The sequence below is a fragment of the Paenibacillus sp. A14 genome (genome assembly GCF_036864815.1).
Taxonomy (GTDB): domain Bacteria; phylum Bacillota; class Bacilli; order Paenibacillales; family Paenibacillaceae; genus Fontibacillus; species Fontibacillus sanfengchensis.
On the sequence record NZ_JBAGJD010000003.1, the window covers coordinates 115,343 to 346,028 of the forward strand.

Genomic DNA, 230,686 nt, shown 5'->3' on the forward strand with positions numbered 1-230,686 from the left:
GTCCAGCAGAGCGACGACTCCCGTCTCCGCCACGCCCCGCTGCACGTTCAGCCCCATGCGCGCCAAGGCGTCGGCGACAAAGTCGGAGGTGAGCCGCTCCTGAAAGCCCAGCTCGGGATACCGGTGCAGATGCCGGCGGACCCGGATGATCTCTTCGCTTTGGGCAGCGGCCAGCTCTCGAAAGTTAATTTCAGTCATAGTGCGCTTCCTCCAGGTTCAGAGTATAAATCTGTCTCGGCCGTCCCCGGCCGGCCGGCTGCTCCTCCCCGACGATGCTCGCCATTTCGTATCGCTCCAGCGCGGCCATAATCCGCCTCGCACTGCGAAGGGTGATCCCGAATCCTTCGGCGAGCTGGGACGCGGTGAAGGTGGACGTCCCCAGACGCCGGCACAGCGACATCAGCTTGTTGATCGTCCCCACGCTGAGACCGGCTTTTTTGGCCATGGAGATCAGCTCGGGATTTTCGCTGCGGGCCGAGTATTCCAGCGTCATCTCGGAGCCCATCGGCCCGTACACGATCCCGTCTTGCATAATCAAATAACAGTTGCCGCCACCGCCCGATTTGCCCTTCATCAACGCCTCGCGCGCCTTGCCCTCGGCCTCGTTGGCGGTGCGGCCGATGCCGATCCCGATGCTGGCATGCCACTGCAGCCGTTCCATAATTTCCAGGAGCAGGGGGGCATCCCGAAATTTGCGGGTCACCTGCTCGATAATCCCCCTCGTTGTCACGAAGGAGACTTCATCCGAGTCGCTCCATTTGATCAGCGACTGCGTCTCTTCCCCGAAATCCACGAGGATTTGCTGGAGGATGATCTTTTTGCGCTGGATTTCGTATTCGGAGGCCGCCTCCTTGGCCACTTTGGCGAAATTGTCGATATTAATAATGCCTACGGCGATTTGCGAATTTAAAAAGCGCAGGCTTTTCCCTTCGAGGAGAGCCCGGTTCAGACAATCGCGGATCGCGGAATGGGTCGGCACCACCCGATAGGCCGGAACGCCCAATTCCTTCAATCGGTGGTAGACCGAGGTTACGCAGGTGACCGTCGCGGATACCCGTCCCTGTTCCCAAAGCTCGTGATGGTAAGCCACCAGATCCTCGTTGCTCATGCCGAATTCATACGGAAAAACGTGCAGGTCTCCGGCAGGCAGGCCGAGTTCATTTAATGGCTCCTCCACCTCCTTGCGCTGAAGAACGTCCACACTGATGCGCAAATGGTCTTCCAATCCATGAGCCCCATGCCGATATAAGTCGAACAGCACCTTGTAAAGGGCGGTTCCGGAGTAGTACACATGAACCATCGGTTTGTCGGGGGCGGCCGCGAGCGCGATCCGGTAAGGAATCGGCCCGGTAAACAGCAGAATATCCGCCTTGTCCCTCACCCGGTCGATGATCTCGAGCGTTTCCCGTTCATGCCGGTAAGGGGCCGGAAATATCGCCAGCTCCGCAAAATAATACCCGAATTCCAGCACCGTCTCCACCAAATCCAGTGGACCGACTACCGCGACGCGCAGCTTGATCGTCATGTCCGCACCTCCCGCTTTTTTACCCGTTCAGTTCCGGTTGCTGCTCATTGGCAAAGTGTCGAATTTCCGCCAGTGACCTTTTTGTGTTGCTGACCACCTGTTCCGGATTCCCCATGTATTCAAATGAAATAAACCCGTTGTACCCCAGCTCCAGAAGCTTCCGCAAAATCGCTTTATGATCGGCGTCCCCCTGCAAAATAGGCACCGGCACGCTCCGGCTCCAGTCTTGATGATCCCAATGGTAATCCTTGAAGTGGACATGGCCGATGTCTGTAAAAAACCGCTCCAGCACCGGTATCGGATCCAAGTGGTCCACGAACAAATTAAATCCGTCGTAGATTAGTTCGATGCCGGGAGCGGGAACGTCGCGGACCAGGACCGCCAAGCTTTCGGACGTATCGGCCAGCGTATGGTTATGGATTTCCACCGCCAGCCGGACTCCCTCGGAGCTGCATATCTTGACCGCTTCCGTCAGACCGGAGACGACCGCGTCCCATTCCTCCGCCAGGGTGGAACGCGACGGACGATGTCCGGCGAAGCTCCGAATCCGCGGACAGCCAAGCTCCCTCGCCCAAACGGCGGCCGATTGTATGCGGCGGAGCTCGCCTGACGTCTCCTCGGCCCCCTTCGAAAAATAGGTGTATTCGCTGATCGCCGGAACCCGGAGTCCGCGCTGTTCCAGCAGCCCGCGCAATTGGCCGGAGGAACCGCCCCGCTCCAGATAACTTTGGATATGCCCCGTCCACAGTTCCACCCCCTGGAGTCCGATGTCCGCAGCCAGGTTCAACACATTCTCCAAAGTTTCCCCCTTCAGTCCGGTGGAACAAAGGCTGAATTTCAGGCCCGGCGCGATCCGGCTGTTCCTTTCACTCGCTTTGTCATCGCCCGACATCCTGCTCCACCCCCGTCCGGTCCGACAAATATACGGCCTCCAGCGTAGCAATCACGGACCTCGCGTACTCGCCACCGCTGTCCGGCTCCCCGCCGTGTTCGATCGCCCGCAGCAAATCCTCGAATTGCAGGACAAACGGGTCTTCCTCGGGCAGTGGCTGCACCTGCTCATATTTGCCGCCTGCGTTCACCCACAGTCCTTCGGAGGAAACCAGCTTTGCCATGCCCCGCGTAAAAATCAGCTCCGTTTCGTCCCGGGCCACCCCCTCGTAGCCCGACTGGAGGATGACCGCACTCAAGCCGCTGTCCGTTTCCAAAAACAAACAGCCGCTGCCTTCCACATTTCCCCGGGGACCTTCGTACGTCACTTTGGCTTTCACGCGCCGTACCCGGCTGTCGGTCAGCCACTGAACCTTGTCGATCGAGTGGGCGCCAAGATTCATAAGAATGCCGCCGCCGGATTTTTCTTTTTCGAGAAACCACCCCGGCCGGTTATCCCGGTAGTAATACTGATGCCGGGTGTCGTGAATCGCCAGCAGCCGCCCGAGCTCACCGCTTTGGATCAGCCGCTTGGCCAGAATATTGGCCGATTTGTAGTGCTGGGTATGCCCAACCATCAGCTTGACGCCGGCATTCGAAACCGCCGCCAAGATGTCGTCACACTGTGCGGTATTGAGCGCCATCGGTTTTTCCAGGAGCAAGTGGCAACCCTGCTCCGCGCACCATACCGCACAGGGGGCATGCAAGTAATGCGGGAGGGCGATGACGGCGATCTCGGGTCTCTCCCGCAGCACCATTTCCCGGTAATCGCGGTAAAAAGGAATGTCGTATTCCTCGGCGAGCGCCCTTCCCTTGGCCTCATCCGTATCGACCACGGCCGCCACTTCCAGCTTATCGATCCGTTTGACCGCCTCCAGATGGTTGCGCGCAATAATGCCGCCCCCGATCAGAGCTACGCGGTATCTCATGTCGATTCCTCCTCTAGCTATATTGCCATCGCACCCGGCTGCCTGGCAGAACTTCCTCGGGTCACTTGATCCCTGCGGAGTTGCTGCCTTGGCAGAACTTCCTCGGGTTATTTGATCCCTGCGGAGTTGCTGCCCTGCACAAAGTATTTCTCCGCGAACAGGAAGACGAGCAGGATCGGGATCAGGCTCATCAGCGCGGCGGCGACCATATATTGCTCATTGCCGGACCATTGTCCCGCCATGGACAAAATTCCGATCGGCAAGGTGAAATTCTCCTTGGAGGTCAGAAAGATGGCCGGGGACAAAATTTCGTTCCATTTGGTCATAAACGTAAACACGGCCAGCGTCGCGAACGTCGGCTTGCACATCGGCAGGAAGATCCGCCAGTAGATCTGGAACGGATTGCACCCGTCCAGCTTGGCCGATTCCTCGTAATCCTTCGGGATCGCGAGAAACGCCTGCCGCATCAGGAAGATGCCGAAGGGCTGGGCCAGCCATTCGATCAGCCACAGCGGAGTGAGCGTATCCAGCATATGCAGCGACTTGAAGATAACGAATTGCGGGATAATCAGCACCACCGGGGGGATCATCATCGTGCCGAGCACCACCAGGAACAACGTGTTTTTCAGCGGAAATCTCAATCTTGCAAACGCATAGGCCACCATGGAACAAGAGATCAGGGCTCCGACGACGGACAGCACGGTTACGATAACACTATTGGTCGTGTATTGTCCGAACGGGCCCAATTTCCAGACCTCGGCGTAGTTTTCCCACTTGACCGGACTAGGGATCCACTCCGGCGGCACGCGTGTATATTGGGGGTAGGATTTCAGTGAATTGAAAATCGTCGTTAAAAAAGGCATGGTCATGACGAGCGAGCTAATAATGATTACCGTATATCCGGCGATCTTTCGCATCCGGTTTATCTTCATACCGGTTCCTCCTTTCTCCTTCGTGTCATTCGTAATGCACCCATTTTTTCTGCAGCGCGACTTGAACTACCGTCAGCAGGAACAAGATCACGAACAGCACCCAGGCGATCGCCGAAGCGTATCCCATCCGCAGGAACGAGAATCCTTCCTGGTACAAATAAATCATCAGCACCAGGCTCGCTTTGTTGGGACCGCCCGCGGAAGAAGCGTCCATCGCTCCGCCGGTCATGACATAGATCTGCTCAAACGCCTGAAAGGTGGATATGGTGCTTAGAATGAGCACGAGAAAGGTCGTCCCGGAAATCAACGGGACAGTAATATGCCGAAACTTCCGTAATGTCCCGGCCCCATCGATTTCAGCGGCTTCGTATACATCGGACGGCACATTTTGCAGCCCCGCGAGAAAGATCACCATGATATAGCCGATCCCTTTCCACACCGCGATCATGACCAGCATCGGAATTACAAGATGCTCATCCTGCAGCCATTTTTGCGGGTCGAACCCCAGCTTGATCAGGAACGCATTGGCAAACCCGAACCGGGGGTTAAAAATCGCATCCGACACGTACATAATGACGGTCCAGGAAGAAATAACCGGCAAAAAATGCGCCAGCCGGAACAGCTTGAGCGCCCGCAGCTTCTGATTTAAGGCCACGGCCAGAATGAGGGCGAGAATCGTCTGCAGCGGCACGAACAAGATGGTAAAATAGACGGTATTCCAGAGCGCTTTCCAAAATACCGATTCATTGAAGAGTTTGGCGTAGTTATCCAACCCCGTCCATTTTGGCGGGTTCAAAATATCGTACTCCGAGAAGCTGAAATATAACGAGGCCAGCAGAGAGCCCAATACAAAAACGATAAAGTGAACAAGATAAGGGGTCACCATCAGGAGCCCCCACTTGCCGTCGTTATCCAGCCGCTTTTTCCGCCGCTTTATCGGCACATCGCCGCTTGCTCTTTTGGACAAGACAGTTTCCGTGTTTTCCACCATGGTCATCACACTTTCTGTTAGCGATTTAGGAGGCGGGGACGATCGCCGCCGGTCTCTTTACGACCGCTGTCCTACCGGCGAAGTCCCGCCCATGCCTGCCATCAGTGAACGGGTCTCCAACTATTTTTTATAGAATTCGTCCAGCACTTGCTGCACTTCGGCGTCCGCCTTCTTCATGGCTTCGTCCACGGAGACTTCCCCTTCGAACGCCCGGTTGATGTTGTCGTTAAATTTGCCCACCCATTCGCTCCAGACGGCATTGACATCCAGGGTCCCCGCGAATTCGAAGCTGTCGAGAAACGCCTGCTTGTTCTCGGGCTTGCCGCTTAAAAACTCGCTGGAATTGGCGACGGACTTTTTAACCGGAACCGCTTCTCCCAGGGAGGCCCATTCCTTCTGCACTTCATCCTCGGTGGCCCAGAATTTGATCCATTCCCAGGCCGCGTCGCCCTTGGCGCCTTCCGCTTTTTTGTTGATGACCCAGGAGTTGGCGATCACCGGAGAAAATCGCTTCCCTTCCGGGCCCTTGGGCAGCACGGTCACATCGTAGTTCAGTCCGGCCGCATTGGCGTCGATCGTACGCGCGTAGATGCCGATCCGCATGGCAGCCGCTTTGCTGGGGAACGGAACCATATTGCTCTGGAAGCTCTTGAGATCCGAAGGCGTCGTCAACAGCTCCCTTTTCATGCCATCGACGATCCAGTCCAGCGCCTTTTTGTTTTCCGGGCTGTTGATGACCGATTTCGTCAACGTTTCGTCCAGCACGCCGCCTCCGTACGACTTGAGCACTGTCATCCAGCCTTCCGTGATGCTGAAGAACGTTAACCCGTATTGGTTGATCTTGTTCTTGTCAAAGGAAGGATCGGTTGCATACTTGCCGGCGGAATCCTTCGTCAGCTTCTCGGCGGCGGTCTTCAGATCGTCCCAGGTCCAATCCTCCGTCGGATATTCCACTTTGGCCTCATCAAACATATCCTTGTTATAGTAAAGGACCGCGATCTGAATGCCTTGCGGAACCCCCCAATACTTTCCGCTCGCGTCCTTGTTGAAATCCAGCCCGAAATAATCGTCTTTGTTCAGGTCTTTTTCGATGAGGGGCGTCAAATCTTTCAGCACGCCGCGCTCCGCGTATTTCGGAACGAGCACGCCATCGGAGAGCCAGAGATCCGGGGCGCTTTCAGCGGCGATTTGGGTATCCAGCTTTTGAAAAAACTGATTATAGGGGGAAGATTCCGTTTTGATCGTTATGTTGGGATGTTTTGCTTGGAACTTGTCGATCAGTTCCTGCATTTTGGCATCGGACTGAGCCGAGGAATAGAAACCGAGCTTAAGCTCCACTTTTTCCGTCTGCCCCGCTTTCCCTCCTCCGTTCCCGCCTTCCCCTGGATTTCCGGCATTTCCTCCGTTCGCCTTGCCGTTATTCCCACCGGAACACGCCGTCAAGAGCATGGCTGTCACCAGCGTAAGACTCAGCAGTAATGTTCCCCATGATTTCAGCTTGCCTTTCATCGCATGACCCCCCATAAATAATCATCCTCAAAAATAAAGCGCTAACAAAACATGTCAGGTATCGTTTCTCTCCTCCGAAATGCAAGATTAGTCCACGATGTGTCTAAATTGTGAACTCATTCTTAAATTAAGGGATAAGGAATTAAAGGTCAATGTCCTTAATAAGACCTTATTCTAGACTTTGACAACGTATGACTGGGCCTTTCCTTTCTCGCCGTCTTGCTTGACAAACAGCACTTCTCCGGTGAGATGGCTGCCGGCAAACCGGTATCCGCACACCCCTTGGTGGGAAAAAACCACATAATCGCGCTTCTCCCCCCGCCGGACGAAAATCGCCGTAACTTTGTCGGAAGGGACCGGATGGCCATAGCTGTCAAGCACCTCGATCGCTTCGATCTGCGGTGCCTGCTCCTCCCGACGTTTTTGCGGATACAGGATCGATACGAATCGGGTAAGGCCGTACCCTTTTTGCGTAAACACCGCTTTGACGGAAGGCACTTTCCGATTGTAATGGCGGGATACCCAGGCGGATTCGATTTTCACATCGGTTGGCATGACCGGGATAATCCGCAATAGGGATTCGCTGTCGTTCGCTTCCGCCGTCACGCTCCCATCCGCTCCCAGCCGGACCTCAAGATCTTCGGCAAAATGAAAAGGCAGCGCATAAAAATGCTCTCCCCGTGATCTGCAAGTATCAACGACAATCCAGTAGTCGGGTTTGACAAACAAAATTTGACGCCTGACCTGTACCGGATCGCCGAGCTTGAAATAGCCGTCATGGCAGCCTTGAGCGTAATCGAAATGATCCGTCGCCAACCACCCGCGGTCCAGCGGATTAGCCACATTGGCCCACTTCCAGGAATCGAGATAGGTGGAGATCGTCTCTCCGTCGACGGAGACGGTGTTGTGCTGCAAAGATTCTTTAAAGTAACGCCTGAATTCGTTCTCCATATAGGTGAACCGCCCGGGATCGGTCAAAAATTCCCGGCCGCCCGCAAACAGACTGATATGAAGCAAATCATCATGACCATGTGCCCGGATAGCGTCCATATGTCCGGCATCAAACAGCATGTAGCCGGCCTCCGGGGTCCAGCCGGTCCGCATCACGGCATAGCCGCTTTGCGGAAGTTCCAGAGAGTCGAACGCCGGATTCGCCGCCTGAAGGCGTGCATAGCGCTCGTAACCCGTTACGCCGAAAAACCAAATCCCTTCATAATCGAGCGTGCCATACCCCATTTTCTTTAAATCGCCCCGCCCGAACAATACTGCCCCACGGCTCAGTACATCGCGGATATCGGTCCCGTCGCTGTCCCCGAGCATCGGCTGACGGCCATCCGGCTGAACCAGCGCCAAGGATGCCGTGTACATGCGCTGAAGCGTCCGCTTCAGTTCGGCAGGCAGCTCGCACTCATTCAGCTCGGCGAGCAAAACCGGTTCGAAAAGGCAGTGCAGAACTTCATGATGGTACATGGTGCATTGCTCGTTGTGCATGCCGTCCTCAAACACCTGAACCCGGCACATTTCGGTAAGCCGCTTCACCGCGGTGTCCAGCCAGGCTCTCGAGGCTTCGAATTCCGGGTACAGCAGTGCGATTTGGAACAACCCGTTCGTTTCGAGGAATCCCCAATTGCTCTGCGTGTCATGCGGGGTATAGGCGATATTTAAATACATGCCGTGAAGCTTGACGGCTTCCCGGAACAACGTTTCTTCTTCGTCCCGCCATAGTGCCGATATTTTGACGCAGTGATATCCCTTCAGCCAGTTGGCGATCCGGATCCCGCTGTCCAGCTTGCGCCACGTGTCCTTCACATTGTAGGCCCTGTCCGCGCTGGCCCGGACCTCCTCTTCCGTGAGCGGATTCTGTTTCAACCAATCTTTCATTAACGCAATGAAGCCTTGAACGTACTTCTCGTCCCCCGTCAGCCAGTAGGCCTGCCCCAATTCGCTCATATACCGGGCCCGGTTCAGCATAACCATCCATTCGATGTCCCCCCGGTACCGGTAAGTCCAATCGATGCCGTCCGGAAACGAAACCTCCGTTTCACAGCGCTCCATATCCCAGCGATGCGTAAAAATAAAAGTGCGTTCACAAGCCTGGTCGGCGCGATGCAAAACTTCCTTCACTTCGTCCGGCCAATCCCTCGTTACCGTCGCCACGATAAACCCGCGATCCTGCGGCTCCCAAAAAAAGCGGCGGGATCGTGTTTCGGACAATCTCATCGCTTCACTCCCTCCAGCCACTCCCCGAGACGACGGCGGACAAACGCATCATCGTTCAGATGGGGGTATGCCGCATATACCCGGTCGATTTCCTCCAACTGACCTGGCGATAGCACCTCCTGCGGATTCAGGCACCAGCGGCCTTCCAACAAGCCTTGGCGCCGCAAAACTTCATGGATGCCCGCAATGCTGCCGCGAAATTGATGCCACGGATCGAACAGCGCCGCATTAACGTCCGTAATCTCCTGGCCGCGCGTCAGCAGCCCGGGCGGAATCCCGGCGCCCTCGCCCCGACTCCGAAGCTCCTTGATTTCCTTCAGCAGTTCGACCGCCTTGGAGGTCCAAACCGCCCAATGGCCGAGGAGCCCGCCGGCGATTTCTTTCTCCACCGTTACGCCGTCGACGCGAAAGGAGAATTTCGTCAACAAATCGGCTACGATGTTATCGTCATTGCCCGTGTACAAGGCGATTTCGTCCCGCCGCTCCGATTCGCAAACCGCCCGTACTACATCCACGGTCTGATAGCGGTTAAACGGGGCGATTTTGATCGCCGCGACACCCGGAAGGTCCGCCAGGCTGCGCCAGAAGGAAAAAGACAGCAGCCGCCCCCCGACCGCAGGCTGCAAGTAAAATCCGAACACCGGTATAACTTCCGTGATCGCTTGAATCCGTTCCAACAGTTGTTCTTCGCTCCAACCGTCCAAACCGCCCATGCTCACCAAACCGAGATCGTACCCGAGCGAGGCCGCCAGCTCCGCTTCGGAGAGCGCCTGCTTCGTCGGGCCGCAAATACCGGCAATCTTCAGAAAGGGCCGATCCAGGTTTGCCGCCTGCACCTCCTCCGCGGCAAGCCGCAGCACCGGTTCATATAAGCCGATCTCCGGCTCGCGAATTTCGAACTGGGTCGTATGGACACCCACCGCGATCCCGCCGGCCCCGGAGGCGAGATAATACTTCGTCAAGGCCCGCTGCCTTATCTCATCCAGCTGGCGCGAAGCGTCGAGCGCCAGCGGATGCGCGGGAATGACGGTGCCGCTCATCAGCAGATCGCGGGCTTCCCGGCTTAGTTCCTTGACCTCATTCATCAGAACGCCCCCTCCCTTTCCTGGAAATGCGTCGGTTTTCCCAACGTCTCCCCGTCCGACTCCACCCAACCGGCCGTCCACTCCATCATCTGCCGGAGCGTCACCCGAGGATAGCCGAGCAGCCGATGGCCGAAGGAGGCGTTGTTGAGCAGAGCCGTCGGACCTTCTTCGCCGGCCAATACCGGCCGGGTCCCCAACATTTCGCCGAACCGTTCGGCCAGCCAGCGGATCGACACCGTTTCCGGCCCCGTCACGTTCAGCGTGACCGGCGGCGAATCGCAAAGCAGCAGGGACCGGATCGCCATCTCGTTCGCATCGCCCTGCCAGATGACATTGACCAACCCCATGTTCAAATCGATCGGCCGCCCCTCCTTCACCGCGGTGGCTACCTCCAGCAGAATGCCATAACGCAGGTCGATGGCGTAATTTAGCCGGAAGTTCAGTAGCGGGGTTCCGTTTTTCCGGGAAAAATATTCGAAGACCCGTTCCCGTCCAAGGCAGGACTGCGCATACTCGCCGACCGGCGAAGGCGGCGTTGATTCCGTGGCGCCTCCCCGCGACAATGGGGTGAACGGATAAATATTGCCGGAGGAAAAAGCCACAATTCGCGAATCCTTGAATTTTTCGGCGACGCGTCCCGGCAAATAGGCATTCATCGCCCAGGTGAAATACTCCCTTCCGGTGGTGCCGAATTTATTGCCGGCCATGTAAATGACGTTCCGCACGTCCGGTAGCTGATTCAGCGCTTCTTCCGACAACAGGTCGGCCGCAATGGTCTCGATGCCTTCGGCTTCGAGCTCCTGCTGCAATCCGCCCGAGGAAAACCGCGATACGCCGATGACCCTGCCCGATTTCCCGGCGGCCTTCATCCCCCGTTTCGCCAGTTTTGCCAGGCTGGGCCCCATTTTTCCCCCGACGCCCAGAACAAGAATGTCCCCGTCCAGTCCCGCCAAATCCCCGATCAATCGCTCGGAGGGCGTGCTAAGTACGTCTTCCAGTTCGATTACCGTTTTCATCCCATCACCTCATTAGATCGTTGAATGCTGTTACGGCTATGGTTTTACAGTTCCCATGGTAGGCGGCGTCCGATTAAAAGACAACGACTTTAAAACGTCCTTAAAAGCGTTTCCAAAAGTGTACGAGCATGCCAAAAAGACCGGGAGATTTCTCTCCCGGCCCGGTTCATAAAGGGAATTATGCCGTTTGTTTTTCCTTCCGCAATCTTTGTCTGGCCCGGTACAGCAAAATTTTAAAATGGGAAAGCGCCACCCCCATCAGGTCGGCCGACTCCTGATATGTAAACCCGTGGACGTCGTACAACAACACGGCATGCTGCTGATTGGGAGGGAGCAGGGACAGCATTTTCAACAGTTCCTCACGGCTCTCCACGGAAAGCAGGCACTCCTCGGGTGTATCCTCGCTCGCCACATTGTAGAAGAACTCGTTCTCGTAAGAGGAAGTGCGGCTTTCTTTCCGCAGCCGGTCGATGTAAGCATTACGGGCTACCCGCAGCAGCCAGGCTTTCGTCTTCTTGCCTTCAAAGTCGCTTAGCTTCCCGCAGGCTCTGCAAAACGTCTCCTGCATCAGATCCTCGGCGTTGTGATGATCCCGGCACAAATAAAACAAATACCGGTAAACGTCATTCTTATATTCACGATAGATCATATCCATGGATGATTTCTTCATGATGAACCTCCTCAAAATGTGAAGCCGTACTCCAGCAGCTTGACTGTGTCGGACCATACGCCTTGTTCGCTGGAATTCAGTACTACCGTAATCAGTTCCTTGCCGTCTTGAACCGCCGAGCCGACGAAGCAGTACCCGGCCTTTTCGGTGTACCCGGTTTTGATGCCGTTGGCGCCTTGGAAATACCAATCCCCGCCGCGGTCCAACAACTTATTGCGGTTTTCAAAGTGCCGGACATGCCGTTCGTCGGATGTCGCGTCGTACTGGCTTTCCGACACGATCGCCCGAAAATCGGCGTTATCCATCGCTTCCCGCGCTATTAACGCCATATCATTGGCCGTGGTGTAATGATTCGGATCATGCAGACCATGCGGGTTGACGAAATGACTCCTTTTAGCCCCTATCGCTTTGGCCCGTTCATTCATCAGTTCCGCAAAAACAGCGTTTGCTTCCTCCGGCTCCAGATCTTTTCCGGATTTCAGCCGCGCCACATAAGCGGCCGCCGTTCTGGCCGCATCGTTTCCCGAAGGCAGCAGCATCGCCGCCGCAAGTTCCTTCACCGTCAGCGTTTCTCCGGGAACGAGTCCCGCCGAGCTTTCGTCCGCGGCGCGCCGAAGCACCTCATTTCCGACCGTAACCGACGCGTCCGGACGGCTATTTTCGAGTAAAATGACGGCTGTTAATATTTTCGTTGTACTTGCCGGGTACATTTTTTTCTTCCCCTGCTCACTGTATATAACTTCACCTGTGTTCCGGTCCATAACCAGCACGGCCTGGCCCTCCAGCCCGGGGATGTCCGAATGACGGAGGCTGCGGATTTCTTCCTCCACCAAGGCAACCAGGACCGCCCCTTTTTCCCGTATCTGTTCCAGCGGCCGTTTCTCCGCCGCTATCAAGATCAATGCCAACACAAGCAATCCGATGACCCATTTTGTCTTCTTCAAAACCGACAGCTCCTTCAGATTGCTCTTTTTCCGTGAGTACCTCTTTATTATGAAGTTCATAACTTTCGCCACGGATAAGAAAACCTTAAGATTATCTTAAGATTTCAATGAAATTTTCTTAATAAACAAACTTATGTTCGGGTAGAGCACCGCCTATAATCTTATAATCTGCCGGAGCGCTATTCTCTTCTAATATAAAAAAAGCCGGATTCAAGGTTATCCTTGATCCAGCCTTTATGTTCGATTTCGATGATTGACCTTTGCCTCGGCATCCTCTTGCTTTAACCGGACCGTGAATACGGTTCGGTCCTCATCGCTATCGGCGGAAATGACACCGCCGTGCAAATCAACGATATGTTTCGCAATGGCCAGGCCGATCCCGGAGCCTCCGGTATTAACGGCCCGCGATTTCTCCACGCGGTAAAAACGTTCGAACAAATGCGGCAAGTCCGACTCCGGAATACGCTCGCCGTAATTGATGATCTGTGTGATGACTTCGTCGTCTTCGACCCATCCGCGAATGTCCAGAAGCCGGCCTTCACTGCCGTAGCGAATCGCGTTGGTCATGAGATTTTCGTAGACCCGCCGCAGCTTGTCACCGTCTCCGATGACGGACAGCCCTTGCTGGTCCTTGAAGAATAGCCGGCATTCCATGCCACCCTCCTGCAGCTGCCACCCGAAATGGGCGGAAATTTGGTACAGCATCTCCGCGAGATTAATCCGACTCTTGTGAAGTTTCATTTCCTTGTTCTGCATCCGGGTATACTCGAACAAATCCTGAAGCAGCTGCTTCAACCGCAGCGATTCCTCATACGCCATATTGACATAATAGCGGAGTTCCACCTCGTCCCGGTAGCGGTCCTGTTCGATCAAGCCCAAATAACCGGTAATCGAGGTCAGCGGCGTCCGCAAATCATGGGATACATTCGTGATGAGATCATTTTTGGTCTGCTCGGCCCTCCGCTCTTCCTCCATGGAGGTGCGAAGCCGCTCAAGCATCCGGTTGATGTCCGTGGCCAGCTGCCCCAGCTGTCCGACGTTCTCCACAGGGATCTTGGAAGCGGAACCCTCCTCGATCTTATGGACTTCCTCGATCAGCAGTTTAAGATATTTTTGCTCATGTCGCCGCACGGAACGCCGATAGAAGTATAGAGAAAACAACAGCATCAGCGGTACGCCGGTCAGGTAATAGGCATCGGGAAATCCGATATTGCGATTTATCCAATAGATAAATGTGTAGAAAGTGACAGTCGGATAGAACAAGTAAAACGCCCGCGCCAAAAGAACCAGCACCAGCAAAGACGCAAGCGAAGCCACGATCGTCCAGCACAACCAAGCCAAAAAGCGGAGACTAGCTTTCAATTTTATAGCCTACCCCCCATACCGTACGGATCGGCTTCTCCCCGTCCATTTCCTTCTCCAGCTTGTCCCGAAGTCGGCTGATATGTACGGTGACCGAATTGCTGCTTTCGAAATATTTGTCCTTCCAGATCAGCTCAAAGATTTCCTCCGACCCGAAGACCCTTCCGGGATGGCTGGCCAACAAGAACAAAATACCGAATTCGATCGGTGTCAGCTTCACCGGCCGGCCGTCGACCGTTGCCGTATGCGTCTCCTTGTCGATTTGAAGGGATCCCAGCTTGATCAAGTGATCCTGCGGAGCCTGTTGAGGTTGGGCCGAGTAGGAGGACCGCCGCAGCAAGGATTTTACTCTGGCGACCAATTCCAGCGGATTAAATGGTTTGACCATATAATCGTCCGCCCCGGTCATCAGACCGGTGATTTTATCCATATCCCCATCCTTCGCGCTCAGCATCAAAATCGGGGTTGTTCGAGTCTCCCGAATTTTCAGGCAGACCGATATGCCGTCAAGCCCGGGCATCATGACATCCAGAATGACCAGATCGATCGCTTCCTTCTCCATCATCTCCAGGGCCAACAGCCCATTATCCGCCCCGTGCACGGCATAACCTTCGTTCAGCATATAAATTTCAATCAACTTCGCGATTTTCTCATCGTCATCGACAATCAATATCTGTTTGCTCATTGGAATCTCATCCTTTTTTAACGCAAGCTAGTCTCACCTTATACATCATATCATGGCGTTTAGGCTTAAAAACCAACTAAAAGGTTAAAAAAGGATTACGAAGTGATGACGATCATGCCTTTAACCTTTTTTTGCGATCCTGGGGTCGTCTGCCCAAGTACAAGGAATTGTAACCATAAAGCTCGTCCCCTGCCCCGGAACCGATCTTACGCTAACGTCTCCCGAGTGAATATCGACAATCCGCTTGACGATCGACAAGCCCAAGCCGCTGCCTCCGTCGCTGCGGTTCCGGGAGCGGTCGGCCTTATAAAAACGTTCGAACAAATGCGGCAGATCTTTTTCGCAAATCCCGATCCCCGTGTCCGAAACGATAATCTCGGCGGCACCGTCGTTTGCCCTGGCGAGGGAAATGCTGATCCTTCCCCCGTCCGGAGTAAATTTGATGCTGTTATGCAGCAGGTTCACCCATACCTGGCCCAGCAAATCCTCAACTCCTTCGACCTCGACAGCCTCCAGCTCCAGATCGACCTGGAGCTCCTTGGCCAACCACTGCGGCTCGCTGGCCAGCACGACGGTTCGCCATTGGCGGTCCATCCTGAAGCGGGTCGTTTCAAAATCGGAACGGTCGCTCTCCAGAGAGGACAGTTTCAGGAGGTTCTCACTCATCTGCGATAACCGGCGGCTCTCCCGCTCGATGATATCGAGGTAATGATCCTTTTTGTCCGCGGTCAGAGCGGAATTCCTCAAAGCCGCAGTAAAGCCTTGAATCGAAGTCAGAGGCGACTGTATTTCATGGGATACATTGGAGATAAAATCCTGACGCATCGTCTCCATCCGGTTCAGCTCACCGGCCATTTCATTAATACTTTCCACGATTTTCTGAAATTCCGACTGCCTGGTCGGAAACTCGAGCTTGACCGAAAAGTCCCCCTTGGAAATCCGCCGCATCGCATCGATAATCGCAGCCAGCAGGGCCAGCTCCTTATGGCGGAAATACATGGCCAGGATGGACAAGAAAACGATGAAGAGCGTGACGCCCAAAATAACGTCAATCAGCTGTACAAAATAGGCCGAAGGGCTGCCCGCATACCTATAAAAAAATTTACTGATATAAGTGGCTCCCGTCCAGCAAACGGCCAGACAGACCGTGATCCCGATCAACTGCAGCGTGTTGCTGATCACTTTCCATGCAAGCTTCAGCGCATGGCGCACCCGGGGATTCAACCTCCGCTCACCTCCAGCCGGTAGCCGAGGCCGCGCACCGTCCGAATGCGAAATCCGTGTTTTTCCTCGGGAAACTTCTCGCGGAGCCGGTTAATGTGAACATCCAGCGTCCGCTCGTTTCCCTCGTAGTCATATCCCCAAATTTCCTCGATCAGTTGCTCCCTTGTCAGCGTTCTTCCCGAATTGCTGCCGAGCCGGAACAAGAGCTCGAACTCTTTCAACGGCAGATGATACGTCTCATCGGCGGTTCCCGCTTCGAATGTCCGCCGGTTCATGCGGAGATTGCCGATCCCCACCGTCTGTGACGCGATAATCTGGTACCTTTTCAGCAGCGCCCGGACCCTTACCACCAATTCCGCCGGCTGAAAAGGTTTGACCAGATAATCATCGGCCCCCAGATCGAAGCCCTTGACAATCTGGCGCGTTTCTCCTTTGGCCGTCAGCATCAGGACGGGCATCTCATATAGACGGCGCAGTTCACGGCAGAGTTCCCAGCCGTCCATATTCGGCATCATGACGTCCAGGATGGCCAGATCGGATTTGCTCTGTTCCAGCCTCCTTAAAGCGTCCATACCGTCGACGGCCTCCTCCGTTTTCATCCCCGCTTCTTCCAGAAAGACCCGCACTAGCTCGCGAATATGCGGGTCATCGTCCACGATTAGAATTTTAGCCATATGCCTCATTCCCCGGTTTCATGTTCATCTCCATGCTCTTCGGCGATTTGCAACTGCTGAGCGGCAAATTCCCGGTACATCTCATGGTTTTGCAGCAGTTCTTCATGCTTGCCGCGGCCGGTTACTCTTCCTTTGTCTATAAAAATAATCTGATTCGCTCCCACCACCGTGGAAAGTCTGTGCGCAATCACGATGGTCGTTCTGCCCGCCATCAAATTGTTAAGAGCCTGCTGGACCACGTGCTCCGAACGGCTGTCCAGGCTGGAGGTCGCCTCGTCCAGCATCAGAATTTTCGGATCCCGGAGCAGCGCGCGGGCGATCGCGATTCGTTGCCGTTGTCCGCCGGACAGCTTAACGCCCCGCTCGCCGACATCCGTATCATAGCCCTGCGGCAGCTCGGCGATAAATCCGTCGGCGTACGCCATTTTGGCCGCCTTCACCAGCTCGTCGTCGCTGACTTGCCGCTCCACCCCGTAACAGAGGTTTTCCCGAATCGTTCCCGCGATCATCGGGCTGTCCTGAGACACGTACCCGATCACCCCGCGCCAAGATTTGATCGAAAAGGCGTCAATCGGCTCATCTCCCAGCCGGATCTCTCCCGTCTGCGGGAGATAGAAGCGCTCGAGCATGGAGAACAGCGTCGTTTTCCCGCTGCCGCTCGGCCCTACGACCGCGGTAACGGTACCCGGATCCATCCGGAAGCTGACCTCCTTCAACACCGGCTCATCCGGCTTATATCCAAACGAAAGACGGTCAATCTGGACCGGAAGATGGGTAGCGGTCACTTCTTTGCCCGTGTGGAACGCCTCTTCATCGGAATCCAGCGTCTCCATAATCCGCTCGGTGGCCCCTTTCGCCTTTTGCAATTGCGTGAAAAAGGTCGACAGCTGCGTCATTGGCATGACGATTTGAATGAGATAGAGAATAAACGCCACCAGTTCTCCCGCCGTCAGCGCCCCGGAAGAAACCTGCATCCCGCCGTACCCGATGACTACCACGAGAAGCATCATCAGAACTACCGAAATAAGCGGACTGATCCAGGCCATGACCAGCCCTTCCTGAACACCGAATTTCAGCAGGTTTAAAATCCCTTTCCTGCCGGTGTCGTATTCCCTTTCTTCCGCGTTGGACGATTTCACGAGGCGAATTTCCGAAATTACCTGGCTTAAGGTGGCGGTAAACGTAGCGGTCTCATCCTGCATGCCGAGTGAAATCTTGTACATTTTCCGGCCCAGCGGGTACAGTACCAGCGCCGCCAGCGGGATCACGATAAACATAATCAGCGTCATCTTCCAGTTCAAGTACAGCAGTACGGCGATCGACCCGATCACGGAAATAATTCCGCTAAAAAAGCCGGCGACATGCTCCGAAATCAGCGATTTGATCACTCCGGTATCATTCGTCATTCGGCTGACCGATTCGCCTGTCCGGTTGTTGTCAAAAAAAGCTACCGGCAAGCGAAGCAGCTTTTTCCACAGCCGGTCCCGCAACGAAGCCACCATCTTTTGGCCGATATAGTTCAGCAGGAAGATCCCCGCACCCGATGCGACCGTCTGAGCGGCAAACGCGCCAACCAGCGCCAGGATTTGATTTCTGTCCAAGTCGGTGAGCGAAAAACCGTCCACCAAGTTTTTCGTAAACATCGGAATGACCAGACCTACCAGCGTCGAGACGACACTCAAAAAAATAGCCAAGATCATCAAGCCGACCGAAGGCTTGGTTTCGCGCATTAAACGATAAAAAGATCCTTTTTTAATTTCTCCTGTTTGCATGCTTCTTCCCCTTTCCTGTTCGGAGCTTTCGCCAGCCTCAAGCTCAGGAAAAAGAATAGCAACGCTTTTTAAACTTTAAATAAACTGAAGGCTCCGAAAGACCTAAAGATTTTCCACTTCAACGCTGACGACATGATCGATATGCCGGATAAAGCGGTACAGTTCGGTGGTGTATTCTTTCTCGGAGGCGGTGATGACCATATCCACGCGCTGGCGTCCTTCCTCAAGATCTTTGATTTTAAGGCGGCGAATCCGGTGCTGGTTCCGTTTCCGTTTGGTTTCCGCCTCCTGATCCTTCCCCCCGATTATCCGGATCAGTTCCGCCACATCGCCATGGTCTTCCATGATGACTTTAATCGAAACGTCCCGCTGATTCAGCTTATAGGGGCCGATCCACTTGATCACGGAAGGGATGAAATTGACGGACAGCATCAATAAGACGACGGCTAGAGCCGCTTCCAAATAAAACCCTGTGCCGATAGCGATCCCGATCCCGGAAGCCGCCCAGATCATGGCGGCCGAGGTCAGCCCCGAAATGCCCTCGTTACTTCGGCGGAGAATGGCGCCGGCACCCAAAAAACCGATCCCGCTGACGACCTGGGCAGCGAGACGCATCGGGTCCATATTGGGATGATCCGGCCCGGCGAATTTTTCAAAGGCTTCGATTGAGACGATCGTAACGAGGCAGCTCGCGATACAAATGACCATGCATGTTTTGATCCCCAGCGGCTTTTGTTTAAGCTGGCGGTCAATCCCGATAAACAGGCCGAACAATAGGGCCATACAGAGTTTAAAAATCATTTCGTAGTCGACTTGTTCCATAGTAGTACATCTCCTTAAGCATATAGAGTGAGTATAATTGTATTCGGTATTTAGGTGCAAATTCATTTGGCTCCCTCTACTTTTACCCAATTTGCTTCATAAATTTCAGCAAAATACCCCCGGCTTTTTGCCGGGGGTGAAGAGCACACTATTATTTATGACTTGCGCTGAGTACCCGAAATCCGGCGGTAAGTCGGTTCATCCGAAACGATATATAGCCTCGCTTCGGGAGGAATCGGCTGATCCAGTTTACGGTTGATAGCCAAATCATTGCGGTCCGCCAGTAAGGTCGCTCCCTGGCCCAGCAAGTCCAGGAAAGCATCCCTGTACGTCTTCCATTTCTCGTTCCCGGGGACTTCATAAATATCGGCGCCATGCTGGCGGCTGAGCAATTGCCTGATCACCTCCGGATTGCCTTCTTGAAGGGCCGACCTCACCGCCAAACGGGAAATCGCATCATGCGACAAGACGAATTCGTTGATCTGAACATGCCTGAAATTTTGAATATGTTTCTCTTGGGTGATTTCTACGGTGGTATGTACATGAGGGGCAATGCGCTCAATGCTGGACGCGACCAGCAAGGACTTCCCGTCAATCAACGATGCTTCCTCAATTCTCGAATCCGCAAAAATAATCGCCGCCCTGGCTTCCGCCAGATTCGCCTTACCCAGAACCTCGTCGGACGACGGGTCTCCGCTGATAAAATGAACATGATGCAGATGCTCCAAAGGGTGTCGACTGCTTTCATCTATGATGACGATATGGGCGTTTGGCGAGTAACTCATGATTTCCTCTACCGCCGATTGCGCCTTTTTGTTCCAATTAATCAGAATGATATGATGATTGCCCCGAAAGCTCAAAGTGCCGGCTCCTCTCTGCCGCTGAACCGCGCCCAGCGAATCGATAATCTTTCCGATCACCAGACTGAGCAGTCCGATTCCGAAGATATACAAAAAGATCGTAAATACCTTCCCGGGAACGGTTTCCGCAAAATAATCCCCGTACCCCACCGTAGCCATGGTCGTTAAGACCCAATATATCGCATTGAACCATGTTCCGAATGTTCCCGGCTCCAGCAGAAAGGCTACGGTAGCGCTAATTAGAACAAAGCCCAGAATTACCATCCCGAGAGATGTCTTGGGCATGCGCATCAGTTTCGTAGTTATTCGAAGAAAAAAGTGCACGTCCTGCCCCCTCCCCGGATGCTTCCGTCAGATAATGAGGCTGCTGACCGCAAACGCGGTTCCGACAAACACCAGGCAGAGCAAAATTCCTACAGCCACATTACCTTGCTGCAAGTGATCGGATATCTTGAATCCCGGCGTAGCCAGTTCGAAGATCCAATAGGCCGCAATCAGACAAACGTATCCTACGGCAAACCACATGATCATGAACCAAATGGAGGTGTTCGTATAAGCGGCGACTCCCAAAATGATCGCCGTACCCATGAATTTTCCGCCCATCGCCAGTGCGGCCGCTTTATTCCCCTTCTTCAACTCTTCCATATCTTTATATGGTGTCATCCAGCTGAAAATCAGCATGCCGAGCAATTGCAGCCCGATGATCACAACCACGCTTACGAGAATATTAACAATAATCGTCGTCACTTTGCCCACCCCCTAAATTTCGCAAAAGCCGAATCGTAATCGGCAAAATCGTGAACTTCCTCCAGAATTACCGATGCTGTTTTTGCTTTTTCCAAAGCTTTATATCTGGCGTCGTCGATCGGCTGTTTGATCCGGTTGCCCGTAGGCAGCTCCAGGACGGCAAAATTTCTGGTTTTGCCCTTGTACTCGGTCTTGTACACACCGACCAGTTTCACGTCCGTCGTGACGGATACTTTGAGCTCCGCAAGATCTTTATCGGCGGCCGCCTTATCCGGATAGGACTTGATCGTATTCCAGGCGGACAAACGGACTTCATTCTTCTGATTCTCATCCGTTGTCAGTTCGGCATCCATAAACTGCAGAATCCAGACTTTATCCCCTGTTCCGTAGTTATTGTCGTTCGGCAGCAGCTCGTTGTCGGGGAGTATTGTCATATCGCTGCCCACCAGATCTCCGACAGTCCCTTCCTGAATCCGATAATCCCAAGGGACACGGGCCTCAGTCAAAGCGGCATCGGCACCCGAATCCGTATGGAAGACGCTGGATTGCGCTCCGCAGGCGCTGAGCAGAACCAGGGACATACATCCGGCCAGGACCCATCCCAGCAAACGCTTGATTCTCATTTATTTCACTCCTATCGCAATAAAATGACTGGCATTACCCGTAATAGGACCGCCTGCACGGCCAAGCAAACCGCAAGGAGTGCCATTAATTACAAACATGCCGGTCAACAAATGCAATTCTCCTACCGCTGTCTCAATCCTGGCGAGCTCCGTCCGCTTCTGATAGACCGAAGGAAACAGCACGCTGCTGTCAAACCCTTCTTCGTCCTCAATCTCCAAATGCCCGCCTTCGTCAAACATACGTACGGAACCGCCCTCGCGCCCAAACATCGATTTGGATACGAAGTTTCCGGAGAATACCGGCTTGTTGTATGTTGGCAGCATATAAGCCTCGATGGCTTTGCGCTCGGCTTCGTCAAAGAGCAGCCCCAGCTCGTAGAGCCCCCAGACCGCGGCAAGCAAGCCCTTGGATTGGAGCAGCAAGCTGTGCGGCGGGTTAAACAAGGTCAACCGGCCCGATTCGATCGCATAGGCCATCGCTTCCCCGGCGTCGTCCACCGCCATCCATTCTTTGGGATATAAAGCGAACAGACGGTTTATTACTTTCCCGTCCTTATTCTTTAGGTAGCAGTTATCAAACCATAATTCCAGACAATCCTCACAAGTCATCGTTCTTCCGCTGTGCCGAACCAAGGCCTCGATCGTTCCGGAGTCCTCCAGGTGGCTGCCATAGTCGACGCACGCCGCGCTTTCCGGTTGCTCCACGGCCCATGCCGCCGCTACCTGGTCTTTCATTCCCGCGTTCGGAGAGGAGTGACCGGCCTGTTCCAGCACCCAAGGCGTGGCAATTGAAGCCTCCACATAGCCGGTCGGCGTATCCGCATTCAGCTCCAACAGCCGGATACTGCCATCCTGGGACACGGCAAAATCGAATCTAGCATACCTGCTGATTAATCCGGGTTCCGCAAGGAGCTCTCCGTCAAGCATCTCCCACAACAAAGGCGGGATGCCCAGGAGCTCGTAAAGATCCGGTCTGCGGTGCACATATCTGACCGTTTTATCAAGGATCATCCAGAGCATGCGGGAGGCATGCAGCAGTTCATCATAAGCGGATTGCTTCATCCATACGATCTGGTCGATCCAGTAAGCTTCGTCCTCCAAATCCGCCCAGGTAAAGCCAAGCTCGTAAAGCTGTTTCACCCGTCCGGCCCGATCGGGATCCGGCACGCCCGCTACTTCAAACACCCTGTCGGTCATCCGCCAAAAAATCCTTTGCCGGAGCTTGATCTGCTGGAGGATCCCGATATGGAGCTGCTACTGCTTGATTTCGAACTGGAAGATGAGCCGAGGCCGCTGGATTTGCCGCCGATTCCACCCGGGCTCGAAGAGGTCGAACGCCGTACGATCGATCCCTTCGTCGAGGTCGACGTTTTCGGAGGGACCACCGAACCGGCTACGGGCTTGTTCTGGAAGGTCCCGCTGGAATAAGTGCGCGGTTTGTAAGGTGTCGAAGTTCCCGCGTAATAGCCTCCATGTTTCTTGTGCCAACCGCTTGACGAGTAATTGGACCCGCTGTTAAACAGCAGGTGATAAAGGAGCATATCGTCCCAGCCGAACCCGGTTCCATATCCTCCATAATTGTTTACGATCGTTGTTCCGCCGGAACCGTTATCGCCTGTGCCCGCCTGCGTCTGCTGCTCTTCCTCCTTCTCGAACGGAATCGGAAGATTCCAGTCGACATTCTTGTCAAAGTACGCTTTGACTTCCTCGGTCGACCAGGCCACGAGCTTCGGTTCAGCGCCGCTCCCCGTTCCGGTTGCCTCAGCGGTACCCGCTGGAGCGAGAAACGCATTGGCCAAAAGCGCGATCCCAAGCGATGTCGATAAGACGCGCAGCGGTTTGCCGTCCGGCGCAAAAAGCTTCGATTCGCCGGTTTCCCCTGTCTTTTTTTTGTCTTCTGCCAAAACGAATTCCTCCTTTCAAAAGCCTACTCGTTTCGGATCGGAACCAGCAAAAGTTCCAGTTTTCCTTCATCGACATTCAGCCGTCCCTCGACGGCTTCAAACTCCCTGCCGCCAACCACGATATAATTCGCATGCTCCAAGGCGGTAATCATAACCGGAGTCCAAACTCGCTCGTCGATTTGCTGAATCTGGCCGTCAGCCATTTTCTCGAACATTTTGACACTCATGTTGTTTTCCATACACAGTTCCCCTTTCCTTTCGTTAAATTCCTTTCGTTAAACTATGTTATGTTACGAAAATCATGCCGGATGGTTTCAGGACCTGACACGATCCCCAAAACTTACATCGCGCGCTAATGGGCGAAAGCCCTTTTTCATCATAGTCAAATTGGGAGGGCTTGCCAAGGAGATTATTTCTCAGGTCCGTGATATAATTTTTGAGGAGGTTAATTTCCTCCATATGATGAAGACAAGGGGCTCTGTCATGATTATTCAATTCATTCGTTATCGTTAATGAAGGCATGGTCGAACAACTGGGTATTTTTGTAAATTGATGCCTGGTTTGTTTGTCTATGCCTTTTTCATTGGGATAAATGAATGAATGAGGTGTATACATGAGTCCATCGAATAAACTGGAGTTAGCCGCCAGACGGCTCTCCCGCCAAGTTTCGCTTTTCCGCTGCCCGTTCTGTCAGGGGCCGCTTCAAGTCGCCGGCGGAAAAAGTATGATCTGTCAACAAAGGCATACCTTTGATATATCCAAACAAGGTTATGTGAACTTTTTGCACAAACCTATAGAAAGCAAATACGGAACCGCCTTGTTCACATCGCGGACCGAGGTTTGCCGCAGCGGATGGTTTGCTCCGTTAACCGAGCGTATCTCGGCAAAACTCCTCGGGGCCCTGCCGTCCGAACGCCGGAGCCTACCGCTTCTCGACGCCGGCTGCGGGGAAGGCTCGCATTTGGCTGCCATCGCCGAGCGGATTACCGCCTTTAGCAGCCGCCAGGTTGACGGAGTCGGACTGGACATCTCCAAAGAAGGCATCGCGCTTGCCGCCAAGCGGCATAGCCGGCTTTCCTGGTTCGTGGCCGATTTAACAAAAAGCCCGCTCTCCGACCACAGCTTCGACGGAATCCTCAACATCCTCTCCCCTTCCAATTATGGGGAATTTCATCGGATTCTGTCCAAGGACGGCCTGCTGGTTAAAGTGATTCCCGGCCCCGACTATCTTCGGGAGCTCAGGGAACTTCTCCATCCGGGCAGCCGCAAGGAAACCGGCGTAGCGGCGGAAACCCGGCAACGCATGCAACACGGCTTCCGGCTGGAGGACTCCCCCCGTTTGACGTATCAACGGGAGGTTCAACAACCTCTGCTTGGACACCTGATCGCCATGACCCCGTTGTCCTGGGGCGCGGATTCCGAAGCTCGCCGAATAGCCGCCCATCTGGCTCAGCTCATGGTAACCGTCGATTTCATCCTGCTCATAGGACGGAAGCGTAGCTGAGAATCGGGTAGATCAGAACCGCCGCTCCGAGCAGCAAACGGAATACGCCTTCGGCGAAAGATCCCGTCTCAATCGCCAGGAATTTGGGCACAAGCCGAAATTTCCGGTGCCAAGGCCATAATAGCGCCACGCCCTGGTCATTGAACATGTCGATCAAAGTGTGGGAAGCATAAGCAAGAATAAGAGTCCAGAAAAATAACGCAGGCAAAGCGGACAAAAGGCTGCCCAGCGCCAAAATGAACAGAAGCGAGTGCGTCAGCGTCCTGTGTTTGATCTTCGTCAATTGAAGAATCCAGGACAAAGGCAGCAGCAGCTTGGCCATCGTCGATCCTTTCTTGTCGATATCGGCCAGCGGTCCGGCAAGACAGCCGATCGTCAGCGCCGCCGCGCTCTCCCAGCTCAACAGCGGCTGATGATAATAGACCAGCACACCTTCGGCGGCGAGCAGACCGGCAAGACTATGGGTTTTTTGCAGCATACAACAAGTTCCTCCAAGCTTATCCATGATTGTAAAACGGATTATACCAAACATATGATCGCATTGTCTCGTCCAAATTTAAAAAAGGCCTATCCGCCGAGATCAAAATCTCGGTCGGACAGGCCTTTTCAATGTATAGAAATTAGAATTTGGCAGCCAGATCAGCCGCACGTTTCACGCCGTCCTGAATAATGGACTCCGCGCGATCCGGGAATTGATTATGCCCTTCCACAATCACGGTTTCCGGGTTTTGAATGCCCCAGAAGCCCAGCGTGGTCAGCATGTACTTCATCGACATTTCGGCGGCCGCCGCCGGACCTTCGGAATAAACGCCGCCGCGCGCCTGCAGCAGGGCAACCTTCTTGTCGCCAATCAGGCCAACCGGCCCTTGCTCCGTGTATTTAAACGTTTTGCCCGCTTGATTCAAATAGAACAGGTAGGTCAGTAGTTGCGCCGGAATCGTAAAGTTCCACAGCGGGAAAGCGAAAACGACTTTATCGGCGTTCAAAAACTGATCCAGGTATGTGTTTGCCAGATCGGCCGCTTTTTGCTCTTCCGGCGTAACCGACAACCCTTTGCCCAGCTTGAACAGTCCGTTCAGCATATCGTTATCGTAGTAAGGGAGCTCGGCTTCGAACAGATTCAGCTCGGTGATCAGATCATCGGGATGAGTTTCTCTGTACGTTTTCAGGAAGCTTTCATACAGCTTGACCGTTGCCGATTGCTCGACCGGGCGGTTATTGGCTTTAATAAACAAAACATGTGACATAGCGGTTTTCCTCCAAAAAGTTTATTTTAGCTAACTAATATTCTCGTACTATATTTAGTATAGTAACAAAGGAATATCCACTATGTCAAATGTTGTTTGCCAAACCCTATTTATTTGGCGGAAACGGACGAACCGATCGCTTCCCGGCTGCGCTTGGCGGCCGAAACCATATTTTTTAGAGCGGCGACGGTTTCTTCCCGCCCGCGGGTTTTCAGTCCGCAGTCCGGATTGATCCAGAACAGCTCCGGATCGAGGACTTGCAGCGCCCTGCGGACCATCGCCATCATTTCCTCTTCGGCAGGCACCCGCGGACTGTGGATATCATACACGCCGAGCCCGATGCCGAGCGGATACGTATTCTCCTCGAAGCTCTGGATCAGCTCCCCGTGGCTGCGTGACGTCTCGATCGAGATCACGTCGGCATCCAGATCCCGAATCGCATCGATCATGTCGTGGAACTCGCAATAACACATATGCGTATGAATTTGCGTAGTGTCACGGACCGAGGATGTCGTGATTTTGAAGGCCTTGACCGCCCAATCGATATAGGCCTCACGGTCAGCCGGCTTTAGCGGGAACCCTTCCCGCAGCGCAGGCTCGTCAACCTGAATCATCGTTATGCCCGCTTCTTCCAACGCCTCTACTTCTTTACGCAGCGCCAAGGCGATTTGGTAGGTTACAGTCTCCCGCGGCAAGTCGCTGCGGACAAACGACCAATTTAATACCGTCACCGGACCCGTCAACATGCCTTTGACCGGTTTCTTCGTCAAGGACTGGGCAAAAGCCGTCTCCTTCACCGTCATCGGGCGATCGAATTCCACGTCGCCATAAATGAGCGGAGGCTTCACGCAGCGGGTGCCGTACGATTGGACCCATCCTCCTTTGGTGAACGCAAAGCCAGGCAGCTTTTCCCCGAAAAACTCAACCATATCCGTCCGCTCAAATTCGCCGTGAACCAGCACGTCCAGGCCGATTTCCTCCTGGATGTCGATCCAGGTGCGGATCTCTTCGCGAATGAATTCGTCATACCGTTCGGCCGTCCATTCGCCTTTGCGCCATTTTTGACGGGCCGCACGAACTTCGGCGGTTTGCGGAAAGCTTCCGATCGTCGTTGTCGGAAGAAGCGGCAGGTTCCACACGCGCTGCTGCTCCCCCCGACGTACCTCAAACGGACTAATCCGTTCGGAAGGCTGCTCCGCGATGCTTCGAACCGCCTCCTGGACGTTTTTGCGGCTGCGCGACGGGTCCGCGTTCAAGCGTTCCAGGGCCTGACGGCTTTCCGCCAGCAGGGCCGGGGTTTCGCCTTGCAGCGCCTGATGCAACGCCGCGACTTCATCCAGCTTCTCTTCCGCGAAGGCCAGGGCATCCTTGAGCACCTCCGGCAATCCCTCCTCTCCCTGGGCCGAAACCGGCACATGCAGCAGGCTGCAGGAAGGCTGGACAATCAGATCGGAATCCGCAGACAGCAGCCCCGCAATCTCGCCGATGAAATCCTGGACCGCGGGCAGATCGGACCGCCAAATGTTGCGGCCGTCCACCACTCCCGCAGCCAACGTCTTGCCGGCCGGGAAACCGTGTTGCCGAAGGGCTTGCAAGTTGCCTTCCCGCCCATGCACGAAATCCAGGCCAATCCCGCGAACCGGCAGTGCAATAATCTCCTCGTACCGTTCGACGGCATCGAAATACGTTTGCAGCAAGATCCCGGCTTGCGGCAGCTCTGCCGAAATCGCACTATAGATTTCCTGAAGCAGCGCCAAATCCTCATCCGATACGAAAGTAACGAGCGCCGGTTCATCGACTTGAATCCATGCCGCACCTTCCTGGTCCAGTTCGCGCAAAACGGTGACGTACAAAGGCAAAAGCTTTTGGCTCCATTCCCGAAGACTTCCGGACGCGCCTTTGGACAGCTTCAGAAAAGAATATAATCCGAGAACGACCGGCTTGCCGGCGATTCCCAGCTTCTCTTTGGCTTCACGGTAGGCTTGGAGCGGGAGATTCGCCGTAAGCTCCGGCTCCCTGTTTCCCAGCTCGGGGACGATGTAATGGTAGTTCGTGTTAAACCATTTGGTCATTTCGCTGGCAGCAGCGGTTTTGCTGCCTCTGGCCACCGCGTAGTATGTTTCGAGCGGAACAGGTCCGCCGCTGTATTCAAAGCGTTCGGGCACAAGTCCGAACATTACGGCCGTATCCAAAACCTGATCATAGTAGGAAAAATCCCCCACCGGAATCCAATCGATCCCTTTCCCCTTTTGCAATTTCCAATGTTCGCTGCGAATTTCGGCTAACTGGCGGTGAAGCTCCGCCTCCTCCAATTTTCCGCTCCAGTACGCTTCGATCGCTTTTTTCCATTCCCGCTGTTTGCCGATTCTGGGGAAACCCAAATTTCCGCTCGATATTTTACCCATAATTATAAGCCTCCTCAACATATGTCTTTCGAAAATAGCAATAAATGCGGCAAGAAATCAAAAAGGCCCTCTTTAGGCAATGCTAAAGAAGACCTTCGTATAATTGTCCGATGGATCGAATCTCTAACACCTCCCTATCTCCCGTAGGTACAGCAGTGTTGCCGGAAAAGGCAGGTCTCCTGGCTTCGGAGTCATCGCCGATCACGCTGCCTTCCCAGTGTCTTTCGACATCAGTGGCCATTTCTCGCATGACGGCTCCTCCGTTACAGTGGCGGGACCGCGCCGGCGTTTCACCGGACTTCCCTTTTAAGCTTCAGCCGCGGCTGAAGCACCTCTTCCCACATTATGCAGTTTTAAGTATGAACTCAATACTAACGGATGTCGCCGGATAATTCAACAGTAATCTTATCGGGATCTACTAGTTTCAACTAAAATTAATTAAAGTTATCCGCTACCGCTTTGTTCAGCATGCCGATGCAGCGGTCAAGATCCGCTTTGACCTGCTTTTTGTAGAGTTTGGCTTTTTCCGCTCCATCGTCGGTAAAATGGTACAGCACGATCTCTTGGAAATCGACGCTGGGGTCATTGCCTTTCAAATGCTTGGTCCTGTATAGAATCCCTTCCTGCACCAGTTCGTGGAGGGCCCGGTAGATTTCGCTCTGCGGCGGTACGTAGCCGAACGGCTTGAACTCTTCTTTCAATTCCTCCAGCATTTGATAGCCGTAACCCCTGCGCTGTTCCACTTTCGTGATCAGAAATAGCTTCAGATAAGCCCGCTGCGCAAGCATAAATGCCATAGCCGTCCCCCCTGTTTCTTATAGATCAATATAACTGAAGTCTAAAATTTGTACAACCGGACCATCTTCCCCTGTTTTACTGGATTGGTAAAAGAACAAGATACGGTGGTCTTAACTTAAAATTGTGAGGATCTGGGTACGCGCAAAATGCTTTTTCTATTGTGAATTTTTCATATATTGAAATTGCATAATTAAGGTTTTGGTCGTAGCCAAATGAACTATTTTTACTTATGTGATTTATATCACAATTGAGTGTTCAATTCCCTTGTACCCTTGACTTATCGGATAAGAGGAGGAATCGATCCATGAAGTTTCTAAAGCCCGCTTTTTTCGTCCTGGCCAGTCTCCTCGTGCTGTTGACCGTTTGGTTTTCGGGTTCCGCTCAGCCCGTTCGAGAGGCCGAACCCGCCCAGGAAGCAAAGACTCTCGATCAGCCTCCGGTCGAGCCGGTGGTCCGCCGCGACGGTCAGGTCGTTCATATCGAACTCACCGCCCAAGTATCGAATGTGGAGATTTCCGAAGGCGTCGAATATAACGCCTGGACCTTCAACGGCACTGTTCCGGGTCCCGTCCTCCGGGTCAAAGAGGGGGATATGCTGCAGTTCACTTTGTCGAATTTGGACCCCAATATGCCCCACTCGATGGATTTTCACGCGGTGCATGCGGCTCCCAGCAAGAAATTTATCGATGTGATGCCGAATGAAAAGGGCAGCTTCACCTATACTGCGGCGACGCCGGGGGTGTTTATGTACCACTGCGGCACAAGCCCCGTTCTGATGCACGTCGCTAACGGAATGCATGGCCTTATCATCGTGGAGCCGAAAAACGGTTATGCGACGGATTCGCTGATCGATAAGGAATATACGCTCGTCCAAAGCGAATGGTACAGGGAGCATGACGAAGAGGCTTTTCTGCATGAGGAACCGGAATATGTGGTGTTCAACGGAGATGATTTTTCCTTGAAAAATCATCCGCTGCTGGCCAAGGTCGGCGACCGGGTCCGACTGTACGTCTCCAACTCCGGACCGAACGAGGTTTCCTCGTTTCATGTCGTCGGCGCCACGTTTGATATTGTCTATATGAACGGGCACCCCAAGAACGGGATGTATGGCCTGCAAACGGTGCTCATTCCCGCGGGCGGCTCGGCGGTCGTCGAGTTTACCGTGGAGGAGGAAGGCGATTACCCCATTTTAAGCCATCAATTGAAGCATGCCTCCAAAGGCGCAACCGCGATCTTGCGGGTAACCGCGGACGGCAAAGATACGAACGAACCCGCCATGGCGCATTAGTCCGCAAAAATCAACGATTTTAATTCAAAACCAATGTGATAGAAATCACAAGGTTATCCTGCCGGACTTTTATAATGAGATCGAGGTGAATTGATATGAACCGAAATGAAGCTAAAGTAGTTGAACTGGATGTAAGGGAGCAGCTGCGAAACAAGCTGGAGCCGTTCCAAATCATCATGGATACCGTTAAAACGCTGGGACAGGACGATATTCTCGTTCTGCATGCCACTTTTAAACCCACTCCCCTTCTGGGGCTGCTCAAAATGAAAGGCTTTGTCGGCAAATCCGAACAGCAGGAAGACAAAGATCACTGGATTACTACGTTTGTCAGCAAAAAAAATAAGGATTGGCTGGATGCGCCGAAGCCCGGAGCGGCGCAGACGCCAGCCGCAGCCTCCTGTCCGGCGGATTTGCCGACGGATGAGCCGGATGACCAGGCCAAGCGCAAAACGATAGAGCTGGACAATCGCGGCCTGGAGCCGCCGCAACCGATGGTCCGCACCCTGGCCGCCTTGGGCAAATGCCGCCCGGGGGACGAGGTCCATATTCATAATGACCGGGTGCCCGTATTCTTGATCGAGGAACTGAACACATTAGGCTGCACCTTTACGGTGGAAGAACAGACGGACGGAACCGCCAAAGTGTATATCATCAAGGCGTAAGGAGGCAAGTACCATGTCGAGCGTATCCCGTCTTCCCTTCCTCTTCATCGCAACCGCCATCTTCGGGTTCATCCTTTTTCATGCTACGTCCCTCTTGTCACTGACCGGCTGGCTGGGAGACGGAATACGCGGACCGGCCGGATGGTTTCAAACGCATATTTTTGTTCTCGGTTGGGCCACCATGCTTGCCATGGGGGCGGTATACCAGCTGATCCATGTCATTCTGCAATCGATCGTTTTTAGCGAACGTCTGGGTTACCTGCACTTTCTGTTCTTTACGGTAGGTTTGTTCGGACTGCTGTTCGGTTTTATTCAGGGCGATATTTTATGGATCGCCGGCTTTGCCACCCTGGCCTTTACCGGAATCCTGATGTTTTCCGTAAATCTGGCAGTTACGCTGCTTAGGGCCGGCAAGTGGAACTCCATCACGCTCAGCACCGCTTGTGCAGTATTTTATCTGCTGCTCACCGGACTGACCGGCATGCTCATGGGAATCGATTTCGGCACAGGCTGGTTGGGAGACGCTCACGAGAACCTGTTTCACGCCCATATTTGGCTGGGAACGCTGGGCTGGTTCGGATCATTGATTACCGGGTTCAGCTATAAATTGCTGCCGATGTTTTACCTGTCGCATGATTACAAAACCCGGCTTCAATACATCACCTTCACGGTTTGGAATGCGGGCGTTCTGTCCGGTACCGTTCTATTTTTGACGGGAGCCGATTCTCTGGTGGCCCGCATTTCGCTGCCGCTGGTCGTAGCCGCATTGTTGATCTATAACGTCCATCTTTGGCAAATTCGCAGTAAAAGACATAAGCGCAGCCCGGGGGTCGGCATCGCCTGGTCCGTCCATGGCAATCAAATCTTTGCCCTATTTGCCCTGGCGTTGATGATTAAACTGTTCTTTGCGCCCGAACAAATGTTAGCCGAAAAGACGATACTGATCATCGGATGGACCTATTTAAGCGGCTGGGTTTCGTTTATGGTGCTCTGCTATGCTTCAAAAATCGTTCCTTTCCTTTGGTGGACGCATAAATACGGGAAAATGGTCGGCAAGCCCGGCACACCGGTGATGGCCGATCTGCTGGATGAACGAAAAGCCGGCATTGGACTGGCTTGCATCGCCGCAACCACCCTGGCCGTCATGGCGGGCCTGGCTTTGGAAAGCCAGCCGGTCGTGATGATTGCCGGCATGCTGTTCTCGCTCGTCTCCATAGGTTATATTTCGCTTGTCGGGCTCGTTTTCTCACGATAATTAAGGAGGTTATTCATGATGAACCGAATCGATCAAATCCGCGCGTGGCTGTCCGACGTCGTTGACCCCGAACTGGGCGTCAATATCGTGGACCTTGGCCTGGTTTATGATATCCGGGAGGAGCCGGACCGTATTTACGTACAGATGACCCTGACCACCCCCGGCTGCCCGATGCACGACACCATGATCGAAGGCGTCAGACAAACCCTGATGGCACAGGGGATCTCCGACGTCGAAATCGACCTCGTCTGGGAGCCCCGCTGGTCTCCCCTTATGATGTCCGATCAAGCCAAAAGAGAGCTGGGACATTTCTAACGATGCAAACCAACGACGCAAACCAAAAAGCGTGGGTTGCAAGGATTCTTCCTTAGCGACCCGCGCTTTTTTATTAAACCGTACTATTGGCGGCCAATGATTATTGCACAATCAATTTACCGACCATTTCTTTATGATTCTTTCCGCAGGAAATATTGCAGGCATACTCAAATGTTCCGGCGCGATCCGCCACAAACGTAATCGTTTTGTTGCCTCGGACCTCCTTGTTATAGCCTTTGATTTTCAGCGAATGCATGCCTTGCATATTCTTGAGGGTGATCTTCACGGTGTCCCCTTGTTTGACCTTGATCTCTTGAATGTCATAACCGCTACTTTGGGCCTGAACGGTAAATTCCTTGACCGGTCCGCTTCCCTTCACGTCCGCCGCCGGATCACCGATTTTGCCGCAAGCCGGCAACACCATTAGCGCGATAAGCCAAATATATAATACGTATTTGATTTTATTCATATATTCCCTCCCGGTTCTGGCCTGGGCTGATTTAATGATCCTCATTGACCTGATTTTAGTGTAAATCCAATAGGCCGGGAGAAAGGTGATTCCCCTCACAACATGAAAAAGCGGGAAGATTGATCCTCTCCCCGCTTTTTCATGTTAAAGCATTTTTTTGATTTCGTCTTTGATCGCTTCGGACTGCGGTCCGAAGACCACCTGGACCGCTCCCTTACCGAGTCTCATAACCCCGGAGGCGCCCAGCTGTTTCAATGCGGCATCGTTGACCGCCTTGTCGTCCTTCACCACCAACCGCAGACGGGTAATGCACGCATCTACGGATTCAATATTGGAGGGCCCGCCGATCTGCGTCAAAATTTTAGCGGCGCGGCTGTCCCCGGTTGCTGATGTTGTTGTATTTTGCTCCATTTCCGATTCCAAAGCTTCGTCCTCCCGGCCTGGTGTTTTCAAATCCATTTTAACAATGAATAACCTGAAAAGTACATAGTACAAGAGGGCAAAACCCAGACCTACCGGAATCAACAACAGCGGCTTGGTCGAAATCTGGTAGTTGATCGCGTAGTCGATAAACCCGGCCGAGAAGCCAAAACCGAGCTTCATCCCGAGCGCGTAGGTCACGTAGGCGGCAAGCCCCGAAAGCACCACATGCACCCCGTACAGGACAGGGGCTACGAACATAAACGCGAATTCGAGCGGTTCCGTGATCCCCGTGAGGAACGAAGCAAAGGCTGTGCCGATAAAAATCGAGGCCACGGTTTTGCGTTTTTCCGGTTTAGCGGTATGGATGATGGCAAAGGCGGCCGCCGGAAGACCGAACATCATGACGGGGAAGAATCCGGTCATAAACATTCCGGCGGTTTTATCTCCCGCAAAGAAGCGGGTCAGGTCGCCGTGTACCACTTCTCCGGCCGCGTTCGTGAAATCGCCGATTTGAAACCAGACAATCGAGTTGATAATGTGATGTAAACCGAAAGGAACAATCAGGCGATTGGCGACAATATGAACCGCCGAGCCGATCCCCCCGAGTCCGGTCACCCAATTGCCGAAGACGTCGAGCGCACTTTGAATCGGCCCCCATATCAGACCGCAAATCAAGCCGACCACAACCATGGTCAGCGCGGTAATCATAGGCACAAACCGTTTTCCGCCAAAGAAGCCGAGCCAATCCGGCAGCTTGATATTATGATACTTTTTGTAAAGATAAGCGGCGATGCAGCCGACCAATATTCCCCCAAGCACCCCCATATTCAGTTTCGTATCGGGGGAAGCCATGAGTTTCGGAAAAATGCCCGGAACTCTCTCCAGAACATTCAGCAAAATTAGTTGACCGATCACGGCCGAAAGCGCCGCAACCGCGTCGCCCGCCAAGCCTATCGCTACTCCTACGGCAAAAATTAAAGGCAAGTTATCAAAGATGGTTCCTCCGCCGGCTGCCAGAAATGGGGCAATGTAGGTGTTTATAAATCCTCCTACCCCTTCCCCCATATGAAAGTCTTTAATGTAATCGATACTCCCGAATCGAAGCAATATAGCCGCCGCCGGCAAGGTGGCGACGGGCAGCATTAATGACTTCCCTATCTTTTGGAGAAAAGCCAGCATAAAGCAATCATCCTTCCCTTTATTTTAGGATTTCAAAACTGCCTTCAGCACGAGGTCTCTGCCTGCCGTCACAGGTCCGGTGACCATTTCCAAACCGTTTGTCGTCTCCCCGGCGTTCGTCACGATAATCGGTGAAATCACAGGAAAGCCGGCTCCTCTAATGGTGTCGAGTTCAAATTCGATCAGGACGTCACCGGCTTTCACGCGATCCCCCACAGAAACATGAGATTTAAATCCCACTCCTTTCAAAGAAACCGTATTAATGCCAAGGTGGAACAGAAATTGCAGGCCCGCTTCGTTTTCGAGCATGACGGCATGGCTCGTTTTAATCACATGCGCCACTTTCCCGTCAAACGGTGCGATGAGCACCCCTTCCGTTGGTACGATAGCTATTCCCTGGCCCATATGCCCTCCGGCAAAGGCCTCATCCGGAACCTCGGTCAAGGGAACGGCCCGGCCCGTCAACGGTGCAAATACCTCAACCGTCTTGCTCTCAGCAGTTTTTTTTCTCCATTTTGCGAACATATGAAATCTCTCCTATCCCAAACGGTTCAAGAAGGCGGTTCCCGCTCCATCTCCGTAAGCTTGATCCCGATTCACACATGACATGAATTAGTATTATGCCCGGCGGTTTCCGGTATGCATTGGCGGAGGCAATAAAAAAGGCCAAGAAAAGAAACCTGAGAAAATCAGGTTATCCTCTCTTGGCTTATGCCCATTAAATCTTAACGGTAACACGCCGTATGAAATCGGTTTTATGATTTTGTTTAAATCTTAGATCATGGGAGCGCATCTCGTCAACCGTTTTTTTGAAAGCGCTGTCCATAGGTTCGACGGCATTGAACCTACTTAAAAAATTGCTGTACTACTGGTTTTTTCAATAGCTTATCGACTTTTCAATGAATTATGATTCCACCCCTTACTGGTCCATTATATTATTAATCCTATATAGGTTGAACTATTGATTTGCATATTAGACAGCGGTGTAAAGAGCTCTCTTCAAACTCTTGACCTGCAACTAATGGTTTGGTTCGAATTAAAGGGAATTCTTACCGTTAATTTGGTACATATGCGGCTGCAGAGGCGAGTTAGCCGGAAAACCTCCCGCTAATTCGCCTGAAATTGTGTATATCAGCAATAGGCCCGCGAAATAGATGGAGCTTTTCCAGCTAAATCCGGTTGAGGAGCTAAGAGCGGTACATTAACGGGAAATTTTCCCGTTAATGATGTAGACTCCGACGATGGGACTTTATATCTACAAATGTGGATGTTGGCAACGTATATCCGAAACCCTATCACATCCTTGCCCAACGCCAATTCTTTAGTTCAACCTATATAAATCAAAAATCCAAATCAAATCTTGTAAGAGCCTGCAGTTAACTTCAACTGTTAAGAGGATGTTCTTCTTGCGACAAGTTCCTTAAGTTGCTTGTTTACATTGTGCCGGCTTACTCCACCGTGATAGCAAATCATCGTATCAATGTCGAAGTAGAGGAACTTCTCTAGAGAATGTAATGCGGTCTGCATATCCGGAGTTGACTCTGGATGAGGTCCATACAAAACTCCATCCACACTGAATACCGCGTCACCAGCCACCAATGTTTTACTTTCCTGAAAATAAAGACTGATATGGCCGGGTGTATGCCCAGGCGTAGAGATCACTCGAATTCCCCCACAATAAGGAAGTTCCTGATTATCGACCAATGTTTGTGTGACCTTTGCCTTCGGTCGATTATTCGTTAATTCTTCCAAGAAGCTTCTGCGTACTTCATCGGGAATGGCTTCCATCTGCCAAGCCATACTCTCGGCGTTTAATTTTAATAAAGGCAGAGTGCCTTCAATATAGGGCTTATCTGCTTCATGAGCATAAACTTCAATTTCTACTCCTTTTTCATGGATTAAATCTGGTAGTGTACCGATATGATCAATATCTTGATGTGTCAATATAATAACTTTAAGCCTGTTCAGAGGGATTCCGATCTCATTCATAGCAATCCTTATTTGCTCCAGGCTTCCTGGGGTGCCTGTATCAATCAGAATGGTAGTATCATCATCCCAAATCAAGGTTGGGTTTATCATGGCTGGGTTTCCAAAAGAATCAATTTGTATTTCGAGCATTTCCACACCATTACTGATTTTCATTTTTTCTATCTCCTCTCCAAGTTCCTCATAATAGAAAACGAAGGAGTAGTTTAAAAAGATACTCTACATTTATGTATAGTTTTTAAATCCCAGTTCATATTATGAGCTCAACCGGTTTTTACAGGTCGAACTCTTTTAAATTAAGGGGTTAAGTACAGGTAGCCGGCCGGGAAGCGGTTGGCGGAAGCGTTGTGGACATCATGACCCGGGATATTATGGCCCTGCTCCTTTTTGCCGCACTGTCCCTGATTTTAGGGTTAGATTTGAAGCGGCACGTAAACAAGGCGGCTGCCAAGTGAATTCGGAAGGCCAAATCCGGCCATTTGATCCACTGAGCACCGCCCCGCTTTAGTCATTTATGGAATATCGCATGGAAGCCAAAAAAATTACAAACGGCTGGAAGGGTCTTCGCGATACGGATCCGCCAAGCCGGAAGCATAGATATCGGAATTCAAGGACCGGTTGGTCCGGAACGTGTCGTAGACGCCTGTACTGCGGTCATCCTCATCGACCAGGACAAGAATCTTCCCTTCGTCGAGATAGCTTTCGTAGGTTTTGGCCTCATCTTCCGGGATGCCGAGGCCGATCAAACCGCCGGCCAGACCTCCGGCGCCGGCGCCGGCCGCCATGCCGGTCAATGCGGCCGCGATCGGTCCCGCCGCCACCACCGGACCGATGCCGGGAATCGCCAACGCTCCGATCCCCGCCAACAAGCCTGCGACACCGCCAAGCACACCGCCTGTCGTGGCCCCCACGGCCACCCCTTCCGGCGCTTTGCTTCCGGTCTCATCCTGAATCGCTTCGCTGTCCCGGCGATCGCGGGAAAGCACGGAGATTTCTTCCGCCGAAAACCCTTGCTGTTGTAAGGACTCGATCGCTGCCGTCGCTTCTCTTTCGTTTTCGAATACGCCAACTATTTTTTTGCTCATTGTGATCAGCCTCCTTATGTTCCTGGTTTCCATTTCATTACCCGAGGAACAGGGATTCTAACCACATGCGGCTATTTGCCGCCGCCTTCCGGTCTGACCCGCCGGGTCGCGATTGCCGCAAAGGGATCATCCGGCCAATAATGCTTCGGATACCGTCCCTTGAGATCCTTTTTGACGTCAAAGTAGGTCCCTTGCCAAAAGCTTCTCAAATCCGAGGTAACCTGTACGGGCCTGCTGGCGGGAGATAGAAGATGCAGGGTTATGGGCACTTTTCCGTAACCAATCCGCGGCGTCTCCATCAGGCCGAAGACCTCCTGCAGGCGAACGGCAACATAAGGAGCTTGCGGCCCTTCGTATTGAATCGGAATTTTTGATCCGCTCGGGACGACGAGATGTGTGGGAGCCTCTTGGTTCAATTCCTGCGTTCGCTGCCAGCCTAACCGGTTTTCCAATATGCCGGTTAGGGACAGGGCCTGAAGATCGGATTTTTTTCGGAAGCCGGCAACATACGGGGCAAACCAATCCTCAGCCTCCGCGGCAAGCGCTTCGTCCGAGACATCCGGCCAGCTTTCATCAAGTCGGCGAAGAAACAGGATTCTGGCCTGGATCTGCCGGGATTTGGCGTTCCACGGTAAAATCCGCGGCCCTTGTTCCGCTACCACGCGCAGGAGCGCCATGGCGATCATTTCGGATGAAGGCCGGGGATCCGGTAACTCCTTTAAAACGATGGCGCCGAAGAAATGGCGGATCCGGGCGCGTACCGCGCCGGCCGCGTCGTCCCATTCGGCTGTTCGCTCGACCCGAAGATCATCACCGTAATAGTCGGCCAGCCAGCTTTCTTCAAACGGGGCGGCCAACCGAATCCGGCCCTCGGTCCCTTCGTCGTCCACATCGGCAATCGCCAAAAACGCTTCTCCCGCCAAGCTCTGCGGCGGCCGGGTGAAAACAGCGCCCCTTCCGCTTCGCAGCAGGTAGCGTCCGTCCGTTCGGCGCATGGCGATCCGATCGGGGTAAGCGAAGGAAACGAGCAGCCCGCAATAGCCTCCGAAGTCCCGTTCCTCGCCGGGATTAGGGGTTCCGGCGAAGAAGGACGCCAGGAGGCGCTCCCACTGGCGGCTGATCGTCAGCAACCGCTCGAGATCCCCGCGGTCGGCCGCCTCGGCGCCGGTGGACGCGCCGCTTCCCCGCGGGCCGGTCTCTCCGGCCGCGGCCATGAACTCGGCGAGCCGGCTGCGCAGGTCGCCGCCGCTCCCGGAGGCCCGGTCCTTGAACAGACCGGGCTCCTCCAGCAACGCGGCCAGGCGGCAGGCGGCCCGCCCGAGGCCGAGCGGCTGCGCGCGCAGCAGCATATGCGCGAGCCGCGGGTGCAGGGCGAGCTCGGCCATGCGCCGGCCGTGGGCGGTGATGCGGCCGGCCTCGTCCAGCGCGCCGAGCTGCCGCAGCAGCCGGACCGCCTCCGCGTACGGCGCGGCCGGCGGCGGGTCGAGCCAGGCCAGCTCGGCCGGCGCAGCCGCGCCCCAGGCCGCCAGCTCCAGCGCCAGCGGCGTCAGATCCGCCTCCAGCATTTCCGGAGGCGTGCTCCCGGGCAGCGCCCGGTCCTCCGCCTCGCTCCACAGGCGGTAGCAAACCCCGGGTGCCGTGCGCCCCGCGCGGCCGCGCCGCTGATCGGCCGCGTCGCGGGCCGCGCGCACCGTGACGAGCCGGCTCATTCCGGTGCGCGGCGAGAACAACGAGGTCCGGCGCTGCCCGGTGTCGATGACGACCGTAATGCCGGACACGGTCAGGCTCGTCTCGGCGATCGACGTCGCCAGGACGACCTTGCGCTGCCCGGCCGGTGCCGGCTCGATCGCACGCTGCTGCTCCTCCTGCGGCAGCGCCCCGAACAGCGGGGCGACGATCACATTCCCCGGAACGCGCCCCGCCAGGGCCGATTGGACCCGGCGGATTTCCCGCGCGCCGGGCAGAAACACGAGCAGGCCGCCATCCCGCTCGGCCAGCGCCCGCTGCACCGTCCGCACTGCCGCCGCCTCCGGCGTTTCCTCCCGCGAACGGGCGGCAAACACCGTTTCCACCGGGTACATCCGTCCCCGGCTTCGCACCACCGGCGCGCCGCCGAGCAGCGCCGCCACCGGATCGCCGTCCAGCGTGGCGGACATGACGAGGACGCGCAAATCCTCGCGCAGCAGTTCCCGGCTCTGCAGCGCCAAGGCCAAGCCCAAGTCGGCATGAATGCTGCGCTCGTGGAATTCATCGAAGATCACGAGCCCTGTTCCGGCCAAAGCCGGATCGCGCTGCAGCATCCGGGTCAGAATCCCTTCCGTCACGACCGTGATCCGGGTCTGCGAAGAAGTGCGGGACTCCGTCCGGATCCGGTACCCTACCGTTTCACCCACGGCTTCGCCCAGTTGTTTCGCCATGTAGAAGGCGGCCGACCTCGCGGCCAGCCGCCGGGGCTCCAGCATCAAAATTTGCTGACTTTCGAGCCAGGGCTCCCGGAGAAGTTCCAACGGCGTCCTCGTCGTTTTCCCCGCTCCCGGTTCGGCCAGCAGGACCGCCGCCCCTTTGGTCCGCAATGCATTTTTCAAATCCGGAAGAACCTCATCTATAGGCATCGCTTGATTTCTCATCTTTCTCTCCTATCGGGTTACACTATAATCCAAGCCGTTTTTTTGCTTAACGTCCCTGCGTTGATTCAATTTTAACATACCCCTTCCTTGGAAGGCGTGTTTTGAAGCGGGGAACTCCCCTTAGTATAATAAAAAGGTTCTCTGAACATCTGGGAGGGTATCCGAACAATTATGAATCCGGACGGAACATGGGCCAATCTTTTGCTCATTCTTTTACTGGTGGCGCTGACTTCCTTTTTTGTCGTTACGGAATATTCCCTCCGCGGACTTCCTCCCGGCCGGGCCAGTTCCCTGGTCCGGGAGAACCGAAGATCCGCGGTTCCGCTCGCCCGGCTGATGGAACGGCCGCAGCAGGCGCTATCGGCCTGCCAATTGGGGGTGACCATGACTTCGCTGATCCTTGGCTGGCTGGCGCAGCCGCTGGCGAAAGCATGGCTCCATCCGCTCTTCCGGCTCTTCCCTCTACCGAACCGGCTGGAAAGTATTTTATCCTTTATTTTTGCCTTTCTCGTGATCACGTACCTGCATGTTGTGCTCGGCGAACTGGTCCCGCGGGTTCTCGCCGCCCAAAAGGGCGAAACCTTCGCTCTGGCTGCCTCGCGCCCATTGCTGTGGTTCACGGGTCTCATGTCCCCGTTGGTCTGGCTGCTTAACGCCTCTTCCGGCCGGATCGTCTCCCTGCTGGGGCTCAGAGGGGGGCCCGGGGATGGAGAGGCGCATTCCGAAGCGGAACTTCAAGCCCTGCTTAGCCAAAGTTTAAAGCACGGGGAAATCACCAGCCATGAATACCGCTATTTGAACCGGATCTTTGCTTTTGACGAACTCACTGCCAAGGACATCATGGTTCCCCGCACGGACATGGTCTGCCTGTACGTCCACAAAAGCCGGGAGGAAAACCTGGAGATCATTAAAACCGAACAATATACGCGCTTTCCGGTCATTCGGGAAAACAAGGACGACATCATCGGGGTCATCAATACGAAGCAGTTGTTCCTGACCCATGGCGATCAACCGGAGATGCCGCTCGCTTCTTTGGTTCGTCCCGTGATGACGGCTCCGGAAAATATCCCGCTGACCTCCCTCCTTTCCCGGATGCAGAAAGAACGCTCCCATATCGCCCTGCTGATCGATGAATACGGAGGCACCTCCGGCATGGTGACGATCGAGGATCTTTTGGAGGAGATCGTCGGGGATATCCGCGATGAATTTGATCTTGAGGAAGAGCAGGAAATAACCGTGCTGAACGAGAATCATCTCATCGTGGACGGCAAAGTGTCGATCGTCCGAATCAATGACCTGCTGTCCACGGAACTGGAAGATGAGGAAACCGACACGATCGGCGGCTGGGTGTACGGTCACGATATCGATATCGCGGAAGGCACCCGGCTTAACCATGGCGATTTTTCGTTCACGGTGCTCGAAAGCGAAGGCAGCCGGATTCGGAAGATCGAGATCGAAAAACGGGAGGAATCCGGAGAATTTAACGACGAATATAGCCATACCTAACGATTAGTTAAGGAAGTGAATGTTATGAAACGCGGGCGATTTGCCCCTACTCCCTCCGGCGAGATGCATCTGGGCAATGCCAAGATCGCCCTGCTGTCATGGCTGCAGATGCGCGCCGTACTGGGAGAGTTTGTCCTCCGCATCGAGGATATCGATACGCAGCGGTCCAGAGCCGACATCGCGGAGAGAATCCCGGAAGACCTTCGGTGGCTGGGCCTCGACTGGGATTTCGGACCGGCAGCCGATGACCGCCTGGGCCCGTATACGCAAAGCATGCGCTTGTCTTATTACGAAGACGCTTTGGCCCAGCTTGAACAAACCGGGAGGCTCTATCCCTGTTATTGCAGCAGGGCGGAATTATTGTCCATGGCCGGAGCGCCGCACGGTCTGGCTTCGGAAGGAGCCCCGTACGCGGGCACCTGCCGGAATCTTGACCCCGAGGAGCGGAAAGAACGCGAAAAACGCAAATCCCCTTCGCTGCGGTTTGCCATTGGAGAGGATCCGATCCGCTTTGACGACGGCATCGCCGGTCCCCAATCGTTTCCGCCCGGCAGCGGCGGCGATTTTGTCGTCCGGCGTGCGGACGGGCTGTTCTCTTATCAGTTGGCCGTTACCGTCGACGATGCATTGATGGGGATTACCGATGTGCTTCGGGGCGGGGACCTGCTGGATTCTACGCCGCGGCAACTGGAACTTTACCTCGCTCTCGGCTGCGCTCCACCGGATTTTTCGCATGCCCCCCTCCTGCTCGGCGAAGACGGCCGGCGGCTGGCCAAACGGCATGGAGATTTAAGCCTGGCTTCCCTGCGGGCAGCGGGAAAACAGCCGGAGGCGATCATCGGGTGGCTCGCCAAGACCAGCGGATTGATCGACCGGTATGAGCCGGTTGCCGCCAAAGAACTGATTAGGAGTTTCTCTCTGGACCGGATCGCAAAGCAGCCCTATTACTTAAGTAAAAAAGATTTCGATTTTTTTATTTCGACCTAATTCCTTATTTTCCACAGCCCCACTCAAAAATAAAAAGAAGTGTGATCGCCGGGGAAACAAACCGCGGCAACTCACACTTCTTTTTTGCATTAGAGCAAGGATTCGGCACCGTCGATCACAATCCGCGCGCCCGTGACATGAACGGAATCGTCCGAGGCCAAGAACGCCACCAAATCTGCGACATTCTCCGGTTGTCCGGGCCCGTCCGCCAGCGGCTGGGCCCCTTCCGGATATTCCACCGGGATGATGATCTCCTCCAGTTCCCCGCTGACTTCCGTCGAGGAATCGATGTTGGTGGCGATGGCTCCGGGACAAATCGCGTTGACTCTAATTTTGAATTTGGCCAGTTCCAGCGCGGTCATCTTCGTGAAAGCCACCTGGCCGGCTTTGGTCGTGCTGTAGGCCGACATACCAAAGCCGGAAAACCGGTCGTTTCCGTTGATGGAGCTGGTGATAATAATGCTGCCGCCCCCCCGTTTCTTCAAGTGAGGAACAGTATATTTTACGGTCAGAAATGTCCCGTTGAGATTGACTTTCAGCGTTTTTTCCCAATCGTCCAGCGTCATCTCATCAACAGGAGCCAGCACGCCGTTGATGCCGGCGTTCGCGAATACGATATCTATGCCGCCGAAGACTTTGGCAACTTCGTCCACCGCCTTCTCCATCCGCTCGGGATCCGAAACATCGACATCAAAGGATCGGGAAATCCCTCGATAAATATTGTTAATTTGGTGCTCCGTGCTTTTCGTGCGTTCATTCATCAGATCAAAGAGCGCGACTTTGGCCCCTTCCTTTGCCAGCCTGATCGCCGCCGCTTTGCCTATGCCGGAGCCCGCCCCGGTAACGATCGCCGTCTTCCCTTGAAATCGCTGGCGGTTGTAGTGATTTTCAGCCATATGACACACGCTCCTATTCATGGGTTAAGGACCTGGTAAGTACCTGTCTCAAGATTACCCAAAAAGAGGGGCGTTTTAATCACTTTCTAATTACAAATCCCGTTTGACGAAGATGGCTCGGGAGATGAAATATGAAACGATCCCCGCCAGCGCCAGTACGCCAACCGCAAATACCCCGCTGGCCACGGGATGCCCCGAGAACCAATTTATGACGAATGCCATATCGCTGCTGTTCAATAAACTCGCAATCACACCGTTGCCGCCCAAAATGATGACCATCATAGCCACGTTCAGATATTGAGCTCCTTTGATCCCGAGCCAGAAGTAAAGAGGCAAATAGACGGACAGAAACAGGATCATGGAAACCAATGTACCGAGGACAAGGACTTTATCGATTTGAAAAGCTCCATAATGAACCTGATCCGCGGCTCCGCTGATCAGCACGCACAATACGATGGACACGACCAGCAGCACCAGGGAAGATACATATTTCGATAAGACCAGATACCCTCGTTGTACCGGCAAACTGACCAGAAATTGCTGGTTGGTTTGCCGCATATCCGAACCGATCGCCAGAATCATCACCATACCGGGCAAGATGCCGTAGATCAGCGTAGAGTTGCTATTTTGAATAAATCCCGAAAAAATGACCGCATAGATCAACAGGAGCCACAAGTAACGGCGGACAAGCAGAAGATCTTTTCGTACGAGGCAAATTAGTTTAGGCACGCAGTTTTCCTCCTTTGGCGGTAAAATACATAATGTCCTCAAGGGTAGGCTGCTGATAAAGCACCTTGTCTCCGAACAATTCCGTCGCTTTGGCCCGATTCGGCGAGAGCCCTTCAAACCCGAAACTCGTTTCGCGGAGCCCCAAAAGTTCGCGGCGAATGTCCTGGTCCAGCAGTTCCCCTCCTCCCTTAATGATCACATATCTTTCCAGTACATCCTCCTTATTATCGGTAAACACGATTCGCCCCTGATGAATAAACGTCACGAAATCCGCCACCCTGTCCAGATCCGTCGTCAAATGCGTCGAGAACAGCACCGTATTGGCTTCCTCCAAAATGTATTCCGCCAACAGATCAAGCAGTTCCCGCCGAAAGACCGGGTCCAGCCCGGCCGTAGGCTCATCCATGATCAGAAGGGAGGGGTGATGAGCCAAGGCAATGGCGATCGAGTACTTCGTTTTCATCCCCTTCGAGCAATCTTTGATTTTTTTACGCGAAGGGAGCTCAAACATCTCCATGTACTTCCGATAGACTTCCTCATTCCAGTTAGGATAGAAAGGAGCGATAATCCGTTTCATTTCTTCCAGTGACAAGTAGTCGTAATAGATATTTTCATCCGAAATATAACCGATCTCCTGCTTGTATTCCCCCGCCGCAGAGCCCGCGCTTTGACCAAACACGTCAATTTTCCCCGCGTTAGGAACGACCATCCCCATGATCGCCTTGATTATGGTACTTTTCCCGGCGCCGTTCGGGCCGATCAGCCCGGTGATGTACCCCTTCGGTACCGAGAAAGAAACATCCGTCAGCTTGTAAAAAGACCCGTAGTTTTTCGATAATCCTTGCACATCGACCGCATTCATTCCTCATGACCTCCATCGTGATCCAACATCTTGATCCAATCGATCAATTCATCTACACTAACCGGGATATTCCGACATTCCGTGAGCAGCTCTCTAATTTTCTCCTCCACCATGCGCATCCTCTGTTCCCGGATAAATTCCTGGTTCCCCCCGGATACAAAAGAGCCTTTACCCACGACCGAATCGATCAGTCCCTCCTGCTCCAATTCGTTATATGCCCGTTTCGTGGTAATAACGCTGATCTGAAGCTCCTTCGCCAGTTGGCGTATGGAAGGCAATGGAGTACCGGCGGGGAGTTCTCCTTGTAAAATGCTCCCCCGGATTTGCCTTACAATCTGCATATAAATCGGCTCCCCCGATGAAGGGGACAGCAAAATTTTCATAATTCACCTTCCTTTTTGCCCAATCCCTGTCGCTAATGTATATATACAATATACACAATGTATACGATAAGTTCAATAGATAAGCAAAAAAAATAAGCTCCGATCGCGGAGCTTACTGCTCAATTCGTATTCTGTTTAACGGCTGCCAAAGCTTCTTTGGGATGCTCAAACCAGTGCCGCATCATATCCTGAAACGCTTCATTCGGCGTTGGCGTGGCAATCAGCCAATCCTCCTCTTTCCTGGTGCTGCTGCGAATCAGCCAATTCATATGGTGATTGTTAATAAACTGGGCGCTTTGGCTCTCCCATCCGTCCGTTCCTCGGGTATATAATCGCAAGCTTCCGTGCGCTACCCGGGTTTTCATACATTTTGCCAGGGCTATGATTCCTTCTTGATCATCGGATACTTTGGCCAGCCGGGACATAATTTCGTTTAACCCCATCTCGTCCAGACGGACAAGAATCTCCTTAAAGTTGCGCTTAGAAAGCAGTAATGCGGGGATGTCCCCCAAGTTGTGCGTGTTCCACTTCATTTTCCCGGCAAGAATGCCGCAAGCCTGGTAGAGACAGCCAAACTCATCGATGCGATGCAAGGCCGGATTCTCGTGCAGGCGCTCCAAAGACACTACCCGTTCCTCGGTGATGTGCAAAAATTGCTCATGCACCCTGTTTTCGGCATAATATTTCACCCAGCAAGCTTTATCCGCGTCGAAGGCAGCCGACAAGCTGGACAGCAGAGGTTCCGCAACGGCAGTTGCTTCGCAATCCGCGGCTGCGTTAAGGACCCCTTTTGACTTTAACGAATATTCCGCTTTATTCCAGCCTTCGTTCTCTCCGCTCCGCAAATATCCAATCAGTGGATTGTCCATGTCAAGCAGGCTCTTCGCTCCCAGCATATCGGCCAAATAAAATATTTCATTCGCTTCCAGCGTCCAGGCGCTTTGATGTAATGTGTCAGCCAAGAACATTCGCTTACCTCCTCCATGCATGGATTTATCTCCGTTTCTCTCTGTATATTTTCGACTTATCCCGTTGATATAAAGGTTTGTTGTAATCATACCACTCTTCAAACGCGAAGACGGTTTGTAAAAAATGGTAATCTAATACCATCTACCCAAAAAATAATGAGGTGAATCAGTTTTTTTTTCGATTTGAAACTTATTTCCTCATAAAATCGTAGATAAAATAGAAAAGCAGAATGACAATGAAACCCTGTCATTCTGCGTGTTACAAATCCTTAATTGAATTATAATGTTATCTTAATCTATTTTTAAGCTAAGTACATTAGAATGGCATTATGAGACCACTGTATAGAGGTGATTAACTATGAGAATTATCATTACTTTCCAAAACAATCAAGTTCCCGTATATTTCAACACCGATACCAAACAACCGGTTCAGCGTACCCTGAAATTGCTGACCAGCGCGCTGGAGAACAAATTCCGCAACGGTAAACAAGCCTTGAAGAAATGTTTGAACTCCTTGATCAGCATTGAAATCGAAGGCTCGGAGGCGATCCTGCACAGCAAGAGCGAATTTGATTCATTGGCGCTTTCGCTCTATTAATAACGCTTCCCTGCTCGTTAAACCAGCAAATTTCGCATCGCCTAAATAGAGAGGCCATGACGACGGTTATAAAACTGACGTCATGGCCTCTTCTTCGTTCATAGCCTTTTGAATCCGAATCAATAAAAGTCTGAGCAGGTTTTGCCGCATGGGTTCATAGGTACAGGTTTGAATCTTTTTAATGATAAACCGGTCTATCGCCATAATCCCCTACCTCCACGAGGTCATTTGAAAGGCGCGCAGGAACTTTTTTCCTGTCGGCCTTTCTTACTTCTAAATAAACCACTTTCGGGAGGATTAAACTCACCTTTAACCCCGGTCTGACAAGGTTTCCACAGGTTCGACAGAAGTTCCCTTATTTCTCGATAATCGCCCCCGACTCGCGAGCATATAGGCGGCTACACCGGCCAAAAGCACTCCATTCAGCACAAACACGACCGGAATGGCCACCCAACCCGCCATCGCTCCTCCGGCGATCGGACCCGCCATATTCCCCAGTTGGCTGGACGATTGGTTCAAACTGAAGGCCCTGCCCCGGAACTCGGGGTCCGTTGCCTTGACGATCAGCGCGTTAAGCGCCGGAAAAACAGCCGCAAAGAACAAACCGTAGATAAATCGCAAAATTCCGAAGCCCGCAAGGTTATGGAAAAACAATTGCAGCATATTGCCGAGCGCTCCGCCGAGCAGACCGATCAGCAGGGTGTTCTGGTAACCGATTTTTTCCCCGATCTTCCCCCAAACCGGTGCCGCCAGCACGGTGGCGATTCCCACCGCCGAGAAAATAATGCCGGAACTCAATGAAGCGTCCGACTCGGTAGCCCCCAAATCGAGCACATACAGGGACAACAACGGTTCGAGAACCATGACGGAGGCCGTAACGATCATCACGATGCCCAGGTAACGCATAAAAGGCCCGTTGGCCTTCGCCTGCTTCAGATCGTCCAGAACATGGGACCGCTCCTTGGTGCGGTCAAAGTTCTGTTCCTTGACGAAGATGAGTGCGATCATCGCGGAGATAAACACCACGGCCCCGGCCATCAAGAAAGACTCCCGATACCCGAAAAACTTGCTGACAACGCCGCCGATCATAGGGCCGATAATGCCGCCCGCCGCACCTGCCGTCGACATGATACCCAGGGAGAAGCCGACACGCTTCTCCGGCGTATTCGTCGCAACAAGCGCGATGGCCGCGGGTACATAACCGGCCAGAAGCCCCGATAAAATCCGAACGACGATCAACTGAAGCGGCGTCTGAACCAGCGAGTTTAGAATATAAACGGCGCAAAGCGCAAAGCCCGACCGCAAGAGCATCGGTTTGCGGCCGTATTTATCGGCCAGCGAGCCCCAGTAAGGCGAAATCAATGCGCCGGCCAAAAATGTAATGCCGAACGCGAAGCCCGACCAAAGCGCTACATTCTTGGTCACGCCGAGGTCATGGGCCAAAAAAAGAGACATGAACGGAATGGCCATCGAATAGGCCGTACTGCAAAAAAAGACACCTAACCACAACACGTATAAATTTCGTTTCCAGGGAAATTCCAAATGTTCCACCCCCACCCAGCATCGTTTTTTCCCCGAATGGACAGCTATTGTTTTATTGTACCACTTTACGGGAAATCGCGATGAAACATCTGCCCCTGGCATACCAAAACACGATATACTGTACATAGTGTTTCCTGGTTACGCTTTCAGACTTCAACTTAAATTAGGAAAGGGAGTTTTCATCATGGCTCTTCTGCAATGCCGTTTCTTTTCTGAAGTGCTTGGGCTCAGCACTTCTATGACCGTCATTTTGCCCCAGTCCGCCCCTTCACAAATCGGCATGCCCGGGACCGCCCGGTCCGGCCCCTATCCAACCCTCTATTTGCTGCACGGCATGTCTGACGATGATACGATTTGGCTGCGGAGAACCTCGATCGAGCGCTATGTCGCCGACCTCGGTCTCGCCGTGGTTATGCCTCAGGCGGACCTTAGCTTTTATACCGATATGGCGCAGGGGAACCGGTATTGGACGTTCATCAGCGAAGAACTGCCTAGCATTTGCCGCTCGTTCTTCCCTTTATCCGACCGCAGGGAGGATAATTTCGTCGCCGGCTTGTCTATGGGCGGCTACGGCGCGTTTAAGCTGGCGCTGCGCAAGCCGGAGATGTTCGCCGCGGCGGCGAGCCTGTCGGGTGCCCTGGACATTCACCATGATTTTATCGATCATGTCCACGGTCCCCGGGAACTCAGTGCATTATTCCGGCGGATCTTCGGTGAGCAAGGGCCGCTCGGTTCCGAGAATGATTTGCTCGCATTGCTGCGGCAGTATCAGGAAAGCGGATCGCAGGATCAGGCGCCGCGTCTGTATCAATGCTGCGGAACCGAAGATTTCTTGTACCAGGACAATCTCGTTTTTCGGGATACCTGTCTTCAAGCCGGCTTGACATTGACTTACGAAGAAGGTCCGGGGGATCATGATTGGGCTTACTGGGACGCTAAAATTCAAGACGTTTTGGAGTGGCTTCCACTAAAAAGATAAAGGATTAGCCTCGGATGGCTAATCCATGTCCAGGGTCAGACGCCTCCGCTGCTCGCCTTTGCCGCGGCGGGCGTCTTTTTTTCCTTTGCTCTTGCGGTCGTTTCGCTGCCGTATCTGTTCTTTGGACGCCTGGAATTTCAGTTCCCGTTCCGTTTTGCGGTAATTCTCCAGCCTCTTCGGATCCAGTTCCCCGCGGTTTACCGCCGCTTTTACCGCACAGCCTTCTTCCCGCTCATGACGGCAATCGCCAAACCGGCACTTTCGGCCGAGCTCTTCGATGTCGGTAAACGCTTCGGACCACCCGCCGCCGTCCTCCCAAAGCCCGAGTTCGCGCATTCCGGGCGTATCGATCATCACCGCGCCTTGCGGCAGGATAAACAGCTCCCGGTGCGTGGTTGTATGGCGGCCGCGGCTATCGCTCTCGCGAATTCCCTGCGTAAGCTGAATTTCCTTGCCCGCCAGCCAATTGAGAATCGTCGATTTGCCCGCCCCCGAGGAACCCGTTAGCGCCACGGTCATCCCCGGCCGAAGCAGGGCCTCCAGTTCCTCCCGGCCCTGGTCCTCCTTGGCGCTGACCGCGATGACCGGGACGCCGGGAGCAATGCTCTCCGTTTCCCGGACGTGGTGCCCGGGATCTTCGCAAAGGTCGGCCTTGCTGAGCAGAATGACCGGATTCGCCCCGCTGTTCCATGCCATAACGAGGTAGCGCTCCAGCCGCCGCAAATTAAAATCGAAGTTTAAGGCGGCCACCAGCAGCAATACATCCACATTCGCCGCGATCATTTGTTCCGTCGGCACCGAGCCGGCCGCCCGGCGGGAAATCCGGCTCGCCCTGGGCAATATGCCGTGGATGATACCTTCGTTTTGCTCCTCCGCCATAAATCGCACCGCAATCCAATCGCCTACAGCCGGATAGGCGCTTCGGTCACCGAGTTCATGTTGGATCCGGCCCGACAGCTCCGCCCAGCCTTCTCCACGCTTTGTCACAATCCGGTATTTATGACCGTAATCGGCAATCACCCGTCCCGGGTGCACGTCCTCCAGCTCCAGCCCGTCAAAAGCCGTTTGCCAATCGGAGTTCCAGCCAAAGGCGGAGAGACCCGTTTTTTCATTTTCATCATATACGTCTTGATTCGTTGTCAACGTCAAATTTGAATTCCTCCATTTGGTAAATTTCAACAAAATTCCTTTCTGGGGTAAAAAAAGACGCAAGGCATCAGCCTGCGTCTTAATAACCTTTTACGCCCACAGTAAATAACACTCACGGGACGAAAAAAACCGCAGGACCTTTACGGTCCCACGGCAATATTCCTTCATTCAAGACGAATCATCACTCCATTATTGACATGAATGGAATGTGTGTGCCTTAAATAAACAAAGCCCGATCGGAGACCGTAAACTTATGTTGAGCAGCGAAAGAAACATTTCCGTATACTTCGTACATAATTACCAGCCTCCTTCAAAAGATTTGTTTACATCATAGGGTATCAGGCAACATTTGTCAACCCGGGATGAGACTATTTTACGATACAGTCCGAAGCGAACTCCCTGAGGCAGGACTCGACCTCGTTCAGTTCCCTTATGGTCCGCCATGGCTTGCCGCCTTCCAGATGGTCAGGCCAGGCGTGTTTGCGCAACAGCCAAATTCCGCGGATACCGACCTGCGCAGCCCCCCATATATCGTTAACGGGGTGGTCACCGATGATAAGGGTCTCCTCGCTCTTGGTGCCGAGGCGCTCGAGCGCGATGCGGTAAATCCGTTCATCCGGCTTCTTGATGCCGAGATCACCGGAAACGACAATCTCATCAAAATGTCCCCGCAGCGCAAGGCGGTCGATTTTGCCATACTGCAAATGGCTGAAGCCGTTGGTGATGATCCCCAGCTTCAAGCCGAGCGATTTACATGCCGCCAGCGCTTCTTCCGCATGATTCATAATCCGCGCGTGAGACATATAATTTCGGTCATAGTACGCTTTTAGTTCGGTCAGATCCGGTTTGGAAGCCCAGGGCAATCGGTCGATCAGTTCCCGAAAAAAGCCTTCCTTCGGCCGATAACCGTCCGCATCGCTCTCAATCATATATTCGATGATGGATTTCTGCTCCTCCGGTCCGGCAACCCGCAAGCACTCACGGACAAGCTGCTCGGCGAATCGCCGAAAGGTCCAGTCCCGATCCATTAACGTGTTGTCCAAATCAAACAAAACCGCTTTTATCCGTTCCATAATTCTCCCCCGTTCTCATCTATCTCCCATATCTATTGTATAGGAGCTGTCAATGACGAGGACGGGGGCACGAGTCACATCACATGTTTCTGCCGATGGGTGAGAAGCATTTCCTGATCCGTAATATAGAGGGGAAACGGCGGGATTTCTTTCAGATAGCGCTCTCTGATGAGAAGCCGGAAATCTACCTGATCCGGTTGGTTTGGTCCCAGCACGGGCAGCTTGCCGGTCTGTTCCACATAATGATCCACCGCCACCTGCACCATATCCAAGTAATAAGGAATCTCACGGTCGGCTTCTGCAAAAATTTCATACGTTTCCCGGGATAAATAAAACTTCTGTTCACTGGACCCGCCCATATAGCGGGCCAATCGTTTCAAATCCAAACTTCCGTCAGGCAGGACAAGCGTTTTGCGGTTGATGCCGTCAGGCATTTCGGCTTCGTATTGCAGCACCGCCTTCTTAACCTCTTCCAGCGAGACCTGCACGGAAGAAGGGACATGGGCAGCCTGGCGTTGCTTGCGGAGATTTTTCAACCATAACAGCATGAGCATAACCTCCCAACTTCATAGTCGGTTAACAGGAAGCGCTTACAATATTATTATATCTTTATTCTCGGATTTTGAACGCGATTCCGACCATATTTCATACATTCGTCATAATCGGGACATGCCCGGCTCACCTGCCTGTCTCTGGATATTCTTTTCTTTTTGCGGTAGGATGAATAATGTTCAGTACAGGTAACCCCAAAAAATTTAGGAGGACTCTCATGCAAGACGTTATCATCATCGGAGCGGGTCCTTGCGGACTGTCCGCAGCCATCGAATGCCAGCGGCGCGGTTTACATACGCTCATTATCGAAAAAAATTGCCTCGTTCACTCCATTTATTCCTACCCTACGTATATGCAATTCTTCAGCACGCCGGAGATGCTCGAAATCGGCGACATTCCTTTTGTCTCGCCGAACGAGAAGCCCTACCGTCATGAAGCGCTCGCCTACTACCGCAGAGTTAGCGCCCATTATGGCGTCCAGATCGCTTCCTATGAAGAAGCTACTCGCATTGAACGAAAGGCGGACGGAACCTTCATCGTGCATTCCGTCACGCGCAGCGGGGAAAAATGGGAGTACCCGGCGCGCTACGTCGTAATCTCTACGGGATATTTTGACCATCCCAATATGTTGGGAATTCCCGGGGAAGAAACGGATAAAGTCTCCCACTATTTTCAGGAAGCCCACCCGTACGCGGGGATGAAGGTCACCGTGATCGGCGGCAGCAATTCCGCTGTAGACGCCGCGATGGAGCTTGTTCGCGTCGATGCGGAAGTTACCGTGGTATACCGCGGCGAGGCTATGTCCGAGTCGGTCAAGCCCTGGGTGAAACCGGTTTTCGAGAGCATGGTGAATAAAGGAAAAATCAAGCTTCTGCTGGAATCCAGAGTGATCCAGATCAAAGAAAAAGAAATTGTGGTCGAGTCCGTGAACGATGCGAAGACAAGCTCCGTGCCGAACGATTTCGTGCTCGCCCTCACCGGGTTCCGGCCGGACCGCAAGCTGATGCTCGAGGCCGGCGTAGAGATGTCCGGGGAGATGGAGAAGCCGGTGTTCAACCCGGAGACGATGGAAACGAACGTGCCCGGCATTTACGTCGCAGGCGTCATCGCCTCCGGCCGTAACGCCAACGAGGTATTCATCGAAAGCGGCCGCGGACATGGCCGGCTGATCGCGGAGCATATTTCCGAACTGCTGAAAGAACTCGCCTAATTTTGAAAAAGCGGTAGTTCCAGCCGAAACAAGGAGTTTAATTTAACCCATGAACCAATTCGATACGATATCTCTGGTCCTGCTCTTCCTGGCGGCACTCGGGATTTTCAGCAGCAACATGCCGATTACCGTCGCCATGATCGTACTGCTGCTCATCCGCGTCCTGCATTTGCACTTCGCTTTTCCCTGGCTGGAAAAATACGGCCTGACCGTCGGGATCATTATTCTGACGATCGGCGTTATGACGCCGCTGGCCAGCGGCAAGCTTACGCTGCAAACCCTATGGGCCTCCTTCCTTCACTGGAAGTCCCTGCTTGCTATCGCCGTGGGGATGCTGGTCGCCTGGCTCGGCGGCCGCGGGGCGACGCTGATGGGCAACCAGCCGACCGTGGTCGCCGGTCTGCTGATCGGCACCGTGCTCGGCGTCGCCCTGTTCCGCGGCGTACCCGTCGGCCCCCTGATCGCGGCCGGTATTCTGTCTCTATTTATCGGAAAGCTGTGACCGTAAAGCCAATCTGACGATTTATGCACAAAGAGGTTTCCCTCCCGCGCTGCGGAAAGGGAAACCTCTTTTTTGGGATCGAATCAAGGAGGAGGTGTGGATAACGGGAAAACCTCCCGTTAATGTACAGGGTTCAGATTTTGAATATTATATAATTGCGCGTAAACCCCGTCCTCTTTGGCCATTAATTCCTCATGCGTGCCGCGTTCGGCCACCGAGCCGTTCTTCATCACGATAATCATGTCGGCATGGGTAATCGTGGACAGCCGGTGGGCGACGATGAGCGTCGTCCGGCTTTGCGAAAGGTCCTGCAAAGACTGCTGGATCAGGTGCTCCGATTCGAGATCCAGCGCCGACGTCGCTTCGTCCAGAATAAGAATCGGCGGGTCTTTCAAGAACACGCGGGCGATGGCGATCCGCTGCTTTTGCCCGCCGGAAAGTTTCACCCCCCGCTCCCCGACCTCGGTGTCATACCCCTGCGGCAGCTCCATGATGAAATCATGCGCGTTCGCCGCCCTCGCCGCGGCGATAACCGCTTCATCATCGGCATCAGGGTCCCCCAATTTGATGTTGTCGCGGACACTGCCGCTAAACAGGAAGTTGTCCTGCAGCACCATGCCGATCCGGCTGCGCAGGCTCTCCATCGTCCAGTCGCGCACATCCTTCCCGCCGACCGCGATCATCCCTTTCTGAACATCATAGAAACGGGGGATCAGCCCCACCAGCGAGGACTTCCCGCCTCCGCTCATGCCGACGAACGCGACCGTTTGGCCGGGGTGCACCTGCAGTGAAATATTTTTCAGCACCCAATTCCCTTCCTCCTGGTATTTAAACCACACGTTGCGAAAGCCGATCCCGTGCATCCCGCCCGGCATGATTTCCGCATCCTTCCGGTCGGTCATATCGTACGGTTCCTCAAACAGTTCGAGCACCCGCTCCCACGAGGCCGAAGCCTGCGTCAGCACGGTGGACGAATTAATCAGCCGCTTGAGCGGTGCGTAAAGCCTGTCCAGATATCCAAAAAAGGCGACGAAGGTGCCGAGGGTCAGATGGTGCTGAATGACTTGATAACCGCCATACCCGATGACAAGCAGCGGGGCGATATCCGTCAGGGTGTTGATCACGGCGAACGTCCAGGCGTTCCAGCGGCTGTGGGCCATCGCTTTTTTCAAATACGTACCGTTGATGCCTTCAAATTGGCGGGCCTCATGCCGCTCCAGGGCAAAGCTGCGGATAACGGAGATGCCCTGAATGCGCTCATGCAAATAAGCCTGGATGCCGGCGAGCGCGGCCGAGCGGTCCTTTGTGAGCTTCTTCAGCCGTTTGTAGAGCACTTTCACCGCGATGGCATAAAGCGGAAAGATCGCAATCGCCACCAGCGTAAGGAGCGGATTTAAAAAGAACATAAAGCCCAGGACAAAAATCAGCGTAAACAGATCCAGCCAGATGTTCATCATCCCGACTTCCACGATATTCTTCGTCTGTTCGGCATCGTTGATAAACCGCGAAATCACCTCGCCGACTTTCGTATTCTGGTAATACCTTAGCGATAACCGCTGGAGGTGCCCATACAATTTGTTGCGAAGATCATACAAAATCCGCGCCGTGATCAGTTGGGCAAAATACTGCCTGGCGTATTCCACCGGACCGCGGACAATAACAAACAAAAATAATGTACCGCCGAGCACGATCAACAGCCGGTCCACCTTTTGGCCGAAATCGGCCGCCGTGTTTAGCAGAATGTCGTCTACCACGTATTTTTGCACGAGCGGCAGCAAAGACGGAATGCCGAACTTTAAAATCCCGATGATCAACGTTAGAACGATCCATTTCGCATAAGGCCTAACAAACCTAAAATAAGCTTTCCAATGCTTCAACTTGGCTGCACATCCCTCTTCTTCTTTATTAAAAACCAAGGTCCGGCGACCCTCTGAACGACGGGACAGACGCTTGTTTTTAGCGTAACGCTGTATTTGTAACCCCATTAATGATATACTCCATATTAACATGTCACTGCCTGTCACTGCGGAATAAAGTTGCCCAAGCAAAATCTGGAGGCAGTGTTACCGAACGCAGGCACGAATAGCAACAGCCGCTTTAGGAGGATAACCATGTCACGTCGATTTGTGATTGAAGCCGTGATGGTGGCAATTTACGGTGAATTATTGGTGCCATCCGCACCTGTGGAATATATCGTCCCTTACACCACCGTCATGGAGCTCTATGAATTTCAGAAAAGCCCGGAACCGCTGATGAATGATCCGCTGGATGACAACCATGTCAAACGTAAAATCGGTGAATTGATCGCTTACCTTGAGGAACCGCTCAACCGGAAAAAGCTTGAGCGCGCCCTGACGGTTCCCTGGTCCAAAAGTCCGGCCATTTTGTTCGGCGACCATGTTTCCTGGACCGTCGTCAATGCCGTGGACAACGAGCAGTATGGGGAACTGCTCGATCCGATCGAAACGGAAATCGTGCTTGCCGCCCAGCGTGAGAATGCGCCGATTCTGACGGACCAGCTGGAGCTGATCCGCCGGATTCTTGAAGCCGAAGCCCCGGTGCAAATTTACGATATCGGCGATTTCGAATTTGCGATGGAGGACAATATCTTTTTTAATCAAAACTGATGCAAAAGCACGGAACTACAGATCCAAGGTCTGTAATCCCGTGCTTTTTTGAATTCTATACCAAAGGTTCATACAGGTAATCGATATCGTCTTCCGCCGCATTATAGGTCACTTTTAGCCGATAGCCTTCCAGGTACCACTTATCCTGTTCCTCCATAAAGAAGGTAATGCCTTCTTCTTTGGCGGAAATGCCCGGCGACACGGGTATGTCCGACTGGATGCCGAGGGAGAAACCCGGATGGATTTGTCCTCCCGCACTATACCGGGCAAACAAACGAATCGCTTCCCCCTCCTGCAGCCCCAGCTCCTTTTTGAACCAAAGGGCGGCTTCTTTCGTTATTTCGATCATATGCATCCCCTCCTATACACTCCTTATTTTAGACGAAAGCACGGATTTTGCAAAAATAAATTGACACCTTCCCGAACCCGGTGATAAAATCGTCAACATACGAGATCGCATTTTGCATTAATTACCATTTGAAAGGGGTGAATACGGTGTTTACGATTGTGTACTTGACTGCATTTCGCGATGCAGACCGCAAACAACTGAATACCGTAGTAACCCTGCAGGTTTCAAGCGAGTTTTTTGTTGATCCCCTTCGCGCCGTTTGACGCGATTGGAAGCAGCTTTCACGATTTTGCGGCGGTTACTTGCGAAAGTCAAGTAGCGTACGCGACATAGGTAAACAAACTTAAGGCATACGTTCACGGACGCTATGCCTTTTTTGCTGTTTTCACGGGGCCGAAAAACGGTCCGTACCGATCCTGCACAGTCGATCCAGTCCACTCGAAGTCAAGAGAAAAAGGAGGAAACCTTCGCATGTTTTCTGTTCTGAAAAATCTCGGCTGGTTTTTTAGCCGGGAAAAGAAGCGGTACACCATCGGTCTTGTCTTGCTTATTTTGGTCGGCATCGTGGAGCTTGCTCCGCCGAGGCTGATCGGCAACGCGATCGACAGCATCGTAGCCGGCACGATCACCTGGGGGTCGCTGACCACCTATATTGCGCTGATTATCGCTATCCTGGCCCTGATCTACTTTATCACGTACATATGGATGCATTCGCTGTTCGGCGGCTCGAATCTGGTGGAACGCTTGCTGCGCACCCGGTTTATGAACCATTTGCTCGGCATGACCCCGCCCTTCTTCGAACGCAACCGTACCGGCGACCTGATGGCGCGGGCCACGAACGATCTTCGCTCCGTGGCGGGTACCGTGGGCTTCGGCATGCTGACGCTGACGGATTCCACGGCCTATCTGACGGTCATCTTCGTCGCCATGAGCACCCTGATCAGTTGGAAGCTGACCCTGGCCGCGGTCATCCCGCTCCCTTTCATCGCCTTGGCGATGAAAATTTACGGGAAGATTATCCACGAACGTTACACCGAGGCGCAGGACGCCTTCGGCGATATGAACGACCAGGTGCTGGAATCGGTTGCCGGCGTTCGGGTCATCCGCGCCTACGTCCAGGAACGCAACGACGAAAAGCGGTTCGAAGCCATTACGAACGATGTGTACCGGAAAAATCTGGCGGTTGCCAAGGTCGACGCCTATTTCGAACCGACGATCCGCCTCTGCGTCGGGCTCAGCTATGCGATCGGCCTGACCTACGGGATTTATCTCGTGTTTCACAATGAATTGACCCTGGGCGATCTCGTATCCTTTAACATGTACCTGGGGATGATGATTTGGCCGATGTTCGCGATCGGCGAGCTCATCAACATTATGCAGCGGGGTGGCGCCTCGCTGGATCGGGTAAACGAAACGCTGAACGTCCGCCCCGACGTGGCGGACCCGGCGGAGCCTGCCGATATCCGGCAGCCCGACGCGATCGAGTTTACAGATTTCACGTTCCGTTATCCGACTTCGACCGTGAACAATCTGGAGAACATTCATCTGAGCATTCCCCGGGGAGCCACGCTCGGCGTCGTCGGCCGGACCGGAAGCGGCAAATCGACGCTGCTTAAGCAGTTGCTCCACGAGTACCCTCTGGGCACCGGAGAGCTCACCATCTCCGGCGCGCCGATCGACCGGATCTCGCTGGACCGGCTGCACAGCTGGATCGGCTACGTTCCGCAGGAGCAGGTACTCTTCTCCAAAACGGTCCGGCAGAATATCCAGTTCGGCCGTCCCGACGCGCCGGATGAGGTCATCATGGAGGCGATCCGGACCGCCGCCTTCGATCAGGACCTCGGTACGTTGTCCGACGGTCTGGATACGCTGGTCGGCGAAAAAGGCGTCGCCCTCTCGGGCGGCCAGAAGCAGCGCGTATCGCTGGCTCGCGCCTTTATCGCCGATCCCGACATCCTGATTCTCGATGACGCCTTGTCCGCGGTCGACGCCCGGACGGAAGCGCGCATTATCGAGAATATCCGGAGCAAGCGTTCCGGCAAAACGACGCTCATCTCCACGCACCGCTTGTCGGCGATCGAACATGCCGACTGGATCGTCGTTCTGGAGAAAGGGCGCATTATCGAAGAAGGTACCCATGAAACGCTGCTGCAGCTCGGCGGCTGGTACCGTGAACAATACGAACGCCAACAGGTTGAATCCAATCTGACAGACTAAGGAGGTGTCCTTGGGATGCAATCACAAACGGGAAAATCACTGCTCAAATACGCCCTGACGGCGAAAAACACCTTTATTCTGGCCCTGGTCATGCTGGCCATCGGCGTGGCCGCCGAACTGGCCGGGCCGTTTATCGCCCGGTCGATGATCGACGATCATATGCTGGCCATCGAGAAACCTTTCTACGAAACCGCCGCTGCCGGGGAATCCACCGTCAACTATGACGGACGATATTTCAAACGCGGCGACAGGTTCGCTGAAGGAGAGGCGCACGGACCCGAAATCCGAATTCTTCAGGTAGGGACCTCCTTCGTCTTCGTGGAAGCGGAGTTGAACGACGTGTCCGGCGACCGAAGCTACCGGGACGGCACGCTGGTCTTGTCGAAGTCGGGTCAGGTCACCGAATATCCGGCCCGGAAGCTGAACGCTGCGGAAGTGTTCGCGTTTTACCGCCCCGAAATCCCGGGCATTTTGACACTGGTCGGCTGGTACTTCGTGTTCCTGGCGATCTCCATCGTGATGGAATTCGGAAAGACCTACTGGCTGCAATCCTCGGCGAACAAAGTGATCCAGAAGCTACGGATCGACGTCTACGCGCACATCTCGCGGCTCCCGGTGAACTACTTCGACAATCTGCCCGCCGGGAAGGTCGTCTCCCGCGTTACCAACGACACGGAGGCCGTAAAAGATTTATTCATCGCGGTGCTGTCCAACTTCTTCTCGGGCGTGATCAACATGCTCGGGGTCTATGTGGCCCTCTTCCTGCTCGACGTCCGGCTCGGCATAATCTGTTTGTTTGTCGTGCCGATTATCTGGGCATGGGTCGTGCTTTACCGGAAGTTCGCCACGAAGTACAACACGATTATTCGTTCCCGGCTCAGCGAAATCAACGCGATTATCAACGAGTCGATTCAAGGGATGTCGATCATCCGGATTTTTCGCCGGCAATCCCAGACCAAGGCGGAGTTCGAGAAGTTGAACGACGATTACATGACCTATCAGAACAAAATGCTGAATTTGAACGCTTTTACCTCGCATAACCTGGTCAATGTCATCCGCAATCTGGCTTTCGCCCTTGTTCTCTGGTATTTCGGATCGGCGCAGATTACGGGTTCAAGCATAATCTCGCTGGGCGTCCTGTACGCTTTCGTCGATGTGTTGGGACGGCTGTTCCAGCCGATTACCGGGATGGTGAACCAATTGGCGGCCCTCGATTCGTCGATGGTATCCGCCGGCCGCGTATTCGCCCTGATGGATGAACCGGGCGAATCCGTTACCGACGGTTCCATGCCGCGTTATCAAGGGAACGTCGAGTTTAAAAATGTCTCCTTCGCCTACAAGAAGGATGATGTGCTGAAGAACATCTCCTTCGAGGCGAAGCAAGGCCAAACCGTAGCGCTTGTGGGCCATACCGGATCGGGGAAAAGCTCGATCATCAACCTGCTGTTCCGGTTTTATGACCCGCAAAAAGGAACGATCACGATCGACGGCAGACCTGTCAAGGATCTCCCTAAACAGTGGATCCGGCAGCACATGGGGATCGTCCTGCAGGACCCGTACCTGTTTACCGGAACGATCGCTTCCAATGTCAGCCTGGGCGATGAACGAATTTCCCGGGAGACGATCGAAAAAGCGCTGAGGGATGTCGGGGCCGACCGGATCCTCGGGCATTTGCCCAAGGGGCTGGATGAACCCGTGGTGGAGAAAGGCAGCACCTTGTCCGCAGGGGAACGCCAACTGGTCTCCTTCGCCCGGGCGCTTGCTTTCGATCCGGCAATTCTGATCCTCGATGAGGCGACCGCCAACATCGACACGGAGACCGAGGCGCTGATCCAGTCGGCGCTCGAGGTGCTCAAGCGGGGGCGGACCACCTTCATTATCGCCCACCGGCTGTCCACGATCCGCAGCGCGGATCTCATCCTCGTGCTGCATCGGGGCGAAATCGTGGAGCGCGGGACGCACGAGGAATTGCTGGCGCTCGGCGGCCGGTATTATCAAATGTACCGGCTGCAAGCGGGGGGCGATGCCCCGGCGCTCGGCGCAATGCCCGGACATATAACGGAACCGGCTACAGGCCGCATTTAACGAAAAAAAGAGGGTGTTCCTAAAGTCATCATAGATGACCGGGGGACGACCCTCTTTTTCATTAGTCCAGCTTCATTTCACGTGCCAACGAGGAAGGAATTTCTTCTTTATCCACGATGACTTCGATCACGAAAGGCTTGTTGGAACCCAATGCCCGTTTAAACACCTGTATAAATTCGCCCCGAGTCGAACAAGATGCACTGTCCGCCCCCATCGAAGCGGCATATGCGGCAACATCAAGAGGCTGTTTGAAAATAGTGCCATCCGTTCGACCGGTAAACTGCCTCATCCCTTTCAATGCCATATCCAGTTGTCCGTTATTGATGACAATAAAAATGACCGGCAACTGCTCAGCCACACAGGTGTTTATTTCGGATCCCAACATAAATAGACAGCCATCCCCCGTCAGACAGATGACGTTTTGGTCTTGATCGGCGAATTTCGCCCCAATCGCCATTCCGATGGCATTGGCCATGGAAGCAAAATAGGAATCGAAGAAAAATTTCACGCCGGGCTTTAAATCCAGCCAACGGACGGCATGATAACCGTGGGCGCCGTCATCGGCGAAAACCGTCGTGTTTTCGGGGATCATATCACCAACCGCTTGGCAGACTTCGGCAACGGAGAGATTTTGCAACACAGGCAACGGGTCATGATAGGGCTTCGCTGTATGTAAATTGGCGGGTTCTTTAGGATATAAACGTAAAATCTTCTCCAGATTTGTTCGTAAATCTCCGAAAACATGAAGGTATTCCGATTTTATGATTCCCCCCATAAACTCATGAGCAATATCGAATTGGATGATTTTTCCGGGATAATGGGAACGGCCCAAGCCTGCTAAAGCTGTATCGCTAAGACGCGACCCCATCACCAAAAGCAAGTCGACGCCAGATTCCAACAGGTCCTTAGCCTTTTGATGTCCGCCTAAACCAAAGGGCCCGTAATAAAGGGGGTGCGAGGTATAAACACTCCCCTTTCCTCCGGGAGTCGTGACAATGGGGATATGAAAAGTCTCGGCAAATGCCGCCAATTCCTTCTGCGCACCGGAAAGCACTACACCCTTACCTGCAAGAATTACCGGTTTACGGGCATTTCGAAGCTGAAGAATCATCTCCTCCAGATTGGTGGCTATGTAACTCACATTCCCGGATGGTAACTGAACCAATGCGTCGCTGACGGGGGCGATCATAACATCAAAAGGAATGCAGAGGTGAACCGGGCCTTTTCTGCCGGTCATCGCCTCGCGCAAAGCATAGGTAAGGATGGCGGGAAAAGTATCGCTACGCGTAACCATCGTACTGAACAAAGTGACCGGCTTCATGATTTCCGCCAAATCGATGCCATATTGCGAGGAATCTTGGCATTGCGGAATCCCTAATTCGGCTGCCGATTGATGACCTGTTATAAAGAGCACGGGTAAACAGTTCATTTTTGCGTGCGCTGCGGCAGTGACCAGATTGGTGCCTCCCGGACCGGAAGTTGCGACGACCACGCCTAAATTATGGTTCGTGAATGCATAGCCTCCGGCACTAAATCCTGCCCCGCTCTCATGCCTTCCCAAAATAAATTCGATATCCTGGTTCCCGAATTCCAATACTAAAGGAGCTATCGATTTACCCGGAATTCCAAAAGCGTGTTTTATGCCAAGATTGACTAAGGTCTCAACTAAGAGCTGTACAACGTTTTTCACAACGAACACTCCTCTAATATACTTGTCAAAGGTAATTGAATATTGAAATCCGTCCCTTTACCCAATATAGAATCGATGGTAATTTCTCCGTTATGGTTATTGATAATTCGATAGGAAACCGACAGGCCCAACCCCGTTCCGCTCTCCTTCGTGGTAAAAAAAGGATTTTGTATTTTCGTTAGGTTCTCTGGACTAATCCCGCTGCCATTGTCTGAAATCGTTATGATTAAATGGTTACTGTTTTTCCGCGTTTTTAAGGTTACGACCTCATTGGGCTGCGAAGCTTCGACGGCGTTTTGCAAAATATTGATCAAGACCTGTTTGATCTGCGCGGCATCCGCAAATAAAATATCCTCGCCGGTGGTTTGATAATCCCGGACATACCGAATATCATGCAGCGCAGCCTGTCCTTCCATCACACGAAGCACATTATCAAGAAACTCATTGATTTTAATCGGCTTCACGATCGGAACAGAAGGTTTGGACATCGTGACAAAGTCGGAAACCAGGTTCTTGACGCGCTCCAATTCTTCATGAACAAATCCCATATACTTCGTGGTTAAGGGATCAAGTTGTTGTGACCGAATCATTTGCACAAAGCCCATAATTACGGTAAGCGGGTTGCGTATTTCGTGCGCCAAACCGGCTGCCAACTTCCCGATAGCAGAAAGTTTCTCGCTGACAATCACCTGCTGCTCCAGTAAATAGCGCTCGGTGATATCACGAAGCTGAGCATAAGCTCCTTGAATCATGCCATTTTCAAAAATAGGTATAATGTCAACAAGACATACGGTATGGATCCCTTTGACATTATAGTGGACCTCGATGCCCCGCTGCCGCCGTCCCTTCGCAATAGTTTCCGCGATATGCGGTCCAAGCTCCGCGATAGGAAGAGCGGACTGTCCTACCGCAACCAAGTCCGGAATCATGGATTGCGCGATATGGTTAACATCTACAATCACGCCGCATTGATCGGCCAAGAGAATACCGGTATCCAGGTTATTTACCATGAGATGGTGCAAATTTAATTGGCGCTGGTTCGTTTTTCTGAGGATAAGCTCCCGCCTCATCGATTCCACCATATTGACCAACATAGCAAGCTGATAATTGCTGAAATCGGCTACGCTCGTCATTAGAGATATGGTTCCTTCCAACACCCCATGATCGCTTGGAAATGAAAAAGGAACGCTTTGGCAGGCGGAATCGTGCAATACCAGATGGAAATGATCCGTGCCCACGGTTTGAAAAGGAACCTTCTTGTCCAGTGCGATCAGCGTTGCACAAATGCCTACTTCCCGCTCGAGCATCAAACTCCCTTCTTTAATGTTTAGCTGCGATAGATTTTCTTTCATGATCCGATCACCGAAGGAATCAATCACCACACCTTCATCATCTGTGACAAGAAATAACACCATTTGACCATTGAGCAACTTAATGGTGTTCTCTCCAAAAACCTTCGTCACCTCTAAAATATCGGCATAAAGCCTTTTTTGCTTCTGTAGATGATCTTCAGTCACGGTCGTTAAGGGAGAAGGGATATCAGTTGGTTCCATTCCGTTTGCCAAACAACGCCGATGAATTTCCGCAAGGAAGAAGTTTTCCATATGATCGTCCCCCCAGAATTACGAATTGTACTATATTCCCAGCAGCTACAGTAAATAGTTCTCCGCTTCCTGCCCGAACCCCTTCTTCATTTCGACTTGATCCTACAAATAAGTTGCGAGTCCACCATTTTCTTCAATTCCGAAAATTACTTTTTAGAACTCCTTACGACGGAATTCATTGGGGGTTACCCCGTATTCCTTTTTAAAAACGCGATAGAATGAGCGCAGGCTGTTGAAGCCGGAATCGAACGCGATATCGGTGACCGGATTGGTAGTGGATAACAGCAGCATATGTGCAAAGGCAGCCCGTTGGCCGTTGATGTAATCGCGAAATGAGATGCGGAACTGTTCGGAGAAGATTCGGGAAATCATGAACTTGCTGACACCGAGCTCGATGGACAGCATATTCAGGCTTATGGGTTCTAAAAAATGCATATCGATATAAGTCAGAATTTTGGGGATGAGCTCCATGTCTTTCTTGTAATCTATTTTTCTCATGAACAATAATGGCAAAGCATGTCCTAATATTACCGAGGTGTAAGCCTTGAGCAAGCGCTGATCGCACTGTTCTTTATATAGTTTATACAACGTTGTCATAAGATCAGGCAGCACCTGATGATTGGCGACTACGGAATGGTCCGGGATATGGTGAAGCAAGTCCCCCGTAAAATCTCCGGGAAATGTGGCATCAAAAAAGATCAATAAGATTTGGTTCTTCTCTATGGTTTTGTAGCTATGAGGCTGGTTGGGGAAAATGATCGCTACGTCTCCTTCGGATAAAACATATTCTTTGCCATTGATATCGATATGAATTTTGCCTGTCAAGGCCATCGCGATTTCTACATTCTTATGGAGATGAAGAGGATAGGTGTTATTGGTGGAAATAAAGGAATGAAACGCCTGGTCGCGATGCTGAAATTTTATTTTCATAGCTTCCTCCCTATCGGCATAATGCCTAACACCAAGCGGCGAAGTTCTGCACTATTAAGAACATATTATGGATTTGCTCACTGTAACACAAGGACTAAGAGCAATAATTGGCACAAAAAAGAATTGTTTTTGGCAGGTAATAAAGTCCTAAAAGTTTTAAAGTATAGCCGAGTACCAACAACATTCCACTGAAAGGAGGAAGTATAACAGGATCCTCGTCAATCGCTTCGGGTGTATCTTTGTTATACGTCAAACATGAAATGGAAAGGTAAAAGGTTCATGAAGGCGGCAGCCGTTTTATTGAGTTTTTCGATAGCGTTTTCAACTTTGGGGAACCCGCCTCTCGAGGCCGCAGGACAGGCGAATCCGGAAAAGAAACCATCCGGAGGTACCCCTATCGTTGCTTTTCCGGGTGCTGAAGGCGGCGGTGCCTATGCCAGCGGAGGCCGGGGCGGCGATGTTTACATTGTAAAGACGCTCGAGGATTACGGCGAAAAGGACAAACCTATTGAAGGATCGCTGCGGTATGGGGTTTCATCTGCGCCTAAAGAAGGGCGTACTATCGTTTTTCATGTTTCCGGAACGATCGAACTGAAAAGCACCCTGGGATTTAAAGATATTAAAAACCTGACCATCGCAGGGCAAACCGCGCCGGGTAACGGAATCACCATCGCCGGCTGGGATACCAACATCAGCAATTCGGAAAATATCATCCTCAGGTATCTCGCCTTCCGTCCGGGCGCTACCCATGTTTACAACGGCAGCGATTCGATGGATGCGCTTTGGGGAAGAGACAACGACACTTTTATCATCGACCATTGTTCCTTCAGTTGGAATACGGATGAAACCTTGTCCTTATACAGAGGCGAGAACGGAACGGTCCAATGGTCCATCATTTCGGAAAGCCTGACGCTTTCCGGGCACTCCAAAGGGAGACATGGGTATGGCGGCATTGCCGGCGGTGATAAAACGACGTTCCATCACAATTTGTACGCGAACCATACTTCCCGAAATCCCAGACTCGGCGGCGGCTATGCCGGTTCCGCGGATGCCGATCATGTGGCGGTGGTTCAGTTCTCCAACAACGTCATTTATAACTGGGGTTTTAACGGCACTTACGGCGGGGGCTTCACGTTTACGAATTTTATGAACAATATCGAAATGGCCGGTCCTGGAACAAGGGATAACGTGCTGAACCGGGTGCTTGATGCCGGAGAATCCACGAAGGTCGGGGGGTTTTACATCGACGGGAACCGAATTAACGGCAAACTTACGGGATTGCTGGATGGGTCTTCGGAGTACGTAAAATTTTCCGGTGCCGACAGCGGCGAACATATCACCACCTTTGCGTCCAAGCCGTACCTATCGGCGGACAGCCGGGGGGTTAATCACGGCATCACCAATAAAGCATTCGACGATTACGTGAAGACCGGCATAAAACAGGCCAATGAACCCCTGATGAGAAGCATTCTGCAACAAGCGGGCGCCACCTATCCCCGTCGCGACGCGATCGATGCAAGAATTGTGGCGGAAGTGGAACAAGGCTTGGGCAGATATATCAACACGGAACATGAGGTCGGCGGCTATATCTCCGATTTTGGGGCCGTAGAGGAACGGCGTGACGATCAATTCGACACGAATCTGAACGGTATCGGCGACAAATGGGAAAAGGAAAATAAGATCTGGGATATCAAAGACGCATATAAGACGGTGACAGACAGCGGTTATACCTGGTTAGAGCTATATATTAACGGTCTTGTCGATATGAACCATGCCGCCGAAAACCCTGAAGCCCTGCTGATGGCCCCTAATAATAATGACCTATTTGTTTCAGGGAAAGAAATCGAAGTCAAGATCAAAGCATCCTCCAAATTCGGACACAAAATCAAGAAAGTGGCTGTTTTTAACGGATCCGAATATCTTGGGGACGCCGTCAAAATAGGAAGCCATTATACGTATAAGATCAAGGGATTAAAGGAAGCTTCGTACTATATCTCAGCAAGAGTGACGGATACGGAAGGAAATGAGACGCAAACTTCCGCCGCCAACATCCATGTCAATAACTCCCCCGCTACCTTGGCTAAGGCGAGTTGGACATCCGCGGATATCGGCGACCCGGACATTAAGGGTTCCGAAAGCATGAATGGCGATGCGATCACCGTTAAAGGTAACGGAAAGCTTGGAAAGAGCGAAAGCAGCGTGAAAGGATCCGACCTGTATTCTGCCGCCAAAGACGATTTTCATTTCGTATATAAGGAAGTGGACGGTGACTTCGAATTTACCGCAAAACTTGAGGAGATGGGAGCCGTCGACAATCATGCCTTTACCGGGCTGATGATCCGGGACGACTTGAAAGAAGACAGTGCCGCCGCGGCCCTGGGTCTCTCCTGGGTGAAGTTGTCCAAAGAAACCAGCTGGTCATCTTATCTGGCCGGAAGAAACGATAAGGGCGGAGCATTTGATGAATTGACGGAAACCTTAGACAGCGTATCCGCCGCCGAAAAAGCCGGGATTCAACTGCTTCCGGATGTACCGTTCAAGTTGAACGGGGTTCCGCAAGGGTATTGGCTTAAACTGGGCCGTCAGGGAGATAAGTTCTTTGCGTATGGTTCAACCGATGGAAAGGAATGGTCGCGGATCGGCGAGAGAAATATTGCCATGGAAGGTTCGGTATTTGTCGGATTTTCCGTCGACAGCAATGATGTTGCCAATAAGATCGAACAACTGAATTACGCGAAGTTCTCAAGTATTTCGCTGAAAAATAGCTTTACACCGATGGGCAGATAATTTGAAGGAGCTAGGCGAGAACCGACCGCTTAGCTCCTTGGTTTTTTACGAATTTTGCTGGTGAGGGTGTTCCAACGTTTACTTTGGGGACACCCTCTTTTTCGGCGCGTTTATTTCAACGGGGCAATTTCAACGGTGTAACTGCTTGGAACATATGTCTCGGTTTTCGAATCCGTGATGACTTGGGCATAGGCGCTGTCCGGTTTAGGAGAAGTCAGCTCGTAGTGGACGACCGCCTTCTTCTGCTCCGTAAACTCTATCTTGGCTACCCGGATGCCGTAGCCCGGATTCGGCTGATCATGACGGGTCAATTCGACTTTGTTCACCTCGTCGTTCACTTTTTGAAGCTTGAACGATACGTTGTCATTCACCTGCTGCGTATCGTCCTTATGGGCCTCTACGAATTCGGCCGCTTTATAAACCATGCGGGCTGCTTCGATCCGCATCATCGACGCTTTCGGCTGGAAATTCCGGTCCTTGTCCAGCTCGGTAATTTTCATCAGCAAGAGTCTTTGTATGCTCCCGGAATAGAGCGCGTTCCCTTGGTCCGCATCGGCCACATCGATATACATCTTGATCATCGGATAATTCCCGGTTGCGGAGATCGCTTGATCCAAAATGTAAGCAAACTGCTCCTTCGTGATTTCTCCGGTCCACTTAAAGTCATCGGGCAGCTTGATGCCGTGGTCTTCGGCAATCTTTTGCGCGGTTGTGTACCAAGGTGCCTTCCCTTTCCCCTTTTTCCCGCCGTTGTCTTTGGGCGTAAGTCCCAGCGCGTGAACGGCCATATAAACGCCCTGTGCGCCCGTCAACTTGCTGCGTGGAGCGAATTTCTCCGCCGTAATCCCTTGGATAATTCCTTTTTTCTGCAGCGACTCGGTAATTTTGGCGTCCTGTCCCTCCACGTCGCTGAAGGCCGAAGCCGAAGACGCGAGCAGCATGGAGCCGGACATGAGCAAAGCAGCAGCCGCCTTGAATTTTTTATTTTTCATTCTCATCACCTCTGCCCCCCTAGACGCAGATACCACACTAAAGGTTGCAGCTTTTTTTGCGTTCGAAAAAGACATCAGGCAGCCGAAGCGCTCATCTTGCGGCAAATTTCCGCACAACGGCGGCAGGCTGCCGCGCAGTCCTTACAATGCTGGTGCCCATGCTTCGAGCATTCCTCGGCGCAAGTTTCGCACGCTTTAGCGCACAACTCGCAGATTTCTTTGGCGAATAGGGTGCTTCTGGATAACGCCTCGGCAGTAAAGGCACAAATTTCCGCGCATTCCCGGTCGAGCCGGATGCAATCTCGCAGCATGGCCAGTTCATACTCCTTCAAGCTGGAAACATAGCAATAATTACAAGCGTTCATACAGGATATACAAGCTTCGATGCACTCCCGGTATTTTTCCTGGATCATCGTTTCAATACCTCCCTATCCAGAGTTTGCAATTGTAAACATGCTCTTCGATGTATTACCATGAACCCGGCTTGATGAAACAGCAAAGTCAGCTTTAAGCGGTTCGTCCCTCTAGAGCTGACAATTTTTCGGCCAGCTTCGTTTTGTCGAAATGCTCCCCGATGAATACCACCACATCGGGTACCTGTCCTTGCGGCGTTATTTTAAGATAGTCGGCTTCCCTGTAGGCATATTGAAACAAAAATCGGCTGGCGGTGTCGGAGAAAGACAGTATCCCTTTTCCGCGGTAAATTTCACGGGGCAATTCGGTGATAAAACGCTCAAACTCGACGCTGTCTACCGGTCCGGTAAAATAATGCGTATAAACCGTCACATGTTCATGCGAGTGGTGATGCGGATGTGTTTCGTCGGCAGAATCATGAGTATGCCCATCGCTGAAGTGGAGCGAATCGTGTCTCCGTCCGGATAAATCCATTGCCGGATGTCCTTCCTCAGCCCGCTCCCCGTCATGCAGCAGGTAAACCGGGTCCACCTCGCAGCGGACGGCCGGTATGATTCTGGCGTAAGGATTCAACCTCTCCAACAGGTCCCGCATTTCCCGCTGTTGCTCCTGGCCAATCCGATCGATTTTGTTCAGAATGAGGTCGGAGCCGCAGCGTATTTGCTCCAGCATCAAACGATACGTTTTTCCCTGCTGCTTCGCATACAGTTCCGCCAAATGAGCCGCATCCACGACCGTGATCATCGGGCGGATATCCAGCTCCAAGTAGAGGGACGACTCCGTCACAGCGTCGAACATTTCCAAAGGATTGGCGGCCCCGGTCGCTTCGATCACGACCAGATCCGGTTGTTCCTGCTTGATCAGCTCGTACAGCTGGGTACTGAGATCCGAGCGGATCGAGCAGCAAATACAACCGCCCAGCATCTCGGTCATCGGTACTTCTTCACCGACCATCATCCCGTCCAGATTCACTTCTCCCAACTCGTTCATGACCACGGCCGGACGCAGGCCTTGTTCCTTCCAAAAGGCCAAAAGACGCTGCAGCAGCGTTGTTTTTCCGCTGCCCAAAAAACCGGACAGCATATATATAGGTGTAGCTTTACTCCGTTTCTCCATCTCAAGTTTCCTCCATCTTTCGCTCTTTTTCCATGAAAGCGAGTTTACACCAACCGGAACGATCGCGCAACTTTGTACCGAAACAAACGGCTTGGGCAACAATGAAGGAATGGAAGGATTTGTGGTAAAGTATAGTATAGATAAATCCCGAAACAGAAAGGATTACGAGCGATGATCAGATCCGTAGACGAACACCGTAATGAAGCCCCAAAAAAGGTAGCCTGCATGGTGATCACCGTGTCGGATACCCGCACGGAAGAAACCGATTCAAGCGGTCAATTGATGATGCGGCTGCTGAAGGAAGCAGGCTATAACGTCGTCAAATATGCGATCGTCAAAGATGACTATGACGGGATCCGCCAGCTTCTGCGCGAAGCGGTATCCAGCCGGGGAGTTGAGGCGGTTCTGCTCAGCGGGGGAACGGGGATCGCTCCCCGCGATACGACTTATGAAGCGGTCCGCAGCCTGCTCAACAAAGAGCTACCCGGCTTCGGCGAAATTTTCCGCTTTCTCAGTTACACCGAAGATATCGGTCCGGCAGCGATTCTGAGCCGCGCCATTGCCGGCACGATCGGGAATATGGCCGTGTTCTCCATGCCCGGTTCCCAGGGAGCGGTCCAACTCGCGATGGAGAAAATCATTCTGCCCGAACTGCGTCATGTCATGCGGGAAATTTATAAGTAATTTTTCCACAGGAGGCCTCATCAAAAAGCCCCTTCAGCAGGGACCAAGCTTGGAATCAAGCTTCATCACCCGGCGAAGGGGCTTTCCTATGACGGTTCCTGCACATTCATGCGGGCCAAAACATTGTCAAACACTTCTTCAAGATCTCCTTGGTACAGGTTCATCCTGTTTCCGCTGGAGGTATAAATGAGCGCGGCCTTGCCTTTTTGGGCCACCACCGAGGTTTTCTCCGCCGCCGCGATTTCGACCGAGCCGTTTCTGGCTCCGTACATTTCCTTGATTTCCTTTACCCGCTCACTCTGGCTGGGATACACATGGACCAAGATAAAATGACGGGCATCGCCGTTGATAAAATAGCTGTACGTAATATTTCCGTTCAGCCCTTCCGCGTAGGTCTCATGGGTCAATCGAATGCCGCGTGCGGAGCACTCGTTTTTCAGCGCTTTTAGAAGGGGCACATTCAGTGTCGCTCCCCGGTTCAACTGCCGGGCGTTCCCTTCATTGTAGGATTTCATATTGTACTTATCCACCTCTTCACGCACCATCCGCTGATGACTCTCACTGCATCCGGCGGTGAAGGCGAAGGCCGTCAACACACTCAAGCCCAAAGCACACCATCTCATCGCTATTCCTTCTCCTTTTTCCATGGATCGGTTGCTATAGATGGTGTTAGAATGGCTCGGCCTTGGGCGGATTATACCAGCTTGATCACCTGGCGCCCGATGGCCTTGCCGCCCAGTATGGTGGTCAAAGCCCCCGGAAGGCCGTCAAGCGGGGATACCGTAACCCAGTCCTTAAAGGCCGACTCCGGCTTCCACTCGCCCGCCAGCTTACTCCAAAGCTCTTGTCTGAGATCCATCGGACAAAAGACGGAGTCGATCCCCAGCAGGTTCACTCCCCGCAAAATAAACGGATAAACAGTGGCGTCGAAACTCCCGCCCGCAGCCATCCCGGACAAGGCGGCGGAACCGCCGTACTTCACGCTTTTGAGCAGGTCGCCGGTGACCTCCCCGCCTACGGGGTCAACCACGGCGGCCCACCGTTCCTTGCCGAGGGCACCTTTGGCGCCGGAAGCCGCTTCCTCGCGACTCAACGCCTCGGCGGCACCGAGAGATTGCAGCTTCCCGGCTACGTCCGTTTTGCCCGTGACGGCGGTCACCTCAAAGCCGAGTTTGGCCAGCATACTCACGGCCATGCTGCCGACGCCGCCCGTGGCCCCGGCGACCAGCACCGGTCCGCCGGACGGGCGAAGCCCATTCGCCAGCAGCCGCTCGATCGACAGCGCCGCCGTAAATCCTGCTGTGCCGATGGCCATCGCCTCCAGCGGCGACAATCTCTCCGGCAGCCGTACCAGCCATTCGCCGGGGACTCGGGCATATTTGGCATAGCCGCCTTCATGGCTTACCCCCAGCCCATAGCCCGTGCAGAGCACAAGGTCTCCCGGGCGAAACCGCTCGTCCCGGGATTCCTTGACCTCCCCGGCCAGATCGATGCCGGGGATAAACGGGTACCTGCGGACGATTTTTCCGTCCAGAATCGAAGCCAGCCCGTCTTTATAGTTCACGCTGGAGTAATGTACTTCCACCGTGACGTCGCTTTCCGGAAGATCCTCCAGGGTAATCCATTCCACCCCCGACCGAAAGCCTTGTTCATCCTGATGCACACGAAAAGCTTGAAATTTCTCCAAGGTGCTTCCTCCTCGAGTCATACCTGTCCTTGTAAATTTTGAATCGATACTCACAGGAACGGATGTTCATGCTTCGCCAGCAGAATCTGCCAGCGCCGTTCCACTTCCCCTTCTATAGCCCGGAGCGCTTCCGCGTTTTCCGGCTTTAGCAAATGACGGGTCTTGCCCATCGTTTTCAGCCAGTCGGTCAACGGAACCCGCTTGCCCTTTTCCTCCGGATTATATGTGATACTTGTTTGCCCATGTTCCACTTCGTAGAGCGGGAAAAAGCAGGAACTTACGGCCGCGTCCACAATGTTCGTGCCTTCGTCATCCTTGCTGATCCAGTTGAGCGGACAGGCTATCAATATTTTACCATAAACCAGGCCTTCATTTTGCGCGTACCATTGGGCTTTGGCCGCTTTTTTCACCAGGTCCTGGGGATAAGCCTCGCTGCCCGTGAACACGTACGGAATGTTGGTTGCCGCCATAATTTGCGCCGTATCCTTATGGTGGAACACCTTGCCCTGCTGCGCTCCCCCGATATTGGATGTCGAGGTCCGGTGACCAAGCGGTGTGGAATAGGACAGTTGAGCCCCCGTATTCATATAGCCTTCGTTATCGTACTCGATGATAATCATCCGGTGATTGCGGAGCGCCGCCCCGATCGCCGGGCCCATGCCGATATCCATGCCGCCGTCTCCGGTGACCATGACAAAGGTGAAATCATCCTTCAGCCCGAGATCGTCCAGTTCCCCCCTGCGCTTGCGTTCCCAGAACATCTCCACCACGCCCGACAAGGTGGCCGCCCCATTTTGGAACAGGTTATGGATATAGGTCGCCTTGTGGGAAGAGTACGGATATCCGGTGGTCGTAACCATGGCGCAGCCGGTATGGAACAAAGCCACGATGTCACCCTCAATCCCTTTAAAGAATAGCTCCAGCCCGGAGAAAATACCGCAGCCCGGACAGGCGCCGTGGCCCGGCGCAATCCGTTTCGGCTTCTTGGTCAACGCCCGGAGCGGAGGAATACGCACGCCGAGCTTTCCGGTCTCCTCATTGCGCGTCACGGTAATCAGCCCGGTTTTCAGATCCTCGAAGCGCAGCGGTTGGAGGACCCGCTTCGGAGTTTTGCTCGCATCGCCCGGCGTATGTCCGTAATAATCAAACGGCACGTCAACCCGGTCTTTCTCGGCCGCCTCCATGGCCAGCGAGAAGAAGTGGAGCCCGTCTTCGGCATAGAACTCTTTGCCGCCCAGCCCATACACCCGGCTGATGACCTGCGTGGTCCGGTTGCCGAAAGTAAACAGCGCCGCCTTGATTTCATTGCTCATATTGCCGCCGTACGCCCCGTAAGAATCAGCCCGGTCGCCGATGGTAACGGCTTTGACCGATTTAAGCGCCTCCGCGATTTGCCGCTGCGGGAACGGACGGATTACGTTCGGCGCGATCGATCCCGCCTTGATGCCTTGGCTCCGCAATTCGTCCACCACATCTTTGATGATCTCGGAGGCGGAGTTCATAAGAAATACAGCGACCTCCGCATCCTCCATCCGGTACAAATCCAGCATCGGATATTCGCGCCCGGTCAATTCGGCATATTCACCGGCGATCCGCTCGAACACGGCCTCCGCTTTGTACATCGCTTGGGACTGTTGGTATTTGTTGTTGATATAATCCGGTTCATTCATGTAAGGACCTACCGTGATCGGGTTGTTCCGGTCCAGTGTCTGCGGGAATCCGGCCGGCGGCCGCTCTCCCACAAATTTCAGCACGTCTTCCCGGTGGGCAAAGGTGTGAACCCGACGTTTCTGGTGCGACGTAAAATAGCCGTCCGAGGCGACGAGCACGGGGAGCCGGACTTCCGGATCTTCCGCCAGCTTGAGCGCCAGAATATTCATGTCATAAACGGCCTGCGGATCCCGGCACATCAAAATCGGCCAACCCGTGTTCAAGGCAAAATACAGGTCCGAATGATCCCCGTGAATGTCCAGCGGTCCCGATACGGAACGGCAGACCAGGTTCATGACCATCGGAAACCGTGTTCCGGATTGCACCGGCATTTGCTCGAGCATATACATATAGCCGTTGGCGCTGGTGGCGTTAAATACGCGCCCGCCGGCCGTCGATGCCCCGTAGCAGATCCCCGCGGAGCTATGTTCACCGTCCGACGGGATCAACTTGATATCATGCTGTCCGCTCGCCTTCATCAAATCGAGGAATTGGGCAACCTCCGTGGAGGGGGAAATCGGAAAGTACCCCATGATATGATAGTTAATCTGATGGGCGGCGTAAGCCGCCATCTCGTTACCCGACTCGTAAACGACGCGTTGCTCCACTTTGGCCTGCTTGCGTTCTTTTTCCATGTTTATCGCCATCTAGGTATACCGCCCTTTCCAAAAAAAATTATTGAACCGCTAAATCAAATATATGAGGAACCCGGTGCTCCTCCGCGTACCCGTCCTCTTCCCGCTCGCCGGATAACGCGTCCGTCGGGCAGGCGTGGATGCACTTCAGGCAGCCCTTGCAGTATTGATAATCGATCCCCTGTAAAAACATTTGCAAACGCCCCTTCTTGTCGGGAAGCTCCTTCCAAACAAAACAATTGTCGGGGCAGACGTTATCGCACTGGGCGCAATGGATGCAGGATTCCTCTTTGAAATGCGGCATCATTCCGGAACGGGAGATGCTCAGATCCTTCAGAATGCTGTTTCCCGGATTGGAAACGAGCCCGCCCAGCGGTTGGGTTTCGTAGCCCAGCACCGGTGTGTCGGCGCGGACGAATTCCGGCATAGTCACGCCTTCCGGCAGTGCGAAAGTCTGAAAAGCCACTTCCTGGTATCCCCGGTCGAATGTCGCCAAAGCCGGAGCCACCGTTTGCGGGTATTTTTTCTCCAACGATTTGCGAATGACGCTCTTCATCGTCTCGGGATCGAGGAATGGGCACAGACGGAACAAGGCGCCGAGCATGGCCATGTTGACCCGATTCTTCTCCTCGAGCGCGATTCCCGTAGCATCCACTACCGCAATCGTGCCGCCCGCAAGCTTCATAACTTCCTTGAGCTGCTCCGGCGTTTTGCGGGAGTTCACCAGTACGGTGCTGTCCTCGTAAATCCCGCTGATCACGTTGACCGTTTTCGCCAGCGCTTCTTGAAAAATTCCTACAAGATGCGGCCTTTCCACCGGGGAGGTATCGCGGATCGGCGTGTCCAAATCGCAAAAGCGGATATGCGCCTTGACCGGAGATCCCTTCTTCTCCGAGCCGTAGGAAGAAAAGCTGACCCCGTTCAGTCCCTCACCTTCCACACCGGCTTCGGCCAGCATTTTTCCGGCCAGGTTGGCCCCCAGCCCTCCAATAGATTCCAGGCGGATTTCATAAAAACCCAATTCGTTCAGTTTCGGCAATTGTACCACGCGCTTGACTCCCTTCTTCGCGGTCTTTCGAAATCATAACGACATTGAAATAGTAAAATAAGTCACAAAAAAATAAGCCTTGCTTAATGTTTCAATTTATCACAGTAAGGGTGTGATGAATGTAACAAATGTCATATGGACAATCTCAAACAGGCTGTTTGCAACGGGTTGTCACGAAAAGCTCTCATTGTCGAAACAGGCGGGAAAAACCGCTCCTAAAAACTCGATTTCTGCGCTTTCCCGAGAAATATTTATATACGAAAAAAAGCGAGTCCGAACGGGAGACAATCCCGTCTAACTCGCTTTATGGGTATAGCCGGCTTGGTATGAAGCCGCTCCATTATTTTGTTTTGTTCCCATGTATCTCATTCATCCAAATTGTTCATACGTTCCTCGATCATTTTCTGTTTGAGTTCCCAAGCTTCCTGGCTCAGGTTGACCCGGTAGATTTCCGGATTCAACTTGCGCAAATATTCGGGCCAAAACATGTTCAACTGGGCCTTGTGATGATTGCGGATTTCTTCCAGTGTCGGAAGTTCGTAAATTAATTCTCCCTCCACGAAAATCGGCTGCAGCATCGGCACCGCTTCGTAATTATTGACCGATTTTTTCAGATAAGGATGGACCGGATCGAACAATCTCAGCTTTCCGCCCTTCCGGGCCTGCTCCTCATGAGGGAAGCAGACGTAATCCGCAATCGCTTTCCCGCTCTCCTTGCTTACGATGCGAAGAACATCCTTCTTGCCCGGCGAGGTCACTTTCTCGGGATTGCCGGAGATTTTGATGGTCGGTTCCATCACCCCGTTCCGCTCGCGCTCCACCAGTTTATAAACCCCACCTAATGCCGGCTGATCCGCCGCCGTGATGAGCTGGGTTCCCACGCCCCAAATATCGATTTTCGCTCCCTGGGCCTTCAGGTTAAAAATCGTGTTTTCGTCCAGGTCGTTGGACGCCACGATTTTTACGTAATCCAAGCCCGCGTCATCCAGCATTTTCCGGGCCTGGATCGAGAGATACGCCAGGTCGCCGCTGTCGAGCCGGATGCTGCTCAGCCGTTTGCCGATCGCTTCGAGCTGTTTGGCCGTCTTGATGGCGTGCGGAACCCCGCTTTCCAGCGTGTCAAACGTATCCACGAGCAGGGAAACATAATCCGGCAGCGCCTTGGCATAGAGTTCGAACGCTTCCTGCTCGGAATCGAAGATCTGCACCCAGGAATGCGCATGCGTTCCTTTCGTCGGAATCCCGAACGTCTCGCCGGCCAGCAGATTCGAGGTTGCATCGAAGCCGGAGATATAAGCGGCCCGGGCTCCCCAAACCGCCGCATCGGCCTCTTGGGCCCGGCGGGAGCCGAATTCCAGCAGCACGTCCCGCTCCGCGACCCGTTTGACCCGCGAGGCCTTGGTGGCGATGAGCGTCTGAAAATTCATAAAATTAAGCAGAGCCGTCTCCACCAGCTGCGTCTCCATGATCGAGCCTTCCACCCGGATCAACGGTTCATTGGGAAAACAGAGGTCCCCTTCTTGATAGGATAACAGCGTGCCTTTAAACCGGAAATTCCGCAGCAGCTCCAAAAATTCCGGCCTGTAATTCTCTTCCTGCCGGGCGAGATAACCCAGATCGCGCTCCGTAAAGCGAAGATGGCGGATGTACTCCACGATCCGCTCCAGGCCCGCAAACACCGCATATCCGTTGCCGAAGGGCAGCTTGCGAAAATAGGCCTCAAAGACAGTTCTGCGCTCATGGGTACCGTTGATCCAGTGGGCGTAAATCATATTGATCTGGTATTTATCGGTATGGAGCGCCAAATGTTCATTTCGCATGGTTCTCTCTCTTCCTCTCCTGGCGTGTAAAACGTGAAGTGCCTGAGCTCTAGGTGTAAATGGAAAGCCGAGGCGTGTAGTCGGTAAAACGGTATAACTGTGCCGGCCGCTGTGAATATTGGTTGGAGAGCATCGGCTTGCCGTTCTCGTCCCGCACTTCCTCCAGGATGCCCTGGCGGCTTCGGGTCGAGGTGATCTTCCGGATAAAATTCAGTTCGGCGAAATCGGGCACGACGGTTTGAATCACCTGGTATAGTTCTCCCAGCGTAAAATGAGGAGGCAAAAATTGCTTGGCGATCGTCGTTTGCAACATTTGCTGCTGAATCCTCCGGTAAGCATCCTCCAAGATTTCACGGTGATCGAACGCCAGGTCAAGTTCCTCCAACGCTTCCTTAACGGTGAACAGCCCGACCTCTTGAGCGTCATCGGCGGACTGGCGTTTCTCGAGCACCCATTCCTCGACCAAGGCAAAAAAAGCGTGCGAAATGATCCAGCCCCGCGGATCCCGTCCCGGCTTGCTGTATACGCCCAAATATTCCAGATGGCGCCCGTCGACGCCCGTCTCCTCCTTCAGTTCGCGCCGGGCCGTTTCATATAAGGATTCATCCTCCTGGGAAAAGCCGCCCGGCAGCGCCCAAGCTCCGGCAAAAGGCCAGCTCCGGCGGCGGATCAGCATCACCTTGAGATCGAAGCGCGGCAGCGATTTGGTCGAAGCTTTACGTTCCTGCCTCGTCAGCGTAAACATCACGATATCCGCCGGAATGCCGTCCGGTGTCCGGTAGGTCTTAACATCATCATTCGATTGGGCTTGCTGTCCCTCATTGCTCATACGAATCACCACATCAGTATTTGATAACGCCCGCCCCGCAGGTTAACCGAGCTGGCGTTCCATCTATTTCATGCAATTAATAATTTATTGCCTAAAGTGTGTATTACGCTCCGGTATGGCGGGGCAGCCGGAAGGTGGCCGTAGCCATACAGCCAAGCACTCCCTCGGTATTACGAACCTCGGCTCTTACCGTCATCGTCCGGTGGCTTTCATGTACGGGAAAGGCCAAGGCCACGAGTTCCCCTTTACGCATGGCGCTTAAAAAGTTCACGTTCAAATGAGTGGTTACGCCAAAGACGCCGTCCTTGATCACGGCAACCAATGTGCCCATCGCTTGATCCATCAAGGAGGACAACACTCCGCCATGAACGATGCCCATCGTGTTTAAATGGGAATCTCCCGCCGTAAGTCCAAGCTCTACGCGGTTGCGATCGGCCGAGATCATACGCATGCCGAGCAGCCCCCAAAACGAATTTTCTTCTTTACGCAAAATTTCATTCCAATCCATGAATCGCATACCTCCGTCTTGATTTGGGCAGCTATGTAGAGTAGAACCTTGCCCCTTGTATTCCTATATTATGTCCGGCATCGATTCAACCGCTGAATGAATAAAAAGGTGCGGAAGTAATCCCCCGCACCGACTTGCCTCATTAATCGCCATAGCCGGAAGTCGTTGCCGGCTCGCTGCCTTGCTCCACATTCACTTTTTCGGAAACCGTATCCCGAATGACCGAGATGACAAGCTGCAGCAAATAATTGATATCGCTTTGACTTTGCTGGAACTCGGACACCAGTGGAATATTGTCCAGCTCATCCTGGAGTTCCTCGATTTCGTGTTCGATTTTTTCGACCATCGCCTTGTTCTGAAACGACTCGAAGGCCACGATCTCTTTCTGCTTCTTCTTGATCGCACTGATCAGATTCTGTACCCGTTCGTGATTCTGAATCATTTTCTCGGCTTTTTGAAATTGCCGGACCTCTTCACTGGTGCCGATCAGGCTGGCCAATTCCTTTGCCTTCGACATAATGTCCTCACGGATGACGAGGTCGCGGGAATCGAATTTCGGTATCCCGCAATCCGTATGATCATGATGCTGATGCTGTTCTCCCAAGGTTCTCCCTCCTCATACAGAAACATATTCGCTGAACAAGACTGCCTGTTAAGCCAGAGAGACCGCCTCTGGTACGATATTCCCCTTGATATACCAGGTCATGGGGTCTGTGATTTCCACCTTGACAAACTGGCCGATAAGCTCCTTGCCGCCTTCAAAGTGAACAAGTTTGTTGCTGCGCGTCCGTCCGGCCAGCACCTCGGCATTGTTCTTGCTTTCGCCTTCCACCAGCACTTCAACCACTTGTCCAAGCATCGTATCGTTGCTCAGGCGGCTGTATTCGTTGATCACTTCATTTAGCCGCTGCAAGCGTTCCTTCTTCACTTCCATTGGTACATTGTCCTCCATCACGGCCGCCGGCGTACCTTCCCGAGGCGAATAAATGAAGGTGTAGGCGGAATCGTAACGTACTTCCCGGACCAGGGATAACGTTTCTTGGAACTGCTCCTCCGTTTCTCCGGGGAAACCCACGATGATGTCCGTCGTCAGCACGGCGTTCGGAATCGCCGCTTTGATTTTTCGGGCAAGTTCCAGGTATTGCTCGCGCGTATATTTCCGGCTCATCTTCTTGAGCACTTCGCTGCTGCCGGACTGTACCGGCAAATGAATATGCTCGACCAAATTGCCGCCCTTGGCAAGCACCTCAATCAGGTGATCGTCAAAATCCCGCGGATGCGAGGTCGTAAACCGGACGCGCGGAATATCGATTTTGCGGATATCGTCCATCAGGTTGGCGAACGTGTATTTGATATCGGTAAAATCCTTGCCATAAGCGTTCACATTCTGCCCCAGCAGCGTTATTTCCTTGAAGCCCTGACGGGCGAGCTCGCGCACCTCGGCAATAACATCCTCAGGACGTCGGCTGCGTTCCTTGCCCCGGGTAAACGGCACGATGCAATAGGTGCAGAACTTATCGCAGCCGTACATAATATTGACCCAAGCGCGCATGCCTTCGCGTTTCTTCGGCAGATTCTCGATAATGTCGCCTTCTTTGGACCAGACTTCGACCACCAGTTCTTTGCTGAACAAGGCCTCTTGGATCAAGTGAGGCAGCCTGTGGATATTGTGCGTACCAAAGATCAGATCGACGAAACCGTGCTTCTGCAAAATCCGGTTAACGACGCCTTCCTCCTGTGACATACATCCGCATACCCCGAGCAGAAGACCGGGCTTTTCCGTTTTCAATCCTTTCAGATGCCCCAGTTCGCCAAACACTTTATCCTCGGCGTTTTCACGGATCGCGCACGTGTTCAAAAGAATAATATCGGCTTCCTTGCGGTCTTCCGTAGGCGTGTAACCCATCTGTTCCAGAAGCCCTTTGATCGTCTCCGAATCATGCTCGTTCATCTGGCAGCCGAATGTATATACAATATAATGCTTGCCGATCCCGACCGTCTTCATTTCCTCCGGAACCGCGTTCTCGTATAAGACTTGCACTTCTTCTTTACCGCGCTGCTTCTCGACGCGGTGATTCGGTTCTGAAAGAATCTGGATCTCTCTTCCGCGAATTCTGATTTTCTTTCCCCGCTCGTCCTCCGAAATGACTTTGGCGTCCGAGAAATCAAAATACTTGGAGTAATCCTTCGTCTCCTTAGCCATGGTGTCGGCTCACTCCCTTACCTATCTATCTCACTGTCACACTTCATATGCAACTTACACTTCAAAAAATGCATTACACCAAATTATATCATGATTCATGGTTGATATCCAGATGATGGCTCGGAAACAAGGGGCGTATGGTAGGTATTGCCTAAATAAAATCATGCCGATTGTACATAATTGAAGTAAAATCAATTACTTACGAAAAAAGGAACGGAGGAACTCTAATGCCCCTATGGCTGGAAGTCGTTCTAAGAACATTGTCATCGGCTGTAATTCTATTTATTTTGACCCGACTGCTCGGCAAGAGACAGATTTCGCAATTGTCCTTCTTTGAGTATATTACGGGGATTACAATCGGAAGCATCACCGCTTATCTTTCGCTGGACGTAGACACCCATTGGTATTTGGGCCTCGTTTCGATGGTGGTCTGGTTTCTTGTTTCGCTGGGCATCGAGTACATTCAAATCAAGAGCAAAAAAGCCCGCGCCTGGATTGAGAGCACATCAACGGTTCTTATCAAAGACGGGAAGGTGTTGGAGGGCAATCTGAGGAAGGAGAAACTGACAAACGATGAGCTGCTCGAGCAACTGAGAAAAAAGAATGTTTTTGAGGCCGCCCAGGTGGAATTTGCGCTGATCGAACCCGACGGGAGTATCAACATGAAGTTAAAAAAAGAATATCAGCCCCTCACCGCCTCCGACCTTGGCCTCAAGCTGCCGGCTTCCTCCGAACCTCAAACCGTCATTATGGACGGAAAGATTCTGGACGCTCAGTTAGCGGCTAGCGGAAAGGAACGGCCTTGGCTTTTCGAACAGTTGAAGCAACAAGGATTATCCCCGGAACAGGTCAATCTATGTCAAGTCCAAGCAAATGGAGAGTTATATATAGACTTGTTTGAGGATCAAATAAAGTCTACTGAATCGCCGGAATAGTAAAAAAGACCCCACTGCTGTGAAAAGTGAGGTCTTCCGAGCCTTGGAGGCTTATGCTTATAGATTTATTCAACGATTTCGGCCGTGTCGCCATTGTTGGCACCGGCAGCATTGGCTTCATCCGTGTCGATATGCATGTCTAAGGCAAACGAATCCGAAACGCGGGCAATGACATTCTCCAGCACAAGGCCGCGCTCTCCGCCCAGACGCACTTTCAGCAGTTGCTTGTCGGCGATGCCCCATTTTTCGGCATCGGAGGTATGGAAGTGAATATGACGCGCCGCAACGATCACGCCTTTTTCGAGTTCGATTTCACCGGCTGGGCCTTTCACCTTGATTCCCGGTGTTCCTTCAATATTCCCGGATTCACGAACCGGAGCTTTCACGCCGATGGCAAACGAGTCCGTACGGGAAATTTCCAATTGCGAAGCCGGACGTGCCGGTCCCAGAATGCGAACTTTGTCGAACTGCCCTTTTGGCCCGATGACCGCAACCGTCTCATTTGCCGCAAATTGTCCGGGTTGGGACAACGGTTTGAACTCAGTGAGTTGATAACCGGCTCCGAACAAAGCTTCGATATGCTCTTGAGTCAGATGGATATGACGTGCCGAAACGCCGACTGGTACAGTTTTGCTCATGTTTATAACACTCCTCGTATATTCTCTATATCGATGACGATTCACATCGTTACCCATTATACACCTATTTCAAACAAAAACAAAAAGATGTCCGCAGGTGCAGGACATCTTTTTTGCGCTTATACGAATTCTGCAACAAGATTGTCAAACTCGCTCTTCTCCAGAGGAAGGGACTGATGGGCCAGCGGCTCGGGTTTGAAGCCGTGCACCATATTCTCATAGCTCTTCTTCTCTTTGTTCTGGTAAATGAGACCGGTAATCATGCTGCCCGTTTCCATCAGCTTAGCCATCGCCATGGCACGGTTGCTTGGATCATAATCCGGAACTGTATCCAGGTTGATGATATTCTCTTTGAACCAGTCATACGTGTTCACCTTGTTGAAAGTGACGCATGGACTGAATACATTGATCAAAGAGAACCCCTCGTGCTGAATCCCCTGTTCAATGAGGGAAGTCAACTGCTTCAGATCGCTTGAAAACGATTGTGCCACGAAAGTCGCTCCGGACGCCAGCGCGATTTCAAGCGGCGAAAGTGTAGATTCCACCGAACCTTCCGGGGTGCTTTTCGTTTTGAAGCCTTCTCCGCTGCGGGGAGAAGTTTGCCCTTTGGTCAGCCCGTAAATCTGATTATCCATAACGATGTATGTGATGTTGATGTTGCGGCGGATTGCATGGACAGTATGGCCCATGCCGATTGCAAACCCGTCGCCGTCCCCGCCGGAAGCGATCACCGTCAAATCGCGGTTTGCCAGCTTCACGCCTTGGGCAATCGGAAGAGCGCGGCCATGAATGCCGTGAAGACCATAGGCGTTAATGTAACCGGAGATGCGGCCGGAGCAGCCGATCCCCGAAATTACAGCCAGGTTTTCCGGCTCCAGCCCGACCGCCGCGGCCGCACGCTGGATAGCCGCCTGGATGGAGAAATCGCCGCATCCCGGGCACCAGTTCGGTTTGATGTTATTGCGGAACTCTTTAAAGGTTGCCATTCTTCACCAACTCCTCCTGTGCTTTGTTGCCGGCTGCGTTTTTGCATCTTTCGAACACTTCCGCTGGCAGGAACGGATTCCCGTCGTATTTAAGAACATTTACGACTTTGTCGTGATGTCCGACATTCAATTTGATCAGATTGGCCAATTGACCTGTGGCGTTATTTTCGATGACCACGATCTTCTTGGCCTTCTCCATTTGCTCCCGAACCTCGTCGACCGGGAACGGGTGCAACAGCCGGATCGTCATATGATTCGAAGTGATGCCCTCGCCGTTCAGGCGCAACCGAGCTTGATCGATCGTTCCTCCCGTCGAACCCATACCTACGATCAGCAGATCCGGCTCGGCATGCGGCGCATGCAGATGGATCGGATTCTCCACTTCCAGCTTCGCCAGCTTGCGGAGACGTTTATCCATCATCTTCTTCCGGTTGATCGGACTCTCCGACGGACGTCCCGCTTCATCGTGCTCCACGCCGGTCACATGGTGAATGCCGTTCTTCTCACCGGGGAGAACCCGAGGGGAGATCCCGTTTTCCGTAAAGGCGTAACGGTTAAACATGCTGGAGTCCTCGCGGTCCGGGATATCCTTGACGATGTACCCGCGGTCGATTTGAACCTTGTCGAAATCGAGGCCTTCACAGGATTGCTTGCCCAGCGACAGCTGCAGATCCGTAGCCAGAATGACCGGAACCTGGTATTTATCCGCAAGGTTAAACGCCTGAACCGTATCGTAGAAACACTCCTCGATGGAGCTCGGAGCCAGCACGATCTTCGGTATTTCCCCGTGCGTGCCGTAAATGAGCGCGCTGATGTCGCTCTGCTCCTGCTTCGTCGGAAGACCCGTACTCGGGCCGCCGCGCTGCGTATCCACGATCACGACCGGAATTTCCGTCATCCCCGCAAGACCGATCGCTTCCATCATCAGCGAGAGCCCCGGTCCGGCCGAAGCGGTCATCGTACGTACGCCAGCATAACTGGAGCCGATCGCCATCGTGATGGCCGCAATTTCATCTTCCGTCTGGACTACCGTGCCGCCGAATTTCGGCAGCTTCTTAATCAGATACTCCATAATTTCCGAAGCCGGTGTGATCGGGTAGGCGCTCATGATGCGGCATCCCGCCGCCACGGCTCCCAAGCCGATCGCATCGTTGCCGATCATAAACAGCTTCTGTTTGCCGTCGGCCGGCTCCAGCTTAAATTCCTCCAGCGGCCCGCCCGCAAGCTCGAGAACGTAGTCCGCACCGCGCTTGACCGCCTCGATGTTCTTCTCGACGATGGCCGGACCTTTCCGGCCGAACTCTTCCTCAACCGCTTTATTGAATACTTCGAGCGGCAATCCCAGGAGAGCCCAGGATGCCCCGGAAGCAACCATATTCTTCATTAGCGAAGTGCCCAGTTCTTCCGCAATGCTCGTAATCGGAACCGCAAACAACTTCGCGTCCGTCCCTTCCGGAACGACCGGATTAAATTTGGCATCCGCTACAATCACCCCGCCGCTGCGGAGCTCATGCGCGTTTAGATCGATACTTTCCTGGTCAAAAGCGACTAAAATGTCCAAGTCGTCGGAAATCGCGCGAATCGGCTTGGTACTGATCCGGATTTTATTATTCGTATGTCCGCCTTTAATACGGGAAGAAAAATGCCGATAACCGTACAGATAATAGCCCAACCGGTTCAAGGCCGTCGAAAAAATCCGGTCCGTACTTTCAACGCCTTCCCCTTGCTGTCCACCGATCTTCCAAGACAATTGACTAATCAAGATCGCCCACCCCTTTAATGTATCGCACCATAGTTTAGTGAATAGTAGTGCTAACAGAATGAAAACCTATGAGAGATCATATAGAAATCCCCGATATTTGTGAACATTCTGTTTCAGAGTCATGTCAATTTTATGTCTCCGGGGTGTAAAAAGCAAGCGTTTTCTACCCTTTTTCGTATAGTAGTTTTCGATGAAATCAATCTCGTAATTGGATCAATTAAAGCGCTTACTTATTTTGAGGGAGCCACTTTTTTAAAAACGTCCGCCCGTTCCCGGACAACCACCCATAAACCAGGTTTTCAGGATAGTGCTTTAAAAGAAGATTGGCAAATTCCCTCAGCTGGCCGGCATGTCTCAAACCTTCGATATGGGTATCGATCCCGTCGAAATCCGAGCCGAGCATCAGGATGTTCTCCCCACCCAGACTGCAAATATGATCGATGTGCGGCAAAAGATCGGATGCGCTCACTTGAGGCGCCTTCTTAACAAACCAGGGGACAAATGTTAGCCCGATTCTTCCCTCGAGGGAGATGATCGCTCTGATTTGATCATCCCGCAGGTTCCTCACATGCGGACAGACGCTGTAGGCGTTGGAATGGGAGGCGAGGAAGGGAATTCCGGCCTCTTCCGCCAGTTCGGCCACCTCCCAAAATCCTTTTACCGACAGATGCGATACATCCAGTATGATCCCTAACCTGTGGCAAGCTTTAACCAGTTCCACGCCTTGCGGCGTAAGCCCTCCCCCTCGGGGCTCCAGAATTCCGTCGGCCGCCCAATTGCCATAATTCCAGGTCAGCCCGAGAAGCCTCACGCCCCGTTCATAGCACAGCTGCAGGTAATGCATATTGGCTTCCAGGCCGTCCACCCCTTCCAAAGCGAGCAGGGCGCCAAGCTGCCCCGACGCCTCCACCCTATCGAGGTCCTGAACCGTGGTTATGGGCATCAGACCTCTGGGTACGACCTTTTGCCGGAAGATTTCGAGCTGCTCCAGAATGGATTCAAACTTGGGCTTTCCCCGTTTTTCCGATAAAAAAATCGCAAAACATTGCATTTTCACTCCGCCCTGACCCATGCGCGCAAGATTCACATCCAGCCGGTTGTCCCCGAGAAAATCCAAGCTCGCATCCATCTGCATTTTGCAAAGGACATCACAATGAAAATCCCATATTTCCGGTTTCATTTCCTTCTCCTCCGCTCCCTCACGAATCTATGACCCTCTTTTGCCGTACCAATGCAAAAAAACCTGTTTACTCTAGCGTAAACAGGCCTCATTCGTAAACTTCTTATATTATCTAGGTTCTACAATCAATTTAATCGCGGTTCGGTCTTCCCCGTCGATGACGATATCCGTAAAGGCCGGGATGCAAATCAAATCGACGCCGCTAGGCGCCACAAATCCCCGGGCAATCGCTACCGCTTTTATGGCTTGGTTGAGTGCACCCGCTCCAATGGCCTGTAGTTCAGCAGCGCCACGTTCTCTTAACACTCCAGCAAGCGCACCGGCGACGGAGTTAGGATTGGATTTTGCTGAAACTTTTAATACTTCCATGGTAAGTACCTCCTGGGAATAATGGTTTGATTGATCCCACTACTTAGAAGATATTCGGGGGAATTCAAAAAATTCCTTCTTTTTTCCCAGGGTCACTACGACCGGTTCAGCTCATGATCCACTCATCTTCCAGCAGGCGTATCTTTTGGATGCTTTTGGCCCGGCCCGTCGACTCGTCGAGTTCAACGAAGCATCCATGAAATTGCCACTTGCCCTCACATACCTGAAAACGAACCGGCAATTGGGTCGTGAACTTCCGCAATACGGCCGTCCTTTCCATCCCCAAAATCCCTTCCCGGGAACCGACCATCCCCGCATCCGTTAGATAGGCCGTTCCTTGCGGCAAAATGGTATCATCGTTGCTCTGCACATGAGTATGGGTCCCTACGACCAGCGACACACGCCCGTCCAAATGCCAGCCCATCGCAATTTTCTCGGAGGTGGCTTCCGCATGGAAGTCAACCAAGATGCACTTCGTTTTCTTGGACAAGCTCCCCACGATTTCGTCCGCCATCCGGAACGGATCTTCGAGCGGAGGCAGGAAGGTGCGGCCCATCAAGTTGACAAGGGCCAGCTCTTTTCCATTTGCCTTGATTACCGTATGTCCCTGCCCGGGCGTTCCGGGCGGATAATTCGCGGGCCGCACCATGCGCGCTTCATCATCGATAAAATCAAAAATTTCTTTATTGTCCCAAGTGTGGTTCCCCATCGTCAGGCCGTGAATGCCCAGCTCAAAAAACTCCTTGGCGATTTTGGCCGTGATGCCTCGTCCGGAAGCGGCGTTTTCCCCATTCGCGATAATGATATCCGGGTTATATTTGGATTTTAAATGAGGAAGCGTCTCTTTGAGGGCTTTTCGCCCCGTGTTCCCTACTATATCTCCGATAAACAGAACTTTAATGGTATTTCCTCCTCTGTCTTCGTATACTCGTTAGAATGAAAAAGCGGCCCGCAGGGGGCCACTTTTCAGCATAACCTTTACTTGGCGTATTCAACCGCCCGCGTCTCGCGAATCACGGTAACCTTGATATGTCCCGGATAATCCAGTTCACTCTCAATGGTCTTCGTAATGTCTCTCGCCAGGCGGAACGCTTCCGCGTCATCGATCTTCTCAGGCTGCACCATAACGCGAACCTCGCGGCCCGCTTGAATGGCAAAGGATTTCTCCACGCCTTCGAACGATTCGGATATTTCTTCGAGCTTCTCCAAACGCCGGATATACGTTTCCAGCGTTTCCCGGCGCGCGCCTGGTCTTGCCGCCGACAGGGCGTCAGCCGCACCGACCAGCATGGCGATGACCGAGGTCGCTTCGCAATCTCCGTGATGGGAGGCGATACTGTTGATGACAACCGGATGCTCTTTGTATTTCTTAGCCAGTTCCACGCCGATTTCGACATGAGATCCTTCCACTTCATGATCAAGCGCTTTACCGATATCGTGAAGCAACCCGGCGCGTTTGGCGAGCGTAATATCTTCACCAAGCTCTCCAGCCATCAAACCGGCCAGATAAGCCACCTCCATGGAGTGCTTCAACACATTCTGTCCGTAGCTTGTCCGGAACTTCAGACGACCCAGGATTTTGATCAAATCCGGATGCAAGGCATGCACGCCGACCTCAAAGGTGGCCTGCTCCCCGTATTCACGAATCCGTTCGTCGACTTCACGACGGGATTTCTCCACCATCTCTTCGATCCGCGCCGGATGAATTCTGCCGTCCGCCACCAGTTTCTCCAGTGCCGTGCGCGCGATTTCCCGACGAATCGGGTCAAAGCCCGACAGAATGACGGCTTCCGGCGTATCGTCGATGATCAGGTCGATCCCCGTGAGGGTTTCCAGCGCCCGGATGTTACGGCCCTCCCGGCCGATGATCCGTCCCTTCATTTCCTCATTCGGCAAGGTAACGACCGAGACCGTCGTCTCCGCAACGTGATCCGCCGCGCAGCGTTGAATGGCCAGCGTAATGATTTCGCGTGATTTCTTATCCGCTTCTTCCTTCGCTTGCTGTTCGATATCCTTGATCATCTGAGCCGTTTCATGGCGAACTTCCTGCTCCACATTGTTCAAAATAATGGTGCGGGCATCCTCCATCGTCAAATTCGAAATCCGTTCCAGTTCCTGAACCTGACTCTTGTAAATCTGATCAATCTGCTGCTGTGTTTCTTCAATTCGTTTCTCTTTGCCGGCCACTTGCTCTTCTTTACGTTCCAGCGATTCCAATTTTTTATCCAGCGACTCTTCTTTTTGCAACAATCGTCTTTCTTGTCGTTGAATTTCATTCCGACGTTCACGAATGTCTTTATCAGCTTCGGTTCTCAGCTTATGGACTTCGTCCTTCGCTTCCAGAACCGTTTCCTTTTTCAGTGCTTCCGCGTCCTTCCTGGCATTCTCCAGGATTAAGTCCGCATCTTTCTCCGCACTGGAAATTTTAGCTTCAACAAGAGATTTGCGAATAAAATACCCGATCCCGAACCCAAAGAATAAAGCGGCTGCAACGAGAACGATCCAGATTCCTGCATTCATCTGTTCACCTCCTCGTTGTTTCCTCCAAGGCATTCCTTGGGATGTTTGCAGTTGTAATTTTCTCAATCATCATCATACAAAGAATTCATTACAGGCCGATTAGGCGAAGCTCTCCATGTGTGAATGATGCATATTCCACAACAGCCACAAACGGAACATTGGCCTTCATGTTTGAAAAAATGAATCCATTCCGGGCCCCGAATTTTTGGAAGGAAAAAAAGGTCCCGACAAAAATAGATTCATGTTCATTTTATTATTTGGCGAAAGATATTGTCAAGCGAATGTCACATTCCTCGTCCCGCTTAGATATCCTCCCACTCCTCTTCTTCGTGCAGTCCGTCACCCTGGGCAAGCTCGCGGACCACCCTGGAAACCAACGAGCCCGAAAAACCTCGCCGCAGCAAAAACGCACCGGTCTTCCGCTTCTTGTCGGCCGCCTCCCCCGTGGACGTCCGCCATTTCTTGACGGCCAGCTCCTTGGCGCTCGCATATTCGTCCTCTTCGCTGACAGCCCCGAGGGCGTCCTCGATCAGCGGCTTGGATATCCCTTTCTGGCGTAGTTCATGCTTGACCCACATCTTTCCCTTGCCGCGGTTGCGAACACGCTGTCCGGCCCATTCCTGGGCGTATGCGGCATCGTTCAACAGCCCTTCTTCCGTCAGTCGGCCAACGACCCCGGCGACTGTCTCTTCGTTCCATCCCTTTTCGCCTAATCGGATGGTCATTTCATAAGCCGTCCGCGGCTTCCGGCCGAGATATTGAAGCGCATCCGCATAGGCGCGCTGCCTTTCATCGGCGAGGACGATCTCTTCCAGCTCGCTTTTGGTAAAAACCGCGCCCTTGATCATCCTGTATTTAATCATGACATCCTCATGGACTTCCAGCGCGTAAGGACCGAACGATATCCGGTAACGGAATTTGGGACGTTTCAGCAGCAATACGGAAGTAATCGTCAGCTCGGTACCCTCCGGAAAGCTATCGATGCCGCCTGCTTCCGATCCGGAAGTCTGAGCCCCACCCGTTTTCGGCTCTATGGAATGCCGGCCTCGGTCTTCTTCCCAAAATCCTTCCTCCGAGATGTCTACGATCCCGCTTGCTTCTTCCTTCCCCCTGTTTTGGGAATGCCGGCTTCCCCCTCCGCCCCAGCGTCTCTGCATCTTCTGTTCCGCCCCCTACTCCATGTTTAACTCTATCCCAAACAAAAGCGCTCTGTTCCGGCAAATACCGGTCTCAGAGCGCTTCATCAGCAAAAATGTATTATTCTTCGAAAAGCGCCTGCTCTTCTTGCGCTTCAGCTTCAAGGTCGCTAGACGAAGCAGGAGCCACCGCAGTCGTCAGGTTGCTGGCTTCACGAATCTTTTGTTCGATCGCATTGGCGATTTCCGCATGCTCTTTAAGATATTGCTTCGCATTCTCGCGCCCCTGGCCCAAGCGCTCACCCGCATAGGAATACCAGGCGCCACTCTTGTCCACAATATCCAACTCTACGCCGATATCGATAATGCTGCCTTCCCTGGAGATCCCTTCGCCGTACATAATATCGATTTCCGCCTGTTTGAAAGGAGGTGCGACTTTATTCTTGACGACTTTAATCCGTGTGCGGTTACCTACCATATCATTGCCCATCTTGATCGTTTCCACCCGGCGCACGTCAAGGCGTACCGTTGAGTAGAATTTCAGGGCGCGGCCCCCTGGTGTGGTCTCGGGGTTACCGAACATAACGCCAACCTTCTCGCGCAACTGGTTAATGAAAATCGCGATCGTCTTCGATTTGCTGATCGCACCGGACAATTTGCGGAGAGCCTGGGACATGAGGCGGGCTTGAAGACCGACATGGGAATCCCCCATTTCACCTTCGATTTCCGCCTTTGGAACCAACGCGGCTACGGAGTCAATAACAATAACATCCACGGCGCCGCTGCGCACGAGCGCCTCGGCGATTTCAAGCGCCTGTTCGCCCGTATCCGGCTGGGACAGCAGCAACTCGTCAATGTTTACGCCAAGCTTGTTGGCATAAGAGGGATCAAGCGCATGCTCCGCGTCGATAAACGCGGCTTGTCCGCCGATTTTCTGAACTTCGGCGATCGCATGAAGCGCCACCGTCGTTTTACCGGAAGATTCCGGCCCGTATACTTCGATAATCCGGCCGCGAGGAAGCCCTCCCGTACCGAGTGCTATATCTAATGCCAACGATCCACTAGGGACGATTTCCACCTGCATATGGGTGGATTCTCCCAGCTTCATGATCGAACCTTTACCGAATTGTTTTTCTATTTGACGAAGCGCCATTTCAAGCGCAGCACGACGATCTGACAATCAGCTCACATCCTTAAATATAATTATAAAGGAATTCTTACATTTATAATTGTACCTTGTTTTGGAACGTTTGCCAAGCGTTTTTTCGAACATACATTCGTAATTTTTTCTGTTCCCTATAAAGGCCCTCTGACCCAACCGGAATGTCCGTTGGAAGGTACCGGCGAATGAGGGCATCCTCAGCGCATCCTTCCATTGCCGGCTTCTTCCTGTAAGGGAAACGTTGAGCTCCTCTCCTTTCCATGAAGCATTGGTTGCCTTTTAAACTCTAAATAAGGCAGCGGTGTAAGGCGTACTGCCCTCTCTATTGCCGATTTGTAAGTCAGCGCCAATTCGCCGGAAATTCCCCGCTTTGGGTGGGAGTAGCAGTGAAGTAGCACTTTTCATCACCCGATGGAAGGCTAAAGAACGAAAAAGAACCGCAGCACAACTTAACAGTTTGCTACGGTTCTTCCGTACACCCATTATATATCCCCGCCCAAGGAATGGCAAGGGGACGAGTCCAACCTAAAACCTGGCTTACTTGGCAGCCCGCTCGGCTTTTAGCCGCTTCCAAAGGTGGTACAGCACCGTTTTGGCCGAACGCAAACGGATCGTATCGCGATTTCCTTTCAGGTTGAGCTCGTAAACCTCGGTTTCTCCGCCGCGGCGGGAAATGCCGATATAGACGAGACCCACGGGCTTCCGCTCCGAGTACCCCGGGCCGGCTACCCCGGTAATGGACAAACCGAAATCGGTGTCCACGATCATCCGCACCTGTTCCGCCAGTACCTGGGCGGTTTCGGCGCTGACGGCACCGGGTGCGTTCTCGCCTTCAAGAAGATCGTGCGGAACGTTCAGCAACTTCTCCTTCATCCCATTGGAATAGCAGACGATGCCGCCGAGAAAAACGGTGGCGCTGCCCGGGACGCTGGTGATGGATTGCATCAGCAGCCCGCCCGTGCAGCTCTCGGCGGCACTAACCGTCAAGCCCATTTCGGTCATCAGATCTACGATTGTTTTTTCGATCGTTACATCTTCGTTCGCATACAAGTGCTCGGGCAGCCGCGAGGCAATCTCGGCTTCCAGCTTGTCCAGCTTCGCCATCGCCTCGCTTTCCGTGCGGGCTTTGGTGGAGATGCGGACCGTCACTTCGCTCTCCTTGGCATAAGGAGCGAGCGTCGGATCGGTCTGATTTTCCACCAAATCCATCAGCTTGGTCTCAAGCCCGGATTCTCCAATCCCGGCGAACTTCAGCATTTTGGAATATAACGGCTCCTCCTGCGTCAAAGCATGCTGCAGTATCCACGGCCTGGCCTGCCGTTCGAACATCGGCTTCAGCTCCGACGGCGGACCCGGCAGCAAAATGTAAAACTTCCCGTCATGGGCGATGGCGTTGCCGACGGCAAGGCCGGTTTCATTCGGCAGCGGGGTTCCGCCGTCAACAACCAGCGCCTGGCGCCGGTTGTTTTCCGTCATCGGGATGCCCCGTCCCTCAAAATACCGGTCCACGTGGTCCATCGCCATCCGGTCGATGTGCAGCGATCTGCCCAAAACCGCGGCGACCGCGTCCTTCGTCAAGTCATCCTGGGTGGGGCCGAGTCCGCCGGTTAAAATCAGCAGATCCGCCCGCCCCAAAGCGGTAGTGATCGCATGGGAGAGCCGGCTCAAATTATCGCCGACCACGGTTTGATAATAAACATCGACCCCGAGAGCGGCCAGCTCCTGGGACAAGTACTGCGCATTCGTATTTACGATTTGACCGAGCAGCAGCTCGGTGCCGACTGCGATGATTTCTGCTTTCATTCTCATATCTCCTTCGGGAGGGTGCCTGTCCGTTTACATCTTGGAAAAATTGAGCACATTTCTGTTCTTTACAAAATAATCGATGCCCGAGTAAATCGTAATGATCGCCGCGAGCCAGATTGCAACCTCATCGAACGGGAAATGAACCCATTCGAACGGAAAATTGTTCAGCAAAAGCGCCGAAATCGCCACAATTTGCGTAATTGTCTTCGCTTTTCCCCAATTGCTGGCGGCAATCACGGAACCTTCAAGCAGCGCCACCTCGCGAAGGCCCGTCACCGCAAACTCCCGGCTGATGATGACGACCGCAATCCAGGCGTCGCACTTGCCCATCGCCACCAGCGAAATAAGCACGGCCGCCACGAGCAGCTTGTCCGCCAGCGGGTCGAGCAACTTGCCGAGATTCGTCACTAAATTGTGCTTGCGGGCGATATACCCGTCGATGCCGTCGGTGCTGGCGGCCACAATGAACAGAAACGCCCCGATAAGCTGATTCAGCGGAAGCGAAAAAGTACCGATGCTAAGTTCATAACTCAGCCATTCCACATCGAGAAGCAAAAACAACAGCATCAGCGGGATCATAAAAATCCGGGCCAGTGTAATCCGATTCGGCAGATTCACGAGACAGCCTCCCCTGACAGATCGTATTCATAGGCGTGCGTAATGCGCACCTTGGTGATTTCCCCGATACCGGAGGAATAATTGGTAACAAAAACCTCCCCGTCGATTTCCGGAGCGTCATATTGGGAACGTCCCACATAGACGTCGGTGCGTCCATCATAGCGTTCCACCAATACATCGAGAACCTGGCCGACGTATTTGCCGCTGTTTTCGTTCGCGATGGCGCGTTGGATTTCCATCAACGTGTTGGCCCGCCATTCTTTGACTTCCTCGTCAATCTGGCCAAGCAAACGCGATGCGGGAGTATCCTCCTCCTTGGAGTATGTAAATACACCCAATCTGTCAAACTTAATCTCGCGGACAAAATTGCACAAGGCCTTAAATTCTTCTTCCGTCTCCCCCGGGAATCCGACAATGAGAGATGTACGAAGCGATACCCCCGGGATTCTGTCCCTGATTTTGGCGATCAATTCCCGAATATCCCGATTCCGGCCAGGTCGGCGCATCCGCTTCAAAACGGCATCTTCGCTATGCTGCAGCGGCATGTCCACGTACTTGCAAATCTTCGGGTTGGAAGCCATCGTTTCGATCAACTCGTCCGTAAAAAAACCGGGATAAGCATAATGCAGTCTGACCCACTCAATTCCCGGCACTTCAGTTACCCGGTTCATCAATTCGGCCAATTTGTATTCCCCGTAGAGATCACTTCCGTAGTTGGTGGAGTCCTGGGCGATCAGACTGACTTCTTTCACGCCCTGCCCGGCCAACTGCTTCACTTCGGCCAAAATCGATTCGATGGAACGGCTTCGAAATTTCCCGCGCATGATGGGAATGCTGCAAAACGTACAATTGTTATCGCAACCCTCGGCTATTTTTACATATGTCGTATGCCGTGCCGTGGACAATTTACGCGGCAAGCTCTCTTCATAATTAAACACAGGGTTTCCGACTTGAATCGGTTTTTTCCCTTTCAGAGCTTCATCCACAATTTGGTTGATATTATAAAAATCCCCCGTCCCGACAATCCCGTCGATTTCCGGCATTTCCTCCATCAAGGCTTGCTTGTAACGCTGCGTCAGGCAACCGGACACGATCAGTGCTTTCAGCTTTGCCGTTTCCTTCAATTCCGCAAGATCCAGAATCGTATTCACGGATTCTTCTTTGGCGGCATCGATAAAACCGCAGGTGTTGACGATGATCACCGTGGCTTCCTCCGGCTGTTCCACCAACCTGTATCCCCGCTCATCGATCAGCCCCGACATAATTTCCGAGTCAACGAGATTTTTCTCACAGCCTAGTGTAACGATTTTCACTTTTTCCGTCATGAGTTCGATCCCCCATTGCAATAGCGCCTTACTGCCGTTGATTTCCATTGATTAAAACCTAATTAAGTATAATATTTATGCATCAGCCCTGTCAAAATCATGAAAAAGTCCCGCGCGGCATCCGGGGAGCGGCGTGAGACTCTGGCGGTGTTATTTAAAATTGGTAAACTGCAGATCGACGGTTAGATCGGCTTTTTTGAGCATTTGGATAATTTGCTGCAAATCATCCCGACTTTTCCCGGTCACGCGGATTTGGTCGCCTTGAATCTGACTCTTGACTTTAAGCTTCGAATCCCGAATCAGTACGTTGATCTTCTTGGCGTTCTCCTGATCGATGCCTTGTTTCAAATTAATCCGCTGGCGCACGGTACCCAAGGAAGCGGGCTCCACTTTTCCGTAGTCCAGGTTTTTAATCGGCAGACCGCGCTTGATCATTTTCGATTGTAAAATGTCAATGACCGCACCCAGTTTATACTCGTCATCCGAGACAATCACCAAGACATCCTTTTCGACCTTCAACTCGCTCTTGGTCCCCTTGAAGTCGAAGCGGTTGGCAATTTCCCGTTCCGTTTGGTCAATGGCGTTCGTTAATTCCTGCATGTCCATTTTGGAAACAATATCGAATGAGCTTTCGGAAGCCATAATCCACAATCCTTTCCCATATCTTATATTTCTTAATTATATGTAAAATAAATTACAAAGTCGAGCAAGAGCCCTCTTGCAAAAAAAGAAGGAGCGCCTTTGCCGCTTTCGGCTAGACGCTCCTAAGGGTTATTCGACGGTTCCTTCGCTGTTCAAACCTTCCTCGCCGCCTTGAACGCCGGTGCCATCGGCGCCTTCGTTCAAAGCGGTGCCCTGATCCCCATTCGCATTACCAAGGTTGAGCTGAATTTTGGTGGTGGATTTGCCGTCCTCCACGACTTGCCCACCGACCGTGATGACAGTGTTCGATGAAGCGCCAGACTTGATATACAGGCCTTCCGGACCGAGGTCATACGTCAAAACGTCGCCTTCGGACGTATTACTATAGTACAGCTTCTCTCCGCGGCGATCGCCCTTGCGGACTTCCACCCAGCTTTTTCCGGACGCTGTAATAACCACCTTCACCGGCTCGCTTCCTGAAGCCTGAACCAAAAATTTGGTCGTGCTCCCGTCTTTACCGTCAGGCGTCACCACAATTCCTTGCTGGCCGGTGTTTCCGGTTTCCCCATCCGTCCCGGTACCTTCGTTCCCTGCCTCCGTACCGTTGTCCTCGGGTACGCCATTACCGCCGGCATTCGGTGTCGCGGCGCCTCCACCCGGAGTGTCCCCGCCGGCTGTGCTGTCATTTCCGTTCTGGCCAGCGGCATTATTGGTTTTTCCCTCCTGGCGAACATCGGTTACTGGAGTCGGATCCGGCTCTTCCCCTTTCGCTTGGTCGCTTTTTCCCCACACGGCAAAATACATGTAAATAACGGCCAGGATCATAACGGCGAACGACCACATCAATGTCGTTGATAACCATTTGGAATTCCGCTCCGCCACACGGGAACTTCTCCGCTTCTGCAGCACCGGTTCCATTGTCGGCTCCGGGTCGACGTCCGGAACCTGCTGCTTGTGTTCCGTCAGCAGTTCATCCGCATCGACCCCGACCGTCTCGGCATAGGTTTTGATAAACGCACGAACATAGAAACTCCCCGGAAGCACCTTATAATCCCCTGATTCGATGGCTTCCAAGTACCTTTTTCGAATTTTTGTCATTTCCTGAACGTCGTCCAGAGACAGTCCTCTGGCTAGGCGGGCTTCCTTTAATTGCTGGCCCAAATCCGACACAACCATCACCTCCTGTAGTAATTCATCTTAAAGTTTGCTATATGGAGCAGCCTCACGGCCGCTTATAAATCGTCGGTATAAATTGTCGTAAACGTATCATAAACGATTTGCTCATCAGGATTGTTTCGCAATTCGATAATTATGTCAAAATTGTCATAAGTATATTCCGTTTCCTTCACGAATACATCCGGGTGTTCAATGACGATCGTGGACGGGCTTTCCATCAGATCCTGCAAAAGCTGATAGTGCTTTTCATTTGAACGCAAAGTGCTGATGATGCCATCGATAATAAACACATTGTGCGGATTCATCTCCTCCTCGGAGAGTTGACTCCGCACGGTCTGTCTCAACAGGGTAGAAGACACGAAAGTCCAGCGTTTCATCGCACAGACGCTTCCGGCGATAATGGATTCCGTCTTGCCGACTCGAGGCATCCCGCGAAGGCCGATGACCTGGTGTCCTTCCCTTTTAAATAATTCACCCAAAAAATCGACAAGCAATCCAAGCTCATCCCGCGTGAAGCGGAACGTTTTGCGATCGTCGGAGTCCCTGACGATATACCGGCCGTGCCGGACCGCCAACAAATCGACCAAACGCGGGCTGCGTAGGGCGGTCACCGTAATGCTGTCCGCTTTGCGCAGCATCTGGTCGATCAGGGTGATTTTGTCGTCGTCATCGCACTCCAGAAGAAGACCGCGAGTCTCCCCCTCGACTCCGTTGATAGTCAAGATGTTAACCTCCAGCATCCCCAGCATGGAGGCAATATCCCCGAGCAGCCCAGGGCGGTTATTATGTATTCTATATTCTAAATACCATTGTTTCGGCTCCATACTCCCACCTCGTTACTCTCTTTACCGTCATTCGACAAAATAGGTCTATTTTCCTGCTTTTTCTGTGAACTTGTTTTCCTTTTCCGTCGATCCCGCGAAGAAAAAAATAATCAATACGTGTTTTATGATATATAAAATAGAAATGAAAGGCAAGCCGAGGGGGGAAATGGGAGAAAAGCTCCCGTCAAGGGAGCTTTTCAAAGCCAGACTATGCGTTTTTCTTCGCCAATTTGACCATCAGACGAGCGATGGTTTTGCGCTCCTCCTCATCCCCCACGTCCCAAATTTCCTTTAGGGCGCGGTTGGATTCGTTTTGAGGATCGACCTTGTCGTCAAGAAATCCGCCGATTTCATAGGCGAGGTTAGAGATCGCTTCCTCGCTCATTCCCGCGTTTTCCGCGTGCTTCACGCGATCGCCGAGGAACTTTTTCCAAGTATCGAAATTTTTGAGTACTGTTGACATTTTTTAAATCCTCCTTCGGTTGGCGATTTAAAATCAACAGTCGTAATATGTCACTTTTCATCGAGCTTTATTCATGTACACACAAGGGGACAACATCAGGTGACCCAGCCGCCGTTCGGGCTGATGATCTGTCCCGTAATATAGCCGGATTCAGGCAGCGCAAGAAAATAGACCAACGAGGCGATCTCTTCGGGAGTAGCGAGTCTTCCCGCAGGAATTTCTTCCTCGAGCTGTCTCATTTCCTCCGCGTCGAAACGGGCCATCATTTCCGTTTTTACCGCCCCGGGGGCAACGGCGTTCACCGTTACTCCGGACGGGGCCAGTTCTTTGGCCAACGCTTTGGTAAATGCGTTGACGCCGCCTTTGGCCGCGGAGTAAACCACCTCGCAAGAGCCGCCGGATATGCCCCAAATCGACGAAACGTTGATAATTCGGCCGAACCGCTGCGCGACCATGTAGGGCATGAACGCCTGGCTGCACAGGAACACGCTTTTCAAGTTGACGTTCATGACGTCATCCCACGCTGTTTCTTCCACATCGGCCAGCATGCCGTAGTGGGAAATTCCCGCGTTATTGACCAGGATATCGGGCCGGAAACCATGGCTCTCCAGCTTTTCCTTCATCCGCAGAATCTGTTCCTTGCTTCTCAAATCAGCGGATACCGTGTAGACTCTGGACCCCAGCTCCAAACATTTGCGGGCGACTTCATTGGCGGCTTCGTGCGAGTTCATGTAGTGAATCACGACATTCATTCCGACGGAGGCGAAACGCTGCGCGATTTCCGCGCCGATTCCCCGGCTTGCCCCGGTAATAAGCACCGTCATTTCTCCGATGTTCTTCTCAATCCCATGTTGCCAAGCCATGCTAAGGGCTCACCACCAGCGATACGGCAAGCTGGTTCCAATCGATGTGCTCGCGCAGCCGCGCATTCACCTCATCGAGCGATAGCGATTCATAAACCGGCAGCACGTCGAAAAGGTCCCCGCCCCGGAACCGGTAACGCGTGAACTCATGGGCGATGTTCTCCGGCGAATTCAGCATTCTTAAATAGCCGCCGATTTTTTTCTTGCGGGCCCGTTCGAAATCTTCTTCCCGGTAACCGGAGGCAGTCACGCTCTTGATCTCCTCGGTTATCATTTGCAGCAGTTTTTCCGGATCCTTCGTATCCCCGCCGATCGCGGAAAACGCGTAATTGGGATTGCTGTTGTATTCGTGCGAAAAACTGTCGGAGATCAGATCCATATCATACAGCTTCTGGTACAATTTCGTACTTGGCCCCAGCAGCAAATCGAGCGCCACTTTGGTGGCCAGATCCCGACGGAGCAGTTCCGCCCCGCTAAAGCCGAGTTTGGTTTCCTTAAACCCGAACAGGCATTTCGGCAGTGAAACCGGCAGTTTGGATTCCCTGCGAACCTCATTTACGCCGCTCGGTTCCGGATCAAATTTTCTTTCGATCGCGCCTTGCGGCGAATATTCCTTTTTGGCCTGGTTATCCCGAACAAGACGGAACACCTCCTCCGGATCCACGCCCCCGACCACGAACAGCAGCATATTGCTGGGATGATAAAACGCATTGTAACAAGTATAAAGCGTCTCTTTCGTAATCGTCCCGATGGACTCGACCGTCCCCGCAATGTCGATATGCACCGGGTGATCCTTGTACATGGCTTCGATCAAGCCAAAATACACTCTCCAATCCGGATTATCGCGGTACATGCCGATCTCCTGGCCGATAATTCCTTTCTCCTTCTCCACGTTCTGATCCGTAAAGTAGGGATGCTGCACAAAATTGATCAACGTTTCCAGGTTGGCGGATATGTTCTCGGTGGCCGAGAACAGATAGACCGTCTGGTCAAAGCTCGTGAACGCATTCGCCGAAGCCCCCTGGGAAGCGAATTTGGCAAAGATGTCACCTTCGGGCTCCTCAAACATTTTATGCTCCAGAAAATGGGCGATGCCGTCCGGTACCGATACTTCTTCCTGGCCCGCCACCTGAAATCGGTTGTCGATGGAGCCGTATTTCGTGGAGAAAGTGGCGTAGGTTCTCTGAAATCCCGGTTTCGGCAAAACATAGACCTGCAGCCCATTATTCATCGTTTCCCGGTATAGTGTTTCTTGTAATGCATCATAGCGGATTTCTTCCACCGGTCATTCCTCCTTTGGCCCTGTCAGAAAGTAAATCGTATCCAGTTGGAACGTCTCAGCCGCTTTGACGACATCCGCCGCAGTGACCTTCTCCACCTGGGCGAGCAAATCCTCGACCGGACGCTCTTTGCCGGAGAGAACCCGGTTGAAATCATAGGCGATCATCTCAAACGCCGAATCTTGCATCTCCTGCAGACTGTTACGTATCATCGCCTTGGTCTGCGTCATTTCCAGATCGCTGATCTCCCCGGCGCGCATACTGTCCAACTGCGCCTGAATAATTCGGAGCGCCTTCTCATAGTTGGCGATCTCGATGCCCGATTGGATCGTCATCAAGCCTTTATGTCCGTCGTATCGGGAAGCGGCATAATAAGCGAGGCTTTCTTTTTCGCGCACATTCATAAACAGCTTGGAATGCGGATAACTTCCCAATATTCCGCTGTACAAAAGCGCGGCCGCATACTGATCATCCCTGTAAGTAATCGACGTCCGCAGCCCGAGGTTGAGCTTGCCCTGATTGACATCCAAGCGCTCTTGCACCGTACGGAGTTCTTTAGGCGGCGTATTCTTCTGCTCCGGAGCGTAGTTCGGCGAATCCGACCGGTCCAGGTCGAACATGTTCTCCACCAGTTCCTGCACCTCGGCGAGCGTAGTGTCACCGACCACATAGAGATCCAGACTGGCCTGGCGCAGCCAATTCCGATAGGCTTCGTACAGCGTTTCAGGCGTAATAGTATCCAGATCGCTGCGTTGCCCAAGCGGATGAAGCCGGTAAGGATCGCCCTCAAACATGACCTCTATACAGCGCTCAGCAGCGTAGCGGATTTTATCGTTAATGATGCTTTCCAGCTTCTTGCGGACATTTTCCCGTTCCGTATTCACATAAGCGGCACGGAAACCGCTATTCTCCAATACGGGCTTAGTTACGACCTCTCCCAAAAAGGCAAAGGTTTTGGCCAGCAGCGACTCCTGACTTTGCACAAAAGAATCATTGATCGTATCCATCCGGATTTGGACGATTTGATAATTGCCGCGTTTATAAATATCAAAACCGAATCCGGCGCCGTACATCAGCTCAAGCTGTTCCCGGAACTGAATCGTTTCCGGATAAGAAACCGTCCCCCTTCTCAATACGAATGGGGTCAACGCCGTCGCGGTAACCGTCTCGCTATCCAGCGGAATACCCGCATAGAGGGAAACGGCGAACGTCTTGAAACGGGTGGTTGGCAAAACGTGAACCCGAATATGGCCCGCGCTGCCGCGTTGAAATATCGTCTTGTTCAAGACCAAAACTCCTTTACGAGAGACTGAGTTTGCACGAATCAAATGAAATTCAGTTCCATTCTATACCAATCCAAAGGAAAGAAGCAACCTGGCGCAACGAGGCTGCTTCCTTGGATTCTTGAATTACATGCAGAAGATATGCTTACCGATCGTTTTCACTTGCGCGCGGGTCCAGATCCACTTCGAAGTCGCGGTCTCGGGGTTGAAGTAGTACAGACAGCCCCCGGAAGGATCCCAGCCGTTCAAGGCCTGCTGTACTGCCTTTCGGGCCGTTTCGTTGGGCTCCAGCCAAATTTGTCCGTCCGCTACCGCTGTAAATGCGCCGGGTTGAAAAATAACGCCGGAAGCCGTATTGGGAAAACTCGGCGATTTGACCCGGTTCAAAATAACGGCAGCGACCGCAACCTGTCCTTCAAATGGTTCCCCGCGGGATTCCCCGTAAACGGCGTTGGCCATAATTTTCAAATCGTTTTCGGATAATCCCATGGCGCTGGCCGGCGCCAAATCATTATTGTCGCCTCCCGCTTGTCCCTGATTATTGCCGGCCTTCGCCTTCTCATTCCCGGCAGTTTGGCCCTGACCTTCGCCTTGGCCTTGGCCTTGACCTTGGCCTTGGCCTGTCGCATACTCCATGCCCGGTTTCCAATCTTTTGTAGCGTTGTACAGTTTGAGCTTTGTCTTCGGACCGGCCAGTCCGTCAACCTTCATGCCGAACTCCGACTGAAACCATTTTAGCGATTCTCTCGTTTTTGGACCAAAGTAGCTGTCAAGTTTCCCGTAATAAAAACCGAGAAACTTTAGCCGCCCTTGAAGCTCGTAAACGTCCTTGCCAAACGCACCATAATCGATTACCTGTTCGCTGAAAACGGGTAAGGCATGCTTTGGCTTATCTTCATGGGTGCTTACATCATCGTTCGTTCGCCCGAACTGGCTGACCCCATAAACGATTCCGAACAAAAGCAGCACTAAACCGGCGGCAAACCATATTTTCATGTTCTTCATATGTTTAGCTCTACCTTTCTTTTGTGGAATTAACATAGTTGGCTGACCTTATTATGACAAGAGCAGGCTCTTCCTATTCACCACAAACATAAAGGCTTCAGCGTGAAAATCGCCTCAAGACTTTAAGAAGATGCGATATCCGAAAAAAAGCCTCCGCCAGCAGGACGGAAGCTTTAGTTACATGAAATGGATATAATGTTGATGCTATCTTAGCGTAACACTAAGAAGGAATTTTGCCTTGCTTAAATTGGTCGATCGTCATCAGCACCTCACGCGGCTTGCTGCCTTCGTAAGGGCCGACAACCCCCCGCGCCTCCATGGAATCGATCAGGCGGGCAGCACGGGTATAACCGACGCGCATGCGCCGTTGTAGAAGCGACACTGAAGCCTGTTTGGCTTCGAGAACAATCTGCACGGCCTGATCATACAATTCGTCCAGGACTTCTTCGTGGTCCGCCATCTCCTCTTCGACCTCGGGCACCAGACTTTCGTCATATTCCGCTTGTCCCTGCTCGCGAACATAATTGACGATCGCTTCAACCTCCTGATCGCTCATGAACGCGCCTTGAACGCGAACCGGCTTGGAGGCGCCCATCGGCATGAACAGCATGTCGCCGCGCCCGAGCAGCTTTTCGGCACCGGCCATATCGAGGATGGTGCGGGAGTCCACTTGGGAAGATACCCCAAAAGCGATCCGCGACGGAATGTTCGCCTTAATGACCCCCGTGATGACATCCACGGACGGACGTTGCGTCGCGATGATCAGGTGAATCCCCGCCGCCCGCGCCATTTGGGCGAGCCGGGCAATCGCATCCTCCACATCATTGGCGGCAACCATCATCAAATCGGCGAGCTCGTCCACGATGACGACAATGTAAGGCAAGACGGCGTCCGGATTGTCCTTCATCATCAAGTTATAACCCTCGATATTGCGCGAGCCCGATTTGGAGAAGAGCTCGTAGCGTTTTTCCATCTCGACCACAATCTTCTTCAGCGCGAGCGAAGCGCGTCTGGGATCAGTGACCACAGGGGTCAGCAGATGAGGGATGCCATTATAGACATTCAATTCGACCATTTTCGGGTCGACCATCATAAACTTCACTTCATCCGGTTTGGCCTTGTATAAGATACTGGTGATAATCCCGTTAATACAGACGGATTTCCCGGACCCGGTAGCTCCGGCGACGAGGAGGTGGGGCATTTTTGCCAGGTTGCCGACGATCGTCTGTCCGGAAATATCGCGTCCGAAGGCGATGGACAACTTTGATTCGGCCTCCACGAACGTCGGCGTCTCCATGACCTCTCGCATCGTCACCAGCGAAACCTCATTATTCGGCACCTCGATCCCGATGGCCGATTTCCCCGGGATCGGGGCCTCCATCCGAATGTCCTTGGCAGCCAGCGCCAGCGCGATGTCATCGGTCAAATTCACAATCCGGCTCACCTTGACGCCGATGTCAGGCTGTATTTCGTACCGTGTCACCGCCGGTCCGCGTACGACTTCCAGCACGCGGGCCCGTACGCCAAAGCTCTCCAGCGTGGCTTCCAACTTCCTTGCCGTTTGCATATAATCCGCCTGATCGCCGGATTTGCCCCCGCCGGCTGGCTTGGACAGGAGCCGGAACGGCGGCATCTTGTACGGCTTCGGGGCCGGTTTGGGCGGAGCCGGCGGCATTTCGGCCGCCTCAGCGGTCGGCGCTGCCTTAGACGAGCCATTGTCCTCTAATGGCGCATCCAGGCCGTCTTCCAACGGACCTCCGCCTTGCTCCGTCGTGACCGGGTCGCTATCACCGGCAGCAGGCTCGCCTTCAAACGACTGCGGCTCGTCCCAATCGGCCTCCTCCTCTGCGGATTGCTCTTCACCCTCCCGCTGGATGTGATCGAAAAAGTTACGGATGATCGGGCCGGTGTCGGCGAAAGAGCCGGCCTCCTCCCCATGTCCGGAATAACCCCCTTGATGGCTGCCCGCTCTGCCGCTTCCCGCGTATTCGACTTCGTTCCAATTCACCTCGGCGTTACCGTCGTGAATCGATGCGGCAGGCGGAGCCTCGGCCTCTTCGACAACCGTCTCGTCCGGTATCTTTGAGGCTTGCCCCTTATACCCAAACAGTTGAAAAAATACCGGCTTCTTTCGAAGTGGGGCCGGCGGAGCGGTAGGTACATCCGCTGCCAATTCCTCCTCCTCTTCCTCCTCGCGAATCACCGATTTTGTGGCCCGTTTTCCCTGGCTCGGTACGGGCACCGGACGGAGCATGCGGATCTTCTTGCCCAGCAGTTCGCCCAAGCCCCCCATTTTGCCCCGCAGCATCCGGCCCAGATCCACATAGGATAACCCGGTCACCAGCATAAAGCTGATCGCCAGCATCACGATCATAATCAACTTGGCTCCGGCCAGACCAAATAAGGAGTAAAGCAGTGCGAATTCCAGCCCGCCTATGTATCCTCCGCTGATGTTTAACTGGAGAAGGCTGAAACCCGAATCTCCCGCAGACGGATGAAACAAGGAACCCTGCAGATCCCGATGGATCTGGCCCAGGATATTGCCGAATGTCATCGGAACGACCGGTGCCAGCTTCTGGCTCATCGCCGCGATCGTGCTCATGAGAACGAAGGCCAGTGTGGCAAGCAGCAGTCCGGTTTTTCGCGTGGACCACCGATTCGGCCATTTTCGTCCGATCATAACCGCCAGTCCGACGTAAATACCAATTAAAGGAATGACAAAATAAAACTTGCCGAGGAGCAGCGCGGACATTTTGGACAAAGTTCGTCCAACCGCCGCCTCCCCGGACAAGGCGATGACGGATAAGGTGATCAGGATGATCCCATAAATTTCATATTTGAGCATACTGCCTATTGCTGCCTTTTTCTTCTTACGTTTGCGTGCCAAACAGGAACACCCCCCAGTTGAATATTATACCATATTCACTGAAGGGTACCATACAGATGTTCTCTTTTTTACTTCAACAACAGCGGTAAGAATACAACTTGCCGACCCGGTGCATAAGCGGGATTCAGATAATCATCCAATCCGCAGCGAAGGAGTCTTACGATCGTGGCCCGGTTGCCGGATTCCATCCGTACCTGCATCAACACGCCGCCGATCTCGATTTCAGAGTACATGTCGGCTACCTCGGGCTGCTCCCAATAGGCCTCCTCCGGAAGAATCGTGTAGTGGGTCACTGTGTCATCCCTCCTGCCGGTATCTTTGCTCTCCGCGATTCGATCAGGGTATTCAGCTTGCCCAGCCCTTCTCCGATCCCGCCGATACCATCGATCAGTCCGTACCTCACGGCATCATTGCCCCCTACCGCCGTACCGATATCCCGATTCAGTTCTCCGGTCTTGAACATCAATTCCTTAAAGGTTTCTTCCGGAATCCGCGAATGGGTGGTGACAAACCGAACGACGCGCTCCTGCATTTTCTCGATATATTCAAAAGTCTGCGGAACCCCGATCACCAGCCCGGTCATCCGGATCGGATGGATCGTCATCGTGGCGCTTTCCGCGATAAACGAAAAATCCGACGCAACGGCGATCGGCACCCCGATACTGTGGCCGCCGCCGATGACGACCGTAACCGTCGGCTTCGACAGGGACGCGATCATTTCCGCAATCGCCAGACCCGCCTCCACATCACCGCCGACGGTATTTAAAATAATGAGCAGCCCTTCGATCCGCGGATTTTGCTCCGCCGCCACCAATTGGGGGATCAAGTGTTCATATTTCGTCGTTTTATTTTGCGGAGGAAGGACGAGATGACCTTCGATTTGACCGATGATCGTCAAGCAATATACATTGGACTCTCCCTGGGTAGGAACGGCCGTTTGCCCCAATTGCTGGATCATGTCGGTTACGGCCGGCGGCTTTCTCTCCCCGTCAGGTTGAACCGGCGGAATATCGTTCTCCTGATCCTCCGAGGATCCTTTGCCGATCTGATTATTCATGTTCTCATCACGCTTCCTTTCATCCGCCTGGGCGGTATCGACTCTTACTGTTTTTTGTGGAGTGCTGCCTTTTTTGTTACTGCGTTTGTGCTGCTCCCCTGCCTGTCATCTGCTAGTATGCCGACTTTCCGTCAACCTCTATTCTTGAGAGCCCCCAATATCATTGGCGAAACGCAAAAAAAGCCCCCTCTCCCGCAAGGAACCGTCCAATATTACCGGCAGGAGAAGGGGCGACTGTGTGCCCAGTTATTAACTTTTTTTGTTGTACTTTATGCTTCCGAACCGATTAGACTTCCATAATAATCGGAAGAATCATCGGTCTGCGGCGCGTTTGTTCGTAAAGGAATCGACCCAGCGCATCCTTCACACTGGTTTTTAGCGATGCCCATTCATTCACGTTGTCGTTCATCAATTTCTCCAGAGTACTGGAAACGATTCGGTTGGCCTCATCCAGAAGCCCCTCGGATTCCCGAACATATACGAAACCGCGCGAAATGATGTCCGGTCCGGATACGATCGTACCGTCCTGCTTGCTCAAGGTGACGACCACGACCAGAATACCGTCCTGGGACAGCAGCTTGCGGTCGCGGAGTACAATGTTGCCGACGTCCCCGACGCCGAGTCCGTCGATCAGGACGTTACCGGCCGGAACTTTCCCTGCCTTGCGGGCGACGCCGCCTTGAATTTCCACGATATCCCCGATATCCACGAGGAAAATATTGTCCGGCTCCACGCCGACCGATTGGCCCAGTAACGCGTGTTTGCGCAGCATCCGATATTCCCCGTGAATCGGAATGAAATACTTCGGACGCATCAGGTTCAACATAAGCTTCAGTTCTTCCTGACTACCGTGACCGGAGACGTGGACGCCCGAGTTGGAGCCGCTGTAAATCACTTCCGCGCCGAGACGGAACAACTCATCGATCGTACGGCCCACGTATTTCTCGTTACCGGGTACCGGCGTCGCCGCGATAATTACGGTATCCCCCGGCAGAATATCCACCTTCCGGTGGGTGGAACGAGCCATTCTCGTCAAGGCGGACATCGGTTCGCCCTGACTGCCTGTACACAGAATAACTACGCGGTCAGCCGACATTTTGTTTACTTCTTCGGGCTCGATGATAATTCCGTCCGGCACATTCAAATAACCCAGCTCCGAAGCGATCGTCACGACATTGACCATGCTCCGGCCGATGATCGTCACTTTGCGTCCCGTCGAGAACGCCGCATCGATCACCTGCTGAATCCGGTGCACGTTCGAGGCGAACGTAGCCACCACGACCCGCTGCTCCGCCTTGCGGAAAATATCATCAAGAACAAGGCCGACATTTTTTTCCGATGGGGTGAAGCCGGGCTTCTCTGCGTTGGTACTGTCCGAAAGAAGAGCAAGTACGCCTTTCTTCCCGATTTCGCCCATCCGGTGCAAATCCGCAAATTGATCATTGACTGGTGTATGATCGAATTTAAAGTCACCGGTATGAACGACATTGCCTTCCGGCGTTTCAATACACACGCCCACGGAATCCGGAATGCTGTGGTTCGTGCGGAAGAAAGTTGCCTTCATCGTTGAACCCAACTGAATCTCGGAATCCGCATGGATCAACACCCGTTTGGTATCACCGAGCAACCCCGCTTCCTTCAGCTTGTTCTCCACCAGGCCCAAAGTCAATTTGGTTCCGTAAACCGGAACGTTCAAATTCTTGAGCACATAAGGCAAGCCGCCGATATGGTCCTCATGACCATGCGTTAATACGATGCCCCTTACTTTGTCGCGGTTTTCCGTCAAGTAGGTAATATCGGGAATCACAATGTCGATGCCCAGCATGTCCTCTTCCGGAAATTTCAGTCCGGCATCGATGACCACGATGTCGTTGGCATACTGAACAACGTACATGTTCTTCCCGATTTCTGCGACGCCGCCCAGGGCAAAGATCATCAGTTTATCATTATTCATTTTTTTGGACAAGTGAATCTAACCCTCCTAAATGTTTTGGACGTCGTAATTTTTTTGTAAATTTGTAAAGGAAAACGCACCGATCAGTGCTTCTCACCCATTTATATCTTCCAAATAAAATTCACCGCACCCAGTCACTTGAAATCATTATACATGATTAAAATGGCAAAAAACAAGTGAGCCGCCTACCGCCTCCTACTGTTACGTTGCTCTATAGCGAAAAAACGATGCCTCCCGCGGGGGCATCGTTTTTTGGAAATCCAGCAATTTATTGTTATTTCAGCAGTTTTCTAATTCCTTCGGCTTCCGCTTCACTCGGCGGTACCAATGGCAAGCGCACGGATCCGACCTTGTGGCCCAACTCATTCAAAGCGAATTTCACCGCCACCGGATTCGGACATTCAAATAAACCTTTGAACACCGGCAAAAGTTTTTGGTGCAGCTTGGCTGCAGTCTCCACCCGGCCGGCCAGGAACGAATGCACCATTTCCTTCATCTCCGGACCAACGATATGACTCGCTACGCTGACGATCCCGTAGGCGCCGACCGACAGAGCCGGAAGCGCGGCCGAATCGTCTCCGGAATACACTTTGAAACCGGCCGGAGCCTCGGCAGCGATCCCTGCCACCTGCTCCAGCGAGGCGCATTCCTTAGTGGCTACCACGTTCGGGATTTGGGCCAACCGCAGCGTAGTTTCTTTGCTGAGGCTGATGACCGTCCTGCTTGGTACATTGTACAGCATGACCGGGAGCTTGGTCGCATTCGCGATACTTTCAAAGTGCCGATATAAACCTTCTTGGCTCGGCTTGTTATAGTAAGGGGCTACGAGCAAAAGAGCGTCAACCCCGAGCTTTTCGGCTTGCTTAGACAAATGGATCGAATGAGCCGTATGGTTGCTCCCCGTTCCGGCAATAATTTTGCATCGTCCCGCCGCATGCTTGACGGCAAATTCGAACATCTCCAGTTTTTCCTCGTCCGTTAACGTTGGAGACTCGCCTGTCGTTCCACAAATCACCAGGCTGTCAGACTTCTGTTCTTCGATCAAATAATCCATTAAGCGTCCGGTTTGCTCCCAATCGATTCGTTCCTCGCTGTCGAAGGGAGTCACCATCGCCGTAATCAGTCTTCCGAAATCCACGCTGTCTCCTCCTTTGGCTCATCTGCATTCATTAGCGTCATTCCGTCTACTTGCCCAGCTCAAATTTGGCATGCAAAGCGCGGAGAGCTTGCACCATATCCTCTTTGTTGACCAGAACCCAAATCGTCGTGTTGGAGTCAGCGGACTGGAGAATTTGAATATTTTGCTCCGTCAGCGCCTCGACAATCCTCGCCATGATGCCTGGCACTCCGTTGATCCCTCCGCCGATGACGGACACTTTGGCGCACCCGCTTAGAATCCGAGGCTCAAAGCCTAATCCCTCCAGAACCGTGCGCGCCTTTGCCGCATCGCTGTCAAATACGGTATAAACCGCGCCCGAAGGGGTCACATTAATAAAATCGACACTGATTGCATTCTCCGCCATCGCTTTAAAAACCTGTAATTGCAGGTTATCCGCAACCTTGCCGGAAGATTCAACCTTGATTTGCGTCACATTGGCTACGTAAGCGATCCCGGTCACATAGCGATCGACAATGCCGATTTGCACATCCTTAAAGCCTTCGGGATTGGCCACCAGCGTACCTTCACTCTGGGAAAAAGTAGAGCGCACACGCACCGGGATACCGGATTGCATCGCAATCTCCACAGCTCGTGGGTGAATCACCTTGGCCCCTTGATGAGCCATATTGCAAATTTCGGCATAGCTGACGTAATCCAACGGCTTGGCGTCTTCGACAATTCTCGGATCGGCTGTCAGGATACCGTCCACATCGGTATAAATATCGACCATCTCTGCATGGAGCGCCGCACCCAGCGCTGTCGCAGAGGTATCGCTGCCCCCGCGTCCCAGCGTGGTGAAATCGCCATTCTGATTCTGCCCTTGAAAGCCGGTAACGATAACGACATCGTTAGACTCCAGTTCCTCAAGCACCCGCGTTGGCACAATGTCGAGAATTCTGGCGTTACCGTATTGGCTGTCCGTCCGAAAACCTGATTGGGCACCCGTCAGAACGACGGAACTGACCGACACTTTTTGAAGGAGACTGCAAAGCATGGATGCGGAGATGATCTCTCCGCATGAGAGCAGCAGATCTTGCTCCCGGGGCGGAAGTGAACCGCCGCCGGAAGCGATCAAATCGAGCAGCGTGTCCGTTGCATACGGGTCTCCCCTGCGGCCCATCGCGGAGACCACAACGACAAGCCGGTAACCGTTATCCAGTTCCCGGCGGATATGTGAGATGACCTTCTCTCTCGCTTCCGTTGTCGAGAGAGATGTGCCACCGAATTTTTGCACTAAAATGCGCATGGATATTCCTCCAATTTAAGTAAAACAACCCGAAAGCCTTTAATTATGATTTATTCCTTGCCCGCTGCAACAATTTCGGCGATCTGCACCGCATTCCAGGCAGCTCCTTTGAGCAGGTTATCCGAAACGATCCACATATTCAATCCGCGAGGATTGTCCAGGTCCCGCCGCAGTCGTCCGACAAAAACATCGTTCTTACCTGCCGCATCCGTCGCGAGCGGGTAGCTCTGAGCAGTCGGGTCATCGACCAAAGTAACGCCCGGTGCAGCGGACAGCAGGCTGCGAACCTCTTCCAAATCATAATCGTTCTTTAATTCGACGTAAACCGATTCGGAATGGCCGTAAACGACCGGAATGCGAACACAGGTTGCGGTGACTTGGATGGAATCGTCGCCAAAGATTTTTTTGGTCTCACGAACCATTTTCATTTCTTCCAAGGTATAACCGTTGTCCTGGAACTTGTCGATCTGCGGTACCGCGTTAAAGGCGATTTGATGTTTCACCGGCAGCGATGAAACCGGCAGGATATCCGGTTTAACCTCGTTACCCTCGAGCACTTCCTTGCTTTGACGCAGCATTTCGTCGATCGCTTTGGCCCCCGCTCCGGATACCGCTTGGTATGTCGAAACGATAACGCGCGAAACGCCAAAACGGTCATGCAGCGGTTTAAGAGCTGTCACCATTTGGATGGTCGAGCAGTTCGGATTGGCGATAATTCCTTGATGTTTGCCGATCATGTGCTCGTTTACTTCCGGCACGACAAGCGGAGCCGTTTCATCCATGCGGAACGCATTGGTGTTGTCAATCACAACGGCACCGTGTCGGACGGCATGAGGAGCAAGTGCCTTGCTGACGTCCCCGCCCGCGCTGAAGAGGGCGATATCGATGCCTGCAAAGCTATCCGGGCCAGCTTCTTCAACGGTAATTTCCTGTCCCTTATAACAAAGAACGGTACCTGCGGAACGGGCCGAAGACAGCAGCTTCAGCTTCTCAACCGGAAAGTCCCTTTTCTCCAATAATCCGATGATTTGTTCCCCCACGGCTCCCGTTGCTCCGACAACGGCGACATTAAATTTCCTGTTACTCATCTGGCACGTCTCTCCTTCTCTAATATAACGATTTATAGTAAATAGTATGAATCTCTTGGTATGAAGATGGCTTAATCCCGGAAGCGCTCTATAATGACCGGTTGCAGTTGCTTTCCTTCAAGCGCGGCATAGCAGGTTTCCGGAACCAGCTCCATTCGGGCTACGAGCGAATTCGGTTTGTTGAGCGGATTGTCCTGTCCGAACGGTACAAAATAAATATTCTTGGCCACGATCAACTTGGCAATGTTCGCCATATTAAAACCCAAACCGTCATTGGTCGACACCGCCAATACAACCGGACATCCGTTACGAAGCGTCGCCTTGGCTGCCATCAGGACCGGGCTGTCGGTCACCGCATTGGCCAGCTTACTGGTCGTCGTTCCCGTGCAGGGAGCGATAGCCAACACATCCAGCAGTTTCTTCGGCCCCAAAGGTTCGGCATCGACAATTGATGAAATAATATCATTCCCCGTTATATCTTTCAACTGTTTCTGCCAGTCTTCCGCCTGGCCGAACCGCGTGTCGGTCATCTTCACGGAATGTGAAATGATCGGCACCACGTTGGCTCCACCGTCGACAAACCGCTGTACTTGAGGCATGACCTCTTCCAATGTGCAATGCGATCCCGTCACGGCATAACCTACAGTTTTCCCTTGCCAGTTCATCCTTCATCCCCCCGTAATTGAAACTCTTCCAGAACCGACTGACTAAGCGCATTCGCTATGATGATACCAGCCGTCTTGGGAGCGACGATTCCGGGTAAACCGGGAGCAAGCAGCGCTTTAATCCCGCGCTTCTCGGCAAAACGGAAATCCGTTCCGCCGGGGGCCGAGGCAAGGTCAATGATCACGGCATGCCGAGGCAATTTAGAGATCATTTGCGCTGTGACTATCATAGTCGGAATCGTATTAAAAATCAAGTCGATATCGCTGGTATAAGCGGTCAAATCCGTTGCTACAAAAGGCTTCCAGCCCATTTGAACCGCCCTTGCCTCATCGGCTTTTCGGCGCAAGCCCACCTTCACGTTCGCTCCCAAACCTTGAAGCGTCCTTGCCAATGTAAACCCTGTCCTTCCTATCCCGAGCACGACACAGTTCGAACCATGAATCGTCGTGTCCGTATTTTGAATTGCCATCATCACCGCGCCCTCGGCGGTAGGTATGGAATTGTAAATGGCCACATCGTCCCGTTCCAAAAGCTCGATAATCCGAAAACCGCACTCGGCCCCGATCTGTTTCAAATATGCTTTGGCCATTCCCGTATATACCGGTGTTCCCGGGCGCAGTGCGGAAAACAACTCTTTTTTCACCGCGAGCTCTTTACTTGAAAACGGCGCGCTGATCACGCCCTGATCGCTGCAGCCCACCACCGGCAGAACAACGACATCCGCTTCCTTGAGCAGTTCCGGAGTTAAATTTTCATTCGTTACGCCTGCGGGCGTTTGCTCAAGCTTATCAAAGCCGACGACCCGTACCGACGCATCCAACTCTATACACTTGTGAATCACTTCCACCTGGCGGGCGTCACCGCCCAAAAAGACGATAGTTAGACCGGTCAGCATCAAGATCGGCACTCCTTCCAGGCAATACAGTATAGACCATCCTATGCGGGAAAGAGCGGGGTGGTGAAAAGTAATTACCAAATAACAAAAAGACCTCGCCGTACGGCGAGGTCTTCCCCAAAATGCGAATTATTTTGTTCCGGTGTGCCCAAAGCCGCCGGCACCGCGGACGGTTTCCGAAAGAGCGTCTACCCGGATCAGATTTACTTCGGGTACGATTTGAAACACCATTTGCGCAATCCGTTCGTTGCGCTTGATGGCGAACGGCTCTTGCCCCAGGTTGATCAGCAGCACCTTGATCTCGCCGCGGTAATCGGCGTCGATCGTCCCCGGCGTGTTCAGGCAGGTGATGCCATGCTTGTACGCCAAGCCGCTCCGCGGGCGGATTTGCGCTTCCAAACCAGCCGGCATTGCGATAGCGATCCCGGTCGGGACCAGCTTGCGCTGACCGGGCTGCAGCACGACCTCCTCCGTCACGGCCGCGTAGAGATCAAAGCCGGAAGCCAGCTCCGACATTTTGCGCGGCAGCTCGATATCCTCATTTCCGGGGATTAAATTAATTTGTACGTCATATAACAAGTTCATCTCTCCTTATATCCGACAGCACGCGGTCGGAAGCCCCCACCATGGCGAGCGCGTAAGGACGCGCAAACATGGTTTTGATGACTTCATTGACATGGTCCATCGTAACAGCTTCAATCCGGGCGATCATTTCATCAAGGGTATAGTGTCGTCCAAGCATCAGTTCATTTTTGCCCAGACGATTCATTCTGCTGCCCGTGCTCTCCAGGCTTAAAATCAGACTTCCCTTTAACTGCTCCTTGCCTTTACGCAACTCGCTGTCGATCAGTCCGCGCGTGGCCACGTCATGTAGAATTTCCTTGGTCAGGTCAAGCACTTCTTTGGTTTGCTTCGGCGCCGTACCGGCATAAACGGTGAACAGTCCGCTATCCGCATGAGAGCTATGGTAGGAATAAACCGAATATGCCAGCCCCCGCTTCTCGCGGATTTCCTGAAACAGCCGGGAGCTCATGCCCCCGCCAAGCGCATTGTTCAGAAGCACCATGGCATATTGATTGCGATCCCCGATCGGCAAGCCGGGGAACGAAAGGCAGATATGGTTTTGCTCCGTCTTTTTCCGGTGAAACTTCAGTTCGCCCAAAAATTCGGGCTTCCCCAATTCATCGTTTTGGCCCCGATTGTCAAAATCGCCAAAATAGCGTTCAAGCAAGTCGATGATGCTGTCATCGATATTGCCCGCAACCGCAATCACGGTGTTCTCGATGGTGTATTTCTCTTTCATATAGGCCCGAAGATGGTCGGGTCCCATCCGGCGCAGCTTCTCTTCCGTCCCCAAAATCGGCAGCGCAAGAGGATGGCTGCCGTAAGCCGCTTCGGCGAGCAAGTCATGGACCATATCGTCCGGGGTATCCTCATACATCGAAATTTCTTCGACGATCACGTTCTTTTCTTTCCGCAATTCCTCCTCGTCAAAGAGCGACCGAAAAAACATATCGGCCAGTACATCCACCGCGATGGGCAGATGTTCGTCCAGCACTTTGGCGTAATAACACGTGTATTCTTTCGATGTAAAGGCGTTCACATTGCCGCCGATCGCATCGAACTGTTCCGCGATGTCCTTGGCGCTGTAACGTTCCGTTCCCTTGAACAGCATGTGCTCGATAAAATGCGAAATGCCCCCCATTTCGGACGTTTCGTTCCGCGATCCGGTCTTCACCCAAATGCCGAACGACACCGAGCGGCAGGTCGGGATTTTTTCCATAACCACCCGAAGGCCGTTTTTCAACTGCGTTTTATTCACGAACTGGCCCTCCTAAACGTTTTACGGACGTAAAACAAAATTCTACTTATCTAAGTATAAGCTTTAAATGCAACAATATCCTATCAAAAAAAAACGGATTCCTCAACTCTGCGGGATTTCTACCCGGTCCGATGACAGCGTCTGTTCCACCGTTCCCAATTGTAACCCCTTGCTGCGGATCGCCTGAATCATGCCTTCCAGCGCATCCCGCGACGAAGCTGTCGGATGCATTAGAATCAGCGAGCCGGGACCCACATTCTCCGAGATCCGTCGAACGATCGTGGTAGCCGGCGGCTTTTTCCAATCGATCGTATCAACCGTCCACAGCACCGTTTTCAAGCCTTGCTCGGCAGCCAGATCAACCGTCCTCTGGTTGAAATCGCCGGAAGGGGGAGCAAACCAGCGGTTCTCCACGCCAAGCGTATCCTTCAACACATCTTTAGTCTTTGATATTTCAAGCCGCGCGAGGCTGTCGCTCAACTGGCTCATATTGGGGTGGGAATAAGCGTGATTCTCAAGCTGATGCCCTCTTCTTTGAATCTCTTTGGCCAGTTCGGGATTTTTCTTCAGCCAACTGCCATCAAAGAAAAATGTCGCCTTCACGTTGTGGCGGTCCAAGGTGTCCAGCATGGGCGGGATATATTCATTTCCCCAGGCCACATTGATCATAAAAGCCGCCATCGGCTTGTTCGGGTTCCCTTTGTAGATGGGATGAGGTCCCAAATCATCCAGGCTAACCTTCGGCTTGATTTCCTTGTACAGGTACTCGATTTCCGCGCCCTCCGGCTTTAATCTTGCCCTCTGAAACGTACTCTCGATATCCACTTCGCGGCCGTTATACCCGGGAATGGCCTTCCATACACGGTCCACCACCGCATCGACCGGCTCCTTTCGCAAACCTTCCGCTTCGCGACGGATTCGTCCAAGCAATTCTTCCTCCCCTTGGCTGTCGGCCAGCCTTCCGAAAGCATCCCGCTCCCCATTCGGCCACAGCGCGTGATCAACGAAAGAGCGAATCCCTGTGAACTCCCCCAGCATCAACACGAGGACCGCGCATATTCCGACAACCGCGAGTTTTTTCCGATTCATAACAGGCTCATCCCTTCAAGGGTTTTGTCCTCATTTTATGAGAACAAGCCTGCAAATATGTCGCTCCCCTGTTCGGCATCCATGAAAAAACCCCATTAACTGGGGCTTAAAGCGCTATGTAAAAAAAGAGCCAGAATAACACATTCTGTCTCTTTTCCCGTACGGTTCTATAGGTGTGTCAGGATGTCGATTTTTCCGTTTCGGCGGTCAGCACCGCTTTACGGGAAAGATTAATCCTTCCCTGTTGGTCGATTTCCGTCACTTTTACCGTAACAGTATCGCCGATCGCGACTACATCCTCTACCTTGGCTACACGTTCCGTGGAAAGCTGCGAAATATGCACGAGGCCGTCTTTGCCCGGCAAAATTTCCACAAAAGCTCCGAATTTCTCAATCCGTTTTACCGTACCCACATAAATTTCGCCGACGACAACTTCTTTGACGATGCCTTCGATGATCGAACGAGCCTTGTTGTTCATTTCCTCATTGGCCGAAGCGATAAACACGCGGCCGTCTTGTTCGATATCGATCTTCACGCCGGTTTCCTCAATGATCTTGTTGATGATCTTACCGCCTGCGCCGATGACATCGCGGATTTTGTCCGGATTGATATTCATGATCGTAATCTTAGGCGCATATTGTGACAGCTGCTCCTTCGGCTTTTGAATGCGTTCCAGCATCTTCGAAAGGATAAACATGCGGCCTTCCTTCGCTTGGGCCAGCGCATCAGTCAAAATTTGCCGGTCGATCCCGTCGATCTTGATATCCATTTGAATTGCCGTCACGCCGTCCGACGTTCCGGCTACTTTAAAGTCCATGTCCCCGAGATGATCTTCCATCCCCTGGATGTCCGTCAAAATCGAGACATGTTCACCGTCTTTGATCAGCCCCATAGCCACGCCGGCAACCGGAGCTTTGATTGGTACCCCCGCATCCATCATGGCCAGTGTGCTGGCGCAGATACTCGCCTGGGAGGTGGAACCGTTCGATTCCAGCACTTCCGAAACGAGACGGATTGTGTAAGGGAATTCCGATTCCGGCGGAATCACTTTCGAAAGCGCTCTTTCGCCAAGCGCCCCGTGTCCGATTTCACGTCGTCCCGGTGCGCGCAGCGGACGGGCTTCCCCCACGCTGAACGGCGGGAAATTATAGTGATGCATAAAGCGTTTCGACTCTTCCAGGTCGATCCCGTCGAGGATTTGTACGTCGCCCAACGCTCCAAGCGTACATACGCTAAGCGCTTGAGTTTGTCCCCGCGTAAACAAGCCGGAACCATGCGTCCGCGGCAGCAAGCTGATGTCGCACTCGATCGGGCGAATCTCATCGAGCTTCCGTCCGTCGGGACGGACTTTGTCATGGGTGATCAGACGGCGCACTTCTTCCTTGACGATGTCGTGCAGTACTTCCTTCACATCGCCAAGCAGTTCCGGAGACTCTATGTACTTCTCCTCAAAATAAGCTACCGTTTCGTCATTGATTGCATCGATGGCGTCTTGGCGGGCGTGCTTCTCGACGACCTTCACCGCTTCGATCAGACGGTCCGCCGCATAGGCACGAACCTCCCGGTCGACATCCTCATTTACTTGATGGAGCTTCACTTCCATCTTCTCTTTACCGGCCATCGCCACGAGTTCTTCAATCACGGCAACGATCTTCCGAATTTCTTCGTGACCGAACATGATGGCTTCAAGCATGACATCTTCCGGAACCTCGTTGGCTTCGGCTTCCACCATCATAATGGCATCTTTCGTCCCCGCAACGACCACGTAAATGTCGCTTGCTTCCTGCTGGGCAATATCGGGATTAATCACAAACTCCCCGTTGACGCGGCCCACGGCCACCCCGCCGATCGGCCCGTTGAAAGGAACGTCCGAGATGCTCAGCGCAGCGGAAGTACCGATCATGGCGGCAATCTCCGGCTCGCAGTCCTGATCCACGCTCATGACCAAATTTACGATTTGCACATCATTGCGGAACCCTTCCGGGAACAACGGTCGAATCGGACGGTCCGTCAACCGGCTGGCCAGGATCGCTTTTTCGCTAGGACGTCCTTCGCGCTTAATAAAGCCGCCGGGGATTTTACCTACCGCATACAGCTTTTCCTCATAGTTCACCGTCAGCGGAAAAAAATCGAGGTCCTTCGGTTCGGCCGAAGCCGTTACCGTACATAAAACCGCGGTCTCTCCGTACCTTACCATTACAGCCGCATTGGCCTGTTTGGCCAAACGTCCGGTTTCCAGTATAAGAGGTCTTCCTCCCAACTGCATTTTCACATGTTTTTCCATGAAACCCCTCCTTATCACAAATAAAAGTTCGGTACAAGTCTCATTATTTCCTGCTTTTGCCCGATTCATAAACAAAAGAAGGTTCACGAATCGAAAGCGGGTCCTTAAACCTGTCCAACTCACAACAAAAGCTCCTGACGGAGCTTGGTGGGCATACATGTATTTACTTTGCAAAAAGCAACCAAGAAGCGCGCCGTCCGCTTCTTCAGCGGAACCGGCGGCGACCAGGCTGCTTCGGTTAAACAAAGGCAAATTAGCGACGCAATCCAAGCTTCTCAATCAAAGCGGAGTAGCGTTTTACGTCTTTGTTCTTCAAGTAAGCCAACAGCTTACGACGTTGACCTACCATCTTCAGAAGACCGCGACGGGAATGATGGTCCTTCTTGTGCGTACGCAAGTGGTCCGTCAAATTCACGATGTTCTCCGTAAGGATAGCAATTTGCACCTCTGGGGATCCGGTATCGGATTCATGAGTTTTGTGCTCTTCAATCAGTTGTTGCTTGCGCTCTTGTGTTAATGCCATCCTGTTCACCTCCTTTTTTCAAATCGCCGTTAGCCTAGTAGTCGGACGGTGAGACCGGCAACCAAGCCAAGGTTATCTTGTCTATGTCAAAAAAGCCCACATAAACAACCTAAACAAGTATAACACAGATTATATATAAAAGTAAATGACGTGTCTTTTTACCCGATTATTCCGCGATCCCCTATTTTAGCCGTTGTTTTGCGGTTTCCGCATCCTTGGTAATCTGCGCAATCAACTCTTCGATGCCGTTAAACTTCCGCTCTTCCCGAATAAAATCGATCAGTTCGACCCGAAGCGATTCGTCATACAAATGACCGTTAAAATCGAATAAATGGACTTCCAGATTAGGGCGGGTAGCCTGATCGTGAAACGTCGGCTTCACGCCGACATTCATCACGCCTTCCAGGGTGTTACCTTCATATTCAACGCGCACTGCGAAGACCCCTTTAATCGGCAGGACGTAATGCTCATCCGGCTGGAGATTGGCGGTGGGAAAGCCCAGCTGTCGCCCGCGCTTTTCGCCGTGCATAACCGTTCCCTTCACCGCATAAGGACGTCCCAGCCACCGGCTTGCCAAACGAATGTCGCCCTCCTGAAGCGCTTTGCGGATGCCCGAGCTGCTCACTTTCTCGCCGTCGATCAAAAAAGGCGGCACCGTAAGGACGTCCATGGTGTTCTCGCTCAGTTCCCGAAGCATTCCGGCATGTCCCTCGCCGCGGTAGCCAAAACGGAAATCAAACCCGACGACCGCCGTATGGATGCGCAGGGGAACCAGCATCCCGCACACAAAGTTGTGCGGGCTTACCCGCGAAAACGCATCATTAAACTCGACAATATAAAGATAGTCCACTCCCATGCTGCGGAGGATTCGTTCCTTCTCTTCCGGCGGGGTTAAATACCCTTCATAATCGCCCTTCTTCATGACTTCCTTCGGATGCGGGTGAAATGTCATCACCGCCGAGGGAAACCCCGTCTGGCGGGCAAGCCGCACCGCTGTTTCAATGACGCTTGCATGTCCGAGATGGAGTCCGTCAAACTGGCCGATCGCCAGAACCTGCGGTTTTGCCACAATGTTGATGACTTCATCCGTCAAAGGATAAGTTAGGTTTATCGTTTTCACTCGTCTCACCTGCTATTTCACTCGGATTCGCGCTTTGCAGAGCGCTCTATTTGCCCGGCTATTCGGGTAAAAACACCTTCACGGGGGCTATTGCGCCCGTTCCTTCCTCCGAGCGGTAAATTCCTAAAAACCTGCGCTCGGGGTTGTACAAGCGGATCACCTCACCCGGGCGTACCGAAGGCTGGACCACTGCGCGGGACAAGCGTTGTCCTTGTAATGCCGCCTTTACCTTCTCCTCTGCGACGGTGTGGGCCGGGAGATGGCTCACCGCTTCATCCACCGCGATCAGGCGTGACTGCAGTTCGCCTTCCCGCACGAGGTCCGCCAACTGCTCCAAGGTCAGACAACGGTCCTCCCCGATCCCGGCGGACATCGTCCGCTTAAGCTCTTCCATGACCGCCGGTACTCCCAGGGCACGGCCGATATCAACGCATAGCGTACGGATATAGGTCCCTTTGGAGCACAACGCGCGGAAAGAGATTTTCGGATGTACCGGGTCGGGTTCAAACCGCAAAAGCTCCAGTTCATGTATCGTGACCTGGCGGGGCTGCCGTTCCACCACTTTGCCTTCCCTGGCAAGTTCATAAAGACGTTTGCCGTCCTGCTTCAGAGCCGAATACATCGGCGGAATTTGCGAGATCTGCCCTACAAAACGTTCAAGCACCTGTTTAACCTCGGCTTCGGGCACTTTTACTTGTTCCGCGCGCTCTATTACAGTACCGGTCATATCTTCGGTATCCGTTGCCAGACCAAGTACGAGGGTAGCCTCGTATTCTTTAGGCAATTCCTGCAAATATTCCACCATTCGCGTCGCCCTGCCGAGACATAACGGGAGGACTCCGGTAACCGCCGGGTCCAGCGTGCCGGTATGACCGATCCGCTTCATCTTCAGAATCCCCCGGCATTTCGCTACGACATCATGCGATGTAAAACCTGCGGGCTTCCAGACCGGCAAAATTCCTTCGTATGCGTTCATAGCTGCCGTTTCACCTGCTCCAACACTTGAGGCACGATTCTCTCCAGCGTCCCTTCGATGCGAGCCCCCGCAGCCCGAACATGGCCGCCACCGCCAAAGCTTTGGGCAACCTGAGCCACATCGACCTTGCCGGCCGACCGCATGCTGACCTTGACGGCAGTTTCGCTGATAACCTTAAACAGCAGGCCAACCTCCACCCCTTGAATATTCCGCGGGTAGTTCACGATGCCTTCCAGATCCTCATTAATCGCTCCGGTGATCCGCAAATCCTCATCATCCACGGAAACCCAGCTGATTTTGCCATCCTCCGTGATTTGCAAGCCGTTCAGCGCGCGGGTCAATAACCGGAGCTGCGGCAGCGTCATCTGCTCAAGCAGCAGCTCGGACAAGCCCGGGCCGTCGACGCCATACTCCAGCAATTTGGATGCGGTCGCCATGACCTTCGGCGTGGTATTGGAATAACGGAAGCCGCCGGTATCGGTTAACAAACCGGTATAAATCAGAGTCGCCGCATGTTTGTCCAAGCTCAGATTCATGAAAGTCATCAGATCAAACAATATCTCAGCCGTCGCCGCCGCATGCGGAACAATAAGGTTGCAGGTCCCGTAACCGTCGTTCGTCGGATGGTGATCGATATTCAAGATTTCGGCATTTTCGGCAAAATAGAGACTGCTTTTGCCGGTTCGCTTGAAATCCGCACAGTCCACACAAATGACATGGTTATAGGTAGTTTCGAGCGGAGCTTCCGAAAGATTGACAATCTTGTCCGCTTCCCACAAATACTCCATCCGCTTTGGGATCGGCCCCTCGTTCACCATAACGTATTTTTTACCCAGACATGAGAGAAGCCAGCCCACCGCAAGGGTAGAACTGACTGCGTCTCCGTCCGGCTGTATATGCGCCACTACCAGGAAATTGTCATGCTCCGTCAAAAACCGCTGGGCTTGCCGGAACTCCCGTTCATTGGTCTGCATTGCCGTCTCCTTTAAATTCTAATTTTCCTCTTCGTGCGAAATATCGCCAAGAAGCTTCTCGATCCGACTGCCGTAAGCTATCGATTCGTCAATTTTGAATATCAATTCCGGTGTATGCCGCAGCCGTATCCGTTTGCCGAGCTCGGTCCGCAAGAAGCCTCCCGCTTTCTCGAGGCCTTTTAAGGAAGCGCTCTTCGCTTCCTCATCCCCGAATACGCTCAAATACACTTTCGCTTGCGACAAATCACTTGTCACATCGACCCCGGTCACGGTGACAAATCCAATGCGAGGATCCTTCACCTCATTTTGGATCAGCACGCTAAGTTCTTTCTTGATTTGTTCCCCTACGCGGCCGGTACGATTTTTTGCCATCTGTGACACCTCACCTTATTTCGGTTCGACGGTTTCCATGATGAACGCTTCGATTACGTCGCCCTCTTTGAGGTCATTGTAATTGTCAAGGGTAATCCCGCATTCATAGCCCTGCGCAACATCCTTAGCATCATCCTTAAACCGTTTAAGCGAGTCTATTTTGCCTTCGTAAACGACGATTCCGTCGCGGATCAACCGGGCTTCCGCCGAGCGTGAAATCTTGCCCGAGGTAACCATACAGCCCGCGATGGTGCCGACTTTGCTGATTTTAAACGTATTGCGCACTTCGGCGTGACCGATGACGGTTTCTTTGTATACCGGATCGAGCATCCCCTTCATCGCCTGTTCGATCTCTTCGATCGCATTGTAGATGACGCGGTGCAAACGGATATCGACCTTTTCCTGCTCGGCCGTGGCCTTGGTCTGACTGTCCGGACGAACGTTGAAGCCGATGACGATCGCATTGGAAGCAGCGGCCAAAATAATGTCGGATTCCGTAATGGCGCCGGCGCCGCTGTGAATGATTTTGACGCGAACGCCCTCCACTTCGATTTTCTCCAGGGATCCTTTCAGCGCTTCGACCGAACCTTGCACGTCCGCCTTGATAATGACGTTGAGGTCCTTGATCTCGCCTTCCTTGATATGACGGAACAGATCGTCCAGCGTCACGCGCGTATTGGCTCCCAGATCGGACTGGCGCTGCGTAATGGCCCGTTTCTCGGCGATGGAACGCGCTTTGCGTTCATCCTCAAACACCATGAACGGATCGCCCGCCTGCGGCACTTCCGTCAATCCCGTAATTTCCACCGGCGTGGACGGTCCGGCTTCTTTCAAGCGGCGTCCTTTATCGTTCACCATCGCGCGGACACGTCCGAAGCAGTTGCCGGCCACGAAAGCATCGCCGACTTTGAGCGTACCATGCTGCACCAGAATGCGGGCAACAGGCCCGCGATTTTTGTCCAACTCAGCCTCGATAACTGCGCCGCGGGCGCGTTTATCAGGGTTCGCTTTGTACTCGTTGACTTCGGCTACGAGCAGGATCATTTCAAGCAGATCTTCCAGACCCATTTTTTGCTTCGCGGACACATTAACGAAGATGGTGTCCCCGCCCCACTCTTCCGGAACGAGACCGTATTCGGTCAACTCTTGCTTCACTTTGTCCGGATTGGCGTCCGGTTTGTCGATTTTGTTTACCGCCACGATAATCGGCAGCCCCGCTGCCTTGGCATGGTTGACCGCCTCCACCGTCTGCGGCATGACGCCGTCGTCGGCCGCCACCACGATGATCGTGATATCGGTCAATTGGGCACCGCGGGCGCGCATGGCCGTAAAGGCTTCGTGACCCGGGGTATCGAGGAACGTGATTTTCTTGTTGTTAATCTCAACCTGGTAGGCCCCGATATGTTGGGTAATCCCGCCGGCTTCCCCGCCGGTAACATTCGTCGAACGGATCGCATCGAGGAGCGTCGTTTTACCATGGTCAACGTGGCCCATAATCGTAACGACCGGAGGACGTTCCAGCAAATCGGCCTCATCGTCCACTTCTTCGATCGTTTCGAAACGGTCGTCCTCGACCGGAATCTTCACTTCGACCTCAACGCCGAAATCGCCGGCCAGAAGCAGAATCGTGTCGATGTCCAGCTCCTGGTTGATCGTTGCCATCACGCCGAGCGAAATCAGCTTCTTGATCACCTCGGAAGCATCTTTATGGAGCAGCTTAGCTGTCTCGCCCACAGTCATCGTACCGCGAACGATAATTTTCTTCGGCGTATTATCGATTTTCTCGCGGGGAGGCTGCTGATTATAATTATTTCTTCCTCCACGGCCGCCTTTTCCGCCGCGGTTGTTCTTAAACCCGCCTTGACGGTTATCGTCAAAGTTTCTTCCGGATCTATTATTGTTGTTGTTAAAGCCGCCGCCATTTCCTTTACGGAAGCCTTGGTTCTGGCCACCTTGGCCACCTTGGCCGCCTTGGCTACCTTGACCGCGGTTGGCATTCCCGGCTCCATTACCGCCCGAACCGGTATTCCGGTTTTGCTGAGGGCCGCGGCTCCCGCCGGCTCCATTCCCCGGGCGGGAGGAATCATTGCGCGGTCCGCCCCCTTGATTTTGGCCGCGATTTTGCTGGGCATTGCGATTTTGGGAAGAGCCGCCGCCTTGCTGCGGGCGTCCCCCTTGTCCTTGCTGATTGCCTGACGGACGATTCGTTCTTTCCTGTGTGGCTTGTGCGCTGCCTGAGGCAGACGTGTGATTGGAATTTGTTTTATTATTCATGCTTACCTGCTTTTCTTGTTGATTTTTATTGTTTCCAAAGGTTTGAGTCCCTTGGGTTTGGTGATTCTGGGAAATGCGAACATGTTCTCCACGCTGACCGGTTTTGTCCCCGGCGGATGTTTTCGGTGTCTGGCTTCCTCCTGCGGAAGCCGGAGCCGGCGATTTGCTTGCAGCTTCAGCGCGTCCCGGGTTTTCTCTTTTCGCAGCGGCGTTGCTCTTAATATCCTTGAAGAACTGCTCTACCCGGGAAACCGCGTCGTTCTCCATGACACTCATATGGTTATTGACCGGGATATTAAGCCGTTTAAGAATGGTAATAATTTCTTTACTGCTCATATTAAGTGATTTGGCGTATTCATACACCCTGAGTTTATCTTTGTTATCTTGTTTACTCAATATACTCCACCTCCGACGTTTTCACGATTTCTTTAGCAATCATATCGGCAAACCCCTGATCGGTGAGCGCAAGCACAACCCGCTCCGGGCGTCCAACACTGGTTCCCAGCCGCTCGCGGTCAAAGCCAATCATCAGGGGAACTTTGTACGTTGCGCACTTGTCCCGGAATTTCTTCCGGGTGTTGGAGGAGGCATCGCCCGCAACGATAACTAGCCTGGCTTCGGAGGAACGAATGGCTTTCAACACCAGTTCATCCCCGGTCACCAACTTCCCGGCCCGGGTGGCGAGTCCCAGCTGATTGAGCAGCTTACTCATCGCCTTCCTCCCCTTGGTCCCGGCTGGCGATGAATTCCTCTTCCACCGCCAGAAAATCCCGGGCCAGTTGTTCATAAACCTCCGGACCCACCGGCGCTTTCAGCGCCCGGTCCAGCGCGCGGTTCTTATGGGCAAGCTTGAAGCAGGAGACTTGACCGCAAAGGTACGCCCCGCGTCCCGATTTTTTGCCGGTCAGGTCAATAAATACTTCCCCTTCGGGCGACCGAACGACGCGGATCAGCGATTTTTTGGGCATCATCTGCTGGCAAGCCACGCATTTACGCAGCGGTATTTTTCTAGGTTTCATGGTACAGACCCCCGTTCCTAACTAAACAGGTCGGTTGATTAAGCTTGGAATTCTCGGCGCCTAATCGATGGAAACGGAATCTTGAGGCATTTCTTCCTGATCGGTCTTCTCTCTTCCGAATTCCTCTTCCGCCTGGCTTTCGCTCTTGATATCGATTTTCCAGCCGGTCAGCTTGGCGGCCAAGCGGGCGTTTTGCCCTTTGATCCCGATCGCCAGAGAAAGCTGATAATCCGGAACAATGACGCGGGCCATCTTCTCCGCTTCGAAGACCTGAACCTCAAGCACCCGGGATGGGCTGAGCGCATTAGCCACATACTCCTCCACATTGTCGGAGTATTTGACGATATCGATTTTCTCCCCGCGGAGCTCATTCACGATCGTTTGGACCCGTGTACCTTTAGGTCCGACGCAGGAACCGACCGGATCCACTTCACTGTTGCGGGAATACACCGCAATTTTCGAGCGGAAACCGGCTTCCCGGGCGACGGAACGAATCTCCACGACCCCGTCGAAAATCTCCGGCACTTCAAGCTCAAAGAGCCGCTTCAATAAACCGGGATGAGTACGAGACAACAAAATTTGCGGACCCTTCGTCGTATTCTCCACTTTGGTGATGTAGGCCTTGATCCGGTCACCGTGCTTGAACTTCTCGTTCGGCATCAGCTCATTCAAAGGCAGATGAGCCTCCACCTTCCCGAGATCCACAAAAATGTTCCGCAAATCTTGGCGCTGCACAATTCCGGTGACGATATCCTCTTCCTTCTCGACAAAAGCGTTGTAGATCAGGCCGCGCTCCGCTTCGCGAATCCGCTGCGTCACGACCTGTTTGGCGGTCTGAGCGGCGATCCGCCCGAAGTCCCGAGGCGTCACTTCAATCTCCGCGATATCCTCAAGCTGGAAGTTCGGATTGATTTCCCGGGAAGCCGGCAGCGAAATTTCCGTTCGCGGGTCGAGCACTTCCTCGACCACCAGCTTGCGGGCAAACACTTTGATCGCCCCGGTATGGCGGTTCATATCCACGCGCACGTTCTGAGCGGTGTTGAAATTGCGTTTATAACTGGAGATCAAAGCGGCTTCGATCGCCTCAAATATAATGTCTTTGCTGATCCCCTTTTCCCTTTCCAGTTCATTCAAGGCCTCGATAAAATCCATACTCATTTGCCTCGTGTTCCCCCTTTCATAGTCTCCTGCAGTGCAGTTGAAAGCCTGCTAAAAAATGATGGCCAACCTGGCGCTGGCAACTTTGCTGTATGGAATGGCATGGCTCTTCTTGCCGACTTCGACGACCAGCTCCTCATTTTCAAACGAAAGGAGCCGTCCTTCAAACTCTTTCAAGCCGTTTACCGGTTCATATGTAGTGACGAATACATCCTTGCCGACGGCTTTCTTCACGTCCTCCGCCTTCTTCAGCGGGCGCTCCGCGCCGGGAGAAGAAACTTCAAGAAAATAGGCGGATGGAATCGGGTCGTTTTGATCCAGCTTCTCGCTGAGATATTCGCTGATCCGACCGCAGTCATCAATGTCGATGCCCCCGTCTTTATCCACAAATACGCGCAGGAACCAGTTGCTTCCTTCCTTTACATACTCGATGTCTACCAGTTCAAAGCCATGTTCCTCCAAAAAAGGGTTGACCATCTCTTCCACGGCCGCTTTGATCTTCGGTGTGCTCAAGCGTACATTACCTCCATATGGTTCTTTCCTGTATACCAAAGAGTAAAGAGTGGGTTTCCCCACTCTTTAAACAACGGTTCTATCTTCATGATTACCAAAAAAATTATAACATAGTCCGGTAAGAGTGACAAGTAAAACGCCTTGACGACAAGCTTAGAACAGGGAGAGCTGGTTGCTTTCCGGCAAGCCGCGGAAGCAGCCCATCGTGCCGAGCAACTCCACGATCGTTTTGCTCGCCTTGGATTTCTGCTGGAAATCCTCAATGGAGAGGAATTCCCCTTGCTCTTTGGCTGCCGCGATGTTCTTTGCCGCGTTCTCGCCGATTCCGGCAAGTGCCGAAAACGGCGGAATCAGGGAGTCGCCGTCCACAATAAACTTCGTGGCGTCGGAGCGGTAGAGGTCGATATTCTTGAAGCGGAAGCCGCGAGCGGTCATCTCCAGGGCCATCTCCAGAATCGGCAGCATGTTTTTCTCCTTCGGCAGGGCCTGGAAGCCTTTTTGCTCGATCTCTTCGATTTTTCGGTAAATCGCTTCATACCCTTGGCAGAACAGTTCGATATCGAAATCCTCGCCCCGTACCGAGAAATAGGTCGCATAGTATTCGATCGGATGATACAGCTTGAAATAGGCGGTCCGAACGGCTGAGATGACATAAGCGGCGGCGTGCGCCTTCGGAAACATGTACTGGATTTTCAGGCAGGAATCAATGTACCACTGGGGCACCTTGCATTTCTTCATTTCCTCGATCCACTCAGGCGTCAAGCCTTTCCCTTTACGGACGCTTTCCGTAATTTTAAAGGCGAGCCCGGCATCCATGCCGGCTTTGTAAATCAGGAAAAGCATGATGTCGTCCCGGCAGCCGATCACAGTTTTAATGTTGCAGGTGCCGTTTTTGATCAGTTCCTGCGCATTTCCCAGCCATACGCCGGTTCCGTGGGAAAGGCCGGAAATCTGCAGCAGGTCGGCAAAGCTGGAAGGCTGCGATTCCACCAACATCTGGCGCACGAACTTCGTCCCCATCTCCGGAACCCCGTAGGTGGCTACAGGGGTGCGGATTTGCTCCTGAGTAACCCCGAGTGCCTCCGTAGAGTTAAACATGCTCATGACCTTCGGATCGTTCATCGGAATCGTCGTCGGGTCAACGCCCGTCAAGTCCTGCAGCATCCGCATCATCGTCGGATCATCGTGCCCGAGAATATCGAGCTTGAGCAGGTTGGCATCGAAGGCGTGATAATCGAAATGCGTGGTCATCCATTCCGCGCTCGTATCGTCGGCCGGGTACTGAACCGGTGTAATATCTTCAACTTCAATATAATCGGGAACGACGACGATTCCCCCAGGGTGCTGGCCGGTGCTGCGCTTGACCCCGGTACATCCCGCAGCCAGGCGGTTCAACTCGGCGCCGCGCCAATGTTTATGATGCTCTTCCTCATATTTCTTGGCGAAGCCAAAAGCGGTCTTCTCGGCGACCGTACCGATCGTTCCGGCCCGGAATACACTTTTTTCGCCAAAAAGCACCTTCGTATAGTTATGGGCATGCGGCTGGTATTCCCCGGAAAAGTTAAGATCGATATCGGGAACCTTGTCGCCCTTAAACCCGAGGAACGTTTCAAAGGGGATATCCTGCCCTTCGCCCTTCAGCTTCCGGCCGCATTTCGGGCAATCCTTGTCCGGCAGGTCAAACCCGCTCGGCACGCTGCCGTCGAGGAACCATTCGCTGTACTTGCATTCGGAGTTCAAGCAAACGTAATGGGCCGGCAGCGGATTCACCTCGGAGATTCCCAGGAAGGTCGCCACGACCGAGGAGCCGACCGACCCCCGCGAACCTACGAGATAGCCGTCCTGATTGGATTTCTTAACCAGTCGTTCGGAAATCAAATAGTTCGCCGAGAAGCCGTACTTGATGATCGGCTCCAGCTCTTTCTCCAATCGCTTGACGACCACCTCGGGGAGTTCCTCCCCGTAAATCGTCCGGGCCGTCGCATAGCAGGTATTGCGGATTTCCTCGTCCGCCCCTTCGATGATCGGCGTGTACAGCTTGTCCGGGAACAGCTCAAGCTCCTCGAAGGTATCGGCCAATTCTGATGTATTTTTGACCACCACTTCAAAGGCCTTGTCCTTCCCCAAAAACTCAAACTCCTCCAGCATTTCGTCCGTCGTCCGGAAATGCGCGTCCGGCTTGCGGATATCCTTCAGCGGGCTGAAGCCGGTGATACCGTGGATGGTGATGTCCCTGTAGATTTTGTCCCGTGGCTCCAAATAGTGCACATTCCCTGTAGCCACAACCGGTTTTCCTAATTTTCCACCGATTTCCACCACTTTACGAATCGCGGTCTTCACTTCTTCAACGCTGCCGACAAGCCCCTTATCCACCAAATGCATATACATGGTGAGCGGCTGAATCTCCAAGACATCGTAAAACTCCGCGATGCCTTCTGCTTCCTCCACCGACTTGTTGAGAACGGCCTCGAAAAACTCGCCCTTTTCGCAGCCGGAAATGATTAGAAGCCCTTCTCTCATTTCCAAAAGTTTGGATTTCGGGATGCACGGAACCCGCTTAAAGTATCCCGTATGGGACATCGAAATCAATTTGAACAGATTTTTCTTGCCGACCATGTTGAGCGCGTAGATCCCGCAATGGAACGGGCGGGCGTTGGACAAATCTTTGCCCACCTTGTCGTTCATCCGCTCCAGCGAAGTGATGCCTTCGATTTTCGCCGCGTCATCCAGCAGGCCGTTTAAAATCTCGCCGAGGGCCACCGTATCATCGATGGCGCGGTGGTGATTTTCCAGCGAAACTTTGTATTTGGCGGCGAGCGTGTTCAGACGGTGGTTTTTTAAGGTCGGAAACAGCATCCGGGCCAACTCCAACGTATCGAGCACCGGGTTCTCCATCATGGGCATCCCCAGTTCCTTCAGCTTGGCATTGACAAAGTCGACGTCAAACCGGGCGTTGTGGGCCACCAGGATCGCATCTCCCGCAAATTCGACGAACTGTTTCAGAACCGGCTCCACATCAGGCGCGTCCTGAACCATCTCGTCCGTGATGCTGGTCAACTGCTGGATGTTATACGGGATGCGCTCGTGCGGATTTACAAATGTGGCGTAGCGATCGATCTCCTTGCCCTCTTGCATCTTCACCGCCGCCACCTCAATGATTTTGTTCTGCGTCACCGAGAGGCCGGTGGTCTCGATATCGAACACGATAAAGGTCGCCGTCTTCAGATCGATCGGCCGCGGATTCAATACAACCGCCACGTTATCGTTAACCACATTCGCTTCCACGCCGTAAATCATTTTGATTCCGTTCTTTTTGGCTGCTTTCGCCGCATCGGGGTAACACTGAACCCCGCCATGGTCCGTGACGGCTATCGCTTTGTGTCCCCATTTTGCCGCTGTCTTGACATAGTCGCCGATCGAGGTAACGGCGTCCATCGTACTCATCATTGTATGCAGATGGAACTCCACGCGCTTCTCCTCGGCGTTATCTTTTCGGGAAGGCGGTGCGGATACCTCGCAAAGATCCGAAGGAATCATCACCAATTCGGGAATCTGCATAAACCGGTCATACTCCACCTTCCCCCGGGCTTTGACCCACTTTCCGTTGGCCAGTTGCCCCATGACCTTCAAGTCGTCTTTGCTCTTGGCGAACATTTTCATTTGCAGGGAATCGGTAAAATCGGTTAGGTAGAACGTAAACAAGGTGTTTCCGTTGCGCAGTTCCTTCCGGTCCAAGCCGAAGATGGTGCCCTGAATCGTAATTTTCTTCTCTTCATCCTTGATTTCCTGAATCGGTACAGGCGGCTCCTTGATGTCATACCCGACCTGCAGCTTGATGACCTCGCCATCGACCTCCTCAGGCGGCGCCTCCACGGGTATGCTTTCCATCAATTTGTTGATGACTTCCCGCTCTTCCTCGACGATCCGCTGCTGGAACTCTTCGAAAGCCTCACTGCTGCTCTCGCCGGACAGCAGTTTCACTCTGAGCGAAAGGCCGAAGTAAGTGTCGTAAAAAGCGGGAATCGCTTTATCGATATTTTTTTTGCGGGCCAGCTCCAAAGAAGTAGCGTCGCTGAACGTGACCGTCACCAGATCACCGTCCACCTCATAGCCCGCCCGGGCCATCCAACCGTTTACGGATGGCACCTCCCGCTGCACCCATTCGAGGAACATCTTCCAATATTCCTGTACAATGGCCGCACCGGCTACATCATTCTCATACTGGAACAAAAAAGTGATGTCCGCGATATGGCCCATCCGCTCCTTCACACGCATACAGAACGTCCGGTAGACTTGCGCGGGAACGAGCGTCGATTTGCGAAGTGTGATCTTCCATTCCTTATTCGTCCGGCTGACTTCGACGCGGTCGATAAACCCGTCGAGAAAATAAGGGTCCACCACGGAAGCCGGAACCTCCGCCTGCTTCATCAATAACTCGAGCCTCGTTCTTTTCCCCTTGGCGTTCGCGTCGGACATGATTTCCCCTCCCCCGCATTGATATGACGCAAGAAAAACGTCTATATAGGTTGAACTAAAGAATTGGCGTTGGGCAAGGATATGAAATGGTTTTCGAAAGATCCATTGCCAACATCCACAATTGTAAATATGAAGCCGCACCGGCGGAGTCTACATCATTAACGGGAAAATCTCCCGTTAATGTACCGCTTGGCTCTTCGATCGGATTTAGCTGGAAAAGCTTCATCTAATTCACGACCCTTTTTGCCGATATACACAATTTCAGGGGAATTAACGGGAGGTTTTCCAGCTAATTCGCCTCTGCAGCCGCATACGCACCAAATTAACGGGAGGAATTCCCTTTAATTCGAACCCAACAAATAGTTTTAGCTTAAGAGTGTAAAAAAAGAGCCCTTTACACCGCTATCTAATATGCAAATCAATAGTTCAACCTATATAACGACGTAATTTCAAAAAAGCAAAGCCCCCGGCAATCGCCGGCGGGGAACCCGCGCCCCCGCCGACAGTTTCCTGCCGGAAGCCTTCCATCATGTTCCGATATGACTAATAGGCTCTGGCAAATACGACGGTATGACGAGCTGCTTCTCCGCACACCAGGCAAGTAGTTTTTGTAACCTCGGGATGGAACGGAATGTTCCGGCTTGTCGCGCCCGTTTCGTCTTTAACATGACGTTCGCAAGCCTCGGATCCGCACCATCCGGCGAGGGTGAAGCCGCGTTTTTCCTCAATGCTGGCTTTCATTTCCTCCAGCGTATCGACGGAGTAGAAATGCTCCTCCCGGAAGGCCTTGGCGCGTTCGTACATCTCGTTATGCACCTGTTCGAGCATCGCCTTGACTTCCTCCACCAGGTTCTCCTGGGAAATGACCTTCTTCTCGCCGCTGATTCGGGAAACAAGCACGCAAACTCCGTTCTCCATATCACGCGGACCGATCTCAAGGCGGACCGGAACGCCGCGCATTTCATACTCGTTAAACTTCCAGCCCGGACGAACGTCAGCCCGGTCGTCCATGCCGACGCGAACGCCGGCTTTCTTCAGCTCGGCAAACAGCTCGTCCGCCCGTCCCACGACGGCATCCCGGGTTTTAGGCGGGCCGATCGGGATAATCATGACCTGCTTGGGAGCCACCTTCGGCGGCAGTGCCAAACCGCGGTCATCGCCGTGAACCATAATAAGCGAGCCGATCAAACGCGTACTTACGCCCCAGGAAGTGGTGTGAACATATTCGCGAACGTTTTCCCGATTCAAATATTGGATATCGAACGCCGTAGCGAAATTAGTGCCGAGATAATGCGACGTTCCCGCCTGAACAGCCCGTCCGTCCTTCATCATCGCCTCGATGGAGTAAGTGTCAACGGCCCCGGCAAATTTCTCGGAAGGCGTCTTCTGGCCGACGATGACCGGAATCGCCAAGTAATTCTCCACGAAGTCGCGATAGATTTCCAGCATCCGCATCGTCTCTTCGCGCGCTTCCTGCTCGTTCTCGTGAGCCGTGTGCCCCTCTTGCCAGAGAAATTCGCTCGTCCGCAGGAAAGGCAGTGTCCGCTTTTCCCAACGAACCACATTCGCCCATTGGTTGATCAGCACCGGAAGATCCCGATAGGACTGAATCCATTTCTCGTACATATGCCCGATCATCGTCTCCGAGGTCGGACGGATCGCCAGGCGTTCCTCCAGCTTCTCGCCGGCGGCTTCAGTTACCCATGGAAGCTCCGGATTGAAGCCCTCCACGTGCTCTTTCTCCTTCTGGAAAAAGCTTTCGGGAATAAAGAGCGGGAAATACGCGTTGCGATGCCCGGTCTCCTTAAATCGGCGGTCGAGTTCCGCCTGGATATGCTCCCAAATCTCATAGCCGTCAGGCTTGAATACGATGCACCCGCGGACCGGCGAATAATCCATCAGATCCGCTTTCTTGATCACATCGATATACCAGCGGGAAAAATCTTCTCCCTGCGGGGTAATTTCCGTTACGAATTGTTTCTCCTCGTTTGCCATTAAACCATTAGCCTCCCGTTTATTAACCTATCAAGCGCAAAATATCATTGTAAGTGACCGCGATCATCAGCAGGAACAACATCGCAAAGCCGATAAAATGCACAAGCCCTTCGCGGTTCGGATCAACCGGTTTGCCGCGCAGCGCCTCCACACCGAGGAACACAAGTCTGCTTCCGTCCAAAGCCGGGATCGGCAGCAGATTAAATATCCCCAGATACAGACTCAGGATCGCCGCCCACTGCGTAAATTTCACGATCCCTTGCTTCGCAATCTGGCCGGTAACTTCGAAAGTCCGTACAGGTCCGCCGAGATCGTCCATAGAAAACTTTTGAATCAACTGTTGAAAACCAAGAAAGATCATTTTTGTGGTGTCGACCATTTTCTGGCCGGCCACGGTAAAGGTTTCTCCGAAGGAAGCGCTCCTTGAAGGGAAATACGTGACGATCGTACTTCCGACCTTGCCCCCCTGTTCGTTCTCCACAGAACGTGGAGTGAGCGTAAGGTTCAGCGTCTCTTCCCCGCGCTTCACCGTCCACACCATCGGTTTGTCTTGCGCGCCTTTGATCATCTCGATCAGCCCGTTGGCATCGGTGCCTACCTGTTTGCCGTCCACCGACTGGATGATGTCTCCGGGCTTCACGCCGGCTTCTTCCGCAGGCATGCCCTTCATCACATCCCCGACCTCAAGATGCGTCGGATCCGGCATCGGAATTCCCGCCATCTGCGTATGCAGGGCAAACAGGACAAAAGCGAGAATAAAGTTCATCAAAGGACCCGCAAAGATGGAGAGAGCGCGCTGGCCTACCGTTTTGCTGCCGTATTGGCGGTCTCTGGGCGCGATTTGCGTTTCTTTCCCCTTCGTCACCAGCATCGCTTGTCGATGAACCCGATATTCCAGTACTTCTCCATCAACAGCAAGTTTGATCAGCAATCGATCCTCCAGATCGACCTCGGTCACCTCACCGCGGATCACGTTTTTTCGGCTATCCAAACGGTCCAGATAAATCTTGCTCACGTTATCTCCGGACAATCGCAATGCCACGGTTTGTCCGGTTGCAATTTGGATCAGCTCGGGATCTTCCCCGGCCATCCGCGCATAGCCGCCAAAAGGCAGCAGCCGAAGTGTAAATTGCGTCTCGTCTCTTCGGTAAGAGAACAACTTCGGACCGAAGCCGATCGCAAATTCCCTTACCAAAATCCCCGCGCGTTTGGCAAAGTAATAGTGTCCCCATTCATGCACCGTCACAATGACAAAGAACATGAGAACCGTCATAAAAATGATCTTAAGCAATTCCAATCGTTAGCATCCTCCTTTGGCCACGGATCGTCCAATATTCCTTCAGATTATCATTATTCTCCGATCAGGCACAAGAGAATACCGGGATGGAACTTTTCCACACCGGACGTAGGGCCTTGGTCAAATCGATCTTGCGATCTCCCTTGCCCACCGGTCGGCTTCCTTGATAACCTCCAGCCCCGGTTCGGCCTGGACCTCATGTCTGGAAAGAACCGTTTCGATAATATGTTCAATCTGCAGAAAAGGAATCTCCTTATTTAGAAAACGGGCGACTGCGACCTCATTGGCCGCGTTGTACACACTTGTCGCTGTGCCTCCTATTTTACCACATTCATAGGCCAGCCTTAAACAAGGGTAACGATCGAAGTCCATTTCGCGAAAATGAAGCTTGCCCACATCCGCCAGCGACAAGCGCTTGGTTTCGGAGAACCAGCGTTCCGGGTAAGTCAATGCATATTGAATCGGCACCCTCATATCCGGAGTTCCCAGTTGCGCAATCACGCTGCCGTCACGATATTCAACGAAAGAGTGGATGATACTTTCCGGGTGAAGCAGCACCCCGATCCGCTCGAAATCCATCCCGAACAGCCAGCGGGCCTCGATCACTTCCAGTCCTTTGTTGACCATCGTGGCGGAATCAATTGTCACTTTGGCTCCCATCGACCAGTTCGGGTGCTTCAGAGCGTCCTCTACCGTTACATGGCGAAGCTGGTCGCGATTCAAATCACGAAAGGAACCGCCCGAAGCCGTCAACGTGATCCGCTCCACAGCTTCCGAACGTTCGCCGTTCAAACATTGAAAAATGGCGGAATGTTCACTGTCCACAGGCAGCAGCTTCACACCCTTTTTCCGGGCCAGCTCGGTTACAAGATGCCCCGCGGTTACCAGGGTTTCTTTATTGGCTAACGCGATATGCTTGCCAGCGGAGATCGCAGCCAGCGTGGCGGGCAATCCCGCGCTGCCGACAATCGCCGTAACGACCGTATGGGCGTCCGTTTCGGCCGCGACCTTCACAAGCCCCTCTTCCCCATAGAAAAGTTGGATCTCGGAAGGAATTTGCGAACGCACTTTGTCGGCGAGTTCTTTGGTTGCCACCGAAGCTTTCTTCGGGCGAAAAGCGCGGACCTGTTCCACAAACAAATCGACATTGGTCCCTGCGGCCAAGCCCTCTACCGCAAAATGATCCTTATGCTGCCTTACGACATCCAACGTCTGCGTCCCAATCGATCCGGTGGAACCGATCACCGTAATCTTCTTCATCCTGTCTCCCCCATGCTTCATTTAGATTTAGTACATCGGAAGAAAGCCTAGAATATGTACGAACGGAAAAACCGCAATCCAGCTGTCGCACCGATCCAAAATACCTCCATGACCGGGCAGCAGTGTGCCTGAATCCTTAATCCCGTACACCCGTTTATAAGCGGACTGTATCAGATCCCCCATCTGGCCGACAACCGCGGCGGAGCCTCCAAGAAGCAGAGCTCGTCCGACCGAAAGAAGACCGCCGGAGAATACCGCGAACAGGGCCGCGACGATAACCGCAAGCAGCACGCCCCCGACGGCTCCCTCCACCGTTTTGTTCGGGCTAATGGCCGGCCAAAGCTTCGATTTGCCGAATCTCCGTCCGGTAAAATACGCCCCCGCGTCACTGCTCCAAATCGCAGCCAGCATCAGGATGGTCCAAAACAAACCGTGGCCGTCCGGTGCGCTGCGCGTTGCCGCCAAATAGGCAAAACCCGACCCGATATACACGGTCCCCAGGAATATCAGGGCGACTTGGCCGATATGAATATCATTTTTGGACACCACAGTCACCACAAAAAACAGCAGCATGAGCAGCCAGAAGAATCCCATCATGCCGAGCGGCATTTGCAGATGGAGCAGGCTCCAGGGGAACACGGCATATAGAACGCTCGCATACCCGATCGCCGCGGTGCCTCCGAATACCGGCAGTCCGATCATGCGAACGAACTCGTAAAACCCGATTAGCGCCATAATCACGACGAGGGCATGGTATCCGAGTCCTCCCCATAGACATATTCCCAAAAATCCGCCCCCGGCGATCAAGCCGGTAATCAACCGTTGTCTCAACTGTCTACACCTTCCATCCGCTAGGATAATCCGCCGTATCGCCGGGTGCGTCTTTGGTACTCCGCCACTGCGGCAAACAACTGTTCACGGCCGAACTCCGGCCAGTACAGGTCCGTAAACCACAGCTCACTGTACGCCGTTTGCCATAACATGAAATTACTTAGCCGAAGTTCGCCCCCAGTGCGAATAAGCAAATCGGGATCCGGCAGATCCCCGGTCAAGAGTCCCGAGCCGATCATTTCCTGCGTGATATCCTCCGGCTTGACGCTTCCGTTCTGGACACGAACGGCAATCTCCTTGACGCATTCGGTGATTTCGCGGTGACTTCCGTAATTGAGCGCAAAATTCAAGATAAGGCCGGTATTATTTTTGGTCCGCTCAATCGCTTCCTCCATCGCCGCGATCGTGTGGGCGGGAAGTTCATCGGGGTGCCCCATCATGCGAACCTGGACATTCTTCTCGATCAATTCCTCCAGTTCGATGGCCAAAAACTCTTGGGGCAACGACATCAGAAAATCGACTTCCTCCTTCGGCCGCTTCCAGTTCTCGGTCGAGAACGCGTACAGCGTCAAAACGGAGATCCCGAGCTCATCCGCGGCGATCGTAGCCCGCTTGACCGCCTTCATTCCGTTGCGATGGCCGACGATGCGCGGCAAACCAAGCTTGCGCGCCCAGCGGCCATTGCCGTCCATAATTATGGCGACATGCTTCGGAATATTGTCCCCGGTCGGGACCTCGGTTGCAGGACGGCTGCCTTTTTTCCGCCAGGACTCAAATAACTTGATCATTGCTTTTCCTCCAGCTGGTGATGAAAAAGAGACAAAACCCCACCGTAATAGGAGGGGCCGCTTATCGTCTCTTAAACTTCCATAATCTCTTTCTCTTTCGCAGCAAGCACTTTGTCGACTTCCGCGATGAATTTGTCGGTGGTCTTCTGGATGTCTTCCTGGTGCCTACGCGATTCGTCTTCAGAGATGTCGGTTTTCTCCAACTTCTTGATATCGTCGTTCGCATCCCGCCGAATGTTCCGGATGGCCACCTTCGCTTCTTCTCCGAACTTCTTCGTCATTTTGACAAGCTCAACACGGCGTTCTTCCGTCAAAGCCGGGATGCTTAACCGGATGGATGTCCCGTCGTTGGCCGGCGTCAGACCCAAATCGGACTTCTGGATCGCGCGTTCGATTTCAGCAAGGGAAGATTTGTCCCAAGGCTGAATCATCAGGGTACGCGAATCCGGCGTATTGATGTTGGCAAGCTGGTTAATCGGAGTCGGCGATCCGTAGTAATCCACCTGAATGCGGTCGAGCAAGGAAGGCGCTGCTCTTCCCGCTCGCAGGGTCGCGAGGTCCCGTTTAAGTGCCTGAATCGCTTTATCCATGCGTTCTTCGGCATGACTTTTGATACTTTGCGGCATTTAATCTACACTCCCCTTGACGATCGTCCCGATTTTTTCTCCCAGGACGACTCGCTTGATATTTCCTTGTTCCGTAATCGCGAAAACGATCAGCGGGATGTTATTGTCCATACACAGCGAAGAAGCCGTAGAGTCCATAACACCCAGGTTTTTGTTCAACACTTCCAGATAGGTAAGCGTTTCGTACTTCTCGGCATTCGGATCGACAAACGGATCGGCGGAGTATACGCCATCGACCTTGTTCTTCGCCATCAGAATCACTTCGGCTTCGATTTCCGCTGCGCGGAGAGCGGCGGTCGTGTCCGTAGAGAAGAACGGGTTCCCCGTACCGGCGGCAAAAATAACGACTCTGCCTTTTTCCAAATGCCGGATCGCGCGGCGACGAATATACGGTTCGGCGATTTGCTGCATGGCGATGGAGGTTTGCACTCGGGTCGGAACCTCGATTTGTTCAAGCGCATCCTGCAAGGCCAGCGAATTCATCACGGTCGCCAACATCCCCATGTAGTCGGCTGTCGCGCGATCAATACCCTTCGCACTGCCCGCAATCCCCCGCCAAATATTGCCGCCACCGCAAACGATCGCAACCTGAACGCCGAGCTGGGTCACTTCCTTTACCTGCTGAGCAATGGACGAAATCGTTTCGGCGTCAATGCCGTATCCATTTTGTCCGGCAAGCGATTCACCGCTAACCTTCAAGACAACTCGTTTAAAAACTGGCTGTTCCAAATGTATACCTCCACTATAGACCCCCTATGTATAACCGGGAAAAGGGTGTCAGGTTAAAAAAGAAGGAACACGACGTGTTCCAACTCTTCAAACGTGCATGTGATCCAATGACGTTTATTATATTTATTTTATTGTCTTACTTGGGACATAACTTCTTCAACGAAGTTGTCCACTTTCTTCTCCAAACCTTCGCCCAGTTCATAACGGACAAAGCGACGGATGGTGATGTTTTCGCCGATCGCGCTGATCTTCTCGTTTACAAGCGCCGCGATCGTCTTGTCCGGATCCTTCACGAAAGCTTGCTCAAGCAAGCAGAATTCTTCGTAGTATTTGCCGATCCGGCCTTCGACCATCTTATCGACAATTTTTTCAGGTTTCCCTTCGTTAAGGGCCTGTGCTCTCAAAATTTCCTTTTCTTTCTCCAGGTCATCCTGCGGCACTTCTTCACGACGAACGTAACGAGGGCTCATGGCCGCGATATGCATCGCGATGTCGCGGGCAAATTCCTTGAATTGATCCGTTTTCGCAACAAAGTCAGTTTCACAGTTGATTTCTACAAGTACGCCGATCCGACCGCCGGCATGAATGTAGGACTCGACAACGCCTTCCGTAGCGATCCGGCCGGCTTTGTTAGCCGCGGCAGCCAGACCTTTCTCACGCAGAAGTTCCGTTGCTTTGGTCAAATCACCGTTTGCTTCTTCGAGTGCTTTTTTGCAATCCAGCATGCCCGCACCTGTTTTTTCACGCAGTTCTTTTACAGATTTTGCATCAACAGCCATGTTTATAAAACCTCCACATTTAAAATGATGGGACTCTTTTCATCTTAAAAAAAGGGCAGTGAGAGGTTTGACACCTACCAACCACCCTTTTCATTTAATTCATTCTTTGTTCTTTGTGCAAGTTCGCGAAATTAGGCGGTAGTTTGCTCGCCTTGGTTCGCTTCGATAACGGCATCCGCCATTTTGCTGGTAAGCAGTTTAACCGCGCGGATCGCGTCGTCGTTACCAGGGATAACGTAGTCGATTTCGTCCGGATCGCAGTTGGTATCTACGATACCCACGATTGGGATACCCAATTTGCGGGCTTCCGCAACGGCGATGCGTTCTTTGCGAGGATCAATAACGAAGAGCGCGCTTGGCAGTCCCTTCATGTTCTTGATTCCGCCGAGGAACTTCTCGAGACGATCTTTCTCTTTGCGAAGAATGATGACTTCTTTCTTAGGCAGAACTTCGAATGTTCCGTCTTCTTCCCAAGTTTCGAGTTGTTTCAAGCGGTCGATCCGCTTTTGAATTGTTTGGAAGTTGGTCAGCGTACCGCCGAGCCAGCGTTGGTTAATGTAGAATTGACCCGCGCGCTCAGCTTCTTCCTTCACGGAGTCTTGAGCTTGCTTCTTGGTGCCGACGAACAGGATCGTCCCGTTCTCTTCAGCTACGCTCTTAACGAAGTTGTAAGCTTCTTCTACTTTCTTGACCGTTTTTTGCAGGTCAATAATGTAAATACCGTTTCTTTCGGTGAAGATATAACGATCCATTTTCGGATTCCAACGACGTGTTTGGTGTCCGAAGTGAACCCCTGCCTCAAGCAGTTGTTTCATGGAGATTACTGCCATCTTCACGCACCTCCTAAGTTTGGTTTTATTGTGATGCTTCCTCCGCAAGTGTCATCTTCCGCCAAGACTCCCGGTAGGGAGCACCCTTAACGAAATCAACCAGCGTGCGTTATAACACCGTCAACTACTATACCACAACTGAAAAACCGATGCAACCAGAGTCAAGGCTTTTCCGACAAATTTCATCTTCATGTTAGCCTCACAAAAAAAGCTCCTTGTCAGGAGCTTACGGGTATAACTTATTCTGCCGGAGCGGATGTGATTTTTGAGATAATCGAGGTGATATCTTCCCCGGGTTCAAACGTAAATGTGCCGGTCCGAATTTTGGTATTAATCTTTTTGCTCTTGGCTTCCTTCAAGAAGGCGGATTTATCGGGGATAACTCCCGCCTTTTCCAGCCCTTCCGCCACACCGGAGAGGGTACTGCCGGAAGAAATTTTGTAGGTTACCGTCGTTTTTTGGGGTGACTGCGGCTTAACCGGAGCTTCGGTTTTTGGCGTGGCGGCCTCAACCGGGGTTTTGGAGGCTGCAGGCACTTTCGAGGTATCCGGTGTTTTTGAAGTTTCAGGCTTACCCGGCGGTTTCGGAGTTCCCGGAACATTTGGCGCCTTCGGCTCCTTTGCCGGATTCGCCTCTTGTCCTCCGGCTCCCTCCTGCTTCTCCTTCCACTCTTCCTCGGTCAGCAGCTCCCGATCGGCTGCCACGACTTTCAAATTCAAGAGGGCCGCGGCCTGCTCGATCTGTGCCCTGGTCTGCAATTTCCCCGTCCCTTGGCCGATCATCATTAGCTGTAGCAGCAGGGCGCCCGCGATAAGTCCTGCGCCCAATCCCAACATAAATTGGCGGTTTCGGATCATCGGGATTCCTCCCTTTTAGCCAGTTGCAGGATCAGCTGGACTTCACCTCTTTGAATGCCCACCGATTTGGCGATGATATCGATGGATTTCCCTTTCGCATACAAATCAAACAGCTCGGGGTAGCGATCCCTGACCGATTCAGCCCGAGGCGGCTCTTCTGGCACCTCTGGCTCCGTCCCCACAGAAGCGGCGGGTGAATTTTCCACAATAGCCTTCTCAGGCAAACGGGCTGAAGGAATGTCCGCTGCCGACGGCTCACTCTTCGGTTCGGTCGCGGATCCCGCCAACCGCGGCGGGGCTGCAAGGACCCGCTGTTCCAGCCCGTCCAGCCGGGATTTGTACTGAAGCGAGTTTTGCTCCACTTCCAACAGGCGCTTGCGCAGTTCGACAATCTGTTCCTGCTGGGCAAGCTGCTTTGATGCAAAATCCTGCTTCATCCGGGCTACCAAATCGATGAGCTCTTCATTTTCCTTTTCAATCTCCGCCATAAACTGCTCCAGCGTAGCTTCCAGTTCCGCGGAGCCGCCCGAAGAAGGTGCCGCCCCCGTCGTCCGGCCGGGAAGAAGAAGCGCATAAACCAGGGCGGCGGCTCCCAGCAATACAATATAAAACCACGGGTCTCCAAATGACAATGTAATCCTCACCTTTGATGTTTAAATAAGTGCGTAAAATCTTGCCCCGGTGGGCGTAGAGCGGAAGATGCCGCTACAATGACAAATCGATATGACGGCCCTTGAAAGGGTGCTCGGCGGGGTGTTCTTTTTCCTGCTCCTCCTGATGCTCACCCTGCGACGAGTGATGTTGTCGCTCTTGGTCCGGGGAGTTGCCCTCGCGTTTTATTTTTGTATTGTGTGCGCTTTCGTCAATATTGGTGCTTCTCTGGCGTTCAAGCTCGCGCTCCTTAATATTCTCCGCAGAGAGCAAGCTCTGATCGGTGACAGGGCGTTGCTGATTCTCCTGTTGAATCCGTCCGGCTTCATTGGTCCGGGGTACCGCGATCTGCATTTCTACGGCTTTCAAATTCATGGAAATCACCTCATCGCTTGGATTATGGACGCCCTAAAACTGTTCGTATAATGAGCGAAAGCGGTGCCGATAGCAGGCACTAGACATAGGCGGACATCGTGATATCCCCTTCATTAAAGTAAAAAGACATGTGGGATAGAGGTTCCTTAACATACTTTGTATAGCGTCCGATCACGATTCTGGACCCGCCGTAGATCGTTTTTAGGACATCCACACGCGCTCTGACCGTTTCCTCCAGCGTTTTTTCAATAGTAAGCATCCGCTCTTTAAATTCGTTCATTTCCTGAATGTTCGATTTTTTGGTCATATTCAGCTTCGAGCGCATTTCCACCTTCTCCGGAGTCAGCTTCCCTAAAGAGGCGAGTTGATCCAGCAGAGACAGCGCTTTTTCCGACTTTTCCAGGTTCGCCATGATCTCTCTGACCTTCTGCCTCAGTTCCATTAACTCGTTGCGTAGTTCGGGAAGTACGCCGACTTCAATGGAGGTCGTCGTCGACATCGGATTGCCGATGACCCGGGCGATGACCCGTTCCCCGGCTTGAATGCTTCCGCCTACGATCAAGCCTTTGGTTCCGTTGCAAACGACGTCCCGGCCCGCACGGATATTCGAATGCATAATGCTTTGGCTAACGATGACATCTTCTCCGGCCACTACATTGCCATCTTGAATAAAAGAACTTTTGACAGAGTGGCCCGCTTTGACCAAGCCTTTATTGTATCCGATAATGCCGCCGGTAATTTCGATGGAACCTTCCGAATACAGCTCGGCCCCCTCGACGCCGCCGACAACACGAATATCCCCGGCAGCACTGACTTTAAAGCCCGTCAATACATTGCCGCGGATGACGACCGTGCCGACAAAATCGATATTTCCCGTGCTGTAGTCGACGTCCCCGTTGATTTCATAAACCGGGAATACATTCAATTTCCCTTTATCGGTCACTGTAACCAAGCCGTCAATCGCCGCGTACATCGCGGTTTGCTCGGGGTTCAACACCACATTCTTCCCGACTTTGAATCTGGCTTCCTTCCCGGATTTGTTGGGGATCGGTTCCCCGGTCACCGCCGTTCCGGGGCGTCCGGGAAGCGGAGGAACTAATTCGGCGATAAGCTGTCCTTTCCGGACATTGTTCAAACGTGTGATTTCTTTGTAGTCCACCTTGCCGTCATCCGTCTCCAGAGGTTTGTACCTTACATCCTCAAGCTGGACGGCGTACCGAATCTTTCCATCCTCCCCGGGCTCCGGATCCAAACCGATGGCAATGGGGGTTTTACTGTAGAAATATTCTCTGGGGTTGATGGCAAACCGCTCGACAATATCGTCCTGGATCCCGTACTTGATGCCGTGGTGCTGCAAAAATTGATACATTGCATCCTTAGTGCAGGAAAAGGTATCGTCTTTTTGGGTAAACTGCAGATAAGCGACGGTTTTATCATCATTAAAGGTGACGCTAAGAAGTTTCCCTAAATCGGCCGTAAATTCCATTTTCGTTCCTCCTTCCATCTTCATAATTCTAAGAAATTCCGCTTTCTAATTCTCTCGCATCAGCAGATCACGTTGCTTGTCCAATGTGCCTCGAAGCCGCAAAATCGCTTTGGAGTGAAGCTGGGAGATCCGGGATGGCGACAAAGACATCACCTCGGCGATCTCACTCAGCGACAAATCTTCATAATATAACAGAGAGACGACGGTCCGTTCCTTCTCCGTTAACTTTTCGATTCCCTTGGCCAGCGATTCCCGCAAAAACTGCTCCTGTACTTTATAATCCGGATTTTTGGCCTTATCGTCAACAAGCAAAGTCAGCCGGGTCTCAGATTCCTCTTCACGGATCGGATCTTCCAGGGAGCAGAGAGTCATGACAGCGACTTCCTGAAGCATGCTTTGGAACTCTTTCTCGCTGATCCGCAAATGCTTGCTCATTTCCGCATCGGTGACGGACCGGAGAAACTGCTGCTCCAACTGCTGGTAGCCTTCTTCAATCTTCTTGGCTTTTTCTCTTACGGAACGGGGAACCCAGTCCCCCTGGCGCAATCCGTCCAAGATCGCTCCCCTGACCCTCCATGAAGCATAGGTTTCGAACTGCAGACCGCGCTTATAGTCGAATTTCTCGACCGCATCAATCAGTCCCATCACCCCGTTGCTGGACAAATCATCTTTGGAAACGTTCTTGGGCAGACCTACGGCCAGACGTCCCGAAACGTAGTCGACAATATGCAGATACTTCTCGATAAGTTGTTTCTTGGCCTCCAAATCGCCGTGTTCCTTCCATCGCTCCCAAACATCGGCATAATTTAGAGTGGATGTCTTCCGCTCGTTCAATTGCCTTCACCCTCCTTATTTGTCTGTCAGGTGACGAACGACCTTAGCCAGCTCTTCAGGATCTTTATCGTCAAGTGTTTTTACTAGTTTCGGCGGATTCAATGGTGTAAACTCTTGAGTCTGTGACTGGTCCTCTGGTGTTTGTTTCAATAAATCGTTTAATTCCTCACTTTGATCCGGTGTCGTAAGGTCGAGGCTGGCACCTTTATCCTGTTCCTTAAGCGCGTCCGTTAGGTCTCTGACATCAGGCTGCGGCTCCTGTTCCTTGAGAAAGGTAATAACCCAGTTTGCCGCAAATGCGAGCAAGAACCACACCACAAAAGCGATCAAGCCGCGGATGAAGCTCGTCATAAACAAGTTATTTCCAGCCGATACCGCATAGGTTATCAAAAAACCGATAAATCCGAATAGAAGATAATATCCCATTTTTCGTGACATGGCTACAATTCCTTTATACCCATTTGTACACTGCGTATGAATAAAATACCCGTTTCGCAATCCAATTCAATCGTTCTTCCGTAATTACCGCCCGTATCCTCCGCAACCAGCGGAATACCGAGTTCGCTCAACATCGCTTTGCACGACTCTGCATTTCTCGGACCGATCCTCATGGAATCCCCTTTGCCTGCAAAAGTAAACATCTGGGAACCTCCCGCCATTTTGGCGATCAGACGGCTTTTCATTACTCCAAGCTCCGACAGCCTGCGCACAAGCTCAGGCAGTGCAGTATCTGCATACTTGGCCAGATTGAGCGCCCCTTCTCTCGCAATTTCCGAGGAAGGAAGCATGACATGAGCAAGACCGGCTACCTTAAGCATCGGATCAAACAACGTGACCCCGACACATGACCCTAGCCCTGTGGTGCGGATTAACCCCTGTCCGCGAATCACGTTCAAGTCCGCCATTCCCACTTTAACAATGTGCTGCTCATCAATCATGATGGGTTGGAACTCCCAGAGCGGCAAATATTTTATCGAAGGACTCGGGGTCTGGAATCAGGAAAAACTGTCCTTCAACTTCATGCTGGCCTTCAATAAAAGTTGTATCGATCAATAGGGCGGAGTCGCCCATTTCTCCGAACTGCAGCAGTCCGTAGCTCAAAATCGCACCGGCCATATCCAGCGCAAGCGCCGGAACTGTCGGAGTCATGGCTAACGAAGTGAAATCGGCCAACGAGGAAATATACGATCCCGCCAAAATGTTTCCGATTTCCGAAAGCGCGGACCATTCCATCTCCGAGAAGTTCTCCTCGCTCTCCACTTCGATTCCGGCGAGGCGGTGAAGCAGCTTCTTCGCCGCCTCGGGGCTCAAAATGAAGAACAGGTTACTCGGCGTGTCTCCCTCCACGCGGAAGAAGATCGCCAGCACAATTTGCTCCCCGCCGCCCACTCGCTCCGCAATCGCCTCAAACGGCAGCATCTGGACTTTGGGAACCGCCATGTCGATCGGCTTGTCAAGCAACTTGGACAAAGCGGTCGCCGCATTTCCGGCACCGATATTGCCGACTTCTTTCAGAACATCCATCTTGAATTCCGCAAAGTCCTTAAACAGATCCACCGCTTATCCCTCTAAACTTTCCAACTGGATAATTTCATTGCGATTCAAAACTTCGGACAGATTCAGCATCACCAGAAGACGCTCATCGGACAAGCGGGCCACGCCTTGCAAATATTTGGCTTTTACGCCGCCGACTACATCAGGCGGCGTGTCGATCGATTCCGAATCCAAATCGATGACATCGTTGGCCGAATCCACAATGAAACCGACTTCCATCTCATTAGCCGCGACGATAATAATCCGGCTCTGGTCGGTATACTCGGCCTCCGGCAGACCAAACCGGCCCCGCAAATCGATCACGGGAATAACAACACCGCGCAGGTTGATGACGCCTTTTACAAACGAGAAAGTTTTCGGCACACGCGTAATCGGCATCATCCGCTCGATCGTTTGGACTTTGTCCACTTCGATGCCATACTCCTCATGGCCCAGTTTAAATACGATAACTTTTAATTCCTCTCCCACGGAAATCCCTCCTTTAATGATCCCGTCCGGAGCATGATCCTCCGGCGGGGGTGAAAAGCAAGCGGCATTATTTAATGAATGAGTTCGGATCGATGATTAAGGCAACTTGCCCGTCTCCCAGTATCGTAGCGCCAGCTACGCCCTGAATGGCAGGAAGATACTTTCCAAGGTTTTTAATGACGATTTCGTTTTGCCCAATGAAATCCTCCACCGTCAAAGCCGCAAGGCGCTCCCCTTTGCGAATGACGACGATTTCCGTTTCTTCCTCGGCGCTTTCGTCAAAGTCGGTGACATCAAACAGCTGCGCCAATGACAATAGCGGAATATGAGCATCCCGATAAGGAACCATCGTATAGCCATGAACCTTCCGGATTTGCTCACGTTTAATCAACCCGGTTTCCACGATGGACGACAAAGGAATCGCATATTTTTCCGAGCCGACCTTGATCAGCATCGCCGATATGATCGATAAGGTCAGCGGAAGCTGTACCGAAAACTTCGTGCCTTGGCCCAGGGTGGATTGTACCGAAACAACCCCGCTCAAAGATTCGATTTTCGTTTTGACGACATCCAGGCCCACGCCGCGGCCGGAGATGTCGGAAATCACTTCCGCCGTACTGAACCCGGGCGCGAACAACAGCATGTACACCTGTTCATCGCTCAGGGCTCCGGCTTCGGCTTCCGTAACGACGCCATTTTTGAGCGCCTTCGCCAATATTTTGTCGCGGTTTATGCCGTGCCCGTCGTCTTCAATTTCGATGAACACGTGGTTTCCACTGTGGAACGCACGCAGGTTCACCGTTCCGGTTTCCGGCTTCCCGGCGGAAATCCGTTCGGCCGTCGGCTCCACCCCATGGTCGACGGCATTTCGCAGCAGGTGAACGAGCGGATCGCCGATCTCGTCGATGACCGTGCGGTCCAGTTCCGTCTCCGCGCCGGTAATAATCAGATCGATTTTTTTATCGAGCGATTTGGCCAAGTCGCGCACCATCCGCGGGAAACGGTTGAATACCGTATCGATCGGAACCATCCGCAGCTTAAGTACGATATTTTGCAAATCGCTGCCAACCCGGCTCATATGCTCCACCGTCTCGGTTAAATCGGCGCGCTTCACTTCATTCGCCAGCTGTTCCATGCGCGACCGATCGATCAGCAGCTCGCTGAGGAGATTCATCAGTACGTCGAGCCGATCGATATCGACGCGGATGGTTCGCGACGGCGCGGCTGCCGTTCCGGAAGGCTTGGAGCTGACCTTGCCCGACTCCGCTTTCGCGGGCTTCGCCGGCTCTGCCTTCGCTGCCGGTTCTTTCGCGGCAGGTTCAACCACCGCGGATGCCGCAGCGGTTTCTTGGGCTCCCGAGTTCAGCTGGCCCAGTGTCTCATGATCCAGAACGACCGCTTGGGCCGACTCGATTTCCGACAGGTTCATGATCATACTTTGCAGTTCGCCAGCTTCCTTCTGGGTTATGTAGTAGAGGGAAAAACTGCGGTCGAATTGTTCCTGCTCGATTTCCTGAACGGACGGATGCGATTTAACGACTTCCCCGTACCGCTCCAGGAGATCGAAAACGAGGTATGCTCTGGCCGCTTTCAATTGGCAATCTTCTCGAATGGCCACTTCGAGGTACATCACCTTGTGACCTTCGGCAATGGATTGCTCCAGAACGGAGTACTGATATTCATCCAGTTGAATCGCCTTGCCGGTTTCCCCGGAAGCAACCGATGAATGGTCCGAACCCGCTCCCGGACTGCCGCCTCCCGCTGCCATATCTCCGCGTACGATCGCCTGAAGATTCGCCACGATCGAGCTGACGTCAGCTTTTCCCTCGCCGCCCTGCGTAATGTCCTGCACCATGGACTGCAGAGCATCCAAACTTTGAAACAGGGTATCGAAAATAAAATCCTGCATCTTCAGCTTTTCGTTCCGCACCAAGTCCAGCACATTCTCCATCTGGTGCGTCAGGGAGGAAAGATCCTCAAAACCCATGGTTGCAGCCATCCCTTTGAGGGTATGGGCCGAGCGGAAAATAACCTGAACGATGCTCAAATCCTCGGGGTTGTTTTCCAGCTCGAGCATATTTTCGTTTAGTGACTGTAAGTGATCATTGGACTCATCGATAAACATGGATAAATATTGGTTCATGTCCATGGTGAGGCACCTCCTTCAAGAGATTCCGTTTATTTCACATCTTGTGCAAGCTTGGAGCCTATCTCGTGCAGCGGGAGAATCCGGCTGACGCAGCCAAGTTCGATGGCCGACCTCGGCATGCCGTATACGACGCAGGTTTCTTCGCTTTCGGCAATCGTCGAGGAAACGCCGGAATCATACAATAATTTCATACTTCTCGCTCCATCGCTCCCCATGCCGGTTAGAAGAACAATATGCCGTTTCAACGAAGTCAAAGGCAGTAACGATTCGTACAAAACATCAACGGACGGCCTGTGCCCATTGCGCAGCTCCTGCTTCGATAACGATACCTTGTAGCTTCCTTTCGCGCCGGAAACGACATGGAGATGAAATCCCCCGGGCGCGATATAGGCGGTTCCGGCCTGCAACGCCATGCCCTCCTCGGCCTCCACCACGGTCAGAGCGCTCAGGCTGTGTAGACGCTGAGCCAATGATTTGGTGAAATTCGGCGGCATATGCTGTACGATCACGACCGGTGCCGGGAAATCGGCGGGCAGCTTCTCCAACACCGCCTTCAACGCTTTGGGTCCGCCCGTCGAAGTTCCGATCGCCACCAGATCGGTAAACGCCATATTCCGCTCCCGAACGGGCGCAGATGGCGGTTTCGCAACTACATCACCCCGCTCTTTGCCGGGCTTGGACTTCGCAGACGGCTGTCCACCTCCGATCGGCCGCTTCTCCTCCGGCATTAAAGCAGGCTTCGGCCGATCCGGCGCGCCGCGAAGATCGGGCGCCTTCGGCACCGCTCGCTTCGTTGCTTCCTTCGGGGCCTCTGCAGCCGCTACCTGGTCCAAGCCAGAAGCCCATCCTGGCGGCCCCGCCGAAGGTTTCGGCAGAACGGGAGCGTTTTTGCGGCCTCGGGTTTTGTCCTCCGTAGGCGGCTGAAGCTCCAACCCTTTGGGCTTCAACGTCTTCTCCCTGGCCAGCTTGCGTTCTTTGGCCGCCATAGCCGCCCGCATTTGCTCCCGCAGGTCCCGCCCGACCTTCTCGATATCATGCGAACTCGTCGTCGCGGAAGGCTTGCGGATAAAGTCGAAAGCTCCGAGTTCAAGAGCCAAAATCGTTTCCCGCATCCCCTGTTCATTAATCCCGGACAACATGATCACAGGAAGCGGATGTTCCTTCATAACCCGTTGCAAAGCCTCCAGCCCGTTCATCTCAGGCATTTCGACATCCATCGTCACCAGATCCGGAGAGACCGAACCGATCATTTCGATGGCCTCCCGTCCGTTCGTGGCCGTTCCACTAACTTGAAAATCCGGATCCTGTTCGATTAAATCGGATATGATTTTTCGCATAAACGCCGAATCGTCAACCACCATTACCCGATAAGGCATATTCCGTTCCACTCCTGTCCTTCATGCAGAATCATTTTGCTCGCCTTAACCATTTGTGCATAAATCCTTTGATTCCTGACAAAGTTTCATTAGACCTTTCTCGTGGAACATCCATATACTTCATGGCCAACCTCTTGATATCCCTAGAGGCGGCGCAGCCGGGAAAAGCGGCCGAAAACGGAACCTGCTTCTTCACCGCCTGCATAACGTGGGAATCATCGCTCAAGTACCCCAATGTCGGGATATCCAGATTCAAAAACTGCTTGGCGACCAAGGAGATTTTGTCCGCAACCTGCTTAGCTTCACCCTCGCCGCTTACCCGGTTGATCACGAGCCGGAACCCCACCTCGGGATCGATCCCGTGAACTACTTTGATCAATGCGTATGCATCGGTGATCGACGTAGGTTCTGGGGTTGTGACGATAAAACAGTCATCGGCCGAGGTAATAAATTTCAACGTCTCTTTGGAAAGGCCGGCTCCGGTATCGAAAATGATAAAATCCATTTCATCGGAAATATGTTCGATCTGTGATGTAAAATAATCAAGATCGCTCTCCGACAAGCTGAACAAATCCGCCATCCCCGAACCGCCGGCGATGAAAGGAACAGCCTGAGTTCCCAATTCGATGATCTCCGAAATGTCCCTCTCGCCTTTCAGCAAGTGATACAAGCTGTATCTGGGACGAACCCCCATCAATACGTCGATATTCGCCATTCCGATATCCGCATCGAAGATGAGTACTTTGCGTCCCAGCGATTTCAAAGCCAAAGCAAAATTGAGGGAGAAATTCGACTTCCCGACCCCGCCCTTTCCGCTCGTAACCGTGATGATGCGGGCCGGCGTTTTGATTCTGCCCTGATCGGCAAGCTTCTCACGCAATGAAACCAGATTTCTAAGCGACTGGGCCTGATCATTCATGAGGGATTGTCTCCCAAGATCAGATTGAGGAGCAGATCCTGGTTAGCGGACAACAAATCATCAGGCACGTTTTGTCCATTGGCGATATATGAAACCTTCAGCGGATATTCCTCCAGCAAATTGTACATGGGTCCCACGCTCTCGGTCTCGTCCAATTTGGTAAAAATCACTTTATCCAGCCCATAGCGGCTGAAATGTTCGGTAATTTTTTTCATATCCTGCGTCTTGGAGGTCAAGCTCAAAACGAGGTAAGTTTCGCTTTTCTCATGAGGGCTGAGCAGACTGTGAAGCTCAGCGACATGAATCTCGTTGAGATAGTTTCTTCCGGCGGTATCCATGAGAATCAGGTCACAGTAAGAGAGGCGCTGCATCGCTCTCTGCACGTCCCCCGGCGACTGAACAACCTCGAGCGGTACGTTCAAAATCGAGGAGTAGGTTCGCAATTGTTCAATCGCCGAAATCCGGTACGTATCCGCCGTAATAAAGCCCACCTTCTTTTGAGCTCTGAAAATTTGATCTGCGGCAAGCTTGGCGATTGTCGTCGTTTTGCCGACTCCCGTGGGACCGGCGATGTAAACAATGTTTGTCTCGTCCCGAATGCCTTCTCCGACGCGTTCGGCGAGGAAGCCTGCAGCCGCTTCCCGGACTTTAAGCGACAGGGATTCCGGCGTCGCCGTTTTGCCCGAATCGATCCATTCCTGGTAGGCGGCGTCGATCCAGCTGTCGATCAACTCCGGTGAAATTTCATGGGCTGCAAGCCTCTGCTTGAGCTCCGGCAAAGGTTCCGGCAGCTCGCGGTGTTCATGCTGCTGTCTTGCCAGTTGGCCGATCCAGGATTTCATCTCCCGCAGTTCTTCCAAAACCATTTCTTCCTTCACGCCTGTCGCCGGCTTCGCCATCAACGGCGGCGAAACCGGCGGGCTCTCCAACTCCCGTCCGGCCTGCCGAATCGCCTCATCCCAGCGGCTGGCGGCCGTCTGCTCTTCCGCTTCCCGGATGTCCGCCGTAAGCGAAGGATCAGGCAAAGGTGAGGGAATCGTCTCGGGCGCAGGCGCCTTCACGGCGGCCGGCCTCTCCGGAACTTCTCTCCGCGCCGGTGGCGCTGGAGGGGTTGCCGTTTCTTCCGGGATCACGACCGGTGCGGAATTCAAAGCTTCTGCGGATTTGCGATACGCCTCCGGCACCGCTTGTCTTACGACCGGAGCTGCAGGCGGGCGCGTCGGCCGCGGCTGGGGCTTAGGCGGGGCGGCCCCATTGTCTTCGCCTTCCGAGGCCGCAATGACCTCGATTTTCTTCTTCCCGAACATGCCCAGAAACCCGCCGATCTTCAAATCCTTCGTACTTAAAATTACGGCATCGGCTCCCAGCTCTGTGCGTATTTTAGCCATTGCGTCAGGCATCGTGTCGACGATATAACGCTTCACTCTCATAAGTTCACCACTCCGACACTTTGAATTTCAACATTCGGCTCAAGCTCACTATACGACAGCACCGGGATATCTTGCATGCTTCTTTCAATAATTTGACGCAAATACATCCGGATGGTCGGTGATGTCAAGACGATAGGCTGTTGACCGGATTGCAAAAGACGGTTGATCTGATCGGAAAGCTTCTGAAACAAGGTTTGGGTAGAAACCGGATCCAATGCCAGAAAGCTGCCCTGTTCGGTCTGTTGGACACTTTCCGCGATTTTCTTCTCCAGCGTAGGGCCAACCGTAATCACGCGCATCGTTTCCCCTTGCTGGGTATACTGCTGCGTGATTTGCCGGGACAACGCCTGCCGCACATATTCCGTAAGAACATCCGGGTCTTTCGTATACGCCCCGTAATCGGCCAGCGTTTCGAAAATCGTCACCAGATCGCGAATCGAAATTTTCTCGCGCAGCAGTTTGGCCAGCACCTTCTGAACATCCCCGATCGAAAGTACCGAAGGAATCAATTCATCGACAAGCACGGCATAATTCTCGCGGAGATTGTCGACCAATGCCTTCGTTTCTTGACGACCGAGCAGCTCATGAGCATGCTTCTTGATCAGTTCCGTCAAATGCGTCGCAACCACCGACGGCGGATCCACGACCGTGTAGCCGGATAATTCGGCTCTGTCCTTCGTAGATTCATCGATCCAGAGGGCCGGAAGACCGAAGGCGGGTTCCTGGGTCTCAATACCCGTTATCGTGTCATCATCCATCCCTGGACTCATCGCCAAATAGTGATTAAGTAATAATTCACCGCCGCCGACAAGATTTCCTTTAATTTTTATCACGTATTCATTAGGTTTTAGTTGAATATTATCCCGAATACGAATCACCGGGACAACAAGGCCCAATTCGAGCGCGCATTGCCGGCGGATCATGATGATCCGGTCGAGCAAATCCCCGCCCTGCCCCGTATCCGCGAGCGGAATCAAACCGTAGCCGAACTCGAATTCGATCGGATCGACCTGGAGCAAGTTGATGACACTTTCCGGGCTGCGCACCTCTTCGATTTGCTGCTCCTCCTCCTGGATTTCCTGCTGGATCGCCTTGAGGTTCATGTTCTTTTGCATCCGTCTACCGGCAAAAACCAGCAATCCGGCAAAAGGAAGGGTGGTCCATGGTCCGATTGGGGTAAAAAGTCCCAGCAAGGTTAGCGTACCAGCCACAACATAGATCAGTTTCGGATAGGTGAACAGCTGTCCCGTGATGTCTTCCGCCAGGTTCCCCTCGGAGGAAGCCCGCGTCACGATCAGACCTGCGGCGGTTGAAATCAGCAAAGCCGGAATCTGGCTAACCAGACCGTCACCGATCGTCAGGATCGAATAAGTGGAGAGCGCTTCGTTAAACGGCATGCCATGAATGGACATCCCGATAATAAAACCGCCGATCAGATTGATAAGCAATATAATGATACTGGCGATCGCATCGCCCTTGACGAATTTACTCGCCCCGTCCATCGCACCGTAGAAATCGGCCTCGCGTTCGATTTTGCTCCGACGTTCACGGGCCTGCTGTTCATTGATCAGCCCCGCATTCAGGTCGGCGTCGATACTCATCTGCTTCCCTGGCATCGCATCGAGGGTGAAGCGCGCCGCCACTTCGGCCACGCGCTCCGAGCCCTTGGTTATGACGATGAATTGAACAACCACGAGGATCAGAAACACGATAAATCCGACGACGGGTTGCCCTTGGGAAACCCATGAACCGAACGTCGCCACGACGTCACCGGCCTCGGCATGTCCCAAAATAAGTTTGGTCGTCGACACATTCAGCGCCAGCCGGAACAACGTGGTGATTAACAGCATCGCCGGAAAGATGGAGAACTGCAGCGCCTCCCTGGTATTCATGGCGACGAGCAAAATCATGAGAGCAATCGATATATTAATAATTAGAAGAATATCCAAAAGCAACGGCGGGATCGGGACGATCATAAGTAGAACAATACCGATAATGCCGACTAGGATGAATAGATCTTTATACTTCTTCACCGGTTCTTCCTCCGATCCCGAGCTTATTTCACTTTGCCTTGCAATTTATATACATACGCAAGCACTTCGGCTACAGCCTGGAACAAATCCCCCGGGATCATATCCCCGATCTCGGCTCTCTGGAACAACGCCCGTGCCAGCGGTTTGTTTTCAATCGTCACAACGCCATGCTCCTTGGCGATCTCCTTAATTCGAAGGGCGACGAAATCCTGCCCCTTGGCGATGACCTGAGGAGCTTCCATTTGCGATCCGTCGTATTTTAATGCAACGGCAAAATGCGTCGGGTTGGTGATGATGACATCCGCCTTCGGCACCTCTTGCATCATGCGCTGGAGGGCCATCCGGCGCTGCCTTTCCCTGATTTTCCCCTTGATCAGCGGGTCGCCTTCCATTTTTTTATACTCGTCCTTGATGTCCTGCTTGGACATCTTCAAACTTTTCTCATGCTCGTATCGTTGATACATATAATCGAGCACCGCCAGGACGAACAGTGCCGCGGCGATTTTAAGCCCCAAACTCATCGTAATTTTCGCTGTGAAATGAAATGCTTCCTCCACCGGGACCTTACCGATCGCAGCGATACTGCTCCTGGCTCCCCAAATGGTGGAATAAACCAGATAGCCGATAATCACCAGCTTTAGAACCGATTTCAGAAACTCAACAAGCGCATGCATGGAAAAGATCTTTTTAAACCCCTGGATGGGGCTCAGCTTGCTGAATTTCATCTTGAGCGGTTCCCCGGTGAGCAAAAAGCCGACTTGCGCATAATTGGCGATGACGCCCATAACGACGACGACCAAAAAGACCGGGGCGAGCAGCAACAAAATTTGCATCCCGTAATCCCCGAGCATCACCATGACGTTCTCTTGCGTCACATCGGTCGTAAGTCTATGATAAAAAACATCGCTGAACAGAGCGACGAGCCGCTCCTTGATATAAGCGCCGAAGGCCATAAGGCACATAAATGTAGCCAGCAGAATGAGCGCACCGGAAACATCCTGACTCTTGGCCACCTGACCTTTTTTTCTCGCATCCTGACGTTTTTTGGGTGTCGCTTTCTCCGTCTTCTCTCCGGCAAACATCTGCAAATCGAGGCTGTACCGATAGATCATCAGCGACTCCCCTCCTTACGTCGGTCGATCTCCAAGCGTACCGAACAGATTATGTAGCGCCTTAAACATCACTTCAAACAGATTCTCGAAGGCAACGATAAATCCCGGAACCAACAGCAGCAGTACGACCAAACCCACAATGATTTTTACGGGAATCCCGATCACAAATACGTTGAACTGCGGAGCTGTCCGGGCCAGGAAACCGAGCGCAACGTCGGTTAAAAACAAGGCTACGACCAACGGCGCGGACATCTGGAAGGCCAGCATAAACGACTGGCTAAAGGTACGCACCAAAAACTCGGATACACTGCCGTGGTATAATCTCTGGAATGCTTCATTCGATAGCGGAATCCAGTTGTAGCTGCGGATCACCGCGTCCAGCAAATAATGATGTCCGTTAATCGTCAGAAACAGCAATGTGGCAATCAGATATTTAAAGTTGCCGATTACCGGGGCTGACGCGCCGGTCATCGGGTCAATCACGTTGGCGATGCCGAATCCGATCTGGATGTCGATAAACGACCCGGCCGTCTGAATGACGGAAAAGATCAGATAAGCAACATAGCCCATCAATAAACCGATCAAGACCTCGCGAAAAACGAGCAGAAGATATCCCAGATCATTGGGGATGGCCTGGTTCGTTCCCTGAATCGTCACGATCAGCAAAGAGATGATTCCCGCGATCCCCACTTTAAAGTTCATGGGTACGCCGCGCGATGAAAATATGGGTGCAACTACAAAAAAGGCTGTCATTCGACAAAAAATTAGCAAAAAGACGGAAATTCCGTGTAAAATGATCTCCATGTTCACCGAAGCCTAACCGATATAATTAGATAGATTGTTCAGAATACCATAGGTGAAATCGACCAGCGTCGTTAATATCCATGGTCCGAACATCAGCAGGGCCAACAGCACGGCGACAATTTTCGGAACGAACGCGAGCGTTTGCTCTTGAATCTGGGTCGTGGCTTGAAAGATACTGATAATTAAACCGACGACCAGACCGATCACCAACATCGGAGCGCTAACCTTTAAAACGGTATAAACGGCTTGTCCGGCCAAACCGATAATAAACTCCGAACTCATAACCGTTTTCCCCCTCTATGAAATAGTAAATCCATCATATGCGCATAGCCACAGCTTTCAACCCTAGTCTCGCTAAGGATTGAAGCTGACCAGCAGAGACTTCACAATCAGATACCATCCATCAACCAAGACGAACAACAAAATTTTGAACGGCAATGAGATCATAACCGGCGGAAGCATCATCATCCCCATCGCCATGAGCACACTTGAGACCACGATATCTATAATTAGAAAAGGTATAAATATCATGAACCCCATCTGGAATGCGGTCTTCAGCTCACTGATGGCGAACGCGGGAACCAGGACCGAAATCGGAATTTCCTCGTAGCTGCTCGGCTTCTCGGTTTTGGTATAACTCATAAATAATTGCAGATCCTTCGGCCGCGTGTGTGAATACATGAACTTTTTCATAGGAACAGCCGCTTTATTTAAAGCTTCCGTCTGGGTGATTTCCCCTTTAATGTAAGGCTGTAACGCTACCTCATTAATCGTTGACAGCGTTGGACTCATGACAAACAGCGTCAGGAACAGCGCCAGGCCGACCAGAACCTGATTGGGCGGCGAAGTCTGCGTTCCCAGCGAGCTGCGGACAAATCCGAGCACGATCACAATTCGCGTAAAGCTGGTCATCAGAACCAGAATCGCCGGCGCTACGCTTAACACCGTAATAAGCAATATGAGCGATAGCGAGCTGGTGCCGCCCTCTGTTCCCGTATTCCCCCCGATTTGTATCCCGATTTCGGGAATAGGATCGACGGGAGCCGCGGAGGCGATGGTTACTGTCAAAACGCTCCACAACGTAAAAAGTAATGTCGCAATTAGAACTTTGTTCTTCATGAATCCCTCAACCGATCTGTAGATTCTTCTTCCTGGTCCTTCAGCAGTTCCTCCATCTGACGTTTGCGGCTAGGCATTTTTTGCAACTGGGAATGAAACATTTCATGAAACGATGTCCCTTCGAGTTCCTCCGCTTCCTGCGGAGGCGCTTTGCGGAATCGGGAGACGAGGCCAGACAGAACCGAAGTCACTCCGGCAAACTCCGTCCCCTCCTCTTCAAAAGCCTGCTGCAAAGCCGCCAGTTCTTCCGGATCGGTAATCTTGTCAAGCAAGGTGATATCTTCACCCACGCCGACAAGATACACGCTGCTGCCGATTTCGATCACCTGGAGCGACTTGTTCGGACCGAGACCGACAGCTCCCATCGTACGGATCGAACGGCTTTGGGAGAATAACCGGTTTCTCTTCCCCAAAAAACGGATTAAGACTACGATCAAAACAATGATTATCGCCAGTACGACAATGACATTAATCAAATTCCCCCAAAGGTTGACATCCCTACTAAATCCCGGCGGAACGTCAGTTTGCGATAGAAACATCGGTTTCGCCTACAATCCGAGCGTTTTGTTGATCGCTTCGATAACCCGGTCGGATTGGAACGGCTTGACAATAAAGTCCTTCGCCCCCGCCTGAATGGCATCGATAACCATGGCCTGTTGCCCCATCGCGGAGCACATGATGACCTTCGCATTCGGTTCCAGCTTCTTGATCTCTTTCAACGCCGCGATGCCATCCATCTCCGGCATGGTAATGTCCATCGTAATCAAATCCGGACGCAATTCCTTGAATTTCTCCACCGCCTGCGCGCCGTCTTGTGCTTCACCGACAACCTCAAATCCGTTTTTCGTCAAAATATCCCGGATCATCATTCTCATAAATGCTGCGTCGTCTACGATAAGAATTCGGTTTGCCATTGATTTAAAATCCTCCCTAAACTTCTACTATTGTAAATTTTGTATGCGATCCCATTGGCTGACAATATCCGTAACGCGAACACCGAAGTTTTCGTCGATAACAACAACCTCGCCTTTGGCAATCAACTTGTTGTTGACCAGAATGTCCACCGGTTCGCCGGCAAGCTTGTCCAACTCGATAATCGAACCTTGGGACAATTCGAGGATATCTTTGATCTGCTTTTGGGTCCTTCCTAATTCTACGGTGACCTTAAGCGGAATGTCCATCAATAAGTTCAAATTATTAATGTCGGCTTGACCGTATGCCGGGTTGCCAAGGTTAGCGAATTGTACGGGCTGCACATTCACGTTCCTTCCGGGTACACCGCCAAAATGCTGCGGTTCGCCATAAGGCCGTTCTTGCGGCGGATAATAGTATCCTTGCTGCTGCATCGGCGGTTGTTGCATCGGCGGCTGTGCCATTGGCTGCTGTGCATGTGCGGGCGGCTGTTGGTAAGCCGGAGCCTCGTAAGCTGGTGCCGCGGCCGCCGGAGCTGCGGCTGCAACCTCTTGAGCGGACGGTTCGGAAGACGAGCCGTTAATGAGACTGTCGACCATTTCCTTCGCGAATTTGACGGTTAACAGCTGCATGATCGTCGAGTCGATCAAATCGCCGATCGTCAACCGGAACGAAATTTTGATCAAGGTTTCATCCGGCGGCAGACTGGCTACGCCGTCCCCGTTCGTCATGTTCAAAATATCGATCCCCGGTGGAGAAATATTTACAAACCGGTTAAAGATCGTCGACATGGAGGTCGCGGATGAGCCCATCATCTGGTTCATGGCTTCCTGAACCGCGCTGATATGAATTTCATTCAGTTCCTCATCAGCCGGGTTTCCTTCGCCGCCCAACATTAAGTCGGCAATGACCTGGGCATCTCTAGTTTTGATAACGAGAGAATTGACGCCTTCAAAACCGTCTACATATTGAACATGAATGGCAACATGCGGTTTCGGGAACTCCGTTTCAAACTGAGATCTCGTAATTATGGATACCTTGGGAGTTGTGATATCCACTTTTTTGCTAAGCAGGGTAGAGAGCGCCGTTGCCGCGCTCCCGAAGGTGATGTTTCCGATCTCGCCAAGAGCGTCCTGCTCCAGTGGCGACAAATAATCGGAGACCGTCGGTTCGGGTGCCGAGTCCGGGTTGGACTGCTTTAGCAAGGCATCGATCTCTTCCTGGGACAAATAATCTTTACTCGTCAAGTTCCTCAACTCCTTCGTTGACAATTTCATCAATTTGCACGGCAACTCGGTCTTTTAACGTACCGGGACTTCCGATATATTTCAATCGATCGCCAACCCTGATGGACAACCCGTCCTGCACCGATTTATTCAGGGAAATCACATCGCCTGCGGACAGTTCCAAAAATTCCTGAACGGTAATTTGGGACTCTCCGAGCTCTGCGATGATCGGAAGCTTGGCTCTATTCACACGATGGCGGAGCGCATCCACCTCTTCAGGCACCCGCGCTTTTTTCTGGGAGACGAACCAATGGTGCACCGACAGCTTCGGCATAATCGGCTCAATTACGACGTGAGGGATACAAAGGTTAATCATCCCCGACGTGTCCCCGATTTTCGTACTCAAAGAGATCAGCGCGATCGTTTCGTTCGGCGAAACGATTTGCATAAATTGAGGATTGGTCTCCAGACCTTCCATCCGCGGATTGATATCAATCACGGTTTTCCAAGCTTCCTGCAAGCTTTCGAACGCCCGGCTGAAAATTCGTTCCATGATAATCGTTTCGATTTCCGTTAAAGAACCGATTTTTGACGGTGCCGTTCCGATCCCCCCCAGCAATCTGTCCAACATGGCGAAAGCGATATTGGGGTGAACCTCCAGCACCATTCTGCCTTCCAGCGGCTCAGCCTCAAAAATGTTAAGGATCGTCATCTTCGGGATGGACCGGATGAATTCATCATACGGAAGCTGTTCAACCTGAACCACATTGATCTGGACAAACGTTCTAAGCTGTGCCGAGAAATAGGTGGTGAGAAAACGGGCAAAGTTTTCATGAATACGCGTCAAACTGCGGATATGATCCTTGGAAAAACGAACGGCTCTTTTGAAATCGTAAGCCCGGATTTTCCGCTGCGTCTCTTCCTTTTTCAATTCCTCGGCATCCATCTCGCCCGAAGAAAGCGCGGCAAGCAGGGCATCGATTTCATTTTGCGACAACACATCTACCAAACAACTCACCCCCTTGGAAAAGTAATCGAAAACCGATATTAGTCTAGATCGCCGTCATAATGAATTTGGTAATATCGATTTGAATCAATTTTCCTTCCGGCAGCGATTTGTTGATCAGGTTCAGCAGCTTCGAACTCATATTGTCCTTACCTCTGGCCCCGTTCAATTCTTCCGGCTTGGTGTCCGCCAGCGTTTTAATAATGATCGGCGTGATTTTGAAATCCTTGATTTTATCAAAGGCTTCCTTGGAAGCGGCGCTATCGAGCTGGAACGCAAAATCGAGGACAACGACATAATTCGGATCGGATAGATTCGTTTTGATATCATTGATGGTTGAAGTCACTTCAACCAGTTCATCCGCAGTCAAGTGTTTAGGAACGGTTACTTCGTCAACCGCGGCCTTCACTTCACCGCCCGAAGCCGGTCCCGTCATCTGATTGACGAGCAGAAAGGCGGCCATTACGATCAGGGTTATGGCCAGCAATATCGTAATCAGCCATGGTGCCATCTTTTTCATGACAATTCCTCCGTTTGTTGCACTTTAATAGTTGCTGCGTGGATACCGATCTCGCTGTAATACTCGTTGATCATCGCGATAATTTCGGACGCCTTCTCCAGCACGATAATACGCTTGCCGGTTACAAGGGTCACGTATGTATCGGGTGTTTCTTCTACGGTTTCGATCATAATGGCGTTAAGCCACATTTGCGCACCGTTGAGCTTGGTTACAGAAATCATGATAAACCTCCCAATTAGACCGGGGAAAGGAAAGTCCCCTTCCCCCGCTAACCTTCATCTTAACGCTTCAGGTTAACTACTTCCTGCAGCACTTCATCCGAAGTCGTGATAATCCGGGAGTTCGCCTGGAAACCGCGCTGCGCCACGATCATCTCGGTGAATTCGCCCGTCAGGTCGACGTTCGACATTTCCAACTGCCCAGGTACGAGCGCGCCAGTGCCGGTTTCCTGGCTGTTCGGAGCGGACATCACCAGTTCGCCATTTTGTGCATTCAAGGTCGTCCGATAGAGATTGCCCCCGATTTTCTCAAGACCTTCCGGGTTGGTTACCTTAGCTAACCCGATGGTTTGCCCTTCCTCGGTAGCCCCGGTGTTCAGTTTCTGCATGATAATACCGTTTGCTCCAATTGAAAAAGCAGTAACATCATCCTCAATAGCCTCCAACGGTTCACCGTCTGCGTTACAAACGAGCAGACCATCGGATGTCACCAAACGGCGGTTCGCATCCAGGTGGAAGTCACCGGCACGGGTTAGAAAAGGGACCTCCTGCTCGTCATTCAGTGTCACCATGAAGAAACCGTCGCCGTCGATCCGCAAATCAAGCGGATTGTTCGTCGTCTGGGCGCTGCCGCCGGTGTGCAGCGTGTCGATCGATCCGATGGAGACCCCAAGACCTATTTGTCTAGCGTTAATACCACCGGTTTCGTCGGTAGGTGCGGTTACCCCTGCAACGGTCTGGCTCATAATATCCTTAAACATAACGCGTCCCGATTTAAAACCAACGGTATTTACGTTGGCAATATTGTTGCCGATCACGTCGAGTTTCGTTTGAAACCCGCGCATGCCTGAAACACCCGAATACATGGATCTTAACATTTTGCAAAATTCCTCCCCTGGGACAAATGTAATTTCTAGGACCGCTTCAGTCGATCCGCGGCCCTTGTCGGCTTCCGAATCCGGGCCAGCCAATTGTTTGTCAAATGATAACTGCGCTGTCAATCTGGGTGAATACATTGTCCTTCATGCTGCTCCCATGCATCGCCGTAACAACCGTGCGATTATTCACGTTGACGATCAGGGCCGTATCTTTCATTAATATCAAAGTTTCCTTCGCGCCTTTGGCGGCCGCACTGTCGATCGCCGATTCGATGCGGCTCAGTTCCTCCGGCTTAAGCTCAATTCCGCGCTGCTCCAGCCTTTTCACGGCATGGTTGCTGAAATGCAGCAGCCGATCCTGGAGCATTTCCTCGAAACTTAAACCATTGGGTGAGCTCTCAGCCTGCTGATTTCTGGAGTAGGGGACCGTCCCCGGCTGAATCCGGCCGGTATACAGGTGCCCTATACGGATTGGGTCGCTCACTCCGCACCCGCTCCTTGTTCTGCCGGTGGAGGCGCATTGTTGCCCGTACCGCCGTCTCCTTCGGCAGGCTGCTCCGGTTCCGGTTCAGGTGCGTTCTCCACCTTTTCAACCTTGGTAAGCTCGATTTCTTTATCGCCAACTTTCACGTAATGAACACCGCCGCGAACGATAATCGAATCGACCAAACCGCTCTCTGTCGTTGCGATCACTTCCGGTTTCCCGGTCGCAATATCGTAGTTGCCGGTCTTCGTTTCTCCCGCCCAGCTTACCATTTTACCGATCAAGCCCGAACTGTTGCCGAGCGACGCGCTCATCGCCTTTAGCTGATCGGATATGTTGGTCAACTGTTCGACCGAACTGAACTGGGCCATCTGCGCAACCATGTCTTTGTTATCCATCGGAGACATCGGGTCTTGGTACTTCATCTGAGCCATCATCAGCTTCAGAAAGTCGTCCTTCCCCAGTTTGTTATCCAATTTACTGGCTCTTTCGACATTCTCGGTCGAATAATGCGGCCAGTTGACCTTCGGTGGTATAATTTCGGCCATGAAATCAGCCTCCTTTCTGCTAGGCTCTAGCCACAAAGGAACTTCCTAACGTTCCTTCTGTTTCTCTGACGCTCGAGATCCACTCGTTCCATTCCTCGTTCAGATCATGGATGCCCAGCAGTTCTTCCTCGGAAACCACTTCACGACGCTTTCCGTTTTGCTGTTGCCCCGTACCGCTTCCCGGTTGACGACCATCCTGGTACATATGGGAGGACAACGGCGTGTTTTGCGTCACTTCCAATTTGTTGACCTGGAGCCCTTGGGACTGCAATGCCGATCTGAGTTGAGCCATTTGGGATTCAAGCGATTCCTTGGCAAAAGCGTGCTCCGTCATAAACTGGGCGATCATTTGGCCGTTTTGCATCGTAATTTTGACGTCTACTTGTCCCAAATGCTCGGGAAAGAGCGAAATTTTCGCCTCGGATACGCCGCCCGCCTGAATAATCTCCAGCTTGCTCACCAAGAAGCGGGACATTTCTTCGCCGAACTTCTCGACCGGTACCGGAGGAGCCGGTGCCTTTAATGGAGCCGCCGCCGCATCGCGAAGGGCTAATTGCCCCGCCGTCACCACGTTGCCCGATTGAAACGGATGTTCGCCATCCGAGGTTTCTACGGCAGTAGAAGCCGTATCTTCACCTGCCAGCAACACTGTGGATGCCGATGCTTTGACCGAAGCGGTCTCGGCTTGAGAGACTACTTGCACTTTCGGAGCTTCAGCCACATTCTTGTCGGCGGCTGTCCCTGTCCGATCCGGATGAACGGACGAGTTCTCCTTCAAAATGCCTTTCAAATCAGCCAGAGTCGATGCGTACTTCCCGGACGGTGACTTATGTTCTCCGGTGATTCCTGCCGAGGAAAGAAGCGTCTGCAGCGATTCCAAAAGAGCTTTCGCCTGCAGCGAATTCAGCTCGGCGTTTGCCGAAGGTTTTGAACCTGAAGCCGCCACCAGTTGGACCAACGTATCCTGAACCGCGAATCGGACTGTTTCGGCATGCTCGGCCAGCGCCGGAATCCCCGAATCGCTTGGAGCCCCGTCGGAACCGTCGGCTTGCTGCACGTTTTGCAGATAGAGATGCGCATTTTGCAGCCAGCCTTGCAGCATCGCGAGGAGTTCCGGATTCTCCGCCAGCGCGTCATCCAACGATTCCAACTGCTCAAGCAGGTTTTCCAGCAGTGCGTTCAAACTTTCGTTCTCGCCTTCTGCCGCCAACCCGTTCGACGTGTCCGTCAAGCCTGCCAAAATCGCCAACTGTGCGGTCAACTGTCCTTCTTGCGAGCCGGCCTCCCCGGCGAGCATCGATACCAGCGTTTGACCGAAGGTAGCTCCTGTGCCTTCCGCGCCCGCCACTTTACCGGCGCTTCCGAACCACAATGATTTTGCGGGAGCTGAAGTTCCTACATTAGATAATGGTTGACTCATTTTCTTTTCACCTCCTTTCCCTAGAGGTCGTCCAAAAAGTCATCCCCTGCTGCTCACTTGCCGACCAGTTGGTTTACGATCTTCACCGACAGCTTCTCATCCGCTTTGGTCATGGCGTCCAAAATTTTGGATCGCGTTGTGTCATCGATCGATTTCAAGATTTTCAAAGCCTTTTCCGGACTGATTTTATAGGTCTGGACAATCAGCTTGGAAGCTGAATCCGCCGACATCGTTCGGAACGTTTGACTGAGCTGCGCATCATCCAACGCGGCCCCGGAGGCTTTGGCAGGCGCCTCTTCGGTGGCTTCCTTTTTCAGCCGGGATTGCAGCGCCGCAATCGCCAGGTCTTCCGCCGGCTTAACGTCTTTCAGCCGGATGGAAATATTCGCCGCTTTCTCGGGATCCATTTTTTCCAAGATAGCCACTTTGCTCTCGTTGCTCATGACGCTGAACATCTGAAGTGTTTCATCGGTGGTCAACTTGTCAAAAATCGCCGCCGCCTTGCTTGGACTCATCGCCGAATAGATCGATGCCAGTTTTTTGACTTCCTTTAAATAAGCGGCTTCTTCTTCGGCCTTTTTCTGCTCTTCCTCCGCATTTTGCGCGGTATCCAGCTGTTCCTGGAGCTCCTTCGTTTTCGTTTCTTGCTCAGCGGCAAGCTGGTTGGCTTGCTTCAACTCATCTTCCTGCTTGGCCACCTGCTCTTTCAATTCTTTAACGGTAGCCTCGGTGCTTTCCTGCTGCTTTTTCTCATCCTTTTCCGCATCCTTGGCAACTTCTTCCGTTTGATCCGGGATCCAGTTTTTGACGATCGGGATTTTCTCACCGATATCCAGCAAGGATTGTTTGATATTTACATTGAATAAGGTCAACAACACGCCAAGCAGTACGACCGTGAACAAGATCGGGGTCATAAAGAACAAAAATCTTGATAACCCTCCGCCTGACTCCTCCAGTTCCTCATCCAGTTCAGTCTGTGACATTTCTTCTCCTCCTTCGCAAACCCATTGTAGGCCCCGACTCCTTTAACGGGCTCTCATGGCGAACCGGACCGTTGCCATTTCATCCAATTCGTTTTGTTCCCGAAGAAGCAATTCTTGCTGAAACTTTTCCTTCGCTTTGTCCCTGGCTTTCAGCCACACTTTTTCATCCAACATCTTCGTGCTTAATATCGACTTTTTCTGGTCCACATTGACTTCCGCCCGCTGCACATCTCCGATTTTTCGCGTGATGCAGTTTTCGAGATAGTCCATATACCGTTGAAGTTCTTGCAGCTTGATCATCGAAGCCTTGTTTTCCATCTCATTTTGAATGGCGGTATGGATTCGTGACCGCTCCTCCACCAACTGTTCCAGGGAGCACTGCTCCGCCTGTAGAATTCCTACGGCCGCCGACAGCATCCATTCAGCCTGAGTCTTCTCATTGGACTTCAAGTCCACGACCTTCTGATATACGTAACGGAATCTCATCCTTTACTATTCAGCTCCTTGCAAATTCGGAAATAAGTTGTTCCTGCGCTTCGGGCAGCGTCACTTTCTCATTAACCTTCTGTTTCGCGAAAGCCCAAATCCGCTGGATGTAACCGATCGCTTCATCGATTTCCCCATTGGAGCCCTGTTGGTATGCCCCGATATTGATGAGATCCTCGGAATCCTTGTACACGGCCAGAAGCCGTTTTAGATTCTCGGCGGCATCGTTTTGTTCATCGGTCACAATGTCCTTCATGACCCGGCTGATACTGGCCAAAATATCAATGGCGGGAAAATGCCCCTTATTGGCGATATTCCGATTCAGTACAATGTGTCCGTCCAGAATGCCGCGCACGGCATCCGCGATAGGCTCATTCATGTCATCCCCGTCTACCAGCACGGTATAAAACGCGGTGATCGAACCCGTTGGTCCCGTGCCGGCCCGCTCCATCAGCTTGGGCAGGGCGGCGAACACGGACGGGGTGTAACCCCGCATCGCCGGCGGTTCGCCGACCGCAAGCCCCACTTCCCGCAGCGCCATGGCGTAACGGGTGACGGAGTCCATCATCAGCATGACGTTCAACCCGCGATCCCGGAAATATTCCGCGATCGTCGTGGCGATGAGCGCCCCTTTCATCCGAATCAGGGCCGGCTGGTCGGAAGTCGCCACGATCACCACGGATCGCTCCAATCCTTCCGGTCCCAGATCGCGTTCGATAAAATCCAGGACCTCGCGGCCCCGTTCGCCGATCAGCGCGATGACATTGACATCGGCCGAGGTGTTGCGGGCGATCATTCCCATCAAGGTACTTTTGCCGACCCCGGAGCCGGCAAAAATCCCGACCCGCTGGCCTTTCCCGATGGTCAGCAAACCGTCGATCGCCCTGACGCCGATGCTGATCGGCTCAATCACACGCGGCCGGTTGAGCGGGTTCATCGGTTTGTTATACGTCGAGTAGTGGCCCATCCGCGAGGGAAGAACGGAGCCGTCAAGCGGCTGTCCCAAGCCGTCGAGCACTTTGCCGAGCAGCTCCGAACCGACCTGCACAGTCAGGGGTTTCCCGGTACCGACCACATCGCAGCCCGGTCCGATCGACGTCAGTTCGCCGAGCGGCATGAGGAGCACCTTGTTGTCCCTGAAGCCGACAACCTCCGCTTGCAGCGGCTGCGACGACTTGCTCGGGTAGATGTAGCAGACATCCCCGATGCTCGCATCCGGACCTTCCGACTCTACCATCAAACCGATAACCTGGGTGACCTTGCCATTGATCCGAACCGGGTCCAGCTGGCGAAGATGGTCGATATATCGAGCCGGATTAATGATCGTCATTCGTCATTCCCCGTTCCTCGGTCTGCCGCGAAATCCGCAGCAGCTCCTTCTTGATTTCGGCAAGCTGGGTATCGATTCTGGCATCCACACTTCCGAAGGAAGAACGGATGACGCATCCCCGGTCCTGAACCGATGGATCGGGAAGAATCTGCAGCTCGGCCTGCGAATCGATCACCAGGCTAAGCTCTTCCCGCGCCGCTTGCACAAAAGCAAACTGTGAGGGCGATACGCAAAGCGTCAGTACGCCCTGCTCCCGTTTTCGCGACAAGCTCTTCTTGATCAGTTCCACCGAGTAGTCCGGCTCCACTTCAAGCTGTCTGTCGATAATCTTCTCGGCGATCGCACAGCTCAGTTCCACCAAAAACGGCTCGGCCTCTTGGATAATCCGCTCTTTCTCAACATAAGCTTGCTGCAGAACAGCGCCGGCCTCACTCATCATTTCATCGATTCTGAGCTTAAGGGCTTCCTCGGCCTGAACACGGCCTTCTTCAAAGCCTTCATTGAATGCTTCCGATTTTACGGCCTCGATCAGATGTTCGTCCTGTTCCCGCCGTTCTTTCCACCAGTCTTCAATCTGTTGCCTGGCTCCGGCCAAAATCTGCTCAGCCTGCTCGGAAGCGGCTTTCACCTGGCTTTCCGCAAATTCTTTAGCGTCGGCCAGCATCTGTCTTCTGGCTTCTTCCGCCGCGGCATCCTGTGCCGAAATCACTTCCTCCTGCACAGTAGCCATATCATCGTCTGATCGCTGTTCCTCGGATGCCTCATACGTTTTGGCCAAATTCAGCTGTTTCAAAATGTCCACCGGAACGTATTGGGATACTTTGATCAAATTAGACAATGATGTCATCTCCTCCGCCGCGGGCAATTATAATCTCTCCGGCATCTTCCAACCTGCGGATCGTTGCTACGATGCGGGTTTGAGCTTCTTCCACGTCACGAAGCCGCACGGGCCCCATAAATTCCATTTCTTCCTTGAACGTATCGGACATCCGTTTCGACATGTTGCGGAATACCGCCTCACGAACTTCTTCGCTCGCCACTTTAAGCGCAAGCTGCAAATCCGCGTTTTCGATGTCGCGGATAATCCGTTGAATCGAACGGTTGTCGATGTTGACGATGTCCTCGAAGACGAACATCCGCTTTTTGATTTCTTCCGCGAGCTCCGGATCCTGAATTTCCAGCGAGTCGAGAATCGTACGTTCCGTACCGCGGTCGACGCCGTTCAAAATTTGAACGATCGCTTCGATGCCGCCGGCGCTGGTGTAATCCTGGGTCACGGTAGCGGACAGTTTTTGCTCCAGCACGCGCTCCACTTGCGAAATAACCTCCGGAGACGTGCTGTCCATGACAGCGATTCTCCGGGCCACTTCGGCCTGCTTCTCCTGAGGGAGGGAAGACAGAATGACCGCAGCCTGTTCAAATTGCAGGTATGACAAGACGAGAGCGATCGTTTGTGCATTCTCGTTCTGAATGAAGTTCAAAATTTGATTCGGATCCGCTTTGCGGGCGAAATCAAACGGTCTGACCTGCAGAGTGGCCGTCAGGCGGTTGATGATATCGATCGCTTTCGACTGGCCGAGCGCCTTCTCCAAAATTTCTTTGGCGTAAGTAATGCCGCCTTGGGAAATATATTCCTGAGCGAGACAGATTTGGTGAAATTCCGCCATAATCATCTCTTTTTCGGCACTGTCCACTTTCCGGACATTGGCAATTTCCAGGGTCAATTGTTCAATTTCGTCCTCACGCAAATGCTTGAAGATTTGGGCGGATACTTCCGGCCCGAGTGTAATCAGCAGAATCGCCGCTTTCTGTCTGCCGCTTAAAACTTGGCTTGTTGTTGATTTTGACAATGCGTTCACCTCTATTCGTCAGCCAGCCAGGTGCGAAGCAAGTTGACGAATTCGTCCGGCTTCTTCTTGGCCAGCGTCTCAAGCTGTTTGCGCACTTGGTTTTCGTTTGTGACAGATTCCAAGTTAATGGAAGGAAATTCCGGCGTAAGCGGCAGCGGGATTTCTTCTTCCACCTCTTCAGCTTTGCCTTTTCTGCGAATCAAGAGGAATACGACCCCCGCGATAGCGAGCAACGCTGCGGCTCCAATTCCCCATACGATCGGGCTCGAAAGACTCAAACCGGAACGTTCTGTCCCAGAATTATGAAAAGGTTGGGAGTAAACTGAAACTTTTCTCTCCAAATCTGCGTCTGTATAAGTAGTACCAGAATCAGCCAAATAGGAACCGACAATATTGGTCAAGATATTCTTAATATCCGTTTGAGTCTGCTGATCCAAATTTTCTTGACCGTCGGGTGGTTCAACTGCAACATTAATGGTTAAATCTTTTATAACGTAGGGACTGGCTACAATATCCTTGGTAATTCGGTTCACTTCGTAGTTGATCGTGGACGAAGATTCTTCCGAAGAGGAGCCCCCGCTTCCTGCTTCGGTACCCGGGTAGTTCGATACGTCCGTTTCACCGGTCCCCGCTACTCCGCTGTCAGGGCTTCCCTGTCCGGTGTAGCTCTTTTGAATTTTTTGAGCACTGATTTCGATACCTTTTATATTTTCGGTATCTACAGGCGTCACCAAGTTTTCCTTTTGGCTGACCTGGTCAAAATTGAGCTTGGAAGTCACCAGCACTTCCACTTTGTCTTGACCCATCAATCTGGACAAGAACTGTTTAACGCTTTGTTTTACGTCGCTCTCGAATTTTTTCTGAAGAGCCATATTTTCCTGGACCGCCGTCGTCAGCGATCCGATTTGGCCGCCTTGCCCCGTAGGAAGAAGCACGGTGTCGTCGCTCGAAGACAAGGAGATGTTTTCGACCGGCAGGTTAGGCACGGATGTTTTAACGAGGTTAAAATATCCGTCGACCGCTTCTTGCGTCGGGCGGTAGCCCGGCTTAAACGTCAGTACCACGGAGGCGGAAGCTTTCTCCTGTTCCTCTGGACTGGCAAATACATTTTCGGCCGGAAGATTGATCAACACCTTGGCGTCGTTTACGCCTTGCATCCGTTTCAAGAGTTGCTCGATCTCGCCGTTCAATGCGCTCTTATACTTGACGCCGAATTCGTTGTCCGTCATCCCGATTAGGGAAGAACTCTCATTAAAGGATTCCCAGCCGATGGAGCCATTCTGGATGATCCCCTGGGACCCTACATCGACTTTGACGCGGGAAGCGTCTTTGCTGGGAACCGAGATACTGGTGCCATCCGGCCCGAGTTTGTAGGGAATTTTTCCCGACTCCAGGTGCTTGATAATCCCTGCTGCATCCGTGGAGTCCAGTCCGGTGAAGGCTACTTCGTATTCCGTTTTAGAAAACTGGATCGTTAATAGGACAATCGCCAACAATACAATGGCTACAGTGGAAATTAGCAAAATTTTCTGTTTTTTGCTGAAATGGTTCCAGTATCCCGTTAATTTATCCCGATACTGGGCAATTCTCTCATTCACAACGTCACCTCATCCGAAGCATGCTTTTTTTATTAAATTTGCGTACGCATAATTTCTTGATAAGCTTCTATCACTTTATTTCTAACTTGCGTAGTCAACTGCAAACTTAACATCGCTTGCTCTGAGGTGATCATCACCTGGTCCGCGCTTACTTCACCAAGCAGAAATTTGTTATTCATGGACTGTACATTTTTTTCCTGGGCGTCTACCCCGTTTAGGGCTTCCGTAAGAAAGGCGCCGAACTCTTTCAGGGATTCCGCGGGCGTGGGAGAAACCGGCTTACTGGGCTGATCTATGGCGTCCACGGCCTTTAAGGCATTAAAATTCATAGCCTGTATCAAAACTCAACACTCCTATCTTTCTGAAAGATTCTATTTACCGATTTGAAGTGCTTTCGTCATCATAGCTTTAGAAGCGTTCAAAGCCGTGACGTTAGCCTCATAAGACCTAGAAGCGGAAATGACGTCCACCATTTCTTTCAAAATGTCTACATTAGGCATATAGACATAACCTTCGCTGTCGGCATCTGGATGTGTGGGGTTGTATACCGGTTTAAACGGGGCCGAATCTTCCTTGATTCGGGTAACCTTTACACCTTGGCTCGGCTGACTGTTTCCGAGTGCGGAACCCAGGGCTTGACCAAAGTCGGTCTTCATAGGGGACAGCACCACCATCTTGCGGCGGTAGGGAACGGCTTTGCCACCCACAACCTGAGCTCGGGTCGTTTCGGCATTGGCGATATTTGAGGATATGACATCCATCCGGAGCCGTTGAGCCGTCAATGCGGAAGCACTAATGTTAAAAGCGTTGCTGATCTTCAAAATGCGTTATCTCCCTTCCAAAGCGGTTCGCTTCATTTTGATTTGGTAATTGACTTGTTCTATGTAAGAATTGTAGCGGAGTTGATTTTCAGCCAACTGAGTCATTTCGCTATCAATATCCACATTATTTTGGTTATTGGTCATCATCGTTGACTGATCAGTATAAACTTCAGGTCCGGCCAAACGGGCCGATAGACCTATTGCAAAATGTTTCGAATGAGTTCTTCGCCCCTCCAAGGCCCTCGTCGCTCCGCTCATTTCCTGCTGCAAAAGACTTTCAAAGGATACGCCCGATCGTTTGAAGTAAGGGGTATCCACGTTTGCAATATTATTGACAAGAACTCCTTGCCTAAGATTGGCCGCCTGCAAAGCAGTTTCCAAGCGTTGGAACCCGATACCATTCAATAACTGCATCTAATTTCCCCCCTTGTAAATACATTAATAAACCAAGTTTTAAATATTCAACGGCCTTTCCAACATTCCTCTTTTTTTCGACAAAAAACTAGTTTTTTACGTCTTTCAAATGTCCTAATGTAGAAAAAAATAGGAGAATGTCATATATCCTAAGTTTCAGGGAGAATCGACATTATTACAATAAGAAAAAAGCACTATCTTTGACGAAATTGACGATATTTTTTGCACTTTTTGAAATTATTTCAATTTTTCGCAATATTTCGACACGTCCTATTCCCATGTTAAATCCTGGGTAATACGAAAAAAGACCGTAAACCCGATGGATAGACTGGGTCTTACGGCCTTTGTAAATGTATAGTGAAAACCAGAACAGGTCCTACTTGCTACAAGATATATTGGCTTAAATCGCGATCCTTGGCTATATCCCCCAACTTCTCCCGAACATATTCGGGGGTAATCGTCATTTTTCCCAAGGTTAGTTCAGGCGCTTCAAACGATAGGTCCTCCAGTAACTTCTCCAAAATCGTATGGAGTCTTCTCGCTCCGATGTTCTCCGTATTGGCATTCACGCTGGCCGCAATGGCGGCGATCTCGCGAATCGCTTCCGGAGAAAACTCGATTTCGATTTCTTCGGTCCGCAGAAGCTCAACATACTGCTTGGTCAAAGCGTTCTTGGGCTCCGTTAAAATCGAGACAAAATCATCCAACGACAAGCTGCTGAGCTCTACCCGGATCGGAAAACGCCCCTGCAACTCGGGAATCAGATCGGACGGTTTGGCGATATGGAAGGCTCCGGCCGCGATAAACAGAATGTAGTCCGTTTTGACCGGTCCATATTTGGTCATCACCGTAGATCCCTCCACGATGGGCAAAATATCGCGCTGAACACCTTCCCGGGACACGTCCGGACCGGAACCTTGGCCCCGGCTGGCGACTTTATCGATCTCATCGATAAAAATAATCCCGGTTTGTTCAGCACGCTCCACCGCCTCCTGAACCAGGTCGTCATGATCGATCAGCTTTGACGCCTCTTCCTGGGTCAGCACCTTTCTCGCTTCCTTAATGGACAACTTTCTGCGCTTTGTGCGGCGCGGCAGCAGGTTTCCAAACATCTCCTGCATATTCATACCCATCTGATCGTTCCCTTGGCCGGCAAACATATCCATCATGGTCGGGGCATTGTCCTCCACCTCGATCTCCACGATGTCGTTCTCCAGTTGCCCGGCAAGCAGTTTGAAGCGGACCTGGCGGCGGCGTTCCGCCAGATCGCCGTCCTCCTCGGACTGCTCCTGAGCCCCTTTTGTCTCACCGGCATTCTGGTTTCCGAACAGCAGCTCCAACGGATTCCGGCTGTTCTTGGACTTGTTCGGGGACGGCACGAGAATTTGCACCAAGCGTTCATTGGCTAGATCCTCAGCCCTATCCTTCACCTTCTCGGTCCGCTCCAGCTTAACGGTGCGAATCGCGGTTTCCACGAGATCGCGCACCATCGATTCCACGTCTCGCCCGACATAACCGACCTCCGTAAATTTGGTGGCCTCAACTTTGATAAACGGAGCACCCACCAGTTTGGCAAGACGCCGGGCAATTTCCGTTTTCCCCACGCCGGTGGGGCCGATCATAAGGATGTTCTTCGGCACGATCTCATCCTGGACTTCTTCGCTCAGCAGACTGCGGCGGTAGCGGTTTCGCAAAGCGACCGCCACCGATTTCTTCGCCTGCTTCTGCCCCACGATGTACTTATCCAATTCGGCGACAATTTGTCTGGGCGTTAAATTGGCGTTAGGCATAAGTTCGTTCCCCCGATCACAATTCTTCAACGATGATGTTGCTGTTGGTATACACGCAAATCTCCGAAGCAACCTGAAGCGCTTCACGCACGATGTCTTTGGCCTCCAGCTGCCCGGCATGGCGTTTCAAAGCCCGGGCCGCCGAAAGCGCAAAGTTCCCGCCGGAGCCGATAGCGAGCACATCGTCATCGGGCTCGATGATCTCCCCGCCTCCCGAAATTAGCAACATTCCGGAGTGATCCATCACGATCATCAGCGCCTCGAGCTTGCGCAGAACGCGGTCCTGGCGCCAATCCTTTGCCAGTTCCACCGCCGCCCGCTGCAAATTCCCGTGATGCTCCTCCAGCTTCCCTTCAAACTTCTCAAACAGGGTGATGGCGTCGGCCACCGACCCCGCAAAACCGGCCAGGACTTGACCTCTGTACAAACGGCGGACCTTTTTGGCCGTCTGCTTCATGACGACGCTTTCGCCGAAGGTCACCTGGCCATCTCCGGCGATCGCTCCTTTGCCGTTATGTCGGACCGCGCAAATCGTGGTCGCATGAAAACTAGGAACCATAGCTACCGCTCCCTTTCATTACTCAATTTCTAGATGGAATCGCTCTTTTATCGTATGCCTCAACCCGGTCCTATAGCCCCGTACGATCCATGAAAGTACGCAGGCTATCGAGAGCGCGGCGGGCAAGCGCTTCATTTTTTTCCGCTTTTTTCCGGTGCCGGGTCTCCAGCTTCGGAAACAACCCGAAATTGGCATTCATCGGCTGAAAATGCTTGAAGTCAGCGGTTGTGATGTACCGCGCCATACTGCCGAGCGTCGTATCTTCGGGGAAGATGATCCCCTCCCGCCCGGCATACGCCTGCGCCGCATTAATGCCCGCGATAAGACCTGAAGCGGCCGATTCAACATATCCTTCCACCCCGGTCATTTGCCCGGCAAAAAAGAGCGTCGGGCGCTCCTTCAACTGATAAGTCGGCTGCAATAATTTAGGCGAATTGATAAACGTATTGCGGTGCATCACGCCATAACGAACGAATTCGGCGTTTTCGAGTCCGGGGATCATGGAGAACACCCGCTTCTGTTCGCCCCATTTCAAATGCGTTTGAAATCCTACCAGATTGTACAGCGTGCCTGCCGCATTATCCTGACGCAGCTGAACGACCGCATGCGGAAGCTTGCCCGTGTGCGGATTCACGAGCCCGACCGGCTTCATCGGACCGAACAGAGCCGTTTGTTTGCCGCGGCGCATCATAATCTCGATCGGCATGCAGCCTTCAAAATACACTTCTTTTTCAAACTCTTTCAATTGGGTGACCTCGGCCGCAATCAAGGCCTCATAGAACGCCTCGAATTCTTCCTCCGTCATCGGGCAATTCAAATACGCGGCCTCCCCCTTGTCATAACGGGATGCCAAGTAGACTTTGCCCATATCGATAGAGTCCTTCTCCACGATCGGAGCGGCCGCGTCATAGAAATAAAAATAGTCCTCGCCTGTCAAACTCCGGATCTGCTCCGACAGAGCCGGGGAGGTCAGGGGACCGGTGGCGACGATGACGATACCGTCCTGCGGAATCTCCCTGATTTCTTCATTCACAACCTCGACAAGAGGGTGCTCATGAAGCGTCTTCGTAATCTCGCCGGAGAAACCGTCCCGGTCGACGGCCAAGGCGCCTCCCGCCGGTACGGCATTCCGGTCCGCGGACCCGAGAACAAGCGAGTTCAACATGCGCATTTCTTCCTTCAAAACGCCGACCGCATTGGTCAGGCCGTTTGCCCGGAGCGAGTTGCTGCATACCAGTTCCGCGAATTTATCCGTGTGGTGGGCCGGCGTTTTGACAACCGGCCGCATCTCATATAACGTAACGGGCACGCCCCGGCTCGCAAGTTGCCAGGCGGCTTCACTGCCCGCCAGGCCCGCTCCGATGACGGTTACCCTATTCTTCTCTGTCACTTTTGAATTCCCCCGCATCTCTCGCTGTAACGCATATTCTAGTTCATTCAAGTTTAGGAATTATTCCACTGCCGCCTCATCATCCTGCTCTTCAATCGGCTCTGTGTAATCGCAAGCGGTACATTGCAGCTTGCCCCCCTGTTTGTTTCGCTTAACGACAAGCAGCGAGCTGCACTTCGGGCAAGGCTTCGGCGACGGCCGGTCCCAGGACACGAAATCGCATTCCGGATATCTGTCGCAGCCATAGAACACGCGTCCCTTTTTGCTGCGGCGTTCGACGACATGCCCTTCTTTACACTTCGGACAGGTGACTCCGATGTCCTTGACGATCGGCTTCGTATTCCGGCAATCCGGGAACCCGGAGCAGGCCAAAAACTTACCGAAGCGACCCAGTTTATATACAAGCGGCTTTCCGCATTTTTCGCAGATCTCATCGGAAACCTCATCTTCGATTTCGATTTCCTTCATTTCTTCTTCCGCGACTTCCAGACGCTTCTCAAAGGTCTCGTAAAATTCGCCCAGGACCCTCACCCAATCTTCGGAGCCTTCCTCCACATGGTCAAGGTCACCCTCCATATGGGCGGTAAATTCAACGTCCAGAATCTCCGGGAAAAATTGCTCCATTTGTTCAATAACGAGCTCACCAAGCTCGGTAGGCACGAATTTCTTCTCTTCAATCGCCACGTAACCGCGTTTCTGGATCGTTTCCAGCGTCGGGGCATACGTACTCGGCCGACCGATCCCGAGCTCCTCCAACGTCTTCACAAGCCGGGCCTCCGTATATCTTGGCGGCGGCTGGGTAAAATGCTGCTTCGGCTCAATCGATTCAGGCGTCAGCTTATCTCCGCTGTGCAGAGGCGGCAGGAACTTGTCGTCCTCGGTGGTTCCATCATCATTGCCTTCTACGTATACCTTCATAAAGCCCGGAAAGCGGATTTTGGATCCCACGGCCCGGAAGGTCGCGTCGCCTGCGGCAATATCCACGGACATCGTATCCAGAATCGCGGAAGCCATTTGACTGGCCATAAAGCGTTCCCAGATCAGCTTATACAGCCGATATTGGTCGCGGCTGGTAAACGCTTTAACCGATTCGGGATCTCGCATAGCGGAAGTCGGGCGGACCGCTTCGTGAGCATCCTGGGCTCCGGCCGCCTTTTTGGAATACTGCCGCGGCGATTCAGGCACGAAGTCTCCCCCGAACTTGCCGACGATATATTCCTTCGCCTCTTCCTGGGCTGTTGTGGAAATCCGCGTCGAGTCCGTACGCATGTAAGTGATCAGACCCACGGTGCCCTCCTTGCCGAGGTCTACACCCTCGTATAGCTGCTGGGCCACGGACATCGTCTTGGCCGCACGGAAGTTTAACTTCCGCGCCGCTTCCTGCTGCAGGGAGCTGGTCGTAAAAGGAGCCGCAGGATGACGCAGCCGTTCCTTCTCCTTCACATCGGCGACCCGGAACTCCGCTTTCTCGATGGACTTCAGGATTTCTTGCACCTGTTCCTCGTTGCCGAGTTCCAGCTTCTCTCCCTTATATTGATGGAACTTGGCCTCAAACGGCGTTTGTCCGGTTTTGAGTTTGGCCGTAATGCTCCAATATTCCTCCGGAATAAAAGCCGAGATTTCATTCTCACGATCGAGAATGATCTTCACGGCAACCGATTGAACGCGGCCGGCCGACAACCCTTTCTTAACCTTTTTCCACAACAGCGGGCTGATCTTGTAGCCGACCAGACGGTCCAAAATCCGCCTCGCTTGTTGGGCATTAACAAGGTCCATATTTATTTTTCGCGGAGTTTTAAAAGCATCTTTTACGGCGTCTTTTGTAATTTCGTTAAAGACGACGCGGCAGCTTTCCGATTGGTCCACATCCAGAACATGGGCCAAGTGCCAGGCGATCGCCTCTCCTTCGCGATCCGGGTCAGCCGCCAGATAGATTTTCTTCACCTTTTTGCTGGCATCCTTTAGTTCTTTTAAAACTGAACCTTTCCCACGGATTGTAATATACTTTGGACTGAAGTCGTTCTCCACTTCAACCCCGATCTGACTTTTGGGCAAATCGCGAACATGACCCATTGAAGCTTTCACGATGTATTTGCTCCCTAAGTATTTGCCAATCGTTTTCGCCTTGGCCGGCGACTCGACGATGACGAGAGAATCCGCCACAGGTTCATCCTCCTCTCATACAGCTCACTACTGATTTTCTCGATATTTTGAATTCTTGATATATAGCCTTAATATGAAACCACTCACCGAAGAATGGACTATATAATCCTATAAACAGAACCCGGCAACTGAACTACCGCTTTTTTCATGATTAAAGATAACAGAACTGAATGTAAATGTCCAAAATCCCACCCGGAACGATGCAGCAGTTCCTCAAAAGCCATGTCTCCCTGCTCCAACATATGGTATATGGCCCGCTCCTCAGTTGTCAAATCGGCTGCGGACGGCATGGCCTCGGGACCCTCATAAGCCCTTGGCAGGAACGATTCGTATTCCTCCAAAACGTCCGCGGGCTCCATGACCAGCTTGGCGCCTTGCTTAAGAAGGCCCAGCGTCCCCCGGCTCTTGGGGGAAGTAATCGGGCCCGGCACGGCGAACACGTCGCGGCCTTCCTCAAGCGCCTGATCCGCCGTGATCAGCGAACCGCTGCGGGAATCGGCTTCCACGACGACCGTCCCCCGCGTCATTCCCGCCAGGATCCGGTTGCGCTGCGGAAACAATCCGGGATGCCCCGGGGTGCCAACCGGGTACTCGGACACCAGGAGCCCGCGCTCCGCGATGCACCTGTACATCGCGGCATGCTCCCTCGGATAAGCTACGTCGATCGCCGTTCCAAGCACCGCGATGGTCGATCCTTCCGCACGCAGCGCGGCTTCGTGGCAGACGCCGTCGATGCCGCGAGCCAGCCCGCTGACGACCGTCACCCCTGAGCTGCATAAAGACTCCGCAAGCCAGGCGGCCACTTTGCGGCCGTAAGCGGTCGGCACCCGGGTGCCGACCAAGGCGACGGATAAGCTGTTCAGAAGCGCCCGGTTCCCGATGGTATACAAAACCCAAGGCGGTTTTCCCGTTTCCTTCATTAATATAGGATATGACTCATCGAAAATCGTGACCGGTTCAATACCCTTCTGCCGCATCACTTCCGCTCGCTCCTCGATCCAGCCGGCCGTAAACCGCTCCGTCACGCGGAGGGCCAATTCCGGTTCAAGATCCCGCTCCACCCAATCGCCGGGTTCGAAATCGAGAGCGAACGCCCAATCCTCATTCTTCGACAAGATCCCTTTTATTTTTTTCCATCCCAAACCGGGGCATTCATGGAGTCCTATCAGAATCCAACGTTTATCCATCCCTTCCCTACCTCCCTCTCGGTTAAGATCAATCCATAAAAAAAGCAACCCTCCATCCCTTTAGGAACAGAAGGTTGCTTACCTTTGGTTTGATTATACCAGAAATCCCCTAATGTGTCGTGCAGGTATTCAAAATGCCCTGCTCTTCGAGCACACTAACCAGGGTCGCACCCATTTCGGAAGGCGTCGGCGCCACGCGGATACCGCATTCCTCCAGCTTGGCGATCTTCTCGCTGGCCGTCCCTTTGCCCCCGGAGATGATCGCGCCGGCATGGCCCATCCGTTTACCCGGAGGCGCCGTTACGCCACCGATAAAACCGACAACCGGCTTCTTCATATTGTCGCGAATCCACTCCGCCGCTTCTTCCTCCGCCGTACCGCCGATTTCCCCGATCATGATGACGGCGTAAGTGTCCTCGTCCTCGTTGAATCTCTTTAGAATATCGATAAATTCCGAACCTTTGACGGGATCGCCGCCGATCCCGACCGCCGAGGATTGACCGATGCCGCGGGTTGTCAACTGATGAACCGCCTCATACGTGAGCGTACCGCTGCGCGACACGACGCCCACATGGCCCGGTAAATGGATGTATCCCGGCATGATGCCGATTTTGCACTCGCCCGGCGTAATGACGCCCGGGCAGTTCGGTCCGATGAGAACCGTTTTTTTGCCTTCCATATAACGCTTTACTTTGACCATGTCCAGCACCGGAATTCCTTCCGTGATGCAGATGACCAGATCCATCTCCGCTTCAACCGCCTCGAGAATCGAATCCGCGGCCGCCGCGGGAGGTACATAGATGACGCTGGCGTTGGCCCCGGTAGCTTCCTTGGCTTCGCGGACGGTATTAAAAACCGGAAGGCTGACGGTTTCTCCGTTCTCCAAAGCGATATCCACCGTTGTCCCGCCTTTGCCGGGCGAAGTTCCTCCGACCATTTGCGTCCCGTAATCCAGTGCCCCTTTGGCATGGAAAAGGGCGGTTTTTCCCGTAATCCCCTGGGTGATGACTTTTGTATTTTTATCGACCAAAATACTCATGCTTCGAGCCTCCCGTTCATGGATATGGTGATGAGATCAAGATACGAGCGAAACGATTTTTTGCGCGCCGTCCGCCATCGAATCCGCGGACACGATCGCAAGGCCAGACTCGGCCAAAATCAATTTGCCCTTCTCCACATTCGTGCCTTCCAAACGAACCACGAGCGGACGATCCAGCCCGACCTGCTTCGCCGCTTCCACGATCCCGGAGGCGATGACATCGCATCTCATGATGCCGCCGAAAATATTGACGAAAATCCCCTTCACCTTCGCGTCGGAGAGGATGATTTTGAACGCTTCCGTAACTTTCTCGGCCGTTGCGCCGCCCCCTACGTCCAGGAAGTTGGCCGGATCCCCGCCGTAGGTTTTGATGATGTCCATCGTGGCCATCGCCAAGCCGGCACCGTTGACCATACAGCCGATATTCCCGTCCAAAGCGATGTAGCTCAGATCATACTTGGAAGCCTCGATCTCCTTCTCGTCCTCTTCTTCCAAATCGCGCAAGGCCAAAATATCCGGATGGCGGAACAGCGCGTTGGAATCAAAGTTAAGCTTGGCATCAAGCGCCATCACATCCCCGTCGCCGGTAACGACAAGCGGGTTGATCTCCGCAATGGAGCAGTCCTTATCGACAAATGCGCGATAAAGCGCCAGCATAAACTGGGAAGCCTTATTCACCAATTCCTTCGGAATGTTGATGGCAAATGCCAATCTCCGGGCTTGATAGGCCTGTAGACCTATTGCCGGATCAATCACTTCTTTAAATATTTTTTCAGGCGTCTGCGCCGCCACTTCTTCAATCTCCGTACCGCCCTCTTCGGAAGCCATCATCACGACGCGTCCGGTCGCCCGGTCCACCACGACGCCGACATAATATTCCTTCTTAATATCGCAGCCCTGCTCAATCAGCAGCCGCTTGACTTCCTTGCCTTCCGGCCCCGTTTGGTGGGTAACCAGCACCTTCCCCAGAATCTCCTGAGCATAAGCGCGTACTTCATCCAGGTTCTTCGCGACCTTGACACCACCGGCCTTCCCCCGGCCTCCAGCATGGATTTGCGCCTTGACGACAACCACCGGACTGCCCAGCGTTTTCGCCGCCTCTACGGCTTCTTCCACCGTAAATGCCACTTGCCCTTCGGGGACGGCGACCCCGTACTGCTTAAGGACTTCTTTTCCTTGATATTCATGGATATTCATGCTTGGAATCCTCCTATCAACAGGCGGTTTTAATGGTAGTCAAACAATAGTAAAACCCAAATTATTGTACCATGTTTTTAAAACGCTTTCCTTAAAAAGTTCATGATTTATACACAACTTTTTTATATCATAATCATCTCATTCCGAGATGAATTTATCCGGTTTATTGGATGTATCGCGGCAATGATAGCGTTTTAGCTATGCCAAATTTCGATGAAACCCGCAAATTTCCTTTAATTTTGTCGAAAAACACTTAATCCATTATTGTGCTATCTGCACTTGCTTTTTTTCATATATATCACTTGTTAATCTTGGGTAATGAACTAGGTAACGATGTCGCAAGCTCCTGTATAAATAGTATATAATTGGAATTGAACTGATTTTTACTTGAAACTGGATCTGTCGAACTCCGTATTCATAAAAAAGGAGCTGATCTTGTGTTTATCGCGCTTGTGCTCATGTTGATCGGGATTTTGATTATTTTTTATGGTATATTTACCAGAAGAAAGCCTTCTTTCGGTTGGAGAAGCAATGAAGGCTGGAAAGTCAAGGGCGACTCGGAACCGAGCGAATCTTATTTGGAGTATATGAAATTTGCGGGTTTTGTAGCGATTCTGCTTGGCTCCTTCTTTTTGGTGTGTGGTCTTCTAAGCTTATGGTCGGCCTTGGCTTCTTAATGACCCGGGGGCAAACCCGGGGTTGACTTTTTAGCGGGAAACTTCTAAGATACGAACATAAGAATATGGAAAATATGGAAGCACCTTTTTTCCGGAATTCGGCCTAACCGGCCTTTCAACGGGAGAGGGGTGTTTTTTATTGTACGGAAAACTGTATAGCGCCTGTCTTTATGGAATCGACGGCGTTTTAATTGAAGTCGAGGTGGATTTGGCGAACGGGATCCCGCAGACCCAGGTGGTAGGCTTGCCGGATTCCGCGGTTCGCGAAGCGGTAGACCGCGTAAGGGCAGCCATCAAGAACTGCGGCTTTGCCTTTCCGCTGCAGCGGGTGACCATCAATCTTGCTCCGGCCGATTTGCGGAAAGAGGGCACGGCCTTTGATCTGGCGATCGCGCTCGGGCTATTGACCGCTAGCGGTCAGGTCACCCTTCCGGCGAGCGGAAACATGCTGGTTATCGGTGAATTGGCTCTCGATGGAACACTGCGCGGGGTTCCAGGAATCCTTCCCATGGTCGACCTGGCCCGCAAGCGCGGCTTTCAGGCTGTCCTTGTACCCAAAAGCAGCGTCTCGGAAGCGCTGCTGCTGGAGGGGGTCACCGTCTTCGGCATCGGCCATCTCAGTGAACTGGTTCCCGGGTGTCAACGGGATCAAAACCTCACGGAATCGGTTGTCCTTCATTCTTTAGACCATTTAAAGCAAACGAGAAGCAGCGTGCCTGCCGGCAATCCTGCCCAACTTCCGGACACCCTGCGCGAGGATTACCGAGACGTGCTTGGCCAACGGCCGATCAAGCGGGCCCTGACCATCGCCGCGGCCGGAATGCACAATATCGTGCTCATCGGCCCGCCCGGCACGGGCAAAACGATGCTCATCCGCCGCCTCCCCGGGATATTACCCCCGCTTACCCCCGAAGAATCGCTGGAGGTTACCAAGATTTACAGCTCCGCCGGCAAGTTGAAGCAACGGGACGGCTTGATGACCAAACGGCCTTTCCGCTCGCCGCATCATACGATTTCCGGTGGGGGCCTTATCGGCGGCGGAAGCATCCCCAAACCGGGCGAAGTCAGCCTCGCCCATAGAGGCGTCTTGTTCCTGGACGAACTGCCGGAGTTCTCCCGCAACGTCCTGGAAGTACTCAGACAGCCGCTGGAAGAGCGGATCGTCACGATCAGCCGTTCACGGGCCGCATTCACCTTTCCGGCGCACTTTTTGCTCGCCGGGTCGTTAAATCCGTGTCCGTGCGGCTGGTTCGGATCGGAATTCCCCCAACCCGTTTGCACCTGTCCGCCTTTTCGAATCGCTCAATATCGGGAGAGAATTTCCGGGCCCTTGCTTGACCGGGTGGATATGCAAGTGGAGGTACCTCGCCCACAGCGCTGGCAGGAGGATACGAAGCCGCTCTCCTCGAAAGAAATGCGGGAGCAGGTGCGGCGGGCCGAACAAATCCAACTACAGCGTTACCAGGGCCTGGGGATTTCCCGGAACAGCGAATTATCCGGCAGCCTGCTGCGAAAATACGCCCAGATGAGCTCGGGAGCTGTACGTTTGTTGGATGCCTCCTTTGAAACCCTGGGACTCAGCATGCGTGCCTACGACCGGATCGTGAAGCTGTCACGCACGATTGCGGACCTGGAGGGACTGGAGAATATCCGGGAAGAACAGGTTGCAGAAGCAATTCAATACCGCCACCTCGACCGCCGGCAGTTGGATGTATCGGGATAATCCAATACAACAATTTCCAAATTTATTATCGATCAATAAAATAAATTTAGGCTTCTTGCTTTGGGATAGCGCCTTACCCACCACCTCTCCACTAACGTATAATGTGCATACAACTATACTAAAGAGAGGATAAATCAGATGATTGAACTAGCCTTGGCCTTTCAGGATAAGGATGGGCAGTACGCTGAGCATGCAGGTGTCGTTCTTGCATCGATTTTCCATAACACGAAATCCGCGGTGAATGTTCATATCTTGCACGATGAAACACTGAGTGAAGATAACCGGCAAAAACTTTTTGAGTTGGCGACCGCCTTTAATCAGACCATTCAATTTTATCCGGTTGCCATTCCTGAAGACCTGCGCCAGGTGATGGAGAATGTGGCTTCGGTTAACGTCTGGACAACAGCCTGCATGTATCGGTTGCTGATACCGGGACTAGTGCCGGTAGACAAAATCATTTATCTGGATTGCGATATTCTGGTAAACATGGATATTGAAGAACTATGGAAAATTGAGTTAAATGGTGCTTATTTGGGGGCAGTTTGGGACCAGAACATTATGAATGTAACGCATACGATCAGTTCCATGGGGTTAAATCCGGATCTTTATTTCAACTCAGGGGTTATTTTATTCGATTTGAACAGCATCCGCCAAAAACCTGACTGGTATGGAGAAACGCTGAACTTTTTCCGGAATTTCCCGGGTACTACCATGCCCGATCAGGATGCCTTGAATGCGGTTTACGGGGGGAATTACCTTCCGCTCGACCTGCGTTTCAACCTTTTTAGCATGGCGGCGGCCGACCCTGACTATCATAATAAAATCGTCCATTTCGCCGGAGAAGATAAATGTTGGGACCGCCATTCCCCAGGCTGGGAACTGTACCTCAAATACCTTAGTTTGACGCCGTGGAGCAAACAAGCACCCCATTACTTCGTGACACCCGCTGCTGCAAGGGAGATAAAGGGCCAGACGCGCATAAGACGAAGAAAGCGGAAAGCGACGGGAGTAAAACTCCGATCAAAAAGGAGCAGAATTCCCCGCATCGCTTTACCCCATTCGAAATCGGTCAAATCCGCGGGCAGGCGCAAGGCGACTCTCCGCAAAAAAAGAAGGGGAACTCGCCGGCGGCCCCTATAAGCTAACAAAAACAAGCGGATGACACCTCTCTTTCGTCAGATCTAAAGCCACGGGGCCCTTTTAAGTAGAAAAAAGAAGTACAGAACCATGTGGTTTTGTACTTCTTTTTTGGCATTGCCAAGTCATATTCCTTACGTCCGGTTTCAAAAGGCAGCCTTAATATGTTCCAGGGTCAACTCGTCCCCGAGGCCAAAAGTAACGGCGACCACGTCAAAACGAATAAGAGCGGCGGATTTGCCGGTTCGTTGAAAATAAATCGCAGCCGTATCGCGAACCTGCTTGATCTTGCGGGCCGTCACGGATTCCGCCGGCGTGCCGAAGGCTGAATTCCGGCTTTTTCGGCTGCGTACCTCCACGACGACGAGTACGCCCTCCTTTTTCGCCACCAGGTCCAGTTCCCCGCTTCTGCAGCGCCAGTTCCGATGCAAAATTTCATACCCTTGGCCGATCAGGTAATCGGCCGCCAACTGCTCGGCCCGCCGGCCCCGGGCTATGCGCTCATCCCGGAGTCCACGACTCTTGTCCTCCGACGAAGAGTAGTGTTTACTCAAGATCCATCCCTCTTTCCGCAAGCTTGTCCGAGCGGTAGATAAAACTTAGGATCTCGGCAACCAACGTATATAACTCCGGCGGGATTTGCCGGTCCAGGTCGAGCTTGGACAGCACCTCGACCAAAGCCGCATCCTCCTGAACCGGTATATCGTTCTCCCGGGCCAGATCCAGTATTTTCTCCGCCAGCAGTCCGCTGCCCTTGGCCGCCACTACCGGGGCATCATGCTTCTGCGGATCGTATTTCAAAGCGACGGCTTTTTTCAAGGAAAGCTCTCGCTGTTCGTCCTTCTCGTTCATACGCGATAATCCACCCCTTTATAGGGACTGGGCGCATAAGACAGGGATGGGGCCAGCTCGTGTCCCGGCTTTTCTCCCGTTTCCCCCGACGGAATCAGTGGCTCGGCCTTTAAAGACAGCAGACGGTATCCCGCGGCATCGAGCGCGGCTTCGATCTCCTGCTGCCTGGATTCCAAGAAGACCCCGGCGATATCCCGTTCGCTATAAATTTTGAGCAGCACTTTTTTATCCGCCACCTGCACATCCACCATGAGCTGTCCCAGCGCTTTCATCTGCAGGTCAAACCAAAGCCGGCAGTTATCGGCATCAAGTTCGCCTTTTCTTCCGCGGCGCGATTCGATGTGAACCGCGGCGGTCTGCTCTCCGTCCGGCCCGATAAACGGCAGGAACATCGTCACCTGGGCAAAAGGCGCGGTCCGGTCCGTCGTCAAAAGCAGCTGCTGTCCGGTCAGCTGCTGGACGATTTGCCGGGCGGTCTCCTGGAGCGGAGCCGGCAGATCATCGGCGGCGGCAACCTGCAGCAGGAGGCTTTTCAAGGTGTCGCGGGCGCTAGCCGACGCGGCGTCGGGCGCCTCCTGCGCGGCCGCGCCCGGCAGCGCCGCTGCACCGGCCGGGTGCGCCGGCGCCGACTCCTGCGGGCCCGCCCCGATCTCGGCGGCGATGGCCGCGGCGGCCGGCCCGGCCAAGCCGGGCTGCCCCGGCGCGGCCTGCTGCACGCCGCCGGGAGCAGCGCCCGCGGGCGATGGCGCTGCGCTTGCCGCGGGCTCGCCGGAGGCGCCCGCGCGAAGCACCTGCTGCTCGTGCTCCGCACCGAGCAGCTTCAGCACGCGCCCCACCCACGGCTCCGCCGGGGGGGTGGGGCGCTGCTGCGGCGAAGGCCCGGCGGGTCCTTCGCCGGGCACCGCCGCTGCCGCAGGCTCGCCGGCAGCGGCAGCGGCGCCCGCCAGCGGCTGTTGCCCGCCGGCGGCGCCGGTCCCGGCCGTCCCCGCTGCGGGCGGGGACGCGCTCCCCGCGGCCGTGCCTTCCAGCAGCACGGCCGCCTTCACTTCGGAGAGCACGGCCTGCAGCTTCTGCAGAAGCTGCGGTGGGAGCCCGCTCTCCGGCTTGACATTGGCCCCCTGGCTCATCATAGCCGCCGGGGGCTCCGGTTCCGCGGCGGCGGCTTGAGCACCCGGAATGCCGCCGCCAGTTGCCCTTACGGCCCCTTCAGCCTGCGGGGCCTTCCCAAGCAGAGCCTTCGCTTCCGGACCGGATGGCTCCGCGGTTCTTCCGGCCGGTATTCCGCCTTTTCCGTCCCATGCCGTACCGGCGGCATCTTTTCCGGCAGGCAAACCGGCTTCCGTTGAAGCAACTTGCCCGAACCACTGGCCCAACTGCTCTTCCAGCGCGGATAACAGCGTATGGAGCGGCGGGCCAAATACGGCCTGCTGCAGGCCTCTAACGGTTTCCCCCGTAAGAGGGAGCGCGCGATTTATGGCAATCCCCGCCGCATGAATCCACTCCGCCAACGGAGTCTCGGGCGGCTTCAGACTATTTAACGATAAGAGCTTCGTTACGTTTTCTTTTGTCAATGGAATTCCGTTCGTCTGCATCAACTGCAGCAAATCACGGTTTTCCGGAGTGTTTTCCAGTCCCATTGTTTCCAAAGCGCTGGCTAAAGAGGCCGCCGACATCGTGCCTGCCGGCGTAGTCTGAATCGGCTTTAACATTAGGACCCCATCCTCCATCTGAGGCTGGACCTGCAGCAACGTAGTCTGTCCTTCCTTCAGCGGAGTCTCCAATGTAGCATGCAATTTGACCCCCTGCACTTGAATAACCGCTTCCTGGCCGTCTTCCGAAACACTTAACACCGTCCCCCGAACGACCTGACCGGCTTTCAAATCCAACGTCTTTGGTGTGCCGGGCTTACTCTCCCCGATCATGCCGCGCAGTATAGGTCCAATATTCATTATCCCACTCCCATCCGCCAAAGTGTATGGAAAACCCGCCCTTGCGGGGCGGGCTTGTTAAAATAAGGTTTGTTCTTCAACAAATAAGTTCCGCATAAAGCTTTTACGATGCATAGGCGTTGGACCGAGAGCCAGAATTTGCTCTCTGTGAAACTTCGTGGCATACCCTTTATGTACCGCAATCCCGTATTCGGGATAAAGCGCATCCCAGGTCCCTTGACATAGCCGGTCACGCGTCACTTTGGCCACGATCGAAGCCGCAGCGATCGATTGACTCGTGGCGTCCCCTTTAATCACCGATAACTGCGGAATCGGCGAGTCGATTTTCTCGGCATCGATAAGAAGATAATCCGGAGCTACCGCCAATTGCTCTACGGCCTGCTTCATGGCCAGGCGTGTAGCCTGTTTTATATTGATTTGATCAATTGTCTCGGAATCCGCATAACCGATTCCTACTGCGACCGCCTGATCCATAATAAGATCATACAGCACGTCCCGTTTTTTCGGACTTAGCCTCTTGGAGTCATTGACATCCTCCAGAACTAACCCTTGCGGTAAAATGACCGCAGCAGCCACCACATCGCCAAACAGGCATCCCCGTCCGACTTCGTCAATGCCGGCGATATTGTGGTATGACCGCCAATATTCTTTTTCATACATTAATAGATCGCTCATAGTGCCTCCTTCATGACGCAACCTTATACAAGCTTACTCTTCTGGATTGTGATGATCAAGTTCTTCCGGACTCCGGCCGACTTGTCTGGTTATGCATGAACATGACTGAAGACAATTCAACGCATCACCTTTATTATCGGCATATAACCTCTATTTTGAGAGTAGATGCCTAAAATTCATCTTACCTAAGTTAGACATCAGTTTCTTTTGTCCTATAGCTAAAGCCACCGGCTTAGCCTTTGGCTCCCATTAGCCCTATTGCTGAACCCCGGTCTACCTGGGGGGCATAGAAAAAAAAGCACGAATCCCAGTGGATTCGTGCTTGGTACAAAAAGCGAACGTAGCGTCCGTCCATGCCCGTTAATAAGGGGCTTCCAGGCTATACCTGCCCAGCTTTCCGGCGCGAAGCTCACGAAGAAAAATGCCGGAAGCCTTCTCCAAATCCACCCGTCCGCCGCTGACGATACAACCGCGTTTTCGACCGATCTCTTCCATGACGGCTACGATCTCGTCGGGATTTTCGGTATCCTGCGGCTGCTCCTTCAGGTCAAATCGTTCCTGAAGCGGATTCCAGTAATACTTCGACAAGTATTTGACCCCGAAAAAAGCGATGTCCTCAATATTTAAAATTTCCTCCCGGATCGCCCCGGTCAAAGCCAGACGATAACCTACGTTCTGATCCTCAAACTTGGGCCAGAGAATACCCGGGGTGTCTAGAAGCTCCATTTCCGTTCCTACCTTAATCCACTGCTGGGCTTTGGTAACCCCGGGACGATCGCCCGTCGCGGCGATGCTCCGTCCCGCCAGGCGGTTGATCAGCGTCGATTTGCCGACATTCGGAATCCCCACGATCAGCGCCCGAACGGCACGCGGGTTAATTCCTTTGGCCAATTGACGTTCGATTTTGTCCCTGAGTAGTTCCTTCGCCATCACCGGGATGTCCTTCACGCCTTGCCCGCTCGTGGCATCCACTTGAATGGCCGCATGGCCTTCTTCCTTAAAGTAATCGATCCACTGCCGGGTAATCGCCGGATCGGCCAGATCCGCCTTATTCAAAACAATGAGCCGCGGTTTTCCCTGCAAAATCTCGTCAATCATCGGATTTCTGCTGGATAACGGAAGCCTGGCGTCAATGAGTTCAATCACCACGTCAATCAGCTTCAGTTTTTCCTGGATCTGGCGGCGGGCCTTGGTCATATGTCCGGGAAACCATTGAATTGTCATGCTCTTTCACCTCTAGCTCCCGATTAGCCAGGCCAACCGGATGTCGTTTAATAGTGCTTGATGAATTGGATATCTTTCAAAGGCCAGAACACGAGATCCGCCCGGCCAATAATGTCCCCGTACGGCACGAATCCGATTCTCCGGCTGTCCGTACTGTTGGACCGGTTGTCGCCAAGCACAAAGATATAGCCCTCCGGCACAACGCCTTCCGGAACGAAGTCATTGGGAAAATTCGCTTCCGTATTATAGAGTTCATTATTCCTATGTTTTTCATTCAGGATATCCTGAATATAAGGTTCTTCAATCGCTTTACCGTTGACGGTAACCGTATCCCCTTCCACTTTTACCGTATCCCCGGGAACGCCGATGACCCGTTTGATAAAATCACGCCCCTCGGAAGGCACATGGAAAACGACGACTTCGCCATGTTTAGGCGCACGAATGTCGTAAATAATCTTGTTCACGATAATTCTTTCACCGGTATGGAAGTTCGGCTGCATCGACGGACCGTCCACAATAAACGGGGCAAAGAAAAGCCAGCGAATCAGGAGTACAAGCACGACAGCGATAACGATGGCTTTCAGCCATTCCAGCGCCTCGCTCTTTTCCTTCTTGGGCGGATCTTGCGGGGTTTCCGACGAGACCGGTTGTTCGGATTGAACTTGATGCTCCATAGTTCCTGACCTCTCTTCGTCAAATATGTAAGTTGCCTGTTTATAAAGAAAAACGTCTACCGACGTATTTTAAAAGGAGTTCCTTCAGCTCTGCTGAAATCATATAAAAATTCCTTCATAAAAAAAGTAAAGGGGCTTGATCGCCCAAGCCCCCCTGATCGTTAACGAATTAACGACGTACTTCTTTAATTCTCGCTGCTTTACCGCGAAGTTCACGAAGATAGTACAGCTTCGCACGACGCACTTTACCACGGCGAGCCACTTCGATCTTATCGATTTTTGGGGAATGAAGCGGGAAAGTTCTTTCCACGCCTACACCGTTCGAAATTTTACGAACTGTAAAAGTTTCGCTGATTCCGCCGCCACGACGCTTAATAACAACACCTTCAAACAACTGGATACGTTCACGAGTTCCCTCAATAACCTTTACGAACACTTTTAAAGTGTCACCAGGACGAAAGCTCGGAATATCTTTGCGAAGTTGTTCTTGCGTAATCGCTTGTACGATATTCATCTAGGACTCCCTCCTTCCACTCAGGTGTTCATGCCTCTTCCGGAGAACCTCTTGTTCTCCCTCATCATCCGCAGAGGACCACCGAATTCACAACAAAAAGAATTTTATCATAATTTTCTATGCATAGCAAGGAATTTTAATTGGGCTCTGGCGAAGGGGGATTCGCCAAGCGCATCATCTTCCTCATGTCGAAATGCATACTCCGGATATTCTTATTCTACTTCATCTCCAGCTTGGTCAGCAAATTCAGCATCGCCTGCGCACTCTCGGCTCGGGTCGCGTAAGCCTTCGGGGAGAACTTGCCGTTCCCCTGCCCTTTCATAAGACCAAGTCCCCCGGCTTCCCGGACCGCTTTGGCCGCCCAGACGGAAACTTGCACTCCGTCCGTGTATGTCATCGATTCGGATGCGGCGATCGCTTCTTTAGTCATTCGGTAAGCACGCACCAGCATAACAGCCATTTCTTCACGCGTAATCGGATCGTTCGGCGCAAAGACGCCCTTGTCCTTCCCATTGATTAGACCGTGAAGTTGGGCCGTGCCGACGGCCGATGCATACCAGGCCGAGCTTTCCGTATCATTAAATATGCCGCCTTCCTGAGCGTTCAAATTCAGTCCCCGAACGAGCATGGCCGCAAATTCCGCCCGCGTTAATTGCCGACCCGGATTGAACTCCGATCCGCCCGTCCCGTTTACGATATGCCGGGCCGCAAGCTGTTTGACGGCGGACTCCGCCCAGTGACCGGTAAGATCGGCGAATGCCTTGTTGAGTTCCAATACGGCGTAATGTCCAGCATGCGCAATATCCGCCACGAGTTTCCCGTCCGCCCGCTGGCCGGGAATATAAATCAGCGAGCCGTCATCGGTCACGCGGTATATGCCGGCCAGCTTGCTGTCGATATGACCATCCGGATCCAGCGAAATCGTGACGGGTAGCGGGAACTGTTCCGGCCCGCTCTTTGTTCCGTCTTTCGTAATCACGGCGATGCCCAGGTCAATCATTCCGCTGCCGCGCCGTACTATGTCGGAATCCGCCACTTTCGCCCACAGCGGGTCCAACTCGGATTTGGCCAACTCCCGCAGCTTGATCGAGATGAACGCATCCCGGGATGGAGCCTCCAAGATGTGTTTCTCCACGGCCTGAAGCACTTTGGACGGGATCGTCAATACGACACCGGCTCTCTTCAGCTCAAGCGATCTTGAAACAAGGATTTCCCCTGCATTCCGCGGAAGAAGTACTTCCTGGTCACCGGCCTCGAGGAAAATCGTCACATTTGAAGTACCGGCTTGTAGCGCTTGCCCTGAGACTATTTTTCGGTTGGCCGCGGCTGGCCAGTTATCGGCCATCGATGCGGTAGGAACACCCGCTCCCGTGTTGCCGGAGCTCGAGCTGCCGCCGGAGCCGGAGTCACCGCCACCCGCCGGAACCGGAGCTAAAATAACCGTTCCGCCCTCCGTCATAGCCTGGAGCGTCACCGTGACTTTCCGCTCCGAACTTACCCGGTATTCGGTTCCTCCGTACAGATCCTTCACCTTGCTGCCCGCCGTAAACGGAACCGGCAAGGTAACCTGTTTGGCTTCATTCTTCACATGAATTGCCGTCACAAGCTGCTCCCCGCCGTATTGCTTGGCAAACGCCAGGTAGCCTTCCTTATTGGACGCCGCAATCGGGGTACGCACCCCTTTGGAGAACACTTTCGAGTGATCGGCCCGGATGTTCAATAGCTTTTGATAATGCGTGAGCAGTTTTTTCTCCGCTTCAAGCCGGTCCCACGGCATATCGCTCCGGTTTTCACCGAATTCCCCTTTACTGATGTCCCCTGCGTTTTTGCCGGAACGTCCGAGTTCCTCACCATAATAAATGACCGGTTGGCCCTTGGACGTGATTTGCATCGCGGCGGCAGCCATCATTTTGCCTTTATCCCCGTTGACATAATGGGTCAAAAAACCGTCCTCGTCATGACTGCTGAGGAATTGCCCCATCATCCTCGTATTGTCCAGCTTGGCTTCGCGTTCGGCGAGATAGGCCTCGACCGATTCAACATCGCCGTTCGCCAGTTTTCGCGCTTCCTGCTTGAAGCCAAAATCGAGCAAACTGTCCATTGTACCGCTCTGCAGTTGCCCCCCGTCGCTTTGGACGGTAGCTCCAAAATATTCGCCGATCAGCTTAAAATCCGTATCGATCGCCGTCAGCGCATTTTTGAAAGACTTCCAGGTCGTATCATCGACATGCTTGACTGTGTCCACCCGGAAGTAGTCGATCGTATCCCCACGGTCCGTTCTCGCCCGCTCAAGCCAGCCAGCCTGCCACTCGATCACTTGCTGCCGGACCAACGGATCTTCGGTTAACAAATCCGGCAAACCGGCAAGCTCGCCTTTTACCGGGTCCGTATCTGCCGAGACGCCGTCCGTCCGAAGCTTGCCGGCAAACCTTTCCTTATCCTGCCGGGTAATGCCCGGGGCGTCATCTCCCGGTTTTAAACCATATCCGGTATGATTCAAGACCACATCGACCATGATTTTTATGCCGCGGTCATGCGCTTTATCGATCAGTTCTTTAAAAGTTTCCATGTCCCCTAAGTGTTCGTCGATCCGGGTAAAATCTTTGGCCCAATAGCCATGGTAGCCATACTGTTTACCGTTAAATCCCGCCCCGACATTATAATCGATATTATCGACTATCGGCGTAATCCAGAGCGTATTGATCCCCAGTTTATCGATATAATCCAACTTGTCGATCAAGCCCCTGAAATCTCCGCCGTGATAGGCTTCCAGGTGATTTTTGTCCACATCCGCATTGTTCGCGGGGTCACCATCCATAAACCGGTCTGTCAAAATAAAATAAATCCGCGCTTCGTCCCAGTCAAAATCGTCGGATTCCCCAGCCTGCGCTCGCGTTTTAACGGTCACTTTCGCCGTACCCGTGTGTCGGTTGCCGTACTGGTCCACCAGCGTGACCGGTATGCTCTTGTTCCCCGGCGTCACCGTATCCTTTACGGCGATGCTTTGCTTAAGAAGCTGCGGATCAAGCTTCGCCTTGACCGGTCCGCCCAGCTCCGAAAGGTCGATATACGCATCCTTAAAAGTCACGGATTCGGACGTAATCGCCTCGATGCGCAGCACCGCGTTTTCATCTGTCACAAAAGCCCCCGGATTCACCTCCGCTTTAACGGTTACCTTCGGTACCGAGAAGATAAGGACGGATTTCCCGTTCACCGTATTTTTCGGATCGGTCAGCTCGCGGGTTACGCCGTCTCGGGTGACCAAAAACGTATACTCGTACGTTCCCGGGGCCGCACCCTTCAGGGTGTAGCTGAACCACTCTTTTTCCGGGATATATCTCATCGTCTCCGCTTTTCCGTTGATCACGACTTTCACTTCGGAAATCGTATCGAGGCGGCCTTCACGGAACAGCTTATCGTCCCGATATAGGAACGTAATGTTGCCGTCCTCAAGAACGGGTCCCAGAATACTCGGCAAAATATCCAACTCATGCACCATACTTGTTACATTGATCTTCGTAAAACCTTCTCCCGGAAGTAGCGGGATGATTCGGTCGTCCGGGATATCCTGTTTGGCCGTGCTCCAATCCGTTCCCTTCCGCAGGACAAACCCTACGTTTGTGGCGTCGGGCGACACCTCGATCAGAGCCGTCGCTATACCGTTTTCGATTCTGTCAAAACGGATTTCGTCATTCTTCACTCCAGTATTCCAGACCCACAAGTTCCAATTCGTATAATCGCGGTCCGGACGGATGTAGTTCAACTGCACGTACCGCTTGGCGTCTACAGAGTCGGCTGTAACCGTAACGGTGATCTCTTTTCGGAACCCGCCGTACGTTACGGAAATGACAGCAACGCCTTCCGCGTTCCCTTGAACCAGACCGGAACTTGTCACCGAAGCGACTTTCGGATCGCTGGAGGCGTAAACCGCTTGCTTGGTTACCGTCCGTTTCCCGCCATCTTCATAGTTGGCATAAACCGCTGTTTGGTGCGTTTTTCCGATGGGCAAAGCATAGCTGTCCTTGTCGACCGACAAGTCTTTGATCACGGCTGCGGCCGCATCGGTCCGTATGATTACGGCCGTTAAAGGTTCCAGTGTGATCGAGCCCCCGGTAAGCGTAAATCCGGACTTTACCGTTACAGGATCTTTGCCGGCCTCGTCATTGTCAACCAATACGGCGCCTGAGGTCAGATCTTCAGAAAGCGATAGCTTTCTGGCCTTATTGTCAGCATTAACAAATACGTAATAATTGCCGGTGCCGTCCGTCGCTTTATTTTTAAACGCAATAACGAGATCCTGTGTGCTTATTTCAGGAATTTGCAACAATGTCACGTTCGTATTGACCAACGTCTGGCCGCCGAGCCGGAAAGCATCCGTAGATTTTCTGAGTTCGATCAACCCTGCCGTGTACTCTTTGGTCTTCACTTGCTCCGGAAACGTGTCCGCATCCGTGGCTTTGGTCCAATCGAACTTGTTGACAGCGTCGGAAGAATCATAAGAATCATGGATGAAATAACCGAATGATTTCCCGTTTTCATCCCTAAGTTCATGATATTTCTGCTCCGGAACCCCTTCCCCAAGCCACTGCTTCGTCCGTCCATACTCCTGCCCGGCATGGAGGAAGGCGGTGCCTTGAGACACCAGAGTAAGCAAATTGCCGAGCCGTAACCGTTTCAATATTTCCGCTTCATTGGCGGGAACGGCCGGATCCTTCTTGGTCGCCTGAGCGATGATATCATGCAAGGTCAAATTATCGTGCGCTTCGATATATTGGACCATGTCCCCGGGATCATCGGCCGGGGTGTTGCCGGGCTGGGCTTTTATATTTTTGAATATCGTCTGAATGTCGCGTGCTCCCCCGGTGATAAACCTGGGCTCTCCCTCGTTACCGTATCCCGATTTCAATTCATTGCGGAACTCGTCGGAGAAAACGCCGACATCGTCCGTTTGGTCCATCCAATCCTGATCCGCTCCTTTGCCGGCCAAGGACGGATCGGAAACCGCGCCGCTGAACGTCTTCCAGCCTTCGCCGATAAACAGGGCTTTCGGATGAATGCCGGAAGCCGCGTTGTAGGCGTTTTGAATCGCCTCATAGGTGGCGTCCCCCATCATATCGAAGCGCATCCCGTCAATTTTGTACTCGGTGAACCAATACTTGACGGAGTCGATCATTAATTTTTCGGCCATTTTACGGTTGGTCGCCAGGTTGTTGCCGAAGCCTCCAAGAAAATTGCCGTTCTGATCCTGGAATGCGTAATAATTGGGCACGATGTCATTGAGAAAATCCGCCTTCGCCATATGTGTATACGCAACATCCAAAATGACGCCCATGCCGGCCTCATGAATCGCATGGATCATCGCCTTCAACTCTTTGATGCGCAAATGAGGGTCTGCCGGATCTTCCGAGTAAGCGCCGTCCGGGGAAAAATAGCTGTGCGGATCGTATCCCCAGTTGTACTGGTTATCTTGGGTGGAGTAAGCGGCCTCGGGATTTTTCATGTTCGCTTCATCTCCGTTGTACCAGGCCATGACCGGAAGAAGTTGAATATGCGTCACACCCAGGGATTTGATATATTCCAGCTTCTTGGTAAAAGCGTCATAAGTTCCCCAGGTGGACTGATGCAGATCCGCGGCTATGGCGGGATCCGAGGTAAAGTCGCGAACATGAATTTCCCAGATCACGGCATCTTCCCTCTGCTCATAACCCGGAATATCCGCGAAATCATAGCCCGGCGGATCCGTTTGACTCAGGTCCACGATCGCCGCTTTGCCGACCGGATCCCCATCCGGCCCGGCCTCCCCCCTGGTGTTAACTCTGAATTCCGCCATCGATTTGGCATACGGATCCAGCACCTTCTTGGCGGTCCCGTTATGGGTCACTTCGTACTGATAAAAGTATCCCTTGAAGTCCGGAATCCCCAGGTCCCCTGGTTTTAACGCCAGCGACCATACACCTTTGTCGCCTTTGGCCAGTTCGATGGGCGCCCCGGCGGGACGGGCCGCATCATCTTTATGATAAACTTGAACGGATACCTTTTCGGCGAGAGGTGCCCATAGTTTTAGCTCCGCTCCACCCGCCCGGTAAGTCGCACCGAGATCATCGCCGTCATACTCGTACAGCTCATCCAGCATTCTCCAACCGCTAGCGGCCAAAACCGTTTTGCCCGCGTAAGTTACCTGGAGGGGGATTTCGTCCAAAGTAAATTGAGCTTCCACCTCTACGCTTGTTTCCCCAGTCATATGCACCCGTTGGACCGTAATGGCCTGACCGTCCTTGCCCATGATCCGCAGTTCCCGCTTCAAAGTCTCGGGCTCCAGGCCATCGGTCGAGGTAAGACTCAGGCGCAGCTTTCCGGCTCCCGCAACTTCCGCCGAGACGAGTCCGGTCGGAATCTCCCCATAAGGAGAAACGTAGACCGTATTGTTTCCTTCCTTTATGAACAAGTGGCGGAAACGGTCCATCATGGTAAAGCTTTTATCGCCCGCGTCCTTTCCCGCATCCCCTTTGGAAGGGTCAAGGACCAGAAAACCGATTCTTTGCGCATCGCTCTTCAGCTTGACGTCCACATAAGCGCCATAGCTGTCGCGCCGCTCGCCCGTGAACATTGTTGCGCCGGTCGGCCAGCCGCTGGACGGACTTTCGGCATCGCCCCATAGCCAAACTCCAAAAGCGTCATATTGCTGATCCTGTCTGACGTAATGAATCCTCACCGTATTGGCCGGAAGCTCGGCAGGCTCAAAGCTGTAAGCCGTATCCGTCCCTTCCTTCAGCCAAACCTCATTCATCTGCGGCGTTACCAGTTCAACGGTTTTATCACCGCCGTCCTTGTCACCGGTTGCCGTATTGACGATAACCATCCCGACTTTTTTAGAGGATGCCGCCAACGGGATATCGACATAGGCTCCGTAAGTATCCATTTGCCCGTCGGGGAAAACTGTTGCCCCGGCCGGCCAATTCGCGGACGGAGCCGCCACGTCCTCGAACAGCCACAGTCCCAAATTTCGGTAATTACCGTCCGTCCGTTTATAATGAACCCGTAAATGATTGGCGGGCACCGGGTTCATCTGGCCCGATTTTTCGGAAACCGGAGCTGCGTAATCAACGGAGACCGTATGGTCGATCACGTCATACAAGAAGATTACTTGGCGATTCTCCGTCAAATGAAGCGGTTCCTTCGCAGTCGGGTATATTTCGCTTTCAGGTTCATTCCCCAAGCTGATCTGGAACTCATGAAGGCCTGCGTACACATCGGCCGTTACGGAATACACATGGTCATAGTCCGCGTCCTTCAGGATCAGGTCTGCGTTCGCCGAAGACCCATTTTCGGATTCTCCAGTCCCATGCTGGAAGCTGCCGATCACTCGCGGCAACCGATCCGCCGGAAGCGGTTTGTAAAAAGTGGAATCCGCAATCCGGTGTGTGTGGTGATTATAGTAAAAAGTAACCTCGGTTTCCCGGGGCAAACGAAGCTGGATATTCCCTTCGGAACCCATTCCGTCCGGATGGCTGTAATGATCGATCCCGTAGCTTTCCTTCCCATCGCCGTCAATAGCCACCTTATACTCGAACGTCCCGGCCGGCAATGTTCCGGTAAACCTGTACTCACCGTCTCCCAGATACGTCATTTCGGTAGCCGCCGCGGCGGGATCCCAATTCGTGTCCGACCCGAGGTGCGTTTGCAAATCGCCTGTCACCACAACCTTGGCGTGGTCCGTGTTCGCCTTCACGGCTGGAGGGATCCAAATCATCGAGACAACCATTGAAAACGCTAGGATAATAACCCAAATCCGCCTGTCTGGTGCATTCAACCTCAACCTCACTGTACATAGCCTCCTTTTTGATTCGTGAAATCGACAAAAACGGCGCAAACGCTTGCGCAAACAAGTTTAACTCTCCCTGGGTCCTTTTATGGACAAAGCCGGACAAATTCACCAATTTCAGCTCCAGAGAAGCTTAAACGAAACAAATGTAAACGCTTCATTGGAAACGTTTGCATTTATCATTGTATTCATCCTTATCTCGTCCGTCAACCGTAAATTACGAAGGGGTGGCAGAGTTGGGGTGAGAAATTACGAAAAAAAGACTCGCTCAGGGATGTTGCGGAGTCCAGTGTTTGAGAGATTTATTAATATCATAAGGCTTTATACCCACAACATAGTGTATCTCCACCTCAGTTTTTGTTCAGGGACGTTACTGATAATCCCGATGAGAGGATTTTCACCTAAGACTGTTTGTCGATTTCCGGGTGACATTTACGCTTCTCTTCGTGGCGTGCGCGTAGCATCGCCTCATTATGCTCCGGCAGGATCATGCGCGATGACTCCCATAGCATATTCAATCCCGGCGTAAGTTTATTCGTTGACATATCCGAATCACTTCTACAAATACTGTATTGCCAAACAAGTGTTCTTGTGCAACAAAAAAATCCTTTTTGCATTCGACATTATTTTATAAATATAGACAAAATTGTTTGGACCTGGATGACGTAAATGGTTTATATTAGAAACGCCAAAAAAAATTCAAAGGAGATTATGTATGAAAAAGAAGTTTGGATTATTGTTATGCTTTACTCTATTTATGTCCATTTTTATTCCGGTGGTATCTGTTAGCGCCTATGCCGGCGGTTATGCAAATGGAAAACCAGCAACAGTATCCACCAAGTTTGGAGGAGAGACTCTCGATGTTACCTCGTTAATCACTGATAATGACGAATCGACGTTTTATACACTTCCGAAAGGCAAAACCATTACAATTAATCTTGGCAAAGAAGTAATTACAAATAAATACAGAATAAAAGCAAGTTCTAATAAGATAAGAATAAATATATATGCGGCAAATAAGTCTTCCAGTGGGGGGACCCGTGTAGATTACAGTTATACTGACATACCTGATGGTACTGAAAAATCATTGAATACAAATGTTTATCAGTACGTAACAATTGCTTCGGATAACAATGAAAACATTAAAATTTATGAGTTTGATATGATCAACACTTTAAATCCTGAGCCAACACCCACACCAGACCCAACACCCACACCTGATCCAACCGGGGACCGAGCAATCCTGACAGTAACAATGACGACCGGCCTTGAAAAAGAGTACGACCTCTCGATGGATGAAATTAACGCGTTCATCAATTGGTATGATGCAAAAGATGCCGGCAGCGGCTCTTCCAAATACGCAATAAACAAGCACGATAACAACAAAGGACCGTTTAGCAAGCGGACGGATTACGTTATCTTTAATAACATTCTTACGTTTGAAGTGAACGAGTACACGGCAACATCTGCAACATACAACAAATAAACGAGAACGACCACTACGGCCGCGTGAAGTGCGCCCTGTCAAGTAGACAGACCAAAAAACAAAATCATAAGTGTTCAATCCCCTCGGTTATCAAAGCTGAGGGGATTATTTTTCTTAGTTATGCTGCTCGTCGATATTCGTTAGGGGATAAGCCGTTTAGTCGTTCGGTGTATCGAAAATTATTGTAATACATGGATATAAGTTCTTACACTTCGAAGGAGACTGTCATACGTATCGTACTTCTCCAGATAAAAGCTTTCTGCTTTATAGGTACCCCAGAATCGTTCAATGGGTTGGTTGTCCAAACACCGGCTTACACGAGACATACTTTTTGTAAACTTGTATCTCTTTTGAAGTTGTTTGTATTCCAGCGAAGTATACTGAAAACCACGATCACTGTGCAAGAGCGGCGTAGCCTTAGGGTTTCTTTTATAAGCTTTCTTTACCGTATTCATGACAAGCTCATTGTTATTGGAATGGCTGAGCACCCATGACACCACAGAGTTGTCATAGCCGTCAATAATGGCACTCAGATAGGCCTTGCGGTCAGTTCCGTACTTTAACTCTGTTACATCGGTACACCACTTTTGGTTGGGGGCATCCGCTCTTGTCGATGGCTTTCTGGTAATTCAAATCATGAGCGAGGGTAAATTGTACAATTTCAATACGTTCTTCGTAAGTGGTTTTCCGTCCTTTATTCATATGAGGAGATTCAATCCTTTTCCAAGTTGGATTTATTTTCACCCCTTCAGTATACTTGGAAATCCAGTTATCTAACACAGATTTACTCGAAATATGGTACTTCTCCGCCGCCGCTCGTACAGAGTGTTCACCAGAGAGTACATCTTGAATGGCGGATAGTTTTAGCTCCTTGGAGTAAGATTTCCATCCCCTGGATTCTCTTAATCCTTCTTCTCCATCTTCTTTGTATTTTCTTATCCAATCGGTAACCGTGTTTTTATGGACCCCCAGTTGTTTTGCCTCGTGGTTAGGATTGGATTCATGTTGCAGGCAACGCCTTACAACCTGAATCTTAATTTCATATGAAATCGGGCTTCTTTTGGACATTACAAAAACTCCCATCATGGTAGAAGTAGAGTTTTGTTTTTTCTACTGTCTACTATGATGGGAGCATATCACGGCCAAGGTGGTCTTTTTCTCTTTATTTAGGGAGAAAAAAAGAACTATATGACGAATTTAACGAGAATAAATTACCCAAGAAAGGAAATGAGGTTAAAGTGACCAAGAAAATTCTAACTTTCATACTGTCCTGTACGCTTGTGCTGACGATGTCCGGGGGGGCCTCAACAGCGGCCGGAAAAGACATCAAAGTCGACAGCTTAGCGGCGGCAACGAAAGCAACTACGAATAAGGCCACAACGACTAAAAAAACGACGACAAAAAAGAAGACGACGACATCCAAACCGAAGAAAACAACAACCAAGAAAAAAACAACAACTACAACGAAAAAATCGAGCGATGAGGTTTATTACAAAAACTGTTCCGTAGCCAGAGAGGCCGGTGCAGCGCCCCTGTACAAAGGTGATCCGGGATACCGTAAAAAATTGGACCGCGACGACGATGGAGTAGCGTGTGAATGAAGCAACCAGGGGGAGGATTATGACGCAGTTAGATGTAAGAACTCTCCCTGTATGGAGAGTTCTTTTTATTGCGTTGGCGGGCGCCTTGGCCTGGTCGTTCTTTACCTGTTTAAACACTCTAGTTAGTTTTTGAACATATTAGAATTTTAAATAGAAGAATATTGTATTTTCATCTTTGTATTTTGAGTTTGAATACATCATAGTATCTACAGCGCCAATTTCAAATCCGTTCTTCAAATAAAATCGGCAAGCTAGTAAATTAACATCCTGCGTTTCAAGCGTAAATCCTTTCATCTCATTGTGTAATGCCCATTCCTTTGCCTTGTTTAGTAAGGCAGTTCCAATTCCTTTTCCTCTGCTACCTTCGAATACAATAAGTCTATCAATAGAAGCAAATCTATTTTCGTAACCTATGCTTAATCTGATGTGTCCCAAGCATTTTCCTTCGGAATAGTATAAGAACGCGATGCTGTCATCGCTATTTATATAATCATCAAGCTCTTCGTGTTCAGGGTATGTTGACTCATATGATTGTTCATAAAGTTCTTCTTGATAGCTCCAATTTCGATTTTCTAATTTAGGTATAAGCCTGCCTATGACAGTGAAGGGATAATCCTTGCATTCATAATAATTTTTGTTATTACACGTCATTTCGACAATCTCAAACTCTCTCAATTTCTCCAAAATATTCCTCCCTTATTTCCTTTAATATTTCCAATAATAATATAATTTTATAAGCAGTAAAAGGGAAGTTTACTTTGCGGGTGTGGCGGATGAGTGGGGCCGCGTTCGTCCAGTGGGAATTATCGAGTTTGGCGGGAGGATTGCTACTTTGTTTACGTGGTGCCGCGGACATACCTCGAAGAGATGATCGCAAGGGGTTGCGGTATATGAGACCGGAAAAGCTCCGCTTATAAGGAAAAATTATCCTCAGGGGTGCGCCCTTAAATCTTGCAAGGGTCCGCGCCTATGCTGTATAATCGTAATGTAAACGATATTTTGAGCGAAAATCCTTCGCCTGGGTTATCGTACAATGTTCGCGAAACCGTGTAACCATGCGGAGTTCTAACGCGTAACTTTATCGGGGTATGGCGCAGTCAGGTAGCGCGCACCCTTGGGGTGGGTGAGGCCGTGGGTTCGAATCCCGCTACTCCGATCATTTAAACCAAACAAAACCACCTTATTCCGGTTTCTACCGGAGCAAGGTGGTTTTGTTTCTGTCTATCCTATAAAAAGATGTCTCCAACACCGCTGAGCGATGATCTTTTCGCTTTTTCATTCGTAGGGCAGTACTTCGCTTAACAATTCCTGTTCCGTCTCGAGCGGATCGATCAAAAATTCAAGCATAATGACGACCTCCTTGAAGTAAAACTCAGGTTTGTTCACCGTAAAATTTTAAAATATCATCCACCGTCAAAAATACATCGTCTTCCTGTCGGGTCGTTTCCTGATCGGAAAACGGTTGCTGCTGTACAGATTCCGTCTGGTTTATCTGCTGTTCCATATTTCGCTTGCCTCCTACGTCGTTGCAACCCTTGCAACCCTCATCTAATGAAGGTCCTGCAATCTTATTTACCCCGTTTGGTCATAAATGTAACACCACGAGCACTCCGCTTCCCCACACTAGGTTTTCAGTATATGCCGCAAGCCTGCAAAAGGTGACAATTTCTATATACTCATCACGTTCGCACCTCACCTTCAACATCAGGTTACCAAGTTCATCCTATGAGTACGAAGCGACGTCCTATTCCCTATATCAAAAAAGAACCGCAGCCTCATCGGCGGTTCTTCCTTTATGGATCTTTTATTCATTCCGGGTCCGCCCGGATTCTTCCTCAAATTCCTTCAACCACTGCCGATCCTTGGCCGATAAATGCAGATTCTCCAAGAGGTCGGGCCGGCGCTGCCAGGTTCGGCGCAGCGCTTCCTTGCGTCGCCAATCCGCGACGTTGGCGTGATGTCCGCTTAGTAAAATATCGGGCACCTTCCAGCCGCGGAATTCCACAGGACGCGTATAATGGGGATACTCCAGCATACCCGTGCTGAACGAATCCGTTACGGCGCTCATTTCATTGCCCAGTACGCCGGGGAGCAGGCGAGTGACACTGTCGATGATGACCATGGCCGGAAGTTCCCCGCCGGTGAGCACATAGTCGCCGATCGACAGCTCGTCGGTTACCAGATGCTCGCGGATCCGTTCGTCATAGCCTTCATAGTGCCCGCAAATGAAAATCAAATGATCCTCGGCGGCCAATTCCTCCGCCTTCCGCTGCGTAAAGCTCTCCCCTTGCGGGCACATCAGAACTATCCGCGGAGGGCGACCGGCTTCCTCCCCGGCTTCCCTCCGCCTTTCCAGCAGATCTTCCACCGCATGAAAAATGGGCTCCGGCTTCAGCACCATCCCCCCGCCCCCGCCATAGGGCGTGTCATCCACGCTGCCGTGCTTGTTTCCCGCATATTCGCGAAAATTCACCGCGTGGAGCTTGACGATGCCTTTTTCCCGAGCTTTCCCCAGAATGCTGCTGTGAAACACGCCTTCGAACATTTCCGGAAACAGGGTCAAGACGTCCATGCGCATGTCAGAGCAGTCCTTCCATCAGATGAATCTTGACGAGCTTCGCTTTGACGTCCACATCCAGGACCACTTCATCGATAACAGGAAGCAGGAGCTCCTTGCGCGAGGGCTGCTTCACGACCCACACATCATTAGCCCCCGGGCGCAAAATTTCCTCGATCACGCCGAGTTCGCGGCCCTCTTCGTCCACGACCCGGCACCCGATAATTTCGTGGAAGTAATACTCGTTTTCCGGTAGCTCCACGCTCTCTTCCTTCGGCACCTTCAAATCATAGCCTTTATATTTTTCCACGTCATTGATATTTCCGTATTCCTCCAACTTCACGATATACATCTGTTTGTACGGTCTGGCCGCCGCCACAGTTACCTGAATTTGGCCGCCCTTCTCGGGATCGATCATCAACAGCTTCGACTTAGGCGCAAAGCGCACCTCCGGGAAGTCGGTATGGAGCAGCACCTTCAATTCGCCGCGAATGCCGTGCGTATTCACGATTTTTCCTACCTGCAATAATGAGTCCGACATCTTTACCTCCCAAAAATCTATTCTTATCGGGGTTCTCCCGTTTCCCTCAAGCTTCAGCATGTACGAAAAAGGGCTAGGACAAACATCCTAACCCGCTTTCGTATATTTTTAAGACATGATGTCCACGGTAACCCGCTTATCCATCTTAACGGCTGCCGATGCCACAACCGTGCGGAGCGCCTTGGCGATTCTCCCCTGCTTGCCAATCACTTTCCCTACATCATCGGGATGTACGGACAGTTCATAAACAATCAGATGTTCCTTCTCCACGACCTCCACACGGACATCGTCCGGATGATCAACAAGAGCCTTCGCAATAACGCCGACTAATTGTTCCATAAGGACCCTCCGAAATCAGCAATTATTTTTGCTGCTTAAGCTCATGAAATTTCTTCATTACGCCTGCTTTGCTGAGCAGATTGCGAACGGTATCGGATGCTTGCGCACCGTCTTGCAGCCATTTCAATGCTTTCTCTTCGTCGATGTTCACTACAGCCGGTTCAGCAACCGGGTTGTAGAAACCAATCTCCTCGATAAAACGGCCGTCACGCGGGGAACGGGAATTCGACACCACGATACGATAGAAAGGAGCTTTATGAGCGCCCATGCGTTTCAAACGAATACGAACTGCCACGAAATTCACCTCCTTTAAAAAATCAAACTTGCATATATTTCATCCGGTAATTGTACAGGACTCTTACCGGAAAGGAAACCTCATACCTTTGCCTGCCTTGCCGAGCTGCTTCATCATTTTTGACCCTTTGCCTTTCGGGCCCATCATGTCCGAAAACTGCTTCATCATGCGGCGCATCTCGTCAAACTGCTTGATCAGACGGTTCACATCGGCCAGCGTCGTTCCGCTTCCCGCGGCGATCCGCTTGCGGCGGCTGTGGTTGATCATGTCCGGATTCTGTTTCTCCTGCTTCGTCATGGAATGCACGATCGCTTCGACCCGGCTCATTTGCTTCTCGTCGACCTTGATATCCTTCATCTGCTTCATCTTACCCATGCCGGGAATCATATCCATGATCTGGTCGATCGGACCGAGCTTCTTCACTTGATCCATCTGTTCCAGGAAATCATCAAACGTAAATTCCGCATTGCGCATCTTACGTTCCATTTCCTTGGCCTTCTCGGCATCGATATTGGACTGGGCTTTCTCGATCAGCGAGAGCATGTCGCCCATCCCGAGAATCCGGGAAGCCATCCGCTCGGGATAGAACGGTTCCAGCGCATCGATCTTCTCGCCCAAAGCGGCAAATTTGATCGGACAGCCCGTCACCGCTTTAACCGACAGCGCCGCACCGCCGCGGGTATCGCCGTCCAGCTTGGTGAGCACGACCCCGGTCAATTCCAACTGCTGATTGAAGCTCTCGGCCACATTCACCGCATCCTGACCGGTCATCGCGTCGACCACGAGCAGTACTTCATCCGGCTTCGTGACCTCGTGGATTTGACGGAGTTCCTCCATCAACGCCTCGTCGACATGCAGCCGTCCGGCCGTATCGATTAGCAGGTAGTCGTTGCCGTTGTCCTTCGCATGCTGCAAAGCCTGTTTGGCGATCTCTACCGGGCTGTTGCCTTCCGGAAGCGTAAATACCGGGACTTTGATCTGCTCGCCGAGCACCTGCAGCTGCTTGATCGCCGCCGGACGGTAAATATCCCCCGCCACCAAAAGCGGACGATGGTTGCCCTTCAAGAGCAGCTTGGCCAGCTTGGCCGAAGTCGTCGTCTTCCCGGCCCCCTGCAGACCCGCCATCATCACGACGGTCGGCGGCCGGTTGTTCTTCGCCAGTTTGGCTTGGCTGCCGCCCATCAGTTCGGTCAGCTCTTTGTTCACGATATCGATGATGACCATGCCCGGCGTGAAGCTGTCCATCACCTCGCTGCCGACAGCCTTCTCTTTCACTTTGGCGATAAAATCCTTGACCACTTTAAAGTTGACATCCGCTTCCAGCAAAGCGAGGCGAACTTCGCGCATCGCTTCGTTCACATCATCCTCCGAAACTTTGCCTTTGCCGCGAAGCTTGCTGAACACGCTCTGCAATCGATTCGTCAAACCTTCAAAAGCCATTCACCGGTCACCTCCGTTCCATAGTCCTTGTCCAACCGCTTAGTTTTACAGCTGTTCTGCTTGCCGGAGCAGCTGTTTGGCCGTCTCTTTATGTAGCTGAGACATCCCGCTGTCCTCCAGCACTTGCTCCAAACGGGACAGCAGCCCGCTGCGCTCTTCGTCCTTCCGAAGCAGCCCCAGCTTTTCCTCGTAAGCCTCCAACATCTCTTCGGCCCGCTTAATATGTTCATACACCGCCTGGCGGCTAATTGCAAATTCCGAGGCGATCTCGCCCAAAGAAAAATCATCGAGAAAATAATATCTGAGAAACGTCTGCTGCTTTTCGGTCAGCAGCGTTTCGTAGAAATCAAACAACAAGTTGATCCGATTGGTCTTCTCAAGCCTATTCTCTTGACTCATTTGGGCACCCCCTCCGTCAAGGAAAAACACTTTACAGCGCATCAACGAACCTAATCATACCCAATCGCGAAGGCATTGTCAAGTAAAACTCCTTAACAACAATAGTGTCGCCATAGCCGCCAAAATAAAGAGCCACAGCCCGAAAACACGGACTGTGGCTCACTGCCCAAATGGTCGATGCAAGGCCTATCGATGCGGAAGCAGGTACATCAAAATCGCAAAAAAGTGCGTGATGCTACCCCCCAGGACAAACAAATGCCAAATCGCATGGTGATAAGGAAAGGCTCTCCATACATAAAATACCGTGCCCAGCGTATACAGAATGCCTCCCGTTACAAGCAGCACGATGCCCGGCTCAGGGACGGCCGCCGTCAACGGCCCCCAGGCAGCCACGATCAACCAGCCCATAATGAGGTAAAAAAACGTGGACATGAACAGGAATCGCTTCACGAAATAGGCTTTGAACACGACGCCGAGCAGCGCAATCCCCCATACGATCCCGAACAGACTCCATCCGAGCGGTCCGCGGATCGCAACCAGAAGAAACGGGGTGTACGTGCCGGCAATGTAAATATAGATGGACGAGTGATCAAGAAACTCGAACAGATCCTTGACTTTCCCTTCCTTAAAGCTGTGGACCAGCGTAGAGCACAGATAGAGCAGAAGCATGCTCACCCCATAGATCGTGAAGCTGACGACGTGCCAGGCCGTTCCCTTTATGCTGGAAAAAACGATCAGCAGCACCAATCCGGCCAAGCTGAGCAGTGCGCCGACGCCATGGGTAATGGCATTGGCGATTTCCTCCCGGCGGGGATAAGTATGCGTATTGGCCATCTTTTCACCTCCGTGAAATTCTTGTTTTGAGCTACATTACTATAAAACAGCATATGGGCGTTCGCCCAAATCCGTCACTCCGCCTTTTCCTCGGCTTCTTCCTCATCCCGGATCAAACCGGCGAAGAGGCCGTGAACGAACTGCTCGGAATCGAATTTCTGCAGGTCTTCCATTTTCTCGCCAAGGCCGACGAGCTTGACCGGAAGACTGAGCTCCTGGCGGATCGCAATTACGATACCGCCTTTCGCTGTCCCGTCGAGCTTGGTCAGCACAAGCCCGGTCACCCCGCTCTTCTCGCCGAACAGCTTCGCCTGGCTGAGCGCGTTCTGGCCGGTGGTGGCGTCGAGAACCATCAGCACCTCATGCGGCGCACCGGGAATCTCCCGCTGAATCACGCGGAAAATTTTATTCAGCTCTTCCATCAGATTCGATTTATTCTGCAGACGCCCTGCCGTATCGCACAAGAGAATGTCAGCGCCGCGCTGCTTGGCGGCCTGAACCGCATCGAACATCACCGCCGCCGGATCGGAACCCGCCTGCTGCTTGATCACGTCCACGCCGACGCGTTTGCCCCAGACTTCCAGTTGCTCGATCGCTCCGGCCCGGAACGTGTCCCCTGCGGCCATGAGCACTTTTTTGCCCTGCTGCTTGAAGTGATGCGCCAATTTGCCGATCGTCGTCGTCTTGCCGACCCCATTGACGCCGACGAACAAAATGACGGTGATGCCGCTCGGGTTCAGGTGCAGGTCGTTGTCTTCATCGCCGCGCAGCAGCTCCACCAGCTTCTCCGACAAAATCGGCTGCAACTCGGCCGCATCCTCGATCCGGCGCTTCTTCACTTCGGCGCGCAATTCGTCGATCAGCTTCATCACCGTATTCACGCCGACATCGGCACCAATTAGAATTTCTTCCAGCTCCTCAAAAAATTCTTCATCGATTTTTTTGCGCCGGGTAATGAGCTCCGTTACCTTCTCGACAAACCCCTTGCGGCTTTTCTCCAGTCCTTCCTTAAACTGCTTCGTCACCGATTCGGTTTTGGAAGCAATGCTCTCCTTCAGTCTTTTAAAAAAACTCATAGGTTCCCTCCTGCATCTATATTGAAGTCTCAGGCAATTTCCATCGTTTCCTCATCCTCGAGCTTGACGGAGACCAGTTTGGAAACCCCGCCTTCCTCCATCGTGACCCCGTACAGCACGTCGGCTTCCTCCATCGTGCCTTTCCGATGAGTAACGACGATAAACTGCGTCTGCTCCGAAAACTCGCGAAGATACTGGGCAAACCGCGCCACATTGGCTTCGTCCAGCGCCGCCTCCACCTCGTCGAGCACGCAGAACGGCACGGGCTTGACCTGCAGAATTGCAAACAGCAGCGCCATCGCGGTCAGCGCCCGTTCCCCGCCGGAGAGCAGCTGCAGGTTTTGCAGCTTCTTCCCGGGCGGCTGGGCGACCACGTCGATCCCCGTCTCCAGCAGATTCTCCGGATCGATCAGAATCAGATCGGCCCGTCCTCCACCAAACAGCTTGGAGAACACGATGACAAATTCCCGGCGGATCGCGTCGAATGTCGTTTTGAACCGCTTGGACATCTCGTCGTCCATTTCCTTGATTACCTGGTACAGCGTCGTTTTCGCTTCCACGAGGTCTTCTTTCTGCTCGCTGAGGAAACGATAGCGTTCATTCACCCGTTCATATTCCTCAATCGCGCCCAGGTTCACTTCACCGAGAATGGCGATTTGCCGTTTTAGCTCCTTGATGTCCGCCTGGGTCTGCGGCACGTCCTCCGGTACGGCGTAAAGCTGCTTCGCCCGTTCATACGTCAGCTCGTAATCATCGGCCAGCTTGCGGAGAATGTTGTCCAGCTCCACATCGAGCCGGTTTGCCTGGATTTCCGTCTGACGCAACTGCTCCTCGACGGTTTTGAGCGCGATGCGCTGCTCTTTCGTCTCGCTCTCGCCTTCCTCGAGTTTCTTTACGAGCGCCATGCGGGAAGCCCGCTCCAGCTCCAGTTGCTCGCCGGCGCGAGACTTCTTAAGCTTGTAGTCGTTCAATTCCTCCCGCTGAGTGACCGTCTGGCGTTCGTTCTGCGCCAGATCGGCCTCAATCGACTGGAGGATGCTGCGGTTCTGATCAAGCTCCCGTTTGAGCAGGCTGCAGTCTTCTTCGGATCGCCGAAGCTGCTCCCGGAGCGAGAACACCTCCTGATCCAGCTTGCCCTCGCGAACTTTCAGCCCGGTAAGTAAATCCTGCAGCTCTTCCTTCGCCGATTCGTTGGCTTTACGGGCGAATTCCGCCGCCTGAATGGATTGCTGAATGGACTGTTCTTCCTTCTCCAGTTCGAGCAGTTTGGCTTCGGCCTCGGCCTTGCTCTTGTCAAGGTCTTCAAGCTCCTTGTTGTAGTGGCCTTTCTCCTGGCCGTAGAGCTGGTACTGCTCCGAGACGTGGCGCCACTCGTGGTCGATCTGCTTCAGCGTCCCGGCAACCCCTTGCTCCTCCGTCCGCTTCTGGTCACCGGCCTCGCGCAGCTTCTCCAATTCCTTCTCCGCGGTCGCCACCTGCTCGCGGATATCCCGCAAACCGTGGCGGAGCTTGGTCAGCATCTCGTCGCTCTCGGCGATGTCAGCGGCCAATTGATCCAACTGGCGCTTGCGCCCCAGCAGGTTGCTGTTCTTGCGATGCTGGCTGCCGCCGGTCATCGAACCGCCGGCGTTGACGACATCGCCTTCCAGCGTAACGATGCGGAAGCGGTATTGACAGCGGGCCGCCATTTTGTTGGCCCGCTCCAAGTCGCTGGCGAAGACGACATTGCCCAGCAGGCTTCCGACGATGTCGGCATAGCGTGGCTCGTAGCCGACGAGCTCCGCACCGATGCCGACAAAACCGTCGGCTTCCTCCAGCAGCCGCTTGTCGGAGGCGGAAATCTGCCGCGGACGAATGACGTCCAGCGGCAAGAACGTCGCCCGGCCGAGCTGGCGCTGCTTCAGAAAAGCGATCGCCTGACGGGAGACCGCTTCGTTCTCCATGACGATATGCTGCATCGCCATGCCCAAAGCCGTCTCTACGGCGATCTCCAGCTTCTCCGGCACGCGGATCAACTCGGCAACCGCACCGTGAACGCCTTGAAGCGCCGATTTGCGGGCCGCCTTCAGCACTTCCTTGACCCCCAGCGCAAACCCGTCAAAATCTTCTTCCATCTCCTTCATCGTGTCTCGGCGGGAAATCAAACCTTCCCGTTTCTGCTCCCACTTGCGGATCCCGTTTTGGCTTTCTTCAATTAATTTTTGGAGGGACTGGTGCTTCTCGCTCTCGGCGATATACTTGTTCCGCAAATCGGCGATTTCTTTTCCAAGCTGTTCCAGCGTACGTTCCAGCTCCTGCTTCTTGCCTTTGAGCCGATCAAGCTCGCCTTGCCATTTGGCGCCCTCCTCCTCGGAACGGGCCATTCTGCGCTGTACACCTTCTTTTTGCTGATCCGCATAGCGGACCTCGCTCCGGGTATGGGCCATCAGGTTCATAATCTCCAGGAGTTGGCCCTTCAGCCCTTCCTCCTGCTCCTGGCTGATTCCTCCCGTCACTCCGACCAACTTTGCTTCCTCGGCGGACAGCTCGGTACGAAGCTCCGTCAGCTGTTTCTCCGAAACCGCGAATTTGGCCGCGAGCGCCTCCATCTCGGCAGCCCGCTGGGCATACCGCTCCTCGCTCACGGCAAGCGATTGGCGGAGCTGGTCGCGGTTTTGGGTCAGGTTCTTGGCGCGTTCCTTCAACACCTCGCCGAAGCCTTCGCTCTTCTCGTAGCTCTCGCTGTACTCCAGAAGCTGGGCTTGCAGCAGCTCGATTTGATCTTCCACCTGCCGCAGGGCCAGCCGTTCGTTCTCCAGCTTGGCATCGTGCGCCGACACCACCGTCGAAAGGGCGGTATGCTCATCCTGAAGCTTGGTCAGGCGGCTGTTCGCCTCGCTCCACGTTTCGTGGATTTGCTCGATTTGGTGGACGTACAATGAAATTTCTTTATGTTTCAACTGTTCGCGCAGTTCTTTATACTTATGGGCTTTCTCCGATTGCTCCTTCAGCGGACCGATTTGATCCTCCAATTCGCTGACCAGATCGTGGATGCGCAGCAAATTCTGCTCCGTTTCATCCAGCTTGCGGCGAGCATCGCGTTTGCGGCTTTTGTATTTGACAATTCCTGAAGCTTCTTCAAAAATCCCTCTGCGATCCTCGGACCGGGTACTTAAGATCTCTTCGATCCGCCCTTGTCCAATGATCGAATAAGCTTCTTTGCCGATCCCGGTATCCATAAACAGCTCGGTAATATCCTTGAGCCGGCAGGACTGCTTGTTGATCAGGTATTCGCTTTCCCCGCTCCGGTGGACCCGCCGGGTGACCGTCACTTCGCTGAAATCCAGCGGCAGTGCGTGATCGGCATTGTCCAGCGTCAGGGAAACCTCCCCGTAATTGACCGCCTTTCTCGCATCGCTTCCGGCAAAAATGATATCCTCCATCTTGCCGCCACGCAGCGATTTGGCGCTCTGTTCGCCAAGCACCCAGCGGATCCCGTCGGAGATATTGCTCTTGCCGCTACCGTTGGGCCCGACCACCGCCGTAATCCCGCGGACGAATTCCATTTCCGTTTTGTCGGCAAAAGATTTAAAACCTGCTAATTCGATCCGTTTCAAAAACATACGTTCACGATCACCTCTGACGACTATTGTACCATACCGCAAGCCCCCGGGACAGGCGAAGAAAAGATCCCCGCTCCTTGTTCTCCGGCCCCGAAAATCGCTTTTCACGGAAAAAGCGTGAATAAGAAAAGCAGCCTTAGCCGGCACAATGCCGGCTAAGGCTGCAATCGAGAGCACACGGCTCTTCTTCAAGGATGGTCCGCTTACGACAGATCCTGCTTCAACCGCTCCAGCGCTACGGCTGCCGCCTGCTGTTCGGCCTCTTTCTTGGATCTGCCGCTTCCGCGGCCCAATCCCCGTCCTTCCATGTATACCTCGGATACGAATTCCCGCTCGTGCGCTGGTCCCCGCTCCTCGATGATCCGGTACTCCAGCACGCCCATGTTATGATGTTGGGTCAACTCCTGCAGCTCGGTTTTGTAATCCGTCGTCTGGAGCTTGCCGTCCAAGGTAATCTGGGAGAACACGTATTGATGCAGGAACGACGTGACCGCCTCAAGCCCCTGATCCAGGTAAAGCGCGCCGATGAAGGATTCAAAAACATCGGCCAGCAGCGCCGGACGGGTTCTGCCGCCGGTCAACTCCTCGCCTTTACCCAGAAAGACGTACTTTCCGAACTCCAGGCTCTCCGCGAATTTGACCAAGGAAGGCTCACAGACGATTGCCGCGCGCAGCTTGGTCAACTCTCCTTCGGGCCGGTCCGGGAAAATCCGATACAAATGTTCCGAAACCGTCAGTTCCAACACGGCATCTCCCAAAAATTCCAGACGCTCGTTATCCTCATGATGGTTGAACCGGTGCTCATTCACATAAGACGCATGAGTAAAGGCCTGTTTCAAGAGCTGTCTGTTTTGGAATGCCAGTTGAAGTTTTTGTTGTAACTGCTTCAGATCTCCGCTCAACAGACTGTCCCCTTACGCTTCGAATTTCTTCAGAATGATCGTGGCGTTATGCCCGCCGAACCCGAAGGAGTTGGACATGGCCACTTTGACGTCGGCTTGTCTGGCTACGTTCGGAACATAATCCAGGTCGCACTCCGGATCCGGGTGCTCCAGATTGATCGTTGGCGGAATAACACCGTTCTGCAGCGTCAGACCGCAGATGACCGCTTCCACGCCGCCGGCTGCGCCGAGCAGATGGCCTGTCATCGATTTGGTCGAGCTGACCGCGACTTTGGAGGCATGATCACCGAGCGCCTGCTTGATGGCAATCGTCTCCGAGCGGTCACCCACCGGCGTCGATGTGCCATGAGCGTTGATGTAATCCACCTCGGAGGCATCGATGCCCGCATCGCGAATCGCCATCTTCATGCACCGCTCCGGTCCGTTCGGGTCCGGTTCGGTCATGTGATGGGCATCGCCGCTAAGTCCGTAGCCGATCACCTCGGCGTAGATCTTGGCGCCACGTTTCTGCGCATGCTCCAACGACTCCAGAATGAGGATACCCGAGCCTTCGCCCATGACAAAACCGTCGCGCTCCGCGTCGAAGGGCCGGCTGGCTTTCTCCGGCTCGTCGTTGCGCGTCGACATCGCCCGCATCGAGCAGAAGCCGGCGAGGCCGGTTGGACGGATCGTTGCTTCCGCGCCGCCGCAAATCATCACATCCGCATCGCCGCGCTGAATCAGCTTGTACGAATCGCCGATGGAATGAGTTCCGGTCGCGCACGCAGTCACCGCCGTGCTGTTCGGGCCTTTGGCCCCGAACAGGATCGAAACATGCCCGGAGGCCATGTTCGCGATCATCATGGGAATAAAGAATGGGCTGACGCGTTTAGGACCTTTTTGCAGCAAAATGTTGTGCTGGTCCTCCCACGTGCCCAAACCCCCGATGCCCGAGCCAATCATGACGCCAACCCGCTCGGGGTCGGTCTGCTCGGCTATATTCAGGCCGCTGTCCTTCAAAGCCGTCGTCGCCGCGGCTACGGCGAACTGGACGAAGCGGTCCATTTTTCTCGCTTCCTTGCGATCCATATAATCTTCGGGATTGAAGTCTTTCACCGAAGCGGCTATTTGGGTCGGATACTCGCTGACATCGAACGACTCGATCCGGGATACGCCGGATTTACCTTGCGTAAGGTTGCCCCAGAACGTTTCAAGATCGTGTCCGAGTGCCGTCACCGCGCCCATGCCGGTCACTACTACTCTATGTTTCAAACACACTCACCTCGTATAGACTTCATGTGTAATCTTACTTCGTTGTTGCCCTTGTCCTAACCTGAACATCCTCTCAAGATGAGGAGAAGTCCCGCCTGCTTAATAAGGAGGTACGGGACTTTTAAAGATGACTTTAGGTATGAGATTGTATGTAGTTTACAACTTCACCTACGGTCGTAATCTTCTCTGCATCTTCGTCGGAAATTTCCAGGTCGAATTCATCTTCGAGTTCCATAACCAATTCCACGACATCGAGAGAATCCGCACCCAAATCATCTTTGAAAGAAGCTTCAAGCGTAACTTCGGCTTCATCAGCACCAAGGCGATCCACCACAATGCGTTTTACGCGATCCAATACATCGGACATCCGGTTCACCTCCTCTTTGGTATTATACGAGAATTAAAAGTAAAATGCCAGAAGCGATAGCGGGCAAATCACATATACATTCCGCCGTCGACGTGCAGCGTCTGTCCGGTCATATAGGACGCGCTGTCCGACGCCAGAAAGACGGCCACTTTGCCAATCTCTTCCGGCTGACCGAGCCTGGCGAGCGGAATGCCTTTCAGCATGCCTTCCCGAAGTTCTTCAGAAAGCTGGTCGGTCATATCCGTTTCGATAAAGCCGGGGGCGATGCAGTTGACGGTGATTCCGCGTGAAGCAAGCTCCCGGGCCGACGATTTCGTCAAGCCGATAACGCCGGCCTTGGCGGCAACATAGTTGGCCTGCCCGGGATTGCCGAGCGAGCCGACGACCGAAGAGATGTTGATGATTCGGCCGGAACGCTGCTTCATCATCGGCCGCGTGACCGCTTTGATGCCGTTGAACACGCCCTTCAGATTCGTTTCGATGACTTCGTCGAACTCTTCCTCTTTCATCCGCATAATAAGATTATCTCTAGTGATTCCCGCGTTGTTTACGAGGATGTCGATCTTGCCCCAGGCGTCAAGCACGCCCTTGACCATCCCTTCAAACTGTTCGCTGCTTCCGACATGGGCCTTCACCGCATAAGCTTTGACGCCCAGCGCTTCGATTTCGGCCACGACGCTCGCGGCCGCCTGTTCATTCCCGGCATAGTTGACCGCGACATTCGCGCCGGCCCCGGCGAGGGCCAGGGCGATGCTGCGCCCGATTCCTCGGGATGCGCCCGTAACCAAGGCGTTCTGCCCTTCAAGCGGTATTGCCATAATGTCATTCATCTCCTTCCCCAAAGAGGATATACCTTTTGGACTCCAAACCACGGAATGTCAAGCTTAAAAATACCAGAAAAGGATGAGCTTGTCAGCCCTTATCTTCTAACGGAGCGCTTCCGCCGATGACTCCAGGCTCTCCAGCCCGTTGACGTTAAGAATTCGGACGCTCTTGTCGATTTTCTTGATCAAGCCCGCCAGTACGCTGCCGGGTCCCAATTCGACAAAGGTATCCACACCTTCGGCGATCAGAAACTTCACGCTGTCTTCCCAGAGTACCGGGCTGTACACTTGACGAACCAAAAGGTCCGAAAGCTCCCCGGCGCTTTGAACCGGGCGCGCCGTCACATTGGCGACTACAGGAACCGCGGCGTCGCGGAATTGCGCCTCGGCAAGCTTCGCCCGAAGCCGCTCCGCCGCCGATGTCATCAACGACGAGTGGAACGGCCCGCTCACTTCCAGCGGAATCGCCCGCTTGGCGCCGATCTCCTTCGCCCGCTCGACAACCTTGGCGATCCCTTCCTTGGTTCCCGAGACGACGATTTGACCCGGGCAATTGATATTGGCCAGTTCGACAAGGTCTCCGCCGTCCGTGATCTCCTTGCAAAGCCCCGCCAGCGCCTCGCGCTCGCTGCCCAATATGGCCGCCATGGCGCCTTTGCCGCCGGGCACCGCTTGCTCCATAAACTCGCCGCGGGCCCGCACGGTTGCGACAGCGTCCTCGAACTTCAGCGCGCCCGCCGCCGTCAAAGCGCTGTATTCGCCGAGGCTGTGCCCGGCCATAAAGTCCGGTTTAACCCCTTTGGCGGCGAACGCTTGATAAAGCGCCACACTCGTCGTCAGCAGCGCCGGCTGCGTATTGGCCGTTTGCTTCAGATCGCTGTCCGGCCCTTCAAACACCAGCTTGGACAGCGGAAAGCCCAGAACCTCATCCGCCTGTTCGAACAAGCGTCGGCTCTCCGGCACGCTGTCATACATATCTTTGCCCATTCCTACACTTTGGGAACCCTGTCCCGGAAAAACAAAGGCGATCTTCCCCATCTTTCGATCACGCCCTCCTTGTCCTACTTTATCAGAAACCACGAATTACCAAACGAGCACGGAAGCGCCCCAGGTCAATCCCCCACCGAAGCCGACCAGAAGCACCGTGTCGCCTTCCTTCATCCGTCCCTCTTCCGCCGCCTCAACCAAGGCAAGCGGAATCGAAGCCGCCGAAGTATTCGCATATTTGTCCACATTGATCACGCATTTTTCTTCCGGCAATTCCAGCCGCTGCATCGCGGATTGAATGATCCGAATGTTGGCCTGATGCGGCACGAAAAGATCGATATCCTCTTTGCTCTTGCCCGCCTTGCGGAGCACTTCCTCCGTCGCCGTCCCCATGACCCGCACCGCGAATTTGAACACCTCGCGTCCGTTCATGTAAATAAAGTGCTTGCCGCCCTTCACCGTTTCTTCCGATGCCGGGAGGCGGGACCCGCCGCCTTCGAGCTTCAGCAAAGGTCCGCCCGCGCCTTCCGCTCCTAGATCGAAGGAGAGAAAACCGCGGCCTTCCGGTACTTCGCCCAGCACGACCGCCCCGGCTCCATCCCCGAACAGGACGCAAGTGTTCCGGTCGCTGTAATCGGTAATCCGGGACAACGTATCCGCCCCGATGATCAGGGCGTTGTTATACATGCCGGTCTGCAATAAACCGTTCGCCGTAGCCATGCTGTAAACAAAGCCCGAACATGCCGCGGACAGGTCGAAAGCGGCGGCTTTCTTCGCCCCCAGCTTCTCCTGCAAAATGCAGGCGGTCGATGGAAATGTCGTATCCGGCGTCACGGTCGCGACGATGATCAGTTCCACATCCTCCGCCGCTAGTCCGGCCGTTTTCAGCGCCTGGACCGCCGCCTCGTACGCCAGATCGGACGTCGCCTGCTCCGGTGCGGCGATATGGCGCTCGCGGATGCCCGTCCGCGATACGATCCATTCGTCGTTCGTCTCCACCATTTTTTCCAAATCGGCGTTGGTCAACACCTTCTCGGGCACATATTTGCCGTACCCTACGATTCCTATTGAACGAAATTTCATGATTGCACCATCCGTTTCCCGATTTCCTCCGCGATACTTTCCGTCAACCGGCTCTGCAGGGCCGTTCGTGCCTGGCGCACCGCGTTTTTGATCGCATCCCTGTCCGAGGAGCCGTGCCCTTTGACGACCAGGCCGCTAAGCCCGAGCAGCGGAGCTCCGCCATGCTCCTTATAGTCCATGGTCTGTTTAAGCCCCTTCAGGGATGGCATCAGCATTGCCGCCGCCAGCTTGTTCTTCAGCGTTTTGGTGAACTCCTGCTTCAGCAAGGAGAACATGGCGCCGGCCGTACCTTCCAAAGTTTTAAGCAGAATATTCCCGGCAAAACCGTCGCAAACGAGCACATCGCAAGCCCCCGTCAGAATATCCCGCGCCTCGACGTTGCCGGCAAACGCAATCGGCATCTCCTCCAGCAGCGGATAAGCCGCCTTCGTCAATTCATTGCCCTTCTTCGCTTCGGTTCCGACGTTCAGCAAGCCGACGCGGGGTTTCTCGATGCCGTGAACCCTTTGCCGGTAAATACTGCCCATCAGCGCGTATTGCGCCAGATGCTCCGGCTTCGCGTCCATATTTGCGCCCAGGTCCAGCGCCAATACGCCGCGTCCGTCCAGCGTAGGAATCATCGGCGCCAGGGCCGGCCGTTCGATCCCCTCCAGCCGTCCGACGACGAGCAGGCCGGTCGTCATAAGCGCGCCCGTATTGCCCGCCGAAATCATCGCGTCCGCCTGGCCTTCGCGGACCATCCGTCCGGCCACAACCATCGAAGCGTCCTTCTTGCGGCGGACCGCCTTGACGGGTTCATCCTCCGCCTCAATCACTTCTTCCGCATGATGGATCGTCAGATTGGACGGAGCCCCCGCCATCAGCGGCTCCAAGGCCTCCTTGCGGCCGACGAGCACGATTTGAATGTCGCTCCATTCCCGGGCCGCGGCCATCGCGCCTTCCACGGTACTCTTAGGCGCATGGTCCCCGCCCATGGCATCAATCGCGATTCGCATGGTTATTTCCTCCCTCTTGATTGTCATCGGCGGTCGACCGGTAGATGACAAAGTTCCCTTGAAACACCATCTCTTCTCCCACATAGGTGAATACTTCGACCCGAGCCTTGCCCTTGTTGCCGGACATCGGACGCACATAGGCCTTCGCGATGCATTTCTCCCCCAAATGAACCGAGCGGATAAACCGGATATCGGCGGAGAACGTCAGCGCGATCTCGTCGTTGATGACGGCGACGGCCAAGGAGTTCGCCTGAGCGAACACATGGTGTCCCCGGGCAATTCCCGTTCGGGAAAAAACATGCTCCTCCCGGATTTCGAAGATGGAAATCCCGCTCTTGTCCAGCTGGAGATCGACGATTTCCCCGATCACTTCATGCAGAGGCAGGGACCGAACCTGGTCGTAGGAACGCTCCGCCATCAGCTTCATCCGTTCCCTGAGCTCGGGGATTCCCAGCTCCAGGCGGTCCAGTCGAATCGTCTGAATGCTGACTTTAAGCTGACGCGTCAGCTCCTGATCCGTCACAAACGGATTTTCCTCTATAAGTTTCACGAGCTGCTGCTGTCTCGCTCTTTTCGGCAAACGTTCGATGGATATCCCCTCCGAGGATCAGTTCAATCTATTCTCAACTCTAAGTATAATGACATCATTTTTTAGAACCTGGTACTAAATTCTAGTATAAAACATCTCCCCGTAAAAAGAAAGAGGCAATGCTTCAAACCGCCCGCCTTCCGTCATGTTGACCCCGGTCGTTTGGATACCGGACATCTGCGCTTTATTATCGAAATACAATAGCCTGCTTCGCAAAAATTACGCTAACGGTTGCCACAGCCGTTATTTCCCCTGAAAACGGCGATTTCCCATTCTAACGGCCGCCACAGCGCTTATTTCGCATAAACAGAGCTGTCGTGAAGGAAATCCAGGGAAATCACCGCGCTCATGACCGTTACAATTTCTCATGGGTTACCTCGGCTAAAGTAGCGGCTATTACGTCCTTAAGAGCAACCGTGGAGACTTGCTAAGATGAGACCGTGTCCAAGAGATCGGTAATGCAAAAAAAATAGTATCTCATCGAAATGAGATACTACCTGAAGTTCTTGAAATCCCAGTCGCTTACGCGTTGATAATTTCTCTCGATTTGTATGTTCCGCAAACTTTGCATACGTGGTGAGCAAGCTTCAATTCTCCGCATTGTTCACATTTTACCATGCCCGGCACAGCCAATTTGAAATGCGTACGACGTTTGTCGCGGCGCGTTTTGGACGTTCTCCGTTGAGGTACTGCCATGGTTCCCACCTCCTTATCAAGTCAACCCGGGTTTCCGGTGTTCTTACGCTGTTCGTTGTTTACTTTTTGAAAAAATCGCCGAGCGAGGCCAGACGAGGATCAATCACTTCCGTATTGCAGCCGCAATCTCGCTCATTGCGATCGGTTCCGCAAGCAGGGCAAAGTCCTTTGCAATCTTCCTTGCACAAGGCCGCAAACGGAAGGTTCAGAAGAAAGGACTCTTCCAAATACGGCTTCAGATCCAGTTGGTCTTCGGCTACCACTTGCAGTTCCTCATCTTCATCCTGCGTTTCCGCCTCGGGATGATCGCTTTGCTTGAAGCGTTCTTCAAACTCGATATCGACTTTGTGGTTCAAGGGCTTCAGACATCGGGAACAGAACATGTCCAGCTCGCCCGCAAGGGTTCCGGTCACCTTCACCACTCCGCCGCCGGCAGGCTCGGCCTGAAGATCGGCTTTCAGCGGTCCGGCCGCCTGAATATCCTTGCGTCCCTTGATAACCTGGCTGACATCCAGCGTCTGGCGGAACTTCACCGGGCCGTCGGATGACGCCAACTGACGAAAATTTAAGATCATGAGTATCACTCCAAACAAACAAAATTTATTATACCGATTTCCAGTAAGTTTTGTCAACAGCTCTGCTGTGTTATTATTCATATTAAATAAACAAAATCATCGTGCAGTAACCGCCCGCGCATAGTTTAAAGCGCAATGCGGGAAGCTGTGCCGCAGAGGGGATCAAACTTTGAATACCGTCGGACTCATCGTTGAATATAATCCGCTTCACAACGGACATGCCTATCATTTCGCCGAAGCCAAACGGCTCGCCGGCGCCGAAGCCGCGATCGCCGTGATGAGCGGCGATTTTTTGCAGCGTGGCGAGCCCGCGATCGTCAGCAAATGGGCCCGGACCGAAATGGCGCTGCGCCTCGGCGTGGACCTCGTGCTGGAGCTGCCGGCGGTCTACGCGGTACAACCGGCCGAATGGTTCGCGTACGGCGCTGTCGCCATCTTGCAGGCGACGGGCGTCGTCACGCATCTCTGCTTCGGCAGCGAGGCCGGGGCGCTCGAGGCCCTGCAGCCGCTCGCCGGGCGGCTGGCGGACGAGAGCGCCGCCCTCCAGGCGGCGGTCCGCGAGGAGCTCGCCACCGGTGCGAGCTACCCCGCCGCCTACGCCGCCGCGGCCGCCCGCACCTGCGCGGGCGGCGATGCCGCCGAGGCGCGAGCGCTGTTGATGCAGCCCAACAACAGTTTGGGGCTGCATTACCTGATCGCGCTGCGGCGGCTGTCCAGCGGCATCGCGCCGCTGACGGTGCGGCGGCGGGCCGCGGGCTACCACGACGCGGCGCCACAGGACGCCGCGATCGCCAGCGCCACCGCTGTGCGGGCGCTTCTGGCCAAGGCGCGCGGGCTTGCAGCCGCGGAGCCGTACGTGCCGCCGTTCACGGCGGCCGTACTGGCCCGCGAGTTCGCCGCCGGGCGGGGGCCAATGGACTGGGAACGCTTCGCGCCCCAGTTGTTTCACCGGCTGCTCGCCTGCTCGCCCGGCGAGCTCGCAGCCCATCACGAGATGACCGAGGGGCTGGAGTACCGGATCAAAAAGCAATTATCCGACTTAAAGCACCCCTCGGTATCCGAACTGCTCCGGCAACTCAAAACAAAGCGCTACACGCATACCAAGCTTCAACGGACGCTGCTGCATGTATTGCTGCAGCATCCAGCCGATTCCCTGTCCCCCTGGTCTTTGGAGCAAGGGCCGCAATACTTGCGGGTGTTGGGCTTTTCGGAGACCGGCAGGAAGCTGTTGAAAACGATGAAAAAAACGGCCGCCCTCCCCGTCATAACCCGGGTTGCAAGCGGAACAGCACACTTCCAGTTGGCGCTTGATTTAAAAGCTTCCGCTCTTTACGCAAATGCGATGATCATAAGAACGGCGGAAGATATTTTGCGGGACTATCGGCAACCTCCGCTTCAATTGTAAGACCGTTATGATTTGTACGACAGTTCCTTTAAATAATTTAACGCATCATCGACCCGCTTGACCGGAACCAGCTTCATCGAGGTGCCGATCTCGTCGGCCTTTGCCTTTGCTTCCTTATAATTGTCCTCCGGGACAAAAAATATATCCGCCTTCTCCCGATCGGAAGCGACGATTTTAAACTGGACCCCGCCGATCGGCCCGACCGTTCCGTCCTCGGCCACCGTGCCCGTTCCGGCAACGCGGTAGCCTTTACTCAAGTCTCCGGGCGTCAGTTGATTATAAATTTCCAGGGAGAACATCAACCCGGCGGAAGGGCCGCCGATTCGGGTTTCGGCAAAATGAACCTCCTTGCCGGGATCCTGCGGCTGGATTTTTCGTACCTCCCCAACGCTGACCCCGAACCCTACCTTGGAAATCCCGTTTGTATCGCCAAGCTTCACCAACTCAACCCGCTGTTCAACCTTTTCTCCGTTTCGCTCCAATTCGACCGCCACTTGATCTCCCACCGATTTTCCGGACATGAGCTCCGCCAGTTGCTCGAACTTCTCAACCGCTTTTCCATCCACCTTCTTAATAATATCTCCCGGATGAAAGTCTCCCTTGGGGGTAATCTTGTCGGAAAAACCGATCACAAAAACGTATTCCGGGACGATCTTGTACTCGACTCCGGCGTATTTGTACGCCGCCATGATCGCGCTGGATTGTGAGGTATTCATGTAGTAGCGCTGTTCGGTCTGGTACTCCTCCTCATCCCGATCCGGTTCCTTGCGGATGATTTCCGTGTGAGGCCGGAACTGTGAAGTAACCAGCATGGCGATATTCGCATAGCTGACGGAAACGGTAGTAAGCATAAATGTTCCTTTCTCTGCCGTATCCCCTTCCTTGACACTGACCATCGGTTTGATCTCTTCCGCCGAACCGGGCTGATGGATCATGTAAGGCGTGGGCATGTACACCAAGACGTAAATTAATATTGCCAACGATATAAAATAAAGCCCCGCTTTAATGACGGACGATCTGCTTCTGCGCAATTCCCGCTCCCCCCCTCTGACTTTGCCGCCCTTTGACGAAGGCATGTACTTTGCCTCCCGCGCATATCTTGTACTATTCAAATTCATTCATCATTGTATATTCAATTTTCAAAAAGTAGGTGAACTCCTTGCCAAGCAAGAGCTCCACTTCCGGAGGCAGACTCTCGGCGACGCTGTTTTTCGGGCTGTCCGCCGTCCTGCTCGTCGTCTGTATCATGCTCGACCCCAGGGAGGCCTTTCAGGCTTCCGGCCAGGGGTTATCCATCTGGTGGCGGATCGTGTTTCCCGCCCTGCTGCCTTTTTTGGTCCTGTCTGAAATTTTGCTTGCCGGCGGCTTCGCTCACGGGCTTGGCGTCTTGGTTGAGCCGTTAACCCGAAGAGGATTGGGTCTGCCCGGTTCTTTTGCCTGGGTGCTGCCGCTCGGTGTTACGGCCGGGTTTCCTGCCGCCGCCGCATCCGCGGCCACCCTCTACAAACAGGGAAAAATCTCGGCTACTGAGGCGGAGAAGATGGCTGCCGCCGCCCACTTTGCCAGTCCAATGCTCATCGCGGTTGTGGTTGGGACCGGCTTTTGGGGACGGCCGGAGTGGGGGCTGCTGCTCCTCGCCGCGCATTGGCTCGGCGGCCTGGCCGCGGGCATTACGCTTCATCTTCTGGATCGCGGCGCGAACCCGGAACACAGAGCAAAGCCGGCCGCCACCTCTTCCTCCCGGCCCCGGGCGTCCCGCTTCCGCCTTGCGCTCGCGCAAATGGAGGAAGCCCGCAACGCCGACGGCCGCAGTATCGGCAAGCTGCTGGGGGACGCGGTCAGCTCGGGAGTACAGATCTCGATGACAACCGGCGGTTATATGCTTATATTTGCTGTAGTCATCCATGTGTTGACTGGCATATTGCCCGGATTTGTTCCCGCCTTCTTCGTAGCCGGTCTGCTGGAAGTCCATTTGGGAACCTACGCAGCCGCCCAGCTTTCGCTTCCTCCGGCGATCGTCTGCGCTCTTCTCAGTGCTTTGCTTGGGTGGAGCGGAATCTGCGCCTTCCTGCAGGCGAGGTCGGTCCTGAAGCCCGCCGGCCTGGGCGGTGCGCGGTATTTTCTGCTGACGCGTTTGGTGCACGGGGCATACGCCTATGTATTGACTTTGCTGCTTTGGAGTCCTATGACCAAGTGGATTCCCCAAGCGCAGTCCACTACGGCGGAATTTGATATCCATCCCGTTGCTGCGGACTCTTTTCCCATTCCGGGCTGGGAACAAATTTCCCGACTCGTGCAAGCCCAATTCTGGCTGCTGCTGTTCTTGGTTGCGGCATTTCTGTTTATCTCGCTTTTTCACAAGAAAAAAATGAATTAATGCGGCCGACTATTCTTCAAAGTTTCGCAAACTTTTCCTTCAGCGCCTTCTCCACATCCGCCGGAACAAGATCGCCCACGTCTCCATGGAAGCTGGCGATTTCCTTCACCACGCTGGAACTGAGGTAGGAATATTTCGGATTCGTCATCATAAAAATCGTCTCCACATCGCTGTTCAGCTTGTGGTTCGTCGACGCCAGTTGAAGCTCGTATTCGAAATCCGTGACGGACCGGATTCCTCTGACGATGACATGCGCCTGCTTCAAGTCCATATAATTGACGAGCAAATCCCGGAAACTGTCGATTTCCACGTTCGGCAAATGCGCCGTAACCTTGCCCAGCAATTCTTTGCGCTCGTCTACCGTAAACAAAGGATTTTTGCTCAAGTTGTTCAGCACGGCGACGATCAGTTTGTCGAACTGGCGGGACGCCCGCTGAATGATATCCATGTGCCCTTTTGTCACCGGATCAAAGCTTCCCGGATAAACCGCGACCCGCGGCCTTTTGATTTGTTGTTCCATCTTATGCCTCCTCCCCCGCTTCTCGAACCGGGAGTTTATGATCCTCGTCGTTGTAAAGGTATATAGATACGGCCGTCTCGCCGTAATGGGCCTTTCTTGTCTCGACAAAGCCCCCGATCCGCTCAGGATAAGCGTACGAGGATTCATACTCCAATACGACCGTTGCGCCGGGATGGAGTAAATTCAGTTCGCCCATCATATTCATCAGCTTGTCCCCATGCTTTAAACGATAGGGCGGATCCAGGAAGACTAGATCAAACTTCGCCTCGCGCTTGGCTAACGCCTTGAGCGCCCGTTCGGCGTCATTTTTGTAAACCTCGGCTTTGTCCTCAAGCCCCGCCGTCCGCAAATTCGCGCGAACCACTTCAATACTCTTATAATCCAAGTCCACGAACACCGCTTTGTCCATGCCGCGGCTCAAGGCTTCAATTCCGAGGCCGCCGGTGCCCGCAAACAAATCCAGCGCGCTGCCCCCTTCAAAATAAGGCCCGACCATGCTGAACAGGGCCTCCTTGACTTTGTCGGTCGTGGGCCTCGTCCCCATGCCGGGAACCGCCTTCAGCGCTCTTCCCCGGGCGCTGCCCGATATGACTCTCATGCTACGCTTCCCTTCCTTCATGCAAAAATGCCTGACGCTATCGTACCACACTCGCACGGGGAATGAAAAATTGAAACGTCATAACATTTCTTTGCTCGGATGTATAAACCACCCTTAAAGTGATCAGAATGGTACTATCGACATCACAAATGTCGTAGACAACCGCGGAGAAGACTTACGTTTCCCCATAAGCTCTTCGTCCGGTTTCTCCTCTCCCATGATGGGCGTCCCGCAAGGGGCGCCCGGACAAAAGCCTTTGTAGCAAGAATTCTACGAAGGTTTTTGTCCTTTTTTTTATGGATTGATGACCAAATTCACAATTATCTTATGAATTTGTACTTGTCTTACATCATTAAAAAACCGTTCAAAATGAGCGGCTAAGTATAGCAACATTGTAGCTTACTACATTGAAAGTAAAACCATTGAGAGATATTCACTTTTCTTTGCCGAAAAGAAAATCCGATGCGCCGACATCGGATCGAGTTCCTTATTCTTTTCAGTTCAGCTTCCTGCTGGATGGAACGGGCGGAAAGCAGCTCATGGTTTTATGTTGATTCTCTAGAATTGTTTCCACATTTTTCAGGCGGTCATTGGTTTCCAATACTGCACGCTTGACCAAATCCAGATCTCTTTCATCCCTTGCTGCTCTTGCTTCATCCCCTGAAGCTCTTCTTTCATTCCCTGCTGCTCTATTTCAATTCGTTCCAAGCGTTCATTCACTGGAACTAATTCAGCACGGATAACAGACTGCAACAATTCTTTAAGGCCGTTGTCCAATTGACTCCGCTCCTTTTAAACTTTATGAGGATATTGTACCAAGAGCCTTGCTTAATTTCTACTGATTTGGGTTCTTGTTTGCGAACAAAAAACACATCTTAACTCATCGTCTTTCGACGGCAAGATGTGTTTTTAAGAGACATGGCTATTCCTAATCTTCCCTAACCCTTGACGGAACCGGCCATAATCAGATGGTACGGCGTATTTGTTGCTCTCTTCGAGCGCTTTTAAGGCGACGGATAAAGTCATACTCTCCTGTGATCTTAATATCACCGAGGTCCAGAGGAAGTTATTCCACTGTTTGACAGCCGTCGATCCGCGCCGCTTCCATCATTTTGTCGGGAATCGATGCGCAGTTCCAACCGATATATAAGAACTCATAGATGCTATTCCAGATTCTGTTGTATGATCTATATTAGTAAAAAGTCTAGAACATGGAGGTTCCTTTATGAGTCCATTGTGGCGCAACGTCTTTTCGTTTAAAGGAATTTTGGCCTTGATGATGTCGGCGCTCCTGCTCACAAGCTGTGAATCTACGCAAATGGCCGTGGAGACAAATACATCAACCACTATGACCATGAAATACGCCAAATTTACAGGTCAAAAAGAAAAGACCATTCAAGTGGAAGATGGTCGGCCTTTGGATGTCGGGTTTGAAGTAACCACGGATGCCGGACAGCTGGATATTTCCCTGACGGATGAACAAGGCAACCATTTCTATCAGGGGAAGCAAATCCAAACTTCCTCCTTTACCGTACATCTCGATCAACCCGGCAGCTACCGTGTTGATGTGAAGGGGAACCAGCATAAGGGGGGCTTCGCCATTTCCTGGGGAAGTTTGAAACAGTAAAAAGGCGTCACAGATATGCTCTGCGACGCCTTCGCGCTTTCGCCTTCAAATCAATACCGGCTGGGCGATCAGCCCCCGTTGAAGGTCGA

The 230,686-nt window shown here is 52.8% G+C and carries 216 protein-coding genes, 1 tRNA gene, 1 pseudogene and 1 riboswitch (2 of these 219 cut by a window edge); of the genes and pseudogenes, 26 read left to right on the forward strand and 192 right to left on the reverse strand.

The window, feature by feature from the left end:
- The 24 genes from V4U88_RS08470 to V4U88_RS08585 all read right to left on the reverse strand — a co-directional run.
- Window positions 1–198, reverse strand: partial view of a M20 metallopeptidase family protein gene (locus V4U88_RS08470; RefSeq protein WP_334072839.1) — the start only. Its footprint begins 987 nt before the window's first position; the window shows 198 of its 1,185 coding nt (coding positions 1–198); its start codon is at window positions 196–198; its stop codon lies off the left edge, out of view.
- Window positions 191–1,525 carry a transcriptional regulator gene (locus V4U88_RS08475; RefSeq protein ID WP_334072840.1) on the reverse strand — a complete coding sequence of 445 codons (1,335 nt, stop codon included), beginning with the start codon at window positions 1,523–1,525 and terminating at the stop codon, window positions 191–193. The genes V4U88_RS08470 and V4U88_RS08475 overlap by 8 nt, the downstream gene beginning before the upstream one ends.
- 19 nt (window positions 1,526–1,544) lie before the next feature.
- On the reverse strand, window positions 1,545–2,417 hold the full coding sequence (locus tag V4U88_RS08480; protein WP_334072841.1) for a sugar phosphate isomerase/epimerase family protein: 873 nt from the start codon (window positions 2,415–2,417) through the stop codon (window positions 1,545–1,547).
- Complete coding sequence (locus tag V4U88_RS08485; RefSeq protein WP_334072842.1) at window positions 2,404–3,384, reverse strand: Gfo/Idh/MocA family protein; 981 nt, start codon at window positions 3,382–3,384, stop codon at window positions 2,404–2,406. Before V4U88_RS08485 ends, V4U88_RS08480 begins: the two co-directional genes overlap by 14 nt.
- A 107-nt stretch (window positions 3,385–3,491) precedes the next feature.
- Window positions 3,492–4,316, reverse strand: a complete 825-nt coding sequence (locus V4U88_RS08490; RefSeq protein ID WP_334072843.1) for a carbohydrate ABC transporter permease — start codon at window positions 4,314–4,316, stop codon at window positions 3,492–3,494.
- 25 nt (window positions 4,317–4,341) lie between these two features.
- A complete protein-coding gene (locus V4U88_RS08495) occupies window positions 4,342–5,307 on the reverse strand; it encodes a carbohydrate ABC transporter permease (protein ID WP_334073366.1) in 966 nt (321 codons plus the stop codon).
- 120 nt (window positions 5,308–5,427) lie between these two features.
- Window positions 5,428–6,816, reverse strand: coding sequence for an ABC transporter substrate-binding protein (locus V4U88_RS08500; protein WP_334072844.1), 1,389 nt, complete (start codon window positions 6,814–6,816; stop codon window positions 5,428–5,430).
- Between the two features lie 174 nt (window positions 6,817–6,990).
- On the reverse strand, window positions 6,991–9,036 hold the full coding sequence (locus V4U88_RS08505) for an alginate lyase family protein (RefSeq protein ID WP_334072845.1): 2,046 nt from the start codon (window positions 9,034–9,036) through the stop codon (window positions 6,991–6,993).
- Window positions 9,033–10,121 carry a dihydrodipicolinate synthase family protein gene (locus V4U88_RS08510; protein ID WP_334072846.1) on the reverse strand — a complete coding sequence of 363 codons (1,089 nt, stop codon included), beginning with the start codon at window positions 10,119–10,121 and terminating at the stop codon, window positions 9,033–9,035. The genes V4U88_RS08505 and V4U88_RS08510 overlap by 4 nt, the downstream gene beginning before the upstream one ends.
- Window positions 10,121–11,137 (reverse strand): NAD-dependent epimerase/dehydratase family protein, encoded by a 1,017-nt coding sequence (locus V4U88_RS08515; protein ID WP_334072847.1) that lies wholly within the window; start codon window positions 11,135–11,137, stop codon window positions 10,121–10,123. Before V4U88_RS08515 ends, V4U88_RS08510 begins: the two co-directional genes overlap by 1 nt.
- A gap of 178 nt (window positions 11,138–11,315) precedes the next feature.
- Window positions 11,316–11,807 carry an RNA polymerase sigma factor gene (locus V4U88_RS08520; protein WP_334072848.1) on the reverse strand — a complete coding sequence of 164 codons (492 nt, stop codon included), beginning with the start codon at window positions 11,805–11,807 and terminating at the stop codon, window positions 11,316–11,318.
- A gap of 11 nt (window positions 11,808–11,818) precedes the next feature.
- A complete protein-coding gene (locus tag V4U88_RS08525; protein WP_334072849.1) occupies window positions 11,819–12,751 on the reverse strand; it encodes a D-alanyl-D-alanine carboxypeptidase family protein in 933 nt (310 codons plus the stop codon).
- A gap of 234 nt (window positions 12,752–12,985) precedes the next feature.
- Window positions 12,986–14,092 (reverse strand): sensor histidine kinase, encoded by a 1,107-nt coding sequence (locus V4U88_RS08530; RefSeq protein ID WP_334072850.1) that lies wholly within the window; start codon window positions 14,090–14,092, stop codon window positions 12,986–12,988.
- A 10-nt stretch (window positions 14,093–14,102) separates the two neighbouring features.
- Complete coding sequence (locus V4U88_RS08535) at window positions 14,103–14,798, reverse strand: response regulator transcription factor (RefSeq protein WP_334072851.1); 696 nt, start codon at window positions 14,796–14,798, stop codon at window positions 14,103–14,105.
- A gap of 120 nt (window positions 14,799–14,918) precedes the next feature.
- Window positions 14,919–16,022 (reverse strand): sensor histidine kinase, encoded by a 1,104-nt coding sequence (locus V4U88_RS08540; RefSeq protein WP_334072852.1) that lies wholly within the window; start codon window positions 16,020–16,022, stop codon window positions 14,919–14,921.
- Window positions 16,019–16,696, reverse strand: coding sequence for a response regulator transcription factor (locus V4U88_RS08545; protein ID WP_334072853.1), 678 nt, complete (start codon window positions 16,694–16,696; stop codon window positions 16,019–16,021). The genes V4U88_RS08540 and V4U88_RS08545 overlap by 4 nt, the downstream gene beginning before the upstream one ends.
- Window positions 16,697–16,701: 5 nt before the next feature.
- On the reverse strand, window positions 16,702–18,468 hold the full coding sequence (locus V4U88_RS08550) for an ABC transporter ATP-binding protein (protein ID WP_334072854.1): 1,767 nt from the start codon (window positions 18,466–18,468) through the stop codon (window positions 16,702–16,704).
- Between the two features lie 102 nt (window positions 18,469–18,570).
- Window positions 18,571–19,290 carry an MgtC/SapB family protein gene (locus tag V4U88_RS08555; RefSeq protein ID WP_334072855.1) on the reverse strand — a complete coding sequence of 240 codons (720 nt, stop codon included), beginning with the start codon at window positions 19,288–19,290 and terminating at the stop codon, window positions 18,571–18,573.
- Window positions 19,291–19,445: 155 nt separating this feature from the next.
- Complete coding sequence (locus tag V4U88_RS08560; protein WP_334072856.1) at window positions 19,446–20,435, reverse strand: potassium channel protein; 990 nt, start codon at window positions 20,433–20,435, stop codon at window positions 19,446–19,448.
- A gap of 66 nt (window positions 20,436–20,501) precedes the next feature.
- On the reverse strand, window positions 20,502–20,897 hold the full coding sequence (locus tag V4U88_RS08565) for a DUF350 domain-containing protein (RefSeq protein WP_416367194.1): 396 nt from the start codon (window positions 20,895–20,897) through the stop codon (window positions 20,502–20,504).
- Window positions 20,894–21,520 carry a signal peptide protein gene (locus V4U88_RS08570; protein WP_334072858.1) on the reverse strand — a complete coding sequence of 209 codons (627 nt, stop codon included), beginning with the start codon at window positions 21,518–21,520 and terminating at the stop codon, window positions 20,894–20,896. The genes V4U88_RS08565 and V4U88_RS08570 overlap by 4 nt, the downstream gene beginning before the upstream one ends.
- Window positions 21,521–22,717: a glutathionylspermidine synthase family protein gene (locus V4U88_RS08575; protein ID WP_334072859.1), complete on the reverse strand. Its 1,197-nt coding sequence runs from the start codon at window positions 22,715–22,717 to the stop codon at window positions 21,521–21,523.
- Window positions 22,714–23,424 (reverse strand): hypothetical protein, encoded by a 711-nt coding sequence (locus V4U88_RS08580; protein WP_334072860.1) that lies wholly within the window; start codon window positions 23,422–23,424, stop codon window positions 22,714–22,716. Before V4U88_RS08580 ends, V4U88_RS08575 begins: the two co-directional genes overlap by 4 nt.
- A gap of 23 nt (window positions 23,425–23,447) precedes the next feature.
- The gene (locus tag V4U88_RS08585; RefSeq protein ID WP_334072861.1) at window positions 23,448–23,663 is read right to left on the reverse strand and encodes a hypothetical protein; all 216 of its coding nucleotides are present in this window, start codon (window positions 23,661–23,663) and stop codon (window positions 23,448–23,450) included.
- A 374-nt stretch (window positions 23,664–24,037) separates the two neighbouring features.
- On the opposite strand from V4U88_RS08585, the gene V4U88_RS08590 reads away from it, so the two are divergent.
- Window positions 24,038–24,928 carry a putative RNA methyltransferase gene (locus V4U88_RS08590; protein WP_334072862.1) on the forward strand — a complete coding sequence of 297 codons (891 nt, stop codon included), beginning with the start codon at window positions 24,038–24,040 and terminating at the stop codon, window positions 24,926–24,928.
- Here the strand turns inward: V4U88_RS08590 and V4U88_RS08595 are convergent.
- From V4U88_RS08595 to V4U88_RS08610, 4 genes are all read right to left on the reverse strand, one after another.
- Window positions 24,906–25,406, reverse strand: coding sequence for a metal-dependent hydrolase (locus tag V4U88_RS08595; RefSeq protein ID WP_334072863.1), 501 nt, complete (start codon window positions 25,404–25,406; stop codon window positions 24,906–24,908). The genes V4U88_RS08590 and V4U88_RS08595 overlap by 23 nt on opposite strands.
- Before the next feature lie 142 nt (window positions 25,407–25,548).
- A complete protein-coding gene (locus tag V4U88_RS08600) occupies window positions 25,549–26,175 on the reverse strand; it encodes an FMN-dependent NADH-azoreductase (RefSeq protein ID WP_334072864.1) in 627 nt (208 codons plus the stop codon).
- Between the two features lie 110 nt (window positions 26,176–26,285).
- Entirely contained in the window at window positions 26,286–28,580 is a 2,295-nt protein-coding gene (gene metE / locus V4U88_RS08605; protein ID WP_334072865.1) for a 5-methyltetrahydropteroyltriglutamate--homocysteine S-methyltransferase, read from the reverse strand.
- A gap of 152 nt (window positions 28,581–28,732) precedes the next feature.
- Window positions 28,733–28,931: riboswitch (cobalamin riboswitch) on the reverse strand.
- Between the two features lie 83 nt (window positions 28,932–29,014).
- Window positions 29,015–29,377 carry a helix-turn-helix transcriptional regulator gene (locus V4U88_RS08610; RefSeq protein WP_334072866.1) on the reverse strand — a complete coding sequence of 121 codons (363 nt, stop codon included), beginning with the start codon at window positions 29,375–29,377 and terminating at the stop codon, window positions 29,015–29,017.
- A gap of 305 nt (window positions 29,378–29,682) precedes the next feature.
- Between V4U88_RS08610 and V4U88_RS08615 the strand changes: the two genes are divergently transcribed.
- From V4U88_RS08615 to V4U88_RS08630, 4 genes are all read left to right on the forward strand, one after another.
- Complete coding sequence (locus V4U88_RS08615) at window positions 29,683–30,666, forward strand: multicopper oxidase domain-containing protein (protein ID WP_334072867.1); 984 nt, start codon at window positions 29,683–29,685, stop codon at window positions 30,664–30,666.
- A 95-nt stretch (window positions 30,667–30,761) separates the two neighbouring features.
- A complete protein-coding gene (locus V4U88_RS08620) occupies window positions 30,762–31,328 on the forward strand; it encodes a DUF2249 domain-containing protein (RefSeq protein WP_334072868.1) in 567 nt (188 codons plus the stop codon).
- Window positions 31,329–31,341: 13 nt separating this feature from the next.
- Entirely contained in the window at window positions 31,342–32,583 is a 1,242-nt protein-coding gene (locus V4U88_RS08625; protein WP_334072869.1) for a hypothetical protein, read from the forward strand.
- 18 nt (window positions 32,584–32,601) lie between these two features.
- The gene (locus V4U88_RS08630; protein WP_416367202.1) at window positions 32,602–32,898 is read left to right on the forward strand and encodes a metal-sulfur cluster assembly factor; all 297 of its coding nucleotides are present in this window, start codon (window positions 32,602–32,604) and stop codon (window positions 32,896–32,898) included.
- Between the two features lie 100 nt (window positions 32,899–32,998).
- On the opposite strand, the gene V4U88_RS08635 is transcribed toward V4U88_RS08630, so the two are convergent.
- The 6 genes from V4U88_RS08635 to hrpB form a co-directional block, all read right to left on the reverse strand.
- A complete protein-coding gene (locus tag V4U88_RS08635; protein WP_334072871.1) occupies window positions 32,999–33,367 on the reverse strand; it encodes a cupredoxin domain-containing protein in 369 nt (122 codons plus the stop codon).
- A gap of 144 nt (window positions 33,368–33,511) precedes the next feature.
- Window positions 33,512–34,969, reverse strand: coding sequence for an N-acetylglucosamine-specific PTS transporter subunit IIBC (nagE, locus tag V4U88_RS08640; RefSeq protein WP_334072872.1), 1,458 nt, complete (start codon window positions 34,967–34,969; stop codon window positions 33,512–33,514).
- A gap of 24 nt (window positions 34,970–34,993) precedes the next feature.
- Window positions 34,994–35,494, reverse strand: coding sequence for a PTS sugar transporter subunit IIA (locus V4U88_RS08645; RefSeq protein ID WP_334072873.1), 501 nt, complete (start codon window positions 35,492–35,494; stop codon window positions 34,994–34,996).
- An 864-nt stretch (window positions 35,495–36,358) separates the two neighbouring features.
- Window positions 36,359–37,111, reverse strand: a complete 753-nt coding sequence (locus V4U88_RS08650; protein ID WP_334072874.1) for an MBL fold metallo-hydrolase — start codon at window positions 37,109–37,111, stop codon at window positions 36,359–36,361.
- A gap of 386 nt (window positions 37,112–37,497) precedes the next feature.
- Complete coding sequence (locus tag V4U88_RS08655) at window positions 37,498–38,040, reverse strand: general stress protein (protein WP_334072875.1); 543 nt, start codon at window positions 38,038–38,040, stop codon at window positions 37,498–37,500.
- 71 nt (window positions 38,041–38,111) lie between these two features.
- Window positions 38,112–40,667, reverse strand: a complete 2,556-nt coding sequence (gene hrpB / locus V4U88_RS08660) for an ATP-dependent helicase HrpB (protein WP_334072876.1) — start codon at window positions 40,665–40,667, stop codon at window positions 38,112–38,114.
- Between the two features lie 171 nt (window positions 40,668–40,838).
- On the opposite strand from hrpB, the gene V4U88_RS08665 reads away from it, so the two are divergent.
- Together V4U88_RS08665 and gluQRS are read left to right on the forward strand one after the other, a co-directional pair.
- Window positions 40,839–42,173 carry a hemolysin family protein gene (locus V4U88_RS08665; RefSeq protein ID WP_334072877.1) on the forward strand — a complete coding sequence of 445 codons (1,335 nt, stop codon included), beginning with the start codon at window positions 40,839–40,841 and terminating at the stop codon, window positions 42,171–42,173.
- 24 nt (window positions 42,174–42,197) lie between these two features.
- Window positions 42,198–43,160, forward strand: coding sequence for a tRNA glutamyl-Q(34) synthetase GluQRS (gluQRS, locus tag V4U88_RS08670; protein WP_334072878.1), 963 nt, complete (start codon window positions 42,198–42,200; stop codon window positions 43,158–43,160).
- Window positions 43,161–43,249: 89 nt separating this feature from the next.
- Here the strand turns inward: gluQRS and V4U88_RS08675 are convergent, their stop codons facing one another.
- The 5 genes from V4U88_RS08675 to V4U88_RS08695 all read right to left on the reverse strand — a co-directional run bounded on the left by V4U88_RS08675 (window position 43,250) and on the right by V4U88_RS08695 (window position 46,998).
- Window positions 43,250–44,056: an SDR family oxidoreductase gene (locus V4U88_RS08675; RefSeq protein ID WP_334072879.1), complete on the reverse strand. Its 807-nt coding sequence runs from the start codon at window positions 44,054–44,056 to the stop codon at window positions 43,250–43,252.
- 90 nt (window positions 44,057–44,146) lie between these two features.
- Window positions 44,147–44,785: an ABC-2 transporter permease gene (locus V4U88_RS08680; protein WP_334072880.1), complete on the reverse strand. Its 639-nt coding sequence runs from the start codon at window positions 44,783–44,785 to the stop codon at window positions 44,147–44,149.
- Window positions 44,778–45,647 (reverse strand): ABC transporter ATP-binding protein, encoded by an 870-nt coding sequence (locus V4U88_RS08685; protein ID WP_334072881.1) that lies wholly within the window; start codon window positions 45,645–45,647, stop codon window positions 44,778–44,780. The genes V4U88_RS08680 and V4U88_RS08685 overlap by 8 nt, the downstream gene beginning before the upstream one ends.
- On the reverse strand, window positions 45,644–46,030 hold the full coding sequence (locus V4U88_RS08690; protein ID WP_334072882.1) for a GntR family transcriptional regulator: 387 nt from the start codon (window positions 46,028–46,030) through the stop codon (window positions 45,644–45,646). Before V4U88_RS08690 ends, V4U88_RS08685 begins: the two co-directional genes overlap by 4 nt.
- 119 nt (window positions 46,031–46,149) lie before the next feature.
- On the reverse strand, window positions 46,150–46,998 hold the full coding sequence (locus tag V4U88_RS08695; protein ID WP_334072883.1) for a hypothetical protein: 849 nt from the start codon (window positions 46,996–46,998) through the stop codon (window positions 46,150–46,152).
- 358 nt (window positions 46,999–47,356) lie between these two features.
- Here V4U88_RS08695 and V4U88_RS08700 point away from each other — a divergent pair, with 358 nt between their 5' ends.
- Window positions 47,357–47,596 carry a hypothetical protein gene (locus V4U88_RS08700; RefSeq protein ID WP_334072884.1) on the forward strand — a complete coding sequence of 80 codons (240 nt, stop codon included), beginning with the start codon at window positions 47,357–47,359 and terminating at the stop codon, window positions 47,594–47,596.
- 309 nt (window positions 47,597–47,905) lie between these two features.
- Here the strand turns inward: V4U88_RS08700 and V4U88_RS08705 are convergent, their stop codons facing one another.
- A complete protein-coding gene (locus tag V4U88_RS08705; protein ID WP_334073367.1) occupies window positions 47,906–49,138 on the reverse strand; it encodes an MFS transporter in 1,233 nt (410 codons plus the stop codon).
- 184 nt (window positions 49,139–49,322) lie between these two features.
- Between V4U88_RS08705 and V4U88_RS08710 the strand changes: the two genes are divergently transcribed.
- The gene (locus V4U88_RS08710) at window positions 49,323–50,117 is read left to right on the forward strand and encodes an alpha/beta hydrolase (RefSeq protein WP_334072885.1); all 795 of its coding nucleotides are present in this window, start codon (window positions 49,323–49,325) and stop codon (window positions 50,115–50,117) included.
- 18 nt (window positions 50,118–50,135) lie between these two features.
- Here the strand turns inward: V4U88_RS08710 and rsgA are convergent, their stop codons facing one another.
- The 3 genes from rsgA to V4U88_RS08725 all read right to left on the reverse strand — a co-directional run bounded on the left by rsgA (window position 50,136) and on the right by V4U88_RS08725 (window position 52,887).
- Window positions 50,136–51,266 carry a ribosome small subunit-dependent GTPase A gene (gene rsgA / locus V4U88_RS08715; RefSeq protein WP_334072886.1) on the reverse strand — a complete coding sequence of 377 codons (1,131 nt, stop codon included), beginning with the start codon at window positions 51,264–51,266 and terminating at the stop codon, window positions 50,136–50,138.
- 368 nt (window positions 51,267–51,634) lie between these two features.
- Window positions 51,635–52,339 (reverse strand): HAD family hydrolase, encoded by a 705-nt coding sequence (locus V4U88_RS08720; RefSeq protein ID WP_334072887.1) that lies wholly within the window; start codon window positions 52,337–52,339, stop codon window positions 51,635–51,637.
- Between the two features lie 74 nt (window positions 52,340–52,413).
- Window positions 52,414–52,887 carry a DUF3939 domain-containing protein gene (locus V4U88_RS08725; protein WP_334072888.1) on the reverse strand — a complete coding sequence of 158 codons (474 nt, stop codon included), beginning with the start codon at window positions 52,885–52,887 and terminating at the stop codon, window positions 52,414–52,416.
- 221 nt (window positions 52,888–53,108) lie between these two features.
- Between V4U88_RS08725 and V4U88_RS08730 the strand changes: the two genes are divergently transcribed.
- A complete protein-coding gene (locus V4U88_RS08730; RefSeq protein WP_334072889.1) occupies window positions 53,109–54,101 on the forward strand; it encodes a YpdA family putative bacillithiol disulfide reductase in 993 nt (330 codons plus the stop codon).
- A 49-nt stretch (window positions 54,102–54,150) separates the two neighbouring features.
- The gene (locus V4U88_RS08735) at window positions 54,151–54,603 is read left to right on the forward strand and encodes a DUF441 domain-containing protein (RefSeq protein ID WP_334072890.1); all 453 of its coding nucleotides are present in this window, start codon (window positions 54,151–54,153) and stop codon (window positions 54,601–54,603) included.
- A 119-nt stretch (window positions 54,604–54,722) separates the two neighbouring features.
- Here the strand turns inward: V4U88_RS08735 and V4U88_RS08740 are convergent, their stop codons facing one another.
- A complete protein-coding gene (locus V4U88_RS08740) occupies window positions 54,723–56,480 on the reverse strand; it encodes an ABC transporter ATP-binding protein (RefSeq protein ID WP_334072891.1) in 1,758 nt (585 codons plus the stop codon).
- A gap of 234 nt (window positions 56,481–56,714) precedes the next feature.
- On the opposite strand from V4U88_RS08740, the gene V4U88_RS08745 reads away from it, so the two are divergent.
- Window positions 56,715–57,230, forward strand: coding sequence for an ADP-heptose synthase (locus V4U88_RS08745; protein WP_334072892.1), 516 nt, complete (start codon window positions 56,715–56,717; stop codon window positions 57,228–57,230).
- Between the two features lie 55 nt (window positions 57,231–57,285).
- Here the strand turns inward: V4U88_RS08745 and V4U88_RS08750 are convergent, their stop codons facing one another.
- The gene (locus V4U88_RS08750) at window positions 57,286–57,579 is read right to left on the reverse strand and encodes a HesB/YadR/YfhF family protein (RefSeq protein ID WP_334072893.1); all 294 of its coding nucleotides are present in this window, start codon (window positions 57,577–57,579) and stop codon (window positions 57,286–57,288) included.
- A gap of 471 nt (window positions 57,580–58,050) precedes the next feature.
- Between V4U88_RS08750 and V4U88_RS08755 the strand changes: the two genes are divergently transcribed.
- On the forward strand, window positions 58,051–59,796 hold the full coding sequence (locus V4U88_RS08755) for an ABC transporter ATP-binding protein (protein ID WP_334072894.1): 1,746 nt from the start codon (window positions 58,051–58,053) through the stop codon (window positions 59,794–59,796).
- A gap of 15 nt (window positions 59,797–59,811) precedes the next feature.
- Window positions 59,812–61,881: an ABC transporter ATP-binding protein gene (locus tag V4U88_RS08760; RefSeq protein ID WP_334072895.1), complete on the forward strand. Its 2,070-nt coding sequence runs from the start codon at window positions 59,812–59,814 to the stop codon at window positions 61,879–61,881.
- A gap of 61 nt (window positions 61,882–61,942) precedes the next feature.
- Here the strand turns inward: V4U88_RS08760 and V4U88_RS08765 are convergent, their stop codons facing one another.
- The 3 genes from V4U88_RS08765 to V4U88_RS08775 form a co-directional block, all read right to left on the reverse strand.
- Entirely contained in the window at window positions 61,943–63,571 is a 1,629-nt protein-coding gene (locus tag V4U88_RS08765; protein WP_334072896.1) for a thiamine pyrophosphate-binding protein, read from the reverse strand.
- Window positions 63,568–65,175 (reverse strand): ATP-binding protein, encoded by a 1,608-nt coding sequence (locus V4U88_RS08770; RefSeq protein WP_334072897.1) that lies wholly within the window; start codon window positions 65,173–65,175, stop codon window positions 63,568–63,570. Before V4U88_RS08770 ends, V4U88_RS08765 begins: the two co-directional genes overlap by 4 nt.
- Before the next feature lie 153 nt (window positions 65,176–65,328).
- Complete coding sequence (locus V4U88_RS08775) at window positions 65,329–66,105, reverse strand: AraC family transcriptional regulator (RefSeq protein ID WP_334072898.1); 777 nt, start codon at window positions 66,103–66,105, stop codon at window positions 65,329–65,331.
- Window positions 66,106–66,405: 300 nt separating this feature from the next.
- Between V4U88_RS08775 and V4U88_RS08780 the strand changes: the two genes are divergently transcribed.
- The gene (locus V4U88_RS08780) at window positions 66,406–68,892 is read left to right on the forward strand and encodes a hypothetical protein (protein WP_334072899.1); all 2,487 of its coding nucleotides are present in this window, start codon (window positions 66,406–66,408) and stop codon (window positions 68,890–68,892) included.
- Window positions 68,893–69,002: 110 nt separating this feature from the next.
- Here the strand turns inward: V4U88_RS08780 and V4U88_RS08785 are convergent, their stop codons facing one another.
- From V4U88_RS08785 to V4U88_RS08795, 3 genes are all read right to left on the reverse strand, one after another.
- On the reverse strand, window positions 69,003–69,890 hold the full coding sequence (locus V4U88_RS08785; protein ID WP_334072900.1) for a protease complex subunit PrcB family protein: 888 nt from the start codon (window positions 69,888–69,890) through the stop codon (window positions 69,003–69,005).
- 68 nt (window positions 69,891–69,958) lie between these two features.
- Window positions 69,959–70,297 (reverse strand): four-helix bundle copper-binding protein, encoded by a 339-nt coding sequence (locus V4U88_RS08790; protein ID WP_334072901.1) that lies wholly within the window; start codon window positions 70,295–70,297, stop codon window positions 69,959–69,961.
- 94 nt (window positions 70,298–70,391) lie between these two features.
- The gene (locus V4U88_RS08795; RefSeq protein WP_334072902.1) at window positions 70,392–71,414 is read right to left on the reverse strand and encodes a CobW family GTP-binding protein; all 1,023 of its coding nucleotides are present in this window, start codon (window positions 71,412–71,414) and stop codon (window positions 70,392–70,394) included.
- A gap of 171 nt (window positions 71,415–71,585) precedes the next feature.
- Between V4U88_RS08795 and V4U88_RS08800 the strand changes: the two genes are divergently transcribed.
- Complete coding sequence (locus tag V4U88_RS08800) at window positions 71,586–72,098, forward strand: MogA/MoaB family molybdenum cofactor biosynthesis protein (RefSeq protein ID WP_334072903.1); 513 nt, start codon at window positions 71,586–71,588, stop codon at window positions 72,096–72,098.
- A gap of 86 nt (window positions 72,099–72,184) precedes the next feature.
- Here V4U88_RS08800 and V4U88_RS08805 read toward each other — a convergent pair whose 3' ends face one another.
- The 9 genes from V4U88_RS08805 to miaB all read right to left on the reverse strand — a co-directional run bounded on the left by V4U88_RS08805 (window position 72,185) and on the right by miaB (window position 82,538).
- Window positions 72,185–72,721: a hypothetical protein gene (locus V4U88_RS08805; protein WP_334072904.1), complete on the reverse strand. Its 537-nt coding sequence runs from the start codon at window positions 72,719–72,721 to the stop codon at window positions 72,185–72,187.
- Between the two features lie 71 nt (window positions 72,722–72,792).
- On the reverse strand, window positions 72,793–73,785 hold the full coding sequence (locus V4U88_RS08810) for an acrylyl-CoA reductase family protein (RefSeq protein WP_416367195.1): 993 nt from the start codon (window positions 73,783–73,785) through the stop codon (window positions 72,793–72,795).
- Window positions 73,786–73,835: 50 nt separating this feature from the next.
- Window positions 73,836–76,142, reverse strand: coding sequence for a thiamine pyrophosphate-dependent enzyme (locus V4U88_RS08815; protein ID WP_334072905.1), 2,307 nt, complete (start codon window positions 76,140–76,142; stop codon window positions 73,836–73,838).
- A 28-nt stretch (window positions 76,143–76,170) separates the two neighbouring features.
- Window positions 76,171–77,178: a 2-oxoacid:acceptor oxidoreductase family protein gene (locus tag V4U88_RS08820; RefSeq protein WP_334072906.1), complete on the reverse strand. Its 1,008-nt coding sequence runs from the start codon at window positions 77,176–77,178 to the stop codon at window positions 76,171–76,173.
- Between the two features lie 365 nt (window positions 77,179–77,543).
- The gene (locus V4U88_RS08825; RefSeq protein ID WP_334072907.1) at window positions 77,544–78,998 is read right to left on the reverse strand and encodes a nicotinate phosphoribosyltransferase; all 1,455 of its coding nucleotides are present in this window, start codon (window positions 78,996–78,998) and stop codon (window positions 77,544–77,546) included.
- Between the two features lie 49 nt (window positions 78,999–79,047).
- The gene (locus V4U88_RS08830) at window positions 79,048–79,827 is read right to left on the reverse strand and encodes an NUDIX domain-containing protein (protein ID WP_334072908.1); all 780 of its coding nucleotides are present in this window, start codon (window positions 79,825–79,827) and stop codon (window positions 79,048–79,050) included.
- Between the two features lie 103 nt (window positions 79,828–79,930).
- Window positions 79,931–80,335: a PaaI family thioesterase gene (locus tag V4U88_RS08835; RefSeq protein WP_334072909.1), complete on the reverse strand. Its 405-nt coding sequence runs from the start codon at window positions 80,333–80,335 to the stop codon at window positions 79,931–79,933.
- Window positions 80,336–80,477: 142 nt separating this feature from the next.
- Window positions 80,478–80,939 carry a RicAFT regulatory complex protein RicA family protein gene (locus tag V4U88_RS08840; protein ID WP_334072910.1) on the reverse strand — a complete coding sequence of 154 codons (462 nt, stop codon included), beginning with the start codon at window positions 80,937–80,939 and terminating at the stop codon, window positions 80,478–80,480.
- Between the two features lie 48 nt (window positions 80,940–80,987).
- Window positions 80,988–82,538: a tRNA (N6-isopentenyl adenosine(37)-C2)-methylthiotransferase MiaB gene (gene miaB, locus V4U88_RS08845; protein ID WP_334072911.1), complete on the reverse strand. Its 1,551-nt coding sequence runs from the start codon at window positions 82,536–82,538 to the stop codon at window positions 80,988–80,990.
- Window positions 82,539–82,765: 227 nt separating this feature from the next.
- Between miaB and V4U88_RS08850 the strand changes: the two genes are divergently transcribed.
- Complete coding sequence (locus V4U88_RS08850) at window positions 82,766–83,473, forward strand: DUF421 domain-containing protein (RefSeq protein WP_334072912.1); 708 nt, start codon at window positions 82,766–82,768, stop codon at window positions 83,471–83,473.
- Window positions 83,474–83,538: 65 nt separating this feature from the next.
- Here the strand turns inward: V4U88_RS08850 and pduL are convergent, their stop codons facing one another.
- The 97 genes from pduL to sucC form a co-directional block, all read right to left on the reverse strand.
- A complete protein-coding gene (gene pduL, locus V4U88_RS08855) occupies window positions 83,539–84,111 on the reverse strand; it encodes a phosphate propanoyltransferase (protein ID WP_334072913.1) in 573 nt (190 codons plus the stop codon).
- Between the two features lie 119 nt (window positions 84,112–84,230).
- Complete coding sequence (locus tag V4U88_RS08860; protein ID WP_334072914.1) at window positions 84,231–85,097, reverse strand: 2-oxoacid:ferredoxin oxidoreductase subunit beta; 867 nt, start codon at window positions 85,095–85,097, stop codon at window positions 84,231–84,233.
- Complete coding sequence (locus V4U88_RS08865) at window positions 85,084–86,859, reverse strand: 2-oxoacid:acceptor oxidoreductase subunit alpha (protein ID WP_334072915.1); 1,776 nt, start codon at window positions 86,857–86,859, stop codon at window positions 85,084–85,086. Before V4U88_RS08865 ends, V4U88_RS08860 begins: the two co-directional genes overlap by 14 nt.
- Before the next feature lie 226 nt (window positions 86,860–87,085).
- Complete coding sequence (locus V4U88_RS08870; protein WP_334072916.1) at window positions 87,086–88,039, reverse strand: dipeptidase; 954 nt, start codon at window positions 88,037–88,039, stop codon at window positions 87,086–87,088.
- A 108-nt stretch (window positions 88,040–88,147) separates the two neighbouring features.
- A complete protein-coding gene (locus V4U88_RS08875; RefSeq protein ID WP_006286829.1) occupies window positions 88,148–88,408 on the reverse strand; it encodes a stage V sporulation protein S in 261 nt (86 codons plus the stop codon).
- 106 nt (window positions 88,409–88,514) lie between these two features.
- A complete protein-coding gene (locus V4U88_RS08880; protein WP_334073369.1) occupies window positions 88,515–89,309 on the reverse strand; it encodes a TIGR00282 family metallophosphoesterase in 795 nt (264 codons plus the stop codon).
- 77 nt (window positions 89,310–89,386) lie between these two features.
- Complete coding sequence (gene rny, locus V4U88_RS08885; RefSeq protein WP_334072917.1) at window positions 89,387–90,928, reverse strand: ribonuclease Y; 1,542 nt, start codon at window positions 90,926–90,928, stop codon at window positions 89,387–89,389.
- Between the two features lie 302 nt (window positions 90,929–91,230).
- A complete protein-coding gene (locus V4U88_RS08890; protein WP_334072918.1) occupies window positions 91,231–92,085 on the reverse strand; it encodes a regulatory protein RecX in 855 nt (284 codons plus the stop codon).
- Between the two features lie 100 nt (window positions 92,086–92,185).
- Window positions 92,186–93,244, reverse strand: coding sequence for a recombinase RecA (recA, locus tag V4U88_RS08895; RefSeq protein ID WP_334072919.1), 1,059 nt, complete (start codon window positions 93,242–93,244; stop codon window positions 92,186–92,188).
- A 519-nt stretch (window positions 93,245–93,763) separates the two neighbouring features.
- Window positions 93,764–95,029: a competence/damage-inducible protein A gene (locus tag V4U88_RS08900; protein ID WP_334072920.1), complete on the reverse strand. Its 1,266-nt coding sequence runs from the start codon at window positions 95,027–95,029 to the stop codon at window positions 93,764–93,766.
- Window positions 95,030–95,062: 33 nt separating this feature from the next.
- The gene (gene pgsA, locus V4U88_RS08905) at window positions 95,063–95,650 is read right to left on the reverse strand and encodes a CDP-diacylglycerol--glycerol-3-phosphate 3-phosphatidyltransferase (protein ID WP_334072921.1); all 588 of its coding nucleotides are present in this window, start codon (window positions 95,648–95,650) and stop codon (window positions 95,063–95,065) included.
- Window positions 95,647–96,975, reverse strand: a complete 1,329-nt coding sequence (gene rimO, locus V4U88_RS08910; protein ID WP_334072922.1) for a 30S ribosomal protein S12 methylthiotransferase RimO — start codon at window positions 96,973–96,975, stop codon at window positions 95,647–95,649. Before rimO ends, pgsA begins: the two co-directional genes overlap by 4 nt.
- A gap of 150 nt (window positions 96,976–97,125) precedes the next feature.
- The gene (locus V4U88_RS08915; protein WP_334072923.1) at window positions 97,126–97,617 is read right to left on the reverse strand and encodes a YajQ family cyclic di-GMP-binding protein; all 492 of its coding nucleotides are present in this window, start codon (window positions 97,615–97,617) and stop codon (window positions 97,126–97,128) included.
- 129 nt (window positions 97,618–97,746) lie between these two features.
- Entirely contained in the window at window positions 97,747–98,787 is a 1,041-nt protein-coding gene (locus V4U88_RS08920) for a RodZ family helix-turn-helix domain-containing protein (RefSeq protein ID WP_334072924.1), read from the reverse strand.
- Window positions 98,788–98,849: 62 nt separating this feature from the next.
- On the reverse strand, window positions 98,850–99,617 hold the full coding sequence (locus V4U88_RS08925; protein ID WP_334072925.1) for a DUF3388 domain-containing protein: 768 nt from the start codon (window positions 99,615–99,617) through the stop codon (window positions 98,850–98,852).
- A 208-nt stretch (window positions 99,618–99,825) separates the two neighbouring features.
- Window positions 99,826–100,080, reverse strand: a complete 255-nt coding sequence (locus V4U88_RS08930; protein WP_334072926.1) for a DUF3243 domain-containing protein — start codon at window positions 100,078–100,080, stop codon at window positions 99,826–99,828.
- Between the two features lie 95 nt (window positions 100,081–100,175).
- A complete protein-coding gene (ymfI, locus tag V4U88_RS08935; RefSeq protein ID WP_334072927.1) occupies window positions 100,176–100,943 on the reverse strand; it encodes an elongation factor P 5-aminopentanone reductase in 768 nt (255 codons plus the stop codon).
- Window position 100,944: 1 nt separating this feature from the next.
- Window positions 100,945–102,225, reverse strand: coding sequence for an EF-P 5-aminopentanol modification-associated protein YfmH (gene yfmH, locus V4U88_RS08940; protein ID WP_334072928.1), 1,281 nt, complete (start codon window positions 102,223–102,225; stop codon window positions 100,945–100,947).
- 3 nt (window positions 102,226–102,228) lie between these two features.
- Window positions 102,229–103,509 carry an EF-P 5-aminopentanol modification-associated protein YfmF gene (yfmF, locus tag V4U88_RS08945; RefSeq protein WP_334072929.1) on the reverse strand — a complete coding sequence of 427 codons (1,281 nt, stop codon included), beginning with the start codon at window positions 103,507–103,509 and terminating at the stop codon, window positions 102,229–102,231.
- A 123-nt stretch (window positions 103,510–103,632) separates the two neighbouring features.
- Window positions 103,633–104,511 carry a spore cortex-lytic enzyme gene (sleB, locus tag V4U88_RS08950; protein ID WP_334072930.1) on the reverse strand — a complete coding sequence of 293 codons (879 nt, stop codon included), beginning with the start codon at window positions 104,509–104,511 and terminating at the stop codon, window positions 103,633–103,635.
- 220 nt (window positions 104,512–104,731) lie between these two features.
- Window positions 104,732–107,398, reverse strand: coding sequence for an FtsK/SpoIIIE family DNA translocase (locus V4U88_RS08955; protein WP_334072931.1), 2,667 nt, complete (start codon window positions 107,396–107,398; stop codon window positions 104,732–104,734).
- Between the two features lie 68 nt (window positions 107,399–107,466).
- Complete coding sequence (locus tag V4U88_RS08960) at window positions 107,467–107,691, reverse strand: YlzJ-like family protein (protein ID WP_334072932.1); 225 nt, start codon at window positions 107,689–107,691, stop codon at window positions 107,467–107,469.
- Window positions 107,688–108,455 (reverse strand): ClpP family protease, encoded by a 768-nt coding sequence (locus V4U88_RS08965; protein ID WP_334072933.1) that lies wholly within the window; start codon window positions 108,453–108,455, stop codon window positions 107,688–107,690. The genes V4U88_RS08960 and V4U88_RS08965 overlap by 4 nt, the downstream gene beginning before the upstream one ends.
- A 286-nt stretch (window positions 108,456–108,741) precedes the next feature.
- On the reverse strand, window positions 108,742–110,421 hold the full coding sequence (locus tag V4U88_RS08970; protein ID WP_334072934.1) for a ribonuclease J: 1,680 nt from the start codon (window positions 110,419–110,421) through the stop codon (window positions 108,742–108,744).
- 262 nt (window positions 110,422–110,683) lie between these two features.
- Complete coding sequence (dapA, locus tag V4U88_RS08975; protein WP_334072935.1) at window positions 110,684–111,547, reverse strand: 4-hydroxy-tetrahydrodipicolinate synthase; 864 nt, start codon at window positions 111,545–111,547, stop codon at window positions 110,684–110,686.
- 46 nt (window positions 111,548–111,593) lie between these two features.
- Entirely contained in the window at window positions 111,594–112,814 is a 1,221-nt protein-coding gene (gene dapG, locus V4U88_RS08980; protein WP_334072936.1) for an aspartate kinase, read from the reverse strand.
- 50 nt (window positions 112,815–112,864) lie between these two features.
- On the reverse strand, window positions 112,865–113,902 hold the full coding sequence (locus tag V4U88_RS08985) for an aspartate-semialdehyde dehydrogenase (RefSeq protein ID WP_334072937.1): 1,038 nt from the start codon (window positions 113,900–113,902) through the stop codon (window positions 112,865–112,867).
- Window positions 113,903–113,973: 71 nt separating this feature from the next.
- Window positions 113,974–114,567: a dipicolinate synthase subunit B gene (locus V4U88_RS08990; protein ID WP_334072938.1), complete on the reverse strand. Its 594-nt coding sequence runs from the start codon at window positions 114,565–114,567 to the stop codon at window positions 113,974–113,976.
- Window positions 114,564–115,463: a dipicolinate synthase subunit DpsA gene (dpsA, locus tag V4U88_RS08995; RefSeq protein ID WP_334073370.1), complete on the reverse strand. Its 900-nt coding sequence runs from the start codon at window positions 115,461–115,463 to the stop codon at window positions 114,564–114,566. Before dpsA ends, V4U88_RS08990 begins: the two co-directional genes overlap by 4 nt.
- Window positions 115,464–115,592: 129 nt before the next feature.
- Entirely contained in the window at window positions 115,593–116,042 is a 450-nt protein-coding gene (gene dut, locus V4U88_RS09000) for a dUTP diphosphatase (protein ID WP_334072939.1), read from the reverse strand.
- Window positions 116,032–117,285, reverse strand: coding sequence for a M16 family metallopeptidase (locus tag V4U88_RS09005; protein ID WP_334072940.1), 1,254 nt, complete (start codon window positions 117,283–117,285; stop codon window positions 116,032–116,034). The genes dut and V4U88_RS09005 overlap by 11 nt, the downstream gene beginning before the upstream one ends.
- A 102-nt stretch (window positions 117,286–117,387) precedes the next feature.
- The gene (locus V4U88_RS09010) at window positions 117,388–118,374 is read right to left on the reverse strand and encodes a polysaccharide deacetylase family protein (protein WP_334072941.1); all 987 of its coding nucleotides are present in this window, start codon (window positions 118,372–118,374) and stop codon (window positions 117,388–117,390) included.
- A 178-nt stretch (window positions 118,375–118,552) separates the two neighbouring features.
- Entirely contained in the window at window positions 118,553–120,658 is a 2,106-nt protein-coding gene (pnp, locus tag V4U88_RS09015; protein WP_334072942.1) for a polyribonucleotide nucleotidyltransferase, read from the reverse strand.
- A 253-nt stretch (window positions 120,659–120,911) separates the two neighbouring features.
- Window positions 120,912–121,181, reverse strand: a complete 270-nt coding sequence (gene rpsO, locus V4U88_RS09020) for a 30S ribosomal protein S15 (RefSeq protein WP_076168040.1) — start codon at window positions 121,179–121,181, stop codon at window positions 120,912–120,914.
- A gap of 181 nt (window positions 121,182–121,362) precedes the next feature.
- Complete coding sequence (locus V4U88_RS09025) at window positions 121,363–122,301, reverse strand: bifunctional riboflavin kinase/FAD synthetase (RefSeq protein WP_334072943.1); 939 nt, start codon at window positions 122,299–122,301, stop codon at window positions 121,363–121,365.
- Window positions 122,302–122,359: 58 nt separating this feature from the next.
- Window positions 122,360–123,277, reverse strand: coding sequence for a tRNA pseudouridine(55) synthase TruB (gene truB / locus V4U88_RS09030; RefSeq protein ID WP_334072944.1), 918 nt, complete (start codon window positions 123,275–123,277; stop codon window positions 122,360–122,362).
- Window positions 123,274–124,251 carry a DHH family phosphoesterase gene (locus V4U88_RS09035; RefSeq protein WP_334072945.1) on the reverse strand — a complete coding sequence of 326 codons (978 nt, stop codon included), beginning with the start codon at window positions 124,249–124,251 and terminating at the stop codon, window positions 123,274–123,276. The genes truB and V4U88_RS09035 overlap by 4 nt, the downstream gene beginning before the upstream one ends.
- A gap of 18 nt (window positions 124,252–124,269) precedes the next feature.
- The gene (gene rbfA, locus V4U88_RS09040) at window positions 124,270–124,623 is read right to left on the reverse strand and encodes a 30S ribosome-binding factor RbfA (protein WP_148449796.1); all 354 of its coding nucleotides are present in this window, start codon (window positions 124,621–124,623) and stop codon (window positions 124,270–124,272) included.
- Between the two features lie 15 nt (window positions 124,624–124,638).
- Window positions 124,639–127,293, reverse strand: a complete 2,655-nt coding sequence (gene infB, locus V4U88_RS09045) for a translation initiation factor IF-2 (protein WP_334072946.1) — start codon at window positions 127,291–127,293, stop codon at window positions 124,639–124,641.
- Window positions 127,286–127,609, reverse strand: coding sequence for a L7Ae/L30e/S12e/Gadd45 family ribosomal protein (locus tag V4U88_RS09050; protein ID WP_334072947.1), 324 nt, complete (start codon window positions 127,607–127,609; stop codon window positions 127,286–127,288). The genes infB and V4U88_RS09050 overlap by 8 nt, the downstream gene beginning before the upstream one ends.
- The gene (gene rnpM, locus V4U88_RS09055; protein ID WP_334072948.1) at window positions 127,602–127,916 is read right to left on the reverse strand and encodes an RNase P modulator RnpM; all 315 of its coding nucleotides are present in this window, start codon (window positions 127,914–127,916) and stop codon (window positions 127,602–127,604) included. The genes V4U88_RS09050 and rnpM overlap by 8 nt, the downstream gene beginning before the upstream one ends.
- Window positions 127,917–127,976: 60 nt before the next feature.
- Window positions 127,977–129,074: a transcription termination factor NusA gene (gene nusA, locus V4U88_RS09060; protein WP_334072949.1), complete on the reverse strand. Its 1,098-nt coding sequence runs from the start codon at window positions 129,072–129,074 to the stop codon at window positions 127,977–127,979.
- Between the two features lie 51 nt (window positions 129,075–129,125).
- The gene (gene rimP, locus V4U88_RS09065; RefSeq protein WP_213504804.1) at window positions 129,126–129,587 is read right to left on the reverse strand and encodes a ribosome maturation factor RimP; all 462 of its coding nucleotides are present in this window, start codon (window positions 129,585–129,587) and stop codon (window positions 129,126–129,128) included.
- 153 nt (window positions 129,588–129,740) lie between these two features.
- A complete protein-coding gene (locus V4U88_RS09070; RefSeq protein WP_334072950.1) occupies window positions 129,741–134,063 on the reverse strand; it encodes a PolC-type DNA polymerase III in 4,323 nt (1,440 codons plus the stop codon).
- 543 nt (window positions 134,064–134,606) lie between these two features.
- Window positions 134,607–136,058, reverse strand: coding sequence for a proline--tRNA ligase (gene proS, locus V4U88_RS09075; RefSeq protein ID WP_334072951.1), 1,452 nt, complete (start codon window positions 136,056–136,058; stop codon window positions 134,607–134,609).
- A 22-nt stretch (window positions 136,059–136,080) separates the two neighbouring features.
- Window positions 136,081–137,355 carry an RIP metalloprotease RseP gene (gene rseP / locus V4U88_RS09080; protein WP_334072952.1) on the reverse strand — a complete coding sequence of 425 codons (1,275 nt, stop codon included), beginning with the start codon at window positions 137,353–137,355 and terminating at the stop codon, window positions 136,081–136,083.
- 120 nt (window positions 137,356–137,475) lie between these two features.
- Window positions 137,476–138,615, reverse strand: a complete 1,140-nt coding sequence (locus V4U88_RS09085; RefSeq protein WP_334072953.1) for a 1-deoxy-D-xylulose-5-phosphate reductoisomerase — start codon at window positions 138,613–138,615, stop codon at window positions 137,476–137,478.
- Between the two features lie 27 nt (window positions 138,616–138,642).
- Window positions 138,643–139,446, reverse strand: a complete 804-nt coding sequence (locus tag V4U88_RS09090; RefSeq protein ID WP_334072954.1) for a phosphatidate cytidylyltransferase — start codon at window positions 139,444–139,446, stop codon at window positions 138,643–138,645.
- Between the two features lie 20 nt (window positions 139,447–139,466).
- Complete coding sequence (locus V4U88_RS09095) at window positions 139,467–140,234, reverse strand: isoprenyl transferase (RefSeq protein ID WP_334072955.1); 768 nt, start codon at window positions 140,232–140,234, stop codon at window positions 139,467–139,469.
- A gap of 71 nt (window positions 140,235–140,305) precedes the next feature.
- Window positions 140,306–140,860 (reverse strand): ribosome recycling factor, encoded by a 555-nt coding sequence (gene frr, locus V4U88_RS09100; RefSeq protein WP_334072956.1) that lies wholly within the window; start codon window positions 140,858–140,860, stop codon window positions 140,306–140,308.
- Window positions 140,861–141,589 (reverse strand): UMP kinase, encoded by a 729-nt coding sequence (gene pyrH / locus V4U88_RS09105; RefSeq protein ID WP_148449809.1) that lies wholly within the window; start codon window positions 141,587–141,589, stop codon window positions 140,861–140,863.
- Between the two features lie 128 nt (window positions 141,590–141,717).
- Window positions 141,718–142,368 carry a translation elongation factor Ts gene (gene tsf, locus V4U88_RS09110; protein ID WP_148449810.1) on the reverse strand — a complete coding sequence of 217 codons (651 nt, stop codon included), beginning with the start codon at window positions 142,366–142,368 and terminating at the stop codon, window positions 141,718–141,720.
- 131 nt (window positions 142,369–142,499) lie between these two features.
- Window positions 142,500–143,198, reverse strand: a complete 699-nt coding sequence (gene rpsB / locus V4U88_RS09115) for a 30S ribosomal protein S2 (protein ID WP_148449811.1) — start codon at window positions 143,196–143,198, stop codon at window positions 142,500–142,502.
- Between the two features lie 239 nt (window positions 143,199–143,437).
- Entirely contained in the window at window positions 143,438–144,055 is a 618-nt protein-coding gene (locus tag V4U88_RS09120) for a hypothetical protein (protein WP_334072957.1), read from the reverse strand.
- Window positions 144,052–144,687 (reverse strand): hypothetical protein, encoded by a 636-nt coding sequence (locus V4U88_RS09125; RefSeq protein WP_334072958.1) that lies wholly within the window; start codon window positions 144,685–144,687, stop codon window positions 144,052–144,054. The genes V4U88_RS09120 and V4U88_RS09125 overlap by 4 nt, the downstream gene beginning before the upstream one ends.
- A gap of 73 nt (window positions 144,688–144,760) precedes the next feature.
- Window positions 144,761–145,081: a hypothetical protein gene (locus V4U88_RS26975; protein WP_334076600.1), complete on the reverse strand. Its 321-nt coding sequence runs from the start codon at window positions 145,079–145,081 to the stop codon at window positions 144,761–144,763.
- A gap of 79 nt (window positions 145,082–145,160) precedes the next feature.
- Window positions 145,161–146,567, reverse strand: coding sequence for a DUF342 domain-containing protein (locus tag V4U88_RS09135; RefSeq protein WP_334072960.1), 1,407 nt, complete (start codon window positions 146,565–146,567; stop codon window positions 145,161–145,163).
- A gap of 45 nt (window positions 146,568–146,612) precedes the next feature.
- Window positions 146,613–147,401, reverse strand: a complete 789-nt coding sequence (locus tag V4U88_RS09140; protein WP_334072961.1) for a FliA/WhiG family RNA polymerase sigma factor — start codon at window positions 147,399–147,401, stop codon at window positions 146,613–146,615.
- A 15-nt stretch (window positions 147,402–147,416) separates the two neighbouring features.
- Window positions 147,417–147,839: a DUF3784 domain-containing protein gene (locus V4U88_RS09145; RefSeq protein ID WP_334072962.1), complete on the reverse strand. Its 423-nt coding sequence runs from the start codon at window positions 147,837–147,839 to the stop codon at window positions 147,417–147,419.
- Window positions 147,840–147,841: 2 nt separating this feature from the next.
- Window positions 147,842–148,339, reverse strand: coding sequence for a chemotaxis protein CheD (locus tag V4U88_RS09150; protein WP_334072963.1), 498 nt, complete (start codon window positions 148,337–148,339; stop codon window positions 147,842–147,844).
- Window positions 148,332–148,925, reverse strand: coding sequence for a chemotaxis protein CheC (locus tag V4U88_RS09155; RefSeq protein WP_416367203.1), 594 nt, complete (start codon window positions 148,923–148,925; stop codon window positions 148,332–148,334). The genes V4U88_RS09150 and V4U88_RS09155 overlap by 8 nt, the downstream gene beginning before the upstream one ends.
- Window positions 148,926–148,961: 36 nt before the next feature.
- Window positions 148,962–149,423: a chemotaxis protein CheW gene (locus V4U88_RS09160; protein WP_334072965.1), complete on the reverse strand. Its 462-nt coding sequence runs from the start codon at window positions 149,421–149,423 to the stop codon at window positions 148,962–148,964.
- Between the two features lie 67 nt (window positions 149,424–149,490).
- On the reverse strand, window positions 149,491–151,572 hold the full coding sequence (locus V4U88_RS09165; RefSeq protein WP_334072966.1) for a chemotaxis protein CheA: 2,082 nt from the start codon (window positions 151,570–151,572) through the stop codon (window positions 149,491–149,493).
- 29 nt (window positions 151,573–151,601) lie between these two features.
- The gene (locus V4U88_RS09170) at window positions 151,602–152,948 is read right to left on the reverse strand and encodes a protein-glutamate methylesterase/protein-glutamine glutaminase (RefSeq protein WP_334072967.1); all 1,347 of its coding nucleotides are present in this window, start codon (window positions 152,946–152,948) and stop codon (window positions 151,602–151,604) included.
- Window positions 152,949–152,979: 31 nt separating this feature from the next.
- The gene (locus V4U88_RS09175) at window positions 152,980–153,867 is read right to left on the reverse strand and encodes a MinD/ParA family protein (protein WP_334072968.1); all 888 of its coding nucleotides are present in this window, start codon (window positions 153,865–153,867) and stop codon (window positions 152,980–152,982) included.
- Window positions 153,864–155,297, reverse strand: coding sequence for a flagellar biosynthesis protein FlhF (flhF, locus tag V4U88_RS09180; RefSeq protein WP_334072969.1), 1,434 nt, complete (start codon window positions 155,295–155,297; stop codon window positions 153,864–153,866). Before flhF ends, V4U88_RS09175 begins: the two co-directional genes overlap by 4 nt.
- On the reverse strand, window positions 155,294–157,330 hold the full coding sequence (gene flhA, locus V4U88_RS09185; RefSeq protein WP_334072970.1) for a flagellar biosynthesis protein FlhA: 2,037 nt from the start codon (window positions 157,328–157,330) through the stop codon (window positions 155,294–155,296). Before flhA ends, flhF begins: the two co-directional genes overlap by 4 nt.
- 23 nt (window positions 157,331–157,353) lie before the next feature.
- A complete protein-coding gene (gene flhB / locus V4U88_RS09190) occupies window positions 157,354–158,442 on the reverse strand; it encodes a flagellar biosynthesis protein FlhB (RefSeq protein ID WP_334072971.1) in 1,089 nt (362 codons plus the stop codon).
- Window positions 158,443–158,457: 15 nt separating this feature from the next.
- Entirely contained in the window at window positions 158,458–159,246 is a 789-nt protein-coding gene (fliR, locus tag V4U88_RS09195; protein ID WP_334072972.1) for a flagellar biosynthetic protein FliR, read from the reverse strand.
- A 12-nt stretch (window positions 159,247–159,258) separates the two neighbouring features.
- Window positions 159,259–159,528, reverse strand: a complete 270-nt coding sequence (gene fliQ / locus V4U88_RS09200) for a flagellar biosynthesis protein FliQ (RefSeq protein WP_148449828.1) — start codon at window positions 159,526–159,528, stop codon at window positions 159,259–159,261.
- A 72-nt stretch (window positions 159,529–159,600) separates the two neighbouring features.
- Window positions 159,601–160,365, reverse strand: a complete 765-nt coding sequence (gene fliP, locus V4U88_RS09205) for a flagellar type III secretion system pore protein FliP (RefSeq protein ID WP_334072973.1) — start codon at window positions 160,363–160,365, stop codon at window positions 159,601–159,603.
- Entirely contained in the window at window positions 160,362–160,904 is a 543-nt protein-coding gene (locus tag V4U88_RS09210; protein ID WP_334072974.1) for a flagellar biosynthetic protein FliO, read from the reverse strand. Before V4U88_RS09210 ends, fliP begins: the two co-directional genes overlap by 4 nt.
- Before the next feature lie 9 nt (window positions 160,905–160,913).
- The gene (locus V4U88_RS09215) at window positions 160,914–161,279 is read right to left on the reverse strand and encodes a response regulator (protein ID WP_148449831.1); all 366 of its coding nucleotides are present in this window, start codon (window positions 161,277–161,279) and stop codon (window positions 160,914–160,916) included.
- 27 nt (window positions 161,280–161,306) lie between these two features.
- On the reverse strand, window positions 161,307–162,524 hold the full coding sequence (gene fliY / locus V4U88_RS09220) for a flagellar motor switch phosphatase FliY (protein WP_334072975.1): 1,218 nt from the start codon (window positions 162,522–162,524) through the stop codon (window positions 161,307–161,309).
- Window positions 162,514–163,512 carry a flagellar motor switch protein FliM gene (gene fliM / locus V4U88_RS09225; protein WP_334072976.1) on the reverse strand — a complete coding sequence of 333 codons (999 nt, stop codon included), beginning with the start codon at window positions 163,510–163,512 and terminating at the stop codon, window positions 162,514–162,516. The genes fliY and fliM overlap by 11 nt, the downstream gene beginning before the upstream one ends.
- Before the next feature lie 43 nt (window positions 163,513–163,555).
- Window positions 163,556–164,029 carry a flagellar basal body-associated FliL family protein gene (locus V4U88_RS09230; RefSeq protein ID WP_334072977.1) on the reverse strand — a complete coding sequence of 158 codons (474 nt, stop codon included), beginning with the start codon at window positions 164,027–164,029 and terminating at the stop codon, window positions 163,556–163,558.
- Window positions 164,026–164,250 carry a flagellar FlbD family protein gene (locus V4U88_RS09235; RefSeq protein ID WP_334072978.1) on the reverse strand — a complete coding sequence of 75 codons (225 nt, stop codon included), beginning with the start codon at window positions 164,248–164,250 and terminating at the stop codon, window positions 164,026–164,028. Before V4U88_RS09235 ends, V4U88_RS09230 begins: the two co-directional genes overlap by 4 nt.
- Before the next feature lie 59 nt (window positions 164,251–164,309).
- Window positions 164,310–165,125: a flagellar basal body rod protein FlgG gene (gene flgG, locus V4U88_RS09240; RefSeq protein WP_334072979.1), complete on the reverse strand. Its 816-nt coding sequence runs from the start codon at window positions 165,123–165,125 to the stop codon at window positions 164,310–164,312.
- Between the two features lie 100 nt (window positions 165,126–165,225).
- On the reverse strand, window positions 165,226–165,609 hold the full coding sequence (locus tag V4U88_RS09245; protein WP_334072980.1) for a TIGR02530 family flagellar biosynthesis protein: 384 nt from the start codon (window positions 165,607–165,609) through the stop codon (window positions 165,226–165,228).
- On the reverse strand, window positions 165,606–166,157 hold the full coding sequence (locus V4U88_RS09250; protein ID WP_334072981.1) for a flagellar hook assembly protein FlgD: 552 nt from the start codon (window positions 166,155–166,157) through the stop codon (window positions 165,606–165,608). The genes V4U88_RS09245 and V4U88_RS09250 overlap by 4 nt, the downstream gene beginning before the upstream one ends.
- A 19-nt stretch (window positions 166,158–166,176) precedes the next feature.
- On the reverse strand, window positions 166,177–167,577 hold the full coding sequence (locus V4U88_RS09255) for a flagellar hook-length control protein FliK (protein ID WP_334072982.1): 1,401 nt from the start codon (window positions 167,575–167,577) through the stop codon (window positions 166,177–166,179).
- Window positions 167,578–167,630: 53 nt separating this feature from the next.
- Window positions 167,631–168,560 (reverse strand): MotE family protein, encoded by a 930-nt coding sequence (locus tag V4U88_RS09260; protein WP_334072983.1) that lies wholly within the window; start codon window positions 168,558–168,560, stop codon window positions 167,631–167,633.
- Window positions 168,561–168,602: 42 nt separating this feature from the next.
- On the reverse strand, window positions 168,603–169,046 hold the full coding sequence (gene fliJ / locus V4U88_RS09265; protein ID WP_334072984.1) for a flagellar export protein FliJ: 444 nt from the start codon (window positions 169,044–169,046) through the stop codon (window positions 168,603–168,605).
- Window positions 169,047–169,056: 10 nt separating this feature from the next.
- Window positions 169,057–170,376, reverse strand: coding sequence for a flagellar protein export ATPase FliI (gene fliI, locus V4U88_RS09270; protein WP_334072985.1), 1,320 nt, complete (start codon window positions 170,374–170,376; stop codon window positions 169,057–169,059).
- Complete coding sequence (locus tag V4U88_RS09275; protein WP_334072986.1) at window positions 170,363–171,214, reverse strand: FliH/SctL family protein; 852 nt, start codon at window positions 171,212–171,214, stop codon at window positions 170,363–170,365. Before V4U88_RS09275 ends, fliI begins: the two co-directional genes overlap by 14 nt.
- The gene (gene fliG, locus V4U88_RS09280; protein WP_148449852.1) at window positions 171,207–172,226 is read right to left on the reverse strand and encodes a flagellar motor switch protein FliG; all 1,020 of its coding nucleotides are present in this window, start codon (window positions 172,224–172,226) and stop codon (window positions 171,207–171,209) included. Before fliG ends, V4U88_RS09275 begins: the two co-directional genes overlap by 8 nt.
- Before the next feature lie 11 nt (window positions 172,227–172,237).
- Window positions 172,238–173,824, reverse strand: a complete 1,587-nt coding sequence (gene fliF, locus V4U88_RS09285) for a flagellar basal-body MS-ring/collar protein FliF (RefSeq protein ID WP_334072987.1) — start codon at window positions 173,822–173,824, stop codon at window positions 172,238–172,240.
- A 32-nt stretch (window positions 173,825–173,856) separates the two neighbouring features.
- A complete protein-coding gene (gene fliE, locus V4U88_RS09290; RefSeq protein WP_416367196.1) occupies window positions 173,857–174,165 on the reverse strand; it encodes a flagellar hook-basal body complex protein FliE in 309 nt (102 codons plus the stop codon).
- A 30-nt stretch (window positions 174,166–174,195) separates the two neighbouring features.
- Window positions 174,196–174,645: a flagellar basal body rod protein FlgC gene (flgC, locus tag V4U88_RS09295; protein ID WP_334072988.1), complete on the reverse strand. Its 450-nt coding sequence runs from the start codon at window positions 174,643–174,645 to the stop codon at window positions 174,196–174,198.
- A 6-nt stretch (window positions 174,646–174,651) separates the two neighbouring features.
- Entirely contained in the window at window positions 174,652–175,059 is a 408-nt protein-coding gene (gene flgB / locus V4U88_RS09300; protein ID WP_334072989.1) for a flagellar basal body rod protein FlgB, read from the reverse strand.
- 383 nt (window positions 175,060–175,442) lie between these two features.
- Complete coding sequence (gene hslU / locus V4U88_RS09305; protein WP_334072990.1) at window positions 175,443–176,849, reverse strand: ATP-dependent protease ATPase subunit HslU; 1,407 nt, start codon at window positions 176,847–176,849, stop codon at window positions 175,443–175,445.
- A gap of 16 nt (window positions 176,850–176,865) precedes the next feature.
- Entirely contained in the window at window positions 176,866–177,408 is a 543-nt protein-coding gene (gene hslV / locus V4U88_RS09310; RefSeq protein ID WP_148449862.1) for an ATP-dependent protease subunit HslV, read from the reverse strand.
- Between the two features lie 70 nt (window positions 177,409–177,478).
- Window positions 177,479–178,798: a methylenetetrahydrofolate--tRNA-(uracil(54)-C(5))-methyltransferase (FADH(2)-oxidizing) TrmFO gene (gene trmFO / locus V4U88_RS09315; protein ID WP_334072991.1), complete on the reverse strand. Its 1,320-nt coding sequence runs from the start codon at window positions 178,796–178,798 to the stop codon at window positions 177,479–177,481.
- A gap of 60 nt (window positions 178,799–178,858) precedes the next feature.
- On the reverse strand, window positions 178,859–180,961 hold the full coding sequence (topA, locus tag V4U88_RS09320; protein WP_334072992.1) for a type I DNA topoisomerase: 2,103 nt from the start codon (window positions 180,959–180,961) through the stop codon (window positions 178,859–178,861).
- A 98-nt stretch (window positions 180,962–181,059) separates the two neighbouring features.
- Entirely contained in the window at window positions 181,060–182,148 is a 1,089-nt protein-coding gene (gene dprA / locus V4U88_RS09325; protein ID WP_334072993.1) for a DNA-processing protein DprA, read from the reverse strand.
- 109 nt (window positions 182,149–182,257) lie between these two features.
- Window positions 182,258–183,187 (reverse strand): succinate--CoA ligase subunit alpha, encoded by a 930-nt coding sequence (gene sucD, locus V4U88_RS09330; RefSeq protein ID WP_334072994.1) that lies wholly within the window; start codon window positions 183,185–183,187, stop codon window positions 182,258–182,260.
- A 36-nt stretch (window positions 183,188–183,223) separates the two neighbouring features.
- Window positions 183,224–184,384, reverse strand: a complete 1,161-nt coding sequence (sucC, locus tag V4U88_RS09335) for an ADP-forming succinate--CoA ligase subunit beta (RefSeq protein WP_334072995.1) — start codon at window positions 184,382–184,384, stop codon at window positions 183,224–183,226.
- A gap of 437 nt (window positions 184,385–184,821) precedes the next feature.
- Between sucC and V4U88_RS09340 the strand changes: the two genes are divergently transcribed.
- The 3 genes from V4U88_RS09340 to V4U88_RS09350 all read left to right on the forward strand — a co-directional run bounded on the left by V4U88_RS09340 (window position 184,822) and on the right by V4U88_RS09350 (window position 187,924).
- Complete coding sequence (locus tag V4U88_RS09340; protein ID WP_334072996.1) at window positions 184,822–185,061, forward strand: DUF6199 family natural product biosynthesis protein; 240 nt, start codon at window positions 184,822–184,824, stop codon at window positions 185,059–185,061.
- Window positions 185,062–185,200: 139 nt separating this feature from the next.
- Entirely contained in the window at window positions 185,201–186,784 is a 1,584-nt protein-coding gene (locus V4U88_RS09345) for a YifB family Mg chelatase-like AAA ATPase (RefSeq protein WP_334072997.1), read from the forward strand.
- 138 nt (window positions 186,785–186,922) lie between these two features.
- Window positions 186,923–187,924 (forward strand): glycosyltransferase family 8 protein, encoded by a 1,002-nt coding sequence (locus V4U88_RS09350; protein ID WP_334072998.1) that lies wholly within the window; start codon window positions 186,923–186,925, stop codon window positions 187,922–187,924.
- A 143-nt stretch (window positions 187,925–188,067) separates the two neighbouring features.
- On the opposite strand, the gene V4U88_RS09355 is transcribed toward V4U88_RS09350, so the two are convergent.
- The 8 genes from V4U88_RS09355 to V4U88_RS09390 form a co-directional block, all read right to left on the reverse strand.
- Complete coding sequence (locus V4U88_RS09355) at window positions 188,068–188,475, reverse strand: YraN family protein (RefSeq protein WP_334072999.1); 408 nt, start codon at window positions 188,473–188,475, stop codon at window positions 188,068–188,070.
- Window positions 188,468–188,773 carry an EscU/YscU/HrcU family type III secretion system export apparatus switch protein gene (locus V4U88_RS09360; protein WP_334073000.1) on the reverse strand — a complete coding sequence of 102 codons (306 nt, stop codon included), beginning with the start codon at window positions 188,771–188,773 and terminating at the stop codon, window positions 188,468–188,470. The genes V4U88_RS09355 and V4U88_RS09360 overlap by 8 nt, the downstream gene beginning before the upstream one ends.
- A complete protein-coding gene (locus tag V4U88_RS09365) occupies window positions 188,770–190,722 on the reverse strand; it encodes a flagellar hook-length control protein FliK (RefSeq protein ID WP_334073001.1) in 1,953 nt (650 codons plus the stop codon). Before V4U88_RS09365 ends, V4U88_RS09360 begins: the two co-directional genes overlap by 4 nt.
- A 57-nt stretch (window positions 190,723–190,779) precedes the next feature.
- Window positions 190,780–191,397 carry a ribonuclease HII gene (locus tag V4U88_RS09370; protein WP_334073002.1) on the reverse strand — a complete coding sequence of 206 codons (618 nt, stop codon included), beginning with the start codon at window positions 191,395–191,397 and terminating at the stop codon, window positions 190,780–190,782.
- A gap of 360 nt (window positions 191,398–191,757) precedes the next feature.
- Window positions 191,758–192,621: a ribosome biogenesis GTPase YlqF gene (ylqF, locus tag V4U88_RS09375; protein ID WP_334073003.1), complete on the reverse strand. Its 864-nt coding sequence runs from the start codon at window positions 192,619–192,621 to the stop codon at window positions 191,758–191,760.
- Between the two features lie 47 nt (window positions 192,622–192,668).
- On the reverse strand, window positions 192,669–193,295 hold the full coding sequence (lepB, locus tag V4U88_RS09380) for a signal peptidase I (RefSeq protein ID WP_334073004.1): 627 nt from the start codon (window positions 193,293–193,295) through the stop codon (window positions 192,669–192,671).
- 169 nt (window positions 193,296–193,464) lie between these two features.
- Window positions 193,465–193,809, reverse strand: a complete 345-nt coding sequence (gene rplS / locus V4U88_RS09385; protein WP_114495903.1) for a 50S ribosomal protein L19 — start codon at window positions 193,807–193,809, stop codon at window positions 193,465–193,467.
- 217 nt (window positions 193,810–194,026) lie between these two features.
- Window positions 194,027–201,571: a pullulanase gene (locus V4U88_RS09390; protein ID WP_334073005.1), complete on the reverse strand. Its 7,545-nt coding sequence runs from the start codon at window positions 201,569–201,571 to the stop codon at window positions 194,027–194,029.
- A 775-nt stretch (window positions 201,572–202,346) separates the two neighbouring features.
- On the opposite strand from V4U88_RS09390, the gene V4U88_RS09395 reads away from it, so the two are divergent.
- Window positions 202,347–203,117: a hypothetical protein gene (locus V4U88_RS09395; RefSeq protein ID WP_334073006.1), complete on the forward strand. Its 771-nt coding sequence runs from the start codon at window positions 202,347–202,349 to the stop codon at window positions 203,115–203,117.
- Window positions 203,118–203,235: 118 nt separating this feature from the next.
- On the opposite strand, the pseudogene V4U88_RS09400 reads toward V4U88_RS09395, so the two are convergent.
- A pseudogene (locus V4U88_RS09400) lies at window positions 203,236–204,185 on the reverse strand (IS3 family transposase).
- 221 nt (window positions 204,186–204,406) lie between these two features.
- Between V4U88_RS09400 and V4U88_RS09405 the strand changes: the two are divergent.
- Window positions 204,407–204,718 carry an excalibur calcium-binding domain-containing protein gene (locus tag V4U88_RS09405; protein ID WP_334073372.1) on the forward strand — a complete coding sequence of 104 codons (312 nt, stop codon included), beginning with the start codon at window positions 204,407–204,409 and terminating at the stop codon, window positions 204,716–204,718.
- Window positions 204,719–204,856: 138 nt separating this feature from the next.
- Here V4U88_RS09405 and V4U88_RS09410 read toward each other — a convergent pair whose 3' ends face one another.
- Window positions 204,857–205,402, reverse strand: a complete 546-nt coding sequence (locus V4U88_RS09410; protein ID WP_334073007.1) for a GNAT family N-acetyltransferase — start codon at window positions 205,400–205,402, stop codon at window positions 204,857–204,859.
- A 398-nt stretch (window positions 205,403–205,800) separates the two neighbouring features.
- On the opposite strand from V4U88_RS09410, the gene V4U88_RS09415 reads away from it, so the two are divergent.
- A tRNA-Pro gene (locus V4U88_RS09415) sits at window positions 205,801–205,874 on the forward strand.
- Window positions 205,875–206,090: 216 nt separating this feature from the next.
- Here V4U88_RS09415 and V4U88_RS09420 read toward each other — a convergent pair.
- From V4U88_RS09420 to V4U88_RS09515, 20 genes are all read right to left on the reverse strand, one after another.
- Window positions 206,091–206,222, reverse strand: coding sequence for a hypothetical protein (locus V4U88_RS09420; protein ID WP_334073008.1), 132 nt, complete (start codon window positions 206,220–206,222; stop codon window positions 206,091–206,093).
- Window positions 206,223–206,522: 300 nt separating this feature from the next.
- Window positions 206,523–207,296 carry a tRNA (guanosine(37)-N1)-methyltransferase TrmD gene (gene trmD, locus V4U88_RS09425; protein ID WP_334073009.1) on the reverse strand — a complete coding sequence of 258 codons (774 nt, stop codon included), beginning with the start codon at window positions 207,294–207,296 and terminating at the stop codon, window positions 206,523–206,525.
- 1 nt (window position 207,297) lies between these two features.
- Window positions 207,298–207,816 carry a ribosome maturation factor RimM gene (rimM, locus tag V4U88_RS09430; protein ID WP_334073010.1) on the reverse strand — a complete coding sequence of 173 codons (519 nt, stop codon included), beginning with the start codon at window positions 207,814–207,816 and terminating at the stop codon, window positions 207,298–207,300.
- Window positions 207,817–207,924: 108 nt separating this feature from the next.
- The gene (locus tag V4U88_RS09435; RefSeq protein WP_068780674.1) at window positions 207,925–208,155 is read right to left on the reverse strand and encodes a KH domain-containing protein; all 231 of its coding nucleotides are present in this window, start codon (window positions 208,153–208,155) and stop codon (window positions 207,925–207,927) included.
- A gap of 22 nt (window positions 208,156–208,177) precedes the next feature.
- Window positions 208,178–208,450 carry a 30S ribosomal protein S16 gene (rpsP, locus tag V4U88_RS09440; RefSeq protein WP_114495920.1) on the reverse strand — a complete coding sequence of 91 codons (273 nt, stop codon included), beginning with the start codon at window positions 208,448–208,450 and terminating at the stop codon, window positions 208,178–208,180.
- Between the two features lie 63 nt (window positions 208,451–208,513).
- Window positions 208,514–209,890 carry a signal recognition particle protein gene (gene ffh, locus V4U88_RS09445; protein ID WP_334073011.1) on the reverse strand — a complete coding sequence of 459 codons (1,377 nt, stop codon included), beginning with the start codon at window positions 209,888–209,890 and terminating at the stop codon, window positions 208,514–208,516.
- A 45-nt stretch (window positions 209,891–209,935) separates the two neighbouring features.
- Window positions 209,936–210,289, reverse strand: coding sequence for a putative DNA-binding protein (locus V4U88_RS09450; RefSeq protein WP_334073012.1), 354 nt, complete (start codon window positions 210,287–210,289; stop codon window positions 209,936–209,938).
- A gap of 186 nt (window positions 210,290–210,475) precedes the next feature.
- A complete protein-coding gene (gene trhA / locus V4U88_RS09455; RefSeq protein WP_334073013.1) occupies window positions 210,476–211,123 on the reverse strand; it encodes a PAQR family membrane homeostasis protein TrhA in 648 nt (215 codons plus the stop codon).
- Between the two features lie 74 nt (window positions 211,124–211,197).
- Window positions 211,198–212,199 carry a signal recognition particle-docking protein FtsY gene (gene ftsY / locus V4U88_RS09460; RefSeq protein ID WP_334073014.1) on the reverse strand — a complete coding sequence of 334 codons (1,002 nt, stop codon included), beginning with the start codon at window positions 212,197–212,199 and terminating at the stop codon, window positions 211,198–211,200.
- Between the two features lie 29 nt (window positions 212,200–212,228).
- The gene (gene smc / locus V4U88_RS09465; protein WP_334073015.1) at window positions 212,229–215,801 is read right to left on the reverse strand and encodes a chromosome segregation protein SMC; all 3,573 of its coding nucleotides are present in this window, start codon (window positions 215,799–215,801) and stop codon (window positions 212,229–212,231) included.
- A gap of 203 nt (window positions 215,802–216,004) precedes the next feature.
- Complete coding sequence (gene rnc, locus V4U88_RS09470; protein ID WP_334073016.1) at window positions 216,005–216,703, reverse strand: ribonuclease III; 699 nt, start codon at window positions 216,701–216,703, stop codon at window positions 216,005–216,007.
- 12 nt (window positions 216,704–216,715) lie between these two features.
- On the reverse strand, window positions 216,716–217,954 hold the full coding sequence (gene fabF / locus V4U88_RS09475) for a beta-ketoacyl-ACP synthase II (protein ID WP_334073017.1): 1,239 nt from the start codon (window positions 217,952–217,954) through the stop codon (window positions 216,716–216,718).
- Window positions 217,955–218,087: 133 nt separating this feature from the next.
- Window positions 218,088–218,321 carry an acyl carrier protein gene (gene acpP / locus V4U88_RS09480; RefSeq protein WP_018750834.1) on the reverse strand — a complete coding sequence of 78 codons (234 nt, stop codon included), beginning with the start codon at window positions 218,319–218,321 and terminating at the stop codon, window positions 218,088–218,090.
- A gap of 68 nt (window positions 218,322–218,389) precedes the next feature.
- Window positions 218,390–219,139, reverse strand: a complete 750-nt coding sequence (fabG, locus tag V4U88_RS09485) for a 3-oxoacyl-[acyl-carrier-protein] reductase (RefSeq protein ID WP_334073018.1) — start codon at window positions 219,137–219,139, stop codon at window positions 218,390–218,392.
- A 108-nt stretch (window positions 219,140–219,247) separates the two neighbouring features.
- Window positions 219,248–220,183, reverse strand: coding sequence for an ACP S-malonyltransferase (fabD, locus tag V4U88_RS09490; RefSeq protein ID WP_334073019.1), 936 nt, complete (start codon window positions 220,181–220,183; stop codon window positions 219,248–219,250).
- A 45-nt stretch (window positions 220,184–220,228) separates the two neighbouring features.
- On the reverse strand, window positions 220,229–221,215 hold the full coding sequence (locus V4U88_RS09495) for a beta-ketoacyl-ACP synthase III (protein ID WP_334073020.1): 987 nt from the start codon (window positions 221,213–221,215) through the stop codon (window positions 220,229–220,231).
- Window positions 221,212–222,210, reverse strand: a complete 999-nt coding sequence (gene plsX / locus V4U88_RS09500; RefSeq protein WP_334073021.1) for a phosphate acyltransferase PlsX — start codon at window positions 222,208–222,210, stop codon at window positions 221,212–221,214. The genes V4U88_RS09495 and plsX overlap by 4 nt, the downstream gene beginning before the upstream one ends.
- Entirely contained in the window at window positions 222,194–222,790 is a 597-nt protein-coding gene (gene fapR, locus V4U88_RS09505; protein WP_213504851.1) for a transcription factor FapR, read from the reverse strand. Before fapR ends, plsX begins: the two co-directional genes overlap by 17 nt.
- Window positions 222,791–223,321: 531 nt before the next feature.
- Window positions 223,322–223,495 carry a 50S ribosomal protein L32 gene (rpmF, locus tag V4U88_RS09510; protein ID WP_148449919.1) on the reverse strand — a complete coding sequence of 58 codons (174 nt, stop codon included), beginning with the start codon at window positions 223,493–223,495 and terminating at the stop codon, window positions 223,322–223,324.
- 59 nt (window positions 223,496–223,554) lie between these two features.
- A complete protein-coding gene (locus tag V4U88_RS09515; protein WP_334073022.1) occupies window positions 223,555–224,070 on the reverse strand; it encodes a YceD family protein in 516 nt (171 codons plus the stop codon).
- Between the two features lie 169 nt (window positions 224,071–224,239).
- Here V4U88_RS09515 and V4U88_RS09520 point away from each other — a divergent pair, with 169 nt between their 5' ends.
- On the forward strand, window positions 224,240–225,475 hold the full coding sequence (locus tag V4U88_RS09520; RefSeq protein ID WP_334073023.1) for a nucleotidyltransferase: 1,236 nt from the start codon (window positions 224,240–224,242) through the stop codon (window positions 225,473–225,475).
- 5 nt (window positions 225,476–225,480) lie between these two features.
- Here V4U88_RS09520 and V4U88_RS09525 read toward each other — a convergent pair whose 3' ends face one another.
- Window positions 225,481–226,551 carry a SepM family pheromone-processing serine protease gene (locus tag V4U88_RS09525; RefSeq protein WP_334073024.1) on the reverse strand — a complete coding sequence of 357 codons (1,071 nt, stop codon included), beginning with the start codon at window positions 226,549–226,551 and terminating at the stop codon, window positions 225,481–225,483.
- 83 nt (window positions 226,552–226,634) lie between these two features.
- Between V4U88_RS09525 and V4U88_RS09530 the strand changes: the two genes are divergently transcribed.
- Window positions 226,635–227,852: a nucleoside recognition domain-containing protein gene (locus V4U88_RS09530; RefSeq protein ID WP_334073025.1), complete on the forward strand. Its 1,218-nt coding sequence runs from the start codon at window positions 226,635–226,637 to the stop codon at window positions 227,850–227,852.
- A gap of 16 nt (window positions 227,853–227,868) precedes the next feature.
- Here the strand turns inward: V4U88_RS09530 and coaD are convergent, their stop codons facing one another.
- From coaD to V4U88_RS09545, 3 genes are all read right to left on the reverse strand, one after another.
- Window positions 227,869–228,372: a pantetheine-phosphate adenylyltransferase gene (gene coaD / locus V4U88_RS09535; protein WP_334073026.1), complete on the reverse strand. Its 504-nt coding sequence runs from the start codon at window positions 228,370–228,372 to the stop codon at window positions 227,869–227,871.
- A gap of 1 nt (window position 228,373) precedes the next feature.
- The gene (gene rsmD / locus V4U88_RS09540; RefSeq protein ID WP_334073027.1) at window positions 228,374–228,970 is read right to left on the reverse strand and encodes a 16S rRNA (guanine(966)-N(2))-methyltransferase RsmD; all 597 of its coding nucleotides are present in this window, start codon (window positions 228,968–228,970) and stop codon (window positions 228,374–228,376) included.
- 579 nt (window positions 228,971–229,549) lie between these two features.
- Window positions 229,550–229,747 carry a hypothetical protein gene (locus tag V4U88_RS09545; RefSeq protein WP_334073028.1) on the reverse strand — a complete coding sequence of 66 codons (198 nt, stop codon included), beginning with the start codon at window positions 229,745–229,747 and terminating at the stop codon, window positions 229,550–229,552.
- 448 nt (window positions 229,748–230,195) lie between these two features.
- Between V4U88_RS09545 and V4U88_RS09550 the strand changes: the two genes are divergently transcribed.
- A complete protein-coding gene (locus V4U88_RS09550) occupies window positions 230,196–230,597 on the forward strand; it encodes a hypothetical protein (RefSeq protein WP_334073029.1) in 402 nt (133 codons plus the stop codon).
- 45 nt (window positions 230,598–230,642) lie between these two features.
- Here V4U88_RS09550 and V4U88_RS09555 read toward each other — a convergent pair whose 3' ends face one another.
- Window positions 230,643–230,686: the final stretch of a hypothetical protein gene (locus V4U88_RS09555; protein ID WP_334073030.1), read on the reverse strand. 352 nt of this gene lie beyond the right edge of the window; 44 of the gene's 396 nt are visible here — the last part of the coding sequence; the start codon falls outside the window, past its right edge — the gene reads right to left on this strand; the stop codon is at window positions 230,643–230,645.

Excerpts from the sequence above, each read along its gene's own strand:
- V4U88_RS08475 (WP_334072840.1), bottom strand. The coding sequence starts at position 1,525 with ATGACGATCAAGCTGCGCGTCGCGGTAGTCGGTCCACTGGATTTGGTG.
- V4U88_RS08480 (WP_334072841.1), bottom strand. The coding sequence starts at position 2,417 with ATGTCGGGCGATGACAAAGCGAGTGAAAGGAACAGCCGGATCGCGCCG.
- V4U88_RS08485 (WP_334072842.1), bottom strand. The coding sequence starts at position 3,384 with ATGAGATACCGCGTAGCTCTGATCGGGGGCGGCATTATTGCGCGCAAC.
- V4U88_RS08490 (WP_334072843.1), bottom strand. The coding sequence starts at position 4,316 with ATGAAGATAAACCGGATGCGAAAGATCGCCGGATATACGGTAATCATT.
- V4U88_RS08495 (WP_334073366.1), bottom strand. The coding sequence starts at position 5,307 with ATGGTGGAAAACACGGAAACTGTCTTGTCCAAAAGAGCAAGCGGCGAT.
- V4U88_RS08500 (WP_334072844.1), bottom strand. The coding sequence starts at position 6,816 with ATGAAAGGCAAGCTGAAATCATGGGGAACATTACTGCTGAGTCTTACG.
- V4U88_RS08505 (WP_334072845.1), bottom strand. The coding sequence starts at position 9,036 with ATGAGATTGTCCGAAACACGATCCCGCCGCTTTTTTTGGGAGCCGCAG.
- V4U88_RS08510 (WP_334072846.1), bottom strand. The coding sequence starts at position 10,121 with ATGAATGAGGTCAAGGAACTAAGCCGGGAAGCCCGCGATCTGCTGATG.
- V4U88_RS08515 (WP_334072847.1), bottom strand. The coding sequence starts at position 11,137 with ATGAAAACGGTAATCGAACTGGAAGACGTACTTAGCACGCCCTCCGAG.
- V4U88_RS08520 (WP_334072848.1), bottom strand. The coding sequence starts at position 11,807 with ATGAAGAAATCATCCATGGATATGATCTATCGTGAATATAAGAATGAC.
- V4U88_RS08535 (WP_334072851.1), bottom strand. The coding sequence starts at position 14,798 with ATGAGCAAACAGATATTGATTGTCGATGACGATGAGAAAATCGCGAAG.
- V4U88_RS08545 (WP_334072853.1), bottom strand. The coding sequence starts at position 16,696 with ATGGCTAAAATTCTAATCGTGGACGATGACCCGCATATTCGCGAGCTA.
- V4U88_RS08550 (WP_334072854.1), bottom strand. The coding sequence starts at position 18,468 with ATGCAAACAGGAGAAATTAAAAAAGGATCTTTTTATCGTTTAATGCGC.
- V4U88_RS08555 (WP_334072855.1), bottom strand. The coding sequence starts at position 19,290 with ATGGAACAAGTCGACTACGAAATGATTTTTAAACTCTGTATGGCCCTA.
- V4U88_RS08560 (WP_334072856.1), bottom strand. The coding sequence starts at position 20,435 with ATGCCCAAGACATCTCTCGGGATGGTAATTCTGGGCTTTGTTCTAATT.
- V4U88_RS08570 (WP_334072858.1), bottom strand. The coding sequence starts at position 21,520 with ATGAGAATCAAGCGTTTGCTGGGATGGGTCCTGGCCGGATGTATGTCC.
- V4U88_RS08575 (WP_334072859.1), bottom strand. The coding sequence starts at position 22,717 with ATGACCGACAGGGTGTTTGAAGTAGCGGGCGTGCCGGATCCCGATCGG.
- V4U88_RS08585 (WP_334072861.1), bottom strand. The coding sequence starts at position 23,663 with ATGGAAAACAACATGAGTGTCAAAATGTTCGAGAAAATGGCTGACGGC.
- V4U88_RS08590 (WP_334072862.1), top strand. The coding sequence starts at position 24,038 with ATGAGTCCATCGAATAAACTGGAGTTAGCCGCCAGACGGCTCTCCCGC.
- V4U88_RS08595 (WP_334072863.1), bottom strand. The coding sequence starts at position 25,406 with ATGCTGCAAAAAACCCATAGTCTTGCCGGTCTGCTCGCCGCCGAAGGT.
- V4U88_RS08600 (WP_334072864.1), bottom strand. The coding sequence starts at position 26,175 with ATGTCACATGTTTTGTTTATTAAAGCCAATAACCGCCCGGTCGAGCAA.
- metE (WP_334072865.1), bottom strand. The coding sequence starts at position 28,580 with ATGGGTAAAATATCGAGCGGAAATTTGGGTTTCCCCAGAATCGGCAAA.
- V4U88_RS08610 (WP_334072866.1), bottom strand. The coding sequence starts at position 29,377 with ATGGCATTTATGCTTGCGCAGCGGGCTTATCTGAAGCTATTTCTGATC.
- V4U88_RS08615 (WP_334072867.1), top strand. The coding sequence starts at position 29,683 with ATGAAGTTTCTAAAGCCCGCTTTTTTCGTCCTGGCCAGTCTCCTCGTG.
- V4U88_RS08620 (WP_334072868.1), top strand. The coding sequence starts at position 30,762 with ATGAACCGAAATGAAGCTAAAGTAGTTGAACTGGATGTAAGGGAGCAG.
- V4U88_RS08625 (WP_334072869.1), top strand. The coding sequence starts at position 31,342 with ATGTCGAGCGTATCCCGTCTTCCCTTCCTCTTCATCGCAACCGCCATC.
- V4U88_RS08630 (WP_416367202.1), top strand. The coding sequence starts at position 32,602 with ATGAACCGAATCGATCAAATCCGCGCGTGGCTGTCCGACGTCGTTGAC.
- V4U88_RS08635 (WP_334072871.1), bottom strand. The coding sequence starts at position 33,367 with ATGAATAAAATCAAATACGTATTATATATTTGGCTTATCGCGCTAATG.
- nagE (WP_334072872.1), bottom strand. The coding sequence starts at position 34,969 with ATGCTGGCTTTTCTCCAAAAGATAGGGAAGTCATTAATGCTGCCCGTC.
- V4U88_RS08645 (WP_334072873.1), bottom strand. The coding sequence starts at position 35,494 with ATGTTCGCAAAATGGAGAAAAAAAACTGCTGAGAGCAAGACGGTTGAG.
- V4U88_RS08650 (WP_334072874.1), bottom strand. The coding sequence starts at position 37,111 with ATGAAAATCAGTAATGGTGTGGAAATGCTCGAAATACAAATTGATTCT.
- V4U88_RS08655 (WP_334072875.1), bottom strand. The coding sequence starts at position 38,040 with ATGAGCAAAAAAATAGTTGGCGTATTCGAAAACGAAAGAGAAGCGACG.
- hrpB (WP_334072876.1), bottom strand. The coding sequence starts at position 40,667 with ATGAGAAATCAAGCGATGCCTATAGATGAGGTTCTTCCGGATTTGAAA.
- V4U88_RS08665 (WP_334072877.1), top strand. The coding sequence starts at position 40,839 with ATGAATCCGGACGGAACATGGGCCAATCTTTTGCTCATTCTTTTACTG.
- gluQRS (WP_334072878.1), top strand. The coding sequence starts at position 42,198 with ATGAAACGCGGGCGATTTGCCCCTACTCCCTCCGGCGAGATGCATCTG.
- V4U88_RS08675 (WP_334072879.1), bottom strand. The coding sequence starts at position 44,056 with ATGGCTGAAAATCACTACAACCGCCAGCGATTTCAAGGGAAGACGGCG.
- V4U88_RS08685 (WP_334072881.1), bottom strand. The coding sequence starts at position 45,647 with ATGAATGCGGTCGATGTGCAAGGATTATCGAAAAACTACGGGTCTTTT.
- V4U88_RS08690 (WP_334072882.1), bottom strand. The coding sequence starts at position 46,030 with ATGAAAATTTTGCTGTCCCCTTCATCGGGGGAGCCGATTTATATGCAG.
- V4U88_RS08695 (WP_334072883.1), bottom strand. The coding sequence starts at position 46,998 with ATGTTCTTGGCTGACACATTACATCAAAGCGCCTGGACGCTGGAAGCG.
- V4U88_RS08700 (WP_334072884.1), top strand. The coding sequence starts at position 47,357 with ATGAGAATTATCATTACTTTCCAAAACAATCAAGTTCCCGTATATTTC.
- V4U88_RS08710 (WP_334072885.1), top strand. The coding sequence starts at position 49,323 with ATGGCTCTTCTGCAATGCCGTTTCTTTTCTGAAGTGCTTGGGCTCAGC.
- V4U88_RS08720 (WP_334072887.1), bottom strand. The coding sequence starts at position 52,339 with ATGGAACGGATAAAAGCGGTTTTGTTTGATTTGGACAACACGTTAATG.
- V4U88_RS08725 (WP_334072888.1), bottom strand. The coding sequence starts at position 52,887 with ATGCTGTTATGGTTGAAAAATCTCCGCAAGCAACGCCAGGCTGCCCAT.
- V4U88_RS08730 (WP_334072889.1), top strand. The coding sequence starts at position 53,109 with ATGCAAGACGTTATCATCATCGGAGCGGGTCCTTGCGGACTGTCCGCA.
- V4U88_RS08735 (WP_334072890.1), top strand. The coding sequence starts at position 54,151 with ATGAACCAATTCGATACGATATCTCTGGTCCTGCTCTTCCTGGCGGCA.
- V4U88_RS08745 (WP_334072892.1), top strand. The coding sequence starts at position 56,715 with ATGTCACGTCGATTTGTGATTGAAGCCGTGATGGTGGCAATTTACGGT.
- V4U88_RS08750 (WP_334072893.1), bottom strand. The coding sequence starts at position 57,579 with ATGATCGAAATAACGAAAGAAGCCGCCCTTTGGTTCAAAAAGGAGCTG.
- V4U88_RS08755 (WP_334072894.1), top strand. The coding sequence starts at position 58,051 with ATGTTTTCTGTTCTGAAAAATCTCGGCTGGTTTTTTAGCCGGGAAAAG.
- V4U88_RS08760 (WP_334072895.1), top strand. The coding sequence starts at position 59,812 with ATGCAATCACAAACGGGAAAATCACTGCTCAAATACGCCCTGACGGCG.
- V4U88_RS08770 (WP_334072897.1), bottom strand. The coding sequence starts at position 65,175 with ATGGAAAACTTCTTCCTTGCGGAAATTCATCGGCGTTGTTTGGCAAAC.
- V4U88_RS08775 (WP_334072898.1), bottom strand. The coding sequence starts at position 66,105 with ATGAAAATAAAATTTCAGCATCGCGACCAGGCGTTTCATTCCTTTATT.
- V4U88_RS08785 (WP_334072900.1), bottom strand. The coding sequence starts at position 69,890 with ATGAGAATGAAAAATAAAAAATTCAAGGCGGCTGCTGCTTTGCTCATG.
- V4U88_RS08790 (WP_334072901.1), bottom strand. The coding sequence starts at position 70,297 with ATGATCCAGGAAAAATACCGGGAGTGCATCGAAGCTTGTATATCCTGT.
- V4U88_RS08795 (WP_334072902.1), bottom strand. The coding sequence starts at position 71,414 with ATGGAGAAACGGAGTAAAGCTACACCTATATATATGCTGTCCGGTTTT.
- V4U88_RS08800 (WP_334072903.1), top strand. The coding sequence starts at position 71,586 with ATGATCAGATCCGTAGACGAACACCGTAATGAAGCCCCAAAAAAGGTA.
- V4U88_RS08805 (WP_334072904.1), bottom strand. The coding sequence starts at position 72,721 with ATGAGATGGTGTGCTTTGGGCTTGAGTGTGTTGACGGCCTTCGCCTTC.
- V4U88_RS08815 (WP_334072905.1), bottom strand. The coding sequence starts at position 76,142 with ATGGCGATAAACATGGAAAAAGAACGCAAGCAGGCCAAAGTGGAGCAA.
- V4U88_RS08825 (WP_334072907.1), bottom strand. The coding sequence starts at position 78,998 with ATGCGAAATGAACATTTGGCGCTCCATACCGATAAATACCAGATCAAT.
- V4U88_RS08830 (WP_334072908.1), bottom strand. The coding sequence starts at position 79,827 with ATGAGCAATGAGGGACAGCAAGCCCAATCGAATGATGATGTTAAGACC.
- V4U88_RS08835 (WP_334072909.1), bottom strand. The coding sequence starts at position 80,335 with ATGGATTGGAATGAAATTTTGCGTAAAGAAGAAAATTCGTTTTGGGGG.
- miaB (WP_334072911.1), bottom strand. The coding sequence starts at position 82,538 with ATGGCTAAGGAGACGAAGGATTACTCCAAGTATTTTGATTTCTCGGAC.
- V4U88_RS08850 (WP_334072912.1), top strand. The coding sequence starts at position 82,766 with ATGCCCCTATGGCTGGAAGTCGTTCTAAGAACATTGTCATCGGCTGTA.
- pduL (WP_334072913.1), bottom strand. The coding sequence starts at position 84,111 with ATGAGCAAAACTGTACCAGTCGGCGTTTCGGCACGTCATATCCATCTG.
- V4U88_RS08860 (WP_334072914.1), bottom strand. The coding sequence starts at position 85,097 with ATGGCAACCTTTAAAGAGTTCCGCAATAACATCAAACCGAACTGGTGC.
- V4U88_RS08870 (WP_334072916.1), bottom strand. The coding sequence starts at position 88,039 with ATGAAACCGGAAATATGGGATTTTCATTGTGATGTCCTTTGCAAAATG.
- V4U88_RS08875 (WP_006286829.1), bottom strand. The coding sequence starts at position 88,408 with ATGGAAGTATTAAAAGTTTCAGCAAAATCCAATCCTAACTCCGTCGCC.
- rny (WP_334072917.1), bottom strand. The coding sequence starts at position 90,928 with ATGAATGCAGGAATCTGGATCGTTCTCGTTGCAGCCGCTTTATTCTTT.
- V4U88_RS08890 (WP_334072918.1), bottom strand. The coding sequence starts at position 92,085 with ATGCAGAGACGCTGGGGCGGAGGGGGAAGCCGGCATTCCCAAAACAGG.
- V4U88_RS08900 (WP_334072920.1), bottom strand. The coding sequence starts at position 95,029 with ATGAAAGCAGAAATCATCGCAGTCGGCACCGAGCTGCTGCTCGGTCAA.
- rimO (WP_334072922.1), bottom strand. The coding sequence starts at position 96,975 with ATGACGGAAAAAGTGAAAATCGTTACACTAGGCTGTGAGAAAAATCTC.
- V4U88_RS08915 (WP_334072923.1), bottom strand. The coding sequence starts at position 97,617 with ATGGCTTCCGAAAGCTCATTCGATATTGTTTCCAAAATGGACATGCAG.
- V4U88_RS08925 (WP_334072925.1), bottom strand. The coding sequence starts at position 99,617 with ATGGAGCCGAAACAATGGTATTTAGAATATAGAATACATAATAACCGC.
- V4U88_RS08930 (WP_334072926.1), bottom strand. The coding sequence starts at position 100,080 with ATGTCAACAGTACTCAAAAATTTCGATACTTGGAAAAAGTTCCTCGGC.
- ymfI (WP_334072927.1), bottom strand. The coding sequence starts at position 100,943 with ATGGCTTGGCAACATGGGATTGAGAAGAACATCGGAGAAATGACGGTG.
- sleB (WP_334072930.1), bottom strand. The coding sequence starts at position 104,511 with ATGAAGAACATGAAAATATGGTTTGCCGCCGGTTTAGTGCTGCTTTTG.
- V4U88_RS08965 (WP_334072933.1), bottom strand. The coding sequence starts at position 108,455 with ATGAATAATCAGATCGGCAAAGGATCCTCGGAGGATCAGGAGAACGAT.
- dapG (WP_334072936.1), bottom strand. The coding sequence starts at position 112,814 with ATGCGCATTTTAGTGCAAAAATTCGGTGGCACATCTCTCTCGACAACG.
- V4U88_RS08985 (WP_334072937.1), bottom strand. The coding sequence starts at position 113,902 with ATGAGTAACAGGAAATTTAATGTCGCCGTTGTCGGAGCAACGGGAGCC.
- V4U88_RS08990 (WP_334072938.1), bottom strand. The coding sequence starts at position 114,567 with ATGAACTGGCAAGGGAAAACTGTAGGTTATGCCGTGACGGGATCGCAT.
- dpsA (WP_334073370.1), bottom strand. The coding sequence starts at position 115,463 with ATGCTGACCGGTCTAACTATCGTCTTTTTGGGCGGTGACGCCCGCCAG.
- V4U88_RS09010 (WP_334072941.1), bottom strand. The coding sequence starts at position 118,374 with ATGAATCGGAAAAAACTCGCGGTTGTCGGAATATGCGCGGTCCTCGTG.
- pnp (WP_334072942.1), bottom strand. The coding sequence starts at position 120,658 with ATGGAAAAACATGTGAAAATGCAGTTGGGAGGAAGACCTCTTATACTG.
- rpsO (WP_076168040.1), bottom strand. The coding sequence starts at position 121,181 with ATGGCATTAACACAAGAGCGCAAGCAACAACTGATTGAAGAGCACAAA.
- truB (WP_334072944.1), bottom strand. The coding sequence starts at position 123,277 with ATGAACGCATACGAAGGAATTTTGCCGGTCTGGAAGCCCGCAGGTTTT.
- V4U88_RS09035 (WP_334072945.1), bottom strand. The coding sequence starts at position 124,251 with ATGCAGACCAATGAACGGGAGTTCCGGCAAGCCCAGCGGTTTTTGACG.
- rbfA (WP_148449796.1), bottom strand. The coding sequence starts at position 124,623 with ATGGCAAAAAATCGTACCGGCCGCGTAGGGGAACAAATCAAGAAAGAA.
- V4U88_RS09050 (WP_334072947.1), bottom strand. The coding sequence starts at position 127,609 with ATGAGTAAGCTGCTCAATCAGCTGGGACTCGCCACCCGGGCCGGGAAG.
- rnpM (WP_334072948.1), bottom strand. The coding sequence starts at position 127,916 with ATGAAACCTAGAAAAATACCGCTGCGTAAATGCGTGGCTTGCCAGCAG.
- nusA (WP_334072949.1), bottom strand. The coding sequence starts at position 129,074 with ATGAGTATGGATTTTATCGAGGCCTTGAATGAACTGGAAAGGGAAAAG.
- V4U88_RS09070 (WP_334072950.1), bottom strand. The coding sequence starts at position 134,063 with ATGTCCGACGCGAACGCCAAGGGGAAAAGAACGAGGCTCGAGTTATTG.
- proS (WP_334072951.1), bottom strand. The coding sequence starts at position 136,058 with ATGGCAAACGAGGAGAAACAATTCGTAACGGAAATTACCCCGCAGGGA.
- V4U88_RS09085 (WP_334072953.1), bottom strand. The coding sequence starts at position 138,615 with ATGAAGAAGATTACGGTGATCGGTTCCACCGGATCGATTGGGACGCAG.
- V4U88_RS09095 (WP_334072955.1), bottom strand. The coding sequence starts at position 140,234 with ATGATCAAGTTATTTGAGTCCTGGCGGAAAAAAGGCAGCCGTCCTGCA.
- frr (WP_334072956.1), bottom strand. The coding sequence starts at position 140,860 with ATGCCGCAAAGTATCAAAAGTCATGCCGAAGAACGCATGGATAAAGCG.
- tsf (WP_148449810.1), bottom strand. The coding sequence starts at position 142,368 with ATGGCTGTTGATGCAAAATCTGTAAAAGAACTGCGTGAAAAAACAGGT.
- rpsB (WP_148449811.1), bottom strand. The coding sequence starts at position 143,198 with ATGGCAGTAATCTCCATGAAACAACTGCTTGAGGCAGGGGTTCACTTC.
- V4U88_RS09120 (WP_334072957.1), bottom strand. The coding sequence starts at position 144,055 with ATGATCCGAAACCGCCAATTTATGTTGGGATTGGGCGCAGGACTTATC.
- V4U88_RS26975 (WP_334076600.1), bottom strand. The coding sequence starts at position 145,081 with ATGAATTTGAAAGCCGTAGAAATGCAGATCGCGGTACCCCGGACCAAT.
- V4U88_RS09135 (WP_334072960.1), bottom strand. The coding sequence starts at position 146,567 with ATGGAATTTACGGCCGATTTAGGGAAACTTCTTAGCGTCACCTTTAAT.
- V4U88_RS09145 (WP_334072962.1), bottom strand. The coding sequence starts at position 147,839 with ATGTCACGAAAAATGGGATATTATCTTCTATTCGGATTTATCGGTTTT.
- V4U88_RS09150 (WP_334072963.1), bottom strand. The coding sequence starts at position 148,339 with ATGATTGATGAGCAGCACATTGTTAAAGTGGGAATGGCGGACTTGAAC.
- V4U88_RS09155 (WP_416367203.1), bottom strand. The coding sequence starts at position 148,925 with ATGGATGTTCTGAAAGAAGTCGGCAATATCGGTGCCGGAAATGCGGCG.
- V4U88_RS09165 (WP_334072966.1), bottom strand. The coding sequence starts at position 151,572 with ATGGACATGAACCAATATTTATCCATGTTTATCGATGAGTCCAATGAT.
- V4U88_RS09170 (WP_334072967.1), bottom strand. The coding sequence starts at position 152,948 with ATGCCTTATCGGGTAATGGTGGTTGACGATTCGGCGTTTATGCGAAAA.
- V4U88_RS09175 (WP_334072968.1), bottom strand. The coding sequence starts at position 153,867 with ATGAATGATCAGGCCCAGTCGCTTAGAAATCTGGTTTCATTGCGTGAG.
- flhF (WP_334072969.1), bottom strand. The coding sequence starts at position 155,297 with ATGAGAGTGAAGCGTTATATCGTCGACACGATGCCTGACGCAATGGCT.
- flhB (WP_334072971.1), bottom strand. The coding sequence starts at position 158,442 with ATGATCTATCGGTACAGCCTCGATTTGCAGATGTTTGCCGGAGAGAAG.
- fliR (WP_334072972.1), bottom strand. The coding sequence starts at position 159,246 with ATGGAGATCATTTTACACGGAATTTCCGTCTTTTTGCTAATTTTTTGT.
- fliQ (WP_148449828.1), bottom strand. The coding sequence starts at position 159,528 with ATGAGTTCGGAGTTTATTATCGGTTTGGCCGGACAAGCCGTTTATACC.
- fliP (WP_334072973.1), bottom strand. The coding sequence starts at position 160,365 with ATGAAGAACAAAGTTCTAATTGCGACATTACTTTTTACGTTGTGGAGC.
- V4U88_RS09210 (WP_334072974.1), bottom strand. The coding sequence starts at position 160,904 with ATGTTTCTATCGCAAACTGACGTTCCGCCGGGATTTAGTAGGGATGTC.
- V4U88_RS09215 (WP_148449831.1), bottom strand. The coding sequence starts at position 161,279 with ATGGCAAACCGAATTCTTATCGTAGACGACGCAGCATTTATGAGAATG.
- V4U88_RS09230 (WP_334072977.1), bottom strand. The coding sequence starts at position 164,029 with ATGAAAAAGATGGCACCATGGCTGATTACGATATTGCTGGCCATAACC.
- V4U88_RS09235 (WP_334072978.1), bottom strand. The coding sequence starts at position 164,250 with ATGATTTCTGTAACCAAGCTCAACGGTGCGCAAATGTGGCTTAACGCC.
- flgG (WP_334072979.1), bottom strand. The coding sequence starts at position 165,125 with ATGTTAAGATCCATGTATTCGGGTGTTTCAGGCATGCGCGGGTTTCAA.
- V4U88_RS09250 (WP_334072981.1), bottom strand. The coding sequence starts at position 166,157 with ATGGCCGAAATTATACCACCGAAGGTCAACTGGCCGCATTATTCGACC.
- V4U88_RS09255 (WP_334072982.1), bottom strand. The coding sequence starts at position 167,577 with ATGAGTCAACCATTATCTAATGTAGGAACTTCAGCTCCCGCAAAATCA.
- V4U88_RS09260 (WP_334072983.1), bottom strand. The coding sequence starts at position 168,560 with ATGTCACAGACTGAACTGGATGAGGAACTGGAGGAGTCAGGCGGAGGG.
- fliJ (WP_334072984.1), bottom strand. The coding sequence starts at position 169,046 with ATGAGATTCCGTTACGTATATCAGAAGGTCGTGGACTTGAAGTCCAAT.
- fliI (WP_334072985.1), bottom strand. The coding sequence starts at position 170,376 with ATGACGATCATTAATCCGGCTCGATATATCGACCATCTTCGCCAGCTG.
- flgB (WP_334072989.1), bottom strand. The coding sequence starts at position 175,059 with ATGCAGTTATTGAATGGTATCGGGTTCCAACGCTTGGAAACTGCTTTG.
- hslU (WP_334072990.1), bottom strand. The coding sequence starts at position 176,849 with ATGCCTAACGCCAATTTAACGCCCAGACAAATTGTCGCCGAATTGGAT.
- hslV (WP_148449862.1), bottom strand. The coding sequence starts at position 177,408 with ATGGTTCCTAGTTTTCATGCGACCACGATTTGCGCGGTCCGACATAAC.
- dprA (WP_334072993.1), bottom strand. The coding sequence starts at position 182,148 with ATGGATAAACGTTGGATTCTGATAGGACTCCATGAATGCCCCGGTTTG.
- sucD (WP_334072994.1), bottom strand. The coding sequence starts at position 183,187 with ATGAGTATTTTGGTCGATAAAAATACAAAAGTCATCACCCAGGGGATT.
- sucC (WP_334072995.1), bottom strand. The coding sequence starts at position 184,384 with ATGAATATCCATGAATATCAAGGAAAAGAAGTCCTTAAGCAGTACGGG.
- V4U88_RS09350 (WP_334072998.1), top strand. The coding sequence starts at position 186,923 with ATGATTGAACTAGCCTTGGCCTTTCAGGATAAGGATGGGCAGTACGCT.
- V4U88_RS09360 (WP_334073000.1), bottom strand. The coding sequence starts at position 188,773 with ATGAACGAGAAGGACGAACAGCGAGAGCTTTCCTTGAAAAAAGCCGTC.
- V4U88_RS09365 (WP_334073001.1), bottom strand. The coding sequence starts at position 190,722 with ATGAATATTGGACCTATACTGCGCGGCATGATCGGGGAGAGTAAGCCC.
- V4U88_RS09370 (WP_334073002.1), bottom strand. The coding sequence starts at position 191,397 with ATGAGCGATCTATTAATGTATGAAAAAGAATATTGGCGGTCATACCAC.
- ylqF (WP_334073003.1), bottom strand. The coding sequence starts at position 192,621 with ATGACAATTCAATGGTTTCCCGGACATATGACCAAGGCCCGCCGCCAG.
- lepB (WP_334073004.1), bottom strand. The coding sequence starts at position 193,295 with ATGGAGCATCAAGTTCAATCCGAACAACCGGTCTCGTCGGAAACCCCG.
- rplS (WP_114495903.1), bottom strand. The coding sequence starts at position 193,809 with ATGAATATCGTACAAGCGATTACGCAAGAACAACTTCGCAAAGATATT.
- V4U88_RS09390 (WP_334073005.1), bottom strand. The coding sequence starts at position 201,571 with ATGGTTGTCTCGATGATTTGGATCCCTCCAGCCGTGAAGGCGAACACG.
- V4U88_RS09395 (WP_334073006.1), top strand. The coding sequence starts at position 202,347 with ATGAAAAAGAAGTTTGGATTATTGTTATGCTTTACTCTATTTATGTCC.
- V4U88_RS09405 (WP_334073372.1), top strand. The coding sequence starts at position 204,407 with ATGTCCGGGGGGGCCTCAACAGCGGCCGGAAAAGACATCAAAGTCGAC.
- V4U88_RS09420 (WP_334073008.1), bottom strand. The coding sequence starts at position 206,222 with ATGGAACAGCAGATAAACCAGACGGAATCTGTACAGCAGCAACCGTTT.
- trmD (WP_334073009.1), bottom strand. The coding sequence starts at position 207,296 with ATGCGCATGGACGTCTTGACCCTGTTTCCGGAAATGTTCGAAGGCGTG.
- rimM (WP_334073010.1), bottom strand. The coding sequence starts at position 207,816 with ATGTCGGACTCATTATTGCAGGTAGGAAAAATCGTGAATACGCACGGC.
- V4U88_RS09435 (WP_068780674.1), bottom strand. The coding sequence starts at position 208,155 with ATGGAACAATTAGTCGGCGTTATTGCGAAGGCTCTTGTTGATCATCCG.
- ffh (WP_334073011.1), bottom strand. The coding sequence starts at position 209,890 with ATGGCTTTTGAAGGTTTGACGAATCGATTGCAGAGCGTGTTCAGCAAG.
- V4U88_RS09450 (WP_334073012.1), bottom strand. The coding sequence starts at position 210,289 with ATGAGTCAAGAGAATAGGCTTGAGAAGACCAATCGGATCAACTTGTTG.
- trhA (WP_334073013.1), bottom strand. The coding sequence starts at position 211,123 with ATGGCCAATACGCATACTTATCCCCGCCGGGAGGAAATCGCCAATGCC.
- ftsY (WP_334073014.1), bottom strand. The coding sequence starts at position 212,199 with ATGAGTTTTTTTAAAAGACTGAAGGAGAGCATTGCTTCCAAAACCGAA.
- smc (WP_334073015.1), bottom strand. The coding sequence starts at position 215,801 with ATGTTTTTGAAACGGATCGAATTAGCAGGTTTTAAATCTTTTGCCGAC.
- acpP (WP_018750834.1), bottom strand. The coding sequence starts at position 218,321 with ATGTCCGATGTATTGGATCGCGTAAAACGCATTGTGGTGGATCGCCTT.
- fabG (WP_334073018.1), bottom strand. The coding sequence starts at position 219,139 with ATGGCAATACCGCTTGAAGGGCAGAACGCCTTGGTTACGGGCGCATCC.
- fabD (WP_334073019.1), bottom strand. The coding sequence starts at position 220,183 with ATGGGGAAGATCGCCTTTGTTTTTCCGGGACAGGGTTCCCAAAGTGTA.
- V4U88_RS09495 (WP_334073020.1), bottom strand. The coding sequence starts at position 221,215 with ATGAAATTTCGTTCAATAGGAATCGTAGGGTACGGCAAATATGTGCCC.
- plsX (WP_334073021.1), bottom strand. The coding sequence starts at position 222,210 with ATGCGAATCGCGATTGATGCCATGGGCGGGGACCATGCGCCTAAGAGT.
- rpmF (WP_148449919.1), bottom strand. The coding sequence starts at position 223,495 with ATGGCAGTACCTCAACGGAGAACGTCCAAAACGCGCCGCGACAAACGT.
- V4U88_RS09515 (WP_334073022.1), bottom strand. The coding sequence starts at position 224,070 with ATGATCTTAAATTTTCGTCAGTTGGCGTCATCCGACGGCCCGGTGAAG.
- V4U88_RS09525 (WP_334073024.1), bottom strand. The coding sequence starts at position 226,551 with ATGCCTTCGTCAAAGGGCGGCAAAGTCAGAGGGGGGGAGCGGGAATTG.
- coaD (WP_334073026.1), bottom strand. The coding sequence starts at position 228,372 with ATGGAACAACAAATCAAAAGGCCGCGGGTCGCGGTTTATCCGGGAAGC.
- rsmD (WP_334073027.1), bottom strand. The coding sequence starts at position 228,970 with ATGAGAGTCATATCGGGCAGCGCCCGGGGAAGAGCGCTGAAGGCGGTT.
- V4U88_RS09550 (WP_334073029.1), top strand. The coding sequence starts at position 230,196 with ATGAGTCCATTGTGGCGCAACGTCTTTTCGTTTAAAGGAATTTTGGCC.